Origin of the sequence: Streptomyces cinereoruber (assembly GCF_009299385.1) — a bacterium.
GTDB lineage: Bacteria > Actinomycetota > Actinomycetes > Streptomycetales > Streptomycetaceae > Streptomyces > Streptomyces bikiniensis.
Genome location: NZ_CP023693.1, coordinates 2,844,963 through 3,074,736 on the forward strand (window position 1 = coordinate 2,844,963; position 229,774 = coordinate 3,074,736).

Sequence of the window (229,774 nt, forward strand, 5' to 3'; positions counted from 1 at the left end):
GAACTGGCCCGCCGCTGGTACCCGAGGGCGTACTTCAACAGTCCGGAGAAGAACGGCAACCACCGGGCGCTCGCCGACATCCGCGAGTCCATCGCCGAGCTGCGCTACTACCGCGAGGCGGTCTTCGTCCCGCAGCCCGGCCCCGACTCGGAGACCGCGAAGCGGATCGCGGCGCGCCACGTCCTCCCCTCGGAGTGATCCCGGCGTGACGGGGGACTGACCGCCCGCTCGCGCCCTCGAACGCCCCTCCGGGAAACGCGGGCGCGAGCACCCTCCAGGACCCTGTAGACTTCTTCTCGGCCGGTCGGGGAAACCTTCGGGAAAACCGCCGGTCATGGTGGGTATAGCTCAGCTGGTAGAGCACCTGGTTGTGGTCCAGGATGTCGCGGGTTCGAGTCCCGTTACTCACCCTGTGTGACAGAGGCCCCGGTTCGGAAGAACCGGGGCCTCTGTCGTGTCCGTGGTCGTGTCCCCGGTGGCGAAGGGGAAAAGGGGGGCGCGCCCCGGTCGGGGGGTAGGGGGACGACCGGGGCGCGCGGGGTGGGGGGCACAGTGGCTTGCGGGAGGCCCGGGGCGGGCCTGGCGGTAGGGCCTAGCGGTAGGCGGCGAAGGCCTTCGTGAAGGCGAGCGGCTGCTGGAGGATCGAGGAGCAGGTGGCGTCGGCGCGGTTCACGGCGCCGTCCGGGCACTGCTTGTCGCGGGTCGAGGACCACATCGAGAGCCGGCCGATGCCCTTGGACTTCGCGAAGTCGACCAGCTGAGTGGCGTCGTCCACCGTGAAGATCTCGGTGGTGACGTCGTTCACACCGATCATCGGGGTGACGGCGACCGCCTTCCAGGCCGCCGCGTCGGAGAGCCCGAGGACGCCCTTGATCTGGGCCTGGGTCGCGGTCGCGGCCTGGATCGCGTACGTCCCCATGTCGGCGCTGTACGCCGGGCCGTAGTCCATCGCCATGATGTTGACGGCGTCGACGCGGACCCCGTTGCGCTTGGCGTCGGCGAGCAGGTCCACGCCCGGCTGGGTCAGGCCCTCGGGCATGACCGGCAGGGTGAAGGAGACGTCCAGGCCCGGGTGGGACTTCTGGAGCTGCGCGATCGCCTGCGAGCGGCGCGTGTTGGCGGCGGTGTCCGGCAGGGCCGCGCCCTCGACGTCGAAGTCGACCTTGGTCAACTCGTACTGGTCGATCACCTTGCCGTACGCGGCGGCGAGCGCCGAGGCGGAGGAGCAGTTCAGGGCCAGCTCGTGCCCTGCGGCGCCGCCGAAGGAGACGCGGACGTCACCGCCCTCGGCGCGCAGGGCGCCGATCTGGGCGGCGACCTTGTCGTTCGCCAGGTCGGTGACCCCGCCCCACAGCGGGGCGCAGGCGCCGCCGGAGGTGATGAAGGCGAGGTTGAACTCCTTCACGCCGGTGGCGTCGGCGGTCGCGAGCAGGTCGTACGCCGGGTGGAGCGAGGTGTCGACGTACGGGGCGAACCTCGCGCCGGTCGCGGGGGCCGTCGGGGTGGGCGTCGGGGTCTGCGTCCGCGTGGGGGTCGGCGCGGGGGCCGTGGTGGCGGACGCGGTCGGGGTCGGCTGGGCCGTGGGGGTGGCGGTGGCCGTGGGCTGGTCGGTGGGGCGGCCGCTGGGGGTGGGGGCGGGGCCGCCGGACGCGCAGGACGCCTTGTTGATCAGGCAGTTCGCGGGGTCGCCCGCCTCGCCCGCGGCGGAGGTGACGAAGCCGACGGTGACGGACCGGCCGGGGGCCAGCTGCCGGTTCCAGCTCGCGGGCTTCACGGTGACGTGCCGGCCGGAGACGGTGTGCTCGCCGTTCCAGAGGGAGCCGATGGTGGTGCCGTCCGGCAGGTCGAACTCCAGGGTCCAGTCGGACTGGGCGGCGGAGGTCTCGTTGGTGACGACGTACTGGCCGGTGTAGCCGCCGGTCCAGGAGCTGGTCCGGGTGTAGGCGGCGCCGACGGAGGCGGCCTGGGCGGTGCCGGTGAACGCGAAGGCCGCGCCGCCGGCGACGGCCGCCGTGACGACCGCTCCGACGACCTTGGTCCTCGTACTCGCCCTGCGCCGATGCGAACGGGTGCCCATGGCGTGCCTGCCTCTGCGTACGGGAGTGGGGTGCGGCAGCACGCTAGCGAGCGGGGAACGGACAAAGCGGCGGATCGGGGGCGGGGCCGGGGATCCTTAGGGTCCGCTTAAGGGACCCATCGGGGCCAGAAAAGGTTTCGCCCGGGCCGGGGCCGCACCGGTGTTCCGGACCCGCCCCGGGAGCGCGCCGGGTCCCGGGGCCGGGTTTCAGCTCTCGCGGGCCCGTCGCGCCCCCGTGCCCCCGCGCCTGCGGCGGGCCGGGCGGTGGCCCCGGTGGCCGGTCGCGGTGGCCGTGCCGGCGCGGCCCCCGAGGCCGATCCAGACGCGTACCTCCGTACCGCCGAGGACCGAGCGGCCGATGCGGACGTCGCCGCCGGTGCCCTCCGCCACGCGCCGCACGATGTCGAGGCCGAGGCCCGTGGAGCCGTCCCGGGCGCCGCTGTTGCCCCGGGCCAGGGCGGCGGCCGGGTCGGCGATGCCGGGGCCCGCGTCGGAGACCAGGACGATGACGGCGTCCTCGCCGTTGTGGACGTCGATGGAGAAGGCCGTGCCCTCCGGGGTGTGCCGGAAGACGTTGCCGAGGAGCGCGTCGAGCGCGGCGACGAGTTCGGGCCGGGCGACCGGGATGCGGACCGGGCGCTCGACGCCCGCGACCCGCACCCGGCGCCCCTCGTCCTCGGCGAGCGCCGACCAGAAGTCCATGCGCTCGCGCACCACTTCGGCGGCGTCGCAGCCCGCGCCGGGGCCGGTCGCCTGGGTCTGCGGCTTCGCCTCCCGGGCCGTACGGATGATGATGTCCACCTCGCGTTCCAGCTGTTCGACGGCCGCGCGGGTCTGCTCGGCGGCCGGACCGGAGCCGAGGGAGGCCGCGTTGAGGCGGAGGACGGTCAGCGGGGTGCGCAGCCGGTGGGAGAGGTCGGCGGCCAGCTCCCGTTCGTTGGCGAGGAGTTGGATCACCTGGTCGGCCATCGAGTTGAAGGCGACGGCGGCGGACTTGAGCTCCGGCGGCCCCTCCTCGGGGACCCGGGCGCCGAGCCGCCCCTCGCCCAGGTCGTGGGCGGCGCCCGCGAGCCGCTGGGCGGGCTGGACCATGCGGACGCCGAGGCGGTCGGCGACGGCGACGGAGCCGACGATCAGGGCTGCGCCGACCCCGGCGAGGACCAGCCAGGCGGTGCCGACGCCGTTGGACACGTCGCCCTCGGGGACGAAGAGTTCGACGACCGCGACCCGGCCGCTGCTGAGCGCGGTGGGCTGGAGCAGCGCGAAGCCGCCGGGGACCTCCGTGATGGAGGCCCGGCCGAGCTCCCGGGTGGCGGTGAGCTCCTTCTCCCCCGCCCGGCGGGTGCCGATCTCCAGGGGCGCGCCGTCCGGCGCCTCGGCGGGGACGTGGACGGCGAGCCGGCCGGCGGCCCCGTCCTCGGTGGTGGCGACGGCCTTGTCGAGCTCGTCGCGGTCGGTGGTGATGGCGAGGACGGGGGCGAGCCCGGCGGCCCGCCGCTCGGCGTTGGAGAAGGCCCGGTCGCGGGCCATCTCCTTGACGACGAGCCCGAGGGGGACGGCGAAGGCGACCACGACCATGGCGGTGACGGCCAGGCACACCTTGACGAGCGCCCATCTCACGGCCGGGGCTCCCCGGGCGGTTCCAGCTTCACGCCCACCCCGCGCAGGGTGTGCAGGTAGCGGGGCCGGGCGGCCGTCTCGCCCAGCTTGCGGCGCAGCCACGACAGGTGGACGTCGATGGTCTGGTCGTCGCCGTAGGACTGCTGCCACACCTCGGCGAGCAGTTCCTTGCGGGGGACGACCACGCCGGGCCGTCCGGCGAGGAAGGCGAGCAGGTCGAACTCGCGCCGGGTCAGGTCCAGGGGCGTGCCGTCCAGCTCGGCCTGGCGGCGCAGCGGGTCGACGGTGAGCCCGCCGACCCGGATGACCCGGGAGGGCGGGGCCTCGCCGGCGCCGGACCGGGCGCGGCGCAGGACGGCGGCCATCCGGGCCGAGAGGTGGTCCACGGAGAAGGGCTTCACGAGGTAGTCGTCGGCGCCCGCGTGGAGGAGCCGTACGATCTCGGCCTCGTCGTCGCGGGCGGTCGCGATGATCACCGGTACGTCGGTGATGCCGCGCAGCATCTTGAGCGCCTCGGACCCGTCCAGGTCGGGGAGTCCGAGGTCGAGTATGACCACGTCGAAACGGAAATGGGCGACCTCGCGCAACGCCTCCAGTGCCGTGCCGACGCTCCGTACCGTGTGGGACGCTTCGGAGAGCTGCCGGATGAGGGCGGAGCGCACGAACGGGTCGTCCTCGACCACGAGCACACATGCCATGGGCGGCACCGTACGCCATGCGGACCGATCGTCGGACAATGTGCACCCCCTGATCCGGAACGGCCGGGGGTGGTGCAGTATGGGCCGGTGCGAAGAGGACTGGTTCACGCCCTGGCCTGGTCACTCGCCACCGGCGCGGCGGTCACCCTGTCCTGGTGGGGAGTGCACACGGTGCTGTCCGGAACCGTGTACGACCCGCCGCGCGCGCTGCCCATGCCGCTCTGGGCCGCGGACGGGACGCACGACCCCGACGCCGGTCCGCTGACCTCCTCGACCCGGTATCCCGGGCAAGACGGGCCGTCCGCGTCCACCGCGCCGGCGACCGGGCCGAGCGGCGGACCGACGCCCTCGGCCACCCCGTCCGGCACGCCGTCGCGGCGGCCGAGCCCGACGGCGGAGACCCCGGCGGCCCCGCCGCCGAGGACGGACTCCGGCCCGGACGCGAACGGCGGCCCCGGCTCGGCGTCCGGCTCCGGATCGGCGTCCGGTTCGGGCGCGAACGTGAAGAGCTACGCCGTGGACGGCGGCCGGGTCGCCTTCGACCTCGGGGAGACCTCGGCCGAACTGGTCTCCGCGACGCCCGCCTCGGGCTGGCAGATGCAGGTGTGGAAGCAGACGACCTGGATCCGGGTGACCTTCACCCGGGACGGCCGCGAGCTGTCGGTCTTCTGCGTGTGGCACGACACCGCGCCCCGCGTGGAGATCGAGGACCGGGCGGTCTGACGCCCCGGCCGGAGGCGGCTCAGCGGAAGACGGACGCGGGCGGGGCCGGTGACGGCCTGGCGCTCGCGTCGGTGACCGGTGCCGCTCCCCCGGCGAAGTCGGCGAGGGCGCGCCCGTGTTCGACCCGGCCCGGGTGCGGGTCGGTGGCGACCCTGCGGGTCAGTTCGGCGATCGGGAGCTCCCGGTCGGAGGCGACCAGGACCGCGTTGCCGAAGCGGCGGCCGCGCAGCACGGTCGGGTCGGCGGTCAGGGCCAGTTCGGGGAAGACGGCGGCGGCGGTGGCGATCTGGCCGCGCAGGTGGGTCAGCGGCGGGCCGTCGGCCAGGTTCGCCGCGTAGAGGCCGCCGGGCCGCAGCGCCCGCCGCACCTCGGCGAGGAACTCGGTGCTGGTCAGATGGGCGGGGGTGCGGGCTCCGGCGAACACGTCCGCGATGATCAGGTCCGCCCAGCCGTCCTGGACCTTGGCGAGGCCGGCGCGGGCGTCGGTGGAGCGGACCCGGATCCGGGCGCCCGGGTCGAGCGGCAGTTCGCGGCGGACGAACCGGACCAGGGCCTCGTCGAGCTCCACGACCTGCTGGGTGGAGCGGGGCCGGGTGGCGGCGACGTACCGGGCGAGGGTGAGGGCGCCGCCGCCGAGGTGCACGGCCTGGAGCGGGCGGTTCGGCGGGGCGGCGAGGTCCACGACGTGGCCGAGGCGCCGCTGGTACTCGAAGGAGAGGTACGTCGGGTCGTCCGGGTCGACGTGCGACTGCGGGGCGCCGTCGAGGAGCAGCGTCCGGGCGCGCGGGCGCTCCCGGTCGGGGACGAGTTCGGCGAGACCGCCGTCGACGGTCTCGGAGACGGGGGTCGTCGCCGCCCGGTCGCGCTGATTGTTCCTGGCCATCGGTCCATTATCGGACGATCGGACCGCGTGCGACGCGCCGGGGAGCGCGGCCGCTCAGCGGCAGCCGTCGACTCGGTGGCAGCCGCCGGCTCAGCGGCAGCCGTCGGCCGCCTCGATGAGCCGGGCCGCCTCGCCGAGCGCCCGGCGCAGGACGACGGGGTCGGTGACCGGGTCGGTGTCGCCGGGGGGCAGCAGCCAGCCGGCCGGGCGGGGGGCGCCACCGGCCGGTTCGGGCAGCTCCGGCAGCTCGGGGAGGCGCAGGCCCCGGCCCGAGGTGCGCGTACACGCGCTGCCCGGCACGTCCCAGGCGGCGGCGGTGCCGGGCGGCACCAGGAAGCCCAGGGTGTCGCAGGTGCCGTCGTGCACCACCGGGCCGACGGCGGGGGCGCCGGTGCGGCGCAGGATGTCGACGGCCTCCAGGCCCTGGCGGACCGGCACGGTGACCAGGTCCCAGGCTCCGGCGGCGGACTCCGCGTCGGCGCCCGGGGCGGGCGCGGGCCGGGCGGCCGACTGTGAACCGATCTCCGACATGGGACCCCTCCTCGCTCCATGAGGAGACACGTTCCGTCTCTCCTTACGGTTCAACGCCCGCGCGCGTCAACGGCTACGGCGGTTTCCCGCCGCAAAGGATGGCAGTTCATGGCAGATCGCAGGCGAGATATCCGGTTTGTAGCCAAACTCGGCGTAGTCATTCGGTCACAGCGGGTACGTTTCTGCCGCCGGACCACCCGGCAGCACCAGGAGAGGGCTCGGCCATGGCGATGTCACGGGCAGTTCCCAACCTCGCCTTCCGCAGGCTCCGCGGGCAGCAGTCGCCGGCGGAGTTCGCCGCGGCCGTCCGCCGGGCGGCGCGGGAGATCGGCGAACAGGTCGCGTGCGACGCCCGCTACATCGGACGCGTGGAGGCGGGCGAGATCCGCTGCCCCAACTACGCGTACGAGCGGGTCTTCCTGCACATGTTCCCCGGCCTCGGCCTCTCCGACCTGGGCTTCTCCGCGCGGGAGACGGTGCGCGGCCGGCGGCAGACCGTCCCGGCCGGGGCCTCGTCCCCCGGCGCCCCCACGACCCGGAACGATGAGGAGAGCGACGTGCTGCGTCGCGCATTCATGACGAGCGGCTCCGCCACCCTGGCGGCCGCCTCGCTGGGACTCGGCGGCCCCGCCGTCGCGATCCCCAGCCCCCGCGGGACCCACCGCGTCGGCGAGACCGAGGTGCGGACCGTCGAGGACGCCGTGCGGCGGATCCGACTGCTCGACGACCGGCACGGCGCCGACGGGCTCTACAGGATGGCCGCCCAGCCGCTCCGTACCGCCTACGCGCTGCTCGACGCCGGGACGGCGGCCCGCCGCTCCACCGAGGACCGGCTGCACGCGGGCGCGGGCGAACTCTCCCTCTCCGTCGGCTGGCTGGCCCACGACTCGGGCCGGCACGAGGACGCGCGCTCGCACTACGCCGAGGCCCTGGCCACCGCGCGCGTGGCCGGGAACGCGGCCCTGGAGGCGCACGCCTTCTGCAACACCTCGTTCCTGGCCCGGGACACCGGCCGGCACCGGGAGGCGGTCCGGGCGGCGCAGGCCGGGCTGCGGGCCGCGGAGCCCCTGGGGTCGGCCCGGCTGCTCTCCCTGCTCTCGCTGCGGGAGGCGTGCGGGTGGGCGGCGCTCGGCGACCGGTCCGCCTGCGAGCAGGCACTCGGCCGCGCCCACTCCTTCTTCGACCGGGGCCCGGCCGACGGCGACCCGGAGTGGATGTCCTTCTTCGGGGAGCCGGAGCGGGAGGCGCAGGAGGCCCAGTGCTGGTCGGTGCTCGGCGACCGGGGCCGGGCCGTCCGCCACGCCCACCGGGCGACGGTCCTGCAGAACCCGCACTTCGCCCGGAACCTCGCGCTCTACCGCGCCCAGCTCGCCGAGGGCCTGGCGCACGCGGGCCGTCCGGACGAGGCGGCGGAGGAGGCGCGGCGGGTGGTGGACTCCCTCGACGGCATCGCCTCGGCCCGCATCCGCGCGCTCCTCGCGGAGACGGGCCGGGTGCTGGCGGCCACCCGCTGAGTGAAGGGGCTACTGCTCCAGGTGCCCGGTGTCGTTCCAGCGTTCGAGCGCCGGGTCGCCGTACGCCCAGCCCAGGACCGAGAGGCTCGTCGGGTCGAGGCGGATGCGGGCGGCGAAGGAGACGTCCTCGCCGAGCCAGCGGGCGCCGATGGAGCGCAGGATGTGCCCGTGGGCGAAGACCAGGACGTCCCGGTCGGCGGAGCGGGCCCACTCCACGACCTCGTCGGCGCGGTCCGACAGCTGGGCCAGGGTCTCGCCGTCGGGGACGCCGTCGCGCCAGATGAACCAGTCCGGCCGCCGCTCCTTGATCTGCGGCGGGGTGAGGCCCTCGTACGCCCCGTAGTCCCACTCCATCAGGGCGTCCCAGGGCTCGGCGCGGTCGCCGAAACCGGCGAGGGCGCAGGTCTCGCTCGCCCGGACCAGGGGGCTGGTGCGCACCTCCGTGCCGGGCAGGCCCCGCCAGGGGCCGCGGTGCAGGCGCTCGCCGAGCAGCTTGGCGCCGCGCCGTCCCTCTTCGAGCAGCGGGATGTCGGTCCTGCCGGTGTGCCGGCCGAGGAGCGACCACTCGGTCTGGCCGTGCCGGGCGAGCAGGATGCGCGGTGCCATGGGAAGGCTCTCCAGAGGTTCGCGGTGCGGACGTGCTCCTTCCATCATCGCCCACCTGAATTCGGGGCGACACGCGGGCAACCCCCGGGTGCCGCCCGGCGTCCCCTCCCCCGGGCCGTACGCCCGACGGGAGGGACCTTGTCCATGCGCAAGCCACGCTGGTGGGCCGAGCTGTCGCTGATCGGGGTCGTGTACGCGGCCTACACCGGGGGGCGGCTGCTCGTGCGGGGCGACGAGGCCGCGGCCGTCGACCACGGGCTCGCGATCCTGCGCCTGGAGGGGCTGCTGGGGATCGACGCCGAGCGGCCCCTGAACCGGCTCTTCACGGACGTCCCGGCGCTGGGGATCCCGGCGGACTTCGCGTACGCCTCGCTGCACTACCTGGTCACCCCGGCCGTCCTGGTGTGGCTGTTCCGGCGGCGGCCCGCGCACTACCGGGCGGCCCGCGCCTGGCTGATGGCCGCCACCCTGCTCGGGCTCGTCGGCTTCACGCTGCTGCCCACCTGCCCGCCCCGACTCCTCGACGCGGCGCACGGATTCACCGACACGATGGCCCACTTCAGCGCGTACGGCTGGTGGGGCGGCGAGGCCAGCGCGCCGCGCGGGCTCGGCGGGATGACCAACCAGTACGCGGCGATGCCCAGTCTGCACGTGGGGTGGGCGCTGTGGTGCGGGGTGATGCTGTGGCGGTACGGGCGGACCCCGCTCCTGAAGGCGCTCGGGGTGGCGTATCCGCTGCTCACGACGGTGGTGGTGATGGGCACGGCCAACCACTACCTGCTCGACGCGGTCGCGGGGGCGGCCGTGATGGGGGCCGGGTACCTGCTCGCGCCGCACGCGCTGCGGGTGGTCGACCGGCTGCGCGCCGGGGTGGGAGCGGGGAGCGGAACGGGGGAAGCCCCTCCGGTTGTCAGTGGGGGATGCGAGACTTTCGCGGGTGAGCACATCCCCGGACAGCGGTCCGTCGCGACCGCCGCAGACGACACGTCGACACCTGCTCGCTGAGCTGCGCGGACCGGGGGTCCCACCGCGTCCGCTGGACGCGCGGGCACTCGCGGCGCTCGCCGCCAACCCCGGCTGCCGGCGGCGCGCCCTGCTCGACGGCGCGGGGGTCGACAAGTCCGCCCTCGCCGCGAAGCTCGGCTCCCCGGCCCCGTTCGGGCAGTCGCAGTTCGCGATCGTGCGGGGCAACTCCTTCGAGGCGAAGGTGAAGGCGGACGGCGGCCGCGAACTGCTGCGGCTGCTCGGGGTGGAGGAGCCCGGCGAGGTGTCCGTGCCCGATCTGTCGGCGGCCGGGCCCGAGGGCCGGGTGGCCCGTACGGCGCTCGCGCTGCGGGAGGCGACCGGGGCCGGGGGCTGGACGCTGCTCGACCATCCGCTGCTGGCCCTGGAGGTGGCGGGCTCCCCGGTCTACCTGGAGCCGGACGCGGTGGTGGTGCGGCCCGGCGGCGGGTGGACGGTGGTCGAGATCAAGTCCTTCCCGACGATCGACGGTTCGGCCGACGCGGCGAAGGTGGGCGCGGCGGCCCGCCAGGCCGCCGTGTACGTGCTGGCACTGGAGCGGGTGGCGGCGGTCACGGAGGGGGCGCGGGTGGCGCACTCGGTGCTCCTGGTCTGCCCGAAGGACTTCTCGAACGTGCCGACGGCCTCGGTCGTGGACGTGCGCAAGCAGCGGTCGGTGACCCGGCGTCAGCTGGACCGGCTCACCCGGATCGACGAGATCGCGGCCGCCCTGCCGGAGGGCGTCAGCTTCGACGTGGCGGAGCGCTCGCCGGAGGAGCTGACGGCTTCGGTGGAGTCCGTGCCCCACCAGTACGCGCCGGAGTGTCTGGCCGCCTGCGAGCTGGCCTTCCACTGCCGGGCGCGGTCGCGGGAGGCGGGCGCGGTGGAGACCCTGGGCCGTTCGGTACGGGGCGAACTGGGCGGCCTGGCGACGGTCGGCGCGGTCCTGGCGGCGGCGCGCGGCGAGGCCGGCGACCCGGACGACCCGGCGGTGGCGGCGCTGCGCCGGGCCAGGGCGCTGCGCGAGGAGGCGCTGGCCTCGGCGCCCGCCCGCACTCCCCGGGAGGACGTCGAATGCCCCTGCTGACGCCCCTTTCCCGCACCGCGCCCCGGGAGGGCCTCGCATGTCGCTGATCTCCACGCTGGCCCGGATGGAGGCCGTCGAGTCGGGCCGGGCGCGGCCGCTCGCCACCGTGCGGCACCGGCGCGTCTCCGAACGTCCGCTCGTCCTGGTGCCGTTGACCACCGCCGGCGAGGCGGGCGCCCCGCTGGGCGCGCTCGTCGGCACCGACCCCGGGGAGCCGCGGCTCCTGGTGGTGCCCCAGCCCCGCGACCGGGACCTGCGGTTCACGTTCCTGGCGGACCTGGCCGAGGAGGTCCTGCCGTACGTCGACGCGTTCACGGACGCCGTCGAGCTGGTGGAGCGCAACGAGACGGACGCCGAGACCGGCAAGAAGGTGCGGGTCGAGGTCGAACTGTGCGCGGACGCGCCGCAGTTGATCGTGCCGAGCCGGGCGGGCATCGAGTACGTACGGCTCCTCGGGCGGTCCACGCGGTTCCGGCGGACGGCCGAGCAGGACCCGGAGACGCCGTTCCCGGCCCCGCCGCGCGTGCCGCTGCTCGGGCGCTGGCTGACGCACTTCGGGGAGCGGGCCCGGGTGCCCGGCTCGTCGCTGCTGCTCGCGGCGACCGACCTGCTCAACCGGCACTGGGCGACCGGCCAGTCCTCCCTGGAGGACCAGCACCTGGGCGCGCTGCTCGCGTGGATCGACCCGGCGGACGGGGTGCCGGGCCGGGAGGGGGCGCTGCGCGCCGAGGCGGGCCGGGACGAGCGGGGGCAGCTCTTCTGCCCGCCCGCCGGGCCCGCCACGGACCCGGCCTTCGACAACCGGCTGCTCGCGCCCGCGATCGAGCGGTACGACCGGGCCCGGCAGGCGTCCGGCGCGGCCGAGGACCCCGAGGCGGCCGAGCGGGCCCTCGGCGAACTCCTCGCGGCCGAGCGGGAGGTGCGCCGACTCGTCGTCTCGCAGCTGAAGCCGACGTGGGACGCGGTGTGGCGGGCGGTCGGCCTGCTGCGGGAGCTGCCGGAGGGGGCCAGGGTCGCGGACCGCTGGACCCGGGACCGCTGGTCCTTCACCGCCCACCGGGACCGGGTCGCGGCCGGCGAGCCGCCGCAGCCGCGCCGGGACGACGCGGTGACGGCGGCGCAGAAGCTCGCCGCCCGCGAGCAGGCGCAGGGCCAGCTGGAGGCGCAGGAGGCCCTGGACGACCCGCTGGTCCTGGCGGGGCGGCGGCTCGCGGGCGAGGCGTTCGCGGCGGAGGTGGTGGAGGTGGTGATGGCGTGGACGGAGTCGAAGCGGCCCGCGCCCCGGCCGCTGCTCACGGTCCGCACGGACGACCGGCCGCACCTGGCCGAGCGGGTGAAGGTGTACCGCTCGCTCGAAGGAAAGCCGCAGGCGGCGGAGTTCGTGCGGTACGAGGAGGACGGCTCGCTCGTGCTGCGGGTCCTGGACCGGATGGGCCGGTCGAAGGAGCCGGCGGAGGGTTCGGTGCCGGAGAAGGGCGAGCGGATCGCCTGGACGCTCTTCGAGCACGACCAGCGGGGCGGGCCGAAGCTGCCGGACCCGGAGGAGACGCCCTGGACGCACGGCGGCCCGCCCCGGACGGACGCCGTGGAACTGCCCGATCCCGTGACCCCGGAGGACGTGCTGTGAGCGTCTTCGCCCCTGTGACCGTGTTCGCCCCCGTGACCCTGTTCGATCCCGTGACCGTGTTCGCCCCTGTGACCGTGTTCGATCCCGTGATGCCCGAGGACGTGCCGTGACCGTGTTCGACCCCTCCGCCGAGGCCGGCCGCGCGACGGCCGCCATCCTGGCGGACACCCTGCACGGCACCGCGCGGGGCGTGGTCGTGGACTCCCCGCCGGGCGCGGGCAAGTCGACGCTCGTCGTGCGGGCCGCCCTCGAACTGGCCGCCGCCGGACGCCCCCTGATGGTGGTCGCGCAGACGAACGCGCAGGTGGACGACCTGGTGCTGCGGCTCGCCGAGAAGGAGCCGGACCTGGAGGTGGGCCGGCTGCACTCCAGCGACTCCGACCCGTACGACAAGGCGCTCGACGCCCTGGAGAACGTACGGAAGTCGGCGAAGGCGGGCGATCTGGCCGGGCTTCCGGTGGTGCTCTCGACGGCCGCCAAGTGGGGGCACGTGAAGAACGTCGAGCCGTGGGCGCACGCGATCGTGGACGAGGCGTACCAGATGCGCTCGGACGCGCTGCTCGCGGTGGCGGGGCTCTTCGAGCGGGCGCTGTTCGTGGGCGACCCGGGGCAGCTGGACCCGTTCTCGGTGGTGGGCGCGGAGCAGTGGGCGGGACTGGCGTACGACCCGTCGGCGAGCGCGGTCTCGACCCTGCTCGCGCACAACCCCGAGCTGCCGCAGCACCGGCTTCCGGTCTCCTGGCGACTGCCCGCGTCGGCGGCGCCGCTGGTGTCGGACGCGTTCTACCCGTACACGCCGTTCCGCAGCGGCACCGGGCACGGGGACCGGAAGCTGTCCTTCGGGGTGCCGTCGGACGGCTCGGGCCCGGACCGGGTCCTGGACGAGGCGGCCGAGTCGGGCTGGGGCCTGCTCGAACTCCCGGCCCGGCACACCCCGCGCACCGACCCGGAGGCGGTGGGCGCGATCGCCCTGGTGGTGCGGCGGCTCCTGGACCGGGACGGGGCGGCGGTCTCGGAGCGCGCGGAGGCCCCCGTGCCCCTGACGCCGGACCGGATCGCGGTCGGCACCGCCCACCGCGACCAGGCGGCGGCGGTCCGGGCGGCGCTCGCGGAGCTGGGCGTGTCCGGGGTGACGGTGGACACCGCGAACCGGCTCCAGGGGCGCGAGTACGACGTGACGGTGGTCCTCCACCCGCTGTCCGGCCGGCCGGACGCGACCGCCTTCCACCTGGAGACGGGCCGCCTGTGCGTCCTGGCCTCCCGGCACCGGCACGCGTGCGTGGTGGTGTGCCGCGCGGGCGTGGCGGAGCTCCTGGACGAGCACCCGTCGACGGATCCGGTCCAGCTGGGGGCGGCGGTGTCGTTCCCGGACGGCTGGGAGGCGAACCACGCGGTCCTCTCCCACCTGGAGGAGCACCGGGTGGTCTGGACGCCGTGATCCGCCGGGCGCGGACCGGGGTCCCGGCTCCGGTCAGGCGGTCGCCGTCGGCAGTTCGGCCGCGTGGCGGAGGAGTTCGTCGACCGACCACTGGTCGTAGACGTGCTCGCCGTACTTCACGGCGGCGATCCGGCCGCCGGGAGTGACGAGGAAGTCGGCGGGGAGACCGGTCCGGCCGCCCGGCTGGGCGGCGGCGGGCAGCCGCCCCCGGCCCCGGACCAGTTCGACGGCGCCGCTCAGCACGGCGCGGACGATCGCGGGCCAGCCGCGCGGGTCGAGCAGGGCCCTGCGGTGGGCCTCCACGCCGAACTCGGCGTACAGCAGCTTGCCGGGGTCCGCGACCACGGCGAACGGCAGGTGGGCCACGTGCTCGCGGAGCTCCTCGGCGGGCGAGTGGAAGAGCACCACCTCCCGGATCCCGGCCCGCTCGATCTCCTCGTGTCGCCGGACCACCGACCGCAGGTGGAGGTTGCAGACCGGGCAGCCCGCGAAGCGCCGGAACTGGACGTGGACCGGGCGGTCGGGGTCGGGGAGGGTCAGCGGGGGGCCGAGGACCGGGACGAGCGTGCGGACCGGCACGGAGGCGCCGGGTTCCAGCCGGGTGCGGGACGGTCGGGTGCGCATGGGACACCTTCCTCGGAGGAGCACGGGACGTCCCTCACGGGATCGCGGGGCGTCACGGAACTGTTAGGCGTACGGCGTACCCCTAACAAGATAGGCGTAGGCCGTACGCTGTCAACCGTCATGCCACGACCCCGCACCCTCACCCAGGACCGGCTGGCCGCCGCCGCCCTCGCCGTCATCGACCGCGAGGGCCTCGCCGCCCTCTCCATGCGCACCGTCGCCAAGGAACTCGGCATGAGCCCCATGGGGCTCTACCGCTACGTGACCGACCGGGAGGAGCTGGAGGGGCTCGTGGTCGACCGCGTCCTGGACGCCGTCGACACCACCCCGCCCCCCGGGGACGCCCCCTGGCGGGAGCGGATCGAGGTCCTGGTCGGGCGGCTGCGCGACAGCGTGGCCGCGCACCCGGAGGCCGTCCCGCTCACCCTCGCCCACCGGCACCGCGCGGCCGGCGGGCTGCGCTGGTCGGAGACCGTGCTCGGGATCCTCACGGAGGCGGGCATCACGGGCGGGCGGCGGGTCGTCGCCCTGCGCGCACTCCACGCGTACGTCACCGGGGCGATCGGGCTCGAACACCTGGGGCCGCTCGCCGGCGGGGGCACGGCGGTCATCGCCGCGCTGCCCGAGGACCGTTACCCCCACCTGGCGAAGACCGCGCGCGACGCCGGCGGGGTGGACCGCGACCAGGAGTTCTTCGGCGGGCTGCGGCTGCTGCTGCGCGGCCTCGACGGCTGACGCGGGGCGCGGGGGCGCGCGGCCCGGAGTTCGCGCCCTTGCGGGGCGCGGGACAATGGAGGACGGCCCGGGACTCCGGGCCGTGTCCGTGCGCGGCGGTGCCCGCGCGGGGGCGCGCCTGTGCGAGACCCGTACGAGACCTGCGCGAAGAGGAGAACGACGATGGCGGAATCCGCGGAGCGGGGCGGACAGCGACGGCTTCGGCCGGCGCCGCTGATCTTCGAGCCTGCCGAGGCGTCCGCCGATCCGGAGCACTTCTTCGACCTGGAGTCCCTGGAGGACCCCCGGGAGCTGCTGTCCCGGGCGACCGAGCTGACGCTCGCGTTCCGGGCCGCGGCGGACCGGGCGACCGAGTTCCAGGCGATCGCGGCGGCGCAGCTGGCCGATCCGCGCCGGTTCGACCGGCTGGAGGTGGCGGACGTCGCCGAGCGGGCCCGGTGGACCGAGGACTACGCCCGCAAGATGATCGAGTTCGGCCGCGACCTCATCCGGGCGGACGGGCGGCCGACGGAGGACTGAGCCGTCGGGCGGGCGAGTCGGCGGAGGGTGGGCGAGTCGGCGGAGAACTCTGAGCCGCCGGGCGAGCGGGTCGGCGCCGGGCGGGCGGATCGGCGGAGGAGCGGGGCGGCGCCGGGGCTCGCGGGGGCGCGTGGCCGTCGCCCTGGAGCGTGGGGGCGCGCGGCGGGGGCGCACATGGCCGGAGGCGTGTGTGCTGACCGAAAAACCACCCCTGGCATATGCCGAGGGCGCACGATACTCCCCCCGCCCCCCTCCTGTCCGGGATTCCGGGAACCCTTGGAAACCGTTCCGTCACTCCCGGTACACCTGGACGCATGACGACGTGGCTGCGCGAAGAGATCCCGTACGACATCTTCCGGTTCCTCCGGGAGGGCGACGAGGGGCGGCACCAGACCGCCCGGGTGACCGCCGACGGGGCCTCCTGGCTGGCCTCGGCCGCCGGCGGGCGGGGGGCCGCGCTCGCCCGCTGGGAGTCCCGGCCGACCTCGCCCGCCGCGCTGCCCTGCGGGACGGTCTTCGACGTCGTCAACGTGGACCCGGTCTTCGGGCGCCGGATGCTGGACAAACTGTGGACGGAGGGCCCGGGGTCGGGGCCCGTCGCGGTCCACCGGGGCCGGATGATGCTGTTCGCCGCGCCCGGCACGGCCCAGCGGCTGCCCGCCCTGCTCGACTGGGAGGAGTGGGGCGACGCGGTGCCCCGGCCGCTCTGCCACGGCCTCGGGGACGCGGTGACCGTGCCGCCGCTCGCGCCCTCCGGCTCCGCCGGGCCCCGCTGGCTGGTCGCCCCCGACACCCGCCACCCGTGGCTGCCCGGCCCCGAGGTCGTGCTCTGGGCCTGCGTGCGGGCCGTCCGGGCGGTCTCCGCCGCCGACGTGCGGGTATCGATTTTTCCTCCCGCCGATCCGGGTGCTAATGTCTACGACGTCAGCAGGCGCCGCTAGCTCAGTTGGTTAGAGCAGCTGACTCTTAATCAGCGGGTCCGGGGTTCGAGTCCCTGGCGGCGCACCGACGGAAGAAGCCCCTCGCGGAAGCGGGGGGCTTCTTCGTGTACGGGAGGGGCTGGGGTCAGTCCCGGTCCGCCGGGGTGATCCGGACCGTCCAGACGTCCGACCCCGACCGGTCCATGACCTCGACCCGGACGCCGGACCCGGGCACGGTGAGGGTCTCCCCCTCCTCCAGCGGGGCGTCCGCGAGCGGCGGGTAGACCGAGCGCTCCCAGCAGGCCTCGGTGCGCGGGTGCGCGTCCACGACCTCGACCGGGCCGTCCCCGGAGGCGGTGGTGCCGCGCACCCGGTAGACGAGCACGCCCTCGGTGCAGGTCTCGGCGTTGTTCCCGGTGTCGCCCCTGGCCTCGACCACGAGGACGCTGTCGGGGCCGGTGCGGACGACCGCGAGCCGGGTGCCGAGCGTGCCGCCGTCCCCGGCCGGGGCGTCGGTCGGCTCCAGGGCGACGATCCGGGACTCCGGGCCCTGGACGCAGGCCACCTGCGCGCGGGAGAGCCAGCCGAGCTTCCACTTGTGCCAGCCGAAGAGGTCCGGGGAGAGCCCGAACTGGCTGCCCATGACGTCCCAGTCGCCCACGTGGGTGTCCCAGTCGCCCTTGCCGTCCTCCGGCCGGTGGTAGAGGTCCGGCAGGTCGAAGACGTGGCCGGTCTCGTGGGCCAGGACGTTGCGGTCGGGCGGGTGCCGCTCGAAGACCGTGACGACCCGCCGGATCTCGGTGCCGTCGACCTCCAGCGGGCGCTCCAGGTTGACGACCTTGGTCGCGTCGGAGTCCACGCCCGGCGCGTCCGGGTCCGCGACCAGGTAGACGATGTCGTACCGGGAGAAGTCGACGTCCGCGTCGGCGGCGGCGACCGCGTCGCGCAGGTACTCGGCCCGCTTCCCGGCCGCCCAGTCCCGCCGTATGTCGTACTCCCCCGACTCGCGGGGCATCGGGGTCCACGTCGTGCGGGCGTGCGGGGTCAGGGTGAAGCGCCCGTAGGAGGCGCGCTCGAAGAACTCGCTGGTGCCGGGGAAGTGGTCGGCGGCGAGTTCGGCCGGCGTGGCGAGCGGCTCGGAGTCCGGGAAGGACAGGAAGACCATGACCGCGTCGAGGTCCCGGTCCGGGCGCGGGTACGAGCCGTTCCAGGTGTCGAGCCCGAGCGAGTGGTGGGCCTGGGTGCGGGGCAGGACGCAGGGGTTCGCGGCGGGCACGCCGACCGCGGGGCCCGCGACGAGCCCGGTGGCGGCCAGGGCCGCGAGCGAGGTGAAGGCGGCCGCGCCGGCACGCAGCCGCGGGCGCCTCTCCGCTCCTCCGGGTGGCTGCTGACCCCTCACATGGACCTCCGGATCACGAATGCGGGACACCTCACCCACCTTGTGGTGATTTGCTTAATTTCGCACTTTTCCATTGCCCCGGTCGAGTGAGTGCGCGGTGCCGTGTCGACGCGACACGGAAGCAAATCGCCTCACGGAAAGTCACCATCGATCACCTCCTCATCGACCCGTGTCAGAGCCGGGCAGAAACGATCGGGCAGGGTGGTCCGGTGGGGATCCTCACAGCGCCGGACGGCCTCCGGGGGCACCCCGGAGCTGGAACGGCCGCCCGGCCTGGCCCTATGATCGGCTCACTCTTCCTCGGCCGACCGTCCCGTCCCAATGCGACCGGCCCGACTGCACTACGGGAGCGAGCGGTGAGCGGAACCCCCGAAGGACCGGTGCACCCAGAGCCGGCGGAGACACACACGGCCGAGCCCGCCCTCACGGAGCGTGACGCCGGGCGCCGGGAGGCCGAGCTCCGCGACTACCGCGCCGCCTTCCGGGTCGCCCGGCTCGCCATGGCCCTCGTCGACCGGGACGGCGTGGTCGTCGCGGCCAACGACTCCCTCGGCGCCCTCCTCGGCACCGAGGCCGGGGCGCTGCGCGAGCAGGCCGCCGCCGACCTGGTCGACCTCGCCTCCGACGGGCGCACCTGGCACGCGTACCGCGAGGTGCTGCGCGGCCGCCGCTCCCGCTTCCGCTGCACCCGCCGCCTCAAGCACGCCGACGGGCGCTCGCTGTGGGCCGAGGTCACCGTCGCCCCCGTGCCCGGCGACCGGCGGGTCCTGCTGTCGATCGCGGACATCAGCGACCGGCGCGAGCTCCAGGCGCGCCTGCGCCACCTCCAGATGCACGACCCGGTGACCCGGCTGCCCAACCGGACCCTCTTCTTCGAGCGCCTCGCGGCCGCCCTGGAGGAGCCCGCCGCACCCCGGGAGCCGCATGAGCCGCATGAGTCCTACGAGTCGTACGAGTCGTACGGCTATGGCAGAACAGGGCGGATCGGCCTCTGCTACATCGACCTCGACGGCTTCAAGGCGGTCAACGACACCCTCGGCCACCGGGTCGGGGACCGGCTCCTGGCCGCCGTCGCCGGGCGGCTGACCGAGTGCGCCGACAGCGACGGCTACACCCGCGGCGGCGGCCATCTGGTGGCACGGCTCGGCGGGGACGAGTTCGCGATCCTGGTCGAGGACTCCACCGGTACGGAGCAGCTGACGGACCTGGCGCGCTCGGTGCTCGACGCTCTCCAGGAGCCCTTCGACCTGGCCGGGCAGCGGCTCTCGGTCTCCGCCTCCATCGGCGTGGTCGAGCGCTCCGGCCGGGGGACGACGGCGACCGCCCTGATGCAGGCCGCCGACACCACGCTGTACTGGGCGAAGGCGGACGGCAAGGCCCGCTGGACCCTCTTCGACCCCGAACGCAACGCCCACCGGATGACCCGGCAGGCGCTCTCCTCCACCCTGCGGCCGGCCGTGGAGGACGGGGAGTTCGCCCTGGAGTACCAGCCGCTCGTGGACCTGGCCGACGGGGCCGTGCGCGGGGTGGAGGCGCTGGTGCGCTGGCACCACCCGCAGTTCGGCCCGCTCCCGCCGAATCGGTTCATCGGGATCGCCGAGGAGGACGGCTCCATCGTGGAGCTGGGCCGCTGGATCCTGCGCACCGCCTGCCGCCAGGCCCGGCAGTGGCAGAAGGACCACCCGCGCGAGCGCCCGCTCTTCGTGAGCGTCAACGTGGCCGTCCGGCAGGTCTGGGACTCCGACCTGGTCGCGGACGTGGCCGGCATCCTCGCGGAGACCGGGCTCGCCCCGCACCTGCTCCAGCTGGAGCTGACCGAGTCGGCGGTGATGGGTTCGGCGGGCCGGCCGCTCCAGGCGCTCCAGGCGCTGAGCGACATGGGGGTGCGGATCGCGATCGACGACTTCGGCACCGGCTACTCGAACCTCGCCTATCTGAGCCGGCTCCCGGTCTCCGTGCTCAAGCTGGACGGCTCGTTCGTGCGCGGCTTCCAGGACGAGGAGCACGCCAACGCGGCCGACGAGCTGATCGTCGAGGCGCTCGTGCGGCTCGCGCACCGGCTGGGGCTCACGGTCACCGCCGAGTGCGTGGAGACCGCCGGGCAGGCCAGCCGGCTGCGGCGGATCGGCTGCGACACGGGGCAGGGCTGGCTGTACTCGCGGGCGGTGACCCCGGAGCGGATCGCGGAGCTGATCGGCACGGAGCCGCTGCCGGCCTGAGCGGCGCGCCCCGGAGCCGTACGCGCGACGGCCCCGCCCGGGCGGACGTCCCGGGCGGGGCCGTCCCCGCACATGGAACTGCCCCCGGCCGGAGGGACATTCCGGGCGGGGGCAGCGGTCATGAGGGGTTCAGCGGGGGACGGGCACTCAGCAGGCGCCGAGGTCCTGCCAGACGCCCCACTCGCCGGTGGTGCCGGGGGCCTCGTTCTGGGTCCACCACTTGGCCTTGTACTTGCGGCCGTTGTGGGAGACCTCGTTGCCCGTGTTGTAGACCGTGCCGGCGACGTACGCCGGGAGCGAGCCGCAGCCGGCCGGGGGCTCCGTGGTCGGCGGGGTGGTCGGCGGCGTCGTGGGAGGCGTCGTCGGCGGGGTGGTGGGCGGGGTGGTGGTGCCGCCGAGCGCGGTGTTGATCTGCTTCAGCAGGGTGGCGTTCTCGTCCAGGCCGAGCAGGGAGTACATCATCGCGCCGGCCAGGCCGCGCTGCTTGCCGTAGTCCACGCGGGCCTGGATGGACTTCTGGTTCAGGCCGGTGAAGAACTCGCCGTCCTTGTAGAAGTACGAGGACTTCGACTGGTCGTCCCAGAAGGTGGTCGACGCGTTGTCGACGATGCCGCCGAGCTCCTTGTAGTGCGCGATGCCGGCCTGCTGGCTGAGCGGGCGGGCGCCGGAGCCGCCGGTGGCGGGCTGCGCGAGGCCGTTGGTGGTCCCGGCCGGGACGCCCTTCCAGCCGCGGTAGTAGAACTCGTAGCCCAGGGTCAGCTTGTCGGCGGGGAAGCCGCCCGCGATGCCGTAGGCCGGGTTGCCGTCGATCCAGGAGTCGATGGCGGAGTCGATCGTGTACTTCTCGGTGCCCGGCGCGATCGGGTCGGTCGGGTCGTTCGGGGAGGGGTACAGCGGGGACTGGTGGTACGTCGGCCCGTCGCCGTCCCAGGCGCCGTGCATGTCGTACGTCATGATGTTCGCGTAGTCGAGGTACGCGCCGATCTTGTCCGTCTCGATGTACTTGATCTTGTCCTGGCCGGCCGGGAGGGCCGCGGTCAGCAGGTACTTCTTGCCGCCGTTGGCCGCGCCGTACGCGTCGAGCTGCTTGCGGAACTCGGCGAGCAGGAGGGTGAAGTTCTGCTTGTCCTCGGGGCCGTAGTGGTTGCCCAGGTGGCCGCCGGAGGAGCCGGGGTACTCCCAGTCGACGTCGATGCCGTCGAAGATGCCGGCCGCCGTGCCCGGTCCGCCGAAGCCGCCCTCGACCGGCAGGTTGCCCTTGAGGTACTGGTCGATGCAGGAGGAGACGAGCTTCTTGCGGCTCGCGTCCGTCTTGGCCGCGTCGTGGAAGTACTTGGAGTAGGTCCAGCCGCCCAGCGAGATGTTGATCTTCAGGTGGGGGTACTTCGCCTTCAGCTCCTTGAACTGGTTGAAGACGCCCACGATCGGCTGGTCCCACTTGTCGGCGACGCCGTCCACGCTGTCCGCCGCGCTGAAGGACTTCTGGTAGTCGGCGTACGAGTCGCCCGCACCGTCACCCGCGTTGGGGTTGTTGTCGTCGCCCGCGGCCTTGTTGGCCATGAAACAGGTGAGGTTGGTGGGGTGGATGTTGCCGAACGAGTAGTTGATGACGTCCAGCTGGCTCGCGATGCCCCGGGTGTCGAGGTGCTTGGGGTAGAACGCGTTGCCGTAGACGCTCCACTGGTCGTAGTACGCGATGCGCACGTTGCCCGTAGAGGCGGTGGTCGACGTGGGGGCAGCCTGGGCGGAGCCGAGTCCGGCGGTCGCGGCGAGCGCGCCTGCGGCGAGGGCCGAGCTCAGGAGCGCGGCGATCAATGACTTACGGGGGTGCACGTGCGGCCTCCGGATGGGGGGTACTGGGTGGTGCCGTACAAGAGCTGGAGCAGTGATATCCGCCGCGTGAACGGTGAGTCAATGGTCTGAACCAGATTGAGGACTAGACCAATTGACGGGAGAAAGCCCTTGTCAGAGGCGCGCAGCACAAAACGGAACCGCTCGCCACCATCGGTGACGAGCGGTTTAAGGTTCACTTAGGGAAGGCCCGTGGGTCGTTCGACCGTGAACCAACCGGCCCCGGAAATCCAGGTTTTACCCGGCGGCCTCCGGCAGGTCGTACGCGTCCGCGATCAGTTCGTAGCTCCGCAGCCGCGCCTCCCCGCCGTGCGCGTTGGCCGTGAGCATCAGCTCGTCGGCGCCCGTGCGCTTGCGCAGGTCGTCCAGGCCCGTGCGGACCTCGTCCGGGGTGCCGTACACGACGTTCGCGAGCCAGCCGTCCGTGAACTCCCGCTCGGCGGGGCTGAAGGAGTACGCCTCCGCCTCCTCCGGCGTCGGCACCAGACCGGGCCGGCCGGTGCGCAGCCGCAGCATCGCGAGGGCCCCGGAGAGGACCTGGCGGCGGGCCTGGGACGCCTCGTCGGCGGCCAGCGCCGAGACGCCGATCAGGGCGTACGGGGCGTCGAGCACCTCCGAGGGGCGGAAGGAGTCCCGGTAGAGGTCGAGCGCCGGGACCGTGTTCCGGGCCGAGAAGTGGTGGGCGAAGGCGAAGGGCAGTCCGAGCACGCCGGCCAACCGGGCGCTGAAGCCGGAGGAGCCGAGCAGCCAGATCGGCGGGCGCCCCTTCGGGCCCTGCACCGGACCGGGCACGGCGTGGATGCGGGCGTACGGGTGCCCGTCCGGGAAGTCGTCGTCCAGGAACCGGGTCAGCTCCGCGAGCTGCTCGGGGAAATCGTCCGCGCCCTCGTTCAGGCGGTCGGTGCGGCGCAGGGCGGCGGCCGTGGCGCCGTCGGTGCCGGGGGCGCGGCCGAGGCCGAGGTCGACCCGGCCCGGGGCCAGGGCCTCCAGGGTGCCGAACTGCTCGGCGACGACGAGCGGGGCGTGGTTGGGCAGCATGACGCCGCCCGAGCCGAGCCGGATGCGCCGGGTGTGGGCGGCGAGGTGGGCGAGGATGACCGCCGGGGAGGAGGAGGCGACCCCGGGCATGGAGTGGTGCTCGGCCACCCAGTGCCGGTGGAAGCCGCGCCGCTCGGCGAGCCGGGACAGCTCGACGCTGGTGGCGAGGGCCTGGGACGCGGTCCGCCCGCTGCCGACGGTCACCAGGTCCAGTACGGACAGCGGTACGGGCGCGGTGCCCCGCGCCTCTCCTCGAATGGTGTCGGTCACCGTCGGGGCCCTCCTCGGCACACGTGCGAATACTGGGGGGAAGAACAGGAGGGGGGCTCCGCTTATTCCGCGCGCCCCCCACGCGCCGCTGCACGCCCTGCCGCGCCCTGCCGCGCACGCCCCCGCGTGCTGCCGCACGCTCCTCCTCGGTACCGCTGCGCACCCCTTCACGCGCCCCCCTTACGCGCTCCTCGTGCGCTTTTCGCGCGCCCCCTCGGAGTGGCGACGGGTTCCCGCCACCCCCCTCCGGTGCGTTATCGGCCACCGGGAGGGGGTCCGCCGCGTCCGCTTCCCCGCAAAAAATCTTCCGTCCGCACCGGTCCGAACGCACGCGCGAACACGGAGGCACACGCCCCTGACCTGAGGGTCTGCGGAGCACGCGTGACAGTGGCATATGCCAGAGTGCCGCGTCCCAGATGAGGGCCCGGATCCTCCGCATCATTCTCGCCAACAGGCGCCCCGTGGGCGGTCCTTGGCGGTTATCGTGGTACGAAAGCTTGCGGTCACAACCTGGTAGGGGGAAACCGTGGCGCTGAAGCCCGAGCCCACCGCGCCGTTCCACTCGGTCCAGTACGCCCTGCGCGTCCTGGAGACGGTCTCACGGCACGGCGGCGGAGTGACCGACGCCCAGATCGCCCGCGAGACCGGACTTCCCATCGCCCATCTCTCCTCGCTGCTCCTGATGCTCCGCCGCGAGGGGTACGTCGAGCAGGTCGCCGACGGCGCCTACGTCGTCGGGGACTCCCTGGTCCTCCTCGGCTCCGGCCTGACCCGCCGCGAGGCCCTGGAGGCCAAGCTCCAGGAGACCCTGACCGAGCTGCGCGACTCCGTCGGCGCGGCCGTCTACATCAGCCGGTACATCGACGGCGAGGTCAAGATCACCCAGTTCGCCGACGGCCCGCGCACGCCCAAGGTCAACGAGTGGGTGGACTTCCGCTCGGCGGCGCACGCCAGCGCCGTCGGCAAGTGCCTGCTCACCCAGCTCGACCAGAACGGGCGGCGCGACCACCTCTCCCGCCACAAGATCGCCCGGCTGACCTCCCGGACGATCACCAGCGAGCGGATCCTCTTCTCCAAGCTCGACAGCCAGCCGGCCACCGTCCCCGTGCTCGACCTCCAGGAGTACGCGGTGGGCACGGTCTGCGCGGCCGTGCCGCTGACGGCGGGCGCGTCCGTGGGCTGCCTGGCGCTCTCCCTGCCGATCGAGCACGCCCACCGGCTGCGCGCGGCGGCCGACACGCTCAACCGCAGGGCCGCCCCGGTGGTCCTCTCGCTGGCCCTCTGACCCCGCTCCCGGGGGCCGCCGGGGCGGGCGGTCACGAGCACCCCGGGGGACCGGGTAGTATTTTCTCCGTCAGCAGGCGCCGCTAGCTCAGTTGGTTAGAGCAGCTGACTCTTAATCAGCGGGTCCGGGGTTCGAGTCCCTGGCGGCGCACCGACGGAAGAAGCCCCTCGCGGAAGCGGGGGGCTTCTTCGTCGTGCTCGTGCGGGGTTGGACTACGTGCGCCCGGGCGTCAGAACTTCACGTCCGAGCAGGCGTAGAAGGCGTTCGCGGTGTCCGCGACCGTCCACACCGCCAGGATGAGGTGGCGGCCCGACTTGCCCGCCGGGAGGTTCCCGGAGTGCGAGAGGGTCGCCGGCGGCTGCTGGCTGTTGTAGGGGACGGTCAGGAACGGCTGGGGGTCGAGGGCGGCCCGGGTGAGGGGCTGGCTCGGGTTCCACCCGTTCTTGGTGATGTAGTACTTGAAGTCGGTGGTGCGGTGGCGGGCCGTGAACTGCCAGCGGAAGTTGTAGCTCTGCCCCGCCGTGACGCTCGTCGCCGGCCAGGTGCCGCCGCGCGGGTCGTCGAGCTGGGCGAACGGGCCGTTGCCGCCGGCGCAGATCTTCCCGTCGGCGGGCCCGCCGGCCGGGAAGCCCTTGGGCCCCTCGACCGACTGCGGCTCCCACTGGATGTTGCCGCAGTTGGACACGGTGCCGTTGGCACAGAGCTTCTGGCGGCTGATCGGCGAGTCGGTGTAGCCGTGGCTGCCGGCGCTGCCGGTGCCGAGGAGGGTGACGCCGGCGACGCCGAGCGCCACCGCCGTCGCGCCTATGGATTTCTTGCGCATGCTGTCGCTCCAGAGAACGTGGGGGGGTTCTGTCGGGCCGTGCTGCACGCGTGCGGGTCGTACGGGTCGTACGGATGGTGCGGGTGTTTCCCTGCTCTTCGGTTCCTTGCCTCTTGCCGTACGACGGTGACGCATTTTGGTCTGGACCAAGTAACAAGGTATGGACGGAACTTGGCGCTGTCCATCCCTTCAGGCGCCCTCGGCGGAAGACGCCCTTCCCGTGTAGAACGCCACCGTCAGGTCCTTGACCAGCGTCTTGCGCTCGTAGTCGTCCAGCTCCACCAGACCACGACTGGTCAGCCGGTGGACCACGTCGTCCACCGCGTCCACGACCGACGTCAGGACGGTGTCCCGGTGCTTCGCGTCGAGCGCCGCGATCCGGCTGCGCCGCATCGCCGTCGCGACCTCCGGGGCGTACTCGATCCGCGTCGGCTGCGCCGAGAAGACGTCCAGACCGACCGGCGCGCACTCCGCCGACAGCATCCGCGTCAGGGCCTCGCCGACCGCCTCCGCGTCCCGGAGCGTCGGGGCGTCCTCGTGGAACGCGTCCGCCGGGAGCTGCGAGAGCACCCGGGCCATCGCCGCCTCCACCTGCTCCCGCAGGTACTCCTCGTGGCCGTCGACCCCGAGCGACGCGCGGACCGTGTCCCGGACCCGCCAGACCACCAGGACCACCACGTCGAGCGCCGTGCCCCGCGCGTCCACGGCCGGCAGCGGCTCGCTGCGCCAGTGCCGGAGCCGCACGTCCACCCGGCGGCGCAGCAGCAGCGGGCTGACCCAGATCAGGCCGGTGCGGCGGACCGTGCCCCGGTAGTCCCCGAACAGCGTCAGGACCCAGGCGTACCCGACCCGGCCCCGGCCGAGGCCGCCGAACGCGAAGAGCACGGCCACGACGCCGAGGGCGAGCAGGGCCCACTGGCCGAGGTGGACGCCGTAGTACGGGCGGACCGGCAGCCGCAGCATCCGCGCCGCCTCGTCGGGCACCGCGCCCGTCCACCACACGACCGCCGCGCACCAGGCGAGCGCCAGGGCCCCGCCGACCACCCCGGCCCAGCCGGGCAGCACCGACCCGGGGCGCTCGACGAGCGCGGGGTCGGCGGTGGGGGCCGGACGGGAGGAGGGCGGCGGGGCCGCGTGCCGGGCCCTGCCCTTCGCCGCCGCGCCGGTACGGCCCGGGGCCGGGGTCTTCGAGGGGCCCGGGATGCCGGGCCCTCGGGTCCTCCCCGGGGCGGTGGGCGCGGCCATGGCGACGGTGTCGGGACCCCCGTCGTCGTCCTTCGCGCCGGGGGCCGCGGCGGTCTCCGGTTCGTCCCGGAAGAGCAGGTGTACGGGGATGGAGCCGGTGGTCTCGGTCCCGATCACGTTCTTCCGCCGCGCCACCCGCACCACCCCGGCGACGGGCAGCGCGACGGTGGCGACACGGGCGCCCTTGATCCGCCCGAAGTCGGGAGCGGAGGACTCTTCGGGGGCTGCGGGGGACGCGGGGGCGGGGCGGCCGTCCGCCGGGGCCGGGGCCGTGCCGCTCCGCGCGGCCGGCGACGCGGGGGCGGGGGCGCCCTTTTGCTTGCCGGGTTCCTTGCCGGTTTCCTTACCGGCCTCCTTGTCGGGGGCTGCCGGTCCGGACGCGGGGCTCGCCTTCGCCGGGGCGGCGGGAGCCGGTGCCCCGGCGGTCGGGGTCGGCGTCGCCCGCGGGGTGGTACGGGTCGGCAGCTCCACGCGCACCGCCGGTGCCGCGCCCGCGAGGCGGGACCCGGCGGACTCCCCCGGCGGGGACGTACGGGCCGGCTTCTCGGCGGAAGCCGACGCGTCCGCCTTCGGCGGGGAGGTGCGGACCGCCGTCCGCACGGCGGTGGCGGCCGGGGATCCGGCCGCCGGGGCGGATCCCGGAGCCGTACCGGACGCGGAACCCGCGCCCGTACCCGACTCCGTACCGGAAACGGAGCCACCCGACCCGCCCGCCGGAGCGGAAGCCCCCGCCGCCGGGACGTCGGCCTTCGGCCCCGAGGGGGTGCCCGTCACCGGGACCGCCGGAGTGTCGGTCGCACGGCCCGGCGAAGTACCGGCCGCCGGGGCGCCGGCTGCCGCGCTTGCCGGAGTACTGGTCACCGAGGCCGCCCGAACACCGGCCGACCGGCCCGCCGGAGCAACGGCCACCGGAGCCGCCGAGGCATCGGACGCCCGGCCCACGGAAGCACCGGTCACCGGAGCCGCCGCAGCATCGGACGCCTGACCTGCCGAAGCACCGGTCACCGGAGCCGCCGCAGCATCGGACGCCTGACCTGCCGAAGCACCGGCCACCGGGACCACCGAAGCCTCGGACGCCCGGCCCACGGAAGCACCGGTCACCGGAGCCGCCGGGGCATCGGCCGCCGAGGTCGCCGGAGCAGTCGGCTCCGGGCCCGTCCGGTCGGCCGGCGGCGGGGTCGACGGACCGGCCGGGGCCGGTCGGTCGCCCGATGCCGGGGTCGACGGATCGGCCGATGCCGGGCCCGACGGGCTGACCGGTGCCGGAGCCGGCGGGCCGGCCGGTGCCGGGGCCGTGCGGACGTCCGACGCCGGGGCCGACAAACCGGCCAGTGGCGGAGCCGACAAAGCGGCCGGGGCCGGTGGATCGGTCGGCGCCGAGGGCGGCGGGCCGGTCGGCGCCGGGCTCGGCGGGGCAGTCGGCGCCGTGGCCGGTGTATCGGTCGGGGGCTGGGGCTGGTGGTCCCCCGGTGGGGTGCGGGGTGGGGTCGTGCGGGGAAGGGTGCCGTCCGTCAGGCGTCTCGCCGTGCGGGCCGCGTCGCGCGAGGCCGCCGCGCCGGAGTCCGCGGGGTTCGGGGTCGGTGCCGTCATTCGGGGTCCACCTCATGCTCTCGGGGTCATCGGAACAAGCGCCGCCAGGTCTCCGGGCCCGGGTAGCCGTCGGCCGCTCCGCCGCGCCAGCCCTGTGCCCGCTGGAACGCCTCGACGTTGCGGCGGTCCGCCTCCGTCCAGCGCGGATCGGGCCCCGACAGGTAGTGCTTGCCGAAGCCCCGCTTCACCAGTTGTTCGCCCAGCTTCTCCACATATGCGTTGGATTGGCCCGGACGGAAGTAGCCACGCCCGGGAAAGGGCGTCGCATGCGCGCTCGGACCGCCCGAACCACTCGAACCGCCGATGCTCCGGCCCTTGCCGGTCACCAGCAGCTCCCACGTGTCGGGCCCGGGCAGGCCGTCCGCCTCCTTGCCCTTCCACCCCTGCGCCTGCTGGAACGCCCGGGTCGCCCGCCGGTCCGCCTCGGTCCACTGCGGGCCGGGCCCCACGGCGTAGAACTTCTTGCCGCCGCGCGCGACGAGCAGCTGCCCGAGCCGGGTGACGTGCGCGTTCTTCTTCCCCGGCCCGAACTGCGCCGCGCCGGGGAACGGCGGCACCGCGGTCGTCTCCCCGCCCCCGGCGCCGGTGCCGTCGCCGCTCACCACGCCCTTGTAGCGGTAGGCCGCGTACCGGTCGGAGTGCTCCCAGTACGCCATCGGCGTCGTCTTCTTCCGCGTGCGCGGCTTGGTCTGCTCGTACGCGGTGTAGGAGGTGTGCGTGGAGTCGGTCCAGCCGCCGAAGATCGTGACGTGCGAGCCCCGGTTCGGGTCGGCCGGGTTGTGGAAGAGCAGGATGTCGCCGGGCTGGAGGTCGGCGCGGTCGATCTTCTCGCCGAAGCGGTCGAGGCTGCCGGTCCACTCGTTGTTGCGCAGGTTCCAGGCCATGGAGATGTACCCGGAGCAGTCCTGGCGGTACCCGTCCGTCCAGTACTTCTCCATGGAGTACGGGACCTGCGCGGCCACCCACAGCTTGGCGCGGTCGATGATCTCGGCACGGGTCGTCGGCCGCAGCGTGTCGGTCGCGGCCTGGCCGGTCGTCGGGCCGGGGCCCGGCGCGCCGTGCAGCGGCCCCCGCCCGCCCTGCGGCGTGTCGGGCCCGACGGTGGGGGCGGGGGCGGGGGCCAGCACGGGTGCGGTGACGGGAGTGGGGTCCAAGGGCGTCGCCCCGCCTTCCTCCGGGCCCGTCCCTCCCGCGTCCGACACGCCGACCGACACGTCCACGTCCACGTCCACGTCCACCGTCACCCCGGTCGCCGCGTCGCCGGGCGGCGGCGTGTCGGACGGCTTCGTGTCCGTCGGTGCCCCCGTCGGGCGGGAGAGCGGGGTCGCGGCGCCGGCGCCGCCCAGGACCACCCCCGCCGCCGTGACCAGGACCAGGGCGCGGCGGGCGCCGTGGGCCGCCGGGTGGCCGCCCGACCGGACCGGCAGGCCGAGGGCGAGGTCGCGCCGCTGCCGGGCGCAGCCCGGGCAGGCGCAGTCGGCCGCCGGTTCGAACTCCTCGAAGATCGGCACGCTCATGCGATTCCCCTCCACACTCGTCAAGATCTTTCGACCGTCGTTCAGGGGCCCCAATGTCACAACTGTTCCGATAAATCACATTTTGACGGATCGAAGGACCGATACGACCGTCCGACAGGCCGGGGACGACCGTTATTGGTCAGGAGCACGCCTTCGCGTCGGGTAGAGTTCTCTCTGTCAGCAGGCGCCGCTAGCTCAGTTGGTTAGAGCAGCTGACTCTTAATCAGCGGGTCCGGGGTTCGAGTCCCTGGCGGCGCACGCAAGGTCAAGGCCCCCTCACCGATGGTGAGGGGGCCTTGGTCGTTCCTCGGGTCGCTCAGCCTCCCGTGAGGTACGCCGACACCACCACGTTCGCCGTGTAGGCGCCCGCCTCGCGGTCGAAGGTGCCGCCGCAGGTGATCAGGCGCAGCTCGGCGCGGCCGGGTTCGCGGGGGCCGTAGACCTTCGTGGCGTCGAAGTCCTCGCGCGGGAAGACCTGGACGTCGTCGACCGTGAACTCGGCGATCGAGCCGTCCGCCCGGGTGACGAGGACCTTCGCGCCGGGGCGGGCCGCGCTCAGGCCGTAGAAGACGGCCGGGCGGGTCTCGGTGTCGACGTGGCCGACGAAGAGGGCCGCCCCGGCCGCGCCCGGCTGGGTGCCGGGGCCGAACCAGCCCACCGTGCCCGGCGTCGCGAACGGCGGCGGGTCGACGGCGCCCGTGGCGTCCAGGCCGCGCGCCACCACGGGCGCGTCGACGCCGAGCGAGGGGACCTCGATCCACCGGGGCTCGGCGGGCGCGAGGGGTGCGCGGGCCGGGGGCAGCTCCGCGCCGGGCGGGCGGCCGACGGCGGCGATGTCGCCGGTGGTCGGCCCCGAACTGCCGAGGGAGCCCTCGACCGTCCCGCCGCCCCAGAGCCAGAGGCCGAGGAAGAGCAGCGCCCAGGCCGTGCCGGTGACGAGTCGCCCGGTGCCCGCCGGGCGGGGGCCGGACGGCACCGTCACTCCGTACCCGTGCTCGCGCCCGTCCCCGTACCCGTGCCGGAGGAGCCGTCGGTGCGGCGGCGGGAGCTGCGGAGGGCGACCGCCACGGCGGCGAGGGCGGCCAGGCCGAGGCCGAGCACGGTGTACGGGGTGCCGAGGCCGTCCTCGCCGACGGCCTGGGCGACGCCGGGGGCGGCGGGCGCGGCGAAGGCGGCGGCACCGCCCCCGCCCGCGCGGACCGGGGCGACCGGGGTCGCGTGGTGGGTCGGCTGCTCGTGGGTCGGGTGGTGGGTGGGCCGGTGGGTCGGCTCGCGGCGCTCGACCCGTACGGCGCCGGCGTCGTGGTGCTCGTGGCCGTCGCAGAAGACGCCGATCTCGTACGTACCGTCGGCGAGCCCGGACCTGAGGGTGGCGTCGCCGTACATCGGGTGCTTTCCGCCGTCCCGGCCGACGAGCTTCGCTTCGGTGGTGAACGCCCGGGACTTCGCGGCACCGGCCGTGCCCTTGCAGCCCTCGACCCGGACGTCCACGTCGCCGCCGGGGGAGGCGGTGGACGGGGTGACGGTGACCCGCACCCCGTCGTGGGCGTGCGCGCCGCCGGCCGCGGGCGCGAGGACGAGCACCAAGGCCGCCCCTGCGGCACGGAGAGCAATGGGACCTGAACGCATCGTGACCTCCTGGTGCTGCCAGGGTCACCCGTTCCGGTGCTTTCCGCATCCGGAGGGACCCGATCGGGCGTTCGGACCGGGTCCCTTCCCGCAGGTCAGACGCGGTCGACGAGGTCCGCGATCGAGTCGACGACCTTGGACGGGCGGAACGGGTAGCGGTCCACCTCCGTCGTGGTCGTCAGACCGGTCAGGACGAGGAAGGTCTGCATGCCCGCCTCCAGACCGGCCAGGATGTCGGTGTCCATCCGGTCGCCGATCATGGCGCTGGACTCGGAGTGGGCGCCGATCGCGTTGAGCCCGGTGCGCATCATCAGCGGGTTCGGCTTGCCCGCGAAGTACGGCTCCTTGCCGGTGGCCTTGGTGATGAGCGCGGCGACCGAGCCGGTGGCGGGCAGCGGGCCCTCCAGGGAGGGGCCGGTCTCGTCGGGGTTGGTGCAGATGAAGCGGGCCCCGGCGTTGATGAGCCGGACGGCCTTGGTCATCGCCTCGAAGGAGTACGTGCGGGTCTCGCCGAGCACCACGTAGTCCGGGTCGTGGTCGGTGAGGACGTAGCCGATGTCGTGCAGCGCGGTGGTGAGACCGGCCTCGCCGATGACGTACGCGGTGCCGCCGGGGCGCTGGTCGTCCAGGAACTTGGCGGTGGCGAGGGCGGAGGTCCAGATGTTCTCGACGGGGACTTCGAGGCCCATCCGGGAGAGGCGGGCGTGCAGGTCGCGGGCGGTGTAGATCGAGTTGTTGGTGAGGACCAGGAAGGGCTTCCCGGTCTCCCGCAGCTTCTTGATGAACGCGTCGGCGCCGGGGATCGGCACGCCCTCGTGGATGAGGACGCCGTCCATGTCGGTGAGCCAGGATTCGATCGGCTTGCGCTCTGCCATGGGTGCGGGACTCCTGCCGTGCATGTCGTACGGGTGCTGGGGCGCCGCGACTGCGCTGTGGCGACGCCCACAGCCTAATCAGGATGTGGTGATCTTCACCCCGTCGATCGTCCAGTACCAGTTGTTGGAGCCCGTGTAGCGGAAGCGGAAGCTCACGGTGGAGGCGCCGGAGGGGACCGGGACCGTGAGGGACTGGGGCTGGGAGAGGACGTCGGCGGTGTAGCTCTTGACGACGGTCGGGGTGCCGCCGTTGAAGCTCGCCAGGACCTGGGCCGTCTGGGAGCCCTCCTGGCGGTAGAGGGTGGTGAAGCCGAGGGTGACCGAGGACGCGCCGGAGACGCTGTGCGCGGGCGTGACCAGGGTGGAGTCGTACGTCCCCGAGAAGGACTTGTCGGCCCACTCGTCGGAGTCGGCGACGGCGAAGACGCCCCGGGCCCGCACGTTCAGCTCGCGGGACTGGTCGCGCTGGGTGCGGGACCAGAACTCGTCGGTGGCGAAGGACCAGCCGCGCCACTCGGTCACGCCGCCGGTGCCCATCGCGTTGTCGATGACGGACCAGCCGCTGGGCGGGGTGCGGGTGAAGCCGAGGACCCCGGCGGGGATGCCGGTCTCGTCGACGCGGCCGGTCAGCGACCCGTACAGGGTGTCGAAGGGGTCGGTGGAGCGCTCCTGGATCGGCTTGCCGTCCAGGCCCCAGGACGGGTCGGGGACGATGCCGAGCTGGTGGAAGACGGTGGCGGCGACGTCCACCAGGCGCGTGTCGATGGGGCGGGCGCCGGCGGCGATGCCGGGGCCCTGGGCGAGGACGAAGGTGCGCCGCTCCTCGACGGCTGAGCCGCCGTGGCCGCCGGCGTCGGTGTGGCCGTGGTCGGTGGTGACGATGACGGTCCAGCGCTCCGAGGCGTACGAGGGACGGGCCTTGATCGCGGCGAGGAGCCGGCCCAGGTAGGCGTCCTGGACGTCGATGGCGTCGAGGTACTTGCTGTGCGCGGCGCCGTGGTTGTGGCCGATCTCGTCGGTCTCGCCGAAGTAGACGAAGAGGACGTCGGGGTTCTGGTTCCGCAGGACGTCCTCGGTGGCGTCGGTGATCACCTTGTCGTTGACGACGTAGTTGTTGTCGTAGACGAGCTTGGCGTCGGCGCCGGGGGTGACGGTGCCGTGGGTGTCCAGCTCGGGCCAGTCGACGGCGGCGAAGAGGGAGAGGCCGGGGCGGACCTGGTGCAGACGGGCGAGGAAGCCGGGATACCGGCCGTAGTTCTTCCCGGCGAAGGTGTTGTCCTTCACGCCGTGCTTGTCGGGCCAGACGCCGGTGGAGATCGTGGACCAGCCGGGGCCGGAGGAGGTGGCGGCCATCGGGTTGGCGTAGAGCAGGGAGCGGCCGAAGGTGCCGTTCGCCATCAGGGACTTGAGGGTGGGGGCCTTGGCGGCGTCGATCCGGTCGTACCGCAGGCCGTCCATGCCGACGACGAGCACCTTGTCCTTGCTGGTGCCGTTCGGGAGCGTCGGAGCGGCGGTCGTGGCGTTCGTGGCCGCGAGGGCGGCGGGGGCGGCGGCCAGTCCGGTGACGGCGACGGCCGCGGTGGCACCGGCGGCAGTGAGGACGGTGCGGCGGGGGATGCCGGTGATCGGCATGTCGGAGTCCTCCGTGGAAGTCCGTGGAAGAGATGCGGGTACGGGCCAACCCCCTTCTTTTCCGAGGCAGTTGGTCCGTACCCGTTATCCTTCCGCGATCCGCGCGGGCGTTCCAGGGGCCGTACGGTGAACTCTCAGCTTCCGGTGGCGGACTTCCACGCGTCGACGTACGTCGTCAGGTTCTCGTCGATGTCGGCCCAGTCCGGCTCGAAGACCTCGACGCCTTCGAGGAGCTTGCCGAGGGCGAGGGCGTTGGCGTCGGTGGGCTTGACGTCCTTGCGGGCCGGGAAGCCGCCGCCGACGGCGCTGACCTCGCGCTGGGCGCCCTCGCTCAGCAGGAAGTCGAGGAGCTTCTTCCCGTTCTCGGCGTGCGGGGCCTTGTTCACCAGGCCGGCGGCGTACGGCAGGGCGAAGGTGGTGGGCTTCCCGTCCCCCTTGGCCGGGAACCAGATGCCGAGGTTCGGCATGGACTTGGACTGGGCGAAGTTCATCTGGACGTCGCCGTTGGCGACGAGGAGTTCGCCCTTGTCCACCTTGGGGGCGAGCTTGGAGGTGGAGGAGGACGGGCCGACGTTGTTGGCCTGGAGCTTCTTCAGGTACTCCATGGCCGGTTCGCGGCCCCCGAAGTCGTGCATGGCCTTGATGAGGACGGCGGTGCCGTCGCCCGCGACGCCGGGGGTGGAGTACTGGAGCCGGTCCTTGTACGTGGCGTCGAGCAGCTCCTCCCAGGACTTGGGGGCGGTGGGCAGCTCCTTCTTGTTGTGGATGAAGCCGAAGTAGTTGTTGACGATCGAGGTCCAGGTGCCGTCGGGCGCCTTGTCGGCGCCGTCCACCCGGTCGGAGCCCTGCGGCGCGTACGCCTGGAGCAGGCCCTTGGAGCCGGCCTGCTGGATGAAGGGCGGCAGGGTGACGAGGACGTCGGCCTGGGTGTTGCTCTTCTCGCGGAGGGCGCGCTGCACCATCTCGCCGGAGCCGCCCTCGACGTACTTGACCTTGATGCCGGTCTGCTTCTCGAAGTCCGCGAACACCTTGTCGTACCAGCCGTCGCCCGCCTCGCCCTTGAGGCCGTCGGCGCTGTAGACGGTGACGACCTTCTCGTCGGAGGCGTCGGAGGAGCCGCCGCAGGCGGTGAGGGAGGCGGCGAGGACGAGGGCGCCGGTGAGGGCGGCGACCGGCTTGGCGTGTGTAAGCAGGGTACGCATGACGTTGTTCTCTCCTAGCGGTACGAGGCCTTGGTGCGGACGCGGGAGACGGCGAGCAGGGCGAGCAGCGTCGCGGCCATGAGGACCACGGCGAGCGCCGAGCCGGTGAAGAGGGAGCCGCGGTCGGTGGCGGTGAAGACGAGCACCGGCAGGGGCGTCCAGTCCGGCGGGTAGAGCATCATCGTGGCGCTCAGCTCCCCCATGGACAGGGCGAAGCAGAGCCCGGCGGCCGCGTTCAGGGACGGCAGCAGGAGCGGGAGCTTCACCCGGAGCAGTACGTACGAGGGGCGGGCGCCCAGACCGGCCGCCGCCTGCTCGTACATCGGGTCCAGGCGCCGGATCGCGGCCGACACCGACTGGTGGGCGAAGGCCGTGACGAGCACGGTGTGGGCCAGGATCACGATCCAGCGGGTGCCGTTGAGGAGCACCGGCGGCTGCGAGAAGGCGACGAGGACGGCGAGGCCGACCACCACGGACGGCACGGCGACCGGCAGCATGAAGAGCGCGTCCACGATCCGCCGGCCCCGCTTCCCCAGGGCCGCCGAGGCGAGCGCCGCCCAGGTGCCGGCGGTCAGCGCGACCAGGCTGGCGGTGACGGCCGTGACCAGGCTGGTGGTCAGGGCCTGGAGGGATTCGCCGCGCACGGCCGCCGCGTAGTGGGCGGTGGTGGGGCCGGAGGGGAAGGCGCCGGACCAGTGGGTGGCGAAGGAGGCGGCGAGGACGACGAGGAGGGGCAGGGCGAAGAGCGGCACGAAGAGGACGGCGAACAGGGCCCAGGCCGTCCACCTGCCCGTACGGCTATGCACCAGCACGGCGGCTCACCCCCCGGTAGAGGGCGTACAGACCGGTGGAGAGCACGACGTTGACGACGGCGACGACGCAGGCGGCGGCGTAGTCGGATTCGAGGATCGCCTTGCCGTAGACGAGCGTCGGGAGGGTCGTGACGCCCTTGGCGCCGGTGAAGAGGACGATCCCGAACTCGTTGAGGCACAGGACGAGGACGAGGCTGCCGCCGGCGGCGAGCGCGGGCAGCGCCTCGGGCAGGATCACCCGCCGGACGATCCGCAGCGGCCGGGCGCCGAGCGAGGACGCCACCTCCAGCTGGGCCGTCTCCATCTGCGAGAAGGCGGCGAGCAGCGGGCGCATCACGAACGGGGTGAAGTACGTGATCTCCGCGAGCAGCACGCCCCACGGGGTGGTCAGGAACCGGAAGGGGCCGGTGGCGGCGCCGGTGACGTCGGTCCAGATGCCGTTGGCCATGCCGACCGTGCCGTAGAGGAAGAGCAGGGCGAGCGTGATCAGGAAGGACGGGAAGGAGAGGAAGACGTCGATGAACTTCGCCACCGCCTTCGCGCCGGGGAAGGGCACGAACGCGATCACGAGCGCGAGGGCGAAGCCGAGGACCAGACAGCCGGCGGTGGCCGCGACGGCGATCCACACGGTGGTGACGAGGGCGTCGCGGAAGGACGCGGAGCCGAGGACGTCGGCGTACGCGCCGGGGGCCAGGGACTCGCGGACGACGAGGGCGAGCGGGTAGAGGAAGACGAGGCCGAGGACGGCGACGGGGGGCAGGGCCCAGACCCAGGCGGGGGTGGTACGGGGCTTCCGGGCGCGGGGGGCCGCCGGGGCGGGGGCGGTCGGGGTCGGGGGCGGGGCGGTCGTGGTGACGGCGCTAGCCATCGGTCACCTCCGAGCCGCCGGACGTCCCGGAGCCGTCGGACGTCCCCGGGCCCTCGGTCACCCCCGCCGTGAGCAGGACCGCGTCCTCGGGTGCGAAGTGCAGGGTGACCTCGGCGCCCAGCGGAGGCGTCTCGCGCAGCTCGCGGACGTCCGCCTTCACCCGGTGGCCCGCCACCTCCACGTACAGCCGGTGGGTGGAGCCGCGCCACTGGACCTCGGCGATCCGGCCCCGCAGGGCGTTGGGGCCGTCGCCGAGGCCGACGAGGTGGGGGCGGACGCAGAGGGTGGCCGAGGAGCCGGGGGCGGCTCCGGCGGTCTCCACCTTCAGCTCCGTCCCGCCGAGGGCCACCCCGTCCGCGTCCACCGTCACCGGCAGCAGGTTGGCGTTGCCGACGAAGGAGGCGGTGAACTCGGTGCGGGGCCTGCGGTACAGGTCCTGCGGGGTGCCGCAGTCCCGGAGCCGGGCCCGGTCCATGACGGCGATCCGGTCGGCGAGGGTCAGCGCCTCGACCTGGTCGTGGGTGACGTACAGGATCGACACGTCGGGCAGTTCGCGGTGGAGCCGGGCCAGTTCGGCCAGCATCCCGGAGCGCAGCTGCGCGTCGAGCGCCGACAGCGGCTCGTCCAGGAGGAGGACGTCGGGGCGTACGGCGAGGGCGCGGGCGATGGCGACGCGCTGCTGCTGCCCGCCGGAGAGCTCCCGGGGGTGGCGGCGGGCGTAGTCGGCCATGCCGGTCATCTCCAGGGCCTCGGCGACCCGGCCGGGGATCTCGGCCTTCGGGACCTTGCGGGCCTTGAGGCCGAAGGCGACGTTGGCGTCCACCCTGAGGTGCGGGAAGAGGGCGTACTGCTGGACGACCATGCCGATCCCGCGCCGGTACGGCGGCAGATCGGTGACGTCCCGGTCCCCGATGAACACCCGCCCGGAGACGGGCCGGACGAACCCGGCGACGGCCCGCAGGGCGGTCGTCTTGCCGGAGCCGGAGGGCCCCAGGAGGGCCATGACCTCGCCGGGCTCCACGGTCAGGTCGAGGGAGTCGAGGACGGTGGTGGGGCCGTAGGCGACGGAGACGGCGTCGAAGCGGATGCCGCTGGTCGTCCCCCGCGCCCCCTTGATCGCCCCTCGCACTTCCGTGGTCATGCCTCGTACTCCCTTATCAGCTCCGGCAGTTCGGCGACGGAGGCGAGGACGCGGGTGGCGCCGTGCTCCTTCAGCGCGGCCTCGTCGTGGGCGCCGGTGAGGACGCCGGCGACGATCCCGGCGCCGGAGCGGACGCCGGAGAGCATGTCGTACGAGGTGTCGCCGGCGACCGCGATCCGGCGCACGTCGTCCACGGCCCCGGTGCGCAGGAACGCGCCGAGGACCATGTCGGGGTACGGGCGGCCCCGGCCGCCGGTGTCGGCCGGGCAGAGGGTGAGGCCGACGAGGTCGCGCCAGCCGAGGGCGTCGAGGATGGCGTCCTGGGTGACCCGGGCGAAGCCGGTGGTGAGGACGACGGTCCTGCCCTGCTCCTGGAGGACGGCGATCGTCTCGGCGGCGCCGGGGAGCGGGGCGATCCTGCCGTCGGCGACGAGCTCTCCGTACGCCTCCTCGAAGGCGAGGTTGGCCTGCCGGGCGCGCCGCTCGTCGCCGCCGAGGAGGTGGCGGAAGACGGAGATCTTCGACTCGCCCATGGTGGCGCGGACGTGGCCGATCATGGCGGCCGGGTCCTCGCCGAGGTGTTCGGCGGCGACGGTGAAGGCCTGCTCGACCAGGCCGTCGTCGGCGACGGTGGTGCCGGCCATGTCGAGGACGACGAGGCCGTACGTGTTCTTCGTGTGCGTGCTCATGGGGTTCACCAGCCCAGTTCGTTCGCGGTCGTCTCGGCGATGGCCGGAGAGCAGGTCATGCCCCGGCCGCCGGGTCCGGTCACCAGCCACACGCCGTCGCGGACCTTCTGGCGGTGCACGACCCGGGTGGTGTCGACGCACTGCGCGTACACCCCGGCCCAGCGGCGCCGGACCTTCGGCAGCGGGCGGCCGAGGAAGGACTCGACGACGCGGGTGAGGTGCTCGTAGGGGTCTTCGAGGGTGTCGAAGGCGAAGGGGTGCTCGTACTCGTGGGTGTCGCCGATGGTCAGTCCGCCGTCGAGCCGCTGGACCATGAGGAGCTGCATCCGGTGGGCGGCGGCGGTGGGGTCCTGCGCCTGGCCGGCGTTGAGCGCGTCGAGGGCGCCGGAGGCGTAGGCCGGGTAGTAGCGGAAGGAGTCGGCGTCCGCGACGGAGGTGGTGAGCGGTTCGCCGAGCGGGTCGGTCTGCATCATCTGGAGGCGGACCCGGCGGACCGGGATCTCGCCGGCGACCTCGCGGACCAGGCCGGAGAGCCAGGCACCGGTGCAGAGGACGACGGCGTCGCCGCCGTGGACCTCGCCCCGGTCGTCGCGGACGGCGCGCTCGCCGACGACCTCGCGGACCTCGCGGTCGGGGAGGAAGGTGTAGCGGCCGGTGGCGAGGAGGGCCTCGCGGAGGGCGAGTTGGGCGGTGCGGGGCTCGACGGCGGCGTCCCGCTCGCACCAGAGCGCGGCCTCGAACTCCCCGCGCAGGGCCGGGTTGACCGCGCGGGCCTCGTCGGCGGTGAGCAGCTCGTAGCCGCGGGCGGCGGCGTCGGGGCGGGCCGCGGCGGCCTCGGCGACGGCGCGTTCGAGGTCGTTCCGTACGGGGGTGAGGGAGCCGATGGCCCGGAAGCCGAGTCCGGGGACGCGGGCGCCGATGCCCTCCCAGAGTTCGCGGGCGCGCAGGGCGGTGTCCAGCTCCTCCCCGCCGGCGCGGCCGCTCACCCAGATCTGGCCGAAGTTGCGGAGGGAGGCGCCGCGCGCCTCGGCCTCGCGCTCGATGTGTACGACCTCGTGGCCGCGTTCCACTGCGTGCCAGGCGTGCATGGTTCCCACCACGCCGGCTCCTACGACGATCACCTTCATGCCGACGACGGTCGCGGGGGCGGGTGACCCGGACCGGGCGGGTGGACGACGGGACGGTGAACGGGCCGCCAAACTTGGACCAGACCCGTTATCGTTTTGTGATGCCGTGGGGTTCCGGGACGAAGGTCCTCTCCCGTCAGTCCTGGCGGCCCAGGTGGGTGGTGAAGCTGAAGCGGTCGCCCCGGTAGAGGGTGCGGACCCGCTCCAGGGGGCGCCCGGCGGTGTCCCGGGAGACGCGGTGGAGCAGGAGCATCGGGAGGGCGGGCGGCGTGCCGATGAGCAGGGCCTCGCGCGGGGTCGCGAGGACGGTCTCGATCCGCTCGTCGGCGTCGCCGAACGCGATGCCGAGCCGGTCGTGGAGGTACGCGTAGAAGGAGGAGTCCGGGTCGAAGTCGACGTCCAGGCGCGGGGCGCGGGCCTCGGAGACGTACGTGCTCTCCAGGCCGACCCGCTCGTCGTCGGCGAGCAGCACCCGCTCCATGTGCCAGACGGACTCGCCGCGTTCGGCGCCGACCTCGGGGGCGAGCGCCTCGGGGCAGGGGAAGCGGTCGAGCGAGATCAGACTGCGGCCGGGACGGCGGCCCTGGCGGCGGACGCCCTCCGTGTAGCTGGCGAGCGAGAGGGGCTGTTCCAGCTTGGGGCCCGCGACGACCGTGCCCCGGCCCTGGCGGCGCAGCCGCCCCTCCAGGAGGAGTTCGCGGATCGCCTGCCGGACGGTCTCGCGGGACACCTCGTACCGGACGGCGAGGTCGCGCTCGGTGGGCAGCGGCCCGCCCTCCCCCAACTCGTCCACCATCAGCGCGAGTTTCGCCTTGACGGCGTAGTACTTGGGGACGCGCCCGTGCTCGGGGACGCCGGAGCGGACGGGGGCGCCGGGGGTGCTCTGGTAGTTCACCGGGGGATGGTCGCAGACGGGGGTGAACGGGGAGGTGTACGGAGGGTGGCGCGGGGGTGGTGGGCCTTCGCGGGGAGCGCGGTTCAGGACCGCCGGTGGCGGCGGCCCGCGCGGACGAGGACGGCTCCGAGCAGGACCAGGGCGACGGCGAAGGGGGCCAGGGCGCGGGCCCGGGCGTCCGACGCCCGTCCGGTGTGGGCGAGTTCGGGGACGGGGACGGGGACGGGCGCGGTGGTGGGTACCTCCTCCGACGGGGACGGTCGGGTGGGTACGGCGGACGGGGCGGAAGGTACGGGCACGGCGGGCGAGGCGGAGCCGGTCGGCTTTCCGGGGGGCGTCGATCCGGCCGTGGCGGCGGGCCCGGCCGGGTCCGCCGACCCCGAAGGCTCCGGCGGCTCCGCGGGCTTCTGCGGCTTCTGCGATGTCGGCGGCCTCGATGGCTTCGGAGGCTCCGGCGGCTTCACGGTCTTCGGCGGTTCGGCGGGGTCGGCCGGGGCGGTGGTCGCGGGCGGGGCGGTGGAGCCGGGCGGCTCGACCGGGGCGCCCGGGTCGGCGGGCCCGACGGTCAGGCGGTAGTCGCCGGAGTCCCCGATCCAGTCCCCGTCCGCGCCCCGGCGCTGGACGATCGCCGCGTTGACCACGACCTCGCCGGGGGCCGTTCCCGCGCGGAAGGCGAGGCGTACGGGGACGGTGAGGGTCTTGCCGGCGGGGACGGCGAAGCCGCCGAAGTCGGTGAAGACGCCCACGTTCTCGGCCTCCGAGGTCCCTTCGAAGGCCACGGGGTGCCAGCGCGCGGCCCCGGCGTCGTGGAACTCGAAGCGGATCTGCTCCGGCCGGAGGGCCCGGTCGCGGTCGGCGAGGACGAGCACGGGGTGGATGCCGGAGCAGGGCGAGCCGGTGGTGTTCGTGAGGTCGAGGCGCCAGTCCTGGAAGGGACCGCCCGCCGCGTAGCCGGCCGGGCCGGGGTGGATGCGGGTGTCGAGCGGGAAGGCGTCGTCGTCCGGGGTGCCGCAGGTGGGGGTGGGCGGGTCGGGGGCGGGGATGGCGGGCGCGCCGGGGGGACGGGGGGCGCCGGGGGGTTCGGGGGCGGGGGCCCCCGGCTCCGGGGCGGTCGCCGCGGGAGCGGGGGCCGTTGCCGTCGTCGCTGTCGTCGCCGTCGTCGCCGTCGCTGTCGCCGGGGCGGGGGCCGCGAGCGCGAAGGGGGCCGCCACGGCGGTCGCCACGGTCACGGCGCGGACGCTGCGCAGACGCAGGGGTACGGATGCCATGGTGCCGGTGCCTTTGCTGTTCGCGGGCAGGGGGACGGCCGCGACGCTGCCACGCGGGAGGGGGCGGGGCGGGCGGCGACACCGGGGGCTGCTCCGGAAGGACCGGGAATCCGCCCGATCGGCCTACTTTCCGATCATCGGATCGATCGAGGTGAACGGGCCAGGCGGGGCGAGTGGGCCCGGCGGGGCGAGTGGGCCCGGCGGGGTGAACGGGTCCGGCAGGCCCGGCGAGTCCGGCGAGTCCAGCGAGTCCGGCGAGTCCAGCGAGTCCGGCGAGTCCGGCGAGTCCAGCGAATCCAGCGAGTCAACGCCTCTCCGTCGGCTCGCCCCCGTAAAGCCCGTGAAGGCGGCCCGTCTCCGCTCCGAAGACCGGCGCCAGGGTCAGCCACGCCGCGCCCTCCGCCACCGCGTCCCGTTCCGCGACGACGCCCACCGGGGTCGTCAGGCCGAGGCCGGTGAGGACCTCCCGTACCCCGTCCGCGAAGACCTCCGGCGCGGCGAGCACCGCCCGGCCGCCCAGGAGGACCTGGTCGATGTCGAGGAGCCGTACGAGGTTGGCGGCGCCCACGCCCAGGACCCGCGCGGCCCCGGCGCGTTCGCCGCGCGCGACCGCCGCCAGGCACAGGGCCTCCAGGCAGCCGCGCCCGCCGCAGCCGCACGGCGGACCGTCGAGCTGGACGGTCTGGTGGCCCAGCTCGCCCGCCCCGGTCCTGTCCCCGCGCAGCGGCGCGCCGCCGAGGACGAGGCCGGCGCCGAGACCCGTACCGAGGTGGACGTAGGCGAAGGAGCCGGGCGCGCCGGGCCGCAGGGCGAGGCCGAGGGCGGCGGCGTTGGTGTCCTTGTCGAGGACGACGGGGAGTCCGAGGCGCCGGGCCAGCTCGTCGCGGACCGGGTGGCCGGCCCACTCGGGGAAGCCCGTGACCCGGCCGGGCACCCCTGCCCGGTGGTCCAGGGGCCCGGGCATGGCGACCCCGACGCCGAGGACGGCGGCGCCGAGGCCACCGGGGCCACCGGCGCCGAGGACGGTCCGGGCTCCAGCCCCGCCCCCATCGCCCCCGTCGCACTCCCCCAGCAGCCCCCGTACCTCCTCCGTCACCGCGTCCAGGACCGGCCCCGCCCCCGCACCCAGGTCCAGCGGGCGGCGGCGGAGGGCCACGGGGGCGCCCGCGAGGTCGGCCAGGAGGACGGTCAGCTCGTCCCGGTCGAGGTGGACGCCGACGGCGTGCGCGGCGGAGGGCACCAGGCGCAGGACGGTCCGGGGCTTGCCGCCGGTCGAGGCCCGGTGGCCCGCCTCCGCCGCGAGGCCGTCGGCGCGCAGCCGCGCGGTGATCTTGCTGACGGCCTGCGGGGTGAGCCCGGTCCGCTCGGCCAGCTCCAGACGGCTGATCCCGCCCTCCCCCGCCCCGCGCAGCAGGTCGAGCACGAGCGCGGTGTTGTGGCTGCGCAGCGCCGGTACGTTCACTCCGCCCAGGTCTTTCCTCACGCCCCCATTGTCGCCGCCGCTTGCAGTTTGGCAACAGCGTTGCTTAAGTGAGGAGCATGACTGGCACCGACTCCCCCCGCACCCCCCTCCGCGTCGGACTCGTCGGCTACGGCCTGGCCGGCTCCGTCTTCCACGCCCCGCTGATCGCCGCCTCCGAGGACCTCGTCCTCGCCGCCGTCACCACCGGCAACCCCGAGCGGGCCGCCGAGGCCCGCGCCGCCCACCCGGGCGTACGGGTGGTGGCGAAGCCCGAGGAGCTGTGGGCGCCGGGCGCGGAGGAGCTGGACCTGGTGGTCGTCGCCTCCCCCAACAAGACGCACGTCGAGGTCGCCACGGCCGCCCTGGAGGCGGGCCTCCCGGTCGTCGTGGACAAGCCGCTCGCCGGGACCGCCGCCGAGGCGCGCGCGCTGGCCGCCCTCGCCGAGGAGCGGGGCCTGCTGCTCTCGGTCTTCCAGAACCGCCGCTGGGACAGCGACTTCCGCACCCTGCGCCGGCTCCTGGACGAGGACGCGCTCGGCGAGGTCCAGCGCTTCGAGTCCCGCTTCGAGCGGTGGCGGCCGAAGCCGAAGGGCGGCTGGCGCGAGTCGGGGGCGCCGGAGGAGATCGGCGGGCTCCTGTACGACCTGGGCAGCCACGTCGTGGACCAGGCCCTCGTCCTCTTCGGCCCGGTGGTCTCGGTGTACGCCGAGTCGGACGTGCGGCGGCCGGGCGCCGGGGCCGACGACGACACCTTCCTCGCGCTCACCCACGCGAACGGGGTCCGCTCCCACCTGTACGTGAGCGCCACCACCGCCCAGCTCGGCCCCCGGTTCCGGGTGCTCGGGCAGCGCGCGGGCTTCGTGAAGTACGGACTCGACCCCCAGGAGGCCGCCCTGCGCGACGGGCTGCGGCCGGAGCCCGGCTCGGCGTGGGGCGCGGAGCCGGAGGAGCTGTGGGGCCGGCTCGGCGCGGGCGAGTCGCCGCTGACCGGCGGCGGCGCCCCGGTCGAGTCGCTGCCCGGCGCCTACCCGGCGTACTACGCGGCCGTCGCCGCCGCCCTGCGCGGCACCGGCCCGAACCCGGTCACCGCACACGAGGCCGCCGACGCGCTCGACGTCCTGGAGGCGGCGCGGCGGTCGGCCCGCGAGGGGATCACGGTGGCGCCGTGAGCAGCTCCGAGGTCAGGGAACTGGAGGGTCAGGAGGCCCGGTTGACCCTCCCCCGGTTCACGTACGAGGACGCCTGGACGCTCGGCACGCTCCTGGTCTCCCTGGCCCGGGAGCGGCGGGCGCCCGTGGCGATCGACGTACGGCGCGGGGCGCAGCAGCTGTTCCACTGCGCGCTGCCGGGTTCCAGCGCGGACAACGACGCCTGGATCGACCGCAAGCGGCGGGTCGTGGAGCGGTACGGGGAGAGCTCGTTCCTGGTCGGGGCCCGGTTCCGGGCCAAGGGGACGACGTTCGAGGCGTCCTCGCGCCTCGACCCCGACCGGTACGCCGCCCATGGCGGTTCGTTCCCGATCGGGGTCGAGGGCGCGGGAGTGATCGGCTCGGTCACGGTCTCGGGGCTGCCGCAGGCCGAGGATCACGCCCTGGTCGTCGAGGCGCTGGAGCGACTGCTCAGCTCGTACGGCGCCGACGCCGGCTGATCATCACGAGGACGCCGCCGCCGAGGGCGAGGACGACCGCCAGGGCGCCCATGACGATCTTCCCGGTGCCGGCTCCGGTCTCGGAGAGCTCACCGTTCGCACCGTGGGGACCGTGGCCGCCGCCGGAGTCACTGCCGGAGTCGCCGTAACCACCGGTGCTGCCGGAACTCCCGTGACCGCCGGTGCTGCTGTGACCGCCGGTGTTTCCGTGGCCGCCGGCCCCGTTGGAACCACCGGAGGTGGTGTGCCCGCCGGGACCGCCGGGTCCACCCGTACCGCCGGAATCACCGTGCCCACCGGGGCCGCCGGGCCCACCGGTGCCGCCGGAGTCCCCCGTACCGCCGGTGTCGTCGCCGTACCCGCCGTCAGTCGGCGTGGGCGTGGGCGTCGGGTCGGTCGGAGTCGGGGTCGGCTCCGTAGGCGTCGGAGTGGGTTCCGTCGGAGTCGGGGTCGGCTCCGTAGGCGTCGGAGTGGGTTCCGTCGGAGTCGGGGTCGGCTCCGTAGGCGTCGGAGTGGGTTCCGTCGGGGTCGGCGTGGGCTCGGTCGGGGTCGGGGTGGGCTCCGTGGGCGTAGGAGTGGGTTCCGTCGGAGTCGGGGTGGGCTCCGTCGGGGTCGGCGTGGGTTCCGTCGGGGTCGGCGTGGGCTCGGTCGGGGTCGGGGTCGGCTCCGTGGGCGTGGGAGTCGGCTCCGTGGGCGTAGGAGTGGGCTCCGTGGGAGTCGGGGTCGGCTCGGTCGGAGTGGGAGTCGGCGTCGGGTCCGCGCAGGACGGCAGGTCCCCGTTGAACGGATAGGCGTGCATCTCCTGCCCGCCGCCACCGGTCGTCTCCGACGCGTGCGTCAGGTTGCCGGTGGTGAAGAAGCGGCCGTTCGTGCCCGGCATGGTCACGGTCGCCGTGCTGGCCTGGTTGCCGATCAGGACGCTGCCCGCGAACTGGGCCGTCCCCTCGAACTTCACCGCCGTGGCGTCCGGGAAGTTCCACAGGACCCGCTCGCGGAGACCCTCCGGCAGTTGGTTGATGTACGTGTCGACGGTGCGGTCGGCGCCGTAGACGTTGACGAGGACCGTCGCCCCGGCAGGGACTCCCTGGAAGCGGATGTTCTGCTGCCCGCCGCTCGTGGACTCCATGTCGAAGTCGACGTCGAAGACCTGGAGCGTCGAGGCGCCGTCCCCCGTGAAGAGGGTCTCCGAGCCGCTGTTGACGGCGGTGCCGGTCGTGGCGCGGTGGGCGCCGTCGACGTAGGCGTAACACCGGCTCGCGTCGGTGAGCCGGTCGCGGAGCGAGAGGTACGGGGCGGCCGCGTCGTCGTCCTGCACCGGGTCCGGGATCACCGTGCCGGAGAGGGCGCCTCCGTACCGCGTGACGCCGCTGACCGTGCCCTCCTCGGTGAGCAGGCGCTGCCCGGCGGCGACCGTCACGTCCTCGCCGACGGTGAGGAAGTCGGTGCCGTTGTCGGGCGGGACGCGGGATCCGGCGCCCACGATGCCGACGTTGTAGACGGCGGAGGCGCCCACGCGCTTGTTCATGTCGAAGCCGCCCAGGACCACGACCTTGCCCTCGGCCTCGGCCGCGGCCTCGCGGACCAGGAAGTCACCGCCGACGAAGACGTTGATGTTGTTGTCGCGGTACTGGACGGGACCACTGTTGAGGTCGGGGTACGTGGCCGGGCAGTTGCCCGGCAGGCAGGGCCCGAGGCCGCCCGGGAGGGGATCGGCGTGGCCGCTGACGGCCAGGGTGCCGACGAGGGCGGTGGCCGCGACGGTGGACGCGGCGATGAGGGCGAGGCGACGCCGGTCCCGCCTCTGCGCGTGCGCAATTCGTTCCATATCGGGCAATATGCAAAATGCGCATGAAAATGGCGACGCCCCACGCGGGACGTCGCCGTTTTCACAACGGAAGGGCCCAGGCGGGGCACCCTCCTGACGGCCCTACAGGTCCACCGGCCGTACCGGCCCGGTCGGCTCCGCCGGCCTCAGGCCCCCTTGAGCTCCTGGCGCTGCCGGCCGAGCCCCTCGACCTCCAGCTCGACCACGTCGCCGGGGCGCAGGTACGGCTTGGGCTCCGGCTGCCCCATGGCGACGCCGGCGGGCGTGCCGGTGTTGATGACGTCGCCCGGGTACAGGGTCATGAACCGGCTGACGTACCGGACGACTTCCGCGACCGGGAAGATCTGGTCGGAGGTGTGGCCGTCCTGCTTGAGCTCGCCGTTGACCCAGAGGCGGAGGGAGAGCGCCTGCGGGTCGGGCACCTCGTCGGCGGTGACGAGCCAGGGGCCGAGGGGGTTGAAGGTCTCGCAGTTCTTGCCCTTGTCCCAGGTGCCGCCGCGCTCGATCTGGAACTCGCGCTCGGAGACGTCGTGGGCGACCGCGTACCCGGCGACGTGCGCGAGGGCCTGCTCGTCGGTCTCCAGGTAGCGGGCGGTGCGGCCGATGACGATCGCGAGCTCCACCTCCCAGTCGGTCTTCACCGAGCCGCGCGGTACGAGCACGGTGTCGTCCGGGCCGACGACGGTGTCGGCGGCTTTGAGGAAGACGACGGGCTCGGCGGGGGCGGCCTGGCCGGTCTCGGCGGCGTGCCCGTGGTAGTTGAGGCCGATGCACACGACCTTGCCGATCCGGCCGACGGGCGGGCCGACGCGCAGCCCGGTGGCGTCGAGCGGGGGCAGCACTCCGGCGCCGGCGGCGGCGCGGATCCGGTCGAGGGCCGCGGCGTCGGCGAGCAGGCCGCCGTCGATGTCGTCGACGAGGGCGGAGAGGTCGCGGAGGGTGCCGCCCTGGTCGAGGAGGGCGGGACGCTCGGCTCCGGGCGGGCCGACACGCAGCAGCTTCATGGTCTTCTCCCTGTGGTCGAGGTGGGCCCGGGAGGGCCCTGGGGTGCCCCGGCCGATGGAGTGCGGCCATCGGAGGATTGGTCGATCCTCCAAGAGAACGGGCCACTCTGCAAGACCCCGACCACGCAGTGGACCCTTACGCGCGAGTAGCGACGGCGCCGCCGGACGCGTCTTCCTTCGGCGTGCGGAAGAGGAAGGCCCGCTCGACGACGGTCCAGGCGGTGCTGGTGACGACGTAGAGGGCGGCGGCGAGCGGGACGACGGCGACCGTGACGAGGGTGGCGAAGGAGAGCAGCGGCATCACCTTGGTGATCGCGCCGGCGCCGGGGGTGGGCTGTCCGAGGTCGAGGGGCTGGGCGGCGAGCTGCCGCTTGGTGTGGCGGTAGCCGAAGGCGGCGACGGCGGTGACGAGCGCGAACAGGACGAGGTAGACCTGCCCGGCCGGGCCGAACGGGCCGCCGTGGGAGAGGGCGTCGGCCCAGCGGTCGCCGAGCGGGGCGGCGAAGAGGGCGTGCCCGGCCATCCGGTCGCCGGCGAACAGGTGGTACATGAGGAGGAAGGCGGGGGCCTGGAGCAGGCTGGGCATGATGCCGGCGAAGGGCGAGACCTTCTCCTTGGCGTGCAGGTCCAGGATCGCCTTCTTGAGCCGCTCGGGGTTCTTGGCGTGCTTCTTCCGGAGCGCGGCGAGCTGCGGGGCGATGCGGGTGCGGGCCTTCTGGCCGCGGGCGGCGGCCCGGGAGAGCGGGTGGACGGCGAGCCGTACGAGCGCGGTGAAGAGGACGATCGCGGCGGCGGTGGCGGTGGTGGCGAAGAGCGGCTGGAGCAGCTCGGCGAGCCGCTCGACCAGGGCGGCGAACAGGGACGTGAGAGTGGACATGGGGGAGCCCTCCGTGGGGTCTCGTCGTGCCGGGGAGAGGTGTTTCTCGGCATGACGGATCCGCGCGGGGTCCCGGAAAAAAGGGGGGTGGGGAGCTCCCTACGCGGCCGTCGGGAGGGGACGGCCGGGAGCCCGGGGTCTGCGGCGACCCGCGGCGTCGGGGTCGCGCTGCGGCAGGAAGGCGGTGCGCCGCTCGCGGTCGCGGATGGCGGTGCGGACGGCGGTGGACGGCACGGCCGGAGCCGTACGGGCGCCGGACAGGGCGTGGACGAGGGTGGCCGCGGCGAGGGCGACGGCGGCGGAGACACCGGCTCCGGCGAGCCCGCCGACCCCGTCGGACAGGAGCAGCCCGGCGAGCGCGAGCAGGAAGAGCAGCGGCGCGAGGACCCGCGGGGCGGGGGTCTTGCCCGTCATCCCGTCACCTCCTCCGCAACCACCGGCCTCTCCGCCATGAAGACGCACGACGGAAGGGGGAAGTTCCCGCGCCCCGCCCCTCGATCTAGGCGGTCTCCAGGGGTACGAGGAGGCGCCGGGGTCGCAGGAGGGCGCGGCCGACGGGGTCGGCCGGGTCCGGGTCGAGCCCGGCGCCGGGCCGCATCTCGACGTCGGCGGGCGGGACGGGGAGGCCGCAGGCGGGGCACGCGCCGCCGGGGCCGAGTTCGGTGCCGCAGTCGGCGTGGTGGAAGTGGCGCATCGGCAGGGTGCCGGGGAGTTCGGTCCGGGCCCAGGAGCCGAGCGACCACAGGACGGGCCAGAGGGCGAGGCCGCGCTCGGTGAGGACGTACTCGTCGCGCGGGGGCGACTCCTGGTAGCGCCGCCGTTCGAGGACGCCGATCTCGACGAGGGCCTGGAGGCGGGCGGCGAGGACGGCGCGGGGGGCGCCGAGGTGGGCGAGGAAGTCGCTGTAGCGCCGGACGCCGTAGAAGGCGTCGCGCACGAGGAGGAGGGTCCAGCGCTCGCCGACCACTTCGAGGGCGCGGGCGATGGAGCACTGCTGCTGGGCGTAGTCCTTGCCGAGGGCCATGGGATCCATCGTACCGAAGCGGGTTCATTGAACGAACCAAGCTGCTATCTTCGGTTCGTTCAATGAACTTACCGAGCCGTCGACAGGTGGAGGACGCCCCGTGCCACGCCGAACGCCCCTGCTCCGAGCCCCCGCCCCCACCCCCGTCTCACCCCGGGAGGGGCGCCCGGGGGCCGTCCTCGCCGTGACGGCGACCGCGACCGCCGTCGCACTGATGAACTACACGGCCCCGATGCCGACCCTCCCCGCCGTGGCGGCGGCCTTCGGAACGCCGCCCTCCGCCCAGGCCTGGCTGCTCAACGGCACCCCGCTCGGCCTCGCCGCCCTCCTCCTGCTCGCCGGCGGCCTGGCCGACGCGTACGGGCGGCGCCGGGTCTTCCTCCTCGGCACGCTCGTCCTCGGCCTCACCACCGCGCTCGGCGCCCTCGCGGGCTCCACGGCCACCTTCACGGCGGCCCGGATCGCCCAGGGCGCGGCGAGCGCGGCCGTCCTCGCGGGCAGCCTGGGCCTGCTCGCCCACGCGTACCCGGCGGGCCGGGACCGGATCAGGGCGACGGGCGTCTGGGGCGCGTCGGTGAGCGGCGGCATCGCCCTGGGGCCCCTCCTCGCGGGCGCGCTGAGCCTGGCGGACTGGCGACTGGCGTACGGAGCGCTCGGGGCGGGGGCCCTGGTGACGGCGGCGGCGGGAGCGCGATGGCTGCCGAGGCCGGCGGCGGCCCCGGGCGGAACCGCGGCTCCCCGCCCGGACGTCACGGGAGCCCTCGTCCTCGGTCTGGCCCTGGCGGCCCTGCTCACGGCGCTCACCCTGGGCAGGGACGGCTGGCTGCGCCCCCGGGTGGGCCTCCTGCTCCTGGCCTCGGCCGCCCTGACGGCCCTGTTCGCGGTGGTGGAGACCCGGAGGAAGAACCCCGTGATCGACCTGGCGCTGCTGCGGCGCCCCGCGTTCCTGGCGTCGACGCTGGGGGCGCTCTTCACGGGCCTGGCGGTGATCGGCCTGTTCAGCGTGGTGCCCACACTGCTCCAGGCAGGCATTGGGATGTCGGCACTGGACACGGCCTGGCTGTTCCTCCTCTGGTCGGGAACGTCCTTCGTGGCAGCCCTCCAGACCCGCCGCTTGGCGGCCCGGCTCTCCGCCGCGCACCAACTGACCCTGGGGTTCGTCCTGTCGGCGGCGGGCGTGCTGACGTTCCTGGGGTCCCTGGAGAACCACGCGGGCGCGTGGCGCCTCCTCCCCGGCCTGCTGGTGGCGGGCGTGGGCAGCGGCCTCCTGAACGCGGCGCTCCCCCGCCTCGCGGTCGACTCCGTACCGCCGGAACGGGCGGCGATGGGCTCGGGTGCCAACAACACCGCCCGCTACATCGGCTCCTCGGCCGGGGTGGCCCTGACGCTCGCCCTGACGACGGCGGGCCCGGACGCGGCCCTCGCGGCGTCGGCGGCGCTGGCACTGGCGGGGGCGGCGCTGACGCTCGTACTGGCGAGAAGATAGGGCCCTGAAAAGAGAGATCACCCACTCTCCGCGGAGGGATACGAGACGCGGAGGAAAAACCCCGCAGGTAAGCCGAAGGAGGCGGCGCGCCCCCACCCCGCCCGGGACACGACAAGCACGGACGCGCCAACTCTCCGGGGCCGTACAGCAGTACGGTGGGACGCATGCGCCCCGACACGCCTGCAGCCCACATCACCGAAGCCGAGCGTCTGCTGCGCACCGCCGCGCAGTACCCGGGTGACCGGGAGCCCCTGTACCTCCGGGCGGCGGCCCACCTGGAGTTGGCGGGCGACCGCCCGGGGGCGACGGCCCTCTACGACGAGCTCCTGTCGTCCGAGCCGGCGGACCCGCACCTGATCAGGGCGCTGAAGGCGGCGAACCTGTGGGAGTACGGGCACGAGGCCGAGGCCCGGGCGATCATCGAGGGGCTCCGGGTCGCCCGGCCGTCGGACGCGGCGCCGTGGGAGATCGCGGCGGAGACGCTGGAGGCCCACGACGAGCTGGAGGAGGCGGAGGCGACCCTGACGCAGGCGGCGAGACTCCTGCTGGTCTCGCCGGACGACCTCCCCCACGCGACCCGGTCCCTGATCACGACCCGGCACCGGGTCCGCCGGATGCTGGCGCTGCCGCACGACGACTGGGACGCCCTGGCGGACCGGCTGCACACAGGGGCGGTCCCGCTGGACGAGCTGCACGACCCGAAGCGCCTCTGGTCCCTGGGCTCGGAGGACCCGGCGGAACTCCAGGCCGAGATCGCCCGCCTCCGCTCCGAGCTGGGCACCTACCGCACGGCCCTCTCCCGCCCCTTCCCGGTCGCGGTCCTCCACTGGCCGGAACGGGAACTGGACGAGCTCCTCGCCGCCTATCCGGAGCTGGAGGCCGAGTACCCCACCTACACGGCCCACCTCACCGACATCGAGGCCTCCCTCCGCGAACTCGCCCAGGCCGGCACCCCCAACCTGGGCATCGTCCGCGCCACGGTCCCCTCCTACGAGGCCTTCGCCGCCTCGGAATCCACCCACCCCTCGAACGCCGACCTCCTCCCCCAGTACGCCACCACCCTGGCCGCCCGAGCCCGAGCGACGGCGTGGCCGCCGGCGCGGGGGGCGGAGTGCTGGTGCGGGTCGGGGGAGACGTACGGGAAGTGTCACGGGGACGCGGTCACCCTCCGGTAGACCGGGTCCGCACTCCGGAATCGACGCCTCGATGTCGGTACCGTCCATTAGGGTCGCGCTTGACCGGATGTAGTACACATACACCAAGGCCCGACATGACGACTGACTGGCAGTTCGAGGTACCCACCACGGGGAGCAAGCACCTGCCTCCGGACGCCCGCTACGTGGAGGCGCTCAGCAGCCAGGGCTACGGCTTCGAGGCCGCCGTGGCAGACCTGGTGGACAACTCCATCGACGCCGGTGCCAAGGACGTCGTGATCCACTTCCTGCGTGACGGGGACAGACTCGTCAGCCTGCTCGTCGTCGATGACGGCAAGGGGATGGACGAGGAGGAGCTGGACGTCGCGATGACCGTAGGCGGTCGCCGCGACTACGATGCCCAGGCTCTCGGCATGTTCGGCACCGGCCTGAAGGCCGCTTCGCTCAGTCATGCCGGCGCGGTCACGGTCGTCAGCAAAGTGCGACGTACGCGGGCTGCGGCTCCGGCCGGGCGCCGCTGGACGATGGAGCGGGCCGTCATCGGCTACCAGTGCGACATCGTCGCACCGGCCTACGCGCAGCAGCTCATCGACCGGTATTACGACTGTCCGATCGTCTGGCAGGGCACGATCATCCGCTGGGACGCGGTCAAGGACTTCCCTCGGACCGGCGGTGGCGGCCAGACCGATCGGTACCTGCACCGTACGATCAACAAGTTGGGACTCCACCTGGGTCTGCACCTGCACCGGTTCCTGGCACGTGAGGACTTCAACATCACCATCGCCGTCGAGGACGTGACCACCGGCGTCGAGTACATGAACTTCGGTGTCCAGCCGCTCGACCCGTTCGCCTACCCGGTCAGTGGGCACCCCGATTACGCACGCGCCTTCACCGCGAACGTCCCCTCGATCGGCCCGGTCACCCTGACCGCCCACATATGGCCGCCCAAGTCCAATAACGACGAGTTCAAGGCGGTAGGCAGCGTTATCGACCGGCAAGGCTTCTACTTCTACCGACACGATCGCCTGGTACAGGCCGGCGGCTGGAACAACTTTCGTCAGCCCGAACAGCACCTCGCGCTCGCACGCGTCGCCGTGGACCTGCCGGACACCGCTGTCGCCTCCGAAGTGTTCCGTCTCACGGTGAAGAAGGACGGCGTCGACACCTCTCCGGAGTTCGTAACCGCCCTGGAGTCGGCTACGGACGGTGCCGGACGCACGTTCTCCGCGTACGTGGCGGACGCCGACACGACGTACCGAGAAGCCCGGAAGCGGTCCGGTACGACCCGCAAGTCGGTGATCCCCGCGGGCAAGGGCTTCGAGGCCTCCGTGCGGGAGGCGATCGAGGACGAGTTGCCGCTCATCCCTGGTGAAGAGCCGATCGCCATTCGCTGGCAGAAGATCGACAACAGCGCGTTCTTCGAGATCGACCGCGAGACGCGGACGATCGTTCTCAACCAGCACTATCGAGCCGCGATCCTCGGTGGCCGGCGCGGCGGGCTCAACGACGCGCCGACCCTCAAGTCCCTCATGTACCTGCTGCTCCACGGGATCTTCGAAAAGGAGTACAGCGGCAGTCGCGAGAAGGACAATCTGCAACTGTGGCAGTCCGTGTTGGTCGCGGCGGCCCGGGCCGAGCTGAACCGGGGGACGGACGATGACTGATCCCACGGGCGCTCCGACGCTCGCATGGACCACTGTCGAACAGTATCTGGGAGAGCGGCTCGGCACGAGATACCGCTTGTCACCCGCCGACCGGCACCCCGTCGTCACGTACGAGATAGGGCACGGCGGCCAAGACATCGCCCTCCTTGTCGAACTCGGCCGGAACCGACGACCGCCTCGTTCCCCACTGCCCGCCGTCGTCATCGATCAGGTGGCCATGGACGGGGGGATGCGAATGGCGCGCATCCGCACCGCCAGAGTGGAGTTGATGCGCGACTTCCATGACATGGCGCTCGCGATAGCCGATCGGATCGTCGTACGGAATCGTTCACTCGACTCGGCCTTCGCCGAGACCGTGGAAGGCTGGAGCTCGCTGCTCGACCGGCCGCGAGGCATGAGCGTCGAACGACGGATCGGACTGTTGGGCGAGCTTTCGGTTCTGTCCCGACTCGCCGAGACGTACGGCTGGGAGACGGCCGTCGAGGCGTGGACCGGCCCGTATGGAGAGGAACACGACTTCGCACTGTCGGACTTCGACATCGAGGTGAAGACGACCGCTTCGGAGCGGCGGCGTCATGTGATCCACGGCATCGGACAGTTGCAGGCTGCCCCGGGCCGCCCGTTGTGGTTCGCCTCGCTTCGCCTGACCCGTGGTGGGGCGGGCGGCCGTACGCTCGCGGAATCGGCCCGGACTGTACGGAGGGCCGTGGCGGAGCATGCTCCATCGGCCCTGTTCAAGCTGGATTCCGCCCTGGAGCGGTCCGGGTGGTCGTCCACGCGCATGGACGACGAACGCTGGGCGCCGCGGGACGAGGCCTTGGTCCTCGCGGCCGAATCCGTACCACGCCTCGACAGGGCGCTGATCACCGCCGCGACATTCGAGCGGATCTCCGCCGTGCGTTACGAAACCGACGTCACCGGAATCGCGCCCACCCCAGGCGCTCCGGTGAGCCTGGCCGGTCTCCGCCTCCCCTGAACCTCCACGATCACCGCTCTCCTGTCCGACAGCCGAGGAACAACCGATGACCAGTCCCGACACCGCAGCCGGCATCCGTCTCGAACTGCACCACCGCGCCCTCGGCGACATGACCTCGGGAAAGCCGAAGCGGCTGGTACGCGCCCTGGAGTACCAGGCGGAGGACCTCTCGCCGGAAGCCGCCGAGTACGCCACCGAAGCGGACTTCCTTTCGGTGCTCCGCGTGGCACACTCCACCGACCCCCTGGTGGAGGTCTGGCGCAAGCCCCTCACCCGCTGGGACCACAACGAGAACGTCGCCTGGTCGACCCACCCTCCCCGTACGGACGGACGGCGGGCCGACGTGTACACACTGCTCGGCGTAAGTGACGAAACCCGCAAATTGCTCGATGACCTCGTTCCCGTCTCCAAGGCCGCCAGCGCGGTCGTCATCAGCTCCGAGCACACGCCTTGGTACATCCCTCAGGCCCTCCAGGGACGCCCCTGGTACTGGCCCGCGTATCGCAAACTGCTGACGGAGAAGGGGTGGCCCGAGGAGGTCGTCGCCGGTCTCGACGAGGCGACCGATCGTGTCGTGGAGCGGCTGGCCGACCCGACAGCGCCCGAGGCGTACCAGTCGAAGGGGCTGGTAGTCGGCTACGTCCAGTCAGGCAAGACGGCCAACTTCGCCGGTGTCATCGCCAAGGCGGTCGACGCCGGCTATCGCCTCGTCATCGTCCTCGGCGGCACCCTGAACATGCTGCGCGCCCAGACGCAGCGCCGACTGGACATGGAGCTGGTCGGCCGTGAGAACATCCTGCGCGGCGCGAGCGAGTACGAATCCGACTATGCGGACGACCCCGCCTGGAGCCAAGGAAAGTTCACCGCCTTCGGCGCGCTCCCGTCGTCCCTCGGCGCCTTCGACATCCATCGGATGACGAGCCGGGACGATGACTACCAGAGCCTTCTGAGGGGAATCGTCGCGCTCGAGTACGACAAGCAGGAACCAGGTCTCCCGCTGTACGACCCTCGCAACCTCCACCGTACGGCGGCTCGTCTGATGGTGGTGAAGAAGAACAAGCAGGTCCTGAACAAGCTGGTGAAGGACCTGCGGAAGATCAAGACTCCGCTCTCCGAGATCCCGGTCCTGATCGTGGACGACGAGTCCGACGAGGCATCGGTGAACACCTCGGATCTGGCCAAGCCGAACGCGGAGCGGACCGCGATCAACCAGAAGATCTCCGAGCTCCTGCAGATGCTGCCTCGCGCCCAGTACGTGGGCTACACCGCGACGCCTTTCGCGAACGTCTTCGTCGACCCCAGCGACGCCCAGGACATCTTCCCGAAGGACTTCATCATCTCGCTGCCGCGCCCGTACGAGTACATGGGCGCACGCGACTTCCACGACCTCGACGCGGACCTGTCCGACACCGAGCGAACGTACGAGAACTCCAACGAGATGGCACACGTCCGCTCCATCGTGGTGGAGGACGACGAGGACGACACCTGCCTCGAACGCGCCATGGACATGTTCGTACTGACCGCCGCGATGAAGCTGTACCGCGAGGACAAGGGCGCTCTCGGCGACCGCTACTTCCAGCATCACACGATGCTGATCCACGAGTCCGTCCGACAGGACGTACACCGCGAGCTGCTCGGTCGCGTCACCCGGCTGTGGTGGAACGCCGGCTATCTCGGCCCCACCGGTCGCGAGCGTCTGCGCAACCTGTTCGACACGGACATCGCACCGGTCTCCGCCGTACGCGCCGACGGTCAGGCCGTTCCCGCGTCGTTCGAGGAACTCGCACCGTACATCGGTCCCGCCGCGATTCGGATCGGCGGCGACGACAAGCCGATCATCGTGGTCAATGGCGACAAGGACATCGAGACCGGCGAGGCCGACTTCGACAAGCGGTCGATCTGGAAGATTCTCATCGGCGGACAGAAGCTGGCACGGGGTTTCACCGTCGAGGGTCTGACCGTCTCGTACTTTCGACGCCGCGCGGGCAATGCCTCCACGCTCATGCAGATGGGGCGCTGGTTCGGCTTCCGCAAGGGCTACCGCGACCTGGTGCGGCTCTACCTGGGCCGCCAGGAGACCGTGGGCAGGAAGGAGATCGACCTCTATGAGGGCTTCGAGGCGATCTGCCGTGACGAGGAGGCGTTCCGCGCGGAGCTGGCACAGTACTCGGTGACGGTCGACGGGCGGCCCCAGATCACCCCGGACAAGGTGCCTCCGCTGGTGTCCCAGCACATCCCGTGGCTCAAGCCGACCAGCCCGAACAAGATGTACAACTCGCGTCTGGTCACTCTCCGCTCGCCCGGCCAGTGGCAGGAACCGACGGCCTACCCGGCGAAGGTCTCCGACCTCCGGCACAACACCAACCTGTGGACGCCTGTCCTGGAGTCCCTGTCCACCGAGCCGGTACAGCTCTCCCATGTTTTCCCCCAGGAGGGCGTCACCCACCGATACGCAGCCTTCACGGGCCGTCTGGACGCCGAGGAGTTCCTCGACCTGGTCTCCCGTGTGCGGTGGGGGGCTCCCTCGCAGTTCGCCCCACACCTGGACTATCTGCGGGAGATCACCACCGACGGCCCTGCTCAGGTCGACGACTGGGTCGTACTCGCTCCCCAGCACGCCCAGCCGAATCGACGGATCCGGATCGGCGCCACCGGGCGCGTGTACTCCTACTTCGCTCGTGACCGACGTCGCGACCCGCTCTTCGGCGCCATCAGCGACATGAAGCACCGTTCGGCGGCCAAGCGCATCGCGGGTGGTCTTCCGAGTTCCGGTGACGCGACGGTCGAAAGCCTGGTTGCCCCGCGCCGGGGCGTGCTCGTCCTGTATCCGATCGTCGAGTCCGTGCACCGGGCCGGTCTCACGGACGGCGACGCACTCGATCCGAATCGGATCGTGATGGCCTTCGGTTTCGTCGCCCCGGCCTCGGCCCGCAGCGACGACGGTCGCGTGCTGCGGTTCACCACCGTCGATTCCTCTCAGGAAGGTGTCGCCATCATCGATACGACGGCGCCGGGAGCGACCGGCCGACCGTGAGTCTCACCCGGCACGACATGCGGGCCGACCGAACGAGGAACGACGAAAATCGTGATCACCGACAAGAAGACGCGCCTGCGCACTCTGAGCGTCTGCGCAGGTGCCGGAGGACTTGCCCTTGGCTTGGAGCAGGCCGGCTTCGACCCTGTGCTGCTCCTCGACAATCGGACCGTCGCCTGTGAGACGCTCCGGGCGAACCGGCCGGCCTGGGATGTGCTCGACATCGACCTTCTGGACTTCGACCCCGTAGACCACCAGCAGACCTACGACGTGGACCTGCTCGCGGCCGGGCTCCCCCAGGTCAAGGCTGCCGCCTCCGTCCGCCGTGCAGAGGGGAACAACGAGCTGGAGGTGCTCAAGGCCACCGTCATGCTCATGCACGGTGTACGACCTCGGGCCCTGCTGATCGAGAACGTCCCCGACCTCGTCACCAAACCCGCCTACGGACCGATCCGCGAGTACATCACCGAGGAACTCGTCCACCTCGGATACGACCTCCGCTGGTTCGTGCTCAACGCGGCGGACTTCGGGGTACCACAAGATCGGAAACAAGGAGTTCTGGTCGCGTTCAAGGACGGGCGACTGGGGTCCTTCACGCATCCTGTGGCTTCGGTCACACGCCACCGGACCGTGGGGGAGGCACTCGGCATGTCCATGGGCTCCCGCGGCTGGCTCCAGGCCACGGCATGGGCGGCTCAGGCCGACCGACCGGCCCCGAAACTGGTCGGCGGCTCCTGGAACCGGGGCGGCGGGGACTTGGGCCCGACGGGCACCAAACGTGCGTGGGCACGCATGGGCGTGGACGGTGCCACGATCGCCGACGACGTCCCCGGCCCGGACTTCGTCTGGAATCCGGAGCGGGGCCGCACCGGCATGATGCCCCTCACCACACGCCAAGCCGCCATCCTTCAGGGGTTTCCGCACGATTGGTCCTTCGCGGGCCGGAAGACCGTCCGGTATCGACAGATCGGCCATGCCACTCCTCCTCCGGTCGGACGAGCGCTGGGCGAGGCGATCGGAGCCGCGTTGAAGTGCTGATCGATACGTGCGAAATCCGTCACCTCCGGCCGATCGGGGTCGACCTCCGACAGCTTCGCCACTTGACGAGGGCTGCGGGTAACCTGTGACGCTGCCGGGGTTCCGCGCTCCCCCGCCGAACACACCACCCTTCTGGAGACCACGTGCCACGCCCTGAGATTGTCGACTTGTTCGCCGGGCCCGGCGGGCTCGACGTGGCGGCACGTGAGCTCGGCTATGAGGTCACGGGGATCGAGTTCGACCAGGATGCGTGTGATACACGGGCCGCCGCCGGGCTCCTCACCTTGCAGGGCGATGTCCGCGACTTCGGCCCGCACAAGTTCCCGAACGCCACGGTGCTCGCAGGTGGCCCGCCGTGCCAGACGTTCTCCGTAGCCGGCAGCGGTGCGGGCCGCGCCGCATTGGACGAGGTGATCGGCTTTGCCCGCCGGATGGCGCACGGCGAGGACGTCAGGTCCGAACTCGCTGTACTCGACGACCCGCGCACCGGCCTCGTCCTGGAGCCGCTCCGCTGGGCCTTGGAGGCGCTGCGTGACGGGCGCCCTTACGAGGCGATCGTGCTGGAGCAGGTACCGGCGGTCCTCCCGGTATGGGAGGAGTACGGGAAGATCCTGTCCGAGCACGGCTATTGGGTGGCCGTTCCTGAGGTGCTCCACACGGAACAGTTCGGCGTCCCGCAGACACGCCGCCGCGCCATCCTCGCGGCACGACTGAACCACATCGTCGAGCTGCCGAAACCCACTCACCGGCCGTTCCGCAAGGACGTCCCCCGCGAACAGGGCGATCGAGGCTTGGAGCCCTGGGTCCCCATGTCCGAGGTCCTCGATCGTCCGACCCCCTTCGAGGTCATCTCGAACTACGGCACCGGTGGCGACCCCAAGGCCCGCGGACGTCGCTCGTCCGACCAGCCCGCCTTCACCGTCACCGGGAAGATCTCCCGGAACAGGGTCGTCACACCCGATGGAAAGATCGACCGCTTCTCGGAAGCCGAGGCAGGCGTCCTGCAGACGTTCCCCGCCGACTATCCCTGGTCGGGCCGGGCCGTCGCCCAGCAGATCGGCAACGCGATCCCACCGCTGCTGGGCAAAGCGGTCCTGAATACCGTCATCGGTTCGGCGGACGACTACGCGCGCTGATCAGGCGCCAGGACGGAATCCGAGGGTTTCGCCAGCGATACCCCGGAAAGCCTGGGGGCGGGAACGGAGGCTTCCGGCTCGCCGTCCCCCTTGTCGGACTTCCGCTTCCGCAAGGGGGCCTCGGCGTGCAGCTCCTCGAAGAGAGGGATCAACGCCTCGACCGACGCCCTCTTGACACGGCCGTCGCGGGGGCCTTCCGGCAGACGGTCCCAATCCACCGCCTCCCCGGCGCCAGCTTCGATCCAGTCGAGCAGTTCGTCGGCGTCGGGTTCGGGGTCCTCCGCCAGAACGTCGTAGATCAAGGTACTGCCGGCCGTGTTCACAGCAGATGAGAGGGCGTTGACGTGGTCACCGGGGCGGGCGACCCCCGTGTCGAGAAGGCCGCCGATGACATGGATCATGGCTTGGGCCGTGGGCCGGTGATCGATGACGTCCAAGCGCAGCGTGGTGTTCAGGATGTCCTGGAGTCGACAAGCGGTGACGACGGGTCGGTAGTCGTGACCGTCACGGAACAATTCGGCCGCCCACCACAGGCGGGAGAACGTCTGCGTGTAGTGAGGGCCGCTGAAGCGGGCGGCGGTGGCGATACCCTTGCCGTCGGCGGTGTCGGCGCCCTTGTGACGCCAGACGACGTAGTCCGGGGCGACGATCATGGCCAGGTGGTTCCAGAGACGACTGTCGGCAGCCTCGGCACGGGTCAAGCGCAAGGTCGCGTGGAGCCGGGGAGCCAGCCAGCCGTCGACGGCGAAACGGTCGGCGGCGAAGCGCCTCATGGCCTCGTCGAGGAGTTCGCGGACAGGTGCGGTGTGCCTGCGCTCGGCGGTTCTCGAGTCGTACGCGACGCAGGCACGGGCGAGCGCCACCTGCGGCGGAAGTTCCAGCCCTGACTGAACACCTCGGCTGAGGTGCTTGGTGACGGCAGCGTCGGGAAGCAGCGCGAACACAAGGGGCACGTCAACGGGGGCGAGAGGGCTCATCGGGCACCACTCCTGTCCGCGGCGTCGACGGCGCGCACCGCGTTGGTCAGCTTCTTGGCGATCCGGCTTCGTCTGCCCGCCGCGTACTGGATCGTCGTCTGCAACTCGGACCAACCGAACCCCTTGTCCCGGCGTTCCTCGATGTCGTACAGGGCGTCGGTGAGTTGTCGGCCGGGGAGCACGTCGGGAAGCATCATCCGGAGGACGGCCTCACGCCAGCCCGTCGGCATGACGGGAGTGCCGTCCTCGTCGACGTCGAGGTCGCTGATGGCCGTGTGGAACATGGCGGTCCACGCGTCCTGCGCGATCTGCCCAGAGGTCAGGTCCCGAAGCATGCGCTCGGCCGGACCGCCTCCACTGCCACTGAGCATGTCGACGAGCCCGTCGGCGGATGCCTTATTGAGGTAGACGGTGGGAACGGCACCTGCGGTCTCGACGATCCACGGAGCGTCCCTGTAAGGGCGGAGCCATTCCTCGGGCCCCTCACGGAAGTCCACTTCGACGATCTCGATCTGGCGTTGGCGAACGGGGGTCGCTCCCTTCAGATCCAGGTACCAGTCCTGCGCGGTGGTCCCGATGACACGGCCGGCGACCCCGTCGACGGTGGCCACGACGGTCAAACCGAGAACCGCGCGATCGAGATAACGGCTTCGATGGAGGTCGATGTCGCCGTTCCATACACCGTCGGGCGTCCTTCGCAGACGCGTGGTGGTGCGGGCGTTCGTCGCCTTCTCCGTGAGGACGGCCAGACACACGACATCCGTCCACTCGCCTGTCGAGATCTCGGCCTCGGGGAGCGTCGCCTGCAATCGAAGGGTGCAGAACTCCCAGTCCTCCCGACCCGACTGGTGGAGTGCCACAGCCCGTTCGGTCTTGGAGACATGCGCATACGGGAGTGGAAAAGTCCCATCGACGGCGATCGAGAGCACGTCGAGTTCGATGTCGCCGAAGAGAGTCGGGTAGGGGTGGACGGGCTTCATGCCGTTCCTCCACGGGCTTTCTGGACATCGATGACGAGGCGGGCGAGACGCCCTCGGACGGGGTGGGTCGTGGGGTCGGTGACTCCGGTGAACACGGCGGTTCGCACACCGGCGTCGACGACGAGATTGCCGTTCTCCACACGGCAGTCGTCGGAGGCAGCAAGCACGGCCCACCCGACAGCTGGACGACCGCCGGAACGCACGTCGAACTTGGCCACGGGAGTGAGGACCCAGGGGTCCTCGGCATCGGGAAGCTTGAGGCCGACGGTCACGTTCCAGGCCCCGCTTTCCTCGACGCGGGCCTGCACGCTACGGACGACCGGGAAGCCTTGCGCACGCTTTCCCCCGCCCGTTCCTCCGGTGCCACCATCCAACTTGAGCAACTCGCGCAGGGCGGCGGGACCGTCGGAGCGAGCGGTCTCCCGTCGTCCGACCAAACCCCGTACGGCCTTGTCTATCTCCGCCCGAAATTCCTTGAGTCGAGTGAGGGCGCCCCGCTCGTAAAGAGAGGTGAGTTCCTCGGTCCGGTCCCAACGATCGTGCTCGGGCGGCTCGGAGGCACGCAGGAAAGCCTCGGCAAGTGCCACGTCCTCGCCCTCCCTGCCCGTGGCAAATCCGGCGAGCAGGACGGCCTGGAACGGTGCTGTGCCGAGAGGCAGTTCTCGGGGGCGCTGTTCGGTGATGGTCATCCGATTACCGCGCATGCAGACGACCCGGCTGTGTCGCTCGTCCCGATCAGCGGCCGAGGTGAGCAGAAGGACGGCGCGGTGCTCGCGCCCTTTGTCCCTGGCACGGCCCCGCCCCTTGAGCGGGGAGACGACAAGGGGTACTTCCGCGAGCGCGACCTGATCGCCGGCGGTCAGCTCGGTTACCGTCTCCCCGTCGAGGTACGCCTGGAGGGCACGACCGAGCGCGGGATGATGGCTGTGCGGATCGACACGCTCCTCGGGGACGAGCACGTGTCCGTTGCGGAGGGTGGTGACGCTCGCCTCCATCAGCGCTCCGGCAGCCTTGCCCCCGATCATGGTCGCCCAGAATCCGTCGGCAAGCGATCGGACCAGCTTGTCGTGCATCTCCTGGAGGGTTTCGGCATCACCCGAAGCATCGTGGGCGCCGACGATGAGGAAGGAGGTGCCGGGGTCTCCGCTCGCCCTGCCGAGGTGAAGGTCGCGCACCTCGTCCTCGCCGGCCCACCAGGACCGGGAGACTCCCTTGTGAACGGGGCCGGGCTCCGCCTCGCCGAACCAGGCCGGACCGGCGTACGCCTTGCCGTCGAGCTCATGCCAGGGGAGGTCGAGCCGCCCGACGACACGGCGTTCGGACCGCCCCTCGTGCGGGACGGCGAGCGTGGAGTTGACGAGGACGAGGCCCAACCGGCTGGTAGCCCAAAGAGTGGCCTTGCCCAGTCCGTACGAACCGCCGGCCCGACCGCCCACCTGCTTGTGGCTGTCGAGCTGGCGACGCACCACAGCCGCGTATCGACCGTCCTGGTACTCGGGGCCGGTGAGACCGGCGGCGTTGTAGTCCTCAACCCGAAGCAACAACAGGGAACGCTGCTCGTCCAAGTCGTCGAGTGCGGCTCGCAGGCTACGGGACACTTTCTGTCCGCCGACCGCGGCCGCCTCGTAGTGGGGACGCAGTTCGTCCCACCGCATCGCGGCGAGGAAAACGTCGAGGTGCTCACCGGTGAGCTCGTGCAGCACGTATCGGACACGGACCGGCGCCGCAGGGTCGTGACGCTCGTCGAGCGAGTTCTGGGTCGCTTCGCGGGCGAGGACGGAGAGATCGGCGTCGAAAGCGAAGGCCGCGGCGTTGCCGTACTCACGACCGCCGTCGGCATGGGCCGGCCGATGGTGCCATTGGCGAGGCAACGCGGAGGCCACGTCCTCTGTGCGGTTGTGGACCGAAGCCGGATCGATCCCGAACACGGCGGCGATGGCCCGCTTGGTCTCCGCACGAGGTTCGGCACGTCCGGTGCTCCACGCGGAGACGGCGGCTCGGGTGAGTCCAAGTCGCTGTGCGAGATCGGCCTGCTTCATGTCGGATCGCGCGAGTTGGCGCACCAACCAAGGGCCGAACTCCTCGCCTTGCGGTTCCGTCACGCGTATCCCCCGGAAGCTCATCGTTCACAACGGAAAGACGCGTAGGCCGAGGTGCACTCCGGCTCACGCATCCGGCGAGCAGGCTACCACCCGCGATTTGACGGAGTAGAGGCTGTCAAATATCAGTGAGCGCGGGTTGGTACGCGGGGCACTCGCGGGCGCCGTCGCGCTTGCACGACCGCCGCTACTCGCGCTGCGGCCTTTTGGGGACTTTCGTGCTCCCAGACTCGCAAGGACACCCAGCCTGCCGCCTCCAAGCGTGCGTCCGTATCGGCGTCGCGGACCCTGTTCTTTTCGATCTTCTGGCGCCAGAACTCGGAGTTCCGCTTCGGCCACGTCGCGTGTTCGGGGCATCCGTGCCAGAAACATCCGTCGACGAACACAGCGACCCTGGCCGGGCCGAAGACGATGTCCGCCTCTCGCCGGACCCCCTTCAGGGGACGCCGGTGAACGCGGTAACGGAGCCCAGCAGCGTGCAGGACGCTTCGCAGTGCCTTCTCCGTATCGGTGTCCCGACTGCGCTGTCTGCTCATCCGGGAACTCGTCGCCGCGGTCGTCTCCAGCACTCTCATGGTGGCCATTGTCGCGCGGACCGGCTCTGACCGTACGTGTCCGCGGCGTACCGGGGAGGGTTACGCTCGCAGAACGAGCCGTCGATCCGAAAGGCCCCGCCATGCCCCGCATCCCCTCCCCCGTCACCGCCGCCGCCGGGCTCGTCGGCGGGTACGCCGTCGCGCGGTGGACCAAGAAGCGGCCGCTCGGTGGGGCCGTGCTCGCCGTGGCCGGTGGGGTGGCCGCCCGGGAGTGGCAGCGGGTGGGCGGGGCGAAGGCCTCCGTGGGGCTGACGTCCGCCTACGTCGCCGCGTTCGCCGGGTCCCACCCCCTCGCGAAGAAGATCGGGGCCTGGCCCGCCGTCTTCTCCGTCGCCGGGGCCGTCGCCGCCGCCTCCTGGGCCGTCACCCGCGACAAGGACTGAGCCCACACAACGGGGGGCTCAGCCCCCCAACCCGTGGCTCACCGTATAGATCAGCAGCCCCGCAAGCGCCCCCACCACCGTCCCGTTGATCCGGATGAACTGCAGGTCGCGGCCGATGTTCGCCTCGATCTTCTTCGACGTCTGGGTGGCGTCCCAGCTCGCGACCGTGTCCGTGATCAGGGACGTGATCTCGGTGCGGTAGGTGGTGACGAGGTAGGCCGCCGCGTCCTCCGCCCAGCCGTCCACCTTCGCCTGGAGGCGGGCGTCCGAGGAGAGGCGCCGGCCCAGGGAGATCAGGGAGGCGCGGGCGCGCAGGCGGAGCTGGCTGTGGTCGTCCTCGGCCGCCGCGATGATCAGGGAGCGGACCGACGACCAGGCCGAGGCGATGACGTCCTGGACCTCCGGGCGGGCCAGGAGGTCGGACTTCAGGCGCTCGACACGGGCCCGGGTGTCCGTGTCGGACTGGAGCTCGACCGCGAAGTCCGCCAGGAAGCGGTCGATCGCCCCGCGCGCCGGGTGCCCCGGCATGTCCCGCATCTCCGTGACGAAGCGGAGCAGCTCCTTGTAGACGCGCTCGCCGATCCGCTTGTCCACGAAGCGCGGCGTCCAGCCCGGCGCCCCGCCCTGGACCGCGTCCATCACCGACTCCCCGTGGGTGACCAGCCAGTCGTGGGCGCGGGCGCAGATCAGGTCCACCGCCCGGCGGTGGGCGCCGTCGTCGACGACCTTCTCCAGCGTCTTGCCCAGGGGCGGCGCGATCTCCGCCGACTCCGCCCGCCGGGTGATCGCCTCCCCCACCACCGCCTGCACGTCCGCGTCCCGCAGCACCGTCAGCGCGCCCCGCAGGGCCGTGGACAGCTCCGCGACCACCCGGTCGGCGTGCGCCGGCTCCGCCAGCCAGGCGCCCAGGCGGCCGCCGATGCCCAGGGCGGTCAGCCGGCCCCGTACGACGTCGGCGGAGAGGAAGTTCTCGCCGACGAAGGTGCCGAGCGACGTGCCCAGCTGGTCCTTCTTCTTCGGGATGATCGCCGTGTGCGGGATCGGCAGCCCCAGCGGGTGCCGGAAGAGGGCCGTCACCGCGAACCAGTCCGCGAGCGCGCCCACCATCCCCGCCTCCGCCGCCGCCGCGACGTACCCCGCCCAGGCTCCCGCCCCGGAGTTCCGCGCCCACGTCGCCAGCGCGTAGACCACCGCCACGAGGAGCAGCAGGGACGTCGCCAGCGCCTTCATGCGCCGGACGCCCCTGCTCTTCTCCTCGTCCGCGGCCGTGTACGAGAAACTCACCATGCGTCGACCTCCTACCTCAGGGACTCCCGGCGCTCCTCCCGAGTTCCCCCGTACATCTTCGCGATCACCGCCTCGATGTCCGGTTCCCGCACCGACAGGTCCACGAGCGGATGCGCGGCGGCCACCGCGGCGACCAGCGGGGCCGCCGATTCCGTCGCCGGGAAGGCGAGCCACTGCCGGGGTCCCTCGGCCCGTACGAAGCGGGCACCGGGCACCTCGATCGGGGGCAGCTCGCGCTCCAGGTCCACCACCAGGAGCCGTTCGCTCTCCCCCACCTCGTGCAGCCCGGCCAGTTCGCCGTCGTACATCAGGCGCCCGTGGTCGATGACCATCACCCGGGAGCAGAGCTGCTCGATGTCGGTCAGGTCGTGGGTGGTCAGGAGGACCGTCGTGCCCCGCTCCCCGTTCAGGTCCCGCAGGAACTCCCGCACCTTCGCCTTCGACACCACGTCCAGGCCGATCGTCGGCTCGTCCAGGTACAGCACCTCCGGGTCGTGCAGCAGGGCCGCCGCGATGTCGCCGCGCATCCGCTGGCCGAGCGACAGCTGCCGCACCGGCACGTCGAGCAGGTCCCCCAGGTCCAGGAGCTCCACGCAGCGGTCCAGGTTCTCGCGGTAGCGGGCGTCGGGGATGCGGTACATGCGGTGCATCAGCGTGTACGAGTCCTTCAGCGGCAGGTCCCACCAGAGCGTGGTCCGCTGCCCGAAGACCACCCCTATCCGCCGGGCGAGCCGGGTCCGCTCGCGGGACGGGTCGATGCCCGCGACCCGCAGCCGGCCCCCGCTGGGGGTGAGGATGCCGGTCAGCATCTTGATGGTGGTCGACTTCCCGGCCCCGTTGGGCCCGATGTAGCCGACCATCTCGCCGCGCTCCACCCCGAACGAGATCCCGTCGACCGCCCGGACCTCCCGCTTCTCGCGGCGGACCAGGCCCGCCCGGCGGCGGACGGTGAAGGTCTTCTCCAGCCCGTCCAGATGGATGAAGGGCTCGGTCACGGTCATGGCCTCAGCTTCCCGTCGATCGGTACGAACGGATCCCCGCCCGCCAGGCGAGGCCCGCGACCCCGCAGCAGACGAGCGCCACCAGGGGCGACGCGAACGCCGCCCAGTCCGGCACCCCCGCCGGGGCCGGCCGGCCGAGCACGTACAGGGCGGGCAGCCAGCTCACGAACGCCAGCGGCACCACGTACACCACACCCCGCACCAGCTCCTGCGCGAAGATCGACGGCGGGTACTGGAGGAGGGTGTTCCCGCCGTACGTGAAGGAGTTCGTGACCTCGGCCGCGTCCTGCATCCAGAAGAGCGCGGACGCACCGACCACCATCACCGCGGCGAAGATCACCGCCCCGCAGACCACCGTCACCGGCAGCAGCACGGCCTTCACCGGCGTCCACGCCACGTCGAGCAGGAGCAGGCTCCAGACCAGGACGAGCAGCGCCTGCGCGACCCGGCCGAAGCGGCGCAGCGCGAACTTGTCCGCCGCGACCTGCGCGAGCAGCGGCGCCGGGCGCATCAGGAAGGTGTCGAGCGAGCCGTCCCTGACCCGCTTCCCCATCCGCTGGAGCGAGCCCATCGTCAGGTCCGCGATCCCGAAGGCGGTGCCGGCCGTCCCGTACAGGAAGGCGACCTCCGCGAAGGAGAACCCGCCGAGCCCCTTCACCTGGCCGAACATCAGGAGGATGACGACGAAGTCGAAGAAGGTGACGCAGAAGCTGGTGAAGAGGGTGAGGGCGAAGGAGGAGCGGTACGTCATCGTGGAGCGGATCCACATGGCCGCGACCATCCGGTAGGTGCGGAGGGAGTCGCCGAGGACGCCGTACGGACGGGAGGAGTCGTCGCGGCCGTCGTACGTACGGGAGGAGTCGTCGCGGCCGTCGTACGTACGGGGCGGGTCGCCCGGTCCGTACGTACGCGCGTGGACCTCGTCCGGAAGGCCGGTCGTCGCGTCAGCCACCCTGCACCACCACCTTCCGCGTCGCCATCGCCTGCGCCGCCCGGCCCGCACCGAGCAGCACCAGGGCCCAGCAGCCCTGGAAGGCGTACGCCCCCGCGAGCTCCCCGCCCTCGTACTTGCCCAGGTAGACGTCGGCCGGCACCTGGAGGAGGGAGGCCCAGGGCAGCATCCGGGCGACCTCGCCCAGGGCGCCGGGGAAGACGTTCAGCGGGAGCAGCATCCCCGAGAAGAACAGGCCGCCCAGCCAGGCCACCTGCACCACCCCCTGGCCGTCGAGCAGCCAGAACGCGCTCATCGCCACCAGGTACCAGAGCGCGAAGCCGACCACCGAGCCCAGCGCCACCGCGAGCAGGAACGCCGCCCAGCCGGCCGGTCCGGACGGCAGGGTGAAGCCGAAGACGAGCGCGCCGAGCGTCATCGGGGCGACGCCCCGGCCGAGGAGCTGGAAGGCGGCCCGGCCGGCGTTGGCCGAGAACCACCAGGCCTGGAGGTCGGCCGGGCGGTAGAGGTCGACGGCGATGTCCCCGGTCCTGATCCGCTCGATCAGCTCCTCCTCGAAGCCGCCGCCCATCAGGCCGCAGACGGTGAGCAGGGCCTGCCCGATCCACACGTAGGCGAGGGCGTCGTCCACGGAGTAGCCGCCGAGGTGGGGCCGTTCGTCCCAGAGGGCGATGTACGTGTAGGAGAGGACGAGGCCGAAGACGCTGTTGGTGAAGACGCCCGCCGCCGTGGCCACCCGGTAGGTGGCGTACCGCCGGAACCCTCCCGCGGCCACCGTCGCGTACAGCCGCAGCATGGAGCTCCCTTTCCGAGGGGTGAACTGCCGAGGGGGTGAACTTCCAAGGGGGTGAACGGGGACGAAGCGCACGACCCTAGCGGGAGGGCCGTGCCCGTCGCGACCGGTTTTCTCGCCGCGCCCGCGTCGTGTGCCTCGGTCGCGTTACCTTCGAGTCGCTTTCATGACTTTTGGTGCATTACGGGCAATATGTGATGCCATGTCCCTCTCCTCGTCCCCTTCTCCCGGCACGGGCTCCGGCGCGAGCGACCCGAACGGCACCCCCCGGACGTCCCGCCCGGGCTGGGAGCCGAGGGATCCCACCCTGCCCCCGACCGGCCGGGCGACCGCCCCCGCGCCCCGCCGCCGCGGCCCCTTCCGGCGCTTCCTCCGCCGCCTCCTCGGCACCCTGCTCCTGGGCACGCTGCTGCTCGCCGGCGCCTTCGCCGCCGGCTACCTCCTGGTGGAGATCCCGCCCGCCAACGCCGCCGCCACCGCCCAGTCCAACGTCTACCTCTACCGGGACGGCACCCCCCTCGCCCGCGACGGCGAGGTCAACCGCGAGAGCGTCCGGCTCGACCGGATCCCGCTCACCCTCCAGCGGGCCGTCCTCGCCGCCGAGGAACGCGACTTCGCCACCTCCCGGGCCGTCGACCCCAAGGCGATGGTCCGCGCCGCCTGGCACACCGTCACCGGCAAGGGCCGCCAGTCCGGCTCCACCATCACCCAGCAGTACGTCAAGAACTACTACCTGGGCCAGGAGCAGACCGTCAGCCGCAAGGCCAAGGAGTTCTTCATCGCGATCAGGCTCGGCCGCGAGAAGAGCAAGCAGGACATCCTCCAGGGCTACCTGAACACCAGCTACTTCGGACGCAACGCCTACGGCGTGCAGGCCGCCGCCCGCGCCTACTACGGCAAGGACGTCGAACGCCTCGACACCGCCGAGGGCGCCTACCTCGCCTCCCTGCTCAAGGCTCCCAGCGCCTACGACGTCACCACCCACCCCCAGAACCGGGCCAAGGCCGTCGCCCGCTGGCACTACGTCCTCGACGGCATGGTCACCGAGGGCTGGCTGAGCCGCGCCGACCGCGCCGCCCTCCGCTTCCCCGACCCGCAGACCGCACGCTCCGTCACCGCCCTGTCCGGGCAGCGCGGTTACGTCGTCCAGGCCGTCGAGGAGTACCTGACCAGCCGCGGGATCGTCGACCGGAAGACCCTCGCCGGCGGCGGCTTCCGCATCACCACCACCCTGGAACCCGCCAAGCAGGAGGCCCTCGCCGAGGCCGTCGAGGACCGGGTCGTCTCCCGCCTCGACCCCGACCGCAACCCCGCCGACCGCTTCGTGCGCGTCGGGGCGGCGTCCGTCGACCCGGCGAACGGCCGGGTCCTCGCGATGTACGGCGGGATCGACTACACCCGCCAGTACGTCAACAACGCCACCCGCCGCGACTACCAGGTCGGCTCCACCTTCAAGCCCTTCGTCCTCACCGCCGCCGTCCAGAGCGGCGCCCGCACCCAGCAGGGCCGCCCCATCACCCCCTCCACGCTGTACGACGGGACCAACCGGCGCCCCGTGGAGGGCTGGAGCGGCGGCCCGTACGACCCGGCCAACGAGGACGACGCCAGCTACGGCGTGATCCCCGTCGGCACCGCCACCGACCTGTCGGTGAACGCCGTCTACGCCCAGATGGCCGTCGACGTCGGCCCCGCCCACGTGCGCCGGACCGCGATCGCCCTCGGCCTGCCCGGCTCCACCCCCGACCTCACCGCCTCCCCCTCCATCGCGCTCGGCGCCGCCACCGCCAGCGTCCTCGACATGGCCACGGCGTACGCCACGCTCGCCGCCCACGGCAGGCTCGGCGCGTACACCCTGGTCGAGGGCGTCACCCGGGGCGGCGAGAAGCTGGCGCTGCCCGCCCTCCAACCCCGCCAGGCGGTGACCCGGGAGGCCGCCGACACCACCACCTCGGTCCTCCGGGGCGTCGTCGAGGCGGGCACGGGAACGGCCGCGCGGAGCGCCGGACGCCCGGCGGCGGGCAAGACGGGCACGGCGGAGGACGACAAGGCCGCCTGGTTCGCGGGCTACACCCCGGAACTCGCCACCGTCGTCGCGCTGATGGGCCAGGACCCCGAGACGGGACACCAGGAACCGCTCTACGGGGCGCTCGGCGAGGAACGGGTCGCCGGCGGCGGGGCACCCGCCGAGATCTGGGGCCGCTTCACCCGCGAGGCCCTGGCCGGGACGCCCCCGCGCGACTTCGACCTCCGGCCGATGCCGGGGGCCGAGGCCGGAGCGGGCTCGTCCGCGACGCCGACGCCCGCGCCGACCTCGGTACTGGCGCCGGTGCCGGACGGCACGGAGGAGTACGTGACCGGGGAGGCGGGCCCGGAGGCGGCCCCGGCCCGGGGCACCGGCCCGGACGCCCCCGGACGGGAGGCCGGACCTCGTACCGCCGAACGGGGGACGCCCGCCCACCGGCCGGACGGTCAGTGAGGTCGGTGAGGTCAGTGACCCGAGGTCGCCTTCAGGCCCACCACGGCCACGAGCAGCAGACAGACGAAGAAGATGCGGGCGGCGGTCGCCGGCTCCCCCAGCACCACCATGCCGAACACCGCCGCACCGGCCGCGCCGATGCCGACCCACACGCCGTACGCCGTACCGATCGGCAGCGTCTTCGCCGCCTGCGAAAGCAGCAGCATGGAGACGACGATCCCGGCGCCGGTGAACACGCTCGGCCACAGGCGGGTGAAGCCCTCGGTGTACTTCATCCCGATCGACCAGGCGACTTCCAGCAGACCCGCGACGACGAGAAGGACCCAGGCCATGACGACACCTCCGTGAGACGGAACAACAGGGGTGCGTCGTCTTGTCGTGTACCCGGTACGGCGCGTCTCGTCGGGGTCCCTCCAGGCTAGCAAAGGAAGACGGAAGGCCCCGGTGACCATGGTCACCGGGGCCTCACGGGATTCTGCGCCTACAGATAGAGCCCGGTCGAGTCCGACGTCCCCTGGAACCGGTCCGCCGCCACCGCGTGCAGGTCGCGCTCCCGCATCAGGACGTACGCGACGCCCCGCACCTCGACCTCGGCGCGGTCCTCGGGGTCGTACAGGACCCGGTCGCCGGTCTCGACCGTACGCACGTTCTGGCCGATCGCGACCACCTCGGCCCAGGCGAGGCGACGGCCGACGGCGGCGGTCGCCGGGATCAGGATGCCGCCGCCGGAGCGCCGCTCGCCCTCCGGGGAGTCGGTACGGACCAGGACCCGGTCGTGGAGCATCCGGATGGGCAGCTTGTCGTGGGTGTTCTCGCTCACGGGGTGAACCTACCCGGCCGGGCGTGTCGCCCGTGCACGGGAGCCGCACGACGGGCCGAGCCGGCCGTACGACAGGCCGCACCGTCCGCACGACCGGTCGCACCGGCCGCGACGACCGCACCGGTCGCGCCCGGAGCCGTCACTTCCCGGCCTTGCGCCCCGCCGTGGCGATCAGACCGACGACCGCGACGACCGCGAGCGCCGCCGGCACCACGCGCTCCAGGCGGGGCGTGCCGTCCGCGTGGGTGAAGCGGGCCTTCACGTCCGAGACGACCCGGTTGACGGCGACGAAGGCGCGGCCGGCGGTCTGGTCGACCGTCGAGGCCACCCTCGCCTTCGCGTCCCCGATGATCGTCTTCGGGTGCACTCGAATGCCGATCTCGTCGAGAGTGACGGCGAGCTGCTCGCGCCGGCGGACGATGTCCGCCTCGATCTGCGCAGGGGTCCTGGCGTCCGACACCGCACTGCCTCCGTAGTCGTGATCGCCGTGATCGTCGTGATCCGGTCGTTGGTGGACAGTCTGTCAGCTCCGCCGCCGAAGGGTCGCCCCACACCCCCATTAGGCTCTGGACGCGTACGCGAACGTTTCCCGAGGAGAGCCATGAGCGAGCGACTGCAGCCCGGCGACACCGCCCCCGCCTTCACCCTGCCCGACGCGGACGGCAACGAGGTCTCCCTCGCGGACCACCTCGGCCGCAAGGTCATCGTCTACTTCTACCCCGCCGCCCTCACCCCCGGCTGCACCAAGCAGGCCTGCGACTTCACCGACAACCTGGAACTGCTCGCGGGCGCCGGGTACGACGTCATCGGCGTGTCCCCGGACAAGCCGGAGAAGCTGGCGAAGTTCCGCGAGAAGGAGGACCTGAAGGTCACCCTGGTCGGCGACCCGGAGAAGAAGGTCCTGGAGGCGTACGGCGCCTTCGGCGAGAAGAAGCTGTACGGCAAGACGGTCACCGGCGTGATCCGCTCCACCGTGGTCGTCGACGAGGAGGGCAAGGTCGAGCGCGCCCTCTACAACGTGAAGGCCACCGGCCACGTCGCCAAGATCATCCGGGACCTGGGCGTCGAGGCCTGAGTTCCCCCCGCGGTGTGACGGGAATCGCACTTCCGGCCGATTCCCGTTTGCGAACTCCATGACCGCGCAGAAGAGCCTCTTGTGTGTGTTTCCCGCAGAGAGGACTGACGGTCATGCCGGCCACCGACAACGACCCCGCGGCCGACCCCGAGGCCCTGAGACGCCACCCCCGGCTCTTCAGGGCCGTCAGCCGGCGCAAGCAGCCCCGGCTGCGGCGGACCGACATCACGGTGACGGACGAGGCGGCGGTCAGGCGGGCCGTGAAGGCGGCCTCGCTCGGCAACGCCATGGAGTGGTTCGACTTCGGCATCTACGCCTACCTCGCCGTCACCCTCGGACACGTCTTCTTCCCGTCCGGGAACGACACCGTCCAGCTCCTGTCGTCGTTCGCGACCTTCGCGGTCGCCTTCCTGGTGCGCCCGCTCGGCGGCATGTTCTTCGGCCCGATGGGCGACCGGATCGGCCGCAAGAAGGTCCTCGCGCTGACCATGATCCTGATGGCGGTCGGAACCTTCGCGATCGGCCTGATCCCGTCGTACGCCTCGATCGGCTTCTGGGCGCCGGCGCTCCTGATCGCCTTCCGGATGCTCCAGGGCTTCTCGACGGGCGGCGAGTACGGCGGGGCCTCGACCTTCATCGCCGAGTACGCGCCCGACCGGCGCCGCGGCTACTTCGGCAGCTTCCTGGAGGTCGGCACCCTGGCGGGGTACGTCGGCGCGGCCGGCCTGGTGACGGCGCTCACCGCGTGGCTCGGCTCCGACACGATGGAGGCGTGGGGCTGGCGCGTGCCGTTCCTGGTGGCGGGGCCGCTGGGCCTGGTCGGCCTCTACCTGCGGATGCGGCTGGACGAGACGCCGGCCTTCCAGCGCCTGGAGTCCGACGCGGCGCACCCGTCGGAGGCGGCGGACGCGGTGGAGACCACGACCAAGGGCGACCTGGCGAAGATCTTCCGGCAGCAGTGGCCGATGCTGGTGCTGTGCGTGGCGCTGGTGGGCGCGTACAACATCACCGACTACATGGTCCTCTCCTACATGCCGACGTACCTCTCGGACGAGCTCGGCTACAGCGAGACGCACGGCCTGCTGATCCTGGTCCTGGTCATGGTCCTCCTCATGCTGGTCATCACCCGGGTCGGCAGGCTGAACGACCGGTTCGGCCGCAAGCCGGTCCTGATGGCGGGCATGCTGGGCTTCCTCTTCCTCTCCCTGCCGGCGTTCCTGCTGATCGGCCGGGGCGGGATCCCGGCGATCACGGCGGGCATGCTGATGCTCGGCCTGTCGCTCGTCTGCATGCTCGGCACGATGTCGGCGGCGCTCCCGGCCCTCTTCCCGACGGACGTCCGCTACGGGTCCCTGTCGGTGGGCTACAACCTCTCCACGTCCCTCTTCGGCGGCACGACCCCCCTCGTGATCACGGCCCTGATCGGCGCGACCGGCAACGACCTGATGCCGGCGTACTACGCGATGGGCGCGGCCCTCGTCGGCGTCGTCGCCGTCGCCTGCATGAAGGAAACGGCCCAACAGCCCCTGGAGGGCTCGCCCCCGTCGGTGGAGACCCCCGAGGAGGCGGCGGAAATGGTCCTGTCCCGCGCCCCGGAACCGAAGTTCTGAGCCTGCTTTCCGCATGAACGGCCCGCACCGGTTGCTTCCGGCGCGGGCCGTTCGCCTCGGGATGGGCGGATCTGATGCGCTGCCTCAGTGTCGCGGAGAGTGGCGGGCGGCGCCGGACGCTGCAGTCGAAACCTGGTGCCGGGGGAAGCGTCGAAGCACCCCGCAGACGGACACCGTGTGACCGCTACCATGGCTGTGCACGCGGCCGTGGCGAAATTGGCAGTACGCGCGGGCCTTAGGAGCCCGTGGGAGAAATCCCGTGAGGGTTCGAGTCCCTCCGGCCGCACCAGAACGGCCTGCACGTCGAGCAACCGACGCGCAGGCCGTTTCCCGTTCCGGGCTCAGCCCAACAGCTCCCGCACCACCGGTACCAGCGCGCGGAACGCCTTGCCGCGGTGGCTGATCGCGTTCTTCTGAGCCGGGGTCAGTTCCGCGCAGGTGACGTCGTGGCCCTCGGGCTGGAGGATCGGGTCGTAGCCGAAGCCGTTGGTGCCGACGGGGGCGTGGCGGAGGGTGCCCGGCATGGTGCCTTCCACGACGCGTTCCGTGCCGTCCGGGAGGGCGAGGGCGGCGGCGCAGGCGAAGTGGGCGCCGCGGTGTTCGTCCGCGATGTCGGAGAGCTGCGCCAGGAGCAGGTCCAGGTTGGCGCGGTCGTCTCCGTGGGTGCCGGACCAGCGGGCGGAGAAGATGCCCGGGGCGCCGTTGAGGACGTCGACGCAGAGGCCCGAGTCGTCGGCGACGGCGGGCAGGCCGGTGGCCCGCGCCAGGGCGTGGGCCTTGAGGAGGGCGTTCTCCGCGAAGGTGACGCCGGTCTCCTTGACGTCGGGCACCTCCGGGTACGCGTCCGCGCCGACGAGTTCGAGGTCGAGGCCCGCGTCGGCGAGGATCGCGTGGAGTTCGGTGATCTTGCCCGCGTTGCGGGTGGCGAGGATCAGACGGGTCATGGGGGCGATTATCCCGGGACCGCGGGTCCGGTTCGTCAGCCCGGGGTGCAGACCTTCGTGACCTCGCTCGCCGCGTCCGTGACCGGCGTGATGTCCGGGGTGGTGTCGCCGTTCTTCACGGCCGTGCGGACGGTCTCGACGCCCTTGGTGAGGTCGTCGACGGCCTTGGAGAGGTCCGCGTTGTCGGTGGTGTCCTTGAGGTTGCCCAGCTCGGTGGAGATGGAGGTCAGGGCCTCCTCGATCTGCGTCGGGTCGTTCGAGGCGCTGGAGACGGCCTGCTGGAGCTTGCTCACCGAGGTGGCTATCGCGTCGGCGGTCTTGACGCAGTCCATGGCCGTGTCGAGGGCCGCGCAGCCGCTCAGGACGGCGGTGAGCGTGGCGGCCGTGGCCACGGCGAGTGCGATGCGGCGCTTCAAGGTGGGTCCTCCCCGGGGCGGGACGTGTGGGCGCACGGATCGTATCCGTGCGCCCCTTGCCCGTCAGGACGCCGTGGCGCCCGGGAGGGTTCCTCAGAGGGTGCCGTCGAGGGCCTTGCGCTGGATCTCGGCCAGGTCGGCGCAGCCGCCGGAGGCCAGGTCGAGGAGGGCGTTGAGCTCCTTGCGGTCGAAGGGCTCGGCCTCGGCGGTGCCCTGGACCTCGACGAAGCGTCCGTCGCCGGTGCAGACGACGTTCATGTCGGTGTCGGCGCGGACGTCCTCCTCGTAGCAGAGGTCGAGGAGGGGGACGCCGTCGACGATGCCGACGGAGACGGCGGCGACGGTGCCGGTGAGGGGCTTGCGACCGGCCTTCACCAGCTTCTTGGACTGGGCCCAGGCGACGGCGTCGGCGAGGGCGACGTACGCGCCGGTGATGGCGGCGGTGCGGGTGCCGCCGTCGGCCTGGAGGACGTCGCAGTCGAGGACGATCGTGTTCTCGCCGAGCGCCTTGTAGTCGATGACGGCGCGCAGGGAGCGCCCGATGAGGCGGGAGATCTCGTGGGTGCGGCCGCCGATCTTGCCGCGGACGGACTCGCGGTCGCCGCGGGTGTTGGTGGAGCGGGGGAGCATGGAGTACTCCCCGGTGACCCAGCCCTCGCCGCTGCCCTTGCGCCAGCGCGGGACGCCCTCGGTGACGGAGGCGGTGCAGAAGACCTTGGTGTCGCCGAAGGAGATGAGGACGGAGCCCTCGGCGTGCTTGCTCCATCCGCGTTCGATGGTGACGGGGCGGAGCTGTTCGGGGGTACGGCCGTCGATGCGAGACATGGGAGGAGCGTATCGGGATACGGCGAGGGGCCCGTTCCCCTGCCGGAACGGGCCCCGCCGACGCGAGCCGGTGGCTCGCGTCAGGTCCTCACATCATGTCCTCGATGTCCGCGGCGATCGGGTCCGCGTCGGTGCCGATGACGACCTGGATGGCGGTGCCCATCTTCACGACGCCGTGGGCGCCGGCGGCCTTCAGGGCGGCCTCGTCGACGAGGGCGGGGTCCACGACCTCGGTGCGCAGGCGGGTGATGCAGCCTTCGACCTCTTCGATGTTCTCGATGCCGCCGAGCCCGGCGACGATCTTCTCAGCCTTGGTGGCCATGTGTTTCTCCCTGTCCGTTCCGTTCGCGAGGACGCGAATCTCGGCGCACCTGCGGTCCGCTTTGCCACGGTAACCCACGGTTGGCCCAACTTCGCGAGCGAGTGCCGCCGTTCTGCCGAATGATGACGATCACCGGCGGCCTGTCCTCAGCGGGCTCCCGGAGCCTACCGCAACTGGTCTACACCAGTGTGCAACGAGACGCGCACCCGGCTTGTTCCGGGCAGGGAGGACGCCCATGAGTAGCGACAGCGCCGCGGCCGCGCCGAAGAAGTCCTGGGGCAGCGGTCTCTTCCAGGGCCTCCAGAAGATGGGCCGCAGCCTCCAGCTGCCCATCGCCGTCCTGCCGGCCGCCGGCATCATCAACCGGCTCGGGCAGCCGGACGTCTTCGGTGCCGACGGCCTCGGCTGGGACAACGTCGCCAAGGTGATGGCGGGCGCGGGCGGCGCGCTGCTCGACGGCAGTCTCGGTCTGCCGCTGCTGTTCTGCATCGGCGTCGCGATCGGCATGGCGAAGAAGTCGGACGGTTCGACGGCGCTGGCGGCGGTGGTCGGCTTCCTCGTCTACTACACGGTGCTCCGCCAGTTCCCGAAGGACTGCCCGGAGGGGACGCGGGACATCGTGGGCGGCTGCCTGGGCGCGGACGACGCCTTCGCGGGGTACACGTACCAGAACCCCGGTGTCTTCGGCGGCATCCTGATGGGCCTGTTCACCGCGTACCTGTGGCAGCGCTACCACCGGAAGAAGCTGGTCGACTGGCTGGGCTTCTTCAACGGCCGCCGGCTCGTCCCGATCATCATGACGTTCGTGGCGATCGCGTTCGCCGCGCTCTGCCTGTGGATCTGGCCGCCGATCGGCGACGCCCTGGAGAGCTTCAGCGACTGGCTGGTCGGACTCGGCGCGTGGGGCTCGGGCATCTTCGGCGTGGCGAACCGGGCGCTGCTCGTCATCGGCCTCCACCAGTTCCTGAACGTGCCCATCTGGTTCCAGTTCGGCACGTACACGAAGCCGGACGGCACGGTGGTGCACGGTGACATCCCGATGTTCCTGGCGGGCGATCCGGACGCGGGCCAGTTCCTGACGGGCTTCTTCCCGATCATGATGTTCGCGCTGCCAGCGGCGGCACTGGCGATCACGCACTGCGCCAGGCCGCACCGGCGCAAGGAGGTCGGCGGTCTGATGCTGTCGGTGGCGCTGACCTCGTTCGTCACCGGCATCACGGAGCCGCTGGAGTACTCGTTCCTCTTCATCGCCCCGGTGCTGTACGCGATCCACGCGGTGCTCACGGGCGTCTCGATGGCGGTGACGTGGGCGCTCGGGGTGAAGGACGGGTTCAGCTTCTCGGCCGGTCTGATCGACTACGTGATCAACTGGAACCTCGCGACGAAGCCGTGGCTGATCATCCCGATCGGTCTGGGCTTCGCGGTCGTGTACTACGCGGTCTTCCGGTTCGCGATCACCAAGTTCAATCTCCCGACGCCCGGCCGCGAGCCGGAGGAGGTGGAGGCGGAGATGGAGCGGGACAACGTGAAGTGAGCCCGCGGTAGCCCCGCCGCACCCCCTGCGGCAAGTCCCGCACCAGGCCCCCGGACCCCACGGTCCGGGGGCCTTTCCGCGCCCGCTACGGAGCGTGTCCGAGCGGGTGAGAATTCACAGGTTCCTTATCTAAGTCGCGCGTGCTAAAACTGGTCTACACCACTCATTGGTGTAGACCACGCGGTCCAGACCACCGCGTTCCACGAGACGCCGCCGTCACCCCCTTTCACTGTCCTCTGGCGGCGCCTTGCCTTACTGGAGGAAGTTGATGAGTACGGCCACCGCCCAGGCCGCCGCTCCCGCGAAGAAGCGCGGATCCGGCCTGTTCCAGGGCCTGCAGAAGGTCGGTCGCAGCCTGCAGCTGCCGATCGCCGTGCTGCCGGCCGCGGGCATCATGGTCCGACTGGGCCAGCCGGACGTGTTCGGCGCCGACGGGCTCGGCTGGGACAAGGTCTCCGCCGTCTTCGGCAACGCGGGCGGCGCCATCACCGGCGCGCTTCCCCTGCTCTTCTGCGTCGGCGTCGCCATCGGCTTCGCCAAGAAGGCCGACGGCTCCACCGCGCTCGCCGCGGTCGTCGGCTTCCTCGTCTACAGCAAGGTCCTCCAGGCCTTCCCCGTCGTCGAGGCGAAGGTCCAGGACGGCGCGGACATCGCCGCGAAGTACAACGACCCCGGTGTCCTCGGCGGCATCGTCATGGGTCTGCTGGCCGCCGTGCTGTGGCAGAAGTACCACCGCACCAAGCTCGTCGACTGGCTGGGCTTCTTCAACGGCCGCCGGCTCGTCCCGATCATCATGGCCTTCGTCGGCCTCGTCGTGGGCGTGTTCTTCGGCCTCGTCTGGGAGCCCATAGGCGACGGCATCTCCAGCTTCGGCGAGTGGATGACCGGTCTCGGCGCCGGCGGCGCGGCCCTCTTCGGCGGTGTCAACCGCGCGCTGATCCCGATCGGCATGCACCAGTTCGTGAACACCGTCGCCTGGTTCCAGATCGGTGACTTCACCAACGCGGCCGGCGAGGTCGTCAACGGTGACATCCCGCGCTTCCTGGCCGGTGACCCGTCGGCCGGAATGTTCCAGTCCGGCTTCTTCCCGATCATGATGTTCGGCCTCCCGGCCGCCGCCCTGGCGATCGCGCACACCGCCCGTCCGGAGCGCCGCGCGGCCGTGACCGGCATGATGGTCTCCCTGGGTCTGACCTCGTTCGTCACCGGCGTGACCGAGCCGATCGAGTTCTCCTTCATGTTCATCGCGCCGCTCCTGTACGTCCTGCACGCCGTGCTGACCGCCGTCTCGATGGCCGTCACCTGGGCGCTCGGCGTCCACGCGGGCTTCAACTTCTCGGCCGGCTTCATCGACTACGCCCTGAACTGGACGCACGCGACCAAGCCGTGGCTGATCATCCCGATCGGTCTCGTCTTCGCGGCGGTCTACTACGTGGTCTTCCGCTTCGCGATCACCAAGTTCAACCTCCCCACCCCGGGCCGCGAGCCCGAGGAGGAGGTCGAGGACCTCACCAAGGCGTGAGTCCCGCCCCGTACGGAGGGAAGGCCCCGGAACCGTCCAGGTTCCGGGGCCTTCCCCGTGTCCGTACGCGGATCCGTGCCCGTACGGCGCGTCCTCAGACCTCGTACACCGCGCCCGATCTCGCCAGCTCCGACGGCCCCGCGTACACCTCGCGCGCGTCCGCCAGGTTCCGTTCGGCGTCCGTCCACGGCGGGATGTGGGTGAGGACGAGGCGGCCGACCCCGGCGCGGGCCGCCTGGGCGCCGGCCTCGCGGCCGTTGAGGTGCAGGTCCGGGACGTCCTCCTTGCCGTGGGTGAAGGAGGCCTCGCAGAGGAAGAGGTCGACGCCCTCGGCGAGCTCGTGCAGCGCCTCGCAGGTGCCGGTGTCCCCGGAGTACGCGAGCGAGCGGCCGCCGTGCTCGACCCGGATGCCGTACGCCTCGACCGGATGGCACACCTTCTCCGTACGGACGGAGAACGGGCCGAGCTCGAAGCTGCCCGACTTCAGGGTGTGGAAGTCGAAGACCTCGCCCATCGCGGTGGGCGACGGCGTGTCCGCGTACGCCGTGGTCAGCCGCTGCTCGGCGCCCTCCGGGGCGAAGACGGGGATCGCGTCGCAGCGTCCGCCCTCGTGCCGGTAGTAGCGGGCGACGAAGTACCCGCACATGTCGATGCAGTGGTCGGCGTGCAGGTGGCTGAGGAAGATCGCGTCGAGGTCGTACAGACCGATGTGGCGCTGCAGCTCGCCCAGGGCGCCGTTGCCCATGTCGAGGAGCAGCCGGAAGCCGTCGGCCTCGACGAGGTAGCTCGAACAGGCCGAGTCCGCGGACGGGAACGACCCCGAGCAGCCGACGACGGTGAGCTTCATGGAGCGTGAACCTCCGTGGACGGGTGCGGGAATGCGCAGGGGAGGGGAGGCTGTGCGGTCTGTCGAGCGTAAGGCGCACCGGGGCCCGTCGCTCCTTCGCGGTGGCCGGTTGTGGGCGAACTCACGGGCTCTGTCACCGGTTCGGATGGATGCCGCCCCGCCACGGCGGAGGGAACCGCGCGCCGGTACCGTCGTGAGGTATGGACACGTCGTGGTGGCCCGCGCTGGTCGCGGTCGTGGTGCTCGCGCTGGTGGTGGCGGTCGTCGACGGGCGGAAGCGGTCGCCGCGCCGCCCCTCCTCCCGGCGCGCTCCGGAGCGGACCCGGCCGCCGGGGCGGACACGGCCCCCGGCCCGGCCGTCGGACGGGCCCGCGGAGCCCCGCAAGGGCCGGGGTCCGAAGGCCGGGGAGATCTGGTGGGCGGACGTGCCCTTCGAGGACGGGCCCGGGTCGAAGGACCGGCCCTGTCTGGTGCTCGCGGTGCGCGGGGGCGGCGCGCTCGTCGCCAAGATCACCAGCAAGCACCACGAGGAGCGGCCCGGGGTGATCGCGCTGCCGCCGGGGACGGTGGGCGACGCGCGGGGGCGGCCGAGCTTCCTGGAGACGGACGAGCTGCGGACCGTGCCGGTGGCGGACTTCCGGCGGAGGGTGGGAGAGGTGGACCCGGCCCTGTGGGACCGGGTCCGTCATCTCGCGAGCTGACCGGAGCGGGTCAGGCCCAGAGCTGGCCCTGGACCGTCTCGATGGCCTCTTCGGTCGTCGCGGCCGTGTAGAGGCCGGTGGACAGGTACTTCCAGCCGCCGTCGGCGACGACGAAGGCGATGTCCGCGCTCTCCCCCGCCTTGACGGCCTTGTTGCCGACGCCGATGGCCGCGTGGAGGGCCGCGCCGGTGGAGACGCCCGCGAAGATGCCCTCCTCCTTGAGGAGTTCGCGGGTGCGGGTGACCGCGTCGGCGGAGCCGACGGAGAAGCGGGTGGTGAGGACGGAGGCGTCGTACAGCTCCGGTACGAAGCCCTCGTCGAGGTTGCGCAGGCCGTAGACGAGGTCGTCGTAGCGCGGCTCGGCGGCCACGATCTTGACGTCGGGCTTGTGCTCGCGCAGGTAGCGGCCGACGCCCATCAGGGTGCCGGTGGTGCCGAGCCCGGCCACGAAGTGGGTGATCGAGGGCAGGTCGGCGAGGATCTCGGGGCCCGTACCGGCGTAGTGCGCACCGGCGTTGTCGGGGTTCCCGTACTGGTACAGCATCACCCAGGACGGGTTCTCGGCGGCCAGCTCCTTGGCGACGCGGACGGCCGTGTTGGAGCCGCCCGCCGCGGGGGACGGGACGATCTCGGCGCCCCACATGGCGAGCAGCTGGCGCCGCTCCTCGCTGGTGTTCTCGGGCATGACGCAGACGATGCGGTAGCCCTTGAGCTTGGCGGCCATGGCGAGGGAAATGCCGGTGTTGCCGCTGGTCGGCTCCAGGATGGTGCAGCCGGGGGTGAGCCGGCCGTCCTTCTCGGCCTGCTCGATCATGTGGAGCGCGGGGCGGTCCTTGACCGAGCCGGTGGGGTTGCGGTCCTCCAGCTTCGCCCAGATCCGGACGTCGTCCGAGGGCGAGAGCCGGGGGAGGCGGACCAGGGGCGTGTTGCCGACCGCCGCCAGCGGGGAGTCGTAGCGCATCCGGATCAGACCATGCCACCGGCGACGGCCGGCAGGATCGTGACGCTGTCGCCGTCGGCGAGCTTGGTGTCGATGCCGTCGAGGAAGCGCACGTCCTCGTCGTTGAGGTAGACGTTGACGAAGCGGCGGAGCTTGTCGCCGTCGACGATGCGGGCCTCGATCCCGGTGTGGCGGGTCTCCAGGTCGGCGAAGAGCTCGGCGAGGGTCCCGCCGCTGCCCTCGACGGCCTTGGCGCCGTCGGTGTAGGTGCGGAGGATGGTCGGGATGCGGACCTCGATGGCCATGGCGTGGGCTCCTGTCGGAAGTGGCGTGGTGGGCGCGCTGCTGGGGCCCCGCGCGGAGGGGGTCGTACGGTGAGGGGGCGTCCGGCGGGCCGCTCAGAGCGCGGCGCGGACCGGGCGGGCCGGTGCTCCGCCCGTACAGATCGCGCTGGCGAGGCGGCCCAGGTCGACGTGCAGGCGGGCTACGAGCATGACCGTGCCCGGAGTCTCTTCGCTCACGTCGTGGGAAACCATGGGCTCATCGTATCGATTCCCGGTCCGGGTTTCGGAATGTGATCTCACATGGTGGATGCTTCCTGACCGCCTGTCGGACCGTGCAGGTAGACGACGGTCGGAGCGCCGCTCCTGGGGTGCGGGACGACCTCGGCGTCCACGCCGTAGACGGCGTCGAGGAGGGCCGGGGTGAGGACTTCGGCGGGGGTGCCGCCGGTGACGACCCGGCCGCGCTCCAGGACGTAGATCCGGTCGCAGTACGCCCCCGCCAGGTTGAGGTCGTGCAGGGCGAGCAGGTTGGTGGTGCCGAGCGTGCGGACGAGGGAGAGGACGTCCAGCTGGTGGCGGATGTCCAGGTGGTTGGTGGGTTCGTCGAGGACGAGCAGGGCCGGGTCCTGGACGAGGGCGCGGGCGACCAGGGCGCGCTGGCGCTCGCCGCCGGAGAGGGTGGGGTAGGGGCGGTCGGCGAAGCCGGTGAGGCCGACGCGGGCGAGGGCGGCGTCGGCGTGCTCGCGGTCGGGTGCGGTGTCGCCCTCCCAGAAGCGCTTGTGCGGGGAGCGGCCGAGGGCGACCAGTTCGCGGACGGTGAGCTCGAAGTCGGTGCCGGTGTCCTGGGGGACGGTGGCGACGCGGCGGGCGCGGGCCTTGGGGCCGAGGGCCCGCAGGTCGTCGCCGTCGAGGAGGGCGCGTCCGGCGGTGGGGGCGAGGGTGCCGTAGACGCAGCGCAGGAGGGTGGTCTTGCCGCTGCCGTTGGGGCCGATGAGGCCGACGGTCTCGCCGGGGCGGACGGTGAGGTCCACGGAGCGGAGGCGCCCCTCGTACGAGAGGCCCTCCAGGCGCAGTTCGGTCACAGGGGCGCTCCTTCGGGGCGGCGGCGCATCAGCCAGAGGAAGAACGGGCCGCCGACGAGGGCGGTGAGGACGCCGACGGGGAGGTCCTGGGGCGCGATGAGGGTCCGGGCGCCGAGGTCGGCGAGGACCAGGGCGAGGGCGCCGCCGAGCGCGGCGACGGGCAGGAGGCGCCGGTGCGGGGCGCCGACGGCGAGCCGGGCGGCGTGCGGGGCCATGAGGCCGATGAAGCCGACGGCCCCGCTCGCGGCGACCATGACGGCGGTGACGAGGGAGACGAGGACGAAGACGGCGGCGCGGAAGCGGGCGGTGTCGAGGCCGAGGACGGTGGCGTCCTCCTCGCCGACGAGGAGCAGGTCGAGCGGGCGGGCGAGGGCGAGCAGGACGCCGAGGCCGAGGAGCAGGACGGCGGCGGGCAGGACGAGGGTGTCCCAGCGGGCGCTGCCGAGGCCGCCGAGGGACCAGTACAGCGCCTCGCGGAAGTGCTCGGGGCGGCCGGCGGCGGCCAGGATCAGGGTGGTGAGGGCGGACAGGACGTACGAGACGGCGACGCCGGCGAGGACGAGCCGGGGGCCGGTCATGGTGCCGCCGCGGCGGGCGAGTCCGTAGACGAGGACGAGGGAGAGCAGGGCTCCCGCGAAGGCGCCGGCGGGCAGGGCGAGGGTGGTGGTGATCCCTCCCCCGATGCCGACGACGAGGACGAGGACGGCTCCGGCGGAGGCGCCGGAGGAGATCCCGAGGAGGAAGGGGTCGGCGAGCCGGTTGCGGACGAGGGCCTGGAGGACGGTGCCGACGACGGCGAGCCCGGCGCCGACGACGACGCCGAGCAGGAGCCGGGGCAGTCGTACGTCGAGGACGATCGTCCGGTACGGGGAGGGGCCGGCCCGCCCGGTCAGGGCGTCGATGACCTGGCCGGGCGGGACGCGGACGGAGCCGAGGGCGAGGGAGGCGAGGCAGGCGGCGGCCAGGGCGAGCAGGAGTCCGGCGACGACGGCGGAGTGGCGCAGGCGGCCTGCGGGGGGCCGGGGGCGCGGGACCCGCGCCGGGACGGCCCGCTTCTCCGTGGTGCTCGGGGCGCGGGTCCCGGTGCTCATCGGGCGGTGGCCGGGTGGAGCTGGGCGGCCAGCTTCTCGACGGCGGCGGGGACGCGGACGCCGAGGACCGCGTCGGAGAGGGGCATCACGGCGAACCGGCGGTTCTTGATCGCGGGGACGTCCTTGAGGGCGGGGTCGTCCAGGAGGCGCTTCTTCTTCTGCTCGACGGTGGTGGAGCCGTAGTCGTAGATGACGACGACCTCGGGCTTGCGGGCGACGACCTCCTCCCAGGCGGCGTCGCCGAAGGCCTTGTCGAGGTCGGAGAAGACGTTGCGGCCGCCGGCGCGGGTGATCAGTTCGTTGCCGATGCCCTTGCCGCCGACGGTGAAGGCGGTCTTGTCGCCGCTGTCGTAGACGAAGACGGGGACGGGCGGGAGGTCCTTGAGGCGCTTCTCGTTGGCGGCGACGGTGGCGCGGGCCTCCGTGATCCACTTCTCGGCGCGGTCGGGGACGCCGAAGGTGCGGCCGACCTCGCTCACCTCCTGGTAGAGGTCGTCCACGGAGGTCTTGCCGGAGGGGCAGTACTCGCCGTTGAGGCGGGTGGACATGCCCGCCTTCCTCAGGTCGTCGCGGCTGCGGCCGTCCTTGGCGTCGAAGGCGGAGGAGTAACCGCCGTAGACGAAGTCGGGGTTGGCGGCGAGCAGGGCCTCCTTGGAGGGGTACTCCTCGGCGAGGACGGGGACGGAGTCGTAGGCCTTCTTGTAGGCGGGCAGGACCGCGTCGTCCAGGTAGGCGGTGCCGACGAGGGACTTCTCCAGGCCGAGGGCGATCATGATCTCGGTGACGTGCTGGTTCATGGTGACCACGCGCTTCGGCGGGGCCTGGAAGGTGCTCTTCACACCGCAGTTGGTGACGGTGTACGGGAAGCCGGGGGCGGCCTTCGCGGGCTTGTCGGCGGCTCCGGGCGCGGGGTCGGCCGAGCAGGCGGCGAGGAGCGGGACCAGGACGGCGGCCGAGAGGGCGGCGGGCAGCAGGGGGCGGCGCCAGGACATGACGGAGCGATCCTCCTCCGGGGATTTCCACGTCCCCGATCGGTGGTGGGCGGACGGCAGGTCAGTTCCTGGCTTCCGCCTCGCAGGAGGCGGTCACAGTGGCGGGACCGTGCCGGATTCGCACCGGCTTCCTGGGTCCTGCCGTCCGTTGGTTTCGCGTCAGTGTCTCATCGGCGTTCCGCCCGTGGTCCTACGCGTAGGCCTCGACGACTTGTACGTCCTCCTCGGTCACGACGCCCTCGACGATGCTGAAGGAGCGGAACTGGAAGGGTCCGGCGCCGTCGGTGTCGGCGGTGGAGACGAGGACGTAGTGGGCGTGCGGCTCGTTGGCGTACGTGATGTCCGTGCGGGACGGGTAGGCCTCGGTCGCGGTGTGCGAGTGGTAGACGATCACGGGCTCCTCGTCCCGGTCGTCCATCTCGCGGTAGAGCTTGAGCAGGTCCGCGGAGTCGAACTCGTAGAAGGTGGGCGAGCGGGCGGCGTTCAGCATGGGGACGAACCGCTCGGGGCGGCCGCTGCCGGCCGGGCCGGCGACGACGCCGCAGGCCTCGTCCGGGTGGTCCGCGCGCGCGTGTTCCACGATCTGGTCGTACAGGGCCCGGGTGATGGTCAGCATGGCGACAGGATAGACAGACGGGCCCTCCCGTACCGAGGGGTGGTACGGGAGGGCCCGGATGCTGGGACGGGTGCGTGTGTGCCCGGTGTCAGGAGCGCTTGGCGAAGGCCGCGCCCTCGGGGTCGCGGGACCTCAGGACCAGGTAGGAGACGCCCAGGATCAGGCCCCAGACCGGCGCGCAGTAGAGGGAGACGCGGGCGCCCTCGTCGATGCCCATCATCACGATGACCATGCCGATGAAGAAGAGCGCGAACCAGCTGCTGAAGGGGGCTCCGGGGGCCTTGAAGGTGGACTGGGGCAGCTCGCCGCGGTTCGCCTTGGCCCGGTAGCGGATCTGGCAGACCAGGATCATGATCCAGGCCCACATGCCGGAGATGGTGGCGAAGGAGACGACGTACTCGAAGGCCTTGCCGGGGGCGACGTAGTTGATCCAGACGCCGACGAGCATCAGCGAGGCCGAGAAGGTCAGGCCGAGCAGCGGGGTGCCGCTCTTGGTCAGCTTGGTGAAGACCTTCGGGCCCTGGCCGTTGAGCGCGAGGTCGCGCAGCATGCGGCCGGTGGAGTACATGCCCGAGTTGCAGGAGGACAGGGCCGCGGTCAGGACGACGAAGTTGACGATGGCGGCGCCGACGCCGAGGCCCATCTTCTCGAAGGCGGCGACGAACGGGGAGACGCCCGGCTGGAACTCGGTCCACGGCACGACCGACAGGATCATGATCAGCGCGCCGACGTAGAAGACGGCGATGCGCCACGGCACGGTGTTGATGGCCTTGGGCAGGACGGTCTTCGGGTCCTTGGACTCGCCGGCGGTGACGCCGACCAGCTCGACGGCGAGGAAGGCGAACATCACGATCTGGAGCGTCATCAGGGTGCTGCCGACGCCGTTCGGGAAGAAGCCGCCCTGGTTCCACAGGTGGGCGACGGTCGCGGTGTCCCCGGCGTCGGAGAAGCCGACGGTGAGGATGCCGGCGCAGATCAGGATCATGCCGATGATGGCGGTGACCTTGACCATGGAGAACCAGAACTCCAGCTCGCCGAAGAGCTTCACGGAGATCAGGTTGGCGCCGTAGAGGATCACGGTGAAGACGAGGGCGGAGATCCACTGCGGGATGTTCCACCAGTACGTCATGTAGGTGGCCGCGGCGGTGACCTCGGTGATGCCGGTGACGACCCAGAAGAGCCAGTACGTCCAGCCGGTCACGAAGCCCCAGAACGGGCCGATGAACTCGCGCGCGTACTCCGCGAAGGAGCCGGACACGGGGCGGTACATGAGCAGCTCGCCCAGGGCCCGCATGATGAAGAAGATGACCAGGCCCGCGATCGCGTAGGCCAGGATGAGGCTGGGGCCGGCCTTGTGGATGGCCTTGCCTGCGCCGAGGAAGAGGCCGGTGCCGATGGCACCGCCGATCGCGATCATCTGGATCTGCCGGGCGCCGAGGCCGCGCTGGTAGCCCTCGCCGCCGCCCACGGCCCCGTCGGTGCCGTCGTGCTGCTTGTCGACCTGCACAGAGGTCATGGTGGTGCGCCTTTCTCCATGCTGATCCGCGCGACTGCGTGTGCGTCTGCCGCGGATCAGATCCTGATCCCCCCGGATGTGGATGGAGTGCCACCGGCGGTCAGCCGGCCCGAGCGCCCTCGGGAAACAGGGGTGGCGTCCCCGAGCGGTCGTGAAGATCTATCACGGGGTGGGCGGAGATCGAGGGAGATGCGCGTGGCGCGGGTCACATGAAAATACGGACGTACCGGATTCAAGAGGACCAAGAGGACGCTCTGATAACGCATTCGTTATCCGGATTTGAGCGTCCGCTGAGCGAACACGCCGTCTCGCGAACCCCCGGGGGGGTTCCCGGGCGGGAGCCCTCAGGAGGAGGACAGCAGGGTCTCCACCAGGGACTCCTGGAGGGCGCCCAGCCAGAGGTACGCCATCACCATCGGCTTGCGCGGGTCGGAGTCCGGCAGCCGGTAGAGCCGCTCGCTCTCCTCGTCGTCCGAGACCTCCAGGCGGGTCCCGATGGTCAGCCGGAGGTCGTTGAGCGTGCCGAGCCAGGCCCGGGACTCGTCCGGGGAGAGCTTGAGGACCGCGCCGCCCTCCCCCGCCGCCTCGGCGGAGAGGGAGTCCAGGGCGCGCACCACCACGAGGGCGTCCTCGCGCTTGCGGGCCCGCAGGTCGTTCTCGGTGTAGCGGCGGAAGTCGGAGGCGGCCGCCCGCAGCTCCTCGGTGTCGTCCCCGTACGCGTCGGGGAAGAGACGCCGCAGGGCGGGGTCGGACGGGGGCTCGCTGGGGCCCTCGGCGAAGAGGGCGGCCAGCGGGTCCGCGTCGGCGGCGGGCTCGTCGCCCGGCCCGATCAGCTCCATGAGCTGCACGGCGAGGGAGCGGAGGATGGAGATCTCGACGTCGTCGAGGGCGACGGCCGCGCCGCCGCCGGCCAGGGCCTCGAAGCGGCCGGCCATCAGCCGCGGTCCTGGGTGAGGGTCGCCCAGAGGCCGTAGCCGTGCATCGCCTGCACGTCCCGTTCCATCTCCTCGCGGGTGCCGCTGGAGACCACCGCGCGGCCCTTGTGGTGCACGTCGAGCATCAGCTTGTGCGCCTTGTCCTTGGAGTATCCGAAGTACGACTGGAAGACGTACGTCACATAGCTCATCAGATTGACCGGGTCGTTGTGCACGAGGGTCACCCAGGGCACGTCCGGTTCGACGACCGCGGAGACCTCCTCGGCCGGTTCCGTACGTTCGATCTCAATAGGCGCGACGCTCACTCCCCCCATGCTGCCATCCCCGGGGGCCCCTCGCACAAACGGGGCCACGCCTCCACCGCGGGCGCGGAACTAGAAATCGTCACTCTGACGATTTCTGCGCTAGCATCACCGGCATGAACGCTGCGGACCTTGGGCTGCCGGTGGACGTGCCGTCGACCGCGCTCTTCACCGACCAGTACGAACTGACCATGCTCCGGGCGGCCCTCGCGGCCGGCACCGCCGAGCGGCGCTCCGTCTTCGAGGTCTTCACCCGGAGGCTGCCCGAGGGGCGGCGCTACGGGGTCCTCGCGGGCGTCGGGCGGGTCCTGGACGCCGTCGAGAACTTCCGCTTCGACCCGGCCGTCCTGGAGTTCCTGCGCGAGCGCTCCATCGTGGACGGGCCGACCCTGGAGTGGCTGTCCCGCTACCGCTTCACCGGCGACATCTGGGGCTACCCCGAGGGCGAGGTCTACTTCCCCGGCTCCCCCGTCCTGCGGGTCGAGGGCTCCTTCGCGGAGTGCGTGCTCCTGGAGACCGTGATCCTCTCGATCCTCAACCACGACTCGGCGATCGCGGCCGCCGCCTCCCGCATGTCGGCCGTGGCCGGCGGGCGGGGCCTGATCGAGATGGGCGCCCGGCGCACCCACGAGCTGGCGGCCGTCGCCGCCTCCCGCGCCGCCTACGTCGGCGGCTTCGACTCCACCTCGGACCTGGCGGCCGGCTTCCGCTACGGCATCCCGACCGTCGGCACCTCCGCCCACGCCTTCACCCTGCTCCACGACAGCGAGAAGGACGCCTTCCGGGCCCAGGTGGAGACCCTGGGGCGCGGTACGACCCTGCTGGTCGACACCTACGACGTGGCCGAGGCCGTGCGGACCGCCGTCGAGGTGGCCGGGCCCGAGCTGGGGGCCGTCCGGATCGACTCCGGCGACCTGCTGCTGGTCGCCCACCGGGTGCGGGCGCAGCTGGACGAGCTGGGCGCCCGGGACACCCGGATCGTCGTCACCTCGGACCTGGACGAGTACGCCATCGCCTCCCTCGCGGCGGCCCCGGTCGACGCGTACGGGGTGGGCACGCAGCTGGTCACCGGCAGCGGCCACCCGACCTGCTCCATGGTCTACAAGCTGGTCGCGCGGGCCGCCTCGGCCGACCCGAAGGCGCCGCTGGTGCCGGTGGCCAAGAAGTCCCTCGGCGGCAAGGCCTCGGTCGGCGGGCGCAAGTGGGCGGCCCGCAGGACCGACGCGACCGGCGTCGCCGAGGCGGAGGTCGTGGGCACCGGACCCGTCCCGGCGGACCTCGCCGACCGGCAGCTGCTGGTTCGGCTGGTCGAGAACGGGCAGGTGGTGGGACGCGAGCCGCTGGAGGCCGCCAGGAACCGGCACATCGCGGCCCGCGCCGGGCTGCCGATGTCGGCGGTCCAGCTGTCGCGCGGCGAGCCCGTGCTGCCGACCGAGTACGCCTGAGGCGTGCGCCGGCCGATCCGCACGACCCGGTCCGTACGATCCGGCCCGTACGCCCCGGCCCCCGCGCCTACGCAGGACGGCGTAGCCGCCCCGGTGGCCCGGGGCGCCCCCCTCCCGAAGGGGAGGGGAAGTCTCTAGTCTCGATCCCACCCCCTCCGACGCCCTAAGGACACCCGCCATGCACCGCGCATTGATCGTTGTGGACGTTCAGAACGACTTCTGCGAGGGCGGCAGCCTCGCGGTGAGGGGCGGGGCGGACGTCGCCGCCGCCATCACCGACCTGGTCGGCCAGACGGCGGGCACCTCCTACCGGCACGTCGTCGCCACCCGCGACCACCACGTGGACCCGGGGGCGCACTTCGCCGCGCCCGGCGAGGAGCCGGACTACGTCACCTCCTGGCCCGTGCACTGCGTGGCGGGCACGGAGGGCGTGGGCTTCCACCCCAACTTCGCGCCCGCCGTCGCCAGCGGGGCGATCGACGCCGTCTTCGACAAGGGCGCCTACGACGCCGCGTACAGCGGCTTCGAGGGGCGGGACGAGAACGGTCTGACGCTCGCGGAGTGGCTGCGCGAGCGGGACGTGGCCGAGGTCGACGTGGTGGGCATCGCCACCGACCACTGCGTCCGGGCGACGGCCCTGGACGCGGCCCGGGAGGGCTTCCGGACCCATGTGCTGCTCGACCTGACGGCGGGCGTGGCCGAGGCGACGACGGAGCGGGCCCTGGAGGAGCTGCGGGCGGCGGGCGTGGAGCTGACCGGCAAGCCGGTGGTCTGAGGCCCCGGAGGGGGCCCTACGCGGCGCGGCCCCGGGGCACGATCCCCGCGGGCGCGTCCCGCACCGCAGGCTCCCTGGGCAGGGAGCGGGCCGGGTGCCAGAGCTCCTGGGCGGCGCCCGGGGTGGACTTCCACAGCAGGCCGTCGGGGTGGTGCAGGACGGCGGTGACCTCGTCCGGCGTGGGCGGCTCGGTGTTCCCCCGGAGGTAGACCGCGCGCAGCCCCAGGTTCCGCAGCCGGGTCAGGGCGCGGGCCCGGTTCGCCGCGTGGACCAGGAAGCGGACGGTGGCGCCGTCGCCGGCCGGACTGGGCAGCCCTATGGCCACGACCACGCTGCCTCCCGGCAGCTTGCAGAACCCTCCGTTGGGCATGCGGAACCACTCCCCCGTGGTCGGTGTCAATAAGAAAAGCGTCAGACGCACCTAAACACGATCGGCCGCCGCCCGCTAGAGGGCGACGGCCGATCATGCTTTGACCTGCGGTTTTATCGGTTACTTCGTGGACGGACCCACGCGGACCGTGATCGTCTCGCCGTTCTTCGGCTCCTTGACGACCTCGATCTTGGTGTTGGTGTCAGTTACCTTGACACCGGCGCGCTCGGTCTCCTTGTACCAGTAGGTGCCCTTCCGGTCGTCGAAGACCGGGTTGCCCTTGAGCGACGGCACGAAGGTCGCGACGTCCGCCTTGTGGAGCTGGAGGGCGTCGGTCCGGAAGGTGCCGAAGGTGGAGTCGTACGCCTGGACGCGGTTGCGCATCAGGGTGCCGTCCTTCCACTTCAGCGGGGACGGGTGGGCGTCGACCGGAAGGATCAGACCCTGGCCCGGGTGGACCGCGGTGTTGTTGTCCTTCTGGGAGAGGTCCCACTTCCAGATGAGCAGACCGTTCTGGTACGGGTAGTGCTCGACCCAGGTGGACTTCTCGCCGGTGAACCCGAAGTTGTACGGGCCGACCTTCAGGGTCTCGTCGTACGAGACGTACTGGCGGTTCTCGGCGATGTAGTACTGCTCGTACGCCTTGGTGAAGCCCTTGCCGACGCGGGAGAAGCCCTTGGCGGCCCAGCCGTTGTCGCCGTTCTCGACGTTGTCGGAGAGGACGGCGGCACCGTCGGCGGTCACGGTGATGGCGTCGGCGGTGAAGCCCTTGCCGCCCGCGCCGCCGTCCGTCTGGTAGCGGAAGCGGAGGTCGAACTTCTTGCCCGCGTACGCGTTCAGGTCGTAGACGAGCTTCTTGTGGGCGCCGGAGACGTCGGTCAGCGCCGGGGCGCCGCTGGCGTCGCGCGGAATCTGCTTGCCGTCGGCGGTGCCGTCCAGGGCGGTCCAGTTGGAGCCGCCGTCGGTCGAGACCTCGGCGTACAGGTAGTCGTAGTCGAGCTCGATGTCGTACCAGCCCTGGAGCTCCAGGGAGGCGGACGTCTTGCCGGTGAGGTCGACCGAGCGGGTCAGGGTGTTCTTGAGGTCGTCACCCATGCCGCTCCACCACTGCGTGTTGCCCTCGGCGGGCGCGACGATCTCGGTGGTGACCGACTTCTTCGGCAGCTCGACGACGAGCGCCTGCGGGTTCTTGGTGTTGTACGCGGCGACGCCCAGCTTGTGGGTGGAGTTCCACTTGCGGGCCTCGTCGGCCACCTTGGTGTAGTTCAGCCAGCCGAGCTGGAGCTTGTCCCAGGCGGTCATGTCGCCGGGCAGGTCGCCGATGGCGTCCTTGCCGCGGCCGAGCCAGGAGCCGGAGGACATGAGCGACCAGAAGCCGGTCGAGTTCTCGGCGCCGGGCAGGCCGGAGGTGTCGTACAGGTCCGGCAGGCCGAGGTCGTGGCCGTACTCGTGCGCGAAGACGCCGAGGCCGCCGTTCTCCGGCTGCATCGTGTAGTCGCCGACCCAGATGCCGGTGTCGCCGATCTGCGTGCCGCCGGCCTTGTTGTTCGCCGGGCCGGTCTTGCCCGCGTTGGTGCCGTAGGCGTACCAGCGGTGGGCCCACAGGGCGTCGCCGCCCTGGGCGCCGCCGCCCGCCGACTCGTCCTCGCCCGCGTGGACGATCTGGAAGTGGTCGATGTAGCCGTCGGCCTCGTTGAAGTTGCCGTCGCCGTCGAAGTCGTACCGGTCCCACTGGTCGTACTGCGCCAGGTCGGCCTTGATCTGGGCGTCGGTGCGGCCCTTGGCCTTCTGGTCGGCGGTCCACGCGGTGACACCGTCGCGGACGGCGTCCCAGACGTTGGCGCAGTTGCTGTTGCCGCAGTAGTTCGAGCCGTAACGGGCCTCGTTGTACTCGACCTTGACCCAGTCGGAGACCGCGCCCTCGACCGAGTAACGGCCGGAGGAGGTCCTCTCGTAGTAGGTCTTCAGCGACTGCTTGGGCTGCCCCTTGGCGTCCTTGCCGGTCCCGAAGTACAGGTCCTGGAAGTGCGCCTGGTTGTAGTCCTTCTGCCAGGCCGTGGAGTTGTCGTTCTTGCGGTTCGGCTTGGCTATCTGGTTGTGCAGCGGGCCGGGCGTGCCGCCGAACTTCGGCTTCGGCTCGGTCGTGTCGTCGTCGGCGCGGTCGACCAGGGTGGTGCTGTCCACCTTGTCGCCGAACTCGACGAGGATCGTGAAGATCTTGTCGGTCTTCTCGCGGCCCAGCTCGACGTACTTCTTGCTGTCGAGCTTGACGACCTGGGAACCACCGCGGCGCTCGACCTTCTTCTTGCCGCTGAGCACCTGCTCCAGGGCGGCCTTGCGCTGCTGCGCCTGCTGCTCGCTGAAGGGGCCCTCGAGGTCGTGGTCGACCGCCGTCTTGTCGATGCCCGCCGCGCCGGGCGCGCCGGGCGCCGGGTCGTGGCGGACGTCGGCCGGTGCGGCGTTGCCGTCGTTGTGGGCCCACGCGGTGGTGAACGTCGAGGCGGTGGCGGCGGTGGCCGCGAGCGCCACGACGACTGCGGACGTTCTGATCGCCCGTCGTCTGTTGGTCACTTGATGTAGTCCTCCCCGGCGCCCGCACTCACGGACCGAAGGTGGGGTGTCCGCCCGGCGGGTCGCGCGTCACAAGTGACGACATTCGACCGGAGTGAGGCAAGAAAAGACAGATCTTGACTTGCACATACCAACTGCACTATGTGGGAGCGGTTTCCCGGTAATCGGACGCCCGATGGGCGCACCGTGGAGGATTTTTGACGATCGCATGACCCTGTGCGCCCCCCGTGCACCGGCACCGGGTGAGGTCGTGCTTACCCCTCGTTCCCCCCGGGCATCCACCGTCGTAGAGTCGCAGCGATGTCTTGAGGGGCGGGTACTCGTCATGCAGCGTCCGAACGCCGCACAGCTCACCTACGGTTCGGCCACCGTCGTCCTCGCGACCGTCGCCCTGCTGCTCTCCGGCACGACGACGCTCCCCGGCATCGCCGCGGCGTGCGCCGCCGGACTGCTGCTCGGCGTGCTCGTGGCGGTGACGATGCCGGGGCGGGCGGGGCCCGTCAAGACCTCCGCACCGGTCCGGTCCGCTTCCGGGACCTCCGGGACCTCCGGGAACGAGGAGATCCGGGTGCCGGCCGCGCGCGTGGGCGGGAGTGCCGGGACCCGGATCGGTTCGTGACCCGCGGGACGTGAGGTCCTACCGCGGGACGGAGACCACCACCGTCTTCGCCGCCTTGTCGTGCAGGCCCTGCTTGTAGGGCTTGTCGACCAGGATCAGGATCAGCAGGAGCAGCGGCCACAGACAGGCGCAGCAGATCAGCGCGGGCAGCCACAGCACGACGGCGCGCAGCAGCGACTGGCTCATCGGGGGCGTCGAGCCGTCGTTGAGCATCGCGACCCGCAGCTTCATCAGCTTCTTGCCGAGGGTCTGGCCGTTCCTGGCCGTCAGGATCGTGTCGTAGGCGACGTACGCGACGATCGTGATGAGCTGGAAGACCAGCTGGCCCCCGCCGTTGAAGCTGTTGACCGCGTCGCCGAAGTCGTCGTCGGACGACACCCGGTCGTAGACCTTGAACGGGATGCCGATGATCGCGAGCGGCACCGCGACGATGATCCAGTCGATGAGCCGGGCGAGGATGCGCCGGCCGGAGTCGGCGAGCGGCGGCATCCCGGCGAGCGGATCGGTCCCGCCGTACCCGCCGCCGTAGCCGCCTCCGTACGGGGGCGGGGGCGGGGGCATGTTGTTGTCGTACGGGGAGCCTCCGCCGCCGCCGTACGGGGAGCCGTACGGGTTCCCGGGCGGGGGCGGACCGCCCGGCGGAGGGCCGCCCGGCGGCGGGCCCTCGGGGGGCGGACCGGCGGGCGGCGGCTGGCCGCCGGCGGACGGCGGGGGCTCCTGCGGCCTCTTGCGGAACGGGTCGTCGTCGGGCGGCGGACCGGGCGGCGGCTGGTCGGTGCTCATGGGGGCAGTGCATCCCGGGCGGGACGCCCCCGCAAGGAATCGCCGCCCGTTCGGGGGACCCGGCACCGGCCCGGTCCCCGCCGGGTCAGCGCGCCACGAAGGTGCGGGCCGCCTTGTCGTGCCAGCACTGGCGCCAGGGGCGGTCGAAGACGCACCACAGGACGTTGAGGACGCCGACCACCAGGAGACCCAGGAGGTTGTGGACGAGCCAGCGCTTCAGGGCCCCGCCGAACGTCGGCGGCTCGTGCGCCTCGATGTCCCGCACCTGGATCCCGCAGAGCTTCTTGCCGAGCGTGCGGCCCCACTTGGCGGTCGGCAGCACCTCGTACAGGAGCCCGATCACGAGCAGCACGGCGAGGACGATGCCGAACTGGACGGAGGTGGTCGAGTCCACCAGCCAGACCTGGACGGTGGTCCCGGACTGCCGGGCCGCCTCGATCTTGCCCTCGATGTGGTCGAGCGCGGCGGTCACGAAGGGGAAGGCGGCCGCGCCGGCGAGCGCGCCCGTGACGACGGAGTCGATCACGCGGGCGACCAGGCGCCTGCCGAGACCGGCGGGACGCGCGGAGGCCTGCGCGCGGGCCGCCTGGAGGAAGGGGTCCTCGACCGGCGGCTTCCAGGGGACGACCGGCTGCTGCTCCTGGGACTGCTGGGGCTGGAGCTGGGGTTGTGCCTGCGGCTGGGGCTGGGGCTGCTGTGTCTGCGGCTGGGCCCAGGAGGGGGTGGCGGGGGCGGGGGCCGGTACGGGGGCCGGTGCGGGCTCCGGGGTCGGCCGGGGCTGGGGCGCCGGGGTGGGGATCGGGGTGACCGGCATGCCGCCGAGGCGCGCGGCTCCCCCGGTCGGGCGGGGGTCCGCCGGGGCGGGGGCCGGGGCTTGTGGCTGGGCCTGGACCGGGGCCTGCGCCTCGGCCTGTTCGCCCGCGACCGGCCATTCCGCCGGGGTGCGCGGGTCGGGGGTGCGGGGCGCGCCCCAGGAGACCTTCCGGTCGCGGTCGCCGCCGAAGCCGGTCTGCCGGGAGGTGTCCGCCTGCCAGGCCGAGGCGGGCTCCGCCGGGGGCGTCTCCTCGTCGAAGAAGACGGGCCCGGTCTCCTCCACCGTGGGCACGGGGGCGGGCGCGGGCGTCCGGGCGGGCGCCGGGGCCTGCGCGGCCACGGGCGCGGGGGCCGGGGCGGACGCCTGGGCCGGCACGTGCGGCGCCTGCTCCTGGGCCGGGGCCTGGGGCTGCGACCGGGCCGGGGCCTGCGCCGGAGTCGGGTCCGGGGCCTGCGCCTGGGCCGGTACGGAGGGGGTGGCGGGCCGTTCGGGCGCGGCGGCCGGGGTCGGGGCGGGTGCGGGGCCGGGGGCCAGGATCGGGCCGGCCGGGACCGCGGCGGCGGGCGGGTGGGGCGGGACGTCGCCCTCCGAGGGGGCGGGCCGGCTCGTGCCGGGGACCCACGCGCCCCCGTTCCAGTACCGGATGTATCCGGGAATGGACGGGTCCGGGTAGTACCCCGCCTGCGGTACCTCTCCGCCGCCTCCAGGAGGAGTAGCCACTGCCCCGACTCCGTTCAGTCACAACGCCTTTGATCCGCACGGCAGCGCGCCGGGCGTGCCGCGCCCAGGGATGACAGTAACGAAGAACGTCGCCGAGAGAAGAAAGAGCCCGCGAGAAAGGCCGCCTTCGAGCGACGCGCCCCGGAATCGATCACTCCCCGTGATGTTCGGGCCGATGCCTGCGGCTCTCTCCTCCCGAGGAGCATGCCCGGGACTTCCGGGGGCACACGGGCCGGAAAAAACTTCCCGAAAAAAACTTCCCGAAGTCGCGTAATGAGTCGCGGGCACCCCGCTCTCTCCTGGTGAAGGCCCGCCCGGGGCCCTCCGCGAGAAGGAGTACGACCATGCAGAACACGGACGACACCACCGTCGAGCGCGAGCTGGAGCTGAAGCTGGTGCTCTCCCCCGAGCGCGCCGTCCCGGTGCCCGCGCGGCTCGCCTACCGGACCGACGACCCGTACGCCGTCCACATCACCTTCCACGTCGGCACGGACCACCCGGTCCACTGGACCTTCGCGCGCGAACTGCTCGTGGAGGGCGTCTTCCGGGCCTGCGGCCACGGGGACGTCCGCATCTGGCCCACCAAGGTGGACAGCCGCAGCGTCATCCTGATGGCGCTCTCCTCCCCCGACGGCGACGCCCTCCTGGAGGCCCCGTCCGCGCAGGTGTCCGCCTGGCTGGAGCGGACCCTGCGCGCGGTGCCGCCGGGCACCGAGTCGGAGCGGCTCGGCATCGACGACGGGCTCGCCGAGCTGCTGGCGACCACCGTGGCCGCCGACGACCTGTGGCTGCGCGACCCGTGGCCGTCGGACGAGTCGCAGGACGGCGAGCGCTGATCCGGTGCGCAGGCCCTTGTACGCGGGCCCTTGCCGGGAGGGTTCAGAAGAGCTTTCCGGGGTTGAGGAGGCCGAGGGGGTCGAAGGTCGCCTTGATCCCGCGCTGGAGCTCCAGGCCGACCGGCCCCAACTCGCGTGCCAGCCACTCCTTCTTGAGGACGCCGACGCCGTGCTCGCCGGTGATCGTGCCGCCGAGGGCGAGCCCGAGCGCCATGATCTCGTCGAAGGACTCGCGGGCCCGGCGCGACTCGTCCTCGTCGGTGTGGTCGAAGCAGACGACGGGGTGGGTGTTGCCGTCGCCCGCGTGCGCGCAGACGCCGATGGTCAGGCCGTACTTCTCCGCGACGGCCGCCGTGCCGTCGAGCATCTCGGCGAGCCGGGTGCGCGGCACGCACACGTCGTCGATCATCGTGGCGGACTTGATGGTCTCCAGGGCGGTGAGGGAGAGCCGGCGGGCCTGGAGGAGGAGTTCGGACTCGGCGGCGTCGGCGGCCGGGACGACCTCGGTGGCGCCCGCCGCCGCGCACAGCTCGCCGACGGCGGCGAGGTCGGCGGCCGGGTCGGGGGTGTCGAAGGCGCACAGGAGGAGCGCCTCGGTGGTGTCGGGCAGACCCATGCGCGCCATCCTGTTGACGGCCTGGACCGTCGTACGGTCCATCAGTTCGAGGAGCGACGGGGTGTGGCCGCGCTCCATGATCGCGCAGACGGCGGCGCAGGCAGCGGCGGCGGAGGGGAACTCGGCGGCGAGCGCGAGCTGCGCCGGGGGCTGCGGCTTGAGGGCGAGGACGGCCTTCACGACGACGCCGAGGCTGCCCTCGGAGCCGACGAAGAGCCGGGTCAGGTCGTATCCGGCGACGCCCTTGGCGGTGCGGCGGCCGGTGGTCAGGAGCCGCCCGTCGGCGAGGACGACGTCGAGGCCGAGGACGTACTCGGCGGTGACCCCGTACTTGACGCAGCACAGGCCGCCGGAGGCGGTGCCGATGTTGCCGCCGATGGTGCACGTCTCCCAGCTGGAGGGGTCCGGCGGGTAGTACAGGCCCCGCTCGGCGACGGCCCGGGACAGGACGGCGTTGACCACGCCCGGTTCGACGACGGCGATCCGGTCGACGGGGTCGACCTCCAGGATCCGGTCCATTTTGACCAGGGACAGCACGATGCAGTCGTCGGTGGCGTTGGCGCCGCCGGACAGGCCGGTGCGGGCGCCCTGCGGGACGACGGGGACGCGGAGTTCGGTCGCGGTGCGCAGGACGTGCTGGACCTGTTCCACGGTGCGCGGGAGCACGACGGCCGCGGGGGTGCCGGCCGTGCAGAAGCTCGCCATGTCGTGGGCGTAGGAGGCCGTCACGTCCGGGTCGGTGAGCAGGGCCTCGGCGGGCAGTCCGGCGAGCAGGCGCGCGTGGAGCCGTGACCTGAGGTCGTCCCGCCCCGGTGTCTGGAGGTGCTGCCTCCGGAGATCGTCCATGCGTCCAGCGTGGCACCCGGGGCCATCGGTGTGAACCCGCCGGAGCGGGCGCTCCGTGTGCTCTTCGTACGGGCGGGGCCGGGAGCACAGTGAGTGCCGTGAAGAGCCAGAACGTGTCGAGGACGGTCCTCGCCGCCGGCGCGGGCGCGGTGCTCGCGGCGACGGCGCTGCTGTACGCCCCGGAACTCCTCGGCCGGGGGACGCCGCGGCCGCCGGGACCGGCGGAGCGGGCGGTGATCGCGGCCCGCGCGGGCGCGCAGGCGTCGCTCCCGGACCTGGCCGCGCTGATCGCGGACCGGGAGAGGTGGCTGTGGGCGCGCCCGGACGACGGGGCGGCCTGGGCGGAGCTGGGCGCGGCGTACACGGAGCGCGGGACGCGGCTCGGGGACGCACGGGACTACGCACGGGCCGAGGAGGCGCTGCGGCGCTCCCTGGCCGAGCGGCCCGCCGCGCGCGGCAACACGGCCGCGCAGCTGGGCCTGGGGGCCCTCGCGGGGGCGCGGGGCGACTGGCGGACCGCCCGGGAGTGGGGCGAGCGGGTGCGGAAGGCGGAGCCGGGGCGCTGGCCGGTGTACCCGGTCCTGATCGACGCGTACAACGGCCTCGGGGACTACGGGGCGGCGCGCAAGGCGATGGAGCGGCTGGAGGAGCTGCACGCGGGCGCGGTGGTGCGCGCGCGGGCCGCGCAGACGTACCGCGACCGGGGCTGGCGCGAGGACGCGGACGCGGCGGCCCTGGACGCGGCGGCGCTCGCGGAGGCGGACGCGGAGAAGGCGGCGGCCCTGGGGCGGCTCGGGGACCTGGCGTGGGAGCGGGGCGAGCCGGAGGAGGCCCTGGAGCGGCACGGGGCGGCACTGCGGCTCGTCCGGGACCACGGGCCCTCGCTCGCGGGCCGGGCGCGGGCGCTCGCGGCCCTGGGGCGCGCGGAGGAGGCGGTACGGGAGTGGCGGGCGGCGCTGGCCCGGCTGCCGCTGCCGGAGTACGTCCTGGAGGCGGGCGAGCTGGCCGAGTCGCTGGGCCGGGACGCGGAGGCGCGGGGCCTGTACGAGCGGCTGCGGACGGGCACGTGGGCGCGGGCGGCGGTGCCCCTGGGGCTGCTCGGCGCGGACCACGGCGACCCGGCGGCGGCGGTGGTCCGGCTGCGGGCGGAGTGGGCGCGCGGGCACCGCTCGGTGGGCGTGGCGGACGCGCTGGGCTGGGCGCTGTTCCGGTCGGGGCGGGCGGAGGAGGCCCTGGAGTACGCGAAGCGGGCCACCGACGAGGGGCTGCGGAGCGCCCTGTTCTCGTACCACCGGGGCGAGATCGAGCGGGCGCTGGACCTCCGGGGCCCGGCCCGCCGCCACCTGGCGGAGGCCCTGCGGATCAACCCGTCCTTCTCGCCCCTGCACGCCCCGAGGGCGGAGGCGGCGCTCGCGGCGGTCGGAGAGCCGCCGGACGAACTGCCGGAGGGGGTGGGGGCCGCGCGTACGGAGAAGGCGGCGGGCACGGAGAAGCCGGCCCCGGGGGCCGGTACGCGCGCGTAGGCGCGGTTCGGACGGCGCGGGGAGCCGGGTACGCGCGCGTGTGGTCAGGTGCGCGCGCGTACCCGGCCGTCCTGAAGGGTGGCGTCCCGGGCGAGCCCCGTGTCCCGCCGGAACGCCGGGGCCGGACGCCGGGCCGGCGGGCGGCCGGGCCCGGGCCGGCCCGGTCGGTGGCGCGGCGAGGGGGTCCGGGGTGCTGCCCCGGACCCCCTCCCCGCGCGTGCGTGGCGGCTCCCAGGGTCCGTCCGACCCTGATCCGCCGGACAGACCCTAGAGGTTGCCGCGCTTCTCCTGCTCGCGCTCGATCGCCTCGAACAGGGCCTTGAAGTTGCCCTTGCCGAAGCCCATGGAGCCGTGGCGCTCGATCATCTCGAAGAAGACGGTCGGGCGGTCCTGGACCGGCTTGGTGAAGATCTGGAGCAGGTAGCCGTCCTCGTCGCGGTCGACCAGGATCTTCAGCTCGCGCAGGGTCTCGACCGGCACCCGGGTCTCGCCGGCCCACTCGCCGAGCGTGTCGTAGTACGAGTCGGGGGTGTCCAGGAACTGGACGCCGGCGGCCCGCATCGAGCGCACGGTGGCGACGATGTCGTTGGTGGCGAGGGCGATGTGCTGGACGCCGGCGCCGCCGTAGAACTCCAGGTACTCGTCGATCTGGGACTTCTTCTTGGCGATCGCGGGCTCGTTGATCGGGAACTTCACCTTGAGGGTGCCGTCCGCGACGACCTTCGACATGAGCGCCGAGTACTCGGTCGCGATGTCGTCGCCCACGAACTCCTTCATGTTCGTGAAGCCCATGACCTTGTTGTAGAACCCGACCCAGTCGTTCATCCTGCCGAGCTCGACGTTGCCGACGCAGTGGTCGATGGCCTGGAAGGTGCGCTTGGCCGGGGGCTCGACGATCGGGTTCGCGGGGACGAAGCCGGGGAGGTACGGGCCGCTGTAGCCGGAGCGCTCGACCAGGGTGTGGCGGGTCTTGCCGTAGGTGGCGATGGCGGCGAGGACGACGGTGCCGTGCTCGTCCTTCACCTCGTGCGGCTCGGTGATGCCGGTGGCGCCGTGCTCGACGGCGTACGCGTAGGCGGCGCGGGCGTCCGGGACCTCGATCGCCAGGTCCACGACGCCGTCGCCGTGCTCGGCGACGTGCTCGGCGAGGAAGCGGCCCCAGTCGGTGGAGGCCTTGATGACGGAGGTGAACACGAAGCGCGCGGCGCCGTTGGTGAGGACGTAGCTCGCCGTCTCGCGGCTGCCGTTCTCCGGTCCGGAGTAGGCGACCAGCTTCATGCCGAAGGCGGTGGAGTAGTAGTGGGCGGCCTGCTTGGCGTTGCCGACGGCGAAGACGACCGCGTCCATTCCCTTCACGGGGAAGGGATCGGCCTGCCGCGCCGTGGAGGGGGTGTGGTGGATGGTCTCAGTCATGGCAGCAATGTCCCTTCGTTCGGCAAGGTGCGCAAGAGTTTGGTTTTTCCCTGGTCAGTCTGTACAGCGACACGCCAGGATGGTCGGGCGACTTGTACATCCTGACCACGGAGGGGCCGCTGTGGCGATCGATCATTTGGACGGGCGGCTGATCGCGCTGCTCGCGCGCGAGCCGCGCATAGGTGTCCTGGAGGCGTCCCGGCGCCTCGGGGTGGCGCGGGGGACGGTGCAGGCGCGGCTCGACCGGCTCCAGGGGTCGGGGGTGATCCGGGGGTTCGGGCCGGAGGTGGACCCGGCGGCGCTCGGCTACCCGGTGACGGCCTTCGCGACCCTGGAGATCAAGCAGGGGCAGGGCGCGGACGTGCGGGGACACCTCGCGACGGTGCCGGAGGTCCTGGAGCTGCACACGACCACGGGCCACGGGGACATGCTCTGCCGGCTGGTGGCCCGTTCGAACGCGGACCTCCAGCGGGTGATCGACAAGGTGGTGGGGTTCGAGGGGATCGTGCGGGCGTCGACGGCGATCGTGATGGAGAACCCGGTGCCGCTGCGGATCATCCCGCTGGTGGAGCAGGCGGCGAGCGGGGAGCCGCCGGCGTAGAGGACCGCAACGTCCAAAGGAATGCTTGCAAAGAAACACTTGCAAGCATTCCTTTGCATGTCTACGCTCAGGACATGCCCGAGCCCGAGAAGCGCACCGGGGAGACCCCCGGGAAGCGTCCCGCCGAACACGTCGTCCACCCCCTCGACCCCCGCTCCCTGCGCGGCCTCGCGCACCCCCTCCGCATCCAGCTCCTGCGCGCCCTGCGCCGCCACGGCTCCGCCACCGCCTCCCAACTGGCCGAGCGGCTCGGGGAGTCCAGCGGGGCGACCAGTTACCACCTGCGCCAGCTCGCCGCCCACGGCTTCGTGGAGGACGACCCGGAGCGCGGCAAGGGCCGGGAGCGGTGGTGGAAGGCGGTCGCGGGCGGCACGGCCTTCGACGAGTCGCTCTACCGGAACGAGGACCCGGAGGTCCGGGGCGCCGTCGACGTCTACATGCACGAGATCGCGAACATCCACACCCAGGAGCTGAACACCTACCTCGGCACCCGGGAGGACTGGGGCCAGAAGTGGCTCGGCTCCGCCGACATGAGCGACTTCACGCTGCGGCTGCCGCCCGCGAAGCTGCGCGAGCTCGGCGAGAAGGTGCACGCCCTGATGGAGGAGTACCGGACCGCCCCCGAGCAGGACGCGCCGGACGCCGAGCGCGTACGGGTCCACCTGCACGCGTTCCCGCAGCGCGAGGACTGAGAGCACCGCCCGCCGAATCCCCCGTACGCACACGGAAGGACCACGCACATGCACGCCGACATCCACCTCCAGCTGCACGCCCTGGCCGCCGCCGAGGCCCACCGCGCCGCCGAACGCCCCTGCCACGCAGGGGAATCCCCCACCCTCCGCGTCCAACTCGGCCGGCGCCTGGTCGAGCTGGGCCTGCGGCTCGCGACGCCCGCCGACCGCCCGGTCAGCCTCGCCGCGTGACCGCGCCGGGGGGAAGCCCGGAGAAGAAGGACGTACGGCCACTGGCCACCGTCCTGGCCGCCAACGCCGTCTCGATCACCGGCAGTGCGCTCACCCTCATCGGGGTCCCGTGGTTCGCCCTGGAGACCACGGGAAGCCCCGGCAAGGCCGGGCTCGTAGCCTTCTGCGCCGCCTTCCCCGTCCTCGTCTCCGCCCTCGCCGGCGGCCCGGTCGTCGACCGGCTCGGCCGCCGTCGGGTCAGCGTCGCCTCCGACCTGGTCTGCGGCCTGGCGCTCGCCGCGATCCCGCTCCTGCACCACGCCGGGATCCTGCGGTTCTGGATGCTGTGCGCCCTGATGGCGGTCAACGGCCTGTGCCACGCGCCCGGCGAGATGGCCCGGCGCGTCCTGGTCCCCGACCTGGCCGGGCACGCCGGAACCCCGCTCCCCCGGGCCGCCAGCCTGTACGACGCCGTGTCGCGCGGGGCCTGGATGGCGGGCGCCGCCGTCGCCGGGCTGCTCGTCGCGTTCCTGGGCGCCGACACGGTCCTGCTCCTCGACACCGCGACCTTCGTCCTCTCCGCGCTGCTCGTCCTGGCCGGACTGCGCGGGGTGCCCGCGGCGGAGCCGGTGCGCGACGGCCCGCCCCTCTCCCCCGCCCGCTACCGGGCCGACCTGCGCGAGGGGTACGCCTTCCTGTTCCGCTCCCGGCTGCTGCTCGGCATCACCGTGATGGTGATGGTGACCAACGGCCTCAGCCAGAGCTGGAGTTCGGTCCTGCTGCCGGTGCACGCCCGGCAGGAGCTGGGCGGTCCCGCCGCGCAGGGCCTGCTCGCCTCGGTCTTCGGCGGCTGCGCCCTCGCGGGAGCGCTGCTCTACGGGGCGTTCGGGGAGCGCCTCCCGCGCCGGGCCGTGTTCACGGCCGGGTTCCTGGTCGGCGGCGCCCCGCCGTACGTGGTGGCCGCGCTCACCGACACCACCGCCCCGCTCCTGGTGACCCTCGCGGCGTCCGGGTTCGGCGTCGGGGTGCTCAACCCGATCCTGTCCACGGTGATGTACGAGCGGGTCCCCGAGGGGCTCCGCAGCCGGGTCATGGGCGCGAGCACGGCGGGGGTGCTGCTCACGACCCCGCTGGGCGGCCTCGCGGCGGGCCTCCTGGTCGAGCGGGCCGGCCTGGCGGCGACGCTGCTCGGGGTCGGGGCGCTCTACTTCCTGGCGACGCTGTCGCCGCTGGTGTTCCCGGCGTGGCGGGAGATGGACGCCGGGCCCGCCCCCACCGATGCCGAGGAGATCAGCAGGACGGAACCTTCGCCCCCTGCCCCTGCTCCAGGGCCCTGAGGGAGGCCACCGCGTCGTTCAGGGCGGTGACCGGGATCAGTCGCATCCCCTTCGGCAGCTCGGCCTCCGCGTCCGAGCACTCCGCCTTCGGCACCAGGAAGACGGTGGCGCCGTCCCGGGCGGCGGCCTGCGTCTTGAGGGAGACCCCGCCGACGGCGCCGACCTTCCCGTCGGGCGCGATCGTGCCCGTACCGGCGACGGTCCGGCCGCCGGTGAGGTCGCCGCCGTCCCCGTCGCCGTCGAGCTTGTCCACGATGCCGAGGGAGAAGAGCAGGCCCGCGCTGGGCCCGCCGATGTCGGCGAGGTGCAGGGTCACCTTCACCTGCTCGGGGTCCTTCTTCAGATAGCCGAGGGCGGCGAGGGCGGCCGCGTCCTGCGACTGCTTCATCTGCCCGAGGTTGTGCTTCTCGACCTCCGCGTCCGACTTCCCCGACGGGTAGACGGAGCCCTTCGGCAGGACGGCCCGGTCGGTGCGGAACCAGGCGTCGGCCACGTCCCCGAAGCGGATGTCCGCGGACGGGCCGGTCGCCAGGATCGTCGTCATCCGCAACTGCCCCTCGGTCTCCCGGACCGGGGCGCCGGTGATCGTGATGACCTGCTTCCCCTTGTCCTCGCCCAGCACGTCGGCGGTCGTACCGGGCTGCGCGATCGCGTACGGCAACGGCGCGAACCCGACGACGGCGAAGAGCCCGGCGACGGGCAGCGCGCAGAGCGCGAGGGCACGGGGACGGGAGAGACGGGAGAGCACGCCCCCAATCTACTGGGACGCGCGGGGGTGCGGGGCGGGGGGCGCGGACCGGGGGTACGGGGCCGGGGGCGCGGACCGTACCGGCGTCGGCCCCGGAGGGGCGGCAGGGCCGCACGGACCGGGACGCGACCGGGGGCGAGGGCGGGGCGGCCGTGGCGACGGAGCCCGCCCCGTACGCCCGTACGCGTACCGCCCTGCCGTACGCCCGCACGCGCCCGTACGCGCACCCGGCCGCCGCGCGCCCTAGCGCAGCGCGTCCGCGACCTCGCGGGCCGCGTCCACCACCCTCGGGCCGACGCGTTCGGGGACGGCGTCGGCGAGCATGACGACGCCGACGCTGCCCTCGACGCCCGTCACGCCGACCAGGGGGGCGGCGGCGCCGCTCGCGCCGGCCTCCAGTTCGCCGTGGGTGAGGGTGTAGCCCGGCTCGGTCAGGCCGCCCTGGCGGGCGGCGAGTATCGCGCGGCCGGCCGCGCCCCGGTCCAGCGGGTGGCGGAAGCCGGCCCGGTAGGCGACGTGGTAGTCGGTCCAGGTCGGTTCGACGACCGCGACCGCGAGCGCGTCCGCCCCGTCGACCAGGGTGAGGTGGGCCGTCGCCCCGATGTCCTCGGCGAGCGAGCGCAGCGCGGGCAGCGCCGCCTCGCGCACCAGGGGGTGGACCTGGCGTCCGAGCCGCAGCACGCCGAGGCCGACGCGGGCGCGCCCGCCGAGGTCGCGGCGGACCAGGGCGTGCTGTTCGAGCGTGGCCAGGAGGCGGTAGACCACGGTCCGGTTCACGCCGAGTTTGTTGGACAACTCGGTGACGGTCAGGCCGTGGTCGGTGTCGGCGAGCAGTTTGAGGACTCTGAGTCCCCGGTCGAGCGTCTGGGAGGTCTCCGCGGTCACGACGCCCTCTCCTTCGGAGTGAGATGGAGGCGGGACTCTCACGGGGTTGCCTCGCCGGTCCCGCGGCGACGCACGTCAGAGGCCGCCGGCAGGAAGGGGTACACCGGCTGCGCTCCGCGGCGGCGCTGCCACGGGGCGAATGCTTTTGAGCCGGGACAGTAGCGACCCGCTCCGCTCAGCGGAAGACCTCGTCCAGAATCCGGGCGCCGGCGACCGGATGAAGACGGTTCGGGTCCTTCGTCGGCCGGAGGAAGGACTTCGGCGGACAAGAACGGCTATGTCGTGCGGGGTGCGCGGAGGGGGTCGGCCGGTTGCCCGGTCCCGCGTCGCGGCGGGACGGCGGAGGCCCGTACACAGCGGTGTACGGGCCTCCGGTCACTCGGGGCGGCACGGGTCTCAGCGCATCCGCGTGGCCCACTCCTGGACCTTCTTGATCCGCTCCCGGATCTGCCCGGCGGTGGCCTCCGCGCTCGGCGGGCCTCCGCAGACCCGGCGCAGCTCGGTGTGGATGACGCCGTGCGGCTTGCCGCTCTGGTGCACGTACGCGCCGACCATCGTGTTGAGCTGCTTGCGCAGTTCGAGCAGTTCCTTGTGGGAGACGACGGGCCGCCGCTCGGCGGGCAGCTCCAGGAGGTCCGCCTCGCTGTCCGGCCTCTTGCGGCTGTGCGCGATCTGCCGGGCCTGGCGCTTCTGGAGGAGGAGCTGCACCTGGTCGGGTTCGAGGAGGCCGGGGATGCCGAGGTAGTCCTGCTCCTCCTCGCTGCCGGGGTGGGCCTGCATGCCGAACTCGGCGCTGTTGTAGAGGACGCGGTCGAAGACGGCGTCGGACTCCAGGGCCTCGAAGGGCAGCATGTCCTGCTCCCCGGTGTCCTCGTCCTGCTGCTTCTCGGCCTCCGCCATCTCCTTCTCGGACTCGGCGTACGGGTCCTCGTCCTCGCCCGCCTTCTTCGGCCGGTCGAGGGTGTGGTCGCGCTCGACCTCCATCTCGTTGGCGAAGCCGAGGAGGCTGGGGATCGTGGGCAGGAACACGGACGCGGTCTCGCCGCGCCTGCGGGAGCGCACGAAGCGGCCGACGGCCTGGGCGAAGAAGAGCGGGGTCGAGATCGTCGTCGCGTACACGCCGACCGCGAGGCGCGGGACGTCGACGCCCTCGGACACCATGCGGACGGCGACCATCCAGCGGTCGTCGCTCTCGCTGAACTCGTCGATGCGGCCGGAGGCGCCCGCGTCGTCGGAGAGGACGAGGGTGGCGCGGTGGCCGGTGATCTCGCGGATCAGCTTGGCGTACGCGCGGGCCGACTCCTGGTCGGAGGCGATGACGAGGCCGCCCGCGTCGGGGATGGACTTGCGGACCTCGGTGAGCCGCTGGTCGGCGGCGCGCAGCACGTTCGGCATCCAGTCGCCGCGCGGGTCGAGGGCGGTGCGCCAGGCCTGCGAGACCGCGTCCTTGGTCATCGGCTCGCCGAGGCGGGCGGCGATCTCGTCGCCGGCCTTGGTGCGCCAGCGCATGTTGCCGCTGTAGGAGAGGAAGATGACCGGCCGGACGACCCCGTCGCCGAGGGCGTTGCCGTAGCCGTACGTGTAGTCCGCGGAGGAGCGGCGGATGCCGTCGTTGCCCTCCTCGTACGTGACGAAGGGGATCGGGTTGGTGTCGGAGCGGAACGGGGTGCCGGTGAGCGCGAGGCGGCGCGTGGCGGGCTCGAAGGCCTCCAGGCAGGCCTCGCCCCAGGACTTGGAGTCTCCGGCGTGGTGGATCTCGTCCAGGATGACGAGGGTCTTGCGCTGCTCGCAGCGGTTGCGGTGGAGCATGGGCCGCACGCCGACGCCCGCGTAGGTGAGGGCGACGCCGTCGTACTCCTTGCTGAGCGGCCCCGCGCTGTACTCCGGGTCCAGCTTGATCCCTATCCGCGCGGCGGCCGCGGCCCACTGCTTCTTCAGGTGCTCGGTGGGCGCGATCACGGTGACCTGCTGCACGACGTGGTGGTGGAGCAGCCACGAGGCGAGGGTCAGCGCGAAGGTGGTCTTGCCGGCTCCGGGGGTGGCGACCGCGAGGAAGTCGCGGGGCTGCTCCTGGATGTACTTCTCCATCGCGCCCTGCTGCCAGGCTCGCAGCTTGTTGGCGGTGCCCCAGGGGGCGCGGCCGGGGAAGGCGGGAGAGAGGTGGTGTGAGGAGGGGGCGGTGGTAGTCACGATCTCCGGTTCGACGCTCGTCCAGATATGACAACCGGGCCACCTTACCGGCGGCCCGGCCCGGACCTCGTACCCGACGGGGGGTCTCCCATCCGGGTGCGATCCAGCTCACGTCGGGGCGGTCAGCGCGCGAACCGGGGCAGCTGCGCGGCGATCTTGGGGACGTCGAGGGCGCCCTGGCAGACGTCCAGGACGAACGCCTCCGCCTCGTCGACGTCGAAGGCCGAGTCCAGTGGGTGTCCGTTCATGTGGAGGAAGACCCAGGTCGCGTACCAGGCGATGCGCTTGTTCCCGTCCACGAGTCCGTGGTTGCGGGCGAGCGATTCCATGAGCGCCGCGGCCTTCTGCCAGACGTCCGGGTAGGCGTCCTGGCCGAACACGCTCGACTGCGGACGTGCCAGGGCGGAGTCGAGGAGACCGTAGTCCCGCACCTCGTCCGCGCCGAGCCGCTGCGCGAGGTTCAGGACCTCGGGGAGCGTGAGGTAGTACGTCACGCGAGCCTCCGGTTCAGCTCCTCACTGACCTTCAGCACGTGCTCGGCCGCCTCGTCGAAGAGGCGGGAGTGCTCGTTTATGGCCCGGATCACGGCGTCGTGCGCGAAGGACTGCATGCTGCGCCCCTCCGCCTCGGCCCGCTCGCGCAGGGCGTCCAGCTCTTCTTCGGTGAACCTGACGTTGAGACCAGCCATGACGCCATGGTACCGCGCGGTACCACATGGTGTCAGGGGGCTTTCGGGTCCCCGGACCGCACCGGCTCCCCGTGCAGCCGCGTGGCGACCCACGCCCCCGCCGCCGCCACCCCCGCCATCGGCAGGAAGACCGCGGCGAAGGCGGCCGGGTGGGAGCCGGTGGCGGCCGTGTGGGAGGTGACCGCGTGGCCGACCGCGCCGCCGCCGAGGGCCGCGAAGGCGGCGCCGCCGCCCGCGAGGAGCAGGACGTTGGAGAGGCCGTCGGAGATCTGGAGGGCGGCGGAGTTCGTGCCCGCCTCCTCGGGGGCGGAGAGCTTCAGGAGGAGCACGCTCGTGGAGGAGATCACCGCGCCCATGCCGAGGCAGCCGAGGGCCCAGGCCACCGCGACGGTCCAGGCGGGCACGGCGGTGATCAGGACGCTCGGGGCCGTCGCGATCGCGAGCGCGACCAGGACCATCCCGAGGACGACGAGGCGTTCCCGGTACGGCTCCGTCCACGGCCGGGACTGGATCCAGGAGCCGAGCGCCCAGGTGAGGCCGCCGACGGCCAGGGAGAGCCCGGCGAGGGTGGGACTCAGGCCCCGCTGGGTGACCAGCATCAGGGGCACGAAGGACTCGGCGGCGATGAAGGACCCGGCGGCGATCCCGCGCAGCAGGACGACGGAGGGCAGGCCGCGGGCGGCCCGGTAGGTGCCGCGCGGCAGCAGCCCCCGCACGGCGGGCACGAGCAGCGCGGCGCCCGCGACGGCGGGCAGCAGGGAGAGCCAGCGCAGTTCCTGCCCGGCGTACTGGAGGAGCCCGGCGCCGGCGGAGATGCCGAGCGCCAGCCGGATCCGGCGCCGGTCCCAGGGGGCGACGGGCGCCTCCGGGTCGGCGGGGCCGGAGGCGGTGCGGCGGATCGCGGGGAGGGCGAGGGCGAGCGGCAGGACGACGAGGGCCGGTATGCCGACGAAGACCCAGCGCCAGCCCAGGTGCTCGGTGATCGTGCCGGAGGCGAGCGGGCCGACGACGGAGGGGACGACCCAGCTCGCGGCGAAGGCGGCCATGATCGCGGGCCTGAGGTGCTCGTCGTAGGCGCGGCTGACGACCACGTACAGGGCGACGATGACGAGGCCGCCGCCGAGGCCCTGCACGGCCCGGCCGAGGACGAACGTCCCCATGAGGCCGGCGGTCCCGGAGAGGAGCAGTCCGGCCGCGAAGGCGGACATGCCGGTGGCGAGGGGCGCGAGCGGCCCCTTGCGATCGGACCACTGTCCGGCCAGGACCATGCCGAAGAGGCTGGTGGTGAAGTACGCGGAGAAGGCGAAGGCGTAGACGGACACGCCGTTCAGCTCGCGGGCGGCGACGGGCATGGCGGTGCCGACGGCGGTCGCCTCGAAGGCGATGAGCAGGACGACGGAGACGATGCCGATGCTGAGCGCCCGGTGGTCCGGGTCGAGGACGGACCCCCTGTCGGCGGGCTGGTCGGCACGGGGTCCGGTTCCGGGGCTCGGGACGGCGGCGTCGGTGCCGGCGTCTCGGGGTTCGAGGGCGCTCATCCCCCCAGAGTAAGAGGTGTAGACCTGAATGACCCCTGTCGGAAGACCGGCGATCACTCGGTCCTCGGTCCTACGACCGCGAACGGAGTGTTGCGGGCGTGTGGCAGTCGCGTGGCACGGCCCCGCGAACCCTTGAGGCCCCCTCGGACCGCCCCCTACGGTCGTACCAGTTCGTCACAGGACCGTGTGCCCGAGTGGTTCAGGGACTCGCCTGCAAAGCGGGTTACGCGGGTTCGATTCCCGCCACGGTCTCCACGTCCCTTCGACGGCCCCGGTCCTCTTGGTCCGGGGCCGTCGTCGTGCGCGGGCCGGGGCGAAACCCGTTGCGCGGGCGGACCCCCTGGACGATGATCACGGTTTCGTACGAGGGGATGCGGCGGACCGGCGATGAGGAGAGAACCGATGGCGTGGTACGGCGCCAGGACCTTCTACCGGTGGCCGAGCCCGGAGAGCCGCCCCTACGAGGAGCGCGTCGTGCTGTTCCGGGCGCGGTCCCTCGACGAGGCCGTCGAGCTGGCCGAGCGGGAGGCGGACGAGTACGCCGCGGAGGACGGCTTCGAGGTCCTGGACATGGTGCAGGTCTACCGGATCTCCGACGGCGACGAGGAGGTGGGCGCGGGCACGGAGGTGTTCTCCCGCCTGCACGCGCTCGACGTCCCGCCGGACGAGTTCCTCGACCGCTACGACTCGGGGCCGGCGCACACCCGTGCCGACGAGTGACGCCACGCGCCACCGGCTCATGTCAGTCACCAGAAGTCGGGGGCGTTCACCTCTCCGGCGGTGCGGACCGGGCCCGTCGCGGGGTCGCCCGGCACGGCCTCGCGCCGGACCGGGCTCGCCTTGCACGTGTAGGGGCCGTCCGGAGGCCGGCGTCCGCCCACCGCCCCCTCCCGTGGCCGGGGCCTGTCGTCTTCTCGGTAGGCTCGTTCCCGCCCCGGTGGCCCCGGGGCGTCGGAGCGACGGGGGAGACGAGCCGGTGGAGCAGGCGCGCGCGCAGCGGGAGTCCGCGCGGGAGATCGGGCCGTACCGGCTGATCACCCGCCTCGATCCGCCCGGCTCCGCCGTCCCCTGCCGCCGGTTCGTGGCCCGTGGCCGGGACGGGCGCACGGTCCTGCTGAGCGTCCCGCTGCCGGGTGCCGACCCGGTCCGCTTCGCGGCGGAGGCGGAGGCGGGGCGCCATCTGGCGGGGCCGTGGATCGCTCCGGTGACGGAGGTGTCGGCGCCTTTCGCCGGGGGTGGAGCCATATCCGGCGCCCCCGACTCCTCCGCCGGTCAAGCCTGGTACACCACCCCCTACCTCCCCGTCCTCCCCCTCCCCGTCGCCCTCGCCGTCCACGGCGGGCCGCTGCCCGAGGCGGCCGTGCGGGGGCTCGGGGGCGTGCTCGCCGAGACGCTCGCCGCCGTGCACGCCGGGGGCCTCGCGCACGCCGGGGTCTCCCCCGCCGCCGTGCTGATCGCCGCCGGCGGGCCACTGCTGAGCTGTTTCGGAGCGGTACGGGCCGCCGGGCCCGACGGCGAGCCGCGCGCCGGGCTGCCCGGGATCGACCCCGGCGCCCTCGCCCCCGAGCAGGCGGCCGGAGGACGGCCGCGCCCGCCGGGGGACGTGTTCGCGCTCGGCGCCGTCCTCGCGTACGCCGCCACCGGGCACACCGTGCCCGAACGTGACGAACTCCCGCCCGGGCTGCGGCCGCTGGTCTCCGCCTGTCTGGCCCGCGACCCCGCCGACCGGCCCACCGCCGCCGCCCTGGCGGCCGCGTTCGCCCCGTCCGTGCCCGGCGCCCCGCTCCTCGCGCCCGGGTGGCTGCCCGGCCGGGTGGTCGCCGCGCTCGCCCGCCAGTCCGCCGAACTCCTCGCCGCCGAACTGCCGCCGCTCCCCGAGCGGGCCGCCACCGTCCCCGTACGCCCCTGAACACGTCCCCGACCCCCGCACGCCTCGAACACGCCCCCGCCCCCGGACCGCACGGACCTGACCTCATGCTGTCGCCCCTGACCCACGACGACCCGGCCGTCGTCGCCACGTACCGTCTCCTCGCCCGCCTCGGCTCCGGCGGCATGGGCACGGTCTACCTGGCGCGCACCCCGGGCGGCCGGACGGTCGCCCTCAAGACCGTGCACGCCCGGCTCGCCGCCGACCCCGCCTTCCGCAGCCGGTTCCGGCTGGAGACGGACGCGGCGCGGATCATCGGCGCGCGCCACGGCGCGGCCGTCGTGGACGCCGATCCGCTGGCCGAGACCCCCTGGCTGGCCACCGAGTACGTCCTCGGGCCGCCCCTGGACGACGCCGTCGCGCTCGGCGGCCCGCTGCCCGAGCCGACCGTCCGCGCCCTGGGCGCCGCGCTCGCCGGAGCCCTCGCCCAGCTGCACTCCTCGGACGTGGTCCACCGCGACCTGAAGCCCTCGAACGTCCTCGTCACCGCCCACGGCCCGAAGGTCATCGACTTCGGCATCGCCCGCGCGGCCGGCGACGACCACCTCACGCGCACGGGGGCGGCGGCCGGCACCCCGGCGTTCATGTCGCCGGAGCAGGCGAGCGGGCAGGAGCACGCCCCGGCGGGCGACGTGTTCGCGCTCGCCGGCGTCCTCGTCTTCGCGGCCACCGGCCACGGCCCCTTCGGCACCGGCTCCCCCGCCGACCTGCTGTACCGCGTGCGGTACGCCGAACCCGACCTCACCGGCGTACCGGAGGCGCTGCTGCCGCTCCTGACCGCGTGCCTCGACAAGGACCCGGCGGCCCGCCCCACCACCGCCGTCCTCGTGGAGCGGTTGCACGACGGGCACGGGCAGTTCGCGGACCACCTGCCCCCGCTGGTGCTCGCCGACATCGGCCGCCGGGCGACCGACGTGTGGCTGCACGCCCCGCACCGGCTCCCGGCCCCGGAGGGGCCCGTCGCGGCGGAGACCGTGCCCGCCGCCCCGCTCTCCCGCCGCCGGCTGTTCTCGGTGGGCGGCGCCGCCCTGCTCGGGGCGGCGGGCGCGGGCGGCGGCCTGTGGGCGTGGCGGAGCGGGCGGCAGGACGGCCCCCCGGCCGGCGGAGGGTCCGCCGGGCCCACCGCCGTCCCCGCCACGACGGCCGCCGACGGGGCGCCCGCGCCGCTGTGGCAGGGGAAGGCGTTCGACCGCGAGCAGCGGATCACCCCGCTGGTCGCGGACGGCGTCGTCGGCTTCGCCGAGACCACGGAGTTCCGGGCGCTCGACATGCGCGACGGCACCGTGCTCTGGTCCGAGAGCGCGGTGATGGAGCCCTCTCAGGTCACCACCGACGGCACGGTCTTCTACATGTCGAGCGGCGAGTTCGAGGGCCCCGGCGTCCTCCACCTCCGTACGCGCGGGGCCCTCGGCGGCGGGGGGACGTCCCGGACGATCGACCTGAAGGGCTTCGAGGGCTCCTACAAGGGAACGGAACTCCTCACCGCCTCCGACGGCGTGCTCTTCGCGTCCTCCCGGCGGGGCGACTGGGACGTCACCGGGGACCGGGACGACGTCGGCTGGCACCTGATCGCCGTCGACGTGCGCGCGGGCCGGGAGCTGTGGCGGCAGCCGTACGCCTGGGGCAACGTCCGGCCCTGGCTCTCCCGGATCGTCGGCGACCGGCTGGTCCTCGGCAAGAACAGCGACGACCTGGACTCCTTCCTGGTCCAGGCGCGCGACCTGCGCACCGGCCGGCAGCTGTGGCAGCGGCGGCTGCCCCTGAAGGACTCCTCCTCGTACATCCCCGGCCAGTTGGTGACCGACGAGCGGCACGTCTACCTGGGCGGCGACCGGCTGCGGGCGCTGCGGCTCACGGACGGCTCCGTCGCCTGGGAGTACGGCTCCGGCTCCGCCACCACCTCGTACGGGGTGCCGGCCGTCGCCAACGGCCTGGTCCACGCGCAGGAGAAGAGGGAGACCCCCGGCCTGGTGTCCGTCGGGGCCGACAACGGCCGCAGGCACCGGGCGGAGGCGCCGTCCGGGCGCCCCCTGGCCCCGTACTTCTTCGCCACCCCCGTGGTCGGCGAGAAGTACGTGTACACGCCCGTGCGGGGCGGTCTCAACGCGGTCGCCCTGGACGGCTACCGCTCGGACTGGGTGTTCCGGACGGAGGCGAACCGCTTCGTGACCGACAAGGGGAGGACCCGGCTCTTCGGGGCGGGAGAGAAGACCGTGGTGTCCCTCCCGTTCGCCTGACCAACCCGAACCCGAACCCGTCCGCCCCCTCCCCCGAAAAAGATCCCCTACCCGGAAGCATCCCCATGACCCCTCAGCCCCTCGCCGCCGGCGACCCGCTCCGGCTCGGCCCGTACCGGCTCCTCGGCGTCCTCGGCGAGGGCGGCATGGGCAAGGTCTACGTCGGCCGGGACGGCGCCGGGACGCCCGCCGCCGTCAAGGTCCTCCACCCCGAGCTCGCCCACGACCCGCACCTCGCCCAGCGGTTCGTCCGCGAGGCCGAGATGGCGCGGGCGGTCACGAGCACGGGCGTGGCGCGGATCCTGGGGGCGCACACGGAGGGCGGGCGGCCGTGGATCGCGGCCGAGTTCCTCGCCGGGCCGACCCTGGACGACGCCGTCCGCGCGTACGGACCGATGGATCCGCCGGCGGTCCGCGCGCTCGCCGACCGGCTCGCCCGGGCGCTGTACGACATCCACGCCGCAGGCCTGGTCCACCGCGACCTGAAGCCCGCGAACATCGTGCTGACCGCGACCGGCCCCCGCGTCATCGACTTCGGCATCGCCCGCCCCGAGCACGGCCTCACCCTCACCACCACGGGGCAGATCCCGGTCACCCCCGGCTACGGGGCCCCGGAGCAGGTCCTCGGGCAGCGCGTCGGCCCGCCCGCCGACGTCTTCTCGCTCGGCGCGGTCCTGGTGTACGCGGCGAGCGGGCGGCGCGCCTTCGACGGCGCGCACGTGGCGGCGCTCCAGTACGAGGTGGTGCACGGCGCCCCGGACCTGGACGGGGTGCCGCCGGAGCTGCGGGAGCTGATCGGCCCGTGCCTGGCGAAGGACCCGGCGCTCCGTCCGGCGCCCGCGCGGATCGCCGCGGCCTTCGCGCCGCCGAAGGGCGCGGACCGGGTGTGGCGCAAGGGGCCGCTGGCGGAGGACGTCAAGCGGCGCGAGGCCGAGGTGAAGCGCCTGGCGGCGCCCGCCGACGCCACCGTGCCGGGGTCCGGCTCGCCGTCCCGGCGGCGCTTCCTCACCGGCGCCGCCGTGGGCGTGGCGGTCCTGGGCGCGGGCGGCGGGGCGGGCGCCTGGTGGCTGAGCCGGGGCAGGGGGGTGTCGACCGCCGACGTGCCGCCGGCCGCGGCGACCCCCGAGGCGGCCTTCGTCTCGGCCGTCGACCTCGAACCGGGCCAGGCCCCCGACCCCCTGTGGGGTCCGGTCGGCGGGGCGGCGCCCGGGGACGAACCGCCGCTGCCGGTACGGGACGTGGTGGTCGTACGGGCGAAGGGGGGCGGCCTGCTCGCCCTGTCCGTCACGGACGGGAAGGAGCGGTGGCGGGCGGAGGAGGTCGACGCGGGCGCCGGTTTCGTCTCCGTCGCGGACCGGATGGTCGTCGGCGTGGACAAGGGCGGCGCCCTGTGCGCGTTCGTCGCCTCCACCGGCCGGTCCGTCTGGCGGAGCGGGTCCGACGCGGCCGCCGTTCTCGCGTCGGACGGCACCCGCGTCTACCTGGTGACGAAGGAGAACGAGGTGCGGGCCGTCGACGCCTGGACCCTCGCCACCGCCTGGACCCGCCCCATGACCTCGCCCCGCTCCCCGAACGGCCCCGCGCGGGCCCTCGTGGGCGAGGGACGGCTCGTGATCCACGGCAGGGACGGCAGGGCCGCGGCCCTCCACACCGAGACGGGCGAGAAGGCCTGGGAGTTCACGGGCCACGGCACCGGCGGGCAGTTCCCGTCCCTCAGCAGCAACATCGTCTACTTCGGCGGCCCCACGCTGATCGCCCGCCGCGTCGACCGGGGCGACCTCCTCTGGAAGGAGGAGGCCGCGGACAAGGGCGTCGGCTGGGGCTCCCCCGTCGCGGACGGCTTCACCGTCTTCGCGGTCAACGCCGCCCACGCCCACCGCTACAACAGCTCGTCGGCCTACCTCAACGACGACAAGGCGTGGCAGGTGGACCTGGAGGCCAAGGGCCCCGGCACGCTCGCGCCCCCGGCCGTGGAGGGCGCGACGGTCTGGCTGCACGCCCCCGACAGCAGCTACCTCAGGGCCGTCCACAAGGAGACCGGCGACTCCCTCTTCTCCCTCAGCATGCCGGGCGGGGGCACCTATCGGATGGCGGGCGGAGGCAACCGCGTCTTCCTCGTCCGGGGCGGCCGGATCGCGGCGATGCCGGTGTACGGGGAGTGAGCCGGGTCTCCTCCGTACCGGCGCCGGTACGGAGGAGACCCTGACGGGCCCTAAGCGCTGGGCGTCGCCACCGCCGCCTGCGGGCGGATCGGGAGGCGGTTGACCGGGCGGCCCGTGGCCGCGCGGACCGCCGCCGCCACGGCGGCGGGGGAGGTGACGACGGGGACGGCGCTCGCGGGCTTGGCGCCGAAGGGGGCCACCACGTCGCGCTCCTCGACCAGTTTGACGATCCGGACGTCCGGGGCGTCCAGGGAGGTCGGGAGGGCGTAGCCGGTGAAGTCCGGGTGGCGGACCAGGCCGCGGGCGGTGCGCAGGTTCTCGGTGAGGGCCGCGCCGACGCCCTGGGTGACGCCCGCCTCGATGCGGGTGGCGAGCTGGGCCGGGTTGAGGATCCGGCCGACGTCCTGGGCGACGGCCATCTCCACGACCCGTACGGCGCCGAGTTCGACGTCCACGTCCACGACCGCGCGGATCGCGCAGAACGCGAGGCCCACGAAGGCGTCGCCCTGGCCCGCGTCGTCAAGGGGTTCGGTGGGGTGCGGGCGGCACTGGGCGGTGGCCCACAGCTCCTTGCCGTCGAGCGCCTCGGTGACCGTCGTGGAGAGCACGCCGTCGTACGAGGTGATCTTGCCGTCGGTGATCTGGAGCAGTTCGGTGGACATGCCGAACTTGTGGGCGAGCGGCTGGAGGAGCTGGGTGCGGACCATCTTCGCGGCCCGCTCCACGGCCCCGCCCGAGACCCAGGTGTGCCGGCCGTGGGCGGCCGGTCCGGCGGGCGGCTGGTCGGTGTCGACGGGCGCGACGTGCACCTCCTCGATGCCGAGGGTCTCCTGCACGATCTGGCGGGCGAGCGTGGAGAAGCCCGAACCGGTGTCCACGGCCGAGCAGATGACCGTCGCCACCCCGTCCGCGACCCGTACGGTCGCCGTCGAGACCTCGTCGGTGCCCTCCGCGCCGAGCATGTGGACCATGCCGAGCGCGTAGCCCACGCCCCGCCGCACCGCGCCGGGTTCGCCCGCGCCCTCGGGGCCGCCGGGCAGCAGCCACTCGCCCTCGGGGATGTCCTTGGGCAGCGGCGGCAGCGGGAAGTCCCGTACGGCGGAGAGGAGTTCGGCGACCGGGGCCGGGCAGGTGACCGTCTGGCCGGTGGGCAGGAGGTCGCCGGTCGCCATGACGTTCCGCATGCGCAGCTCGGCCGGGTCCACGCCCAGTTTGGCCGCGAGCTTGTCCATCTGCGCCTCGTACGCGGCGCACACCTGCATCGCGCCCTCGCCCCGCACGTGCCCGGACGGCGGGTTGTTGGTGCGGACGGCCCAGCCCTCGACGAAGGCGTGCGGGACGACGTACGGGCCGCAGGCGAAGGCCACGGCCGCCGCCAGGGACTCGGACGAGGAGTCGGCGTACGCGCCGCCGTCGAGCAGGATCTGCGCCTCCACCTTCACCAGGCGCCCCTCCGCGTCCGCGTGGTGGCGGTAGCGCAGCAGGGTGGGGTGGCGGTGGGCGTGTCCGAGGAAGGACTCCTCGCGCGTGGCGGTGAGCTTGACCGGGCAGCCGGTGCGCAGCGCGAGCAGGCCCAGCGGGATCTGGAAGCCCGGGTCCTCGCGGTCGCCGGTGGCGCCCGGGACGCCGGTGACGACCAGTTTGACCTGCTCGGGCGTCAGGCCGAAGCAGGCGGCGGCCAGGTCCCGGTCGGTGTGCGGGTCGGTGGAGGCGGTGTAGAGCTCGACGCCGCCGTCGGGGCGCGGGACGGCGAGACCGGCCTCGGCGCCGATCGGCGCCGGGTCCTGCCGCCCGATCCGGTACAGGCCCTCGACGACGACCTCACCGGTCGCCTCCGGGTCGCCGAAGCGGAGCGGGATGTGCCGGATGAGGTTCCCGTCGGGGTGCAGCGGCTCGGCCGCGAACGCCTTCTCGGGGTCGGTGACCGGTTCGAGGACCTCGTACTCGACGGCGATGGCGGCGGCGGCGAGCCGGGCCGTGTCGGGGTGGTCGGCGGCGACGGCCGCCAGGGCCTCGCCGTGGTGCCGGACCAGGTCGGAGGCGAAGACCGGCCGGTCGGCGACCCGGCGCCCGTAGGTGGCCGCGCCCGGCACGTCGGCGGCGGTCACCACGGCCCGTACGCCCGGCATGGCGACGGCGGCGGAGGTGTCGACCGAGACGATCCGGGCGTGCGGGTGCGGGGAGCGCAGGATCGCGGCCCACAGCAGGCCCTCGGCCCACAGGTCGGAGGCGTACGGGAAGGTGCCCTCGGTCTTCGCCCGGGACTCGGCCTGCGGGAGCGAGGCGCCGAGGCCGTGGGCGGCCGGCTCCTGCCCGAGGGGACCGAGGGGCCCGGGGACGTCCGTGACCGTGACCGTGGGAACGGCGGTGGTCGCGTCGCTGCTCACGCCTTGCCTCCGTCGTGCGGGTGCGGGATCTGGTGCGGGATGCGGGCGTCGCCGGAGGCCTCGGGCGCGTGGGCGGCGGCGGCCTCGCGCTCGGCGACGACGTCCTTCACGGCGTCGAGGACGCCCCGGTAGCCGGAGCAGCGGCACAGGTTGCCGGCGAGTGCCTGGCGGGTCTCCAGTTCGGTGGGGGCGTGGTTGCCCTCCAGGAGGTCGTGCACGGTCATGCACATGCCGGGGATGCAGAAGCCGCACTGGACGGTGCCGCAGCGGGCCATGGCCCGCTGCACGTCGGAGGGCTCGCCGTCGACCGCCAGGCCCTCGACCGTCCGCACCTCGCTCCCGGCGGCGGTCGCCGCGGGGACCAGGCAGGAGGCCACGAGCCGCCCGTCGACCTGCACGTTGCACGCGCCGCACTCGCCCTGCGAGCAGCCGTCCTTGGCCCCGGCGAGCCCGAGGCGCTCGCGCAGGACGTAGAGCAGCGACTCGCCGATCCAGGAGCCGGTGACGGGCCGGTCCACGCCGTTGACCCGGAGGGTGTACGAGGTGTGGGGGTGTTCGTCGCTGTCGGTGGAGGCGTGGACCTCCGCCGCGACGGCGGGCACGGGGTCGGGAACGTCCGTGTCGAGGACGGTCTCCGCGCGGAGACCGGCGTCCGCGTCGGGGACCGGATCCGCTTCGGGGACGTCCGGGCCGGGGGCCTCCGGTACGGCTCCGGGGGCGTCCTGCGCGGCTTCGGGAGCCGCCTCGGGGCCCGGGCCCGCCCCGGGGGCGCCGGGAGCCTCGGGGGCTTCCCGTACGGCCTCCTGTACGGCTTCCGGGGCCGCGTCCTCGGCGGCGGGCTCCCCGGCGTACTCCTCCGCGTGCTCCTCGACGGCCTCCGGCTCGGGCCCGGCCTCGGGCTCCGGCTCCTCCCGGAGCGCCCAGGGCGCGGGCGCGCCGCCCGGAAGGGTCGCCGGGGCCTCGGCGGGGATCTGCCACTGGCCCGTGTCACCGGGGCCGGGAGCCGGCGCGGGCGCGGGGGCGTGCTCCGCCGTCTCCGCGAAGCGCCACTCGGCCGTGGCGTGCGGGTCCTGCCCGCCGTACCCGGACCCGTCGTCGGGCCGGTCGAAGGACGCGCCCTGCTGCTCGAAGTACTCGAAACCGCCCTGGTCGCCCTCGAAGCCCTGCGGCCGCTCGAAGCCCTGCGGCCCTTCGTACTCCTGCGGCCCTTCGTACCCCTGCGTCTGCTCGTACCCCTGCGGCGGTTCGAACCCCTGCGGCTGCCCGGCCTCGTAGCCCTGCTCCGGCCCGTACCCCTGGCCCTGCGCGTGGTCGAAGTACGGCCGTACCGGCTCCGCCTCCACCGGCGGGTGGACCGGCCAGCCGCCGGTGGCCCCCGGGTCGGTCGCCGGGGGCGGGGAGAGCGGCTGGAGCGGGGTGATCATCGGCGGCACGTAGCCGTGGCCGGGCGCCTCCAGGGGCACGCCGTCCAGCATGAAGTCCGGCGGCAGCTGCACGAAGGCGGTCGCGTCGCCGTCGTACCCCTCGCTCTGCGGGATCGGCTCCCAGCCGCCCTGGTTGCCCTGCTGTTCGTCGCTGCTCACGCGAGTGCCCTCCCCAGTGCCCGTCGGGCGAGTGCGGCGACGGTGCGCCGCAGGTGCAGTACGGCCGGGGGCAGCTGCTCGCCCCCTTGCGGGTCCGGGATGCAGGCGGCGGCGACGTACTCGCCGAACGCCGTCAGCGCCTCCGGCGCGAGCCCCCGGTCGTTGTCCCAGTCCACCAGCGAGGCGATCCAGCGCTCGGCCTCCAGGGGGCGCAGCGGCATCGGCGCGACGGCGCCGACCGCGCAGCGCACCCCGCGCCGGGCCGGGTCGAGGACGACGGCGACGGAGGCGGTGGCGCGGGCCGGGCCGGTGCGGCCGGTGGCCTTGACGAAGACCTGCGGGGCGTGGAGCAGCGGCACCCGGACGAAGGCCACGAGCTCGCCGGGGGCGAGCAGGTCGCGGCCCGCGAGCAGGTGGGAGACGGGGATCTCGCGGCTGCCGAGCGGCCCGAGGACGACGAGGTCGGCCTCCAGGGCGGCGAGGACGGGCAGCGAGTCGCCGGTGGGCGCGGCGGTGACGACGTTGCCGCCGAGGGTGCCGGCGTTGCGGATCTGCGGCGGCCCGGCCGCGCGGGCGGCGGCGGCGAGGGCCGGGATGAGGGCGGCGAAGTCGGGGCGGCCCATGCGGGCGTGGGTGAGGCCCGCACCGAGGAGGGCGTGGCCGTCCTGGTACTGCCAGCCGCGGATCTCGTTGATGCGGCTCAGGCCGACGAGTCCGGCGGGCCTGAGCTGGCCCTTGTTGACGGCGGCCATGAGGTCGGTGCCGCCGGCGACGGGGACGGCCGCCGGCATGGCCGTGAGCGCCGCGACGGCCTCGTCGAGCGAGGCGGGCAGCGTCACGGCCTGCGCCGTCTGTGGTGCGTGCGTGGTCAACCCGCTGCCCCTTCCCGGTGTCCCGGCGGTCCCCGACTGTGCCCGGCCGTCGCGCCTGCGTGTGGGCGTACCGTACGTGCTCACAGGCCGGACGTGGCAACTCTGGCACATCTTCCGGGCCGTCCGGCGCGAGGGTCCGCGAAGGACTGTTCCGTCCGGGACGTCCCGGGAGCGGCGGGGAGTTCCGTTTCGCCGCTCTTGGACGGCGGGGTTCACCGCTCCCGGGTGACGGGGCCGCGAAGGGCCTCACACGTTCGGGGGCGTTCCTTCCAGGGGCCTGCCGAGGACTCCGGGGCGCCGCTGCCGGGGCAGGGGTCCGGCGGGGGGCCGGTAGTCGACGCCGAGGGCGTCCAGGCGCCGGTAGTGGGTGTCCATGCGGCGCTCGAAACCGGTGTAGTCGCGCTCCCCGGGGGCGGGGAGCGCGGACCAGGCGACCTCGGCGAAGGCGGCGAGGCGGGGGAAGACCTGGTAGTCGACGCGGGAGCGGTTCTCCATCACCTCGGTCCAGACGTTGGCCTGGGTTCCCAGGATGCGGGCGGCGGCCTCCGGGGAGAGGCCGGGCGGGACGGGCTCGAAGCGGTAGACGTCCTCCAGGGTGCGGACGTACCCGATGGGCATCGGCTCGTCCTCGCCGGGCGCCTGCCGGTGGTCGAGGTAGACGTGCTGCTCGGGGCACATGACGACGTCGTGCCCGGCCTCGGCGGCGGCGATCCCGCCCGCGTAGCCGCGCCAGGAGGAGACGGCGGCGCCCTCGGCGAGTCCGCCCTCCAGGATCTCGTCCCAGCCGATCAGACGGCGTCCGCGGGCGGTGAGCCAGCGGTCGAAGTGGCGGACGAACCAGGACTGGAGCTCGTCCTCGTCGGCGAGGCCGAGTTCCCTCATGCGGGCCTGGGCGGCCGGGGAGGCCTTCCACTGGTCCTTGGGGCACTCGTCGCCGCCGACGTGCACGAAGGGGGACGGGAAGAGCTCCAGGACCTCCTCGAAGACGCCCTCGTAGAAGCGGAGGACCTCCTCCGTGGGGGCGAGGACGTTCGGGTTGACGCCCCAGGTGTCCCAGACGGTGAGGGCGGCGGTGTCGACGACGTCGGTGTTGCCGAGTTCGGGGTACGCGGCGATGGCGGCCTGCGAGTGGCCGGGGAGGTCGATCTCGGGGACGACGGTGATGTGCCGCTCGGCGGCGTAGGCGACGATCTCGCGGATGTCGTCGCGGGTGTAGAAGCCGCCGTGCGGGGTGTCGGTCCACAGCGGCGAGGCCCGGTGGCCCCACTTGCTGCGGGCCCGCCAGGAGCCGACCTCGGTGAGCCTCGGGTGGCGCTCGATCTCGATGCGCCAGCCCTGGTCGTCGGTGAGGTGGAAGTGGAGGACGTTCAGCTTGTGGGCGGCGAGGAGGTCGAGCAGGCGCAGGACGTCGTCCTTGGGCGTGAAGTGCCGGGAGACGTCGAGCATGAGGCCGCGCCAGCCGAACCGGGGCCGGTCCTCGACCGTGGTGTGCGGGAGGGTCCACGCCCGGTCCGTCACGGGCGCCCGGCGGTACGCGTCGGGGCCGAGGAGCTGGCGGAGGGTCTGGGCCCCCCAGAACACCCCGGCCGGGCCGCCGCCCTCGACGAGGACGGCCGCGCCGGGGGCCCCGGTGGTCAGCCGGTACCCCTCGGGGCCGTGCTCCCGCGCCACCTCCTCGCTGATCCGGAGGCGTACGGCGCGCTCCCCCGTTCCGTCGGGGAGCGGCAGCCCGGTGGCGGCGCCCAGGTCGGCCCGCAGCCGGCGGGCGGTGCCCTCGGTGCCGGGCCCGGCGTCGAGCACGGTCCGTGCGTCGAGCGTGACGTGCCCGGGGGCACTCCCCCGGTGTTCGGCCGACAGGGGCGCCGGGATCAGGTCCATGGAATCGGTCATCGCGTCAGTCCTTCACCGCCCCGCCGAGGCCCGAGACCAGGCGGCGCTGTACGAGTACGAAGAAGACGAGGACCGGGACGGTCATCACGGTCGAGCCGGCCATGATGCCTCCCCAGTCGTTCTCGTCGGGCTTGAAGAAGACGAGCAGGGCCATGGGCAGGGTCGACTGCGAGGTGTCGCTGATGATGAACGACTTCGCGAAGAGGAAGTCGTTCCAGGTGGAGATGAACGAGAAGACGCTGGTGGCGACCAGGCCGGGGAAGACCAGCGGGAAGAGGATCTGCCACAGGAACCGGGTGCGGCTCGCGCCGTCGATCTGGGCCTGCTCCTCCAGGGCTTCCGGAACCGCCCGGACGAAGCCGCGCAGCATCCAGATCGCGAACGGCAGGGAGAACGCGATGTGCGGCAGGATCAGCGAGCCGAGGGTGTTGAGCTGCCCGAAGTCCCGCATGAGGAAGAACATCGGGATGGTCAGCGCCTCGACGGGCACCATCTGGGCGACCAGGAACATGATCAGGAGCGTCGTCCGGAACCTGAACCGGAACCGGGTGACGGCGGTCGCCGCGAGGAAGGCGATGAGCGCGGAGGCGAGGACGACCGTGACCGCCACGATCAGCGAGTTGAGGAAGTAGCGGCCGAAGTCCTGCTGTTCGAAGACGCGCCGGAAGGAGTCCAGGGACGGCGAGAGCGTCCAGGGGCGCGGGTTCGTGGACTGGATCTCGCCGGCCGGCTTGAAGGCCGAGAGGACCATCCAGTACAGCGGGAAGGCGGTGGCGGCGGCGACGAGGAGCGCGGCGGCCTCGGCGGCGAGGCGCCCGGGGCGCCTGACGCCCAGTGTCCGGAGAGCGTTCAAAGTTCTTCTCCCTGGCGTCGCAGCAGGCGCAGGTAGACGAGCGTCACGGCCAGCAGGATCAGCAGCATGACGACGCCGATCGCCGAGCCCAGGCTGTACTGGGACGAGGCGAAGGCCTTCTGGTAGGCGTACACGTTGAGGACGAGGTTCTGGCCGGCGATGCCGCCGCCGTTCGTCATCACGTAGATCTGGGTGAAGAGCTTGAAGTCCCAGATGATCGACTGGATCGTGACGACGACCAGGATGGGCCGGAGCATCGGTGCCGTGACCGAGCGCCAGATCCGCCACTGGGAGGCGCCGTCGAGGGCGGCGGCCTCCAGGACCTCGGTGGGGACGGCCCGGATGCCCGCGTAGACGGTGACCATCACGAACGGGAAGGAGCACCAGACGACTTCGAGGAGGACGAGGGCGAAGGCGCTGTACCGCCCGTACGTCCAGGAGAAGTCGCCGAGTCCGAGGAGCCGGTTGACGGGGCCGAAGTCGGGGTCGAAGAGGAAGACCCAGACGGTGGAGCCGGTGACGGCGGGGGTGGCCCAGGCGCCGAGCGCGGCCATCATCAGGACGAGCCGGGGCAGGGCACGCACGCGCGTGAGGAGGACCGCGAGGGCGCAGCCGACGGCGAGGGTGGTGACGACGCAGGCGGCGGCGAAGACGACGGTGGCGAGGAGGACCTGCCAGAACTGGGGGTCGGAGAAGAGCGTCGCGTAGTTCCCGAACCCCTGGAACGAGGTGTGTTCGCCGCCGCTGACCTGGGCCTGGGTGTACTCCAGGAAGGAGATCAGGCCCAGCTGGTAGACGGGGTAGACGAGGAGCGCGCCGAGGACGACGAGGGCGGGCAGCAGGTACAGCCAGGGGGTCCAGGCGCCGGGGCGCCGGGGGCCGCGGGTCCCGGGGGCGGGGCCCGCGGCCGCTGCGGGCCGCTTCTCGACGGGCGGGGTGAGCCGGGTGGTCATGGGGGTCAGCCGGCCGGCGCGAAGGCCGCGTCCATCTTCTTCGCGGCGTCGTCCGCCGCCGCCTTGACGTCCTTACGGCCGCTGACGATCTCCTGGAACATCGTGGGCAGCACGAGGGAGGCGTCGATCTGGCCCCAGCCGGGGGACGCGGGGACGAACTTCGTGCCGGCGGCGAGGGTGTCGGTGAAGGGCTTCACGAAGGGCTGCCGCCGGGCGGCGGCGGCGCGCGTGTCGGTGTACGTGGGCAGGAAGCCCATCGCGTCGAAGAGCCGGCCCTGGGTCTCCTTGCCGGTGAGGGACTTGAGGAGGTCGACGGCGAGGGTGCGGTGCGAGCTGCTCTTGAGGACGCCGATGTTGTTGCCGCCGGCGAAGGCGGGGGCGATCGAGCCGGGCGTGGTGCCGGGCAGCGGGACGACGGCGTACTTGCCCTTCACGGTGCCGGCCTCGACGGCCGCGTGACTGAAGTCGCCGCCGATGGCCATGCCGGCCTTGCCGGAGGCGAAGGCGGTGACGGTGGCGTTGCCGCCCATCTGGGCGCACTTGGCGGCCGGGCAGTTGTCGTCGCCGAAGAGCGAGGTGTACGTGGTGATGCCCTTGAGGGCTTCGGGGCTGTTGACGGCGGCCTTGTACGAGTCGCCCCGTCCGGTGGCGAGTTCGCCGCCGGCGGCCCAGACGAAGGGCATGGCGCCGTAGGTGTAGGCGCCGCCGACGGCGATGCCGTACAGCTCGGGCCTGGCCTTGCGGATCTTCTTGGCCGTCTCGACCAGCTCGGCCTGGGTCTTGGGGGCCGTCAGGCCCAGCTCCCGGAAGACGTCGGTGCGGTAGTAGAGGGCGCGGACGCCGACGAAGAACGGGGCGCCGTAGACCTTGCCGCCGACGGTGGCGGACTGGCGGGCGGTGGCGTCGGTGTCCTTCGCCTCGTCCCAGGCGGCGAACTCGGCGCTGATGTCGGCGAGGCCGCCGTCCTTGACGTATCCGGCGGTGTCGGTGTTGCCGTACTCGATGAGGTCGGGGGCCGACTTCGGGTCGTTGAAGGCGGCCTTGACGCGCTGGGCGCGGGTCTCGACGGGGATGTACTCGACCTCGACCTTCGCGCCCGCGTTCCGCTTCTCGAAGGCGGCGACGGCCTCCTCGACGACCTTCTCCTTGGGCTTGTTGCTCACCTCCTGGAAGAGCCAGACGCGCAGGGTGCCGCTCTTCTCGTCCGTCGCGGCCTTCCCGTTCGAGGTCTGGGGCGCGCAGGCGGTGGCGGTGAGCCCGGCCAGCAGGAGTACGGCGGCCGTGGCGGTGACGGGGGCAGGAAGCTTCATGGCGGTTCCCCTCCAGGTGCGTGCGTTGCAGCATGTGCAATGAGCGTTTCGCGCTGCACAACACGCGTGAGGCTAGGCGGACTCCGGGCGGCCCGACAAGAGGTCTCGACCACCTCAACCACTCCGTGACCGGGGAAAGCACCCTACGCAACGGGGACGCACTCCACCGGGACGGAAAAACGGAACGGCCCCCGCCGTGCGCGCCGAAGCACGCACGACGGGGGCCGTCACCGGATCTCCCCGACGTCGGGACCTGACTTACTTCTTGTCCTTGCCGCCCTTGTCCTTGTCGCCGCCGGCGCCCATGGAGTCGTAGATCTCCTTGCACATCGGACAGACCGGGTACTTCTTGGGGTCGCGCCCCGGTACCCAGACCTTTCCGCACAGCGCCACGACGGGCGTGCCGTCCAGGGCGCTCGCCATGATCTTGTCCTTCTGGACGTAATGGGCGTAGCGCTCGTGGTCGCCGTCACCGTGGGACACCTGCGGCGTCGGCTCGACGAGGGTCCCCGTACCTGCCCCGCGCTCGGGCTCGAGAGTGCTCATGGGACCCAAGGGTACCCATGCGGGCGCGGGAACCCGTGCCCCGCCGACGGCGCTCAACGGGCCGTCCGGGCGTCGGAGGCGGCCCGGGGGGCCGGGACCTCGGGGCCGGCCGGGGAGACCGGGGAGGCGGGGGGCGCGGGCTTCCAGCGGGCGGGGATGCGCCGCACCAGCCAGCGGTTGACGGGCTCCTCGACGAAGCGGTAGAGCGCCCAGGACATCGCCAGGACGACGAGGCCCATGCCGAGCATGGCGAAGAGCGCCGAGTCCTTGTCGGGGACCCGTCCCCACTCGTAGATGGAGAAGCGGATGACCGCGTGGTGCAGCAGGTAGAAGGCGTACGACCACACCCCGAGCAGGACGAGCGGCTTCTTGTTGAGGAGGCCGCGGTGACCCGCGATCTCCCGCTGCACGAAGGCGAAGATGATCAGCGCGGCGAGCACGGCGATCGTGGGCCGCAGCATGTACTCCAGCTGCGCGTCGTAACCGGAGGACAGCCGGGCGCGCAGCTGGAAGTAGCCGTAGACGTAGGCGAGCAGCAGCGCCAGCGGCACGAACGGGCGCAGCGGGAAGCGGGCGCCGCGGCGGATCAGCAGGGCGACCGTCATGCCGAGGAGGAACTGCGGCAGGTAGACGAGGGGGTGGCGCATGACCCAGCGGGCCGCGGCGGGGTCGAAGCTCTCGAAGGCCCACCAGTTGACCGCCCACATGCCGACGAGGCCGGCGACCGTCAGGGCGACGAGGAGCGGGGTGCGCATCCGGACGACGAAGCGGGCGAGCAGCGGGAACAGGGCGTAGAAGAGGATCTCGACGCTGAGGGTCCAGGTGACCGGGTTGCCCGGGAGCGTCGGGGTGGCCTCGGGGAGCCAGTTCTGCACGAGGAAGAGCGAGGCGATGAACGACTTCCACTCCACGGCCTGCTCGGCCCGGACGTAGAAGACGTAGTAGGCGAGCGCGGCGGCGACCAGGGACGCCGGCCAGATGCGCGCCACCCGGCGTATGTAGAAGGCCATCGGGTGTTCGCGGGGCTTGTACACCCAGGTCAGCAGGAATCCCGAGAGGACGAAGAAGAAGGTGACGCCGTGGCCGCCCATCTCCGAGTACGGGAAGATCGAGGGGGCCAGGCCGTAGCCCGTCTTGTTGCCGACGCCCGTGAAGTGGTGGGCGAACACGGCGAACGCCGCGAAGAATCTCAGACCCGTGAGCGAGTCGAGACGGGTGGGCAGCGCGGCTCCGACGGATTCGGCGGACGCCCGCTTCGGGACCCGGATGCTCCGGGCGGCGGTCATGACAGGCACGTGGTCATCTCTTGATCGTCGGGGCGCCTCGTGGGCTCGGGGGTCGGATTATCGTACGCACCACGCTCTTCTCCGAACAGGCGAGCGTCACTTCGAACCCCTGGAGCCCCCTCCCCACCACCTCGAAAGGGCCCGCCCCTCGATCGGGGAACGGGCCCTCCGGATACGCCGTGCCAGGCGGGGACGGGGCGTCCGGGCACGCCGCGCCAGGCGAGGAACGGAGCGTCCGGGCACACCGCGCCGACCGGGGAACGGGTCTCGTCCGGATACGCCGCGTCAGTTGAGGGACGGGTCGTCCGGGTACGTCGCGACCATCGCCAGCTCCCCGCGCTGCCGCCGCAGCACCTGCCGCCAGAGCGTCTCGGGCGTCGGCGAGGAGACGTCGCCGGGCTCCGACTCGACCACGTACCAGGCCCCGTCGCCCAGCTCCGTCTCCAGCTGGCCCGGGCCCCAGCCCGCGTACCCGGCGAAGATCCGCAGCGAGCCGAGCGCCGGTCCCAGCAGCTCGGGCGGGGCCTCCAGGTCGACCAGGCCGATCGCGCCGTGCACCCGCCGCCAGCCGAGCGGCCCCTCGTCGCCGGGGATCACGGCGACGCCGAGGGCCGCGTCGAGGGAGACGGGGCCGCCCTGGAAGACCACGCCGGGCTCGCCGGCGAGGTCCGCCCAGGAGGCGAGGACGTCACCGACGGTGACCGGCGTCGGCCGGTTGAGGACCACGCCGAGCGAGCCCTCGTCGTCGTGGTCGAGCAGCAGCACCACCGCGCGGTCGAAATTCGGGTCCGCGAGGGCGGGGGTGGCCACGAGCAGCCGTCCTGTGAGCGAGGACACCTCGGTCATGCGAGACATGATCCCGCATCTTCGGCGTTCGCGTGGCCCGTCGGGCGCGAACGCGGGAAGGCCGGGGGCCGCCGCAGTTCAGAGGGGACGGGGCGGAGCGGCGCGACCGGGCCGCCGGGGCAACCGGACGGTGACGCTCCGCAAGAGCGCGAGAACGGAGGGTGTTGTACCGGATTCATTACGTCTGAGGGGTCCCCCCGAGCATCCGAACGAGGTTCCATGGGCCCTTACCCTTTTCACTGGCCCCCCGTCGGACCCACTTTCGGAACGCGAGATTCATGACCGGCACAGACAGCCATGACGTACTGCTTGTCCACGGCGGCACCCCGCTGGAGGGCGAGATCCGCGTCCGCGGCGCGAAGAACCTCGTGCCCAAGGCGATGGTCGCCGCCCTGCTCGGCAGCGGCCCCAGCCGCCTGCGCAACGTGCCAGACATCCGTGACGTCCGCGTGGTCCGCGGACTGCTCCAGTTGCACGGAGTGACGGTCCGCCCGGGCGACGAGCCCGGCGAGCTCGTCCTCGACCCGACGCACGTCGAGTCCGCGAACGTCGCCGACATCGACGCCCACGCCGGCTCGTCCCGCATCCCGATCCTCTTCTGCGGCCCGCTGCTCCACCGCCTCGGCCACGCCTTCATCCCGGGTCTGGGCGGCTGCGACATCGGCGGCCGGCCGATCGACTTCCACTTCGACGTGCTGCGCCGGTTCGGCGCGACGATCGAGAAGCGGGCGGACGGGCAGTACCTGGAGGCCCCGCAGCGCCTTCGCGGCTGCAAGATCCGGCTGCCGTACCCCTCGGTCGGCTCGACCGAGCAGGTGCTGCTCACGGCGGTGCTCGCGGAGGGCGTCACCGAGCTGTCGAACGCGGCCGTGGAGCCCGAGATCGAGGACCTGATCTGCGTCCTGCAGAAGATGGGCGCGATCATCTCCATGGACACCGACCGGACCATCCGGATCACCGGTGTCGACAAGCTCGACGGCTACACCCACCGGGCGCTCCCGGACCGCCTGGAGGCTGCCTCCTGGGCGTCGGCGGCGCTGGCGACCGGCGGCAACATCTACGTGCGCGGCGCCCAGCAGCGCTCGATGATGACCTTCCTCAACACGTACCGGAAGGTCGGCGGCGCCTTCGAGATCGACGACGACGGCATCCGCTTCTGGCACCCGGGCGGCTCGCTCAACGCGATCGCCCTGGAGACGGACGTGCACCCCGGCTTCCAGACCGACTGGCAGCAGCCGCTGGTCGTGGCCCTGACGCAGGCCTCCGGCCTCTCCATCGTCCACGAGACGGTGTACGAGTCGCGGCTCGGCTTCACCTCGGCCCTCAACCAGATGGGCGCGCACATCCAGCTGTACCGCGAGTGCCTGGGCGGCTCCGACTGCCGCTTCGGCCAGCGGAACTTCCTGCACTCGGCGGTCGTGTCGGGCCCGACCCGGCTCCAGGGCGCCGACCTGGTCATCCCCGACCTGCGCGGCGGCTTCTCGTACCTGATCGCGGCGCTGGCGGCCCAGGGCACCTCGCGGGTCCACGGCATCGAGCTGATCAACCGCGGCTACGAGAACTTCATGGAGAAGCTGGTCGAGCTCGGCGCCAAGGTCGAGCTGCCGGGCAGCGCGCTGGTCTAGCGGCGCCACGGAAACGCCCTGTACGGCTCCACACGCGCGTGGAGCCGTACAGGGCGTTCTGACAGGCGTACGAAAGGGCGGCCACCCCTTTACTGGGGTGGCCGCCCTTTCCTCGCCTACAGGCCGCTTACTTGCCCTTGGCGGCTTCCTTGAGCTTCGAGCCCGCGGAGACCTTCACGCTGTAGCCGGCCGGGATGTCGATCGGGTCGCCGGTCTGCGGGTTACGAGCGGTGCGAGCGGCACGGTGGGTGCGCTCGAAGGTCAGGAAGCCGGGGATGGTGACCTTCTCGTCGCCCTTGGCGACGACCTCGCCGACGGTCTCGGCGAGAGCGGCCAGCACGGCGTCGGCGTCCTTGCGGGTCACCTCGGCACGGTCGGCCAGGGCGGCCACCAGCTCACTGCGGTTCATGTTGTTACTCCCGTGTTCTTCTTGCCTGTGAGGCGTGCCACGCGGCGGAAGCCGCGCGATTGGGTACAGCGAAGCCGATGCTGCCAGGGCCTTCGGACAGTCCCCGGACCCGGGTCACATGGACAGACCCTCGCGCCCAAACACGCATCCTGCCCCCACCAGCGGCGGGAACGCCAATCCGGCACCCCCGCGGGTCGCGCGAAAAGCACCGGAACCCCGCGGTGGTGACGTTCTGTCGACTCCCCGCGAACCACGCGGAGTCGAAAAGCAACCCTAAAGGCGGGTTTACGCCACCGCGAATCGCGACGCGCCGTCAGCGCCGCGCCCGGTGCCCACGGCGGACGGCCGGGCCCGGGGACCGTGCCCGCGCCCGGCGCCCGCGTCAGAGCGCGGCCGGGGCCGCTCCGCCGCCCGCCGCCTTCGCCGCGGTGCGGACCGCTCCGGCGACCGCGCCCGCGACCTTGTCGTTGAAGACCGACGGGATGATGTAGTTCGGGTTCAGCTCGTCCTCGGTGACCACGTCGGCGAGGGCCGCGGCGGCCGCCAGCATCATGTCCGTGTTGACCGTGCGGGACTGGGCGTCGAGCAGGCCGCGGAAGACGCCCGGGAAGACCAGGACGTTGTTGATCTGGTTGGGGAAGTCGGAGCGGCCGGTGGCGACGACGGCGGCGGTCTGGCGGGCGACGGCCGGGTCCACCTCCGGGTCGGGGTTCGCGAGCGCGAACACGATGGCGCCCTCCGCCATGGCGGCGACGTCCTCGCCGTCGAGCAGGTTCGGGGCCGAGACGCCGATGAAGACGTCCGCGCCGGAGACGGCCTCCTTGAGGGTGCCGGTGACGCCCTCCGGGTTGGTGTTGTCCGCGATCCAGCGCAGCGGCGAGTCGGCCGGGGCCTCGACCAGGTCCTCGCGGTCCGCGTGCACGACGCCCTTGATGTCGGCGACCACGGCGTGCTTGACGCCCGCCGCGATCAGCAGCTTCAGGATGGCCGTACCGGCCGCGCCGGCACCGGACATGACGACCCGTACGTCGCCGATGCCCTTGCCGACCACGCGCAGGGCGTTGGTGAGGGCGGCGAGGACGACGATGGCGGTGCCGTGCTGGTCGTCGTGGAAGACGGGGATGTCGAGGGCCTCGCGCAGCCGGGCCTCGATCTCGAAGCAGCGGGGCGCGGAGATGTCCTCCAGGTTGATGCCCGCGAAGCCGGGGGCGATGGCCTTGACGATCGCGACGATCTCGTCGCTGTCCTGGGTGTCCAGGCAGATCGGCCAGGCGTCGATGCCGGCGAAGCGCTTGAAGAGGGCGGCCTTGCCCTCCATGACGGGCAGGGCTGCCTTGGGGCCGATGTTGCCGAGGCCGAGGACGGCGGAGCCGTCGGTGACGACCGCGACGGAGTTGCGCTTGATGGTGAGGCGGCGGGCGTCCTCGGGGTTCTCGGCGATCGCCATGCAGACCCGGGCGACGCCGGGGGTGTAGATCATGGAGAGGTCGTCGCGGTTGCGGATGGGGTGCTTGGACGCCATCTCGATCTTGCCGCCGAGGTGCATCAGGAAGGTGCGGTCGGAGACCTTGCCGAGGACGACGCCCTCGATGCCGCGCAGCTGCTCCACGATCAGGTCGGCGTGGGCCGTCGAGGTCGCGGCGATGGTGACGTCGATGCGGAGCTTCTCGTGGCCGGAGGCGGTCACGTCGAGGCCGGTGACGGATCCGCCGGACGACTCCACCGCCGTGGTGAGCTGGGAGACCGCGGTCCCGCTCGCGGGAACCTCCAGCCGGACCGTCATCGAGTACGAGACGCTGGGCGCCGTTGCCATGGCCGAGTTCCTCTGCTTTCCCTGAGCTTCGTTGCTACGCCGCCCCGGCTGGTTGCCCGGCGGCGCCCTCCGATGGTCGCACCTACCAGCGAGTAGCAGGTAATGCGGTCATTTTGTTTTCGGAAAGTAGTTTCCACCATACGAGAGAGGCCCGGGAAACAGAAGAGGTCCCCGCCACCAGGGGTGACGGGGACCTCAACTTCGTAGCTACGTACTAGGTGGCACCGACCCGCCATGCTCGCCTCGCGGCAAGTGGTCCCTCTGAGGGACGAAGGTTGGGCCCGGGGGCTTGGATCGGGCCGGTGCCACACCCAGGCTAACAAACCCCTCCCGCCGGCGATTCCAGCGCCGCGGATCGGCCTGAAAACAGCCGACGGGACGGCCGGGGCCTCAGTCCCGCAGCAGGTCCGGCACGCCCTCCCCGTCCGGCAGGTCACCGGCCCCCGCGACCACCGTGAGCTGCTGCGTCGCCCGGGTCAGGGCCACGTAGAGCACCCGCAGGCCGGCCGGGGACTCGTCCGCGATCTCGGCGGGCGAGACGACCACGGTCGCGTCGTACTCCAGGCCCTTGGCCTCCAGGGAGCCGAGCGCCACCACCCGGTCGCCCAGCTCGGCGAGCCAGCGGGCGGCCTCCTCGCGCCGCCGCATGGCGACGACGACGCCGACCGTGCCCTCCACCTGGTCGAGCAGCCGCCGCGCCTCGAAACGTACGGTTTCGGCCAGATTCGCGTCCCCGGCCCCCTCCGGGACCGCGACGAACCGGGGCTCGACGCCGGTCGAGCGGACCGCGCGCGGCGACTCCTTGCCCGGCATGGCGAGGGCGAGGACCTTGGCGGCCAGCTCGGCGATCTCGGCCGGGTTGCGGTAGTTCACGGTCAGCTCGAAGCGGCGGCGCGGCCGGGAGCCGAGCGCCTCGTCCCGGGCCTCGGCCGCCTCGTCCGGGTCGGACCAGGAGGACTGCGCCGGGTCCCCGACCACCGTCCAGGTCGCGTGCCGGCCGCGCCGCCCGACCATCCGCCACTGCATGGGCGTGAGGTCCTGGGCCTCGTCCACGATCACGTGCGCGTACTCGGTGCGCTCCGCCGCGAGCCGCTCGGCCCGCTCCCGCTGGCTCTCCTCCCGTACCGGCATCAGCTCCTCCAGGCCCGTGAGCTGGTCCAGCGGGTCGTACTCCCGCTTCTTCCGGGGCCGGGCCGGGGCGCCGAGCAGGGTGTTCAGCTCGTCCAGGAGGGCCACGTCGTGGACGGAGAGCTCCGGGCGGCGCAGCGAGCGGGCGAGCCTGCGGACCTCCCCCGGGTTGAGGATGCGGCGGGCCCAGCGGCCGAGCCGCCGCTCGTCGGCCATCGCGCCGAGGACCTGCCGGGGGGTCAGCTCGGGCCACCAGGCGTCGAGGAAGCCGAGGAAGGAGTCCTCGGTGGAGACGTCCTCGTCGAAGGAGGAGCGCAGCTCGGCGGCCAGCTCGGGGTCGCTGTGGCGGCCGACCGCGCCGGACTTGGCGTACAGCGCGTCGAGCAGCAGCCGGCGGGCGCGGGGGCGGAGCAGGTTGACGGGGGCGGTGCCGCCGAGGACGTTGTGGCGGATGCGCCGCAGCTCGTCGGCCTCCAGCTCCAGGCGGCGCCCGAAGGCGACGACCCGCAGCCGGGTCGGGGTGCCGGCGTCCTCTCCCGCACCGGGCTGCCGATCCTTCGGCGCGGGGGTCTCCAGGGCGCCCCGGGCCGCCCTGCGCAGGACGGCGAGCATCCGGGAGGAGCCCTTGATCCGGGCGACGGCCGGGTCGTCGTACGCGGTGGCCTCGGCGCCGTCGACCAGCGAGCCGACCGCGCGGATCGCGACCTGCCCCTCCTCGCCGAGGGAGGGCAGGACGCCCTCGGTGTACGAGACGAGGAGCGGGGTCGGGGAGACGATCAGGATGCCGCCCGCGTACCGCCGCCGGTCCTGGTAGAGCAGGTACGCGGCCCGGTGCAGGGCCACGGCCGTCTTGCCGGTGCCGGGGCCGCCCTCCACGTACGTCACGGAGGCGGCGGGCGCCCGGATGACGAGGTCCTGCTCGGCCTGGATGGAGGAGACGATGTCCCGCATGGTGTGGCTGCGGGCCTGGCCGAGGGCGGCCATCAGGGCGCCGTCGCCGATGACGGGCAGCTCGCGCCCGGCGAGGGTGGCCCGCAGCTCGGGGCGCATCAGGTCGTCCTCGACGCCGAGGACCCGGCGGCCCTTGGAGCGGATGACCCGGCGGCGCACGACCCGGCCGGGGTCCACGGGGGTGGACCGGTAGAAGGGCGCGGCGGCGGGCGCGCGCCAGTCGATGACGAGCGGCGCGTAGTCGGAGTCGAGGACCCCGATGCGGCCGATGTGGAGGGTCTCGCCGATGTCGGCGGTGTTGTCGGGGCGTACGGCGTCCTCGGCGGGCTCGACGGAGGTGTAGGCGCCGTCGGGCCCCTTCTTCCCGTCCTTGCCGTACAGCAGGTCGATCCGGCCGAAGAGGAAGTCCTCGAACTCGTTGTTGAGCCGGTTGAGGTGGATGCCGGCCCGGAAGACCTGGGCGTCGCGCTCGGCGAGGGCTCCGGGCGTGCCGACCTGTCCGCGCTTGGCGGCGTCGTCCATCAGGAACTCCGCCTCGTGGATCTTCTCCTCCAGCCGGCGGTAGACCTGGTCAAGATGTTCCTGCTCGACACCGATCTCACGGTCCCTGACCGTGTCCACGGCTTCCTGCGCGGCCACCTAAGGCCCCCTTCTCACGTGCACTGGGCAGCCGTCGAGCGTACGCCACCGGAAGCCACCGTGTCAGGCGGGCACCCCTCACCACCTCCACCGGCCCGTCGCAGGCGGGGCGCTACCGGTCCCGCTGCGACGGATGCGGCCAAGTGCCCGTGCCCATGCCCGTGCCCGTGTGGACGTCCGGCTTCCTCTTCCGGTCGGTCCGGGCGGCGAGGAGGGCACGGCGGATCTCGGCGGCGGTTCTGCGGGCGTGTTCGCCGGTGGAGGTGGTCTCGGCGGTGCCCGGGACGAAGCGGTGCTCGGGCTGCCGGCAGTGGCCGCACGGCGTGTCGTCGTGGATGAGGTACCCGTCCTCGCAGGCCGGGTTCCGGCAGGGGCCGCGGCCGACGAGGAACTCGGCGATCTCCTGCGGGGACCAGCGCCGCCGGTCGTCCTCGTCGCGCTCGTGGATGGCGTGCGACCAGCGGGTGTGCCAGCGCCTCTCGACGCGGGCGAGGAGCTGGGCGGGGGTGCGGTGGTCGAGTTCGCCGAAGAGGATGTCGGGCAGGCTCCGGGGGAACCGGTGGCCGAGCGCCTGGAGCAGGGGCTGGGGGAAGCCCTGCATGATGAAGGCGATCGGATCGTTCCCCGGCCCCTTCCGCCAGGTGCGGCACGGGCAGGTGCCCTGCTCCGGGTTCCTGTTGCCGCAGCGCGCGCACCGGCCCCGGCACTCGGCGCACAGCCCGTTGTTCAGCCCTTCGAGGTGCCGTGCCGGCGCCCGGCCGCACTCCCTGCAGCACGAGGCGCACAGCCCGCAGAGCCGCTCGTCGCCCAGCCGGGTCGTCCAGGCCCGCTGCTGGCAGCGGCAGCACAGGTGCGTCTTGCAGTAGTCGCCGTGCGCGCCGTCGTACCGGCCGAGGTTCTCGAGCACCGCGGCTCCCCCTTTCCGCTCCGGCCCGTGTCCGGGAGGCCCCGTCGTCCTCCCCGCCGCCCGTGTCGTACGCGCCGGTCGCAGTCACACGGTAGAACGCCGCCCCGCTTCCGGCCACGAACGCTCTTCGGTTCATCACATCGTGTCACCGACCGGGCCCGCCCCCGCGCGCCCGCCTCCGTCGGCTCCCGCCCGTGCCTACCCGTCGTACTTGTCGTCCGCCGCCGGGTCCAGGGCCAGCCGGTAGCCCCGCTTGACCACCGTCTGGATCAGCTTCGGGGTGCCGAGGGCGGTGCGGAGGCGGGCCATCGCCGTCTCCACCGCGTGCTCGTCGCGGCCCGCGCCCGGCAGGGCGCGCAGGAGGTCGGCGCGGGAGACGACCCAGCCGGGGCGGCGGGCCAGGAGGCCGAGGAGGGCCATGCCGGCGGGCGGGACGGGGCGCAGGGCGTCGTCGACGAGGACGGCGTGGCCGCGCATCTCCACGCGGTGCCCGGCCACCGGCAGGACCCGGGCGCGGGCGGGCAGCTCGGTGCAGAGGACCTGGACGAGCGGCCCGAGCCGGAAGCGCTCCGGCTGGTACGTGCCGATGCCCTCCGCCTGGAGCGGCAGCGCGGTCACGGGCCCCACGCACACCGCGAGCACGTCGTGCCGCAGCGCCTCGACCAGCTCCGCCCGCGCCCCCTTCTCCTCCGCGCGGGAGAGCAGCGAGGCGGCGGCCGGGGCGCTGGTGAAGGTCACCGCGTCCACGCCCCCGGCGAGGACCGCGTCGAGGAGCCGGTCGAGCGGACCGGCGTCCTCCGGCGGCATCCAGCGGTAGACGGGGACGCCGACGACCTCGGCCCCGCCCTCCGTCAGCGCCTCCACGAAGCCGGGCAGCGGCTCCCCGTGCAGCTGGAGCGCGATCCGGCGGCCGGCCACCCCTTCGGCGAGGAGCCGGTCGAGGACCTCGGCCATGGACTCCGAGGACGGCGACCAGGACTCGGTCAGTCCGGCGGCCCGTACGGCCCCCTTGACCTTCGGCCCGCGGGCGAGGAGTTCGACGTCCCGCAGGACGGCGAGGAGTTCCTCGCCGTACCCCCAGCCGTCGGCGGCCTCGACCCAGCCCCGGAAGCCGATCGCCGTGGTGGCGACGACGACGTCCGGGGCGTGGTCGATGAGTTCCTTGGTGGCGGCGAGGAGTTCGGTGTCGTCGGCGAGCGGCACGATCCGCAGGGCGGGCCCGTGGACGACGGCGGCGCCGCGCCGGCGCAGCAGGGCGATGAGTTCGTCCGCGCGCCGTGCCGCGGTGACGCCGATGGTGAAGCCGGCGAGGGGGCCGTGTTCTTGCTCGTCCATGGACGCAGAGCCTGACGGGGACGCGTGACGGACGCGGTTCGTCCGTATTTCCTGGTCGTTACGGTCCGTGCCGGGCACCGTGGATCACACCTTCGCGTAACCGGGCCGGGGCTCCGGCTCCGTGACGGCCTCGGCGGTCTCGGGCACGGCCGCCGGACGTCGAAGGTATACCGCACGGGTGACGCCCATGCAGGCCGCGTAGAAGACGAGGAAGGCGACGAAGGCGGCGGTGCCGGTGCCGGAGGTCTGGAAGGACTGGCGGAAGGCCAGGTTGATGCCGAGCCCGCCGAGCCCGCCGACCGCCCCGATGATGCCCATGGACGCGCCGGAGAGCCGCCGGCCGTACGCCTCGGCGGCCTCGCCCGCGAGCCCCTTCCGGTGCCCCTGGGCGAGGAAGATCGCCGGGATCATCTTGAACGTGGAGCCGTTGCCGAGGCCGCTGAGGACGAAGAGGCAGACGAAGCCGGCGAGGAAGACGGCGAGCGACTCGATCACGGAGGCGTAGATCACCACGGAGGTCGCGGCGGCCATCGCGGCGAAGGTCCACAGGGTGATGCGGGCGCCGCCGTGCCGGTCGGCGAGGGAGCCGCCGACGGGCCGGACGAGCGAGCCGAGCAGGGGGCCGATGAAGGTGAGCGAGGCGGCCTGGAGGGGGGTGCGGCCGAACTGCGTCTGGAGCACCAGGCCGAAGGCGAAGCTGTAGCCGATGAAGGACCCGAAGGTGCCGACGTAGAGGAAGGCCATGATCCAGGTGTGCCGGGCCCGCACGGCCTCCTTCGCGGCCCCGGTGTCGTTCCTGACGGGGGCGAGGTTGTCCATGAAGAGCGCGGAGCACACGGCGGCGACCACGATCAGGGGCAGGTAGACGCCGAGCACGATCCGGGGGTGCATCGCGCCCGCGGTCCCGATGACGAGGAGGCCGACGAGCTGCACGACGGGGACGCCGATGTTGCCGCCGCCCGCGTTGAGGCCGAGCGCCCAGCCCTTCTTCCGCAGCGGGAAGAAGGCGTTGATGTTGGTCATGGAGGAGGCGAAGTTGCCGCCGCCGACGCCGGTGAGGGCCGCCACCAGGACGAAGGTGGTGTACGACGTCCCGGGCTCCATGACCGCGAAGGCGAGGCCGGTCGGCAGCAGGAGCAGCAGGGCGCTGAAGACCGTCCAGTTCCGGCCGCCGAAGCGGGCGACGACGAAGGTGTACGGGATCCGGATCAGCGCGCCGACGAAGGTGGCGGTGCCGATCAGGAAGAACTTGCCGGCGGGGTCCACGCCGTACTCCGGTCCCATGAAGAGGACCATGACCGACCACAGGCTCCAGATCGAGAAGCCGATGTGCTCGGAGAGGACGGAGAAGAGCAGGTTCCGCCGGGCGATCCGCTCCCCCTCCTCACGCCAGAAGACCTCGTCCTCCGGTTCCCACCGTTCGATCCACCGGCCGCCCATGTCGCACCTCCGCGGGGTCGGGTCCTGGGGCGTCCACAGCCCCGGTCCACCTGCGAACGACGCTAGGGAGGCCGCGTTTCAGCCCGGTGCCGCGAGGTGACGTCGGCGGAACCTTGCTCTCACCCGGGGGGCGGGGTCGCTGTGAGCGGGGCACGCGCGCGTGGCACGTCCGGGGCCTCGGGCAGCCCCGGCCCTCCCTACGGCCGTACGGGCAGCCCCGGCTCGTCCTCCGGCAGCCAGGAGTCCGGCGGGCGGACGAGCCAGCCCTCCCGGGCGCCGATCTCGGCGGCGGCGGCCCGCAGGGCGTCCAGGCCGGGGTGGCGGAGCCCCTTGCGCCACACCAGACTCACGGGCGACAGGGGCACGGGATCGACCAGCGGCCGCAGGACGCAGCCGGGCATGGGCGGGAACTCGACGACGGCCAGGACCGGGTGCCGGTGCTTGGCCATGATCCGGCGGAACTCCTCCTTGCCGACCGCGAGCGGGGCGGGCGGGGAGAGTTCGATGCCGCGGCCTGCGAAGAGCCGGGCGGCGAGGTCGGTCCACTCGGGGGTGCGCTCGTTCCCGGCCCCGGCGTAGATCCGCTCCCCGGCGAGCGCGGCGAGCGGTACTTCGGGGAGGCCGGCGAGCAGGTGGTCCTCGGGCAGGATCACGGCCATCGGCTCGTACCGTACGAACTGGGAGCCGAGCCCCGCCCTCAGATCGGCCGCGAGGCCGCCGTAGCGGCCGAAGGAGGTGTCGAGGTGCCCGGCGAGTACGGCCCGCGCGGCGCCGGTGAGGCCGCTCTCGTAGCGGGCCATCAGTTCGAGGTCGGGGGCGAGTTCGCGGGCCCGGCGCAGGACGCGCTCGTGGGCGAGGCCGGGGCTGTTGAGGTCGACCAGGAGGGGCCGGGACGCGGCCAGGAAGGCCTCTCCCAGCTCGTCGTGGGCGGCGAGCACCCGGCGCGCGTACGGCAGCAGGCGCTCGCCGTCGGGGGTGAGGGAGACCTGCCGGGTGGTCCGGACGAACAGCTCGGCGCCCAGCTCGCGCTCCAGGCGCCGGACGTCCCGGCTGAGGGCCTGCTGGGCGACGTAGAGCCGGGCGGCGGCGCGGGTGAAGTGCAGCTCCTCGGCGACGGCGGTGAAGGCGCGCAGGAGGCGGGGGTCGGTGTCGTACGAGGGGGGCACCGCCGCATTCAACAACACGGGTGCGTGAATGGCCACCGATCAGGTGTTGGACCGGGCGGGACGGCGCGCCCGAACCTTGGTCCATGCCGCAACCGGACCTCACCCTGACCCCGGCGGGCCCGGCGCTCGCGCCGCGCTACGACGACTTCGCCCGCACGACCGACACCGCCCGCCCGTACGTCCCCGCCACCAGGACGAGCAGTCCCCGCCCGCACGCCCCCGTCCGTACGACTGACGACCCCGCCCGTAAGGCCGGCGGCCCCGGCCGCCCGGCCGTCGGCGCCCGCAACCCCTACCGCCTCCTCTTCGCCCGTCCCGGCACCCGCGCCTTCGCCGCCTGGGGGCTGATCGCCCGGCTGCCCGCGGGCATGTTCGGCGTCAGTGCCGTGATCATGATCGCGGCGGTGTACGACTCCTACGCCCTGGCCGGCGCGGTCACCGCCACCGGGCTCGCCGTCGGCTCCGTCACCGCGCCCCTGATCGCCCGGCTGGTCGACCGCCACGGCCAGGCCCGGATCGCGGTCCCGGCCGCCGCGTACGCCACCCTGGGCCATCTGGTCCTGGCCCTGTGCGTCCACGAACGGGCCCCGGTCTGGGCGCTCTTCGCGACGGTGGCGCTCACCGCCACCTCCCCGAACACGGGCGGCATGTCCCGGGCCCGCTGGGCGCACCTGCTGCGGGACGACCCGGGCGCGCTGCACACCGCGAACTCCTTCGAGCAGGCCGCCGACGAGCTCTGCTTCATGCTGGGCCCGGTGCTCGCCGCCGTCCTCTGCTCGGCGCTCTTCCCGCAGGCGGGCACGCTCGCCGCGGCCGCCCTCTTCCTCGGCGGGACGCTCCTCTTCGCCGCCCAGCGCTCCACCGAGCCGCCGGTCGCCCCGCGCACCCCGGCGGGCTCCCCGCTGCGCGCGCCCGGCATGGTCCCGCTGCTCGCGGTCTTCCTGGCCACCGGGGCGGTCTTCGGCTCGATGGAGGTGGTGACGCTGGCGTACGTGGACGGGCCCGTCGCCGGACCGGTCCTCGCCCTCCAGGCGGCGGGTTCCTGCGCCGCGGGCCTGCTCTACGGCCGGGCCCGCCGCACGGCGCGCCTGCGCACCTGCCTGGCGGCGATGACGGTCCTGATGGCGCTGCCGCTGCTCGCCGCCTCGGCCGGTTCGCTGCTCGCCCTGGCCGCCGGTCTGCTCGTGGCGGGCATGGCCACGGCCCCGACGATGGTGACGGGCATGGGCCTGGTCCAGCGCCTCACGCCCGCGGACCGGCTCAACGAGGGCATGACCCTGGCCGTGACCGCCCTCCTGGCGGGCATCGCGACCGGCTCGGCGTCCGGCGGCTGGGCCGCCGACCACGCCCCGTTCCCGTCCTTCGGCTTCCTGATCCCGCTCGCGGCGGCGACGACGGCGCTGGCCCTGTGTGCGGCGCGGGACGCGGCCGCAGGCATGACGAAGGCCCGGCGGTCGTGGTGACCACCGGGCCTTCGCCCACATGGGATGAGTGGAGATGGCGGGAATCGAACCCGCGTCCAACGGTACGGAAACAGAGCTTCTCCGTGTGCAGTCCGCTACGAGTTTCTCGGCCCCGGAGATCACGCGGACAAGTCTCCGACGGGCTCAGTCACTGTTTGGTTTCCCTCCAACCCCCGTGACCGGGGCTAGAGGTTTAGATCCCTAGATGACGCCAGGATCCGGGTCGGGACCATCCCCGGGCTGACGCTCCTCACAGAGGCTTCTGTTCGTTACCTGAAATTAGGCAGCGAGGGCGAAGCGGGAGTTATCGCTCTTGGAGTTGGCGATTATTGGTTGCGACATATGGTTTACGAGATCATTGCCGCTTCCTCGACACGCTTCCTCTGCATCGGTATCCGCTGTCGAAACCGATCATCCCCATGTTGATTTTTCAAAGGTCGCACCCGCCGTGGGGTGCGTGCCCCATCGTACGTGACCAACGGCGGCCGTCGCCAGCGTATTCCCGGGGGCCGGGTCGCCGGCTAGAGGGACTGGCCCGCGCGCTGGCGCCGCTTGGCCGCCGCGATGGCGCGGTTCGTCTCGCGCGTGTCCTGCTTCTCGCGCAGGGTCTGGCGCTTGTCGTACTCCTTCTTGCCCTTGGCGAGGGCGATCTCGACCTTGACCCGGCCGTTCAGGAAGTACAGCGCGAGGGGCACGATCGTGTGACCCGTCTCCTGCGACTTCGCCTCCAGCTTGTCGATCTCCTCCCGGTGCAGCAGCAGCTTCCGCTTCCGCTTGGCCGAGTGGTTGGTCCAGCTGCCCTGCATGTACTCGGGGACGTGGATGTTGTGCAGCCACGCCTCGTGGTCGTCGATCTGGACGAAGCCGTCGACCAGCGAGGCCCGTCCCATCCGCAGCGACTTGACCTCGGTGCCCATGAGCACCACACCGCACTCGTAGGTGTCGATGATGAGGTAGTCGTGCCGCGCCTTCTTGTTCTGCGCGATCAGCTTGCGCTCCGGCGCCTTGTCCTGGCTCTTCTTGGCAGGCTTGCCCTGCACGTTCACGATTCCCTTTGCCATAGTGCGGTCATTTTCGCACTACGAGCCCCCTCCGAGGCCACTCAATACCGTCCTCGCCCGCTCCTCGGCCCGCTCGTCCGCCGACAGGTCCGGGGTGATGCCCCGTCCGTCCACGGCGTGCCCGGCGGGGGTGCGGTAGTGGCCGACGGTCAGCTCGGCGACCGAGCCGTCGGGCAGGGTGCTCGGCATCTGCACCGAGCCCTTGCCGAAGGTCCGGGAGCCGACCGTGACGGCCCTCCCCCGGTCCTGGAGGGCGCCGGTGAGCAGCTCGGCCGCGCTCATCGTGCCCCCGTCGACCAGCGCCACCAGGGGCCGCTCGGTGTCGCCGCCGCCCTCCGCGTACACGGCCCGCTCCTCGCCCTCCACGTCGTACGTGGCGACGAGGCCGCCGTCCAGGAAGGCGGAGGCGGCGGTGGCGGCCTCCGCGACCAGGCCGCCCGCGTTGCCCCGCAGGTCCAGGAGGACCCCGGCGCCGGCCGGTGCCTCCCGCACCGCGTCCCGCACGCGCGTGCCGACGCCCTTGGTGAAGGCCTCGACCCGGATCAGTACGGCCCCGTCGTCGAGGCGGCGGACGGTCACCGGGTCCGTCGCGAGCCGGGCCCGGCGCAGGGTCTGCGTCCAGGCGGTGCGCCCGCGCTCGACCCGCAGGGCGACGGACGAGCCCGGCACCCCGTCGCCGCGCAGCAGGGCGACGGCCTCGGAGACGGAGAGCCCGTCGACCGGGCGCCCGTCGACGGAGACGAGCCGGTCGCCGACGCGGAGTCCGGCCCGGGCGGCGGGGCCGTCGGCCCGGACCCGGGTGATCCGGACGCGGTCCCCGTCGGCCCGGCCCGCGGAGAGCCCGACGCCCGTGTAGGAGCCGTCGAGGGACTGCTCGAACTCCTCGTACTCCCGCTTGTCGTACACCGCGCCCCAGCGGTCGCCGCTGCGGCTGACGAACTCCTCGGCGGCCTCCTTGCCCGACTTGCCGTCGGCCATGGCCGCGGCGGCGGCGCGCCTGAGGGCGGCGCTGTCGACGGGCGCGCGCTCCCGGGCCGCCCGCTCCGCGCCCGGGGGCGCCCCGGCCCGCCCGGCCGCCGGCTCCTGCCGGGGCAGCGAGCCCGTGGCGGCGGCGGTGGCGAGGACGCCGGCGAAGACGAACGTCAGAACGGCCCCGCGGAGCACTCCGCGGGGCCGGGTACAGAGAAGGTCGGTGCCGTCCGGCATGTCGCCCACTCTAGGACAAGGCGAGGGCGCCGCACGGGCTTTGGCCGTACGACGCCATCCGCCGGCGAGGGTGCCTTCTCACACCTTCAGGTACTTGCGCAGCGCGACGAGAGCCGCCAGGGCGGGCATCAGGAGCCCGATGGCGATCACCAGCGGCAGCTTGGCGAAGACGGCGTCCCAGCCGATGAACTGGATCAGCTGGACCTTGTCGGCGAGCGCGATGCCGTGGTCGATCAGGAAGTACCGGCCGACGAGCAGCAGCACGCAGGCGACGCCGCCGCCGAGGAGCCCCGCGAAGGCGGCCTCCATGATGAACGGCATCTGGATGTAGAAGCTGGACGCGCCGACGAGCCGCATGATCCCCGTCTCGCGGCGGCGGCTGAAGGCCGAGACGCGCACGGTGTTGACGATCAGCATCAGCGCGATGACCAGCATCAGGCCCATGACGCCGAGCGCGGCGATGTTCATGCCGTTCATCAGGTCGAAGAGGTTCTGCAGGATGTTCCGCTGGTCCTGGACCGACTCGACGCCGTCCCGGCCGGCGAAGGCCGTGGCGACCACCTTGTACTTCTCCGGGTCCTTGAGCTTGACCCGGAACGAGGACTGCATCTGGTCCGGCGTCACGACGGAGGCGAGGGCGGTGTCGCCGTACTGCTCCTTGTACCGCTTGTACGCCTCGTCGGTCGTCTCGAACTGGACGGACTCGACGATGTCCATCTTCTTCAGGTCGGCCTCGATCTGCTCCCTCTGCTGGCCGGTGACCGCGCCCTTGGGGCACTTGCCCGCCGTGGCCGCGTCGGCCTTGTTGCAGAGGAAGATGGAGACGTTGACCTTGTCGTACCAGTAGTCCTTCATCGTGCTGACCTGCTCGCGCATGAGCAGCGCGCCGCCGAACAGGGCGAGCGAGAGGGCCACGGAGACGATGACGGCGAAGGTCATCGTGAGATTGCGCCGGAGGCCGACGCCGATCTCGGAGAGCACGAACTGAGCGCGCATGGGTCTGCTTTCTCCTACTCGCTACAGGCTCAGTGCTGGTATCCGTAGACGCCGCGCGCCTGGTCGCGGACGAGGCGGCCCTTTTCCAGCTCGATGACGCGCTTGCGCATCTGGTCGACGATGTTCTGGTCGTGGGTCGCCATGACGACGGTGGTTCCCGTCCTGTTGATGCGGTCGAGCAGCTTCATGATGCCGACCGAGGTCTGCGGGTCGAGGTTGCCGGTGGGCTCGTCGGCGATCAGCAGCATCGGGCGGTTCACGAAGGCGCGGGCGATGGCGACGCGCTGCTGCTCACCGCCGGAGAGCTCGCCCGGCATCCGGTCCTCCTTGCCGCCGAGGCCGACCAGGTCGAGCACCTGCGGCACGGCCTTGCGGATCTCGCCGCGCGGCTTGCCGATGACCTCCTGGGCGAAGGCCACGTTCTGGGCCACGGTCTTGTTGGGCAGCAGGCGGAAGTCCTGGAAGACGGTGCCGAGCTGGCGCCGCATGTGCGGCACCTTCCAGTTGGACAGCCGGGCCAGGTCCTTGCCGAGGACGTGCACCTGGCCTTGGCTGGCGCGCTCCTCGCGGAGGAGCAGGCGCAGGAAAGTCGACTTTCCGGAGCCGGAGGAACCGACGAGGAAGACGAACTCCCCCTTCTCGATCTCCAGGGAGACGTCCCGGAGCGCGGGGCGGTTCTGCTTCGGATAGGACTTGGAGACGTTGTCGAATCGGATCACGGATGCACCACGGTCGGCCGGGAGTAGGTGTGCGTGACCTTACGCGACCGGGGACGGCCCTCGCAGTCGCGGTCCTGGCTTGCGCGGTATATCCTTTTCGCCCTTCCGGGCGGACCACGACGGGCCGGCGGGGCGCGCCGAAACGGCGCGGAGCTGGCACAGTGGTAGGGGAACGTCCGGACCCCTCCGGTCGTTGCCCTGGTGGGTACCCCAGTGCGGGAGGAGGAGAGCGCATGACCTACGACCGACTGGTGTGCGCCAACTGCGCGGCCCCGGTCGCCGAGGGCCGCTGCCCCGTCTGCCGCGCGAACCGGGAGCGACTGACCCCCCAGGGTCTTTCCCCCGCCATGCTGCTGACCCTGGCGGTCGCCCTCCTCGCGGCGATCGCACTGCTCGCGGCGGTCCGTACGGCCTAGGAGCCGCCCGTACGGCCCTGATCCCGCCGGGCAGGCCCCAAGGCCGCCTGTGCGGCGCGTACGAGCCGGAGTACGACCGAAGGGCCGGGGAGGAAGCCTCCCCGGCCCTTCGTCACGCACGGAACCGTCAGGCGGCGGCGCGGCCGCCGGCGACGAGGCGCGGCAGCATGCGGAAGCCGATGCCGCCGGCGATCATGGTCGCGGCGCCGATGATCAGGAACGAGGTCTCGGCCGCACCGGTCTCGGCGAGCTCCTCCTTGGCCTGCCCCTGCTGCACGGGCTGCGAGCCGGCGGTGTCGGCGCTGTCGGTGTCGGGGTTGTTGCCACCACCGCTGCTGACGCACTCGACGCCGTCGACGGTGCAGTCACCGGCACCGCCGTCGGTGGAGGAACCACCGTTGCCGGACGTCCCACCGTTGGTGGTGGTGGAGCCGCCGTCGGCCGCGGCACCACCGTCGGCAGCCGCGCCACCGTCGGCAGCGGCACCGCCGTCAGCGGCAGCACCACCGTCAGCCGCAGCGCCACCATCGGCAGCCGCACCACCGTCAGCGGCAGCACCACCGTCAGCCGCAGCGCCACCATCGGCAGCCGCACCACCGTCAGCGGCAGCACCACCGTCAGCCGCAGCGCCACCATCGGCAGCCGCACCACCGTCAGCGGCAGCACCACCGTCAGCCGCAGCGCCACCATCGGCAGCCGCACCACCGTCAGCGGCAGCACCACCGTCGGCAGCGGCACCGCCATCAGCGGCCGCACCACCGTCAGCCGCAGCGCCACCATCGGCAGCCGCACCACCGTCAGCGGCCGCACCGCCGTCAGCCGCAGCGCCACCATCGGCAGCCGCACCACCGTCGGCAGCGGCACCACCGTCGGCGGCCGCGCCACCGTCGGCAGCCGCACCACCGTCGGCAGCCGCACCGCCATCAGCGGCCGCGCCACCATCGGCAGCCGCGCCACCGTCAGCAGCAGCGCCGCCGGGGTCGCAGATGCCGCCCACTTCCTCGCACGGATCGCTCAGGGCACCGACGCTCAGGCTGGCGATCTCGTCGTCGTTGTTGACGGCCTGTGCGGCGCCGGCCGCCGTCAGGGACGCACCGGCGATGATCACGGCACTGGCCGCGACCCGCACCAGGCGGACCCGCGTCTTGTTGGTCATCTGGCTGCTACCCCCAGTAGCTCATCTCGTCATGGGGCAGCGCTCGGGGCCTGCGCGGCAGGGGCGGCGTCACGACTGGACCGGCCCCCGTTCACACGCGCCCCAGAAATGCGCATGCCAGTACGCCACCCTTCCGAGTTTCCGAAGAAGCGTCAAGGTCGTTGCGCGTGCGATGCCCGAAAGATCACCGGGTGACCGACATGCGCTGATGCAACTGTGACGTAAACCCTGAACCACGGGCCTCACGGCGTCAGTTCCCTTGTCGACAAAGCGTCCTGACGGCCCGTCTTTTGCTTGCGGCAGCGAATAAGCAGTGAATGCGGCGGAACGGGACCGGGCCCCGCACCGGCACGGTGCGGGGCCCGGTAGGAGGGGGCGCGGGACTATCGGTCCTGCTGCTTGCGCCAGCGGATGCCCGCCTCCAGGAAGCCGTCGATCTCGCCGTCCAGGACGGACTGCGGGTTGCCGACCTCGAACTCCGTCCGCAGGTCCTTGACCATCTGGTACGGGTGGAGGACGTACGAGCGCATCTGGTTGCCCCAGGAGCTGCCGCTGTCCTTGAGCGCGTCCATCTTGGCGCGCTCCTCCTGGCGCTGGCGCTCCAGGAGCTTGGCCTGGAGGACGTTCATGGCGCTCGCCTTGTTCTGGATCTGGGAGCGCTCGTTCTGGCAGGAGACCACGATGCCGGTCGGGATGTGCGTGATGCGCACGGCCGAGTCGGTCGTGTTGACGCCCTGGCCGCCGGGGCCCGACGCGCGGTAGACGTCGACGCGCAGGTCCGACTCGTCGATCTCGACGTGGTCGGAGGACTCGACGACCGGCAGGACCTCGACGCCCGCGAAGGAGGTCTGGCGGCGCCCCTGGTTGTCGAAGGGCGAGATGCGCACGAGGCGGTGGGTGCCCTGCTCGACGGAGAGGGTGCCGTAGGCGTACGGGGCCTTCACCACGAAGGTGGTCGACTTGATGCCGGCCTCCTCCGCGTACGAGGTCTCGTAGACCTCGGTCGAGTAGCCGTGGCGCTCCGCCCAGCGCAGGTACATGCGCTGGAGCCGCTCGGCGAAGTCGGAGGCGTCGACGCCGCCGGCCTCGGCCCGGATGTTGACCAGGGCCTCGCGCTCGTCGTACTCGCCGGAGAGGAGGGTGCGGACCTCCATCTCGTCCAGGGCCTTGCGGACGGAGACCAGCTCCGCCTCGGCCTCGGCGAGGGTGTCCGGGTCGTCCATCTCCTCGGCGAGCTCGAAGAGCACCCCGAGGTCGTCGATCCGCCCGCGCAGGGTCTCGGCCTTGCGGACCTCGGCCTGGAGGTGCGAAAGCTTGCTCGTGATCTTCTGCGCCGCCTCCGGGTCGTCCCACAGGGACGGGGCCGCGGCCTGCTCTTCGAGCACGGCGATGTCGGCCCTCAGCTTCTCGAGGTCCAGGACGGCCTCGATCGACCCCATGGTCGAGGAGAGGGACTTCAGCTCTTCGGATACATCGACGACTGCCACGCGTCCAGCGTAACGGCTCCGGGCGGGGAGCCGAACCCGTGATCGCCGGGGGGTGTCCCGGCGGGTCCACGGACCCTACGGAAGCGGCGAGGACTGCTTGGTGTCCTGCGGCGGGGTCTCCCCGTCGCCGGAGGCCGCGAGGTAGCCGCCGACGCCCAGCGCCCCCGCGAGCACGACCGCCGCGACGGCGAGGACGATCCGGCGCTTGCGGACCGCGTCCGCCTTGTGGCGGGCCGAGCCGGGGCGGCGGGCGCCCGCCGGGCGGGGGGCGCGGGCCGTGCCCAGGGGGCCCCCGGAGAGCTCGTCGGGGGCCGGGACCCGCATGGAGGTGTGGGTGTCGCGGTGGGAGTCGGGGGCGGCGCCGGGGACGAGCGGGACGGCGGCCCGGCGGGGGCCGGGCTCGGCGGCGCCGGTCGTGGTGGCGTACCCGTCCTCCTCGTACGGCTCGGGGGCCGGTTCCGCGTCGGGCTCGTCCACGTCGAGCGGCGGGATGCCCTTGAGCAGCGGCAGGACGTCCTTGAGGCGGGCGGCCAGCTCGGAGGCGCGCAGCCGGGAGGCCGGGGCCTTGGCGAGGCACTGCACGAGGAGCTGCCACAGCTCCTCGGGGATGCCGGGGAGCGGGACGACGGTCTCGGTGACGTGGCGGCGCAGGACCGCGCCGGGGTGGCCGCCGCCGAACGGGGTGAAGCCGGCGAGCAGCTCGTACAGGACGGTCGCGAGGGCGTAGATGTCGACGGCGGCGCGCGGCGGGAGGCCCTCGACGATCTCGGGGGCGAGGTAGTCGGGGGTGCCGATGATCCGGGTGGCCTTGGTGCGGCCGGGGGTGTCGATGAGCTTGGCGACGCCGAAGTCGGTGAGGAGGGCGGGGTGGGCGCCGCCGGGGCCGAGGGGGCCCTCCATGTCGAGCAGGATGTTCTCGGGCTTGACGTCCCGGTGGACGACCCCGGCGGCGTGCGCGGCGGCCAGGGCGTCGGCGACGTCGGCGACGATCGCGACGGCGGCCTCGGGGGCGAGGCGGCGCTCGCGGTCGAGGCGGGTGCGCAGGTCGGTGCCGCGCACCAGGTCCATGACGAGGGCGAGGTCGTTGCCGTCGACGACGAGGTCGCGGACCTTGACCACGCGCGGGTGGTCGAGGCCGAGCAGGGCGGTCCGCTCGCGGACGAAGCGGCCGACGAGCTCCTGGTCGGAGGCCAGGTCCTCGCGCAGCAGTTTGACGGCGACGGGCCCCTCGGGGCCCTCGCCGAGCCACACCGTTCCGGCGCTGCCCCGCCCGAGGATCTGGTGGGCGGTGTAGCGGCTGCCGATGTTCCGTGCCAAGACTGCTCCCTCAGCGGCTGCGGTTCACGCCAAACGTACGCGTCCGCGGGCGCCGGTCGTCACTTCCGAGGGGAAAACACCCCTCGGAAGTCGACAAATCAACAGTATTACTGTCCCGTACCGCCGGTAGCACCCGTGTTTCCGGAGCTGGTGCCGGTGCCGGTGCTCGCGCTGTCGAACAGGTCGGAGACCCAGGTGGTGAAGGACGAGACGCCGTCGCCGATCGCCTCCCAGTAGCCCTTGCCCTCGGCGATCCAGCTCTGGAGCGGGGTCAGCTCCCAGACGAGCCAGCCGGCGACCACGAACAGGACGATCATCACCAGGCAGCCCTTGAGGCAGCCGAGGCCCGGGATCCGCACCGGGTTGGCGCTGCGCCGGCGCGGCTCGCGCGGCGGGCGCGGCTCGCGGGGCGCGGGGGCCTGGGGCGGCGGCTGCGGGGGCGCGTACTGCTGCCGGGGCGGGGCGTACTGCTGCTGCGGGGCGGGCGGCGGCGGGGGCGCGTACTGCTGGGGCTGGTGCTGCGGCTGGTACGCCTGGGGCGCGGGCCGCTGCGGGGCCGGCCGCTGCTGCTGGTACGGCGGGGGCTGCTGCTGCCGGTTCTGCGGAGGCTGCTGGTTCTGCGGGGGGTGCGGGGGCTGCTGCGGCCGGCGCTGCGGGCGCCGGCGCAGGGGGTCCTCGCTCGGGTCCAGGTACTGCACCTGCGTCTGCTCGTTGCGGTCGCGGGCGGCGCGCAGCTGGCTCTGCCAGGGGTGCGGATCCTCGCCCTGTCCGCCCTGCGGCGGGTTCGGCGGCACGGGGGGCAGGACGGCCGTCGGGTCGGCGGCGCCCGGGCCGCCGGCCGGCAGGACGCTGGTCGCGCCGGCGGGGTCGTACTGCGGCGCCCCGGCCCCGGCGGGCAGCACCTGGGTGGGGTCGGCGGCCCCGGGCGCGCCGTGGGACATCACCTGGGTCGGGTCGGCGGCCCCGGGGGTCTCCGGGACCGGCGCGGGCGCCGGGTCGGGGGCCAGGAGCGCCCCGACGCCCTCCGCCGCCTCGATCTGGGCGGGCGTGGCGTGCACGCCGATGCCGGCGGCGACCGCGCGCAGGCCGCGGGCCAGGTTCACGGCGCTCGGGCGCCGGTCGGGGTCCTTGCTGAGGCAGCGCTCTATGACCGTCCACAGCGGGCCGGGCACGGTCGAGGGGCGGCGGGGCTCCTCGCTGAGGTGGCGGTGGAGGACCTCCAGGGCGGTGCCGCCCGCGAACGGCGGGCGGCCGGTGACCAGCTCGTAGAGGAGGATGCCGGCGCCGTAGATGTCGACGGCGGAGGTCTGCGGGCGCCCCTCGGCGGACTCGGGCGCCACGTACGCGGGCGTGCCGACGAATTCGTGGGTGCGGGTCAGGCCCGGGGAGTCGGCGAGGCGCGCGATGCCGAAGTCGGTGAGCATCGGGTGCATCTCGCCGTTCTGCTCGGCGAGCAGGACGTTGGCCGGCTTCAGGTCGCGGTGGACGACGCCGTCGGCGTGGCTGGCGGCGAGCGCGTCGGCGATCTGGGCGGTGAGGAGGGCGGCGGCGACCGGGGTGAGCGGTCCGCTCTCCCGGATGTACCGGTGCAGGTCGGGGCCCTCGACGAGGTCCATGACGAGGGCGAGGACGTCGCCCTCGACGACCAGGTCGCGGGTGCGCACGATGTTCGGGTGGGTGAGCCGGAGCAGCACGGACCGCTCGCGCAGGAAGCGCATCACGATGTCCGCGTCGTTGGCCAGCTCCTCCTTGAGGACCTTGATCGCGACGGTCTCGCCGGGCTGGCCGGCCACGGCCGCCTCGGCGCCCGCCGTCTCCCTCTGGCGGGCTCGCCAGACGGTGCCCGTGGCGCCGCGGCCGAGCGGCTCCTCGAGCAGGTACTTGCTGCCGATAGGCCGCACGTCACGCGCTCCCTGCTGATCGTGGTCCTGGGGTGGTTCCGGTGCTGTCCCCGCGGTCCCTGTGCTCTGTTGTGACCCGTCCGGGTGTCCGACCCACTTTAGGGCCTGCGCGGCCGATCATGGCCGGTCCGGACGGGTCGCCGGCCGGGCGTCCGCGGGGCGCTCCCGGGGGTGCGCCCTGACCGAAGATGTCCGGAACGTACCCCGGTCCTGTCCGGAAGAAGACGCTTCTCCGTGCGGGACGGTTGCCGGACACGTTCCGAAGGCATGCCCAACCGGGCATTTTCGCGCCCACTGCCGACCATTCAAGATCACTTGTGGCCGACCGGCGGGCGCGCTGTCGGTGGCAGGTGCGAGGATGCCTCCAGCACGTCGCACCGATGGGGTCGGGAGCCCCGCGCCGTGCCGACCTGTACCGGACGACGCGTCCGTGCCGGGTGGGGGGAGACACGGGCGGTTCCCCTGCCGGGCACGTCGCGCAGAAGGGACCGCTGACGGCGATGCAGATCCGGCTGACCGTCCTCGCGCCGCACGCCGGCCACGGCGCCGCGCGCGCCTGCGACGTGCTCGTCACCGCCCCGGCCGGGACGGCGCTCTCCGCCGTGGCCTCCCAGTTGGCCGCCGCCGTCACGGGCCCCGAGACCTCCGCCTCGGGCACGACCGTGCTCCACGCGGGCGCGGAGCGGCTGGACGCCCGGCGCTGCGTGCTCGGCGAGCCCCCGCTGGTCGACGGCGCCGTGCTCTCGCTCCAGGTCCCCGGGCCGGACGACCGGGCCGGGGAGACCGCGGCCGCCCGGCTGCACGTGGTGGCGGGGCCGGACGCGGGCGGGGTGCACCTGCTGCACGGCGGGACGGTCAGGATCGGCCGCTCCGTCGACGCCGACGTCCCGCTCGACGACCCGGACGTCTCCCGCGCGCACTGCACGGTGACGGTCGGCGCGGACGGCCGGGTCACGGTCGCCGACCGCGGCTCCACGAACGGCACGACCCTCGACGGCTCCCCCGTCGGCGAGCGCCCGGTCCGGCTCCGCCCCGGCGCCCTGCTGCGCCTCGGCGAGTCCGCCCTCCGCCTGACGGGCCCCGACGACGGCCTCCCCGGCGGTACGGCCGCGGTGACGACGGCCCCGGACGGCGAGGGCCACCTGCGGCTCACGCGCGGAGCCGGCGGGCCGGTCCGCCCGGCGGGCGGCCTCGGGGCGGCCCCGATCGGCCCGGCGGCCGACGACACGACCCACGGGGGCGGGCACGCGCACGCGGGGGGCGGCGGTACGGCCGACGGCGACCCGTACGGGAACGGTCGGGGCGAGCCGTACGGCGGCGGGCGCGGCGACCTGCACGGAAGCGGTCACGGCGGCTCGTACGGAAGCGGTCACGGCGGCTCGTACGGAAGCGGCCGGGGCGGCTCGTACGACAGCGGCCACGGCGATGGGCACAGCGACCCGTACGGCGGTGCGCAGGGCTCCGCCCACGACCCGCGCTCGTACGGCTCCGACGGGCACGGGGACGGCGGGCGCGACGGCGACTCCCGCGACCCGTACGGCCACGGCGGCACCGGGAGTGGCGGCGGGGTCTCGACGGATCAGGCCGCGCCGCGGGCGGGCGGCAGGCGCGGGCTCGGCGCGTGGGCCCGGCGCCTCGCCGGGGGCCGCGAGGAGCCCCAGGCCCCCGCCGCCGGGCCCCGGCCGGTCCCCGAGACGCACGCGGGCGCCCGACCGGACGCGGGTACCGGCACCCGCGGTCCCGGGCCGGGCGCCGACACCTGGCCCGACCCGGCCACCGTCCTGCTCACCGCCCTCGGCCCCGGCCCCCGGCTCTGGGAGCGGGACCCGGACCACCCCGAGTCCCTGGTGGTGCGGCTCGGCACCACGGACCGCGCCGAGCTCTCCGGGGTGCCGGTCACCGTCGGGCTGCGCGAGGCCGGTTCGCTCGGTCTCGCGGGCCCCGGCGACCGGCTCGCCGGGTTCGCCCGCTCGGTGGTGGCCCAGCTCGCCGCCCTGCACTCCCCCTCCGACCTGGAGGTCGTCCTCGTCAGCGCCGACCGGAACCGCCCCCTGGAGGAGCGGCGCCGCGCCTGGGGCTGGCTCGGCTGGCTCCCGCACGTCCGGCCGGCCCACGGCCAGGACTGCCGGCTGCTCCTGGCGTACGACCGCGAGCAGGCCCACGCGCGTACGTCCGAGCTGACCCGGCGGCTCGACGACGGCCCGCTCGGGCCCGGCTGGCCCAGCGCCGACCGCGCGTCCGTCGCGGAGGCCGCCGCCCGCTACGAGGGGCCCCGGACGGTGGTCGTCGTGGACGGCGACCCGGGCACGGCGGCGCTGCGCGAGACCGTGGCGCGGCTCGCGGGGGCCGGGGCGGCCGCCGGCATCCACCTCCTCTGTCTGGCCGAGGCGCCCTCCGCCTCCCCGGTGTCGCCGGTGGCCGCGACCTACGAGGCCGCGTGCGCCGCGTCCCTGGCGTTCCGCGAGTGCGGGGCCGCCGCGCTCCTCAGCGGGGACGTGGCGACGGCGCTGCGGCTGCTGCGGACGGCGGGCGGGCGCGTGGCGGGCCACGGGACCGTCGGCGTGGTCGACGCGGTCTCCGTCGCCTGGGCCGAGCGGTTCGGGCGGGCGCTCGCCCCGCTGCGGCCGGAGACCCCGGCGGCGCCGCACGGGCGGGCCGCTGCGCTGCCCCCGTCCTCCCGGTTGCTCGACGAGCTGGGCCTCGCCCGGGCGACCCCCGCCTCCCTGATGGCCCGCTGGGCCTCCGCCGGGGAGGGGACGGCCGTCCTGGGCGCGGGCCCGCGCGGCCCGCTGGCCGTAGACCTCACCCAGGAGGGTCCGCACCTGCTGATCGAGGGCCCGGCGGGCAGCGGGCGCACGGAGCTGCTCCGCTCGATCGCCGCCTCGCTCGCGGCGGGCGGCCGCCCCGACCGGCTCGGCCTGCTCCTGGTGGACGGGGCGGGCGGCGAGCGCGGCGAAGGACTCGCGGCCTGCACGGAGCTGCCGCACGTCACCGAGCACCTGGTCGCCTCGGACCCGGTCCGGATGCGGGAGTTCGCGCAGGCGCTGGGCGCCGAGCTGAAGCGGCGGGCCGAGCTCCTGGGCGACACGCCCTTCGCCGACCGCCGGGGCGCCCGCGCCCCGCAGGTGGCCGAGCGGCTGATCGGGCAGCGCGCGCCGAGCGCGGCGGAGTCCGTCCCCCGGGGCGCCCGCGCGACCGTCCGGCTCCCGGACACCGGCGACCATCCGAGCGGCCGGACCCTCCGCACGGGCGACGGCACGATCGGCGCCCTCCCGAGCAGCCGGAGCACCCGCCCGTCGAGCCGCACGCCGTACCCGGGCGCGGACGACCTCGACGGCCGCGCGGGCGGACGGGTGTCCCGTACGGGGGCCGACGACCTGAACGGCCACCCGAGCGGCCGCACCTACCGCACCGGAGCCAATGACCTCACCGACCACCCGAGCGGACGGGTGCCCCGCACCGGGGCCGGCGACCTCGGCGGACGTACGAGCAGCCGCACCCTCCGCACCGGCGACGGGGACCTCACCGACCGCCCCAGCGGGCGCGTGCCCCGCCCCGGAAGCGGCCCGGGACGGGACGGGGCGGACGCGTTCCTGGCCGACACGCCCAGCGGACGGCTGCCGCGCCGGGACGGCGGGGGCGGTCCGGAGGACCGCTCCGGCGGCCGCACGCCCCGGACGGGCGAGGGCGACCTCGACGGCCGCGCGAGCGGACGGGTGTCCCGTGCGGGAGGCGACGACCTGAACGGCCGCCCGAGCAGCCGCACCTACCGCACCGGCGACGGCGACCTCGGCGCCCGGACGAGCAGCCGGAGCCCGTACCCGGGCGAGGGCGACCTCGACGGCCGTGCGAGCGGACGCGTGCCCCGTACGGGGGCCGACGACCTGAACGGCCACCCGAGCAGCCGCACCCTCCGCACCGGCGACGGCGACCTCACCGACCGCCCCAGCGGGCGCGTGCCCCGTACCGGAGCCGGTGATCTCGCCGATCGGCCCAGCGGGCGCGTCCCCCGGGGCGAGGACACCGGTGTCCGGATTCCCCGGCCCACCCCGGCTTCGGGATCGGGTTCCGGTGAGGCCGCAGGGGTTCGGGGTGCCGGGGCGTTGCCCCGGCTGGTCGTTCTGGTCGACGACTTCGACGCCCTGGTCGCACCCGCGCTCGGCGCCCCCGGCCGGCCGGCCGCCGGGTCCGTCGTGCGGGCCCTGGAGGCCGTCGCCCGGCACGGCGAGCGGCTCGGCGTGCACCTCGTCGTGGCCTCGGCCCGCCCCGACCGCACGGCCGACACCGAGCCGGTCCACAGCGCCCGGCTGCGGATCGTGCTCGACGCGCCCCCGGTGACGGCGGGACCGGACGTCCCGGCGGCCGGGCGGGGCCGGCTCGGGCACCCGGACGGCCGGGTGACCCCCTTCCAGACGGGCCGCGTCACCGGCCGGATCCCCCGGACGGCGACGCTCCGGCCGACGGTCGTCCCGCTGGAGTGGGAGCGGATGGGCGATCCGCCCACCCGTCGCCCGGTCCGCGAGCTGGGCAACGGGCCGACGGACCTGGCCCTCCTGGCGAGCGCGCTCGACCGGGCGGCCCGCTCGGTGGAGGCGACTCCCGTGCCGCCCCTCTCCCCCGTCGCCCACACCTGAAACCCTCCGGAAACACCTCCTGACGTCACGTCACGAGGCAATCACGATCGTCCACTTGACACGGAAGGCGGTATTGCGGCCCCGCATCACCGGGCGTAGACCTGTCGGCACGGGACAGCTCAGCGCACGAAAGAGACGGGGCAGCGATGCGTACAACTCTTCGTCCACGCAAGGCCGCGGTGACCTTCACGGCACTCACGACGCTCGCCGCGCTCGCCCTCGCGGGCTGCGGCGACGGGGGCACGAAGGACCCGGAGGCGAAACCCACCGGCGACCTCTCCCTGAAGGGCGAGAAGATCGAGGTCGCCGCCGTCTGGACGGGCCCGGAGCAGGAGAACTTCACCAAGGTCCTGAAGGAGTTCGAGCGGCGGACCGGCGCGACCGTGACGTTCGTGCCCGCCCAGGACCCGATCGTGAACTTCCTCGGGACGAAGATCGCGGGCGGCTCACCGCCCGACGTCGCGATGCTCCCGCAGGTGGGCGCGATCCAGCAGGCCGCCGCCCAGAAGTGGCTGAAACCGGTCGGCCCGGAGGCGAAGGCCCAGCTCGCCGCGAACTACTCGCGCGGCTGGCAGGAGCTCGGCGCGGTGGACGGCACCCAGTACGGCGTCTACTTCAAGGCCGCCAACAAGTCCCTGGTCTGGTACAACACGGCCGTCTTCGAGAACGCGGGCGCCACCGAGCCGAAGACCTGGAAGGAGTTCCTGGCCACCGCCGAGACCGTCTCGGCCTCCGGCGTCACCCCGGTCTCGGTCGGCGGCGCGGACGGCTGGACCCTCACCGACTGGTTCGAGAACGTCTACCTCTCCCAGGCGGGCCCGGAGAAGTACGACCAGTTGGCGAAGCACGAGATCAAGTGGACGGACCCGTCCGTCACCGCCGCCCTGACCACGCTCGCCGAGCTGTTCGGGAAGCCGTCGCTGCTCGCGGGCGGCACGAGCGGCGCGCTGCAGACGGAGTACCCGGCCTCGGTCACGCAGACCTTCACGGGCGGCGCCGAGCCGAAGGGCGCGATGGTCTTCGAGGGCGACTTCGCGGCCGTCAACATCGCCCAGACCGAGGCGAAGATCGGCACGGACGCGAAGGCCTTCCCCTTCCCGAAGGTCGGGGACGCCGGGACCGTGCCCGTGGTGACGGGCGGCGACGCGGCCGTGGCCCTCAAGGACACCAGGGGCGCGCAGGCGCTCCTCGCCTTCCTCGCCTCCCCGGACGCGGCGAAGATCTGGGCGGAGGCGGGCGGCTTCCTCTCGCCGAACAAGAACCTGGACCCGGCGGCGTACCCGAACGACGTCCAGCGCGGGATCGCCGAGGCGCTGGTCGGGGCCGGGGACGACTTCCGCTTCGACATGTCGGACCAGATGCCGCAGTCGTTCGGCGGGACGCCGGGCAAGGGCGAGTGGAAGGCGCTCCAGGACTTCCTGAAGAACCCGAAGGACGTCGCCGGGACCCAGGCGCGGCTCGAGGCGGACGCGGCGAAGGCGTACCGGGCCGCCGCGAAGGGCTGAGGTCCCGGCCATGTCCTCCACCACCGCCACGCGCGCGAGGAGCACGACCGGAACGGAGGGGACCCGAAGGGACGGGCGACGGAGCAGGATCGTGGCGGCGGGTTTCCTGCTGCCCGCCCTGCTCCTGCTCGGCGCGCTCGTCGTCTACCCGATCGGGTACTCCGTCCAGCGCTCGCTCTTCGACCGCTCCGGCTCCTCCTTCGTCGGCCTCGACAACTACCTGTCCCTGTTCACCGACGACTCCCTCCGCACGGCCGTCAAGAACAACCTGGTCTGGCTGGTGGTGGCCCCCGCGGTCGCCACCGCCCTCGGCCTGGTCTTCGCGGTCCTGACCGAACGCGTCCGCTGGGGAACCGCGTTCAAGCTGCTCGTCTTCATGCCGATGGCGATCTCGATGCTGGCCGCCGGGATCATCTTCCGGCTGGTGTACGAGCAGGACCCGGACCGGGGCGTCGCGAACGCCGTCTGGGTCGGCGTCCACGACACCTTCGCCGAGTCCTCCGTCTTCCCGAAGGCCAGACCGCTGCCCGTGCACCCGCTGAAGGCGGCCGGGGACGGCGCGTTCGTGACGAAGGAGCCGGTGCGGGCCGGGCGGCCCGTACGCCTCCCGCTGGTCGGGGTGGCGCCGGCGCAGATGCCGGAGGGCGCGCGCCCGGCCGCCGAGCCCGCCGGCACGGACCCGGGCACGGTCACCGGCACGGCCTGGCTGGACTTCACCCGGGGCGGCGGCGGGCGGCCGAACGAGGTCGATCCGGCCGAACGGGGCCTCGCGGGCCTGCGGATCGAGGCCGTACGGGACGGGAAGGTGGTCGCCACGGCGACGGCGGCGGCCGACGGCACGTTCGCGCTGCCCGCCGACCGCGCGGACGGGGCCCTGCTCCGGCTGCCCGCGAGCAACTTCCGGGAACAGTACAACGGCGTCGAGTGGCTGGGCCCGTCGCTCGTCACGCCCGCGATCATCGGGGCGTACGTGTGGATGTGGGCCGGGTTCGCGATGGTCCTGATCGGGGCCGGGCTGGCGGCCGTGCCGCGCGAACTGCTCGAAGCGGCGCGGGTGGACGGGGCGAACGAGTGGCAGGTGTTCCGCCGGATCACGGTGCCGCTCCTGGCCCCGGTCCTCGCGGTCGTCCTCGTCACCCTGATGATCAACGTGCTGAAGATCTTCGACCTGGTCTTCGTGATCGCGCCGGGCTCGGCGCAGGACGACGCGAACGTGCTCGCGCTCCAGTTGTACCGCTCGTCGTTCGGCACGGACGCGGACCTGGGGGTCGGCTCGGCCATCGCCGTCCTGCTGCTCCTGCTGGTGGTCCCGGTGATGGTCCTCAACATCCGCCGCATGCGCAGGGAGGCCCGCCGATGAGCACGACCGACGCAAGGCCTTCGCGCTCCCCGGCGGCGCGGCTCGCGTCCCTGGCCGCGTCCGGCGCGGTCCGGGTCTTCCTGGTCCTGGCGGGCCTGTTCTGGCTGATGCCGACGGTCGGGCTGCTGCTCTCCTCGCTCCGCTCGCCGTCCGACATCGCGGCGAGCGGCTGGTGGGAGGTGTTCACGGCCCCGGCCCGGCTGACCACGGAGAACTACGCCCATCTGCTCGCGAACGACACGATCACCGGCTCGCTGCTCAACACCGTCCTGATCACCGTCCCGGCCACGCTGCTGGTCCTGGTGATCGGCTCGTTCGCCGGGTACGCGTTCGCGTGGCTGGAGTTCCCCGGCCGGGACTGGTGGTTCCTGGGCGTGGTCGCCCTGCTGGTGGTGCCGGTGCAGGTCGCCCTGGTGCCGGTGTCGAAGCTGTTCGGGGTGGTCGGGCTCTTCGAGACGACCGCCGGGGTGGTCCTCTTCCACACGGCCTTCGGCCTGCCGTTCGCGATCTTCCTGCTGCGGAACTTCTTCGCGGAGATCCCGCGCGAACTCCTGGAGGCGGCGCGGCTCGACGGGGCGGGCGAGATCCGGCTGTTCACCCGGGTGGTGCTGCCGCTGGGCGGCCCGGCGATCGCCTCGCTCGGCATCTTCCAGTTCCTGTGGGTCTGGAACGACATGCTGATCGCGCTGATCTTCGCGGACTCGCAGTCGCCGCCGATCACGGTGGCGCTCCAGCAGCAGGTCCGCCAGTTCGGCAACAACGTGGACGTGCTCGCCCCGGGCGCGTTCCTGTCGATGGTGGTGCCGCTGGCGGTGTTCTTCGCGTTCCAGCGCCAGTTCGCGTCGGGGGTGATGGCGGGCGCGGTGAAGTGACCTCCCCGTGCGGGGTCAGCCCTTGAGCGCCGCCACCGCCGAGCGCGCGAGGTCGTCCACGTACCCCGGGGGGAGCGGGGTGCGGACGACGACGAGGCGCCAGTACAGCGGTCCGGCGACCAGGTCGAGGGCCCGGTCCGGGTCGGCGCCCTCGGGGAGTTCGCCGCGCGCGACGGCCTCGCGGACGATCCGGGCGACGACGCCCTGCTGCCCGTCGAGCAGCGCGGCCTTGACGGCGTCGGCGATCTCGGGGTGCCGGGCGGCCTCGACCAGGAGGTCGGGGACGACCCGGGAGGCGACCGGGTGGCTCAGGGCCTGCGCGGCCACCTCCAGGAGGGCGCGCACGTCCCCGTACAGGGAGCCGGTGGCGGGCGCCGGCAGGCCCTGGGCGGCGAAGGCGCCGACGAGGTCGAGGACGAGGGAGAGCTTGGACTTCCAGCGCCGGTAGACGGCGGTCTTGCCGACGCCCGCGCGGCGCGCGATCCCCTCGATGGACATCCGGGCGAAGCCGACGGCCGCGAGCTCCTCGAAGACGGCGGTGCGGATGGCCTCGGTCACGTCCTCGCGGAGCACGGCGGCTCCGGATGGACGGCCCGGCGCGGGAGGTGGTGGCGGCGTACGAGGAGTTCACCGCGTCAGGGGCGAAGACCACCGGCAAAAACGACATTACGGTCTAAAGTGCGGTGGGGTGACGAACGATCAGCCGCAGACCCCCCACCCGGCGCAGACCCCCCACCCGGCCGGCACCGAGCCCCCCGGCTCCCCCGCGTCCGGACACGCCTCCGGCCCCACCAGTACGAGCACCGAACCCCCCGCCCTCACCCGCTCCCCCTTCACCTCGGACACCTTCACCTCCGCCACCTTCGTCACGGTCGGCAGCGGCCCCCGGATCGCGCTCGCCGCCGTCTGGCTCCTCACCCGGGCCGGCATGCTCCTGCTGCTGCTCCGCGACGACCTCGGCATCGGTGGCGTGGCCCGCGAGGTGACCCTCTACGAGCACTGGTACGGGAAATTCACCGCGGGCACCTTCCCGCCCGGCGACGCCACCTGGCAGTACCCGCCGGGCGCCGGGCTCGTGATCATGTCCCCGGGCGTCCTCCCCTGGCTCACCTACTTCCAGGCCTTCGTCGCCCTCACCCTCCTCGCCGACGCGGTCGTCACCCTCGCGCTCGCCCGCGCCGACGGCGCGCGCCTCACCCACGGCGCCTGGGTCTGGGTCTGCGGCCTCCCGCTCCTCCTCCACCTGCCCCTCGCCCGGTACGACGTCCAGACCACCGCCCTCGCCGTCCTCGCCCTGCTCGCCCTCACCGCACGCCGGACCGCCGCCCACCAGCTCGGCGGGGCGCTCGCCGGGATCGGGGCCATGGTCAAGGTGTGGCCGGCGCTCGCCCTCCTGGGCACGCCCCGGGGCCGTACCACCCGGGAGGCGTGGACCGCCGCCGCCGTCACCGCCGTCGTGCTCCTGGCCACCCTCGCGCTCTTCTTCTCGGAGTCGCTCGGCTTCCTGCGGCAACAGGGCGACCGGGGCATCCAGATCGAGTCCCTGGGCGGCACGGCCCTCGCACTCGCCCGGTCCGCCGGCGCCTGGCCGGGGAGCGTCGAGTTCCGCTACGGCGCGCTGGAGTACGTCGGCCCGTACGTCTCCACCCTCGGCCACCTCTCCCTGCTGCTCACCGTCGCCACCCTGGGCTGGCTGGTCGTCTGGCGCGTCCGGGCGCACCGCTGGACCCCCGCCACCCCGTACGACACGGCCCTCGCCGCCGTCCTGCTCTTCACCGTCACCAGCCGGGTGATCAGCCCCCAGTACATGATCTGGCTGCTCGGGCTCGCCGCCGTCTGCCTGACCTCCCGGGACACCGTGATGCGCCCGGTGGCGCTGCTGCTGCTCCCGGCGGCGGCGCTGAGCGCGCTCGCGTACCCCGTGCTCTACTTCGACGTCATCGACGGCACCCCCACGGGCCTGGCCGTCATGGTGCTCCGCAACGGCCTGCTGCTCGCGGCGGCCCTGCTCGCCGCCCGGCGCCTGTGGACCTCGACGGTCGCCGCCGCGCGGGAGGAATAGAGGACGGCGAGGGGCCCCGCCGGAGAACCGGCGGGGCCCCTCGCGCGCGTACTCCTAGCTGTGCGAGCGCAGCAGCGTGCGCATCGTCCGCATCGCCACCGACAGGTTCGCCAGGTCGAAGGTGTCCGAGCCCTGGATCTCCTCCAGGGTCGTCCGGGCGCGGCCCAGGATCGCCGCGTTCTTCTCCTCCCAGGCCTTGAACCGCTCCTCCGGGCCGGCGTTCTCGCCGCCGGCCGTCAGGACGTCCTGCGTGAGCGCCGCGTGCGCGGCGAACAGGTCCTCGCGGATCGAGGCGCGGGCCATCGACTGCCAGCGGTCGTCGCGCGGCAGCTCGATGATCCGGTCCATCAGGTCGGTGATCCGCAGCCGGTCGGCCAGGTCGTAGTAGACCTCGGCGACCTCCAGCGGGTCCTTCCCGGTCCGGTCCGCGATCGCGACGATGTCGAGCGCCGGGAAGGCGGAGGAGAAGCCGGCGACCCGCCGCGCGAGCTCCTCCGGCACCCCGAACCCGGTCAGCTCGTCCAGGATCGACCGGTACCAGTCGAGGTCCGCGCCGCGCAGCAGCTCGGGCAGCCGCGACCAGACCTCCTCGACGCGCTCGGCGAAGAACTCGATGGTCTCGGTGAGCTGGAGCGGCTGCGGCCGGTTGTTGAGCAGCCAGCGGGTGCCGCGCTCGACGAGCCGGCGCGAGTGCAGCCGCATCCGGGTCTGGATCTCGGCCGGGACCCGGTTGTCGAGGGCTTCGACGGCGTCCCAGACCTGGCCGAGGCGGAAGACGACGCGGGCGGCGGTCTGCGCCCGGACGATCTCCTCGACCGACGCGCCGGTCTCCTCGCGGAGGCGGTGCAGGAAGGTCGAACCGCCGGCGTTGACGGTGTCGTTGACCAGGACGGTGGTGACGATCTCGCGGCGCAGCGGGTGGTGGCCGACGGCCTCGGTGAACTGCTCGCGCAGCAGCGTCGGGAAGTACGCGTGGAGCAGCCCGGTCAGGTACGGGTCGTCCGGCAGCTCCGTGCCGATCAGCTCGTCGGCCAGCGTGATCTTGGTGTACGCGAGGAGGACGGCGAGCTCGGGCTGGCTCAGGCCCTTGTCGTTGTTGAGGAGTTCGCGGATCTGCCGGTCGTTGGGCAGGAACTCCAGGGAGCGGTCGAGGGCCCCGTCGCGGCCCAGGCGGCGCATGAACCGCTGGTGGGCGTGGAGCAGGGACGGCGACTGGGCGACGGCGTTGGCCAGGGCCGTGTTCTGCGCGTAGTTGTTGCGCAGGACGAGCGTGCCGACCTCGTCGGTCATCTCCGCGAGGATCTTGTTGCGCTGCTTGACGGTCATGTCGCCCTCGGCGACGAGCCCGTTGAGCAGGATCTTGATGTTGACCTCGTGGTCGGAGGTGTCGACGCCGGCGCTGTTGTCGATGGCGTCGGTGTTGACCTTGCCGCCCTGGCCCTCGGGGCCGCCGGAGCGGGCGAACTCGATGCGGCCGAGCTGGGTCGCGCCGAGGTTGCCGCCCTCGCCGATCACCTTGGCGCGCACGTCCTGGCCGTCGACGCGGATGGCGTCGTTGGCCTTGTCTCCGACGTCGGCGTTCGACTCGGCCGAGGACTTGACGTACGTGCCGATGCCGCCGTTCCACAGCAGGTCGACGGGCGACTGGAGGATCGCCTTCATCAGCTCGGCCGGGGTCAGCTTGGTGATCCCGTCCTCGATGCCGAGGGCGGCCCTGACCTGCGCGTTGATCGGGATCGACTTGGCGCTGCGGGGGTGGACGCCGCCGCCCGCGGAGAGCAGCGAGGTGTCGTAGTCGGCCCAGGACGAGCGGGGCAGCTCGAAGAGGCGGCGGCGCTCGGCGTACGAGACGGCCGCGTCGGGGTTCGGGTCGAGGAAGATGTGCCGGTGGTCGAAGGCGGCGACCAGGCGGATGTGCTCGGAGAGCAGCATGCCGTTGCCGAAGACGTCGCCGGACATGTCGCCGACGCCGACGACGCGGAAGTCCTCGGTCTGGGTGTCGTGGCCCAGCTCGCGGAAGTGGCGCTTGACGGACTCCCAGGCGCCGCGGGCGGTGATGCCCATGCCCTTGTGGTCGTAGCCGGCCGAGCCGCCGGAGGCGAACGCGTCGCCGAGCCAGAAGCCGTACGCCTCCGCGACCCCGTTGGCGATGTCGGAGAAGGTCGCGGTGCCCTTGTCGGCGGCGACGACCAGGTAGGTGTCGTCCTCGTCGTGGCGGACCACGTCGACCGGTGGCACGACCTCGCCCGCGACCAGGTTGTCGGTGATGTCGAGCAGGGCCGAGATGAACGTCTTGTACGAGGCGATGCCCTCGGCCATCCAGGCGTCCCGGTCCACGCTCGGGTCCGGGAGCTGCTTGGCGACGAAGCCGCCCTTGGCGCCGACGGGCACGATGACGGTGTTCTTCACCATCTGCGCCTTGACCAGGCCGAGGATCTCGGTGCGGAAGTCCTCGCGCCGGTCGGACCAGCGCAGACCGCCGCGGGCGACCTTGCCGAAGCGCAGGTGGACGCCCTCGACGCGCGGCGAGTACACCCAGATCTCGAAGGCGGGGCGCGGGGCCGGCAGGTCGGGGATGGCCTGCGGGTCGAACTTCATCGACACGTAGGAGTGCGGCCGGCCCTCACTGTCCTTCTGGAAGAAGTTCGTGCGCAGGGTGGCCTTGATGACGGTGAGGAAGGAGCGCAGGATGCGGTCCTCGTCCAGGCTGGCGACCTGGTCGAGGGCGGCGTCCAGCTCTTCGAGGAGCGCGTCGATCAGCTCGGTGCCGGCGCGCTGGCGCTCCGGCGCCATCCGCGCCTCGAAGAGGTTGACGAGCAGCCGGGTGGTGTGGACGTTGTTGCGGAGGGTGTCCTCCATGTAGTCCTGGCTGAAGGTCGCGCCGGCCTGCCGCAGGTACTTGGCGTAGGCGCGCAGCACCATCGCCTCGCGCCAGTTCAGGCCGGCGGAGAGGACGAGGGAGTTGAAGCCGTCGTTCTCGGCCTCGCCGGTCCAGGTGGCGGCGAAGGCCTCCTGGAAGCGCTCGCGGGCGTCGTCGCCCAGGGTGACGCCGTTGCCGTTGGTGGCCGGGAGCCGCAGGCCGAAGTCGTAGATCCAGGCGTGGGTGCGGTCGGCGCAGCGCAGCTCGTAGGGGCGCTCGTCGGTGACCTCGACGCCGAGCCGGTTGAGGACCGGCAGGACGGCGGAGAGGGAGATCTGGTCGCCCGTCTTGTAGATCTTGAAGCGGCGCTCGCCGGGGCCCGCGAGGACGGGCTCGTAGAGGGAGAGCGAGAAGTCCTTGTCGCTGTCGGCGAGGGCTTCCAGGTGGACCAGGTCGGAGACGGCGGCGCGCGGCGAGTGGTCGGCCTTGTAGCCCTCGGGGAAGGCGTGGCCGTAACGGCGCAGCAGCTCGGCGGCGCGCTCCTCGCCCAGCTCGGCGTTGAGCGCCTCGCCGAAGCCGTCGGCCCAGGAGCGGGCGGCCTCGACGAGCCGGCCCTCGATGCGCTCGACGTCGGCGTCGGTGAGCTTGGCCAGCTCGGTGCCGGGCTCGACGCGGACGACGAAGTGCAGCCGGGAGAGGATCGACTCGGTGTTCCAGGCGGTGAAGTCGACGCTGGTGCCGCCCAGCTCCTCCTTCAGGATGTCGATGATCCGCAGCCGGACGCGGGTGGTGTAGCGGTCGCGCGGCAGGTAGACGAGGGCCGAGTAGTAGCGGCCGTACTCGTCCTGGCGCAGGTAGAGCCGCAGCCGGCGCCGCTCCTGGAGGTAGAGGACGCTGGTGACGACGGACTGGAGCTGGTCGACCGGGGTCTGGAACAGCTCGTCGCGCGGGTAGGTCTCCAGGATCTGGAGCAGGTCGCGGCCGTCGTGGCTGTTCGGGGAGAAGCCGGCGCCGGCCAGGACCTCCTGGACCTTGCGCTTGACGACGGGGACGCGGCGGACGGACTCGGTGTAGGCGGCCGAGGAGAAGAGGCCGAGGAAGCGCCGCTCGCCGACGACGTTGCCGGCGGCGTCGAACTTCTTCACGCCGATGTAGTCGAGGTACGAGGGCCGGTGCACGGTCGCCCGGCTGTTGGCCTTCGTCAGGATCAGCAGCTTGTGCTCGCGGGCCTTGGCGCGGGCGTCGGCGGGCAGCCGGCTGAAGGAGGGCGACACGGGGTGGGCGTGGTGGCCCTCGTCGTCGCCGGAGTGGTGCGGGTCGGAGCGCAGGATGCCGAGGCCGGTGCCGGGCACGGCGGCCAGGGCGTCGCCGTCGACCAGCTCGTACTCGCGGTAGCCGAGGAAGGTGAAGTGGTCGTCGGCGAGCCAGCGCAGCAGCTCGCGGGCCTCCTCCACCTCGGTGGGGCGCAGGTCGGAGGCGGTGGGCTCGTCGGCGAGGCCGTCCGCGATGCGCAGTGCGGCGTCGCGCATCTTCTCCCAGTCCTCGACGGTCTCGCGGACGTCGGACAGGACGCGCAGCAGGTCGGCGGTGATCTGCTTGAGGTCGGCGCGGTCGGTCTCGCGGTCGATCTCGACGTGGATCCAGGACTCGGTGAGCGCGTCGTGCGGCAGTTCGCCCTCGATCTGGGCCGACAGGACCTCGATGAGCTTGCCGGTGACGTCGCGGCGGACGAGGACCTGCGGGTGGATCACGACGTGGATGCCGCGGCCCTGGCGGGACAGCTCGTTGGTGACGGAGTCGACGAGGAAGGGCATGTCGTCGGTGACGACCTCGACGACGGAGTGGCTGCTGGTCCAGCCGTTCTCCTCGACCGTCGGGGTGTGGACGCGCACGTTCGCCGTGCCCTGCGGACGGTTCTCCGCCAGGCGGTAGTGGGAGAGGGCGGCGCCGAATACGTCGACCGGGTCCCGGTCGGACAGGTCCTCGGGCGCGGTGTGCAGGTAGTAGCGCTGGAGGTACTCGAGCACGGTGTCGCCGTCCGGGCGCTCGCCCGAACCGTCCGGCCCCGTCGGGAGTCGCCCCCCGACCGGGCTGTGCTCAGCTACCCGGGCGGCCCTTTCGAGCAGCTCGGCCTTGGCTTCGTCCAGCTTGGTCTGCATGTCCTCTGACTCCTGGCCGCGCGCCGTTGCGCGACATCGGTGGAAGGAAGGGCACCACGCCTCCACGCCGTGTTCCCGTGGAAGACGGCGTCATGCCCGGATGAGAGAAGCCCGGATCGTCGTCGGCCACTGGCCGTGGCGCGTCCGGGCGGAGGGGATCGGCGCACGCACGGTCGGCCCGGCCGCCGGAGCGGGTCGGGCGGCAGCCGGGGGCTTCACTGCCCCCTCGGCGTATCGCGCTGATCACGACGAAAGCCTATCGCTCCCGACCCCCGCCCCGTCATGAGCCGTATGTGTACAAAAGAGGGGGTGGAAGTTTGACGTTATGGACAGCGACACATGTCCTCAGGGCACGGCATCCGACCTTCTGCGAGCTGGGAGAGCCATGGCGAGGATCCTGATCGTGACCGGGGACGCGGCGGAGTCGCTGGAGGTGCTGTACCCCTACCAGCGTCTCCTGGAGGAGGGGTACGAGGTGGACATCGCGGCCCCGGCCCGCAAGACGCTGCGGTTCGTGGTCCACGACTTCGAGCCCGGCTTCGACACGTACACCGAGAAGCCCGGCTACACCTGGCCCGCCGACCTGGCCTTCTCCGAGGTGGATCCGGGGGCGTACGCGGCGGTGGTGATCCCGGGCGGCCGGGCGCCGGAGTACCTGCGCAACGACCCGGAGCTGCGCAAGATCCTCAAGGCCTTCTTCGACGCGGACAAGCCGGTCGCGCAGATCTGCCACGGCCCGCTCCTGACGGCGGCGACCGGCGGTCTGGAGGGGCGCCGGGTCACGGCCTATCCGGCCCTGGAGCTCGACATGCAGGCGGCGGGGGCGTCCTTCCAGGACACGGCGGCCGTGGTGGACGGCCTGCTGGTCTCCTCCCGGGCGTGGCCGGACCACCCGGTCTGGATGCGGGAGTTCCTGAAGGTCCTCAGGTCGAGGGGCTGAGGGCTCCGGTCGTACGGATGGTCGTACGGGGCGGAGGGGCGGTCAGACCAGCTCCTCCGCCACGGCGACCGCCTCCGCGAGGGAGTCGACCACCGGCACCCCCACCCGCTCCAGGGAGGCGCGGCTGTGCGAGCCGCCGGTGTAGAGCACGGCCTTCGCGCCGACGTGCGCGGCGGCGAGCGCGTCGTCCGCCGCGTCGCCGATGACGACCACCTGCTCGACCCTGATCCCCTCCAGGGCGGCGAGGTGGCGCACCATGTGCCCGGACTTGCCGTCCGTGGAGGCGTCGGGCCGCCCGTCCATGCGCAGGAACCGCTCCGCGATCCCGTGCCGCCGCACGAGGGGGACGAGGTCGGAGTGCGGGGCGAGCGAGAGCAGCGACTGCGTGAAGCCGGAGGCCTGCCGGGCCGCGAGCAGCTCGGCGGCGCCGAGGGTCAGGCCGCAGCTCTCGGCCCGCTCCCAGTAGTGCCGGTGGAAGACGCCGTCCATGCGGGTCCACTCGGCGTCGGTGGGCAGCCGGCCCATGAGCCGCTCGTAGAACTTGGGCACCGGCACCATGTACAGCTCGCGGTACCGCTCCAGCGTGAGCGGTTCGAGCCCCAGCTCGGCGAAGGCGGCGTTCGTCGCCCCGATGACCGCGTCGATGTCGTCGAGCAGCGTGCCGTTCCAGTCCCAGACCAGGTGCTTTCCGTGCTTCCCCATGGAAGGACGGTACCCGCAGCCTCGGACGGCGAAGAGCCCGGAGGCCTCCGGAAGGCGCTCCGGGGCCTCAGCCCAGCAGCGCGGGAACCTCCTGCACCCCGAACCACAGCAGTTCGTGGTCCTCGGCGCCGTCCACGGCGGACCGCGCGTCGTCGTCGCCCCGCTCGGCCGCCTCCAGCGCGTCCGCCGCCGCCCTGACGTCCGCCTCGGCCTCGTCCGCATCGGCGTGCACGGCCGCGGCCTTGGACAGGGGTACGGCTCCGGCGATCCGGACCGCACCGATCGCGTCGGGGTCCGCGACCGCGTCCTTGTCGGCCACGTCGACGGCGACGACGATCCGGCGCCGGGGCGCCCCGGGGTCGGCGGCGAGCAGCCGCAGGGAGGCGGCGGCGGCCCGGCCGAGCGCCGCGTACTCCAGCTCCTCGATGTCGTCGGAGGCGTACCACTCGCGCAGCGCGGGGGTCACGGCATAGGCGGTCAGCGGGCCGGGACCCAGCTCGCCCGCCTTGTGCGCCTGTGCGAGACCGGGGAGGGTCAGGGGGACGTAGACGCGCATCGACTGGCCGCTTTCGTAGAGGGAGAGATCCCAGGATACGTGCGGAGTCCCCCTTCGGGGCGGCGGCCCGAAGTTGCCGTCCGTCCACCCCGGGAGCCCGTACGCCGCACCCCGGAGACCCGATTTCCGACCGCGTCACCCGGATAGGTGATCCTCCTCCGACCCACCCGGGAACGTCCGTCCCCTTGCGACCCCCCGGGCCTCCGCCGTACAAGATCCCCAACGGTAGTTACTGACTGGTACCAGCCGGTTACGCAACGACAGGGGACCTCCATGACCGCCACGCTCACGACGACCGCCACGACGCCGTCGGCCACTGTCCGGGCCACGCGCCCGGCCGACACCCTCAGCGGGACCGCGACACAGACCCCCGCGCCCGCCACACCCCCGGCCGACATCCCCAGCACGACCGCGACACAGCCCCCCGCACCCGCCTTCCCGGACACGGCTCCGGCCACCGTCCCCGCGCCCCGGGCGGCCATGCCCGCCGCGCTCCCGGCCACCTCGCCCACCACCGACCGCGCCGCGGCCGGCGCCTTCCCGGCCACGGGCACGGCCGTCGGCCCCGCTCCGGCACCGGCCGTCGTACCCCTTCCCCTCGCGGGCGACTCCCGGCGCCCCCGCGCCCCGCGCCCCCGTACCGCCCCCGGCGGGCCCGCCGGTACCCGGCCGCGCGGGGGCGCGGGCAGTCGCCCGCGTACGCCCGGGCGCGGCGCGCCCCGCGCGCTCCCGCCGCACACCGTCTTCGCGGAGCGCCTGCTCGCCGTCCTGAGCGGGGAGCGGCCGGTGCACTGGATGCTCGGCCACACCCTCGGAGAGGCGTACGAGCAGCTCGTCCGGCTCGCCCCGGGGACGCCCCTGCGCTCGCCCGGCCCCCGCCCGGTCCTGCGCCGCTGCTCGGTCCAGGCGCACCCCGCCCAGGGCGCCGTCGAGGCCTTCGCGACCATCGCCACCGGCGCCCGCGTGCGGGCGATGGCGTTCCGCCTGGAGCGCGGCGACGACCAGCGCTGGCGCTGCGCGGCCGTGGAGCTCGACGGCCTGGGCACGGCCGCCGCCCACCGCACATGACGGCGGAGGGGCCGCCCACCCCACCGGGTGGACGGCCCCTCGTACGCCGAAGGCTCAGCGCGTCACTTCTTGCGACGGCGCCCGCCGCCCGCGTTCTTCTGCGCCTTGCGGCGCTCCGCGCGGGTCAGTCCGTCGCCGGAGTCCGGCTCGCCGGAGGAGAAGTCGCCCTCGACGACGCCGCCGTCGCCGTCCACGGTCGGCGCGGAGAAGTGCAGCCGGTCCGGCCGCTGCGGGGCGTCGAGCCCCTTGGCGCGGATCTCCGGACGCCCGGCACCGGCCGGCACCGCGTCGCCCTTGTCGAGCGAGGGGGCCGCCTGCACCGGGACCTCCTCGACCTGCTGCTCGACCTGGACCTCCAGGTTGAACAGGTAGCCGACGGACTCCTCCTTGATGCCCTCCATCATGGCGGTGAACATGTCGAAGCCCTCGCGCTGGTACTCGACCAGCGGGTCCTTCTGCGCCATGGCGCGCAGGCCGATGCCCTCCTGGAGGTAGTCCATCTCGTAGAGGTGCTCGCGCCACTTGCGGTCCAGGACGGACAGCACCACGCGCCGCTCCAGCTCGCGCATGATCTCGGAGCCGAGCTGCTTCTCGCGCGCCTCGTACTGCTCGTGGATGTCGTCCTTGATGGACTCGGCGATGAACTCGGCGGTGATGCCCGCCCGGTCCCCGGCCGCGTCCTCCAGGTCCTCCACGGTGACCTTCACCGGGTAGAGCTGCTTGAACGCGTTCCACAGGCGGTCGAGGTCCCACTCCTCCGCGAAGCCCTCGGCGGTCTCCTGGCGGATGTAGTCGTCGATCGTGTCGTCCATGAAGTGCTGGATCTGCTCGCGCAGGTCCTCGCCCTCCAGGACGCGGCGGCGCTCGCCGTAGATGACCTCGCGCTGCCGGTTGAGGACCTCGTCGTACTTCAGGACGTTCTTGCGGGTCTCGAAGTTCTGCGTCTCGACCTGCGACTGCGCGGAGGCGATCGCGCGGGTGACCATCTTGTTCTCGATCGGCACGTCGTCCGGCACGTTGGCCATGGCCATCACGCGCTCGACCATCTGCGCCTTGAACAGGCGCATCAGGTCGTCGCCGAGGGAGAGGTAGAAGCGGGACTCGCCGGGGTCGCCCTGACGGCCGGAACGGCCGCGGAGCTGGTTGTCGATGCGGCGGGACTCGTGGCGCTCGGTGCCCAGGACGTACAGGCCGCCGAGCTCCTTGACCTCCTCGAACTCGGCCTTCACGGCCTTCTCGGCGCGCTCCAGGGCGCCGGGCAGGGCCGCGGCCCACTCCTCGACGTGCTCGACCGGGTCCAGGCCCGCCTGGCGCAGCTCGGCCTCGGCGAGGTCGTCCGGGTTGCCGCCGAGCTTGATGTCCGTACCGCGGCCGGCCATGTTCGTGGCGACGGTGACGGCCCCGCGGCGACCGGCCTGGGCGACGATGCTGGCCTCGCGCTCGTGGTGCTTGGCGTTGAGGACCTCGTGCGGGACGCCGCGCTTGGAGAGCTGCTGCGAGAGGTACTCGGACTTCTCGACGGAGGTGGTGCCGACCAGGATCGGCTGGCCCTTCTCGTGCTTCTCCGCGATGTCGTCGACGACGGCGGCGAACTTGGCGACCTCGGTCCGGTAGATCAGGTCCGACTGGTCCTTGCGGATCATCGGCTTGTTCGTCGGGATCGGGACGACGCCGAGCTTGTAGATCTGGTGGAACTCGGCGGCCTCGGTCATGGCCGTACCGGTCATGCCGGACAGCTTGTCGTACAGGCGGAAGAAGTTCTGGAGGGTGATCGTGGCGAGGGTCTGGTTCTCGTCCTTGATCGGCACCCCCTCCTTCGCCTCGATCGCCTGGTGCATGCCCTCGTTGTAGCGGCGGCCGGCGAGGATGCGGCCGGTGTGCTCGTCGACGATCATGACCTCGCCGTCGATGACGACGTAGTCCTTGTCCTTCTTGAACAGTTCCTTCGCCTTGATGGCGTTGTTCAGGTAGCCGACGAGCGGGGTGTTCACCGACTCGTAGAGGTTGTCGATGCCCAGCCAGTCCTCGACCTTGGCGACGCCCGCCTCGTGGATGGCGACGGTGCGCTTCTTCTCGTCGACCTCGTAGTCGCCGGTCTCCTCGATGCCCTTCAGCTGGTTGCCGGGCTCGCCCTTGGTCAGGCGGGTGACCAGCTTGGCGAAGTCGCCGTACCACTTGGTGGCCTGGTCGGCGGGGCCGGAGATGATCAGCGGCGTACGGGCCTCGTCGACGAGGATGGAGTCGACCTCGTCGACACAGGCGAAGTTGTGGCCGCGCTGGACGAGCTCGTCCTTGGACCACGCCATGTTGTCGCGGAGGTAGTCGAAGCCGAACTCGTTGTTCGTGCCGTAGGTGATGTCGCAGTTGTACTGCTCGCGGCGCTGGGCCGGCGTCATGTTGGCGAGGATGCAGCCGACGTTCAGGCCGAGGAAGCGGTGGACCCGGCCCATCAGCTCGGAGTCGCGCTCGGCCAGGTAGTCGTTGACCGTGATCAGGTGCACGCCCTTGCCGGAGAGCGCGTTGAGGTACGCCGGGAGGGTGCCGACGAGGGTCTTGCCCTCACCGGTCTTCATCTCGGCGACGTAGCCGAGGTGGAGGGCGGCGCCGCCCATCAGCTGGACGTCGTAGTGGCGCTGACCGAGGACGCGCTTGGCGGCCTCGCGCACCGTCGCGAAGGCCTCGGGCATCAGGTCGTCGAGGCTCTCACCGTCGGCGTACCGCTGCTTGTACTCGTCGGTGAGCGCCCGCAACTCGGCGTCGGAGAGGTTGACGAAGTCCTCTTCGATGGAGTTGACCTGGTCCGCGATGCGGTGCAGTTTGCGCAGGATCTTGCCTTCGCCTGCACGCATGAGCTTGTTGAAGACGGACACTGAGGCTGGTCTCCTTGCCGGTCGGGCCTGGCACTAGGTCTTGTCATGGACACGAGCGCGGGGCACGGCAGGTGGTCCCCACCGCAACGGCCATCGTAAGCGAGACCGCCCTCCCACAGGGAGGCCCGCAGTGCCGGAGCCGTACGCCCGCCCGGAAGGAGAACGCACGAGGTGGGCGGAAGGTGCCGCCCCATCCGAAAAGTGTTCGCTTCGGCCCGGCCCGGTCACCACAATCCCCGCATGGAGCCGATCACCCTCACCACCGACCGCCTGCGGCTGCGCAACCCCGTCCCGGGCGACGCCGACGCCGTGTACGCGATCTGCCAGGACCCTGCCATCCTGCGCTGGACCACCGTCCCCGACCCCTACACCCGGCAGGACGCCGACTTCTTCCTGAACCGCCTGGTGCCCGACGGCTGGCGCGAGGACACCGAGTACACCTTCGCCGCCGAGCCGCTGGCCGGGGGCCCGCTGCTCGCCGCGGCCGGCCTGAGCAACCGCGGCCCGGGCATCTGGGAGGTCGGCTACTGGCTGGCCCCGGACCACCGCGGCCACGGCCACATGACCGAGATCGTCCGCGCCCTGGCCCACTGGGCCTTCACCGGCCTCGGCTGCACCCGCCTGGTGTGGCGCGCCGAGGTGGGCAACACCGGCTCGCGCGCGGTGGCCGAACGCGTCGGCTTCGTCGTGGAGGGCGTCCAGCGCGCCGGCCTGCCCAACAAGGGCACGCTCCGGGACTGCTGGACCGGCGCCCTGCTCCCCTCCGACTTCGGCCTGCCGAGCCCCCTGCCGTACCTGCCCGCGCGCGAGCACCCGGTGACCTGACGCGCTCCCGCTCCGGCCGCCGGTGCCGGGCCGCCGTTCCCGGGCTGTCAGTGCCGGGGCCTAGGGTGCGGTCATGACGACTGTGCCGCGCCCCGCCGCCGAACTGTCCGCCGACGAAGCCCGCAGGATCGCGCTGCGCGCCCAGGGGTTCCTGGGCGCGCCCGACCGCCGCGCCGGCGTGCGCGGGGTGCTGCGGAGCCTCGGCCAGGTCCAGCTCGACACCATCTCGGTCCTGGCCCGCTCGCACGAGCTGATCCCGTACGCGCGCCTGGGCGCCGTGGGCCGCACGACGGTGGAGGAGGCGTACTGGACGGGGGCGCACGCCTTCGAGTACTGGTCGCACGCGGCCTGCGTGCTGCCCGTCGAGGAGTGGCCGCTCTTCGCCTTCCGCCGGCGCGCCTACCGCGACCGCCCGCACTGGGGCCACGAGCTGTCCCCCGGGGCGTACGACAAGGTGATCGCCCAGCTGCGGGACGAGGGCCCGCGCACGGCGACCGAGCTGGGCGGCGCGAAGAACAAGGGCGAGTGGTGGGACTGGTCCGACTCCAAGATCGCCGTGGAGCGGGCGCTGATGCACGGCAAGGTGGTGGTCGTCGAGCGGCGCGGCTGGAAGCGGGTGTACGACCTGGCCGAGCGGGCGATCCCGGAGGCGCTGCGCCACGACGACCTGGACGACGCCGAGTGCGTGCGGCGTCTGGTGCGGCAGGCGGGCGAGGCGCTCGGCGTGGGCACGCGCGCGGACATCGCCGACTACCACCGGCTCAAGGGCGAGCAGTTCGACGCGGCGGTCGAGGCGTCGGGGCTCGTGCCGGTGACGGTGGCGGGCTGGGGGAAGCCGGCCTGGGCGGACCCGGCGGCCCTGGCGACCGAGCCGCGCGGCCGGCACCGCACGACGCTGCTCTCGCCGTTCGACTCGCTGATCTGGGAGCGGGCCCGCACGGAGCGGATCTTCGGCTTCACGCACCGCCTGGAGGCGTACGTGCCGAAGCAGAAGCGGGTCCACGGCTACTTCGCGATGCCGGTCCTTGCGGGGGGCCGCCTGGTGGGCCGGGTGGACCCGGCGCGCGAGGGCCGCACGCTGGTGGCCCGCCAGATCACCCTGGACGGCCCCAAGGCGGTCCCGGCGGTGGCCCGTGCCCTGCGCGAGGCGGCCGAGTGGGTCGGCTGCGACACGGTCACGATCCTCCCGGACCGCGTGAACCTCCCGACCCTGGCCCCGGAGCTGGTACGGGAACTGGGCTGAGGCCCGAAAGCCGCGGCGGCCCCGGACGCACCGGGGCTACCGGATCTCCGGGATCTTCTCTCTCATCGCACTGCATCCCCCCGGGGGCGACCCCCGGACCCCCGGACCCCCGGACCCCCGGACCCCCGGACCCCCGGCAGGAGCGTCCCCGGGCGGGAGCCTCAGCGAATCTCCAGGATCTTCTCTCTCATCGCGTACACCACCGCCTCCATCCGGGAGTGCAGCTGAAGCTTCTCCAGGATGTTCCGGACGTGGTTCTTCACCGTGTTCTCGGAGATGAACAACTCCTTGGCGATGTCCCGGTTGTTCATCCCGGTCGCCACGAGCTTGAGGACCTCCAGCTCGCGGTCGGTCAGCCGGGGCGCGGGCACGAGCCTGCGCTCGTCGGTCCGCTGGATCATCGACTTGAACTCGGTGAGGAGCTTGGACGCCATGGAGGGGCTGATCTGCGACTGCCCGTCCGCGACCGCGCGGATCGCCGTCGCGACCTCGTCGGTGGAGATCTCCTTGAGCAGGTAGCCGGTGGCCCCCGCCTTGATCGCCTCGTAGAGGTCGGCCTCCTCGTCGCTGATCGTCAGCATGATGATCTTCGCGCTGGGGGCCACCTCCTTGATGCTGGTGCACGCCTCGATGCCGCCGCGCCGGGGCATCCGCACGTCCATCAGGACGATGTCCGGCAGCAGATCGGCCGCCTTTTCGACGGCCTCGGCCCCGTCACCGGCCTCACCGACGACCTGAATGCCCTCCTCGTGGAAGAGAACGATCTCCAGACCGCGCCGGAAGAGGGCGTGGTCGTCCACGACGAGGACCCGGATCGGTTCCTCGCGGGACGCACCGCTGTCCGAATCCGATCCCTCCGGGACCGACTCACCGTGCTCCTGCCCGCTGAGCACCGGCCCGAAGCTGTCCGCCATCGTTCCTCCCCCTGAAGGCCGTGGCCTGAATTCGTTTCCGGTCCTCCAACCGGTGCCCAGGAAGCACCGGTTGGCGTGCACGCCATGATTTCATGCCCCGGCGGATGCGGGTCGATCCTCGGGCGCACGGGGGTGCCCCTGGGGGCGCGCCACGCGCTCCAGGGGCACCGTGAGGTGTGGATGGTGCGGGACGGCGGTCAGCCGCCGAGCGCACCGCCGGCGCCGCCGCCCTCGGCGAGCGGGTTGCTCTCGGCGAGCGGGTCGCTCTCCAGGTGGATGACGCCGTAGTCGTACGCGTGTCGCCGGTAGACGACGCTCGGCTGCTTGGTGTCGGAGTCGACGAAGAGATAGAAGTCGTGCCCGACCAGCTCCATCTCGTAGAGCGCCTGGTCGAGCGTCATCGGTGCGGCCTTGTGGGTCTTCTCGCGGACCACCAGCGGGCCGTCGCCCTGGACTTCGATCGAGCCCACCATCTTGGTGGGCACCTCGTCGGTCTCGTCGACGACGAGCCGGCCGTCCCCGTCGAACTGGGCGACGCCGGGCACGACGTCCCCGACCTCGGCGGCCGACAGCCGGCCGTTGCCACGGCGGGTGTACCGCTTGTCGTGCTGCTTGCGCAGTCGCGCCTCGAGCTTGTCGCTGGCGAGGTCGAGCGCTGCGTACGGGTCGCCTGCCGCAGCCTCCGCCCGGATCACCGGGCCGCGGGAGTGAAGGGTGATCTCCACGCGGTCGGACCGGTCGGCCTGCCGCGGGTTGTGTTCCTTGGACACCTCGACGTCGAGGCTGATCACCTTGCCGTCGAGCTTCTGGATCTTCTCCAGCTTCAGCTTCTCGGCCACGTGCTTGCGGAACCGCTCGGGCACCTCGGTCTTGCGGCCCTTGACGACGATGTCCACGCAGAACTCCGTTCCCGGATCGCCCGGATCGGCTCCTCGGCCGCCGGGCATCTCCCTTTGCACCAGACTCCGGATGGATTACCGGAGCTCGGACTCGGCGACTTTCACCTCCTCCTCCCCGGTCGGGAAGATCCCCACCCCTTCGCCAGGAGGTTAATTCGCCCTGAACTCCTGTCCAGAGGCGCAACCATGTATTCGGTGAGGGGACGGCTTTCGCCATTCCTCACAACCGAACATAGCCCCTTCGGACGGGTGTCGGCACCCGCTGCCGCGACATACCTCCGTTCGGGCGTTTTCACCTCTCACCACCTGCAACGATCCAAGATCTTGGAGAGTTCCGGTTTATTTCGAACGAAGCGGGAGAAGATGCGATCACAGCCGCCGCCCGCTGTTCGAATCCGTGCTGCGCGGAAGCGGCCGCTAAACCGTGCGGTATTTCAGAAATGAACGAAAGGTGTACGGCTCCGAGGGCGCGGGCCGCCTCCGCCAGCGAGGCGCCGGTGGTCATCAGGTCGTCCACGAGCACCACCGTCCCCGCCGGGTTTCCCGTTTCCGCAGCCCCTCCCGCACGTGCCGCCGCCAGGAGCCGCGCACCGCCCGGCACGACCTCCAGGGCCCCGGAGAGGTTCGCGAGCCGCCCGCGCGCCCCGAGCCCGGCCTGGTCCGCCACGTACCGCCGCTGCCGTAGTACGGGCGCCACCCGCGCGTCCCGCCCCGCCCGCCGCAGCCGGGCGGCCGCGGCCAGGGCGATCCGCCGCGTCGGATCGTGCCCGCGCGCCCGCACGGAGCGCCGCGAGGACGGCACCGGTACGAGGAGCAGCGGCCCTCCCCCGGCGCCCGCCACGGCCTCGGCGGCGGCCTCCACGGCCCCGGCCAGGGCATCGCCCAGGGGCCCGGCGAGCCCGAGCGCCCCGCGCTCCTTGTGGGCGAGGAGCACCTCCCGTACGGCACCGGTGTACGGCGCGGCCGCGTGGACCGCGGGCAGGCCGGCGGGCTCGGGCGCCGGACGCACCCGGCGCGGTCCCGTCCCGGTCAGCGCCGCCGCGCACTCCGGGCACAGCTCGGTCCGCGGTCTGCCGCAGCCTCCGCAGGCGACCGGCAGCACCAGCCCGGCGATCTCGCGCCACCACCCCCGCATGGCTCCACTGTGCGCCTTCCCGCGCTCCCCGGCCACCCCTGTGGAAAACCCCTCGCCGACCGCCGCCCCCGGCACCCGGAGTACGTCAGGTGCGCCCCGCGCGGGCGGGCACGGGCACTTGCGGGGAGGGGCTCTACCCGGGGTAGACCGGCGAGTCCCCGTCCTTCACCACCGGCTGCCAGTTCGTCCCCGGCGGCAGCCGCACGATGCCGTCCTCGGAGTCGGCCACCATGGGCGTGTCCAGCGACTCGGTGTGCGGCGCGGACACCGAGGTCACCCCGTTCAGACCGGGGAGCACCGAGGTCGCGGAGGTCGAGCCGTCCGTCTGGAGATAGCGGATCTGCTGCACGCCGCCCGCCTCCTTGCCGACCACGACGAGCCGGCTGGGCCCGGCCCAGGAGACGGCCGTGACCGACTCCATCCGGGGGGCGGCGGGCTGGAGGTCCACCACCGAGACGGTGCTCTCCCCGTCCGTCGTGCGCCGTTCGATCCGGCCGATCTGCAGGGTGGTGCGCTCGCCCCGCTTGACCACCAGGGCGATCCGGACGCCGTCGGCGGAGACCCGCAGCGACTCGATCCGGTCGTCCTCCAGCCACGGCGTGCGGACCTCGACGGGCTCCCCGGTGCCGCCCGGCACCATCCACAGCCGGCGCTCGGCGGGGTTCCGGTCGGCGACCCACAGATCGCCCCGTCCGCCCCAGCTGGGCGCGGAGAGACGGTCCTCGGGCCGGACGCCCCTGCTGGACAGGACCGGCTGCCGGGAGCCCTCCTCCGTGGCGGCCTCCGTGGCGATCGAGGAGACGAACAGCCGCTGGCCGGGCCTGTCGACCCCGGCCGCCCGGGTCTCGCCCCGGTCGACGGCGATCGAACCGAGCGCCGGCGACGAGCCCTTGCCGAGCGGCCCCGGCACGTCGACCGGCGCGGCCGTCTCCTTGCCCGCGAGCACCAGCTTCTTCAGCTTGCCGTGCTCGTCGACGAAGTACGGCTTCTCGTCGAGGTCGGCCTCCTGGACCGCCGCGAACTCGGCCGCCTGCCCCCTGCCGAGCCGGCACTGCGACTCCGACTTGTTCAGGAGCTCCACCTGCTCGACCCGCACGGACGGCAGGTCGCGCAGCGTGAACAGCAGCTGCGCCGCCATCCGCCGGCACGCCGTCCCGTCGACCCGGTCCCCCGGGAACTCGAGCGGCACCTTCAGCGTGGACTGGTCGTCCGTCGTCAGGGTGGTGACGCCGTCCTTCAGCCGCGTGCGGGAGGGGAAGCTGGAGTCGACGGCCTGCTTCAGCCAGTTCGTCGGACCGTCGAGCAGCGCCTGGACGGTCTGGGTCACCGGATCCATGCGGGTGACCGGGTCCTGCCGCTGCCGGATGTAGACGGGGTCGGCGACGACCCAGTTCTCCCCGGAGGCGAAGTAGTACTTGTTGACCGACCGGTAGTTGCGGAGGAAGTCGGCCTCGCCGAGGACCAGGCCGGGCGGGAGGCTGTCGATGCGCCACTCCTTGCCCTTGCCGCCCGCCGTCGGCTGCTGCACGACCTGGATCGACCACAGGTAATCGGCGGGGCTGATCGGCTGGTACGCGTGGCGGGCGTCCACGGTCGCGATCTTGCGGCCGGCGAGCGAGTAGATCCGGCCTTCCTTGTCGGGGTCGGCGTTGCGGTCGGTCTGCTTGCGGCTGGGCGCGGTGGCGAGCACGGTGATGCTCTGCTCCGGCTTCCAGGTGGCCGCGGCCTTCTTCGTCAGGTACTTGCGGGCGGTGGCGAACTCGGGGTCGTCACTGGTCATGGCCTCCAGGAAGCCGTCGACGATCTCGCCCGGGTCCGCGTTCTCGCGGGGGGCCACGGCGTAGACCCGCACCTGCGAGTCGCCCGTGTTGGAGCCCTTCACCGTCTGGACCTTCCCGCTGTCGGGCATCGAGGCGCAGCCGCCCGCCAGGAGCGCGCCGCACGCGGCCAGCAGCGTCGAGCGTGCGATCCGTCCCCGCCCCGCGTGCTCCGTTCGGGAGTCAGCGCCCACGTGTCCCGTCCTCCTGCTCCGCGTTCCCGCTTCCGTTCCCGTTGCGGCCGGCCGCCGCCGTACCCGACGCGTGGCCGTCGGTGTCCGCGGCCGCCCGCGCCACCACCCGGGCACCGCTGCCGGGCAGCGCCGTCGGATCGACGGTCGCCCGGGGTGCCCCGGGCAGCCTCGGCGGTACGGGGAGCGGCTGCCGGTCCCCGGCGGACTGTGCCGGCACCGCCGTCCGGCGGGCGCTCTCCCGGGCCTGCCCGGCGGCCTGCTCGCGGTTGCGGCGCGAGTCCTCGGGCTCCAGGGGTATCGGGGAGCCCCGCAGCGGCTCGTCCGCCGTACGCGGCAGGGTGAGCCGGAACTGCGAACCGCCACCGGGCTCGCCCCAGGCCTGGAGCCAGCCGCCGTGCAGCCGTGCGTCCTCGACGGCGATCGACAGGCCGAGTCCGGTGCCGCCGGTCGTACGGGCGCGGGCCGGGTCCGCGCGCCAGAAGCGGTTGAACACCCGGGTCGCCTCGCCCGGCTTCAGTCCGACGCCGTAGTCGCGGACGGCGACGGCGACGGCCCCGCCCGCGGCGGCCAGCTTCACCACCACGTCCCGGCCCTCGCCGTGCTCGACGGCGTTGACGACCAGGTTGCGCAGCACCCGCTCGACGCGGCGGGCGTCCGCCTCGGCCACCACGGGCTGCTGGTCGCCTACGACCACGATCCGGGTGTTCTTGCGCTCGGCGAGGGGCTCGGCGCCGCCTATGACCCGGCGCACGACCTGCCGCAGGTCTATCGGCTCGGCCTCCAGGGCGGCCGCGCCCGCGTCGAAGCGGCTGATCTCCAGGAGGTCGGAGAGCAGCGACTCGAAGCGGTCGAGCTGGTCGCCGAGGAGCTCGGCGGAGCGGGCGGTGACGGGGTCGAAGTCGACGCGGGCCTCGTGGATGACGTCGGCCGCCATCCGGACCGTGGTCAGCGGGGTGCGCAGCTCGTGCGAGACGTCCGAGACGAACCGCCGCTGCATCCGCGACAGCTCCTCCAGCTGCTGGATCTTGAGCTGGAGGTTCTGCGCCATCTTGTTGAAGGCCTCGCCGAGCCGCGCGATGTCGTCCTCGCCGGTGACCTTCATCCGCTCCTGGAGGCGCCCGGCCGAAAGCCGCTCGGCGATCCCGGCGGCCATCCGCACGGGCGTGACGACCTGGCGCACCATGAGCCAGGCGATGGCCCCGAGCAGCACCACGACGAAGAGCCCGGCGGTCGCCAGGGTGCCCTTGACCAGGGCGAGGGAGTCGTCCTCCTGCGACAGCGGGAAGAGGTAGTACAGCTCGTACTGGGTGCCCTCGGCGTCGTTCAGCCGCTTGCCGATCACCAGGCCGGGCTCGGACGCCTTGCTGCTGGTGTAGTGGATCCGCGTGAACTTCTGCAAGGTCTCGGTGCTCTGCGCCACCGAGTGCCGCAGGTCGCCGGGGATGCTCGCGACCGGGTCGACCTCGCCGGAGGCCCGGACGCCACGGCTCGCGGTGTCACCGGTGTCGAGGGAGAGCGCGACCACGTTGAAGGCGCTCTGCCCGCCGCTGGCCAGCTGCTCGACCAGCGTGGAGCGCCAGTTCACGGAGGCGCCGTCCCGCCCGTCGTCCGGCTGCCCGGGCGTCGCGGGGGTGGTCGCCGCCCGGTCCTGGGCGGCGGAGAACCCGCCGGCGGCCTGGCTCTGGGCGGCCTTCTCCTTGGCGTCGAGCAGCCCGTTGCGGACCTGCCCGATGACGACGATGCCGAGCAGCAGCACGACCCCGAGGGACATCAGCAGGGTGCCCGCGACGATCCTCAGCTGGATGTTCCGCCGCCACAGGCGCACGGCGGGCAGCAGGGGCCGGCGGATCCAGCGCGCGAAGAGCCGGAAGAACCGCCCTCCCCGCGAACCGTCCTGGAGGAGCCGTCCGCCGCGCGGCGGACGGCCGGAACGCGAGCCCCCCCGCCCCGGTCCGGCAGCCCGCCCCGTACGGCCTCCCGGGTCCCCGGGCTTCGGAGCAGCACTGCCCTTGCTCATGTCAGCTCGGTCCCGCCTTGTAACCGACGCCACGGACGGTCACCACGATCTCCGGGCGCTCGGGGTCCTTCTCGACCTTCGAGCGCAGCCGCTGGACGTGCACGTTCACCAGCCGGGTGTCGGCCGCGTGCCGGTAGCCCCACACCTGCTCCAGGAGGACTTCACGGGTGAAGACCTGCCACGGCTTGCGCGCGAGCGCGACCAGGAGGTCGAACTCGAGCGGGGTCAGGGCAATGGACTGGCCGTCCCGCTTCACGGAGTGCCCGGCCACGTCGATGACCAGGTCCCCGATGGTGAGCTGCTCGGGAGCTGGCTCCTCGGACCTCCGCAGCCGCGCCCGGATGCGGGCGACGAGCTCCTTCGGCTTGAACGGCTTCACGATGTAGTCGTCGGCGCCGGATTCCAGGCCCACGACCACGTCGACCGTGTCGCTCTTGGCCGTGAGCATGACGATCGGCACTCCCGACTCGGCCCGGATGAGCCGGCACACCTCGATGCCGTCCCTGCCGGGCAGCATCAGGTCGAGCAGCACCAGGTCGGGCTTCGCCTCCCTGAAAGCGGCAAGCGCCTTGTCACCGTCCGCGACGAACGACGGCTCGAACCCTTCACCCCGCAGCACGATGCCGAGCATCTCGGCCAGTGCGGTGTCGTCGTCGACGACAAGAACGCGTCCCTTCATATCGACATCATCCCATTAGCCAATCGTTACCTGCCGTGACCTGTCCCACAGCGCTTCCCCCTGTCAGGGTCGTGATCTTGTGGAGAACGACCCGCTCGGCCCGCTGCCGCACGGTTCGCGCGGCCGGATCGGGCATCCGCACAGTGTGCCGTCTGCCGCCCGCACAATGAAGGTCCGGACGAAGCTACGAACGACGAGACCGCTCCCGCCCACTGGCGGGTCCCGCGTGGCACGATGGCACCCGGCCCGCCGCCGTGTTCAGGTGTCGGCCGCCGTGACCGAGCCGGTTCGCCGATCCGGCACCGCGACCATTCCCACGAGGTGGACGACCGTGAACGACACTCCGGGCCGGACCTCGCCCGGATCCGCCCCTTCCGGCGACCAGGACGGCCCCGGCGTTCCCCGGCCCGCCGGCCCGGCCGACGTGAACGGCTCCACCTCCCAGTGGTCCAAGGACCAGCCGCCCGCCGGCCGGTGGTCCCCGCCCACCGGTCAGAACCCGCCCCCCGGCCCCGGCCGCAACTGGGGCGCCCCGCCCTCCCCCGCGCAGTGGGGCAGGCCGCCGGCCGCGAAGCCGGGCGTGATCCCGCTGCGCCCGCTGAGCATGGGCGAGATCCTCGACAGCGCGGTGAAGACCCTCCGCACCTACTGGCGCACGGTGCTGCCCGTCATGGCCGTGCTCGCGGTGCTCGCCCAGGTCACCCAGATCCTGGTCCAGCGCTACCTCGTCCCGCCGGCCCCGAAGGCCGACCCGGACGCCACCCCCGCCGAGGCGCTGAAGCAGCTCATCGATTCGACCCAGGCCTCCCTGATCAGCCTGGGGCCGACCATGGTCGTCTCCCTGGTGGCGCTGCTGATCAGCAGCGCCCTGCTGGCCGTCGTGGTCAGCAAGGCGGCCCTCGGCCGCCCGATCACCCTGGGAGCCGCCTGGCGCGAGTCCCGCCCGCGTCTGCTCCAGCTGCTCGGCCTGACCCTGCTGCTCCCGGTGCTGAGCGCCGCCATCATGGCGGTCGGCCTGCTCCCGGGGCTCCTGCTCGGCGGCGCCCCCGGTGTGCTCCTGACCCTCCTCGGCGGTCTCGGCGCCCTCGTGCTGAACATCTGGCTGATGGTCCGCTTCAGCCTCTCCTCCCCCGCCCTGATACTGGAGCGCGGCAGCGTGGTCCAGTCCCTGAAGCGTTCGGCGAAGCTGGTGCAGGGCTCGTGGTGGCGGATCTTCGGCATCACCCTGCTCACGCAACTGCTGGTCTTCGTGTTCACGATGATCATCGCGATCCCGTTCGCCGTCATCGGCCTCATCGTCGACGGCGAGGCCCTCTCCGGGGTGCTCTCCGGCTCCCCCGACGCCATCGGCTGGCCGTTCCTGATCGTCACGGGCATCGGCGGTGTGATCACCAGCGCGATCACCTACCCGTTCTCCGCCGGTGTGACGGTCCTCCTCTACGTGGACCAGCGCATCCGCCGGGAGGCCCTGGACCTCGAACTGATCCGGGCCGCGGGCCGCCCCGACCCCGGCCCCGCGCCCGGCACCCGGGCCGTCGGGGGCTGACGGCGTGACGGTCACGGGGGGAACGGCCACGGCGCCGGCGCGCCCGCGCGCCGACGGCGACGTACCGGTCGACATCTCCCGCGTCCCCGCCCGCGAGGCGGCGGAGCGGGAGCTGTCCGACCCGATGTACCACGAGAACGACCCGAGCCTCCTCCAGCGCGGCCTGAACCACCTCTGGGAGTGGCTCGACAAGCTCTTCGACTCCGCGTCCGGGGTCGCCCCGGGCGGTCCGCTCGGTCTCGTGGTCATCGCCCTCGTGGTGGTCGCGCTCGTCGCCGCACTCTGGTGGCGCCTCGGCACCCCCCGCAGGACGCCCGCCGCCGCGGGCGACTCCCTCTTCGCGGACGGCCCCCGCTCCGCCCGCGACCACCGGACGGCCGCCGCCCGCCACGCCTCCGCCGGCCGCTGGAACGAGGCCGTCCAGGAACGGATGCGGGCCGTCGTCCGCTCCCTCGAAGAACGCGCCCTGCTCGACCCCCGCCCCGGCCGCACCGCCGACGAGGCCGCCGCCGAGGCGGGCCGCTCCCTGCCATCCCACGCGGACGCCCTGCGCCTCGCGGCCCGCGCCTTCGACGACGTCACATACGGCGGCCGCACCGCCGACGAGCCGGCGTACCGCCGGGTCGAGGAGCTGGACACCGCCCTGGGGCGGACCCGCCCCACCCTCGACACCGCTTCCCCGGGGGCGCCCTCATGAGCAGCGCGACCACCGGCAGCACGCCGACCGCCGCCGACCCCTCCGGCGCCACCCCGCCCGGCACCACGTCGACCGCCCTCTCCGCCCGCCAGATCTGGACCCGTGCCCGGGGCGCGGCCCTCGTCGTCACCCTGATCCTGATCGGCGGCCTCGTCCTCGCGACGGTCCAGTCCACCGAGCCTCGCGGCGCCCTCGACCCCCGCTCCACCGACCCCCACGGCAGCCGGGCCGTCGCCGAACTCCTCAAGGAGCGGGGCGTCACGCTCACCCTCGCCACCACCCTCGACGAGGCCACGGCGGCCACGAACCCCGGAACCACCCTCCTGGTCGCCGCCCCGGACCTGCTGACGGACGCCCAACAGGCCACACTCCGCTCCACCATGGCGAACTCCGCCGGCCGCACGGTCCTCCTCGGCCCGGGCTCCCCCTCCCTCCGCACCCTGGCCCCGGGGATCACCAGCGCCCCCGACACCGCCGTCACGGACCTCGAACCCGCCTGCGCCCTGCCCGCCGCCACCCGCGCCGGCAGCGCCGACCTGGGCGGCGAACGCTACGAGGTCGCCCCCGGCACCACCGCCGACTCCTGCTACCCCTCCGACGGCCTGCCGACCCTGGTCCGCCTCCCCGGCAACGGCACCACCGACACGGTCCTCCTCGGCTCGCCCGACATCCTCCACAACGCCCGTCTCGACCAGCAGGGCAACGCCTCGCTCGCCCTGCAACTCCTCGGCTCCCGGCCCCATCTCGTCTGGTACCTCCCCTCCCTGTACGACGCCTCCGCCGACGCGCCCGAAGACGACACCACCGGCAACTTCCTCGCGCTCATCCCCTCCGGCTGGCTGTGGGGCACGCTCCAGCTCGCGCTCGCGGCTCTGCTCGCCGCCGTCTGGCGCGGCCGCCGCCTCGGCCCCCTGGTGACCGAACGGCTCCCCGTCGCCCTCCGCGCCTCCGAGGCCACCGAGGGCCGCGCCCGCCTCTACCGCAAGGCGAACGCCCGCGACCGCGCCGCCTCCGTCCTGCGCACCGCGACCCGCACCCGGCTCGCCCCGCTCCTGGGCGTCCCCACCCGGGACGCCCACTCCCCCGAACTCCTCCTTCCCGCGCTCTCCGCTCGTCTCCCCGAGATCACCGCGGACCCCAAGAACCTCCTCTTCGGCCCGGCCCCCGCCGACGACTCCACCCTCATCCGCCTGGCGGACCAACTCGACGCCCTCGAAAGAGAGGTACGCACCTCATGAGCGCCCCGACCTCCGAGACCGCTACGAACTCGGACGGCGCCCGAGCCTCCCTGGAGGCCCTGCGCACCGAGATCGCGAAGGCCGTGGTCGGCCAGGACCCCGCCGTCACCGGTCTCGTCGTCGCCCTGCTCTGCCGGGGGCACGTCCTCCTGGAGGGCGTCCCGGGAGTCGCCAAGACCCTGCTGGTCCGCGCGCTCGCCGCCGCACTCGAACTCGACACCAAGCGCGTCCAGTTCACCCCCGACCTGATGCCGAGCGACGTCACCGGCTCCCTGATCTACGACGCCCGTACCGCCGAGTTCTCCTTCCAGCCGGGCCCGGTCTTCACCAACCTGCTGCTCGCCGACGAGATCAACCGGACGCCCCCGAAGACCCAGTCGTCCCTTCTGGAGGCCATGGAGGAACGTCAGGTCACGGTCGACGGCACCCCGCGCCCGCTGCCCGAGCCGTTCCTGGTCGCGGCGACCCAGAACCCCGTCGAGTACGAGGGCACCTATCCCCTCCCCGAGGCCCAACTGGACCGGTTCCTGCTGAAGCTGACGGTCCCCCTGCCCTCACGCGCGGACGAGGTCCAGGTCCTCACCCGCCACGCCGAGGGCTTCGACCCCCGCGACCTGAAGGCCGCCGGCGTCCGCCCCGTCGCGGGCCCCGCCGAGCTCGAAGCCGCCCGGGCCGCCGTCGCCAAGGTCTCGGTCTCCGCCGAGATCGCCGGCTATGTCGTCGATATCTGCCGTGCCACGCGTGAATCCCCCTCGCTCACGCTCGGGGTCTCTCCCCGAGGCGCCACCGCCCTGCTCTCCACCGCCCGCGCCTGGGCCTGGCTCACCGGCCGGGACTACGTCACCCCGGACGACGTGAAGGCCCTCGCTCTCCCCACCCTGCGTCATCGCATCCACCTGCGGCCCGAGGCCGAGATGGAGGGAGTCACCCCCGACTCCGTCATCCACTCGATCCTCGCCCACGTCCCCGTCCCCCGCTGAGAACGGCGCCCCATGGCCCTCACCGGACGAACCGCGCTGCTCGCGGCCCTCGGATCGCTCCCCGTCGGCATCCTCGCCCCCAGCTGGACGGGGATGCTTGCGGTGAACGCGCCCCTCTCACTCGCAATACTGTGCGACTACGCCCTGGCCGCGCCAGTACGAACGCTCCAATTCACCCGAAGCGGTGACACATCCGTTCGACTCGGTGACGCGGCGGACGTCCACCTCACGGTCACCAACCCGTCCCGCCGCCGCCTCCGCGCCCAGCTCAGGGACGCCTGGCCGCCCAGCAGCTGGCTCCCCGGCACCGAGCAGTCCGCCTCACGCCAACGGATCACCGTCCCCGCCGGCGAGCGCCGCCGCCTCACCACAACCCTGCGCCCGACCCGCCGGGGCGACCGCCGCGCCGAGCGGATCACGGTCCGCTCGTACGGCCCCCTCGGCCTCGCGGCCCGCCAGGGCAACCACGAGGTCCCCTGGTCCGTCCGGGTGCTGCCTCCGTTCACCAGCCGCAAGCACCTGCCGTCCCGCCTGGCCCGGCTCCGCGAGCTCGACGGCCGCACCAGCGTGCTGACCCGTGGGGAAGGCACCGAGTTCGACAGCCTCCGCGAGTACGTGCCCGGTGACGACACCCGCTCGATCGACTGGCGTGCCACGGCCCGGCAGACCACGGTCGCCGTCCGCACCTGGCGCCCCGAACGCGACCGGCACGTCCTGATCGTCCTGGACACCGGCCGCACCTCGGCCGGCCGCGTCGGCGACGTCCCGCGCCTGGACGCCTCCATGGACGCGGCCCTCCTCCTGACCGCGCTCGCCTCCCGCGCCGGCGATCGGGTGGACCTCCTGGCCTACGACCGTCGCCTCCGCGCCCAGGTCCAGGGCCGCTCCGCGGGCGACGTGCTGCCCGCCGTGGTCGATGCCCTCGCCCCGCTCGAACCGGAACTGGTGGAGACCGACGCCCGCGGCCTGGCCGCGACCGCGCTCTCCCGGGCCCCCCGCCGCTCCCTGATCGTCCTCCTGACGAGCCTTGACGCCGCTCCGATCGAGGAAGGCCTCCTCCCCGTCCTGCCGCAGCTCACCCAGCGCCACACGCTCCTGGTGGCCTCGGTGGCCGATCCGCACATCGCCCGCATGGCCGCGAACCGCGGCACGCTCGAGGGCGTGTACGAGGCCGCTGCGGCCACCCAGACGCAGTCGCAGCGCGCCCGGACCTCGGACCAGCTCCGACGCCACGGCGTCACGGTCGTCGACGCCACTCCCGACAACCTGGCTCCGGCGCTGGCCGACGCGTATCTCGCCTTGAAGGCGGCCGGCCGCCTGTGATGGGGCGCGGCGGTCTGAAAGGGCCGTAAACGCAGGAAAGCCCCGCACCAGAGGTGCGGGGCTTTCCCACAATGATTGTTCGGCGGTGTCCTACTCTCCCACAGGGTCCCCCCTGCAGTACCATCGGCGCTGAAAGGCTTAGCTTCCGGGTTCGGAATGTAACCGGGCGTTTCCCTAACGCTATGACCACCGAAACTCTATGAAGTTCACGAACCGCCGCACCCCGCAGGGGGCGTGTTCGTTGCTTCAGAACTAACACAGTGGACGCGAGCAACTGAGGACAAGCCCTCGGCCTATTAGTACCGGTCAGCTCCACCCCTTACGGGGCTTCCACATCCGGCCTATCAACCCAGTCGTCTACTGGGAGCCTTACCCTCTCAAGGAGGTGGGAATACTCATCTCGAAGCAGGCTTCCCGCTTAGATGCTTTCAGCGGTTATCCCTCCCGAACGTAGCCAACCAGCCATGCCCTTGGCAGGACAACTGGCACACCAGAGGTTCGTCCGTCCCGGTCCTCTCGTACTAGGGACAGCCCTTCTCAATATTCCTACGCGCACAGCGGATAGGGACCGAACTGTCTCACGACGTTCTAAACCCAGCTCGCGTACCGCTTTAATGGGCGAACAGCCCAACCCTTGGGACCGACTCCAGCCCCAGGATGCGACGAGCCGACATCGAGGTGCCAAACCATCCCGTCGATATGGACTCTTGGGGAAGATCAGCCTGTTATCCCCGGGGTACCTTTTATCCGTTGAGCGACGGCGCTTCCACAAGCCACCGCCGGATCACTAGTCCCGACTTTCGTCCCTGCTCGACCCGTCGGTCTCACAGTCAAGCTCCCTTGTGCACTTACACTCAACACCTGATTGCCAACCAGGCTGAGGGAACCTTTGGGCGCCTCCGTTACCCTTTGGGAGGCAACCGCCCCAGTTAAACTACCCATCAGACACTGTCCCTGATCCGGATCACGGACCGAGGTTAGACATCCAGCACGACCAGAGTGGTATTTCAACGACGACTCCACCATGACTGGCGTCACGGTTTCACAGTCTCCCACCTATCCTACACAAGCCGAACCGAACACCAATATCAAACTGTAGTAAAGGTCCCGGGGTCTTTCCGTCCTGCTGCGCGAAACGAGCATCTTTACTCGTAGTGCAATTTCACCGGGCCTATGGTTGAGACAGTCGAGAAGTCGTTACGCCATTCGTGCAGGTCGGAACTTACCCGACAAGGAATTTCGCTACCTTAGGATGGTTATAGTTACCACCGCCGTTTACTGGCGCTTAAGTTCTCAGCTTCGCAACCCCGAAAGGTCACTAACCGGTCCCCTTAACGTTCCAGCACCGGGCAGGCGTCAGTCCGTATACATCGCCTTACGGCTTCGCACGGACCTGTGTTTTTAGTAAACAGTCGCTTCTCGCTGGTCTCTGCGGCCACCCCCAGCTCAGGAAGCAAGTTCCTTCACCAGTGATGGCCCCCCTTCTCCCGAAGTTACGGGGGCATTTTGCCGAGTTCCTTAACCATAGTTCACCCGAACGCCTCGGTATTCTCTACCTGACCACCTGAGTCGGTTTAGGGTACGGGCCGCCATGAAACTCGCTAGAGGCTTTTCTCGACAGCATAGGATCATCCACTTCACCACAATCGGCTCGGCATCAGGTCTCAGCCTTGATGTGTGACGGATTTGCCTATCACACGGCCTACACCCTTACCCCGGGACAACCACCGCCCGGGCTGGACTACCTTCCTGCGTCACCCCATCGCTTACCTACTACCACCTTGGGTCAGCGGCTCCACCACTCCCCTTTGCCCGAAGGCTCCGGGGCGGCTTCACGGCCTTAGCATTAATGGGCTCGATATTGGGCGTTTCAAAGCGGGTACCGGAATATCAACCGGTTGTCCATCGACTACGCCTGTCGGCCTCGCCTTAGGTCCCGACTTACCCTGGGCAGATCAGCTTGACCCAGGAACCCTTAGTCAATCGGCGCACACGTTTCTCACGTGTGTATCGCTACTCATGCCTGCATTCTCACTCGTGAACCGTCCACAACTCGCTTCCGCGGCTGCTTCACCCGGCACACGACGCTCCCCTACCCATCACAGCCTCCGTTGGGAGTACATGCTGCAATGACACGACTTCGGCGGTACGCTTGAGCCCCGCTACATTGTCGGCGCGGAATCACTTGACCAGTGAGCTATTACGCACTCTTTCAAGGGTGGCTGCTTCTAAGCCAACCTCCTGGTTGTCTCTGCGACTCCACATCCTTTCCCACTTAGCGTACGCTTAGGGGCCTTAGTCGATGCTCTGGGCTGTTTCCCTCTCGACCATGGAGCTTATCCCCCACAGTCTCACTGCCGTGCTCTCACTTACCGGCATTCGGAGTTTGGCTAAGGTCAGTAACCCGGTAGGGCCCATCGCCTATCCAGTGCTCTACCTCCGGCAAGAAACACACGACGCTGCACCTAAATGCATTTCGGGGAGAACCAGCTATCACGGAGTTTGATTGGCCTTTCACCCCTAACCACAGGTCATCCCCCAGGTTTTCAACCCTGGTGGGTTCGGTCCTCCACGAAGTCTTACCTCCGCTTCAACCTGCCCATGGCTAGATCACTCCGCTTCGGGTCTTGAGCGTGCTACTAAAATCGCCCTGTTCGGACTCGCTTTCGCTACGGCTTCCCCACACGGGTTAACCTCGCAACACACCGCAAACTCGCAGGCTCATTCTTCAAAAGGCACGCAGTCACGAGACACAAGCAAGCTTGTGTCCGACGCTCCCACGGCTTGTAGGCACACGGTTTCAGGTACTATTTCACTCCGCTCCCGCGGTACTTTTCACCATTCCCTCACGGTACTATCCGCTATCGGTCACCAGGGAATATTTAGGCTTAGCGGGTGGTCCCGCCAGATTCACACGGGATTTCTCGGGCCCCGTGCTACTTGGGTGTCTCTCAAACGAGCCGCATGAATTTCAGCTACGGGGGTCTTACCCTCTACGCCGGACCTTTCGCATGTCCTTCGCCTATCCATACGGTTTCTGACTCGCCTCACAGCCGGCAGACTGTGAAAGAGAGATCCCACAACCCCGCATGCGCAACCCCTGCCGGGTCTCACACGCATACGGTTTGGCCTCATCCGGTTTCGCTCGCCACTACTCCCGGAATCACGGTTGTTTTCTCTTCCTGAGGGTACTGAGATGTTTCACTTCCCCTCGTTCCCTCCACATGCCCTATGTGTTCAGGCATGGGTGACAGCCCATGACGACTGCCGGGTTTCCCCATTCGGAAACCCCCGGATCAAAGCCTGGTTGACGGCTCCCCGGGGACTATCGTGGCCTCCCACGTCCTTCATCGGTTCCTGGTGCCAAGGCATCCACCGTGCGCCCTTAAAAACTTGGCCACAGATGCTCGCGTCCACTGTGTAGTTCTCAAACAACGACCAGCCACCCACCACCTCACCGCACGCGGTGAGTTCACTGGGGCCGGCATCCACGAAGGTGACGACCAGACGGCCGTACCCTCAGACACCCAACAACGTGCCAGGCACAGTCCGTTCCTCGAATCCCGTGTTCCACGCCGAAGCAGTACTAGCGGTTTCTCGTCCCTGACTGTGCCAACTAATCAACGTTCCACCCATGAGCTGACCGTGCAGAACGTTCGTCTGCATCCGGTGCTGTGCTCCTTAGAAAGGAGGTGATCCAGCCGCACCTTCCGGTACGGCTACCTTGTTACGACTTCGTCCCAATCGCCAGTCCCACCTTCGACAGCTCCCTCCCACAAGGGGTTGGGCCACCGGCTTCGGGTGTTACCGACTTTCGTGACGTGACGGGCGGTGTGTACAAGGCCCGGGAACGTATTCACCGCAGCAATGCTGATCTGCGATTACTAGCAACTCCGACTTCATGGGGTCGAGTTGCAGACCCCAATCCGAACTGAGACCGGCTTTTTGAGATTCGCTCCGCCTCGCGGCATCGCAGCTCTTTGTACCGGCCATTGTAGCACGTGTGCAGCCCAAGACATAAGGGGCATGATGACTTGACGTCGTCCCCACCTTCCTCCGAGTTGACCCCGGCGGTCTCCTGTGAGTCCCCATCACCCCGAAGGGCATGCTGGCAACACAGGACAAGGGTTGCGCTCGTTGCGGGACTTAACCCAACATCTCACGACACGAGCTGACGACAGCCATGCACCACCTGTATACCGACCACAAGGGGGGCACCATCTCTGATGCTTTCCGGTATATGTCAAGCCTTGGTAAGGTTCTTCGCGTTGCGTCGAATTAAGCCACATGCTCCGCTGCTTGTGCGGGCCCCCGTCAATTCCTTTGAGTTTTAGCCTTGCGGCCGTACTCCCCAGGCGGGGAACTTAATGCGTTAGCTGCGGCACCGACGACGTGGAATGTCGCCAACACCTAGTTCCCAACGTTTACGGCGTGGACTACCAGGGTATCTAATCCTGTTCGCTCCCCACGCTTTCGCTCCTCAGCGTCAGTAATGGCCCAGAGATCCGCCTTCGCCACCGGTGTTCCTCCTGATATCTGCGCATTTCACCGCTACACCAGGAATTCCGATCTCCCCTACCACACTCTAGCCTGCCCGTATCGGATGCAGACCCGGGGTTAAGCCCCGGGCTTTCACACCCGACGTGACAAGCCGCCTACGAGCTCTTTACGCCCAATAATTCCGGACAACGCTTGCGCCCTACGTATTACCGCGGCTGCTGGCACGTAGTTAGCCGGCGCTTCTTCTGCAGGTACCGTCACTTTCGCTTCTTCCCTGCTGAAAGAGGTTTACAACCCGAAGGCCGTCATCCCTCACGCGGCGTCGCTGCATCAGGCTTGCGCCCATTGTGCAATATTCCCCACTGCTGCCTCCCGTAGGAGTCTGGGCCGTGTCTCAGTCCCAGTGTGGCCGGTCGCCCTCTCAGGCCGGCTACCCGTCGTCGCCTTGGTAGGCCATTACCCCACCAACAAGCTGATAGGCCGCGGGCTCATCCTTCACCGCCGGAGCTTTCCACCCGCCGAGATGCCTCGGCAGGTCGTATCCGGTATTAGACCCCGTTTCCAGGGCTTGTCCCAGAGTGAAGGGCAGATTGCCCACGTGTTACTCACCCGTTCGCCACTAATCCACCCCGAAGGGCTTCATCGTTCGACTTGCATGTGTTAAGCACGCCGCCAGCGTTCGTCCTGAGCCAGGATCAAACTCTCCGTGAATGTTTACCCGTAATCGGGTGAGACACTCGCGTTGAGCGGGACAGCCAGACCGGAATAAGGCCGGCTGTCCACAGCGTCCTCGCTGTGTGTGCCACCCCGAAGGGGTGGACTTTTTCAAAGGAACCTCGACCAACCGGAACCGGCTGGACGGGGTATCAACTAATCTGGCGTTGATTTTTGGCACGCTGTTGAGTTCTCAAGGAACGGACGCTTCCTTCGTACTCACCCTCTCGGGCTTTCCTCCGGGCTTTTCCCTTCGGTCTTGCGTTTCCGACTCTATCAGATCTTTCCGACCCGATTTCCTCGGTGCTTTCCAGTCCCTTTCGTTTTCACTCCGGGGGCCTTTCGGCGGTTCCGACTTTATCAGATTCATTCCGGCCGACCTAATCGGTGGCTTTCGTGATTCGGATAAGAATCGAAGCGGCTCCGGGGAATCGAAATTCCCGACCGGAGCGAGATGAGACTTTACTTGGTTGCTGCCGAGCTGTCCAGCTCCAGGCAACTGTTCAAATCTACCTCCCCGCAGTCACCGTGTCAACGGCTTTTGCGGGCACCGGAGGAGACTAGCAGCTCAGCGGGACCGTACGCACATCAGGCCGCCGTGGGGAGCGTGGCGCTGCGGTCGGGCTCCTCCAGGTCGCCCCGGTCGCCGGCGCGGGAGGCGCGGCCGCCGAGGACGTAGACGTACGCGAGGAATGCCAGTTCGGCGGCGATGCCGATGGTGACGCGGGCCCAGGTCGGCAGGCCGGAGGGGGTGACGAAGCCTTCGATCAGGCCCGAGACGAAGAGGATCAGGGCGAGGCCGATGGCCATGCCCACGGCCGCGCGGCCCCGTTCCGCGAGGGCCGCGCGGCGGGTGGTGGGGCCCGGTTCGATGACGGTCCAGCCCAGGCGGAGGCCGGTGCCGGCGGCCACGAAGACGGCGGTCAGTTCGAGCAGGCCGTGCGGAAGGACCAGGCCCAGGAAGACGTCGAGACGGCCCGCGGAGGACATCAGGCCGATGCCGACGCCGAGGTTCAGCATGTTCAGGAAGAGGATCCAGAGGACCGGGATCCCCAGGAAGGCGCCCAGGACCAGGCACATGGCGGCGGCCTGGGCGTTGTTCGTCCAGACCTGGGCGGCGAAGGAGGCCGCCGGGTGGCTGGAGTAGTACGTCTCGTACTGGCCACCGGGGCGAGTCATCTCGCGGAGTTCGGCGGGGGCGCCGATCGAGGCCTGGACCTCCGGGTGCGTGCCGATCCACCAGCCGATGAGGACCGCGAGCAGGGTGGAGAGGACGGCGGTGGGGATCCACCAGTGGCGGGAGCGGTAGACCGCCGCCGGGAAGCCGGCCGTGAGGAAGCGGGTCGCGTCGCGCCACGAGGAGCGGCGGGTGCCGGTCACGGTGGCGCGGGCGCGGGCCACGAGCTGGGTGAGCCGGGCCGTGAGCATGGGGTCCGGGGCGCTGGACTGCACGATCGAGAGGTGGGTGGCCGCGCGCTGGTACAGGGCCACGAGTTCGTCCGCCTCGGCGCCCGTGAGCTTCCCGCCCCGGCCCAGGAGCTGGTCGAGGCGTTCCCACTCCGCGCGGTGGGCGGTGACGTAGACGTCGAGGTCCATGATCGGCTGCTGCTCCAGGACTGGCTGCGGACGGGTCCGTACTACTGCGGCGCGCTGGGGGTCAGCTTGGCAGACTGGCGTTCGGAGGGGTCGGGAAGGCCGGAGAAGGGTGGGTGGGTGCCGTGAGTGGTGTGGTGACGGGCGATGCCGTCGTACTGGGACTGCAGCCCGCGCGGCTGCCGAGTCGGGCACTCGCGGTGCTCATCGACCTGGTCGTGGTGTGGGCCGCGTACGTGCTGGTCATGATCGGGCTCGTGGTCGCCACGGCCTCGCTGGACGAGGCGGCGGTGGCGGCCGTGTCCGTCGCGGCGTTCCTGCTGGTCCTGGTGGGGGCGCCGATCGCGGTGGAGACGCTGTCCCACGGGCGGTCGCTGGGGAAGACGGCCTGCGGGCTGCGGGTCGTGCGGGACGACGGCGGGCCGATCCGGTTCCGGCACGCGCTGGTCCGGGGGGCCATGGGGATCGTGGAGATCCTGATGACGTTCGGCGTCGTCGCCTGCGTCGCGTCGCTGGTGTCCGAGCGCGGGCGGCGGCTCGGGGACGTGTTCGCGGGGACCCTGGTCGTACGGGAGCGGATGCCCGCGGCGCGGGTCCTGCCCGTGCCTCCTCCGCCGCCGTGGCTGGTGGGGCGGTTCGCCGGGCTCGACCTCTCGGCGGTGCCGGAGGGGTTGTGGCTGGAGATACGCCAGTACCTCACGCGGGCGCGTGAACTCGATCCGGGCGTGGGGCGGCAGCTCGCCGAGCGGCTGGCCGGCCAGTTGGTGGCCCGGACGGGGACGCCTCCGCCGGCGGGGGTGCCCGCGGAGGCGTATCTGGCGGGTGTGGTGGCCGAGCGGCAGGCGCGGGACGCGCGGCGGGCGCTCGCGGAGGCCGGGGGCGGGGTCGGGGTGGGAACTGGAGCCGGGGTCTGGACCGGAACTGGAACCGGGGTCGGGACCGAGGCCGGAGTCCCGGGTGGGTTCGGGGGTGGTGGGGCCGGCGTCGCTCCGGCTGCGGCTGTTCCCTCGGGGTTTTCTCCTGTCGCCCCGCCCGTCCAGCCGTCGGCCGGTCCGTCGGCCGGTCCGCGTACGGGTGCTCCCCCGGCCTCCGCGCCCGCCGTCGGTTCCTCCCGTGAGGACGGGCCGCCCGCCACCGGGTTCGCCCCTCCCGCCTGACGTACGGCGGGTCCTCGGTCAGGGGAAGGCCGAGGGCGGGGTGTCGAGGTCCTCGAGTTCGATGCCGGGGGCCGCGAGGACCACGTCCCCGGCGATGTGGACGGTGTGGCGCTCGCCCGTGTCCAGGGCGCTGACCTGGTACTCGTCCACCGTCAGGGGGCCGTTGTCAGTGGGGTGCGCTTCACTTCTCAGCAGGGCCCAGGACTGGTCGACCGTGAGGGGGGCGAGCACCGGGTCCGTGAAGGCGACGAGCCTGACACGGGTCTCGGGGGAATCGGGGGTGAGGCGCAGGAGTCGCGTGAGGGCGACGAGGAAGGCCGGGGAGCCGCCGGTGAAGGCGTGGGCGCGCACATTGCCTTCGGTGGCGTCGGCTCCGGTGGGGTCCGTGCGGACCCAGGTGACGCCGTCGAGGGCCGCGCCGCGGACCTGCCAGCCGGCGGCGTGCAGTTCGAGGCGGATGGGGCGGCCCAGTTCGTCGACGGCCAGGTCGACAGAGCCCCGGTGGTCACCGGAAGGGGTGGTGGTCTGGGCGACGTAGCGCCAGCCGGAGGGGCCCGGTGCGCAGTGGAAGTGTTCTTCGCCGAGGGGGGTGTGGTCGTGCGGGTCATGGAGCGAATAACGGCCGCGGGGCATGGGTCCTCGGGTGGCTTCCAGGAGCTGTAGCGGGGGCGGGACGGGGCAGGCCCCCCGACACGGGGGTGCGGGGGGCCTGCCTGGTTCCTCTACGGATGTCTCCCGCGGATCTTCTCCGCGAGGTGTCGTCAGTAGCGGTAGTGGTCCGGCTTGAACGGGCCCTCGACCTGGACGCCGATGTAGGCGGCCTGCTCCGGGCGGAGGGTCGTCAGCTTCACGCCGAGCGCGTCGAGGTGGAGGCGGGCGACCTTCTCGTCCAGGTGTTTGGGCAGCGTGTAGACGTCGGTCGGGTACTGCTCCGGCTTGGTGAAGAGCTCGATCTGGGCCAGGGTCTGGTCCGCGAAGGAGTTCGACATCACGAAGGAGGGGTGTCCGGTCGCGTTGCCGAGGTTCAGCAGACGGCCCTCGGACAGGACGATGAGGACCTTGCCGTCGGAGAACGTCCAGGTGTGGACCTGCGGCTTGACCTCGTCCTTGACGATGCCGGGGATCTGCGCCAGGCCCGCCATGTCGATCTCGTTGTCGAAGTGGCCGATGTTCCCGACGATGGCCTGGTGCTTCATCTTGGCCATGTCGGCGGCCATGATGATGTCCTTGTTGCCGGTCGTGGTGATGAAGATGTCGGCCGTCTCGACGACCTCGTCCAGGGTCGTGACCTGGTAGCCGTCCATCGCCGCCTGGAGCGCGCAGATCGGGTCGATCTCGGTGACGATGACGCGGGCGCCCTGGCCGCGCAGGGACTCGGCGCAGCCCTTGCCGACGTCGCCGTAGCCGCAGACGACGGCGGTCTTGCCGCCGATGAGGACGTCGGTGGCGCGGTTGATGCCGTCGATCAGGGAGTGGCGGCAGCCGTACTTGTTGTCGAACTTCGACTTGGTGACGGCGTCGTTCACGTTGATGGCCGGGAACAGCAGCGTGCCGTCGCGGTGCATCTCGTACAGACGGTGGACGCCGGTGGTGGTCTCCTCGGTGACGCCGCGGATCTCGGACGCCAGCTGGGTCCACTTCTGCGGGTTCTCGCCGAGGGTGCGGTTGAGGAGGCGCAGGATGTGGGCGTACTCCTCGCTGTCCGCGGTGGACGGGTCCGGGGCGGAGCCGGCCTTCTCGAACTCGACGCCCTTGTGGACGAGGAGGGTGGCGTCACCGCCGTCGTCCAGGATCATGTTCGGGCCGCCGGTGGGCGAGTTCGGCCAGGTGAGGGCCTGCTCGGTGCACCACCAGTACTCCTCCAGGGTCTCGCCCTTCCAGGCGAAGACCGGGACGCCCTGGGGGTTCTCCGGGGTGCCGTTCGGGCCGACGGCGATGGCCGCGGCGGCGTGGTCCTGGGTGGAGAAGATGTTGCAGGAGGCCCAGCGGACCTCGGCGCCGAGGGCGACCAGGGTCTCGATGAGGACGGCGGTCTGCACGGTCATGTGCAGGGAGCCGGTGACGCGGGCGCCGGCGAGCGGCTGCTGCTCGGCGTACTCGCGGCGGATCGACATCAGGCCGGGCATCTCGTGCTCGGCGAGGGTGATCTCCTTGCGGCCGAAGGCGGCCAGGGAGAGGTCGGCGACCTTGAAGTCCTGGTGGGCTGCGGTCGTCATGACGGGGCTGCTCCTCATGGGTCGGGTACGAGGGTCGTTCGGGCGCAGGGCACCACGGTGGTGGTCCTGGGCACACGAATGCCCGGACTTCCATGGTGCCGTCGTCGGAGGCCCTCTCTCCCTCGGCCGGTCCTCGGGACCGCCCGACCGCCATCAGCAGCGACGTCTGGCTGGTCACGAATCTACACCGATCGGCACCGCGGGCCACAGTCCGCATTGAGCCCCGGCCCGTCCCCGGCCCGGCTTCGGCCCGTCCACCGGGGTGGGCCGGGGCGATCCGGGGCCGGGCCCGAACGCGCCGGAGCCCCCGGTCCGTACGTACGGGGTGGTGTACGTGGTCCGGGGGCCCGGCAGGGATGGCGTCGGTGGCTGGATCCGGCCGTTGCCGACGGCAGTGGAGGGGCGGGAGGGGCGGGTCAGTGGTGGCCCGGGCCGCCCGGGGTCGCGGACGGATCGGGGCCCGCCGCGGCCTCCTTCTCGCTGTAGATGTCGGGCTCCAGGTAGATGACCCGGGCGATCGGGACGGCGGCGCGGATGCGCTCCTCGGCGGCGTTGATGGCGTGCGCGACCTCGGTGGCGGTGTCGTCGTGCGCGACGGCGATCTTGGCGGCGACGAGGAGTTCCTCGGGGCCGAGGTGGAGCGTGCGCATGTGGATGAGGCGGGTGACCGTCGTGCCGTCGACGACGGCCGCCTCGATCTTCGCGACCTCGTCGGTGCCGGCGGCCTCGCCCAGGAGCAGCGACTTGGTCTCGGCGGCGAGGACGAGCGCGATCAGGATGAGCAGGACGCCGATGCAGAGGGTGCCGATGCCGTCCCAGACGCCGTTGCCGGTGAGGATGGCGAGGCCGACGCCGCCGAGGGCCAGGATGAGGCCGACGAGGGCGCCGAGGTCCTCCAGGAGGACGACGGGGAGCTCGGGGGCCTTGGCGCGGCGGACGAACTCCTTCCAGGAGAGGTTGCCGCGGAGCGGGTTCGACTCCTTGATGGCGGTGCGGAAGGAGAAGGTCTCGGCGATGATCGCGAAGACGAGGACGCCGACCGGCCAGTACCAGGCCTCGATCTCGTGCGGGTCGTGGATCTTCTCGTAGCCCTCGTAGATGGCGAACATGCCGCCGACGGAGAAGAGCACGATGGAGACGAGGAAGGCGTAGATGTAGCGCTCGCGGCCGTAGCCGAAGGGGTGCTGCGGGGTGGCCTCGCGCCGGGCCTTCTTGCCTCCGAGGAGCAGCAGGCCCTGGTTGCCGGAGTCGGCTAGCGAGTGGACGCTCTCCGCGAGCATCGAGGACGAACCACTGAAGAGGAACGCCACGAACTTGGCTGCGGCGATCGCGAGATTCGCGACGAGTGCCGCCACGATCGCCTTGGTTCCGCCTGACGCGCTCATGGGTGTACGGGTTCCCTTCGTCGGTGCTCCGGCTCGATCGCCGCGGTTCGGCCGGTCATTGTCGCATCAGGCCGCCACGGTGGCGCGGAAGACCGTACCCGCTCCGGTCAGTTGGATGCGTTCGCCCGCCGGTACGAAGACGGATTCGCCGGGGGCGAGGGGGAGGTCGCCCGCCGTCGGGCGGCCTGCGACGGCCAGCAGGATCTGGGGAGTGGGGGCGGTGAGGTCGTTGGGGGCGGCGCCCTCGGCCCGTACGAAGCGGGAGAGGCGGAACTCGTCGGTCGGGGTCTCGTAGACCTCCTCGCCCGACGGGGAGGCCTCGGGGCGCAGGACGGCCGGGTCGGCGGGGTCGAAGCGGACGACTTCGAGGAGTTCGGGGACGTCGACGTGCTTGGGGGTGAGGCCGCAGCGCAGCACGTTGTCGGAGTTGGCCATGATCTCGACGCCGAGGCCGTCGAGGTAGGCGTGCGGGACGCCGGCGCCGAGGTAGAGGGCTTCGCCGGGCTTGAGCCGTACGTGGTGCAGGAGCATGGCGGCGACGACGCCGGGGTCGCTCGGGTAGTGGTGGGCGAGGCGCGCGTACGGGGCATGGGCGCCGCCGAGGCGGTCGGCGGCGGCGGTGGCCTCGGCGACGGTGTGCGCCATCTCCTCGGGGTCGGCGGTGAGCAGGGCCGTCAGGACCTCGCGGAGCGCGGCCTCCTCGGGGTGGGCGTGCAGCAGGTCCACGTACGGCTTGAGGGAGTCGACGCCGAGCGCGGCGATCAGGTCGGCGGCGTCGGCGGGGGCGCGGAAGCCGCAGAACCCCTCGAAGGGGGTGAGGGCGCAGATCAGTTCGGGCTTGTGGTTGGCGTCCTTGTAGGTGCGGTGCGGGGCGTCGATCGGGATGCCCGCGGCCTCCTCGGCGGCGAATCCGGCGCGCGCCTGGTCGAGGTCGGGGTGGACCTGGAGGGAGAGCGGTGCGGCGGCGGCGAGGATCTTGAAGAGGAAGGGGAGGTGTGGGCCGAACCTCTCGACGGTCCGCTCGCCCAGTTCGCGTACGGGGTCGGCGTCGATCAGCTCGTGCAGCGGGCCGCGCTCGGTGCGGGAGGGGGCACCGGGGTGGGCGCCCATCCACATCTCGGCCTGCGGCTCGCCGGTGGGGGCGGTGCCCAGGAGTTCCGGGATGGCCGTCGTGGATCCCCAGGCGTAGGGGCGGACGGTGTTGACGAGGCGGTCCATGGTGCCTGCCAGCTCCTCGGGTGGGTGGTGGGTGTGCGGGTGTCGGGGGACACGGGAGACAGATGACAGGGGGCGGGTGACGGGTGGGTGACGGGGTGGTGGACGGTACGGGGCCGGGGGCCGGGCCCGGGTCGGGGTCGGGGTCGGGGTCCGGGGCCTGCGGTACGGGTGGGGCGCGAGGTGGTGCGGGCGGTACGAGGCGGTGCGGTGTGGTGTGGTTCCGCGGCCAGTGGCTCGGGGCCGGCGGGCCGGGGCCGAAGCCCATGGCCCGGGGTCGCGGTCCGGGGACGGGGCCGGTGCCCACGGGGGTCGCCCGTTACGGCGCCGGGGTGCCTCGGGTGGCCAGGGCCAGGTAGACGGCCGCGAAGTCGGTCACGGCGAGGAGTTCCGCGAGGGTCTCCAGGTCGCCGCCCTCCTCCGGTTCCAGCTCGCTGACGGCGGTCTCGTGGCCGAGGGCCAGTTCCCGGGCGGCGGGGGCGGCGCTGAGGCCGCCGGCGGGCCGGTCGCGGAGCAGGACCACCCGGGCGCGCAGGGCCTGCGGCTCGTCGACCCGGTCGCGGAAGAAGTCGTCGGGGTCGGCGCCCGCCGCGTAGTCGCCGGCGAGCAGGACGCCGTGCGCGGGCAGGGCCTCGGGAAGTTCGGCGGCGAGGGCGGGCAGTCCGGCGAGCTCCGCCAGTACGGCGGCGAAGCGGCGGCCGGCCGGGCCCGCGGCGCTGCCCTCGGTCCAGATCAGCGGAAGCGAGTCCGCCAGCTCGGCGGCGAGGGTCTTCGCCGGGTTGCTGTACGTGGCGATGGCCGGGCCGCAGCGTTCGGCCGTCCGGTCCAGGCGGTCGGCGACCTTCTCCAGGGCCTCGGGCGGCGCCTCCAGGAGGCCGACGCGGTCGAGGAGGGCGAGCAGCGGGGTGAACAGGGCCCAGAGGGCGCCGGGGCTGGCCGCGATGTTCTCGGCGTACTCGTCGGGGGCCTCGTTCGGGGCGACGGCCATCGGGACGAACAGTCCGCGCGAGCCGCTGACCGCCTCCGTGAGCGGGGAGCCCTGGGGGGCGACGGCGACGACCGTGACGCCCCGGCGGTACGCCTGCTCGGCGAGGAGCGCGAGGCCCGGTTCGGAGCCGTCGGTGGTGGGGAGCAGCAGCAGGTCCACCGAGCCGGCCCAGCCGGGCAGCGCCCAGCGCAGGGCGCCGGCGGCGGGGGCCACGCCGGTGGGGCGGAGGCGTACGACGGGGGCGGAGGCTCCGGCCAGGGCGCCGATCAGGTCGGCGACGCCGGTGGCGGCGGTGCCGGGGCCCGCGACGAGGACCGTGCGGGGTCGGCCCTCGGGGCGGAGGTCCGCGATGCCGGCGTCGGCGGCGTGGCGGGTGGCGGTCCGCACCCGCGCGCCGGCTTCGGCGGCGCCGCGCAGGAGGCCGCGGCGGTCGGCCAGGGCGAGGCCGTCCGGGGAGTCGAGGAGGGTCTCGTCGAGCATCTGGTGCCTCCCGGGGTGAGCGGGGTCGGTGGGACCCCTCGGGCGGGGGTGCGGAGCGGGGCGGTGGGTGCCGGTGCGGGTGGCCCTTGCGGGGCGGGGTTCCGGGTGCGCCCGGCCTCCACCGGGCCCTTCGGTTCCCCTCGGCACCACCCGCGCCGTCCGTACCACCGCGTACGGGGGTGCGGGCCTTCCCGTAAGGGGTGCCCGCCGTCGGCGTCCGCCGCTCGTGGCGGCCCCGGCTCCGGTCGGCGAACGGCGGTCGTGCCGGGTCAGGTCGGCTCGGTGTCCTCGGGGCCGGTTACGCCGGGCGGCGGGCCTCGTCCGTGAGGAGGACGGGGATGCCGTCGCGGACCGGGTAGGCGAGGCCGCAGTCGGTGCCCGTGCAGACCAGCTCGGGGGTCTCGTCCGCCGTGCGGTCGTTCAGCGGGGCGTGGCACGCGGGGCAGGCCAGGATCTCCAGGAGGCCGGCTTCGAGCGGCATGGGGTGGTCCCTTCGGACGAACTGCGGGCGAACGGTGGTGGTGCTGCCCTCGGGACCGGGCCTTCGGGCCAGGTCAGCCTACCGCCGGGGAACGGGGGGCGCCCCGTTCCCCGGCGGTGGGGCGCGGGGTCAGTCCGTCGCCCGGACCAGGGCGAGGACTTCGTCGCGGACGCGGGCGACGGTGGCCTCGTCGCGGGCCTCGACGTTGAGGCGGAGCAGCGGCTCGGTGTTGGAGGCGCGGAGGTTGAACCACCAGTCGGCGGCGGTGACGGTGAGGCCGTCGAGCTCGTCGAGGGTGATCCCGTCCCCGCCCTCGTACGCCGCCCTGACCCGGGCCGTGCTGGCGGCCTGGTCGGTGACGGTGGAGTTGATCTCGCCGGAGGAGGCGTAGCGGTCGTAGGCGGCGACCAGCTCCGAGAGGGTGCCCTGCTGGCCGCCGAGGGCCGCGAGGACGTGGAGCGCGGCGAGCATGCCGGTGTCGGCGTTCCAGAAGTCCCGGAAGTAGTAGTGGGCCGAGTGCTCGCCGCCGAAGATCGCGCCGGTCTTGGCCATCTCCTCCTTGATGAAGGAGTGGCCGACGCGGGTGCGGACGGCCTCGCCGCCCTGCTCGCGGACGACCTCGGGGACGGACCAGGAGGTGATCAGGTTGTGGATGATCGTTCCGCCGGGGTGCTTGGCGAGCTCGCGGGCGGCGACGAGGGCCGTGATCGCGGACGGGGAGACCGGCTCGCCGCGCTCGTCCACGACGAAGCAGCGGTCGGCGTCGCCGTCGAAGGCGAGGCCGAGGTCGGCGCCCTCCTCGCGGACGCGGGCCTGGAGGTCCACGATGTTCTTCGGGTCGAGGGGGTTGGCCTCGTGGTTCGGGAAGGTGCCGTCGAGCTCGAAGTACATCGGGACGGTGTCGAGCGGGAGGCCGTCGAAGACGGTGGGGACGGTGTGGCCGCCCATGCCGTTGCCCGCGTCCACGACGACCTTGAGCGGGCGGATGCCGGTGAGGTCGACGAGGCCCTTGAGGTGGGCGGCGTAGTCCTGGAGGGTGTCCCGCTCGGTGACGGTGCCGGGGGTGGCGGCGGCCTCGGGGGCGCCCTTCTCCGACCACTCCTCGGCGAGGGCGCGGATGTCGGCGAGGCCGGTGTCCTGGCCGACGGGGGCGGCTCCGGCGCGGCACATCTTGATGCCGTTGTACTGGGCCGGGTTGTGGGAGGCGGTGAACATCGCGCCGGGCAGGCCGAGGCTGCCGGAGGCGAAGTACAGCTGGTCGGTGGAGCAGAGGCCGATGAGGGTGACGTCGGCGCCGAGGCGGGCCGCGCCGCGCGCGAAGGCGCTCGCGAGGCCGGGCGACGAGGGGCGCATGTCGTGGCCGACGACGATCGCGTCCGCGTCCGTCACCCGGACGAAGGCGGCGCCGAAGAGTTCGGCGAGCGTCTCGTCCCACTGGTCGGGTACCACTCCGCGGATGTCGTACGCCTTCACGATCTGCGACAGATCGGCAGTCACGGATCCACCCTCCTGAGTTCTGGGCACGCGTGTGCGGCGCGTGTACGGAACGCCAAAACTACCCGGAGTGGGGCGGTGGGATGCGGACGGTGGCCGGTTGCGCCCGGTTGTCTTCCGGACGCCGGGCTCGGGCCCCGTCCGGTCGTCGGTACGGAGGCCGGTCCGGACGCCGGTTCAGTTGTCGGGGGAACGGAGCACCCTGAGGTGTCCGCGGCGTCCGACCTCCATGGGGTCGCCGCCGCGTCCCCCGCCGCCCTTGCCGCCGGCTCCGGCCGCGCGCTCCTGGGGGCGGGCCGCCTCCCGTACCGCGTTGGCCAGGGCTTCGAGGTCGTCGCCGCTGGGGCGGGAGGGGGCGGATCCGTCGGAGAGCCGCACGACCTCCCAGCCGCGCGGGGCGGTGAGGCGCTCGCTGTGCTCGGCGCACAGGTCGTAGCAGTGGGGCTCGGCGTAGGTGGCGAGCGGGCCGAGGACCGCAGTCGAGTCGGCATAGACGTACGTCAGTGTCGCGACGGCAGGGCGGCCGCACGCGGTGCGCGAACAGCGACGTACAGGGCTCACGACGTTGGACGGTACCGCACTCTTGAGCGGGCCGCGACGACTCTCCCTCAGGTCACTCCGCCGTGTCGTGGTGTGAACTCCGCCACACCCCTGTGCGAGGCGCCCGTTCCGACCTGCGGGGAAGGCGTCGCACGGGTCCCGGGGCAGGTGGAGATTCGGACAGTCTGGGATACGAATCCGGTCAATCAGGGCCAGATGGCCGATCGCGACGGGCCGCCGGATCGGGCACTCGAACGGCCGGAACGCTCAGGTCCCGACAGGAGGGGCGGGGAGGAGGCGGGGGCGGTCCGGGAGCGGGCCCGGCGCGCCGGGGAGGGTGGCGAGGACGCGCCACGGTACGGAGGGCCGATGAGGGTTACGCTGCGTCAGTGATGGACAGTCCTGTGCCGCCGAGCCCCCAGCACCGTCCCGCGGAGTCCCCGGCGGAGCCCCGGGTCCGCCGTCGCGACCGGCACGGCCGCGGGATGCGGGGTCCCGTCGCGCCGCCGCAGGTGCCGCTCTCCGCGAGCCGGGCCGACACCTTCCGCGATCTGGTCCTCGACTCGGTGGAGCGCCTCGAACGGCACTGGCCGCAGCTGGCCGACGTCGAGTTCCTGGTCCTGGAGGTGCCGCCGTCCGTGCCGGGCGAGACGGTGCCGCTGGGCGGTTCGGTCCCGGCGGAGAAGGGCGAGCCCGCCCGGGTGGTCGTCTACCGGCGGCCGGTCGAGATCCGCTCGAAGAGCCGGGACGAGCGGGCGCTCCTGGTCCACGAGGTGGTCGTGGAGCAGGTCGCCGAGCTCCTCGGGCTCTCCCCCGAGTCGGTCGATCCCCGGTACGGGCAGGACTGAGCCGGGGCGACGGGCGTACGGGCGAGCTGGGCCGGGTCCGGGCCGGCGGGCGTACGGGCAGGGCTGAGCCGCGCAGGGCCGAGCCCGTGGTCGTACGGCTCCGCCCCCTCCGGTCTCACCCGCAGGGGGGCGGTTTCACCCGTGGCGGGCCCTGGCCTCAGTCCAGTACCCCCAGGTCCTGGTGGGCCGACGGGACCTCGACCGTGCCGCGGTCGTCGGCGAGGGTCTGGACGGTGAACATCGGGACGCCGTCCTGCGGCACGGTGAGCGTCCGTGCCCCGTACACCTTGCCGCCGGAGACCGGTTCGACGGTCAGCGCGTAGGCGCCCTTGAGGCCCTGGGGGGCGAGGTCGGCGAGGGGGGTCGTCGTGCGCGCCTTGACCGTGACCGTCTTCGTGACCGGCGCGCCCACCCCGGAGCCGGCCGAGGCCGTGACCTTGACCTGCGCGTCGGCCTCGGGGGCGGTCAGGACGAGCGTCGAGGCCTTGGCGCGGTTGTCGGCGACCGTCGCGCGGGCGGAGATCGCCCCCGCCGCCGGAATGAAGGCGATCTCGCTCTTGTCGCCCTTGCCCCGGACCACCTGGAGGGCGGCCACGACCGGGACGGGCCGCTTCGGGTCCTCGGGGCTGAGGAACAGCGAGGCCGCCGAGCCCCGGGTGAGGTCCGGCAGGTCGATGGAGGTCGTCATCCCGGACTTCACGTGCAGGGCGTCGGCGCCCGCCGGGACGATCGCGCCGTTCGCGGTGGACAGCTCGACCTTCAGGTCGGCGTCGTCCTCGCCGGGGGCGAAGACCACGAGCCGCACCGAGGCGGCGTCGGCCGGGATGCCGGGAAGCACGGCGCTGCCCGACGGGTCGGCCGCGGCGGAGAGCCAGTCGCTGCCGAGCTTGTCGTCGGCGACGCCGACGGCCGCGCCGATGCGCCCGCTGCGGGTGGTGACGTGGACGGTGACGTCCCGCTGGGGGGCGTCGGCGGTGAGGGTGGAGAGGAGGACCGGGACCGTGGAGTGGGCGGGGACCGGGATGCCCTCGGTGAACTGGGACTTGAGGAGGCCCTCGGGGCCGTACAGCTCGATGTCGGCGACGGCGGCCGTGTCGTCCGGGTTGGTGAGGTGGACGTAGTCGTGGCGGGCCTGGGCGGTGGAGGCGGCCGGGAACCAGAAGTCGGTGTCGGGGGCGCCGCAGGTGAGGCCGAGGAGGCCGCGGGAGCCGCCCGCCGGGACGACGGTGGTCTGCTGGACGGTCCAGCCGGGGGCGAGGGCACCGGTGGCCGAGCCGGTGAGGGCGGGCACGGCCGCGCCGTCCGCCTCGGCGGTGACGGGCTTGCCGGGGACCGTGACGGTGGCGGGGGCCTTGGCCGCCGCGGGCTTCTTGCCGTCGCCGGCCCCGCCGTCGGCCGTCGCGCCCGCCGCGGGCCTCAGGAGGGCCGTGGGCTGCCCGGCCCCGTCCTTGCCGGCCTCCGGTGCCTTTCCGGCCTCCGTTCCGGCCGGGGTGTACGACGTGTAGACGGTCTCGGCCACCTCGGAGGTGCTCGGGGCCGGGCAGGCCAGGCCGACGCGCTCGACCGGCAGCCGGGTGGTGGCCTTCGCCGCCTCGGGGGCGGCGGTGCCCTCGGGGGCGGTGAGGGCGGCGAAGCCGGTGACGGCGGCGAGGGCCGTGGCGCCCGCGATCAGGGAGAGGGTCGTGCGCTTCACTGGTTGCTGCTCCCGTCGGGACGCTGCTCGGTCTCGTGGCCCTGGGAGGGTCCGTATCCGTAGCCGTACGGGTCGTACTGCTGCGGGTCGTGGCCCTGCTGCCGCGGGTCGTGGTCCTGCCCGCCGTACTGCTGCTGCCCGTACCCCTGCGGGTCGTACTGCCGCTGGTCGTACTGCTGCTCGTAGCCCTGCTGGTCGTAGCCCTGCTGGGGGTACGCGTACGGCTGCTGCTGGTACGGGTCGGCCGCGTACTCCTGGTAGGAGCCCTGGTCGGCGTAGGGCTGGTCCCGGGCGTGGTCCCCGGCCGGGGCCTGGGCGTAGGCGGGGTCGTACCCGCCGTCCCAGTCCCGCTCCCGGTGCTCGTCCCCGGGTGCGTGGGACTGCTGCTCCGGGATCGGTACGGGCCCGTGCTCCGGCGCGTCGGCGGGGGCCTGTCCGGCGGCCTCCGCCTCCGCCTCGGCGGCGGCGCGCAGGCGGCGGGCGCGGCGGCCGTCGCCCTCGGCGGCCTGGGCGGGGATCGCGAGCTCCTCGTCGGGCAGGTCGTCGTCGATCTCGCGGCGGCGGCCGGGCAGGGCGAGGACGAGCAGGACGACGCCGAGGGCGACCTGGGTCCAGATCCACACGGTGTGGGTGAACGGCTCGTCGTACGTGACGTCGAGGCGGCCCCCCTGGGCGGGGAGCTCGAAGCCCTGGGCCCAGCCGTCGACGGTGGTCCGCTTCAGCTCCTTGCCGTCGAGGGCGGCGGTCCAGCCCTCGTCGGCGCGGTCGGCGAGGCGCAGGACGCGGCCGGCGGGGCCCGCGGGGACCTCGGTGTGCACCTCGACGGGGCCGGCGGCGACGGAGACGGCCTTGGCGGTCTCCTCGGCGGCTCCTCCGGCGGCCGGGGCCCCGTCCTCGGCGGCGGGCGGGACGATCATGACGCGGGCGATCTCGCGGTCCACGCGCCAGAGCGCGCTGCCGTCGATCTGGCTGAGGCGGCTGAGGCCGGGAGTGGCGTCGAGGACGCGGCTCATCTGGCGCGGGGCCCCGTCCCGTACGAGGACGTAGCGGATCGCGTAGCCGCTGAGCTGCTCGGTCTGGTCGGCGCCGGAGCCGGCGACGAGGAGGGCGACGGTCCGGTCGAGGTGCGGGTCGCCCGCGGCGGTGGCGGTGAGTTCGGCGTCGCCGAGGCGGGCGCCGGAGCCGCGGACCAGGGTGTAGGCGACCCGTCCGGGGGCGGAGCCGCCGAGGACGAGGGTGCGGGGCTGGTCGCGGGTGGTGCTCTCCTCGGCGACGAAGACCGGGACCTGGACCGGGTCGCGGCGGGTCAGCGGGCCGTCGGCGCCGCCGATCATCCAGCCGGCGGCGGCGACGGCGGGGCCGGCGGCGCAGGCGAGGGCGATCAGGGCGGCGACGGGCTGGCGCCAGCCGAAGCCGTGGGCGGCGACGCGGGTGCGTCCGCCCTCGGCGCCGATCATGCCGGCGGCGATGAGGGCGGCGCCGTAGACGAGGGTGGCGGGCCCGGCCCAGCCGGTGCCGCCCGCGCCGTTGGTGAGGGCGGCGAAGAGGAGGCCGGCGAGGGCGGCGGCCCAGGCGGCGTGGACGGCGAGCCGGCGCTCCTCGCGGAGCAGTCCGGCGAGTCCGGCGAGGACGAGGCCGATCAGGAGGAGGCCGCCGGTGGTGCCGGGGCCGCCGGGACTGGCGCCGAGCAGGTCCAGCGCGCCGGCGGTGCCGGTGCGCAGGTCGACGCCGGCCTCGCGCAGGAAGGCGGAGGGGTCGGTCAGGAGGGTGAGCGACCAGGGGGCGAGGACGAGCAGGGGAGTGCCGACGGCGGCGAGGAAGCGGAGCCCGTACGCGGTGATGTCGGAGCGGCGCACGGCGAGGACGCCGAGGCCGAGGAGGACGGCGAGGGGCCAGACGACCGGGGTGAACGCGGTCGTGAAGGTGAGCAGCAGGGCGTACGCCCAGGTGGCGCGCCAGCTGCCCCGGTCGGGCCGGTTGAAGCCGTGGGCGGCGACGGCGGCGCGGCCGATCAGCGGGAGCAGGATCGCGAGGACGGCGGTGCCGAGCCGGCCGGTGGCGAGGGCGCCGGTGGCGGCGGGCAGGAAGGCGTACGCGACGGCGCCCCAGGCGCGCAGCAGCCGGGACTCGACGATGCCCCGGGAGGCGAAGTACGCGGTGAAGCCGGCGAGCGGGACCGAGCAGACGAGCAGCAGGGTCAGGGCGGTGGAGGTGGAGCCGAGGAACAGCGCGGAGAGCGCGGCCAGGACGGCGAGGTAGGGCGGGGCGGACTGGGTGCCGCCGGTGCCGAGGGGGTGCCAGGCGTCGGCGTACCGGGACCAGAGTCCGGAGACGGTGTCGGGGGCGGGCAGCAGGGCGCCGCCGGCCAGGGAGCCGCCGGAGAAGAGGTTGCGGCAGGCGACGACGGAGACGACGAGGAGGAGGGCGAAGAGGACCGGGCCGGGTCTGCGGGCGATCTTCTTGAGCCGGGCGAACTGCTCGATCTCCAGGTAGTCGGCGTCGTCGCCGCCGGGGCCGGATTCCACGACGCCGTGGCGGGAGCCGCCGGAGTCGGCCTCGTCGCCGCCGAAGTTGGCGGCGAGCTGTTCGGCGGCGGCGCGGACGGTGGCGCCGGGCGGCGGGAACAGCGGGCGGAGTTCGCTCGCGGCGACGGCGGGGTTCTTGCGCCGTTTGCGGGCGGCGAGGATCTTCTCGGGGCGCAGCAGGGTGGCGAGGAGGCCCATGACCTCGTCGACGGCCTGTCCGGGGACCTTGCCGACGAGGTAGGCGAGGGTGCGGAGCAGGGTGCTGAGGACGAGCCGCGCGAAGACGTACGGGAGGGCGGCGCCGCGGGTGTTGGCGAGGAGCGTGTAGACGGCTCCGGCCTTGTCGACGCGGTGCGGGTTGGCGGCGGTGCGGCCGGCGCAGTCGACGGTGCGGCGCTCGCGGGCGGCGGCCTCGGCGTGCCGCAGGACGGCGTCGGGGGCGATGAGGACGCGGTGGCCGGCGGCGTGGGCGCGCCAGCAGAGGTCGACGTCGTCGCGCATGAGGGGCAGGCGCCGGTCGAAGCCGCCCAGTTCCTCGAAGACGTCGCGGCGGATCAGCATGCCGGCGGTGGAGACGGAGAGGACGGAGCGGACCTGGTCGTGCTGGCCCTGGTCCTGCTCGCGCCGGTCGAGGCCGGTCCAGCGGCGGCCGCTGCGGGCGATGGAGACGCCGGTCTCCAGGAGCTGCTTGCGGTCGTACCAGCCGCGCAGCTTGGGGCCGACGACGGCGGCGTACGCGTCGGCGTCGGCGACGCGCAGGAGTTCGGCGAGGGCGTCGGGCTCGGGCGCGCAGTCGTCGTGGAGGAGCCAGAGCCACTGGACCGGTTCGCCGTGCGGGAGTTCGGGGAGGTCGTAGGCCTCGTCGTTCCAGGTGTGGCTGACGGGGTCCCAGCCGCTGGGGCGCTTCAGGTAGGGCAGGTCCTCGGGTCCGAGCACGGGCGCGGTGCGGGCCGCTTCCTCGACGGCGGCGCCGAAGCCGGTGCGGCGCGCGAGGTGCAGGACGCGGTCGTCGCCGACGGCTTCGGCGACGAGCCGCGCGGAGTCGTCGGCGCTGCCGGTGTCGGCCGCGACCACGTTCTGCACGGGGCGTTCCTGGGCGAGCAGGCCGGCCAGGGCGTCGGGCAGCCAGCGGGCGCCGTCGTGGGTGACGAGCACGGCGGTGACGACGTGTCGCGGGAACTCAGGAGTTGAGGACATCGAGCTACGGGCCCTCCGGCCGGGGGTCGCCCGCGGGGGGCGTGGGGAGCGTCTCGGACGGAGGCCCACACTAACGGCTGTGCGCGGAGCGGTCCGCCGCCCTGTGGACAGAGCTCCCGGGCCCCTGTGGACAGAGGGGACGGAACGGTCGCGGGGAGAGGGGCCGGGGGCTCGGACCGCACGGCGGCCCGGGGGGTCGGCCGGAACGCCCCGGACACACGGAACGGTCCGCCGTCCGTACGGGGATGCACGGGGGGCGGACCGTTCGGGGCGTCCTGATGCGCGCGTCTCTGCGCGGTCCCGGGGGGCGCGTCCCGGCTCGGGGGTCCGGACGCGGTCGGGGGCCGGCGTCGAGGGCGGCGGTTCAGGGAGCTTTTCGGACAGCGGCGGTTCAGACGGCGGCCTTCTTCAGGCGGCGCCGCTCGCGCTCGGAGAGACCGCCCCAGATGCCGAAGCGCTCGTCGTTCTGCAAGGCGTATTCGAGGCATTCGGAACGGACCTCGCAGGCGAGGCAGACCTTCTTGGCCTCGCGGGTCGAGCCGCCCTTCTCGGGGAAGAAGGACTCGGGATCGGTCTGGGCGCACAGCGCGCGCTCCTGCCAGCCGAGTTCCTCGTCCGCGTCCTCGACCAGCAGTTCCTGGAACAACTCGGTCATCTGCGCCCCTCGTCTGTTCTGTGCGTCCCCGTGGATGTGCCGTGCGAACACGGCCGAACGACACGAGTGAAATTACAAGTTCGTGCTCTGTGCGAGTCAAGCTGAGATCTGCTATTGGGCCCCGTATTCACTCTGCGGAACCAAGCGTATGCGGTAAGTGTTCAAATCACCAAAAACCGTGACACATGCCACCGGCGTGACCGTGCGGCACGGCCTCCATGAGGGAGGACGACCGGGACGTGGATCTTGTTGCGATCCAGCCACGGAAGCGATCCGGATCACAGTCGGGTCACGAGCCGCCTCCTGTCCGGACCGACACGCGCGCACGACCACGTTCACGGGCACGGTCGAAGCGCCATCTCTCCTGGTCCGCGCATGAGCAAACCTTTCTCCAGAAAGGAGAACCGGATGAGGTGAAACATTACCGCCAAATCGGGCATTGAGTTGACAGTCGGGTGCCCCTCCGGCCACCTTTGGTGGCATGCCAGCGACCGCAGCGCCCTCCGCGACCCACAGCCGTGGGTTCCGCCGCGCTGTCCAGGCGCGCTGTTGCTGTTGCTGTCCCAGCTGTTGATGCCGCAGAGCTCCAGCTTCTTCCCCCAGCGTCACCCGCGTCTCCCGTGTCACCGCTCTTCCCGTGACCCCCCACCGCATTCCGTTTCTGCTGAGGAACCACCCCACCCATGAACATGGACAGCGACCTCCAGATCGCCGGCGACATCATGGAGGTCCCCCACCTCCTCCAGCCCGAGCGCGTCCACCCCGTGACCGTGGCCGACTTCGTCGGCCTCGCGCGCTCGATCGCCGAGGACCGCTCCCAGTGGGCCCCGCACGTCGAGTACGACGCCACCACCCGCTGGTACCACCGCCTGCGCACCGGACCCGGCTACGAGGTCTGGCTGCTCTCCTGGGTGCCCGGGCAGGGCAGCGGGCTGCACGACCACGGCGTCTCCTCCGGCGTCCTCACCGTCCTGGAGGGCGAGCTGACGGAGCGTACGGACCGGGGCGTGCGGACCCTCGCCGGCGGCGCGCAGCGCGTGTTCGCCCCCGGGTACGTCCACGAGGTCGTCAACGACTCCCTGGAGCCGGCCGTCAGCCTGCACGTCTACTTCCCGGGCCTGACCGAGATGCCCATGCACGAGTCGCTCCGCGCGCGGTGCGCCCCCGCCCCGGCCGCGCCGGGAGTGATCGTCGCCTGACACACTGCCGTACATGCGCATTGTGGTTCTGGCAGGCGGCATCGGTGGTGCCCGGTTCCTTCGCGGCCTCAGGCGGGCCGCCCCGGACGCGGAGATCACGGTCGTCGGCAACACCGGTGACGACATCCATCTCTTCGGGCTGAAGGTCTGCCCCGACCTGGACACGGTGATGTACACCCTCGGCGGTGGCATCGACGAGGAGCAGGGCTGGGGACGTGCGGACGAGTCCTTCACCGTCAAGGAGGAGCTCGCGGCGTACGGCGTCGGGCCCGAGTGGTTCGGCCTCGGCGACCGGGACTTCGCGACCCACATCGTCCGCACCCAGATGCTGGCCGCGGGCTATCCGCTGAGCGCCGTCACCGAGGCGCTGTGCGCCCGCTGGCAGCCCGGCGTACGCCTCCTGCCCATGTCCGACGACCGCGTCGAGACCCACGTGGCGATCGAGGTCGACGGGGAGCGGCGGGCGGTGCACTTCCAGGAGTACTGGGTGAAGCTGCGCGCCTCCGTGGACGCGAAGGCCGTCGTGCCGGTCGGCGCGGAGGCCGCGAAGCCGGCGCCGGGGGTCCTGGAGGCGATCGCGGAGGCCGATCTGATCCTCTTCCCGCCGTCCAACCCGGTCGTGTCCGTCGGCACGATCCTGGCCGTGCCCGGGATCCGCGAGGCGGTCGCCGCCGCGGCGGCGCCGGTCGTGGGCCTCTCCCCCATCGTCGGGGACGCGCCCGTGCGCGGGATGGCCGACAAGGTCCTCGCGGCGGTCGGCGTGGAGTCCACGGCGGCGGCGGTGGCCCGGCACTACGGCTCCGAGCTGCTCGACGGCTGGCTCGTGGACACCGTGGACGCGGGCGCGGTCGCGGACGTCGAGGCGGCGGGCATCGCCTGCCGGGCGGTGCCGCTGATGATGACGGACGTGGACGCCACGGCGGCGATGGCCCGCGCGGCGCTCGAACTGGCCGAGGAGGTACGCGGGTGACCGCCGCCCCCTCGTACCGGGTCTGGGCGCCGCCCGGGCTGCCCGAGGTCGCGGCCGGGGACGACCTGGCCAAGCTGATCGCCTCCGCCTCCCCGGACCTCGCCGACGGGGACGTGCTGCTCGTCACCTCCAAGATCGTGAGCAAGGCGGAGGGGCGGCTGGTCGCCGCCGCCGGCCGCGAGGAGGCCATCGACGCCGAGACGGTACGGGTGGTCGCGCGGCGCGGCACCCTGCGGATCGTCGAGAACCGGCAGGGGCTCGTCATGGCCGCCGCCGGGGTCGACGCCTCCAACACCCCCGCCGGGACGGTGCTCCTGCTGCCCGAGGACCCGGACGCCTCTGCCCGCCGGATCCGCGAGGGGCTGCGCGGGGCGCTCGGCGTGGACGTGGGCGTCGTCGTCACGGACACCTTCGGGCGCCCCTGGCGCGGCGGGCTCACGGACGTGGCGATCGGGGCGGCCGGGGTGCGGGTCCTGGACGACCTGCGCGGCGGGACCGACGCGCACGGCAACCCGCTGAGCGCGACCGTGGTCGCCACCGCCGACGAACTCGCCGCCGCCGGGGACCTGGTGAAGGGCAAGGCGGCCGGGCTCCCGGTGGCCGTCGTCCGGGGCCTGCCGCACGTGGTGGGCGGGGACGGGGAGCCGGGGGCACGCGCGCTCGTGCGGAGCGCCGCCGACGACATGTTCCGGCTGGGCACCTCCGAGGCCGTACGGGAGGCGGTGACGCTGCGGCGGACCGTACGGGAGTTCACGGCCGAGCCGGTCGACCCGGGGGCGGTGCGGCGCGCGGTCGCCGCCGCCGTGACGGCGCCGGCCCCGCACCACACGACGCCGTGGCGGTTCGTGCTCCTGGAGTCGGCGGAGTCGCGGACGCGGCTGCTCGACGCGATGCGGGAGGCGTGGATCGCGGACCTGCGCCGGGACGGGAAGTCCGAGGAGTCGATCGCGAAGCGGGTCCGGCGCGGGGACGTCCTGCGCAACGCGCCCCACCTGGCGGTGCCGTGCCTGGTCATGGACGGCTCCCACCACTACGGCGACCCGCGCCGGGACACCGCCGAGCGCGAGATGTTCCTGGTCGCGGCGGGCGCGGGCGTACAGAACTTCCTGGTGGCGCTCGCGGGCGAACGGCTCGGCTCGGCGTGGGTGTCCTCGACGATGTTCTGCCGGGACGTCGTACGGAAGGTCCTCGACCTGCCGGACACCTGGGACCCGCTCGGTGCGGTCGCGATCGGACACCCGGCGGCCCCGCCCCGGGAACGGGCGGCACGGAGGGCTTCGGAGTTCGTCGAGGTGCGGTGAGCCCGGCCCCGCGGGGTCAGAGGGCCGCGATGTTCCCCGGGGTCATGCGGGGTGCCCTGCGGGGCGGGATGCGGCCGCTGAGGAGGATCAGGCGGGCGGCCCGGTGGCGCTGGCCCTCGTAAGGGGCCAGGAGGGCGAGCATGGCCGCGTCGTCGGCCGTGCGGTCGCCCGCGAGGGCCCAGCCGACGATGCCGGGCAGGTGGTAGTCGCCGGTGGTGACCTCGTCGGGGGCGCCGTGGCTGCGCTGGACCACCTCGGCGCTCGTCCAGGGGCCGACGCCCGGGATCAGCTCCAGGCGTTTCCGGGCCTCGGCCGGGGGCATGTCCGCGGCCTCCTCCATGCGGCGGGCCACCCGGCACACGCGCAGGATCGTCGCGGCCCGCTTGTCGTCCACGCCCGCGCGGTGCCACTCCCAGGACGGAATCAGGCTCCACGCGCGCGCGTCCGGCATGACGTGCATGCCGTCGGGAGCCGGGCCCGGCGCGGGCTCCCCGTACTTCCGTACGAGCAGCCGCCAGGCCCGGTACGCCTCGTCCGTCGTGACCTTCTGCTCCAGGATCGACGGGATCAGCGACTCCAGGACCAGGCCGGTGCGGAGCAGGCGCAGGCCGGGGCGGCGCCGGTGGACCGCGGCGAGCAGCTTGTGGCGGGGCGTGAAGGCGGCCGGGTCGTCCTCGGCGCCGAGCAGCGCCGGGAGGCGGTCCAGGAGCCAGGCGGCGCCCTCGCCCCACGCGTGGGCCTCCGCGACGCCGTCCCGGGCGGTGACCCGGAGGGTCCCCGGGCCCTCCGGAGTCCGGCTGACCCGCCAGAACGAGCCGTCCCGGGCCGCCCGGTAGGCGGGGTCCGCCGGGCCCCGGCGGAGGGGGCCGAGGACGAGGGCGAGCTCCGTTCCCGGGGGGAGGGGGTGGGAGCGGGTGTGCCGTGCGGGGGTGCGGCCGGTCACCCGCACGGGTGCGGTGGTGGGTTTCTGGGGGAAGCGGCCGGCCATGGGGACGAGCGTAGTCGGGCGGGAGCCTCCGGTGCCCCCGCTGTCCTCCTCCGTCCTCCTCCGCCCCTACTGGTCCGACGAGAAGCGGACCGTGCCCGCCGGGAGGGTGGCGTCGCACCAGACGCGGATGCCGTCGCGGAGTTCGTTGTCGGCGCCGACCCGGGCGCCGTCGCCGATGACCGCCCCGCTGAGGACCGTACGCGCGCCTATGCGGGCGCCCGCGCCGATCAGGGAGTCGGTGATCACCGCGCCCGGTTCGACGACCGCGCCCGCGAGGAGCGTGGAGCCCGTGATGCGGGCGCCCGCGCCGACCACCGCGTCCGCGCCGACGACCGTGCCGCCGGTCAGCTTGGCGTCGGGGGCGACGCGCGCCGACGGCAGCACCAGGCGGTCGCCGCAGCGGCCCGGCACGGCCGGGGAGGGCGCGCGGCCCAGGACCAGGTCGGCGGAGCCGCGCACGAAGGCCTGCGGGGTGCCGAGGTCCAGCCAGTACGTGGAGTCGACCATGCCCTGGAGGTGGGCGCCGGAGGCCAGGAGCTCCGGGAAGGTCTCGCGCTCCACCGAGACCGGCCGCCCGGTGGGGATGGTGTCGATGACCGAGCGGCGGAAGACGTACGCGCCCGCGTTGATCTGGTCGGTGACGATCTCCTCGGGCGTCTGCGGCTTCTCCAGGAAGGCCGTGACGCGGCCGGTGGAGTCCGTGGGGACGAGGCCGAAGGCCCGCGGGTCGTCCACCCGGGTCAGGTGGAGCGAGACGTCCGCGCCGGAGGAGGAGTGGGTCTCCACCAGGGCCCCGATGTCGAGGCCCGTGAGGATGTCCCCGTTGAAGATGAGGACCGGGTCGTCGGGCCCCGAGCGCAGGCGCGAGGCCACGTTGCGTATCGCGCCGCCGGTGCCCAGCGGCTCCTCCTCGGTGACGTACTCCAGGCTCAGACCGAGGTCGGAGCCGTCGCCGAAGTGCGGCTCGAAGACCTCGGCCAGGTAGGAGGTGGCGAGCACGATGTGCTCGACGCCGGCGGCGCGGGCGCGGGCCAGCTGGTGCGTCAGGAAGGGGACGCCCGCCGCCGGGACCATGGGCTTGGGCGTGTTGACCGTGAGGGGCCGCAGCCGTGTCCCCTTGCCACCGACCAGGAGGATCGCTTCTGTCACCTTGTCGTCTCTGCTTCCTGTCCGGGGCCGTCGGCACGTCCGTTTTCGGTCGTCCCTGCGATATGACCGGTCAGTTTATGCAGAGGGTTGCCTCGGTGGTCCCCCCTCTACCTCCCCTGGTACGACGCCGCGCTCGTCCGGGCCGTGCCGAGCTTGCCGTACAGAAGCGATCCGGGGCAGTCCGTGGCGAATCCGTCACGGTGTCCGGCGATGGCGTTGAACTTGACCTTCGTGCCCTTCGCGTACAGGTTCCCGCCGCCCGAGGTCAGGGTCACCGACCCCTTCGGGTTGATCCCGTGGAGCCCCAGTTTCCAGGCCGTCAGACGGGCGACGGCGGTCACGGAGGCGGCCGGCGGGGCGGTCGTGCTGAAGGTGCCGAGGACGGCGATGCCCATGGTGCTGGTGTTGAACCCGAGGGTGTGCGCGCCGAGCACCGGCTTGTCCACGCCGCCCGCCCGGCCCTCGTAGATGTTCCCGCACTTGTCGATGGCGAAGTTGTAGCCGAAGTCCCGCCAGCCGCTGCTCAGGACGTGGTAGCGGTAGATACTGCGCAGGACGGAGGGGGCCTGGGCGCAGGTGTAGTTGTTGCCGGTGGCGCTGTGGTGGACGAAGGCCGCCTTGATCGTGTTCGTGTAGACGAAGGTCTTCTCGCGGATCGACTCGTCCGCGCCCCAGCCCTTGCGGGTGACGATCGCGGGACGGGGGCCGATGTACGGCGCGGCCGCCTGGACCGGGGTCTTGGCCGGTTCCTGCGCCTCGGCGCCGGACGCCGGCGTGCGGGGCAGGAACGGAGGCAGGTACGAGGCGATGGCCTCGGTCGCCTCCTTCGACAGGGCCGGGAGCCAGGGCGCGGCGTACGGGGTGAGCTGCGCGTTGATCGCGCCCAGGCCCGCGAGGAGCCCGGAGAGGGGCGGGGCGGTCAAGGCGCCGGAGGCCGAGGGGGCGGCCAGGGTGGCCGCAGGGACGGTGGCGGCCGGGGCCGGTGTCGGGGCCGGGGGCAGCGGGGCCTCCGGTGCGACGGCGGCCGAAGTCGCGTCGGCGGGAGCCACGGCGGCCGTCGCACCGGCCGGGGCCGCTGGGGCCGGGGCCGTACGGGTCTGCGGCGGGGCGGCCTCCGCGACCTGCTCGACCTCCGTACCCGTATCCGTACCCGGCTCCGTCTCCAGGACCGGTTCCGTGTCCGTCTGCGTCTCCGGGCCATCGCCCGGGTCCACGAGTTCCAGGCGCAGGCCGGCCGGGAGCGGCGGCGCGCCGCCCGTTCCGCCCGCCTCCGCCCGTACGCGGATCTCGACGCCGTCCGAGTCGCCCACCCACAGCGGGGCCGTGGAGCCGCGGAGCGCCCGCGAGGTGCCCTCCGCGCTGTCCGGGTCGGCGCCGTGCTCGTCGTTGTGGGTCTCCACGTCCTGCCACTCCGACCAGGTGTCCGTGCCGGTGGCCCGGGTGCGGACCTGCACGGTGCCGTGGAGCGGGGCCCTGGGGTCGTCCCAGACCACGCCCACGAGCGAGAAGGGCTTGACGTCACGCCGGGGCAGGCCCTGGTCCCCCGAGCCGCCGGCCCGTGAGGAGGGGCCCAGCGGGCCGAGCGGCAGGGACTGGGTGGAGCCCGGCAGGTCGGGCGCGGGGGGCAGCGCGGAGGCCGCCGGTGGCTGCACGAGCACCTCGGCCGCCGCGGGCGCGGCGGAGGAGACCGGCAGGGCGAGTACCGCCGCGCAGGTGACGGCGATCGAGGAGGCGAGTGAGGCACGCATGGGCCGATCGTGCGTACCGCCGGGCCGTTCCGCGCGGCGGGACACCGCCCGGAAAGCGGCGGCCGATCGGTCCGACCGGTGGACGGCGTCACCGGTACGGCGGACCCCGGCGGGCCCTCCCGCGTACGCTGTCCGGCGTGAACGCCAGCGACCGCACCCCCGCCGACCTGCTGCGATCCGCGCTCGCCGCGGACGCCGCCCGCCCCTTGGTCACCTTCTACGACGACGCCACCGGTGAACGGGTGGAATTGTCCGTCGCCACCTTCGCCAATTGGGTGGCCAAGACGGCGAACCTGATCCAGGGCGAGCTGTCCGCCGGACCCGGCGACCGGGTCTCGCTGCTGCTGCCCGCGCACTGGCAGACCGCCGTCTGGCTGCTCGCCTGTTCCTCGGTGGGCGTGACCGTCGAGCTCGGCGGCGACCCGGCCGGCGCGGACGTCGTGGTCGCGGGCCCGGAGACCCTGGAGGCGGGCCTCGCCTGCTCCGGGGAGCGGATCGCGCTCTCCCTGGCGCCGCTGGGCCGCCGGTTCCCCGCCGCGCCCGCCGGTTACGCGGACTACGCGGTCGAGGTCCCGAGCCAGGGCGACCGGTTCGCCCCGTTCGTACCGGTCGATCCGGACGCCCCCGCCCTGGTCGTCGGCGGTGTGGAGCGCAGTGGCGTCGAACTCGTCGCGCAGGCCCGCGTGGACGCGGCGTCGCTCGGCCTCGCCCCCGGCTCCCGGCTGCTCTCCGGGCTCGGCTACGGGGACTGGACCGGCGTCTCGACCGGTCTGTACGCGCCGCTCGCCGCCGGCGGTTCGGTGGTGCTGTGCCGGAACCTGGACCGGCTCGCGCCCGAGGCGTTCGAGAAGCGGGTGGAGAGCGAGCGGGTGACGGACACCGCCCTGTGAGGCCCTTCGCCGGGTGAGCCCCGCCGCCGCGCACGCGTCACCGCCGGGTGAGCCCCACCGTCGTACGAGCCCCGCCGCCCCGGCGCGACCGCACCCGTTCGGCCCAGCGTCGGGCCGGGTCCCCGGGTTCGCGCGCCCGGTCCGGTGGATGATCGGTGGAGGGGAGTCGTCTCCTTCCGCACCACCACGCGTCGGGCCCGGCCGGCCCCTCCCACGGCCGGCGGCCGTCCGGCGCGCCGCCGACGCCACGAAGGACGGACGCAGACGTGACGGACCGCGCAGGCACGCCCGCCGAACCGGACCCCCCGGCACCCGAGGACGGGGCCTCCGGGGGCACGGCGGCGGGCGACGCGGCCGGCGCCCCGGAGGGGCCGGGGCCCGGCGCCCCCGGGAAGCGGCGCCGCCACTGGCTGCGCTGGACGGCCCTCGGCGTCTCCGTCGTCCTGCTCGGCGCGGCCGGGGCCGGCTGGTGGTTCTACCGGAAGCTCGACGGCAACATCACCACGGACACCACCGCCGCCGACGAGCTGCGCAGGTACGAGAAGGAGCGGCCGCCCGCGAGCTCGACGGCCGCCCGGAACATCCTGCTCATCGGCTCGGACACCCGGTCCGGCGAGGGGAACGAGCGGTACGGCAGGGACAAGGGGACCGAGCGCTCCGACACGGTGATCCTGCTGCACCTGGCGGCGGGGAAGGGGAGCGCGACCGCCGTCTCCCTGCCCCGCGACCTGATGGTGACGGTCCCGAGCTGCCGCGAGCCCGACGGGTCCCGCACCCGGGAGCAGTTCGCGCAGTTCAACCTGGCCTTCGAGGTCGGCGGTACGGCGTGCACGATCCGTACCGTCGAGAAGCTGACCGGGACGCGGATCGACCACCACATGGTGATCGACTTCCAGGGCTTCAAGAAGATGGTGGACGCCGTGGACGGGGTGGAGGTCTGCCTCAAGGAGCCCGTGGACGACCCCGACGCGCATCTGAAGCTGCCGGCGGGGCGCCAGACGCTCCACGGGGAGCAGGCCCTCGGTTTCGTACGGGCCAGGAAGTCGCTCGGCAACGGCAGCGACACCGAACGCATGGACCGCCAGCAGCAGTTCCTCGGCGCCCTCGTCAACAAGGTGCAGAGCAACGGGGTCCTGCTGAACCCGACCAGGCTCTATCCGGTCCTGGACGCGGCCACGAAGTCGATCACGACCGACGCGGGGCTCGACTCGCTGCGGGACCTGTACGACCTGGCGCGCTCGATGCGGGCGATCCCGACCGAGCGGGTGCAGTTCCTCACGGTCCCCCGGCGCCCGTACACGTACAACGCGAACCGGGACGAACTGGTGCAGCCCGCCGCGAGTCAGCTCTTCGAGCAACTGCGGGAGGACAGGCCCGTGGTGGTGACGCCCGGCGAGAAGGACGAGGAGCGGAGGTCCGACGCGGAGGCCTCCCCGAGCCCGGCTCCGACGCCGACGTTCACCGGACGGAACGCGGCGGAGGGGATCTGCTCCTGACCGGGGCGCGGGGAGGGCGGGTAAAAGGTGGGCCAAGGGGAGGGGCAAGAGGGTTGCGGTTTGGGCGGATTGCCCGGTTGTAAGGCGCGTGGAATTTGTCACGGACGTCGCTCCGCGCTGAACTGGGCGGATAGTGTGACCCGATCCGGTGTACCCCGACCACGTGGTCGTCACACTCACCAGGGATCGAACGACCGAGAAAGCGGCGCCCGGGGGGAGGGCGCCTCGCGTGGCACCGACGGAGGACTCGAGTAACCGTGGACGCGCACAGCCGTGGACGGGCGGACGAGATCGACCCCGCCGACCAGTGGGTACTCAACCCGCAGACGGGCAACTACGAACTGCGACTGGACCACTCCGCTGGGCAGTCGGCGACCCCGTCCCGGTCCCACGGCTCCCCCGCCGCCGCGACCGGGACCGCCGCGGCCGAGAGCTCCGAGGGCGGTACCGCCACCGCCACCGGGAGCCGCACCTCCACCGCCACCGAGGCCCCCGTCCCCGGCCAGCGCCGGCGGCGGGTCCCCGAGCAGACCCGGGGCGGCCGGCAGGCGCCCCCGAGCCGCCGCCGACCCAAGCAGGGCGCCTCGCGCAAGAAGAAGGTCCTGATGTGGACCGGCGGCGCGATGGCCTTCGTCCTCGTGGGCGGCGCCACCGGCGCGTACCTGCTCTACAACAAGCTCAACGGCAACATCGGCACGGTGGACGTCGGCGACGCGGCGCTCGACACGCCCGGCATGGACGGCCCGCTCAACATCCTGATCATCGGCAACGACGTCCGCACCGGTGAGGGCAACGAGAGCTACGGGAACAAGACCAACGTCACCGGCCACGCCGACACCACGTTCCTCATCCACATCGCCGAGGACCGGACCAACGCGACGGCGCTGAGCATCCCCCGGGACCTCAAGACCGAGATCCCGGACTGTCCCACGAAGCAGCCCGACGGCTCGACCAAGGTCATCCCCGGCTCGGTCGGGAAGACCAAGTTCAACGAGTCGTTCGGCGTGAACGGCCGCGACCCGGGCTGCACGATGCGCACCGTCACGCAGATGACCGGCATAGGGATCAACCACTTCATGATGGTCGATTTCAACGCCGTCAAGACGCTGTCGGCGGCCGTCGGCGGCGTGGAGGTCTGCCTGACCAAGCCCATCCAGGACAAGAACTACTCCAAGCTCAACCTTCCCGCGGGCGAGCACCGGATCCAGGGCGAGCAGGCGCTCGCGTTCCTGCGCAACCGCCACGGCCTCGGCAACGAGAGCGACCTGGACCGCATCAAGATGCAGCAGCAGTTCCTCGCCTCGATGCTGCGCCAGTTGAAGGAAGACACCCTGAGCAGCCCGACGCAGCTGCTCTCGGTCGCGAACGCGGCGACCGAGGCGCTCACCGTGGACAAGGGGATAGGAAGCGCGCTGAAGCTGACCTCACTGGCCAAGGAGATCGGGAAGGTCGACCTGAAGAACATCAGCTTCATGACCGTCCCGGTGGTCGACAACCCGGACGAGCCGCCGACCAAGAGGGCGACCGTGGTCCTCGACTCCACCAAGGCTCCGCAGGTGTTCGAGATGATCCGGGGCGACGTCTCCTTCACCGAGGTGAAGAAGAAGGAGCAGGACGCCAAGAACGCCCAGGCGCAGGCCCAGGCGAAGCTCCTCCAGGGCGCGCGGTCCACCGCGGCCGACGTGCGCGTCGACGTCTACAACGGCAGCGGCATCCAGGGGGCGGCCCAGTCGACCCTGAACTGGCTGCAGAACGAGCAGGGCGTGCTCCGCTCGGCCAACAAGAGCAACGCCCCCGAGAAGGCGGCGAAGACCACGCTCGCCTACGCACCGAACCAGGCCGATCAGGCCCGCGCGCTCGCGGACATGATGGGTCTGCCCGCCACGGCGCTCAAGCCGGGCACGCAGGACGCCGGGGAGATGGAGCCCATGACGCTCGTCCTCGGCGCCGACTTCAAGGGCGCGGGGGTGCCCGTCAACGGCCCGGCGAAGGCGCCGGACGTCGAGAAGGTAGAAGCCGACAAGCAGGTGTGCGCCAAGTGACCCGGAACCACCGGGGCTCGGCGCGCGCCTGATTCACGAGGGGACCTGGGGTGGGACAGAGCAGCGTGCGTGGGGAGGGGACGCGGGGAAGCGTGCCGCGCGCCCGTGAACTGGGCTGGGACGACGATCTGCACGGGGCCGGCGAGGCGACCGGCGCCGACCCTTCCGACTCGCCGGAGGCCTCCGGCGAGTCCTCCGGCGGGACCACCCGCGCGGAGCGGCGGCGGGGCGCGGCGGCCGGTGACGCGCGTAGCGGCCACCGCCGCGGCGGCTCGCGGCGACGCCCCCGGAAGGGCGCCGACAAGAAGGCCGGCAAGCGCAAGGCGCTGCGCTGGGTGGCGATCACCCTGGCGGTGCTGATACTCGGGACGGCCGGCGCCGGATACCTGTACTACGAGCACCTGAACGGCAACATCCGCGGCGGCAGCCGCGCGGGCGGCAACAGCGGCGTCAAGAAGGCCGCGCCGAACGCGCTGGGCGACACCCCGCTGAACATCCTGATGATCGGCTCGGACGACCGGAGCGACGAGAAGAACGTCGCCCTGGGCGGCGGCAAGAACGACCGGGACCGCAAGCCGCTGGCCGACGTGCAGATGCTGCTGCACATCTCGGCGGACCGGGAGAACGCCTCGATCGTCTCCATCCCCCGCGACACGGTCGTCCCGATCCCCGAGTGCAAGGACGAGCAGGGCACGACCTACCCGGCCACGACCAACCGGCCGATCAACGAGAGCCTGCAGCGCGGCGGTCCCGGCTGCACCCTCACCACCTGGGAGAACCTCACCGGGGTCTACGTCGACCACTGGATGATGGTCGACTTCAACGGTGTCGTGGCGATGGCCGACGAGATCGGCGGCGTCCCGGTCTGCGTGAAGACCGGCGTCCACGACAAGTCGACCCGGGACGTGAAGGGCGGCTCGGGCCTGAAGCTGAAGAAGGGCACCACCGAGGTCCAGGGCGAGCAGGCCCTCCAGTGGCTGCGCACCCGGCACGCGTTCGGCAGCGACCAGAACCGCGCCAAGGCCCAGCACATGTACATGAACGGCATGATGAAGAAGCTCCAGAGCCAGAACGCCTGGACCGACACCGGCCGTCTGATGGGCCTGGCCGACACCGCCACGCGGGCCCTCCAGGTCTCCGACGAGATCAAGAGCGTGAAGAAGCTCTTCGACCTGTCGATGCAGCTCAAGAACGTCAAGATCGACCGCCTGACGACGGCGACGATCCCGACGAAGCCCTACCCCGGGAACCCCAAGGCGTGGCTGGAGCCGGTACAGGCGTCCGCCGACAAGATGTGGACGATGCTCCGTGACGACATCGCCTACGACAAGAACGGCGGCAAGCCGAAGCCGACGGCCTCCGCGAAGCCGAAGGTGCCCGCCGACGCCCCCGGTTCCTACGACGTGACGATCGTCAACGGCACCGACGGCAACGACGAGGCCGCCGTCCAGGGCCGCGCCGGCACGCTGGCCGAGACGCTCCGGGGCAAGGGCTTCACCCGGGCCGAGTCCTCCTCGGAGGGCGGCCCCCGCAAGGACACCGTGGTCGTCTACCCCAAGGACGCCGGCGACAAGGGCAAGGCGAACGCCCAGGCGGTGGCCGTGGCGCTCGGGCTGCCCGAGTCCGCGGTCCGGATCGACGCGAAGGCCGAGGGCATCAAGCTGATCGTCGGCGCCGACTGGCGCGAGGGCGCGGTCTACAAGAGGCCGACGCACACCGCGGGCGACCTGCCCGAGGGCGCCGACGACAAGGCGGAGTGCATGGACGTCTACTCGGTCTACCAGTGGGACGGGAAGAGCTGACCCGTTCCCCCGACACACGGCGACGGCCGGGCCCCGGAAAGGGGCCCGGCCGTCGCCGTTCTCACGCGTACGCGTAGGGGTACGGCCCTCAGACCGTCTCCGTCTCCCCCGCCGTCACCGCCGGGCGGCGGCTCGCGATGACCTTCTTCGCGAGGGAGCGGGGGCTGGTGAGGAAGCCGTAGCCCCAGGACATGTGCATGGTGGCGAGGGCCACCGGGATCCGGAGGCGGGCCTTGAGGGGGAGGCCCTTGCCCGCCGGGACCGAACCGACGGTGATCGCGGCGAGGTAGCCGGCCGGGACCACGAAGCCGAGCGGGGTGACGAGGGCGCCCACGACCACGCCGGCGGCGATGGCGCAGACGGCGGTCGGCGGGGCCAGGTAGCGGAGGTTGATGGAGCCCTGGTGGTAGCGGGCCACCACGTGGCGCCAACGCCCGTAGTCCTTGTACTGCTTGGCGAGGGCCTTCACCGAGGGCCGGGGGCGGTACTGGACGCGCAGCTCCGGCGAGAACCAGATCAGGCCGCCCGCCTCGCGGATGCGGAAGTTCAGCTCCCAGTCCTGGGCGCGGATGAACTCCACGTTGTAGCCGCCCTGTTGCTCCAGGGCCTCGCGGCGGAAGACGCCCAGGTACACGGTCTCGGCGGGGCCCGCCTCGCCGCCGGTGTGGAAGGCGGCGTTGCCGACGCCGATCTTCGAGGTCATCGCGGCGGCGACCGCGTCCTCCCAGGCGTTCTCGCCCTCGGCGTGCATGATGCCGCCGACGTTCTGCGCGCCGGTCTCCTCCAGGAGCCGCACGGCGGTGGCGATGTAGTTCGGGGAGAGCATCCCGTGGCCGTCGACGCGCACCACGATCGGGTGGCGGGAGGCCGCGATCGCCGCGTTGAGGGCGGCGGGCGTACGGCCCGTGGGGTTGGGCACGGTGTGGACCCTGGGGTCCTCGCGGACGAGTTCGGCGGCGATCTCGTCGGTGCGGTCCGTGG

Annotated in this window: 190 protein-coding genes, 6 tRNA genes, 3 rRNA genes, 1 other RNA gene and 2 riboswitches (2 of these 202 only partly in view); of the genes, 73 read left to right on the plus strand and 127 right to left on the minus strand. The window is 72.7% G+C overall.

The genetic code is table 11. The features are described 5' to 3' along the window. Both orn and CP977_RS12565 read left to right on the plus strand, forming a co-directional pair. Positions 1-198 carry the 3' end of an oligoribonuclease gene (gene orn, locus CP977_RS12560; RefSeq protein ID WP_062755416.1) on the plus strand. 405 nt of this gene lie to the left of the window's left edge, so only the last 198 of its 603 coding nucleotides appear in the window; its start codon lies beyond the left edge, outside the window; it ends in the stop codon at positions 196-198. Between the two features lie 139 nt (positions 199-337). Then, positions 338-410, plus strand: a tRNA-His gene (locus CP977_RS12565). 182 nt (positions 411-592) lie between these two features. Here CP977_RS12565 and CP977_RS12570 read toward each other — a convergent pair. From CP977_RS12570 to CP977_RS12580, 3 genes are all read right to left on the minus strand, one after another. Then, positions 593-2,077, minus strand: coding sequence for a glycoside hydrolase family 18 protein (locus CP977_RS12570; RefSeq protein ID WP_152370107.1), 1,485 nt, complete (start codon positions 2,075-2,077; stop codon positions 593-595). Positions 2,078-2,284: 207 nt separating this feature from the next. Then, complete coding sequence (locus CP977_RS12575) at positions 2,285-3,697, minus strand: HAMP domain-containing sensor histidine kinase (protein WP_152370108.1); 1,413 nt, start codon at positions 3,695-3,697, stop codon at positions 2,285-2,287. Then, the gene (locus tag CP977_RS12580) at positions 3,694-4,395 is read right to left on the minus strand and encodes a response regulator transcription factor (protein ID WP_062755412.1); all 702 of its coding nucleotides are present in this window, start codon (positions 4,393-4,395) and stop codon (positions 3,694-3,696) included. The genes CP977_RS12575 and CP977_RS12580 overlap by 4 nt, the downstream gene beginning before the upstream one ends. Positions 4,396-4,482: 87 nt before the next feature. On the opposite strand from CP977_RS12580, the gene CP977_RS12585 reads away from it, so the two are divergent. After that, positions 4,483-5,118: a hypothetical protein gene (locus tag CP977_RS12585; RefSeq protein ID WP_167308933.1), complete on the plus strand. Its 636-nt coding sequence runs from the start codon at positions 4,483-4,485 to the stop codon at positions 5,116-5,118. 19 nt (positions 5,119-5,137) lie between these two features. Here CP977_RS12585 and CP977_RS12590 read toward each other — a convergent pair whose 3' ends face one another. Beyond that, complete coding sequence (locus CP977_RS12590) at positions 5,138-6,001, minus strand: spermidine synthase (RefSeq protein ID WP_152370110.1); 864 nt, start codon at positions 5,999-6,001, stop codon at positions 5,138-5,140. Positions 6,002-6,091: 90 nt separating this feature from the next. Next, positions 6,092-6,532: a hypothetical protein gene (locus CP977_RS12595; protein ID WP_152370111.1), complete on the minus strand. Its 441-nt coding sequence runs from the start codon at positions 6,530-6,532 to the stop codon at positions 6,092-6,094. Between the two features lie 224 nt (positions 6,533-6,756). On the opposite strand from CP977_RS12595, the gene CP977_RS12600 reads away from it, so the two are divergent. Continuing rightward, the gene (locus tag CP977_RS12600; RefSeq protein ID WP_062755404.1) at positions 6,757-8,046 is read left to right on the plus strand and encodes an NsdA family TPR-like regulatory protein; all 1,290 of its coding nucleotides are present in this window, start codon (positions 6,757-6,759) and stop codon (positions 8,044-8,046) included. A gap of 9 nt (positions 8,047-8,055) precedes the next feature. Here the strand turns inward: CP977_RS12600 and CP977_RS12605 are convergent, their stop codons facing one another. Then, positions 8,056-8,652, minus strand: coding sequence for a histidine phosphatase family protein (locus tag CP977_RS12605; protein WP_109186021.1), 597 nt, complete (start codon positions 8,650-8,652; stop codon positions 8,056-8,058). 144 nt (positions 8,653-8,796) lie between these two features. Between CP977_RS12605 and CP977_RS12610 the strand changes: the two genes are divergently transcribed. From CP977_RS12610 to CP977_RS12625, 4 genes are all read left to right on the plus strand, one after another. Further along, on the plus strand, positions 8,797-9,657 hold the full coding sequence (locus CP977_RS12610; RefSeq protein ID WP_062755398.1) for a phosphatase PAP2 family protein: 861 nt from the start codon (positions 8,797-8,799) through the stop codon (positions 9,655-9,657). Continuing rightward, positions 9,590-10,741 carry a hypothetical protein gene (locus CP977_RS12615; RefSeq protein WP_104860520.1) on the plus strand — a complete coding sequence of 384 codons (1,152 nt, stop codon included), beginning with the start codon at positions 9,590-9,592 and terminating at the stop codon, positions 10,739-10,741. Before CP977_RS12610 ends, CP977_RS12615 begins: the two co-directional genes overlap by 68 nt. Before the next feature lie 37 nt (positions 10,742-10,778). Next, the gene (locus CP977_RS12620; protein ID WP_152370112.1) at positions 10,779-12,368 is read left to right on the plus strand and encodes a hypothetical protein; all 1,590 of its coding nucleotides are present in this window, start codon (positions 10,779-10,781) and stop codon (positions 12,366-12,368) included. Between the two features lie 106 nt (positions 12,369-12,474). Next, positions 12,475-13,806, plus strand: a complete 1,332-nt coding sequence (locus CP977_RS12625) for an AAA domain-containing protein (protein ID WP_062755392.1) — start codon at positions 12,475-12,477, stop codon at positions 13,804-13,806. A gap of 33 nt (positions 13,807-13,839) precedes the next feature. Here CP977_RS12625 and CP977_RS12630 read toward each other — a convergent pair whose 3' ends face one another. Beyond that, complete coding sequence (locus CP977_RS12630; RefSeq protein WP_152370113.1) at positions 13,840-14,430, minus strand: peroxiredoxin-like family protein; 591 nt, start codon at positions 14,428-14,430, stop codon at positions 13,840-13,842. 120 nt (positions 14,431-14,550) lie between these two features. Between CP977_RS12630 and CP977_RS12635 the strand changes: the two genes are divergently transcribed. The 4 genes from CP977_RS12635 (at position 14,551) to CP977_RS12650 (ending at position 16,689) form a co-directional block, all read left to right on the plus strand. Beyond that, positions 14,551-15,165, plus strand: coding sequence for a TetR/AcrR family transcriptional regulator (locus CP977_RS12635; RefSeq protein ID WP_109186024.1), 615 nt, complete (start codon positions 14,551-14,553; stop codon positions 15,163-15,165). Positions 15,166-15,327: 162 nt separating this feature from the next. Then, the gene (locus CP977_RS12640; RefSeq protein WP_030210249.1) at positions 15,328-15,684 is read left to right on the plus strand and encodes a hypothetical protein; all 357 of its coding nucleotides are present in this window, start codon (positions 15,328-15,330) and stop codon (positions 15,682-15,684) included. Between the two features lie 314 nt (positions 15,685-15,998). Further along, positions 15,999-16,625 (plus strand): hypothetical protein, encoded by a 627-nt coding sequence (locus CP977_RS12645; RefSeq protein WP_152370114.1) that lies wholly within the window; start codon positions 15,999-16,001, stop codon positions 16,623-16,625. After that, a tRNA-Lys gene (locus CP977_RS12650) sits at positions 16,616-16,689 on the plus strand. The genes CP977_RS12645 and CP977_RS12650 overlap by 10 nt, the downstream gene beginning before the upstream one ends. Before the next feature lie 60 nt (positions 16,690-16,749). Here CP977_RS12650 and CP977_RS12655 read toward each other — a convergent pair. Next, positions 16,750-18,033: a M6 family metalloprotease domain-containing protein gene (locus tag CP977_RS12655; RefSeq protein WP_372460630.1), complete on the minus strand. Its 1,284-nt coding sequence runs from the start codon at positions 18,031-18,033 to the stop codon at positions 16,750-16,752. 326 nt (positions 18,034-18,359) lie between these two features. Between CP977_RS12655 and CP977_RS12660 the strand changes: the two genes are divergently transcribed. Then, on the plus strand, positions 18,360-20,222 hold the full coding sequence (locus CP977_RS12660) for a putative bifunctional diguanylate cyclase/phosphodiesterase (protein ID WP_152370115.1): 1,863 nt from the start codon (positions 18,360-18,362) through the stop codon (positions 20,220-20,222). A gap of 147 nt (positions 20,223-20,369) precedes the next feature. Here CP977_RS12660 and CP977_RS12665 read toward each other — a convergent pair whose 3' ends face one another. Beyond that, on the minus strand, positions 20,370-22,055 hold the full coding sequence (locus tag CP977_RS12665) for a glycosyl hydrolase family 18 protein (RefSeq protein ID WP_062755380.1): 1,686 nt from the start codon (positions 22,053-22,055) through the stop codon (positions 20,370-20,372). Between the two features lie 255 nt (positions 22,056-22,310). Further along, on the minus strand, positions 22,311-23,381 hold the full coding sequence (locus CP977_RS12670; protein WP_062755378.1) for an LLM class flavin-dependent oxidoreductase: 1,071 nt from the start codon (positions 23,379-23,381) through the stop codon (positions 22,311-22,313). Positions 23,382-23,907: 526 nt separating this feature from the next. Between CP977_RS12670 and CP977_RS12675 the strand changes: the two genes are divergently transcribed. Next, positions 23,908-24,666 (plus strand): IclR family transcriptional regulator, encoded by a 759-nt coding sequence (locus tag CP977_RS12675; RefSeq protein WP_062755376.1) that lies wholly within the window; start codon positions 23,908-23,910, stop codon positions 24,664-24,666. Between the two features lie 76 nt (positions 24,667-24,742). Beyond that, positions 24,743-24,816 (plus strand) — tRNA-Lys (locus tag CP977_RS12680). A 79-nt stretch (positions 24,817-24,895) separates the two neighbouring features. Here CP977_RS12680 and CP977_RS12685 read toward each other — a convergent pair. From CP977_RS12685 to CP977_RS12695, 3 genes are all read right to left on the minus strand, one after another. Further along, positions 24,896-25,489 carry a lytic polysaccharide monooxygenase auxiliary activity family 9 protein gene (locus tag CP977_RS12685; protein WP_062755374.1) on the minus strand — a complete coding sequence of 198 codons (594 nt, stop codon included), beginning with the start codon at positions 25,487-25,489 and terminating at the stop codon, positions 24,896-24,898. Between the two features lie 189 nt (positions 25,490-25,678). Continuing rightward, positions 25,679-27,334 (minus strand): SPFH domain-containing protein, encoded by a 1,656-nt coding sequence (locus CP977_RS12690; protein ID WP_229991639.1) that lies wholly within the window; start codon positions 27,332-27,334, stop codon positions 25,679-25,681. Between the two features lie 1,016 nt (positions 27,335-28,350). Beyond that, complete coding sequence (locus CP977_RS12695) at positions 28,351-29,841, minus strand: peptidoglycan-binding protein (RefSeq protein WP_152370116.1); 1,491 nt, start codon at positions 29,839-29,841, stop codon at positions 28,351-28,353. Positions 29,842-30,025: 184 nt separating this feature from the next. On the opposite strand from CP977_RS12695, the gene CP977_RS12700 reads away from it, so the two are divergent. Then, positions 30,026-30,099 (plus strand) — tRNA-Lys (locus tag CP977_RS12700). Between the two features lie 58 nt (positions 30,100-30,157). Here the strand turns inward: CP977_RS12700 and CP977_RS12705 are convergent. The 13 genes from CP977_RS12705 to CP977_RS12770 all read right to left on the minus strand — a co-directional run bounded on the left by CP977_RS12705 (position 30,158) and on the right by CP977_RS12770 (position 43,462). Then, on the minus strand, positions 30,158-30,823 hold the full coding sequence (locus CP977_RS12705; protein WP_372460629.1) for a class F sortase: 666 nt from the start codon (positions 30,821-30,823) through the stop codon (positions 30,158-30,160). Continuing rightward, complete coding sequence (locus CP977_RS12710; protein ID WP_062755367.1) at positions 30,820-31,470, minus strand: hypothetical protein; 651 nt, start codon at positions 31,468-31,470, stop codon at positions 30,820-30,822. The genes CP977_RS12705 and CP977_RS12710 overlap by 4 nt, the downstream gene beginning before the upstream one ends. Positions 31,471-31,565: 95 nt before the next feature. Beyond that, positions 31,566-32,345, minus strand: a complete 780-nt coding sequence (locus CP977_RS12715; protein ID WP_062755365.1) for an HAD-IIA family hydrolase — start codon at positions 32,343-32,345, stop codon at positions 31,566-31,568. Positions 32,346-32,423: 78 nt separating this feature from the next. Further along, positions 32,424-33,977 carry an alkaline phosphatase family protein gene (locus CP977_RS12720; RefSeq protein WP_062755363.1) on the minus strand — a complete coding sequence of 518 codons (1,554 nt, stop codon included), beginning with the start codon at positions 33,975-33,977 and terminating at the stop codon, positions 32,424-32,426. A 134-nt stretch (positions 33,978-34,111) separates the two neighbouring features. After that, positions 34,112-35,179, minus strand: coding sequence for a 2-aminoethylphosphonate ABC transporter substrate-binding protein (locus CP977_RS12725; RefSeq protein WP_167308932.1), 1,068 nt, complete (start codon positions 35,177-35,179; stop codon positions 34,112-34,114). A 14-nt stretch (positions 35,180-35,193) separates the two neighbouring features. Further along, positions 35,194-35,991, minus strand: a complete 798-nt coding sequence (locus CP977_RS12730) for an ABC transporter permease (protein WP_109186030.1) — start codon at positions 35,989-35,991, stop codon at positions 35,194-35,196. Continuing rightward, entirely contained in the window at positions 35,978-36,859 is an 882-nt protein-coding gene (locus CP977_RS12735; RefSeq protein WP_152370118.1) for a 2-aminoethylphosphonate ABC transporter permease subunit, read from the minus strand. The genes CP977_RS12730 and CP977_RS12735 overlap by 14 nt, the downstream gene beginning before the upstream one ends. Next, positions 36,852-38,000 carry an ABC transporter ATP-binding protein gene (locus CP977_RS12740; protein ID WP_152370119.1) on the minus strand — a complete coding sequence of 383 codons (1,149 nt, stop codon included), beginning with the start codon at positions 37,998-38,000 and terminating at the stop codon, positions 36,852-36,854. The genes CP977_RS12735 and CP977_RS12740 overlap by 8 nt, the downstream gene beginning before the upstream one ends. Then, positions 37,997-38,689 (minus strand): phosphonatase-like hydrolase, encoded by a 693-nt coding sequence (locus tag CP977_RS12745; protein WP_152370120.1) that lies wholly within the window; start codon positions 38,687-38,689, stop codon positions 37,997-37,999. Before CP977_RS12745 ends, CP977_RS12740 begins: the two co-directional genes overlap by 4 nt. A gap of 5 nt (positions 38,690-38,694) precedes the next feature. Then, a complete protein-coding gene (locus tag CP977_RS12750) occupies positions 38,695-39,816 on the minus strand; it encodes a TIGR03364 family FAD-dependent oxidoreductase (RefSeq protein WP_062755353.1) in 1,122 nt (373 codons plus the stop codon). Between the two features lie 136 nt (positions 39,817-39,952). Then, positions 39,953-40,711, minus strand: a complete 759-nt coding sequence (locus CP977_RS12755) for a GntR family transcriptional regulator (RefSeq protein ID WP_152370121.1) — start codon at positions 40,709-40,711, stop codon at positions 39,953-39,955. An 83-nt stretch (positions 40,712-40,794) separates the two neighbouring features. Next, positions 40,795-41,979 carry a hypothetical protein gene (locus tag CP977_RS34455; protein WP_208420709.1) on the minus strand — a complete coding sequence of 395 codons (1,185 nt, stop codon included), beginning with the start codon at positions 41,977-41,979 and terminating at the stop codon, positions 40,795-40,797. A gap of 304 nt (positions 41,980-42,283) precedes the next feature. After that, positions 42,284-43,462 (minus strand): ROK family transcriptional regulator, encoded by a 1,179-nt coding sequence (locus CP977_RS12770; RefSeq protein WP_167308931.1) that lies wholly within the window; start codon positions 43,460-43,462, stop codon positions 42,284-42,286. A gap of 56 nt (positions 43,463-43,518) precedes the next feature. Between CP977_RS12770 and CP977_RS12775 the strand changes: the two genes are divergently transcribed. Next, positions 43,519-44,610 (plus strand): Gfo/Idh/MocA family protein, encoded by a 1,092-nt coding sequence (locus tag CP977_RS12775; protein ID WP_152370122.1) that lies wholly within the window; start codon positions 43,519-43,521, stop codon positions 44,608-44,610. Then, positions 44,607-45,089 carry a heme-degrading domain-containing protein gene (locus tag CP977_RS12780; protein ID WP_152370123.1) on the plus strand — a complete coding sequence of 161 codons (483 nt, stop codon included), beginning with the start codon at positions 44,607-44,609 and terminating at the stop codon, positions 45,087-45,089. Before CP977_RS12775 ends, CP977_RS12780 begins: the two co-directional genes overlap by 4 nt. Here the strand turns inward: CP977_RS12780 and CP977_RS12785 are convergent. The 5 genes from CP977_RS12785 to CP977_RS12805 form a co-directional block, all read right to left on the minus strand. After that, positions 45,061-46,914: a choice-of-anchor A family protein gene (locus CP977_RS12785; RefSeq protein WP_183953196.1), complete on the minus strand. Its 1,854-nt coding sequence runs from the start codon at positions 46,912-46,914 to the stop codon at positions 45,061-45,063. The genes CP977_RS12780 and CP977_RS12785 overlap by 29 nt on opposite strands. A 146-nt stretch (positions 46,915-47,060) precedes the next feature. Further along, entirely contained in the window at positions 47,061-47,918 is an 858-nt protein-coding gene (locus tag CP977_RS12790; RefSeq protein ID WP_062755339.1) for a fumarylacetoacetate hydrolase family protein, read from the minus strand. 136 nt (positions 47,919-48,054) lie between these two features. Next, entirely contained in the window at positions 48,055-48,795 is a 741-nt protein-coding gene (locus CP977_RS12795) for a YidC/Oxa1 family membrane protein insertase (RefSeq protein ID WP_062755336.1), read from the minus strand. 99 nt (positions 48,796-48,894) lie between these two features. After that, the gene (locus CP977_RS12800) at positions 48,895-49,209 is read right to left on the minus strand and encodes a DUF6412 domain-containing protein (protein ID WP_062755334.1); all 315 of its coding nucleotides are present in this window, start codon (positions 49,207-49,209) and stop codon (positions 48,895-48,897) included. Between the two features lie 85 nt (positions 49,210-49,294). After that, the gene (locus tag CP977_RS12805) at positions 49,295-49,819 is read right to left on the minus strand and encodes a winged helix-turn-helix transcriptional regulator (RefSeq protein WP_062755332.1); all 525 of its coding nucleotides are present in this window, start codon (positions 49,817-49,819) and stop codon (positions 49,295-49,297) included. Positions 49,820-49,919: 100 nt separating this feature from the next. On the opposite strand from CP977_RS12805, the gene CP977_RS12810 reads away from it, so the two are divergent. The 7 genes from CP977_RS12810 (at position 49,920) to CP977_RS12840 (ending at position 60,307) form a co-directional block, all read left to right on the plus strand. After that, positions 49,920-51,305, plus strand: coding sequence for an MFS transporter (locus CP977_RS12810; RefSeq protein ID WP_152370124.1), 1,386 nt, complete (start codon positions 49,920-49,922; stop codon positions 51,303-51,305). Between the two features lie 164 nt (positions 51,306-51,469). After that, positions 51,470-52,480, plus strand: coding sequence for an SEC-C domain-containing protein (locus CP977_RS12815; RefSeq protein ID WP_152370125.1), 1,011 nt, complete (start codon positions 51,470-51,472; stop codon positions 52,478-52,480). A 95-nt stretch (positions 52,481-52,575) separates the two neighbouring features. Then, the gene (locus tag CP977_RS12820) at positions 52,576-54,123 is read left to right on the plus strand and encodes an ATP-binding protein (protein ID WP_152370126.1); all 1,548 of its coding nucleotides are present in this window, start codon (positions 52,576-52,578) and stop codon (positions 54,121-54,123) included. Then, positions 54,116-55,099, plus strand: a complete 984-nt coding sequence (locus tag CP977_RS12825; RefSeq protein ID WP_152370127.1) for a PD-(D/E)XK motif protein — start codon at positions 54,116-54,118, stop codon at positions 55,097-55,099. Before CP977_RS12820 ends, CP977_RS12825 begins: the two co-directional genes overlap by 8 nt. 46 nt (positions 55,100-55,145) lie before the next feature. Next, on the plus strand, positions 55,146-58,133 hold the full coding sequence (locus CP977_RS12830; protein WP_152370128.1) for a Z1 domain-containing protein: 2,988 nt from the start codon (positions 55,146-55,148) through the stop codon (positions 58,131-58,133). Between the two features lie 54 nt (positions 58,134-58,187). Further along, complete coding sequence (locus CP977_RS12835; RefSeq protein WP_152371560.1) at positions 58,188-59,171, plus strand: DNA cytosine methyltransferase; 984 nt, start codon at positions 58,188-58,190, stop codon at positions 59,169-59,171. Between the two features lie 143 nt (positions 59,172-59,314). Then, the gene (locus CP977_RS12840; protein ID WP_152370129.1) at positions 59,315-60,307 is read left to right on the plus strand and encodes a DNA cytosine methyltransferase; all 993 of its coding nucleotides are present in this window, start codon (positions 59,315-59,317) and stop codon (positions 60,305-60,307) included. On the opposite strand, the gene CP977_RS12845 is transcribed toward CP977_RS12840, so the two are convergent. From CP977_RS12845 to CP977_RS12860, 4 genes are all read right to left on the minus strand, one after another. Beyond that, a complete protein-coding gene (locus tag CP977_RS12845) occupies positions 60,295-61,284 on the minus strand; it encodes a DUF6339 family protein (RefSeq protein ID WP_152370130.1) in 990 nt (329 codons plus the stop codon). The two genes, CP977_RS12840 and CP977_RS12845, sit on opposite strands and share 13 nt — an antisense overlap. Continuing rightward, positions 61,281-62,264, minus strand: a complete 984-nt coding sequence (locus CP977_RS12850; RefSeq protein WP_152370131.1) for a hypothetical protein — start codon at positions 62,262-62,264, stop codon at positions 61,281-61,283. Before CP977_RS12850 ends, CP977_RS12845 begins: the two co-directional genes overlap by 4 nt. After that, the gene (locus CP977_RS12855) at positions 62,261-64,387 is read right to left on the minus strand and encodes a helix-turn-helix transcriptional regulator (RefSeq protein ID WP_152370132.1); all 2,127 of its coding nucleotides are present in this window, start codon (positions 64,385-64,387) and stop codon (positions 62,261-62,263) included. The genes CP977_RS12850 and CP977_RS12855 overlap by 4 nt, the downstream gene beginning before the upstream one ends. 101 nt (positions 64,388-64,488) lie before the next feature. Continuing rightward, entirely contained in the window at positions 64,489-64,947 is a 459-nt protein-coding gene (locus CP977_RS12860) for a very short patch repair endonuclease (protein ID WP_208420708.1), read from the minus strand. A 92-nt stretch (positions 64,948-65,039) separates the two neighbouring features. Here CP977_RS12860 and CP977_RS12865 point away from each other — a divergent pair, with 92 nt between their 5' ends. Next, positions 65,040-65,342 carry a hypothetical protein gene (locus CP977_RS12865; RefSeq protein WP_062755314.1) on the plus strand — a complete coding sequence of 101 codons (303 nt, stop codon included), beginning with the start codon at positions 65,040-65,042 and terminating at the stop codon, positions 65,340-65,342. Positions 65,343-65,360: 18 nt separating this feature from the next. Here the strand turns inward: CP977_RS12865 and CP977_RS12870 are convergent, their stop codons facing one another. From CP977_RS12870 to CP977_RS12885, 4 genes are all read right to left on the minus strand, one after another. Next, positions 65,361-66,629 carry a DUF445 domain-containing protein gene (locus tag CP977_RS12870; RefSeq protein ID WP_062755311.1) on the minus strand — a complete coding sequence of 423 codons (1,269 nt, stop codon included), beginning with the start codon at positions 66,627-66,629 and terminating at the stop codon, positions 65,361-65,363. Positions 66,630-66,640: 11 nt separating this feature from the next. Then, positions 66,641-67,630: an ABC transporter ATP-binding protein gene (locus CP977_RS12875; RefSeq protein ID WP_062755310.1), complete on the minus strand. Its 990-nt coding sequence runs from the start codon at positions 67,628-67,630 to the stop codon at positions 66,641-66,643. A 4-nt stretch (positions 67,631-67,634) separates the two neighbouring features. Beyond that, a complete protein-coding gene (locus tag CP977_RS12880; RefSeq protein WP_062757071.1) occupies positions 67,635-68,411 on the minus strand; it encodes an ABC transporter permease in 777 nt (258 codons plus the stop codon). Between the two features lie 163 nt (positions 68,412-68,574). Next, positions 68,575-69,375 carry an ABC transporter permease gene (locus CP977_RS12885; protein WP_183953209.1) on the minus strand — a complete coding sequence of 267 codons (801 nt, stop codon included), beginning with the start codon at positions 69,373-69,375 and terminating at the stop codon, positions 68,575-68,577. A 202-nt stretch (positions 69,376-69,577) separates the two neighbouring features. Here CP977_RS12885 and CP977_RS12890 point away from each other — a divergent pair, with 202 nt between their 5' ends. Next, positions 69,578-71,851 (plus strand): transglycosylase domain-containing protein, encoded by a 2,274-nt coding sequence (locus CP977_RS12890; RefSeq protein WP_229991627.1) that lies wholly within the window; start codon positions 69,578-69,580, stop codon positions 71,849-71,851. A gap of 11 nt (positions 71,852-71,862) precedes the next feature. Here CP977_RS12890 and CP977_RS12895 read toward each other — a convergent pair whose 3' ends face one another. From CP977_RS12895 to CP977_RS12905, 3 genes are all read right to left on the minus strand, one after another. Further along, positions 71,863-72,183, minus strand: coding sequence for a DMT family transporter (locus CP977_RS12895; RefSeq protein ID WP_079131188.1), 321 nt, complete (start codon positions 72,181-72,183; stop codon positions 71,863-71,865). Between the two features lie 30 nt (positions 72,184-72,213). Next, positions 72,214-72,284, minus strand: a riboswitch (guanidine-III (ykkC-III) riboswitch). Between the two features lie 48 nt (positions 72,285-72,332). Next, entirely contained in the window at positions 72,333-72,671 is a 339-nt protein-coding gene (locus CP977_RS12900; RefSeq protein ID WP_030210124.1) for a GroES family chaperonin, read from the minus strand. A gap of 139 nt (positions 72,672-72,810) precedes the next feature. Then, on the minus strand, positions 72,811-73,131 hold the full coding sequence (locus tag CP977_RS12905; RefSeq protein ID WP_062755309.1) for a DUF3618 domain-containing protein: 321 nt from the start codon (positions 73,129-73,131) through the stop codon (positions 72,811-72,813). A gap of 141 nt (positions 73,132-73,272) precedes the next feature. Between CP977_RS12905 and bcp the strand changes: the two genes are divergently transcribed. The 3 genes from bcp (at position 73,273) to CP977_RS12920 (ending at position 75,645) form a co-directional block, all read left to right on the plus strand. Continuing rightward, positions 73,273-73,746 (plus strand): thioredoxin-dependent thiol peroxidase, encoded by a 474-nt coding sequence (gene bcp / locus CP977_RS12910; protein WP_062755307.1) that lies wholly within the window; start codon positions 73,273-73,275, stop codon positions 73,744-73,746. A 113-nt stretch (positions 73,747-73,859) separates the two neighbouring features. Further along, complete coding sequence (gene proP, locus CP977_RS12915) at positions 73,860-75,356, plus strand: glycine betaine/L-proline transporter ProP (RefSeq protein ID WP_109186047.1); 1,497 nt, start codon at positions 73,860-73,862, stop codon at positions 75,354-75,356. A gap of 201 nt (positions 75,357-75,557) precedes the next feature. After that, positions 75,558-75,645 (plus strand) — tRNA-Leu (locus tag CP977_RS12920). Between the two features lie 52 nt (positions 75,646-75,697). Here CP977_RS12920 and rdgB read toward each other — a convergent pair. The 4 genes from rdgB to CP977_RS12940 form a co-directional block, all read right to left on the minus strand. Then, entirely contained in the window at positions 75,698-76,300 is a 603-nt protein-coding gene (rdgB, locus tag CP977_RS12925; protein ID WP_152370134.1) for an RdgB/HAM1 family non-canonical purine NTP pyrophosphatase, read from the minus strand. A 35-nt stretch (positions 76,301-76,335) separates the two neighbouring features. Next, on the minus strand, positions 76,336-76,716 hold the full coding sequence (locus CP977_RS12930; RefSeq protein ID WP_030210106.1) for a hypothetical protein: 381 nt from the start codon (positions 76,714-76,716) through the stop codon (positions 76,336-76,338). A gap of 93 nt (positions 76,717-76,809) precedes the next feature. Beyond that, positions 76,810-77,541: a ribonuclease PH gene (rph, locus tag CP977_RS12935; RefSeq protein ID WP_062755292.1), complete on the minus strand. Its 732-nt coding sequence runs from the start codon at positions 77,539-77,541 to the stop codon at positions 76,810-76,812. 88 nt (positions 77,542-77,629) lie between these two features. Continuing rightward, positions 77,630-77,863, minus strand: coding sequence for a PTS sugar transporter subunit IIB (locus CP977_RS12940; protein WP_030210103.1), 234 nt, complete (start codon positions 77,861-77,863; stop codon positions 77,630-77,632). A 235-nt stretch (positions 77,864-78,098) separates the two neighbouring features. Here CP977_RS12940 and CP977_RS12945 point away from each other — a divergent pair, with 235 nt between their 5' ends. Both CP977_RS12945 and CP977_RS12950 read left to right on the plus strand, forming a co-directional pair. Then, positions 78,099-79,397, plus strand: coding sequence for a PTS transporter subunit EIIC (locus tag CP977_RS12945; RefSeq protein ID WP_152370135.1), 1,299 nt, complete (start codon positions 78,099-78,101; stop codon positions 79,395-79,397). A 268-nt stretch (positions 79,398-79,665) separates the two neighbouring features. Beyond that, positions 79,666-80,919, plus strand: a complete 1,254-nt coding sequence (locus CP977_RS12950; protein ID WP_062755288.1) for a PTS transporter subunit EIIC — start codon at positions 79,666-79,668, stop codon at positions 80,917-80,919. Positions 80,920-81,013: 94 nt separating this feature from the next. Here CP977_RS12950 and CP977_RS12955 read toward each other — a convergent pair whose 3' ends face one another. Beyond that, positions 81,014-81,766, minus strand: coding sequence for an MBL fold metallo-hydrolase (locus CP977_RS12955; protein ID WP_062755286.1), 753 nt, complete (start codon positions 81,764-81,766; stop codon positions 81,014-81,016). A gap of 200 nt (positions 81,767-81,966) precedes the next feature. Between CP977_RS12955 and CP977_RS12960 the strand changes: the two genes are divergently transcribed. Then, positions 81,967-82,467: a type II toxin-antitoxin system PemK/MazF family toxin gene (locus CP977_RS12960; protein ID WP_152370136.1), complete on the plus strand. Its 501-nt coding sequence runs from the start codon at positions 81,967-81,969 to the stop codon at positions 82,465-82,467. A 10-nt stretch (positions 82,468-82,477) separates the two neighbouring features. Here the strand turns inward: CP977_RS12960 and CP977_RS12965 are convergent, their stop codons facing one another. From CP977_RS12965 to clpS, 10 genes are all read right to left on the minus strand, one after another. Continuing rightward, the gene (locus CP977_RS12965) at positions 82,478-83,428 is read right to left on the minus strand and encodes a PLP-dependent cysteine synthase family protein (RefSeq protein WP_062755282.1); all 951 of its coding nucleotides are present in this window, start codon (positions 83,426-83,428) and stop codon (positions 82,478-82,480) included. Between the two features lie 5 nt (positions 83,429-83,433). Then, positions 83,434-83,712 (minus strand): MoaD/ThiS family protein, encoded by a 279-nt coding sequence (locus CP977_RS12970; protein ID WP_062755280.1) that lies wholly within the window; start codon positions 83,710-83,712, stop codon positions 83,434-83,436. Between the two features lie 93 nt (positions 83,713-83,805). Further along, positions 83,806-83,943 carry a putative leader peptide gene (locus CP977_RS34045; RefSeq protein WP_159057798.1) on the minus strand — a complete coding sequence of 46 codons (138 nt, stop codon included), beginning with the start codon at positions 83,941-83,943 and terminating at the stop codon, positions 83,806-83,808. A 44-nt stretch (positions 83,944-83,987) separates the two neighbouring features. Then, positions 83,988-84,773 carry an ABC transporter ATP-binding protein gene (locus CP977_RS12975; RefSeq protein ID WP_062755277.1) on the minus strand — a complete coding sequence of 262 codons (786 nt, stop codon included), beginning with the start codon at positions 84,771-84,773 and terminating at the stop codon, positions 83,988-83,990. Next, entirely contained in the window at positions 84,770-85,864 is a 1,095-nt protein-coding gene (locus tag CP977_RS12980; protein WP_079131187.1) for a FecCD family ABC transporter permease, read from the minus strand. The genes CP977_RS12975 and CP977_RS12980 overlap by 4 nt, the downstream gene beginning before the upstream one ends. Next, positions 85,861-86,856 carry an ABC transporter substrate-binding protein gene (locus tag CP977_RS12985; protein ID WP_152370137.1) on the minus strand — a complete coding sequence of 332 codons (996 nt, stop codon included), beginning with the start codon at positions 86,854-86,856 and terminating at the stop codon, positions 85,861-85,863. The genes CP977_RS12980 and CP977_RS12985 overlap by 4 nt, the downstream gene beginning before the upstream one ends. Positions 86,857-86,898: 42 nt before the next feature. Beyond that, a riboswitch (cobalamin riboswitch) is annotated at positions 86,899-87,013 on the minus strand. Positions 87,014-87,046: 33 nt separating this feature from the next. Next, on the minus strand, positions 87,047-87,472 hold the full coding sequence (locus CP977_RS12990) for a M67 family metallopeptidase (RefSeq protein WP_062755273.1): 426 nt from the start codon (positions 87,470-87,472) through the stop codon (positions 87,047-87,049). 88 nt (positions 87,473-87,560) lie between these two features. Beyond that, on the minus strand, positions 87,561-88,988 hold the full coding sequence (locus tag CP977_RS12995; RefSeq protein ID WP_152370138.1) for an amino acid permease: 1,428 nt from the start codon (positions 88,986-88,988) through the stop codon (positions 87,561-87,563). Positions 88,989-89,332: 344 nt separating this feature from the next. Next, positions 89,333-89,923, minus strand: a complete 591-nt coding sequence (locus tag CP977_RS13000) for a DUF2017 domain-containing protein (RefSeq protein ID WP_152370139.1) — start codon at positions 89,921-89,923, stop codon at positions 89,333-89,335. Then, on the minus strand, positions 89,923-90,237 hold the full coding sequence (clpS, locus tag CP977_RS13005) for an ATP-dependent Clp protease adapter ClpS (protein ID WP_062755265.1): 315 nt from the start codon (positions 90,235-90,237) through the stop codon (positions 89,923-89,925). The genes CP977_RS13000 and clpS overlap by 1 nt, the downstream gene beginning before the upstream one ends. A 104-nt stretch (positions 90,238-90,341) precedes the next feature. Here clpS and CP977_RS13010 point away from each other — a divergent pair, with 104 nt between their 5' ends. Together CP977_RS13010 and CP977_RS13015 are read left to right on the plus strand one after the other, a co-directional pair. Further along, positions 90,342-91,670, plus strand: coding sequence for a nicotinate phosphoribosyltransferase (locus tag CP977_RS13010; protein ID WP_079131185.1), 1,329 nt, complete (start codon positions 90,342-90,344; stop codon positions 91,668-91,670). A 178-nt stretch (positions 91,671-91,848) separates the two neighbouring features. Beyond that, positions 91,849-92,445 (plus strand): isochorismatase family protein, encoded by a 597-nt coding sequence (locus CP977_RS13015; RefSeq protein ID WP_062755261.1) that lies wholly within the window; start codon positions 91,849-91,851, stop codon positions 92,443-92,445. Between the two features lie 16 nt (positions 92,446-92,461). Here CP977_RS13015 and CP977_RS13020 read toward each other — a convergent pair whose 3' ends face one another. Next, complete coding sequence (locus tag CP977_RS13020; RefSeq protein ID WP_062755259.1) at positions 92,462-92,815, minus strand: hypothetical protein; 354 nt, start codon at positions 92,813-92,815, stop codon at positions 92,462-92,464. A 120-nt stretch (positions 92,816-92,935) separates the two neighbouring features. After that, complete coding sequence (locus CP977_RS13025; RefSeq protein WP_152370140.1) at positions 92,936-95,386, minus strand: immune inhibitor A domain-containing protein; 2,451 nt, start codon at positions 95,384-95,386, stop codon at positions 92,936-92,938. Between the two features lie 325 nt (positions 95,387-95,711). Between CP977_RS13025 and CP977_RS13030 the strand changes: the two genes are divergently transcribed. Then, positions 95,712-96,005 carry a hypothetical protein gene (locus tag CP977_RS13030; protein ID WP_152370141.1) on the plus strand — a complete coding sequence of 98 codons (294 nt, stop codon included), beginning with the start codon at positions 95,712-95,714 and terminating at the stop codon, positions 96,003-96,005. A gap of 18 nt (positions 96,006-96,023) precedes the next feature. Here CP977_RS13030 and CP977_RS13035 read toward each other — a convergent pair whose 3' ends face one another. After that, complete coding sequence (locus CP977_RS13035; RefSeq protein ID WP_062755253.1) at positions 96,024-96,788, minus strand: RDD family protein; 765 nt, start codon at positions 96,786-96,788, stop codon at positions 96,024-96,026. 85 nt (positions 96,789-96,873) lie between these two features. Then, entirely contained in the window at positions 96,874-98,322 is a 1,449-nt protein-coding gene (locus tag CP977_RS13040) for an RDD family protein (protein WP_152370142.1), read from the minus strand. Positions 98,323-98,666: 344 nt separating this feature from the next. Here CP977_RS13040 and CP977_RS13045 point away from each other — a divergent pair, with 344 nt between their 5' ends. Further along, complete coding sequence (locus tag CP977_RS13045; protein WP_062755251.1) at positions 98,667-99,158, plus strand: SsgA family sporulation/cell division regulator; 492 nt, start codon at positions 98,667-98,669, stop codon at positions 99,156-99,158. 43 nt (positions 99,159-99,201) lie between these two features. On the opposite strand, the gene CP977_RS13050 is transcribed toward CP977_RS13045, so the two are convergent. Beyond that, positions 99,202-100,620, minus strand: a complete 1,419-nt coding sequence (locus CP977_RS13050) for an FAD-binding oxidoreductase (RefSeq protein ID WP_062755249.1) — start codon at positions 100,618-100,620, stop codon at positions 99,202-99,204. A 98-nt stretch (positions 100,621-100,718) separates the two neighbouring features. Here CP977_RS13050 and CP977_RS13055 point away from each other — a divergent pair, with 98 nt between their 5' ends. Next, a complete protein-coding gene (locus CP977_RS13055; RefSeq protein ID WP_229991626.1) occupies positions 100,719-102,143 on the plus strand; it encodes a tetratricopeptide repeat protein in 1,425 nt (474 codons plus the stop codon). Between the two features lie 267 nt (positions 102,144-102,410). On the opposite strand, the gene hppD is transcribed toward CP977_RS13055, so the two are convergent. Further along, positions 102,411-103,556, minus strand: coding sequence for a 4-hydroxyphenylpyruvate dioxygenase (gene hppD / locus CP977_RS13060; RefSeq protein WP_062755247.1), 1,146 nt, complete (start codon positions 103,554-103,556; stop codon positions 102,411-102,413). A 121-nt stretch (positions 103,557-103,677) separates the two neighbouring features. On the opposite strand from hppD, the gene CP977_RS13065 reads away from it, so the two are divergent. The 4 genes from CP977_RS13065 (at position 103,678) to CP977_RS13080 (ending at position 106,396) form a co-directional block, all read left to right on the plus strand. Continuing rightward, on the plus strand, positions 103,678-104,157 hold the full coding sequence (locus tag CP977_RS13065; protein WP_062755245.1) for an Lrp/AsnC family transcriptional regulator: 480 nt from the start codon (positions 103,678-103,680) through the stop codon (positions 104,155-104,157). A gap of 74 nt (positions 104,158-104,231) precedes the next feature. Further along, on the plus strand, positions 104,232-104,849 hold the full coding sequence (locus tag CP977_RS13070) for an ArsR/SmtB family transcription factor (RefSeq protein ID WP_062757067.1): 618 nt from the start codon (positions 104,232-104,234) through the stop codon (positions 104,847-104,849). A 48-nt stretch (positions 104,850-104,897) separates the two neighbouring features. Next, complete coding sequence (locus CP977_RS13075; protein ID WP_062755243.1) at positions 104,898-105,080, plus strand: hypothetical protein; 183 nt, start codon at positions 104,898-104,900, stop codon at positions 105,078-105,080. Continuing rightward, on the plus strand, positions 105,077-106,396 hold the full coding sequence (locus CP977_RS13080) for an MFS transporter (protein ID WP_062755241.1): 1,320 nt from the start codon (positions 105,077-105,079) through the stop codon (positions 106,394-106,396). The genes CP977_RS13075 and CP977_RS13080 overlap by 4 nt, the downstream gene beginning before the upstream one ends. Here CP977_RS13080 and CP977_RS13085 read toward each other — a convergent pair. The 6 genes from CP977_RS13085 to CP977_RS13110 all read right to left on the minus strand — a co-directional run bounded on the left by CP977_RS13085 (position 106,350) and on the right by CP977_RS13110 (position 112,445). After that, positions 106,350-107,144, minus strand: coding sequence for a S16 family serine protease (locus tag CP977_RS13085; protein ID WP_062755239.1), 795 nt, complete (start codon positions 107,142-107,144; stop codon positions 106,350-106,352). The genes CP977_RS13080 and CP977_RS13085 overlap by 47 nt on opposite strands. A gap of 243 nt (positions 107,145-107,387) precedes the next feature. Beyond that, positions 107,388-108,029, minus strand: a complete 642-nt coding sequence (locus CP977_RS13090) for an IclR family transcriptional regulator (RefSeq protein WP_030210027.1) — start codon at positions 108,027-108,029, stop codon at positions 107,388-107,390. 396 nt (positions 108,030-108,425) lie between these two features. Next, complete coding sequence (locus CP977_RS13095; RefSeq protein ID WP_062757066.1) at positions 108,426-110,222, minus strand: DEAD/DEAH box helicase; 1,797 nt, start codon at positions 110,220-110,222, stop codon at positions 108,426-108,428. Positions 110,223-110,341: 119 nt separating this feature from the next. Beyond that, positions 110,342-110,713: a type II toxin-antitoxin system death-on-curing family toxin gene (locus CP977_RS13100; protein WP_030210020.1), complete on the minus strand. Its 372-nt coding sequence runs from the start codon at positions 110,711-110,713 to the stop codon at positions 110,342-110,344. Continuing rightward, positions 110,710-110,907, minus strand: coding sequence for an Arc family DNA-binding protein (locus tag CP977_RS13105; protein ID WP_062755237.1), 198 nt, complete (start codon positions 110,905-110,907; stop codon positions 110,710-110,712). Before CP977_RS13105 ends, CP977_RS13100 begins: the two co-directional genes overlap by 4 nt. Before the next feature lie 32 nt (positions 110,908-110,939). Further along, the gene (locus CP977_RS13110; RefSeq protein ID WP_152370143.1) at positions 110,940-112,445 is read right to left on the minus strand and encodes an MFS transporter; all 1,506 of its coding nucleotides are present in this window, start codon (positions 112,443-112,445) and stop codon (positions 110,940-110,942) included. A gap of 180 nt (positions 112,446-112,625) precedes the next feature. Here CP977_RS13110 and CP977_RS13115 point away from each other — a divergent pair. Together CP977_RS13115 and CP977_RS13120 are read left to right on the plus strand one after the other, a co-directional pair. Next, positions 112,626-112,700: transfer RNA gene (locus CP977_RS13115), tRNA-Cys, on the plus strand. 147 nt (positions 112,701-112,847) lie between these two features. Continuing rightward, positions 112,848-113,165 carry a hypothetical protein gene (locus CP977_RS13120; protein ID WP_152370144.1) on the plus strand — a complete coding sequence of 106 codons (318 nt, stop codon included), beginning with the start codon at positions 112,848-112,850 and terminating at the stop codon, positions 113,163-113,165. 26 nt (positions 113,166-113,191) lie between these two features. On the opposite strand, the gene CP977_RS35190 is transcribed toward CP977_RS13120, so the two are convergent. After that, positions 113,192-113,326, minus strand: coding sequence for a hypothetical protein (locus CP977_RS35190; RefSeq protein WP_260321675.1), 135 nt, complete (start codon positions 113,324-113,326; stop codon positions 113,192-113,194). A gap of 95 nt (positions 113,327-113,421) precedes the next feature. Between CP977_RS35190 and CP977_RS13125 the strand changes: the two genes are divergently transcribed. The 3 genes from CP977_RS13125 (at position 113,422) to CP977_RS13145 (ending at position 118,771) form a co-directional block, all read left to right on the plus strand. Then, entirely contained in the window at positions 113,422-114,354 is a 933-nt protein-coding gene (locus CP977_RS13125; protein WP_152370145.1) for a protein kinase family protein, read from the plus strand. Positions 114,355-114,419: 65 nt separating this feature from the next. Continuing rightward, on the plus strand, positions 114,420-116,609 hold the full coding sequence (locus CP977_RS34050) for a protein kinase domain-containing protein (RefSeq protein ID WP_167308929.1): 2,190 nt from the start codon (positions 114,420-114,422) through the stop codon (positions 116,607-116,609). 65 nt (positions 116,610-116,674) lie between these two features. Continuing rightward, positions 116,675-118,771 (plus strand): serine/threonine-protein kinase, encoded by a 2,097-nt coding sequence (locus tag CP977_RS13145; protein ID WP_152370146.1) that lies wholly within the window; start codon positions 116,675-116,677, stop codon positions 118,769-118,771. Positions 118,772-118,821: 50 nt separating this feature from the next. Here the strand turns inward: CP977_RS13145 and CP977_RS13150 are convergent, their stop codons facing one another. The 10 genes from CP977_RS13150 to CP977_RS13195 all read right to left on the minus strand — a co-directional run bounded on the left by CP977_RS13150 (position 118,822) and on the right by CP977_RS13195 (position 131,297). After that, on the minus strand, positions 118,822-121,158 hold the full coding sequence (locus CP977_RS13150) for a xanthine dehydrogenase family protein molybdopterin-binding subunit (protein WP_062755189.1): 2,337 nt from the start codon (positions 121,156-121,158) through the stop codon (positions 118,822-118,824). Continuing rightward, complete coding sequence (locus CP977_RS13155) at positions 121,155-122,741, minus strand: 2Fe-2S iron-sulfur cluster-binding protein (protein WP_167308928.1); 1,587 nt, start codon at positions 122,739-122,741, stop codon at positions 121,155-121,157. The genes CP977_RS13150 and CP977_RS13155 overlap by 4 nt, the downstream gene beginning before the upstream one ends. After that, a complete protein-coding gene (locus tag CP977_RS13160) occupies positions 122,738-123,613 on the minus strand; it encodes an FAD binding domain-containing protein (RefSeq protein ID WP_062755184.1) in 876 nt (291 codons plus the stop codon). The genes CP977_RS13155 and CP977_RS13160 overlap by 4 nt, the downstream gene beginning before the upstream one ends. A 246-nt stretch (positions 123,614-123,859) precedes the next feature. After that, complete coding sequence (locus CP977_RS13165) at positions 123,860-125,503, minus strand: beta-N-acetylhexosaminidase (protein ID WP_062755182.1); 1,644 nt, start codon at positions 125,501-125,503, stop codon at positions 123,860-123,862. Positions 125,504-125,507: 4 nt separating this feature from the next. Further along, positions 125,508-126,356 (minus strand): carbohydrate ABC transporter permease, encoded by an 849-nt coding sequence (locus CP977_RS13170; RefSeq protein ID WP_062755180.1) that lies wholly within the window; start codon positions 126,354-126,356, stop codon positions 125,508-125,510. Next, positions 126,353-127,309 carry a carbohydrate ABC transporter permease gene (locus CP977_RS13175; RefSeq protein WP_152370147.1) on the minus strand — a complete coding sequence of 319 codons (957 nt, stop codon included), beginning with the start codon at positions 127,307-127,309 and terminating at the stop codon, positions 126,353-126,355. Before CP977_RS13175 ends, CP977_RS13170 begins: the two co-directional genes overlap by 4 nt. Positions 127,310-127,314: 5 nt before the next feature. After that, positions 127,315-128,619, minus strand: coding sequence for an extracellular solute-binding protein (locus CP977_RS13180; RefSeq protein WP_109186071.1), 1,305 nt, complete (start codon positions 128,617-128,619; stop codon positions 127,315-127,317). Between the two features lie 258 nt (positions 128,620-128,877). Next, positions 128,878-129,165, minus strand: a complete 288-nt coding sequence (locus tag CP977_RS13185; protein ID WP_010470163.1) for a DUF3039 domain-containing protein — start codon at positions 129,163-129,165, stop codon at positions 128,878-128,880. A gap of 53 nt (positions 129,166-129,218) precedes the next feature. Further along, the gene (locus CP977_RS13190) at positions 129,219-130,451 is read right to left on the minus strand and encodes an acyltransferase family protein (RefSeq protein ID WP_229991637.1); all 1,233 of its coding nucleotides are present in this window, start codon (positions 130,449-130,451) and stop codon (positions 129,219-129,221) included. A gap of 285 nt (positions 130,452-130,736) precedes the next feature. Next, positions 130,737-131,297, minus strand: a complete 561-nt coding sequence (locus CP977_RS13195) for a YqgE/AlgH family protein (protein ID WP_062755169.1) — start codon at positions 131,295-131,297, stop codon at positions 130,737-130,739. 278 nt (positions 131,298-131,575) lie between these two features. On the opposite strand from CP977_RS13195, the gene murA reads away from it, so the two are divergent. Beyond that, positions 131,576-132,922: a UDP-N-acetylglucosamine 1-carboxyvinyltransferase gene (gene murA, locus CP977_RS13200; RefSeq protein WP_062755168.1), complete on the plus strand. Its 1,347-nt coding sequence runs from the start codon at positions 131,576-131,578 to the stop codon at positions 132,920-132,922. A 127-nt stretch (positions 132,923-133,049) separates the two neighbouring features. Here murA and CP977_RS13205 read toward each other — a convergent pair whose 3' ends face one another. The 7 genes from CP977_RS13205 to CP977_RS13235 form a co-directional block, all read right to left on the minus strand. Further along, positions 133,050-133,331, minus strand: a complete 282-nt coding sequence (locus tag CP977_RS13205; protein ID WP_015033921.1) for an HU family DNA-binding protein — start codon at positions 133,329-133,331, stop codon at positions 133,050-133,052. Positions 133,332-133,713: 382 nt separating this feature from the next. Then, complete coding sequence (locus tag CP977_RS13210) at positions 133,714-135,144, minus strand: NAD-dependent malic enzyme (protein WP_062755167.1); 1,431 nt, start codon at positions 135,142-135,144, stop codon at positions 133,714-133,716. Between the two features lie 390 nt (positions 135,145-135,534). Continuing rightward, positions 135,535-137,862, minus strand: a complete 2,328-nt coding sequence (locus tag CP977_RS13215; protein ID WP_062755166.1) for a HelD family protein — start codon at positions 137,860-137,862, stop codon at positions 135,535-135,537. Positions 137,863-137,974: 112 nt separating this feature from the next. Continuing rightward, on the minus strand, positions 137,975-138,769 hold the full coding sequence (locus CP977_RS13220) for a hypothetical protein (protein ID WP_063915175.1): 795 nt from the start codon (positions 138,767-138,769) through the stop codon (positions 137,975-137,977). A 198-nt stretch (positions 138,770-138,967) separates the two neighbouring features. After that, positions 138,968-140,104 (minus strand): uroporphyrinogen-III synthase, encoded by a 1,137-nt coding sequence (locus tag CP977_RS13225; protein ID WP_062755164.1) that lies wholly within the window; start codon positions 140,102-140,104, stop codon positions 138,968-138,970. Positions 140,105-140,188: 84 nt separating this feature from the next. After that, positions 140,189-141,544 (minus strand): nitrate/nitrite transporter, encoded by a 1,356-nt coding sequence (locus CP977_RS13230; RefSeq protein ID WP_062755162.1) that lies wholly within the window; start codon positions 141,542-141,544, stop codon positions 140,189-140,191. 197 nt (positions 141,545-141,741) lie between these two features. Further along, a complete protein-coding gene (locus tag CP977_RS13235) occupies positions 141,742-142,710 on the minus strand; it encodes a LysR family transcriptional regulator (RefSeq protein ID WP_152370149.1) in 969 nt (322 codons plus the stop codon). A gap of 83 nt (positions 142,711-142,793) precedes the next feature. Between CP977_RS13235 and CP977_RS13240 the strand changes: the two genes are divergently transcribed. Beyond that, on the plus strand, positions 142,794-144,173 hold the full coding sequence (locus CP977_RS13240) for an MFS transporter (RefSeq protein WP_229991625.1): 1,380 nt from the start codon (positions 142,794-142,796) through the stop codon (positions 144,171-144,173). 26 nt (positions 144,174-144,199) lie between these two features. Here the strand turns inward: CP977_RS13240 and ssrA are convergent. From ssrA to ftsE, 5 genes are all read right to left on the minus strand, one after another. Then, positions 144,200-144,592, minus strand: a transfer-messenger RNA (tmRNA) gene (ssrA, locus tag CP977_RS13245). 102 nt (positions 144,593-144,694) lie between these two features. Next, a complete protein-coding gene (gene smpB, locus CP977_RS13250) occupies positions 144,695-145,234 on the minus strand; it encodes an SsrA-binding protein SmpB (protein WP_208420706.1) in 540 nt (179 codons plus the stop codon). Between the two features lie 18 nt (positions 145,235-145,252). Next, positions 145,253-146,440 carry a S41 family peptidase gene (locus tag CP977_RS13255; protein WP_152370150.1) on the minus strand — a complete coding sequence of 396 codons (1,188 nt, stop codon included), beginning with the start codon at positions 146,438-146,440 and terminating at the stop codon, positions 145,253-145,255. Positions 146,441-146,518: 78 nt separating this feature from the next. Continuing rightward, positions 146,519-147,436, minus strand: a complete 918-nt coding sequence (gene ftsX / locus CP977_RS13260) for a permease-like cell division protein FtsX (protein ID WP_062755158.1) — start codon at positions 147,434-147,436, stop codon at positions 146,519-146,521. Between the two features lie 29 nt (positions 147,437-147,465). After that, positions 147,466-148,155: a cell division ATP-binding protein FtsE gene (gene ftsE, locus CP977_RS13265; protein WP_053648390.1), complete on the minus strand. Its 690-nt coding sequence runs from the start codon at positions 148,153-148,155 to the stop codon at positions 147,466-147,468. Between the two features lie 233 nt (positions 148,156-148,388). Here ftsE and CP977_RS13270 point away from each other — a divergent pair, with 233 nt between their 5' ends. Beyond that, positions 148,389-148,571 (plus strand): hypothetical protein, encoded by a 183-nt coding sequence (locus CP977_RS13270; RefSeq protein WP_062755156.1) that lies wholly within the window; start codon positions 148,389-148,391, stop codon positions 148,569-148,571. 127 nt (positions 148,572-148,698) lie between these two features. Here the strand turns inward: CP977_RS13270 and CP977_RS34820 are convergent, their stop codons facing one another. The 5 genes from CP977_RS34820 to CP977_RS13290 form a co-directional block, all read right to left on the minus strand. After that, positions 148,699-148,848 carry an LPXTG cell wall anchor domain-containing protein gene (locus tag CP977_RS34820; RefSeq protein WP_243900492.1) on the minus strand — a complete coding sequence of 50 codons (150 nt, stop codon included), beginning with the start codon at positions 148,846-148,848 and terminating at the stop codon, positions 148,699-148,701. Next, the gene (locus CP977_RS13275; protein ID WP_243900491.1) at positions 148,785-149,528 is read right to left on the minus strand and encodes a hypothetical protein; all 744 of its coding nucleotides are present in this window, start codon (positions 149,526-149,528) and stop codon (positions 148,785-148,787) included. Before CP977_RS13275 ends, CP977_RS34820 begins: the two co-directional genes overlap by 64 nt. Positions 149,529-150,110: 582 nt before the next feature. After that, a complete protein-coding gene (gene prfB, locus CP977_RS13280) occupies positions 150,111-151,214 on the minus strand; it encodes a peptide chain release factor 2 (protein WP_062755152.1) in 1,104 nt (367 codons plus the stop codon). A gap of 75 nt (positions 151,215-151,289) precedes the next feature. Further along, on the minus strand, positions 151,290-152,531 hold the full coding sequence (locus tag CP977_RS13285; protein WP_104860513.1) for a serine/threonine-protein kinase: 1,242 nt from the start codon (positions 152,529-152,531) through the stop codon (positions 151,290-151,292). A 107-nt stretch (positions 152,532-152,638) separates the two neighbouring features. Continuing rightward, positions 152,639-154,432 carry a serine/threonine-protein kinase gene (locus CP977_RS13290; protein WP_104860512.1) on the minus strand — a complete coding sequence of 598 codons (1,794 nt, stop codon included), beginning with the start codon at positions 154,430-154,432 and terminating at the stop codon, positions 152,639-152,641. 500 nt (positions 154,433-154,932) lie between these two features. On the opposite strand from CP977_RS13290, the gene CP977_RS13295 reads away from it, so the two are divergent. The 4 genes from CP977_RS13295 to CP977_RS13310 all read left to right on the plus strand — a co-directional run bounded on the left by CP977_RS13295 (position 154,933) and on the right by CP977_RS13310 (position 162,803). Then, positions 154,933-159,066: an FtsK/SpoIIIE domain-containing protein gene (locus CP977_RS13295; protein ID WP_152370151.1), complete on the plus strand. Its 4,134-nt coding sequence runs from the start codon at positions 154,933-154,935 to the stop codon at positions 159,064-159,066. A gap of 146 nt (positions 159,067-159,212) precedes the next feature. Further along, positions 159,213-160,571, plus strand: coding sequence for an ABC transporter substrate-binding protein (locus CP977_RS13300; RefSeq protein ID WP_152370152.1), 1,359 nt, complete (start codon positions 159,213-159,215; stop codon positions 160,569-160,571). Between the two features lie 10 nt (positions 160,572-160,581). Continuing rightward, the gene (locus tag CP977_RS13305) at positions 160,582-161,931 is read left to right on the plus strand and encodes a carbohydrate ABC transporter permease (protein WP_152370153.1); all 1,350 of its coding nucleotides are present in this window, start codon (positions 160,582-160,584) and stop codon (positions 161,929-161,931) included. Continuing rightward, positions 161,928-162,803: a carbohydrate ABC transporter permease gene (locus CP977_RS13310; RefSeq protein ID WP_062755140.1), complete on the plus strand. Its 876-nt coding sequence runs from the start codon at positions 161,928-161,930 to the stop codon at positions 162,801-162,803. Before CP977_RS13305 ends, CP977_RS13310 begins: the two co-directional genes overlap by 4 nt. A 15-nt stretch (positions 162,804-162,818) precedes the next feature. Here the strand turns inward: CP977_RS13310 and CP977_RS13315 are convergent, their stop codons facing one another. Further along, the gene (locus CP977_RS13315; protein WP_152370154.1) at positions 162,819-163,376 is read right to left on the minus strand and encodes a TetR/AcrR family transcriptional regulator; all 558 of its coding nucleotides are present in this window, start codon (positions 163,374-163,376) and stop codon (positions 162,819-162,821) included. Positions 163,377-163,491: 115 nt separating this feature from the next. Here CP977_RS13315 and CP977_RS13325 point away from each other — a divergent pair, with 115 nt between their 5' ends. Then, the gene (locus tag CP977_RS13325) at positions 163,492-164,865 is read left to right on the plus strand and encodes a glycosyltransferase family 87 protein (RefSeq protein ID WP_372460628.1); all 1,374 of its coding nucleotides are present in this window, start codon (positions 163,492-163,494) and stop codon (positions 164,863-164,865) included. A 54-nt stretch (positions 164,866-164,919) separates the two neighbouring features. Here the strand turns inward: CP977_RS13325 and CP977_RS13330 are convergent, their stop codons facing one another. Continuing rightward, positions 164,920-169,884 (minus strand): NAD-glutamate dehydrogenase, encoded by a 4,965-nt coding sequence (locus CP977_RS13330; protein ID WP_062755132.1) that lies wholly within the window; start codon positions 169,882-169,884, stop codon positions 164,920-164,922. Positions 169,885-170,269: 385 nt separating this feature from the next. On the opposite strand from CP977_RS13330, the gene CP977_RS13335 reads away from it, so the two are divergent. Continuing rightward, the gene (locus CP977_RS13335) at positions 170,270-170,824 is read left to right on the plus strand and encodes a DJ-1/PfpI family protein (RefSeq protein ID WP_062755130.1); all 555 of its coding nucleotides are present in this window, start codon (positions 170,270-170,272) and stop codon (positions 170,822-170,824) included. 42 nt (positions 170,825-170,866) lie between these two features. On the opposite strand, the gene CP977_RS13340 is transcribed toward CP977_RS13335, so the two are convergent. Together CP977_RS13340 and CP977_RS13345 are read right to left on the minus strand one after the other, a co-directional pair. Then, entirely contained in the window at positions 170,867-171,526 is a 660-nt protein-coding gene (locus CP977_RS13340) for an HAD family hydrolase (RefSeq protein WP_152370156.1), read from the minus strand. Positions 171,527-171,593: 67 nt separating this feature from the next. Beyond that, positions 171,594-172,082 (minus strand): DUF6912 family protein, encoded by a 489-nt coding sequence (locus CP977_RS13345; RefSeq protein WP_152370157.1) that lies wholly within the window; start codon positions 172,080-172,082, stop codon positions 171,594-171,596. Positions 172,083-172,355: 273 nt separating this feature from the next. Between CP977_RS13345 and CP977_RS34825 the strand changes: the two genes are divergently transcribed. Next, positions 172,356-173,150 carry an Rv3235 family protein gene (locus CP977_RS34825; RefSeq protein ID WP_229991623.1) on the plus strand — a complete coding sequence of 265 codons (795 nt, stop codon included), beginning with the start codon at positions 172,356-172,358 and terminating at the stop codon, positions 173,148-173,150. A 62-nt stretch (positions 173,151-173,212) separates the two neighbouring features. On the opposite strand, the gene secA is transcribed toward CP977_RS34825, so the two are convergent. Beyond that, positions 173,213-176,020, minus strand: a complete 2,808-nt coding sequence (gene secA, locus CP977_RS13355; RefSeq protein ID WP_062755124.1) for a preprotein translocase subunit SecA — start codon at positions 176,018-176,020, stop codon at positions 173,213-173,215. A 240-nt stretch (positions 176,021-176,260) separates the two neighbouring features. On the opposite strand from secA, the gene CP977_RS13360 reads away from it, so the two are divergent. Beyond that, positions 176,261-176,845 carry a GNAT family N-acetyltransferase gene (locus CP977_RS13360; RefSeq protein ID WP_062757059.1) on the plus strand — a complete coding sequence of 195 codons (585 nt, stop codon included), beginning with the start codon at positions 176,261-176,263 and terminating at the stop codon, positions 176,843-176,845. 73 nt (positions 176,846-176,918) lie between these two features. Next, positions 176,919-178,088: a winged helix-turn-helix domain-containing protein gene (locus CP977_RS13365; protein WP_152370158.1), complete on the plus strand. Its 1,170-nt coding sequence runs from the start codon at positions 176,919-176,921 to the stop codon at positions 178,086-178,088. A gap of 161 nt (positions 178,089-178,249) precedes the next feature. Here CP977_RS13365 and CP977_RS13370 read toward each other — a convergent pair whose 3' ends face one another. The 6 genes from CP977_RS13370 to mtrA form a co-directional block, all read right to left on the minus strand. Continuing rightward, a complete protein-coding gene (locus tag CP977_RS13370; RefSeq protein WP_062755119.1) occupies positions 178,250-179,002 on the minus strand; it encodes a response regulator in 753 nt (250 codons plus the stop codon). A 197-nt stretch (positions 179,003-179,199) separates the two neighbouring features. Then, the gene (gene hpf / locus CP977_RS13375; protein ID WP_062755117.1) at positions 179,200-179,898 is read right to left on the minus strand and encodes a ribosome hibernation-promoting factor, HPF/YfiA family; all 699 of its coding nucleotides are present in this window, start codon (positions 179,896-179,898) and stop codon (positions 179,200-179,202) included. A gap of 295 nt (positions 179,899-180,193) precedes the next feature. Then, a complete protein-coding gene (locus CP977_RS13380) occupies positions 180,194-181,036 on the minus strand; it encodes a ComF family protein (protein ID WP_152370159.1) in 843 nt (280 codons plus the stop codon). A gap of 133 nt (positions 181,037-181,169) precedes the next feature. Then, positions 181,170-182,945, minus strand: a complete 1,776-nt coding sequence (locus CP977_RS13385) for an LpqB family beta-propeller domain-containing protein (protein ID WP_079131328.1) — start codon at positions 182,943-182,945, stop codon at positions 181,170-181,172. 91 nt (positions 182,946-183,036) lie between these two features. Further along, the gene (mtrB, locus tag CP977_RS13390; RefSeq protein WP_152370160.1) at positions 183,037-185,064 is read right to left on the minus strand and encodes an MtrAB system histidine kinase MtrB; all 2,028 of its coding nucleotides are present in this window, start codon (positions 185,062-185,064) and stop codon (positions 183,037-183,039) included. Between the two features lies 1 nt (position 185,065). After that, positions 185,066-185,743: a two-component system response regulator MtrA gene (gene mtrA / locus CP977_RS13395; RefSeq protein WP_010356958.1), complete on the minus strand. Its 678-nt coding sequence runs from the start codon at positions 185,741-185,743 to the stop codon at positions 185,066-185,068. 331 nt (positions 185,744-186,074) lie between these two features. On the opposite strand from mtrA, the gene CP977_RS13400 reads away from it, so the two are divergent. The 5 genes from CP977_RS13400 to CP977_RS13420 are packed head-to-tail and all read left to right on the plus strand — an operon-like array spanning position 186,075 to position 191,527. Continuing rightward, positions 186,075-187,289 (plus strand): DUF7847 domain-containing protein, encoded by a 1,215-nt coding sequence (locus CP977_RS13400; RefSeq protein WP_109186084.1) that lies wholly within the window; start codon positions 186,075-186,077, stop codon positions 187,287-187,289. Between the two features lie 4 nt (positions 187,290-187,293). After that, positions 187,294-187,986, plus strand: a complete 693-nt coding sequence (locus CP977_RS13405) for a DUF4129 domain-containing protein (RefSeq protein ID WP_152370161.1) — start codon at positions 187,294-187,296, stop codon at positions 187,984-187,986. Then, positions 187,983-189,224, plus strand: coding sequence for a DUF4350 domain-containing protein (locus CP977_RS13410; protein ID WP_152370162.1), 1,242 nt, complete (start codon positions 187,983-187,985; stop codon positions 189,222-189,224). Before CP977_RS13405 ends, CP977_RS13410 begins: the two co-directional genes overlap by 4 nt. Next, complete coding sequence (locus tag CP977_RS13415) at positions 189,221-190,204, plus strand: AAA family ATPase (protein WP_062755104.1); 984 nt, start codon at positions 189,221-189,223, stop codon at positions 190,202-190,204. The genes CP977_RS13410 and CP977_RS13415 overlap by 4 nt, the downstream gene beginning before the upstream one ends. A 12-nt stretch (positions 190,205-190,216) precedes the next feature. Further along, on the plus strand, positions 190,217-191,527 hold the full coding sequence (locus tag CP977_RS13420; RefSeq protein ID WP_152370163.1) for a DUF58 domain-containing protein: 1,311 nt from the start codon (positions 190,217-190,219) through the stop codon (positions 191,525-191,527). 77 nt (positions 191,528-191,604) lie between these two features. On the opposite strand, the gene rrf is transcribed toward CP977_RS13420, so the two are convergent. From rrf to CP977_RS13445, 4 genes are all read right to left on the minus strand, one after another. Continuing rightward, positions 191,605-191,721 (minus strand): 5S ribosomal RNA (gene rrf / locus CP977_RS13425). Between the two features lie 82 nt (positions 191,722-191,803). Further along, positions 191,804-194,926, minus strand: a 23S ribosomal RNA gene (locus CP977_RS13430). A gap of 286 nt (positions 194,927-195,212) precedes the next feature. Then, positions 195,213-196,738: ribosomal RNA gene (locus CP977_RS13435) — 16S ribosomal RNA — on the minus strand. Together the 16S, 23S and 5S rRNA genes form the textbook arrangement of a ribosomal RNA operon. A gap of 591 nt (positions 196,739-197,329) precedes the next feature. Then, on the minus strand, positions 197,330-198,337 hold the full coding sequence (locus CP977_RS13445; RefSeq protein WP_152370164.1) for a stage II sporulation protein M: 1,008 nt from the start codon (positions 198,335-198,337) through the stop codon (positions 197,330-197,332). Positions 198,338-198,459: 122 nt separating this feature from the next. Here CP977_RS13445 and CP977_RS13450 point away from each other — a divergent pair, with 122 nt between their 5' ends. Then, complete coding sequence (locus tag CP977_RS13450; protein ID WP_152371563.1) at positions 198,460-199,491, plus strand: RDD family protein; 1,032 nt, start codon at positions 198,460-198,462, stop codon at positions 199,489-199,491. An 18-nt stretch (positions 199,492-199,509) separates the two neighbouring features. Here CP977_RS13450 and CP977_RS13455 read toward each other — a convergent pair whose 3' ends face one another. The 8 genes from CP977_RS13455 to CP977_RS13490 form a co-directional block, all read right to left on the minus strand. Next, the gene (locus tag CP977_RS13455; RefSeq protein WP_062755098.1) at positions 199,510-200,124 is read right to left on the minus strand and encodes a hypothetical protein; all 615 of its coding nucleotides are present in this window, start codon (positions 200,122-200,124) and stop codon (positions 199,510-199,512) included. 128 nt (positions 200,125-200,252) lie between these two features. Next, a complete protein-coding gene (gene ahcY / locus CP977_RS13460) occupies positions 200,253-201,707 on the minus strand; it encodes an adenosylhomocysteinase (protein WP_062755096.1) in 1,455 nt (484 codons plus the stop codon). A gap of 416 nt (positions 201,708-202,123) precedes the next feature. Continuing rightward, positions 202,124-203,092, minus strand: a complete 969-nt coding sequence (locus CP977_RS13465; protein ID WP_109187120.1) for a cation diffusion facilitator family transporter — start codon at positions 203,090-203,092, stop codon at positions 202,124-202,126. A gap of 66 nt (positions 203,093-203,158) precedes the next feature. Next, entirely contained in the window at positions 203,159-204,310 is a 1,152-nt protein-coding gene (gene manA / locus CP977_RS13470) for a mannose-6-phosphate isomerase, class I (protein WP_062755092.1), read from the minus strand. 316 nt (positions 204,311-204,626) lie between these two features. Beyond that, positions 204,627-205,775 carry an SIS domain-containing protein gene (locus tag CP977_RS13475; RefSeq protein WP_062755089.1) on the minus strand — a complete coding sequence of 383 codons (1,149 nt, stop codon included), beginning with the start codon at positions 205,773-205,775 and terminating at the stop codon, positions 204,627-204,629. Positions 205,776-206,073: 298 nt separating this feature from the next. Further along, on the minus strand, positions 206,074-206,256 hold the full coding sequence (locus CP977_RS13480; protein WP_030221689.1) for a Trm112 family protein: 183 nt from the start codon (positions 206,254-206,256) through the stop codon (positions 206,074-206,076). A 129-nt stretch (positions 206,257-206,385) separates the two neighbouring features. Further along, the gene (locus tag CP977_RS13485; protein ID WP_152370165.1) at positions 206,386-207,753 is read right to left on the minus strand and encodes a phosphomannomutase/phosphoglucomutase; all 1,368 of its coding nucleotides are present in this window, start codon (positions 207,751-207,753) and stop codon (positions 206,386-206,388) included. 174 nt (positions 207,754-207,927) lie between these two features. After that, complete coding sequence (locus tag CP977_RS13490) at positions 207,928-208,362, minus strand: DUF3499 domain-containing protein (RefSeq protein ID WP_078490031.1); 435 nt, start codon at positions 208,360-208,362, stop codon at positions 207,928-207,930. 320 nt (positions 208,363-208,682) lie between these two features. Here CP977_RS13490 and CP977_RS13495 point away from each other — a divergent pair, with 320 nt between their 5' ends. Next, complete coding sequence (locus CP977_RS13495) at positions 208,683-209,138, plus strand: metallopeptidase family protein (RefSeq protein WP_062755084.1); 456 nt, start codon at positions 208,683-208,685, stop codon at positions 209,136-209,138. A 157-nt stretch (positions 209,139-209,295) separates the two neighbouring features. Here CP977_RS13495 and CP977_RS13500 read toward each other — a convergent pair whose 3' ends face one another. The 3 genes from CP977_RS13500 to CP977_RS13510 form a co-directional block, all read right to left on the minus strand. Next, positions 209,296-210,831 (minus strand): DUF5719 family protein, encoded by a 1,536-nt coding sequence (locus CP977_RS13500; protein ID WP_152370166.1) that lies wholly within the window; start codon positions 210,829-210,831, stop codon positions 209,296-209,298. Continuing rightward, complete coding sequence (locus CP977_RS13505; protein WP_152370167.1) at positions 210,828-214,553, minus strand: glycosyltransferase family 2 protein; 3,726 nt, start codon at positions 214,551-214,553, stop codon at positions 210,828-210,830. The genes CP977_RS13500 and CP977_RS13505 overlap by 4 nt, the downstream gene beginning before the upstream one ends. Positions 214,554-214,944: 391 nt before the next feature. Next, positions 214,945-215,208, minus strand: coding sequence for a WhiB family transcriptional regulator (locus CP977_RS13510; protein WP_015033978.1), 264 nt, complete (start codon positions 215,206-215,208; stop codon positions 214,945-214,947). A 683-nt stretch (positions 215,209-215,891) separates the two neighbouring features. Between CP977_RS13510 and CP977_RS13515 the strand changes: the two genes are divergently transcribed. Genes CP977_RS13515 through CP977_RS13525 form a run of 3 tightly spaced genes read left to right on the plus strand, consistent with a single transcriptional unit; the run spans position 215,892 to position 218,678 of the window. Continuing rightward, on the plus strand, positions 215,892-216,407 hold the full coding sequence (locus tag CP977_RS13515) for a cysteine dioxygenase (RefSeq protein ID WP_062755078.1): 516 nt from the start codon (positions 215,892-215,894) through the stop codon (positions 216,405-216,407). 13 nt (positions 216,408-216,420) lie between these two features. Further along, positions 216,421-217,377 carry a 2-phospho-L-lactate transferase gene (gene cofD, locus CP977_RS13520; RefSeq protein WP_062755076.1) on the plus strand — a complete coding sequence of 319 codons (957 nt, stop codon included), beginning with the start codon at positions 216,421-216,423 and terminating at the stop codon, positions 217,375-217,377. Then, positions 217,374-218,678: a coenzyme F420-0:L-glutamate ligase gene (locus tag CP977_RS13525; protein WP_152370168.1), complete on the plus strand. Its 1,305-nt coding sequence runs from the start codon at positions 217,374-217,376 to the stop codon at positions 218,676-218,678. Before cofD ends, CP977_RS13525 begins: the two co-directional genes overlap by 4 nt. Positions 218,679-218,694: 16 nt before the next feature. Here the strand turns inward: CP977_RS13525 and CP977_RS13530 are convergent, their stop codons facing one another. The 3 genes from CP977_RS13530 to CP977_RS13540 form a co-directional block, all read right to left on the minus strand. After that, complete coding sequence (locus CP977_RS13530) at positions 218,695-219,666, minus strand: DNA-3-methyladenine glycosylase family protein (RefSeq protein ID WP_062755072.1); 972 nt, start codon at positions 219,664-219,666, stop codon at positions 218,695-218,697. 66 nt (positions 219,667-219,732) lie between these two features. Continuing rightward, positions 219,733-220,815, minus strand: a complete 1,083-nt coding sequence (gene manB / locus CP977_RS13535; RefSeq protein WP_062755070.1) for a mannose-1-phosphate guanylyltransferase — start codon at positions 220,813-220,815, stop codon at positions 219,733-219,735. Between the two features lie 107 nt (positions 220,816-220,922). Then, entirely contained in the window at positions 220,923-222,563 is a 1,641-nt protein-coding gene (locus tag CP977_RS13540) for a peptidoglycan recognition protein family protein (protein WP_152370169.1), read from the minus strand. A gap of 137 nt (positions 222,564-222,700) precedes the next feature. On the opposite strand from CP977_RS13540, the gene CP977_RS13545 reads away from it, so the two are divergent. The 4 genes from CP977_RS13545 (at position 222,701) to CP977_RS13560 (ending at position 228,793) form a co-directional block, all read left to right on the plus strand. Continuing rightward, positions 222,701-223,453 carry a TIGR03089 family protein gene (locus CP977_RS13545; protein WP_079131179.1) on the plus strand — a complete coding sequence of 251 codons (753 nt, stop codon included), beginning with the start codon at positions 222,701-222,703 and terminating at the stop codon, positions 223,451-223,453. A gap of 266 nt (positions 223,454-223,719) precedes the next feature. Further along, on the plus strand, positions 223,720-224,949 hold the full coding sequence (locus CP977_RS13550) for an LCP family protein (protein WP_062755065.1): 1,230 nt from the start codon (positions 223,720-223,722) through the stop codon (positions 224,947-224,949). A gap of 257 nt (positions 224,950-225,206) precedes the next feature. Beyond that, on the plus strand, positions 225,207-226,991 hold the full coding sequence (locus tag CP977_RS13555; RefSeq protein WP_062755063.1) for an LCP family protein: 1,785 nt from the start codon (positions 225,207-225,209) through the stop codon (positions 226,989-226,991). Positions 226,992-227,083: 92 nt separating this feature from the next. Beyond that, the gene (locus CP977_RS13560) at positions 227,084-228,793 is read left to right on the plus strand and encodes an LCP family protein (protein ID WP_372460790.1); all 1,710 of its coding nucleotides are present in this window, start codon (positions 227,084-227,086) and stop codon (positions 228,791-228,793) included. An 88-nt stretch (positions 228,794-228,881) separates the two neighbouring features. Here CP977_RS13560 and CP977_RS13565 read toward each other — a convergent pair whose 3' ends face one another. Then, positions 228,882-229,774: the 3' portion of a glycosyltransferase family 2 protein gene (locus CP977_RS13565; RefSeq protein WP_152370170.1), read on the minus strand. 127 nt of this gene lie beyond the right edge of the window; 893 of the gene's 1,020 nt are visible here — the last part of the coding sequence; the start codon falls outside the window, past its right edge — the gene reads right to left on this strand; it ends in the stop codon at positions 228,882-228,884.

Excerpts from the sequence above, each read along its gene's own strand:
- CP977_RS13035 (WP_062755253.1), bottom strand. The coding sequence starts at position 96,788 with ATGAGCACCGACCAGCCGCCGCCCGGTCCGCCGCCCGACGACGACCCG.
- CP977_RS12645 (WP_152370114.1), top strand. The coding sequence starts at position 15,999 with ATGACGACGTGGCTGCGCGAAGAGATCCCGTACGACATCTTCCGGTTC.
- CP977_RS13075 (WP_062755243.1), top strand. The coding sequence starts at position 104,898 with ATGCACGCCGACATCCACCTCCAGCTGCACGCCCTGGCCGCCGCCGAG.
- CP977_RS13000 (WP_152370139.1), bottom strand. The coding sequence starts at position 89,923 with ATGGCCGGCCGCTTCGAGGCCCTGGCCGGCGGCGGCGCGGCCGTCGCC.
- CP977_RS12985 (WP_152370137.1), bottom strand. The coding sequence starts at position 86,856 with ATGTCCTGGCGCCGCCCCCTGCTGCCCGCCGCCCTCTCGGCCGCCGTC.
- CP977_RS13295 (WP_152370151.1), top strand. The coding sequence starts at position 154,933 with ATGCAGATCCGGCTGACCGTCCTCGCGCCGCACGCCGGCCACGGCGCC.
- rph (WP_062755292.1), bottom strand. The coding sequence starts at position 77,541 with ATGTCTCGCATCGACGGCCGTACCCCCGAACAGCTCCGCCCCGTCACC.
- CP977_RS13540 (WP_152370169.1), bottom strand. The coding sequence starts at position 222,563 with ATGCGTGCCTCACTCGCCTCCTCGATCGCCGTCACCTGCGCGGCGGTA.
- CP977_RS13365 (WP_152370158.1), top strand. The coding sequence starts at position 176,919 with ATGACGACTGTGCCGCGCCCCGCCGCCGAACTGTCCGCCGACGAAGCC.
- CP977_RS13230 (WP_062755162.1), bottom strand. The coding sequence starts at position 141,544 with ATGGGCGGCCGGTGGATCGAACGGTGGGAACCGGAGGACGAGGTCTTC.
- hppD (WP_062755247.1), bottom strand. The coding sequence starts at position 103,556 with ATGACTGAGACCATCCACCACACCCCCTCCACGGCGCGGCAGGCCGAT.
- mtrA (WP_010356958.1), bottom strand. The coding sequence starts at position 185,743 with ATGAAGGGACGCGTTCTTGTCGTCGACGACGACACCGCACTGGCCGAG.
- CP977_RS13195 (WP_062755169.1), bottom strand. The coding sequence starts at position 131,297 with ATGACCGAGGTGTCCTCGCTCACAGGACGGCTGCTCGTGGCCACCCCC.
- CP977_RS13475 (WP_062755089.1), bottom strand. The coding sequence starts at position 205,775 with ATGCTCGACGAGACCCTCCTCGACTCCCCGGACGGCCTCGCCCTGGCC.
- CP977_RS13340 (WP_152370156.1), bottom strand. The coding sequence starts at position 171,526 with ATGGGGAAGCACGGAAAGCACCTGGTCTGGGACTGGAACGGCACGCTG.
- CP977_RS12590 (WP_152370110.1), bottom strand. The coding sequence starts at position 6,001 with ATGGCCAGGAACAATCAGCGCGACCGGGCGGCGACGACCCCCGTCTCC.
- CP977_RS13175 (WP_152370147.1), bottom strand. The coding sequence starts at position 127,309 with ATGACCACCCGGCTCACCCCGCCCGTCGAGAAGCGGCCCGCAGCGGCC.
- CP977_RS13020 (WP_062755259.1), bottom strand. The coding sequence starts at position 92,815 with ATGCCCAACGGAGGGTTCTGCAAGCTGCCGGGAGGCAGCGTGGTCGTG.
- CP977_RS12880 (WP_062757071.1), bottom strand. The coding sequence starts at position 68,411 with ATGGTCGCGGCCATGTGGATCCGCTCCACGATGACGTACCGCTCCTCC.
- CP977_RS13510 (WP_015033978.1), bottom strand. The coding sequence starts at position 215,208 with ATGACCGAGTTGTTCCAGGAACTGCTGGTCGAGGACGCGGACGAGGAA.
- CP977_RS13305 (WP_152370153.1), top strand. The coding sequence starts at position 160,582 with ATGTCCTCCACCACCGCCACGCGCGCGAGGAGCACGACCGGAACGGAG.
- CP977_RS13370 (WP_062755119.1), bottom strand. The coding sequence starts at position 179,002 with ATGGCGGACAGCTTCGGGCCGGTGCTCAGCGGGCAGGAGCACGGTGAG.
- clpS (WP_062755265.1), bottom strand. The coding sequence starts at position 90,237 with ATGGGGGGAGTGAGCGTCGCGCCTATTGAGATCGAACGTACGGAACCG.
- CP977_RS12735 (WP_152370118.1), bottom strand. The coding sequence starts at position 36,859 with ATGGCTAGCGCCGTCACCACGACCGCCCCGCCCCCGACCCCGACCGCC.
- CP977_RS12960 (WP_152370136.1), top strand. The coding sequence starts at position 81,967 with ATGGACACGTCGTGGTGGCCCGCGCTGGTCGCGGTCGTGGTGCTCGCG.
- CP977_RS12875 (WP_062755310.1), bottom strand. The coding sequence starts at position 67,630 with ATGACCGTGACCGAGCCCTTCATCCATCTGGACGGGCTGGAGAAGACC.
- manA (WP_062755092.1), bottom strand. The coding sequence starts at position 204,310 with ATGGACCGCCTCGTCAACACCGTCCGCCCCTACGCCTGGGGATCCACG.
- CP977_RS13310 (WP_062755140.1), top strand. The coding sequence starts at position 161,928 with ATGAGCACGACCGACGCAAGGCCTTCGCGCTCCCCGGCGGCGCGGCTC.
- CP977_RS12795 (WP_062755336.1), bottom strand. The coding sequence starts at position 48,795 with ATGTCCACTCTCACGTCCCTGTTCGCCGCCCTGGTCGAGCGGCTCGCC.
- mtrB (WP_152370160.1), bottom strand. The coding sequence starts at position 185,064 with ATGAGCAAGGGCAGTGCTGCTCCGAAGCCCGGGGACCCGGGAGGCCGT.
- CP977_RS12740 (WP_152370119.1), bottom strand. The coding sequence starts at position 38,000 with ATGACCACGGAAGTGCGAGGGGCGATCAAGGGGGCGCGGGGGACGACC.
- CP977_RS13205 (WP_015033921.1), bottom strand. The coding sequence starts at position 133,331 with ATGAACCGCAGTGAGCTGGTGGCCGCCCTGGCCGACCGTGCCGAGGTG.
- CP977_RS13165 (WP_062755182.1), bottom strand. The coding sequence starts at position 125,503 with ATGACCGATTCCATGGACCTGATCCCGGCGCCCCTGTCGGCCGAACAC.
- CP977_RS13300 (WP_152370152.1), top strand. The coding sequence starts at position 159,213 with ATGCGTACAACTCTTCGTCCACGCAAGGCCGCGGTGACCTTCACGGCA.
- CP977_RS13445 (WP_152370164.1), bottom strand. The coding sequence starts at position 198,337 with ATGGACCTCGACGTCTACGTCACCGCCCACCGCGCGGAGTGGGAACGC.
- CP977_RS12995 (WP_152370138.1), bottom strand. The coding sequence starts at position 88,988 with ATGACCTCTGTGCAGGTCGACAAGCAGCACGACGGCACCGACGGGGCC.
- CP977_RS13480 (WP_030221689.1), bottom strand. The coding sequence starts at position 206,256 with ATGCCGCTCGAAGCCGGCCTCCTGGAGATCCTGGCCTGCCCCGCGTGC.
- CP977_RS12850 (WP_152370131.1), bottom strand. The coding sequence starts at position 62,264 with ATGAAGCCCGTCCACCCCTACCCGACTCTCTTCGGCGACATCGAACTC.
- CP977_RS12580 (WP_062755412.1), bottom strand. The coding sequence starts at position 4,395 with ATGGCATGTGTGCTCGTGGTCGAGGACGACCCGTTCGTGCGCTCCGCC.
- CP977_RS13255 (WP_152370150.1), bottom strand. The coding sequence starts at position 146,440 with ATGCCGGACGGCACCGACCTTCTCTGTACCCGGCCCCGCGGAGTGCTC.
- CP977_RS12640 (WP_030210249.1), top strand. The coding sequence starts at position 15,328 with ATGGCGGAATCCGCGGAGCGGGGCGGACAGCGACGGCTTCGGCCGGCG.
- CP977_RS12605 (WP_109186021.1), bottom strand. The coding sequence starts at position 8,652 with ATGGCACCGCGCATCCTGCTCGCCCGGCACGGCCAGACCGAGTGGTCG.
- CP977_RS34825 (WP_229991623.1), top strand. The coding sequence starts at position 172,356 with ATGACCGCCACGCTCACGACGACCGCCACGACGCCGTCGGCCACTGTC.
- CP977_RS12775 (WP_152370122.1), top strand. The coding sequence starts at position 43,519 with ATGACTGGCACCGACTCCCCCCGCACCCCCCTCCGCGTCGGACTCGTC.
- CP977_RS13180 (WP_109186071.1), bottom strand. The coding sequence starts at position 128,619 with ATGAAGCTTCCTGCCCCCGTCACCGCCACGGCCGCCGTACTCCTGCTG.
- CP977_RS13030 (WP_152370141.1), top strand. The coding sequence starts at position 95,712 with ATGCAGCGTCCGAACGCCGCACAGCTCACCTACGGTTCGGCCACCGTC.
- CP977_RS34045 (WP_159057798.1), bottom strand. The coding sequence starts at position 83,943 with ATGGTTTCCCACGACGTGAGCGAAGAGACTCCGGGCACGGTCATGCTC.
- CP977_RS13015 (WP_062755261.1), top strand. The coding sequence starts at position 91,849 with ATGCACCGCGCATTGATCGTTGTGGACGTTCAGAACGACTTCTGCGAG.
- CP977_RS12600 (WP_062755404.1), top strand. The coding sequence starts at position 6,757 with ATGGCGATGTCACGGGCAGTTCCCAACCTCGCCTTCCGCAGGCTCCGC.
- CP977_RS12895 (WP_079131188.1), bottom strand. The coding sequence starts at position 72,183 with ATGGCCTGGGTCCTTCTCGTCGTCGCGGGTCTGCTGGAAGTCGCCTGG.
- CP977_RS13385 (WP_079131328.1), bottom strand. The coding sequence starts at position 182,945 with ATGCCCGACAGCGGGAAGGTCCAGACGGTGAAGGGCTCCAACACGGGC.
- CP977_RS12715 (WP_062755365.1), bottom strand. The coding sequence starts at position 32,345 with ATGGCAGAGCGCAAGCCGATCGAATCCTGGCTCACCGACATGGACGGC.
- CP977_RS12865 (WP_062755314.1), top strand. The coding sequence starts at position 65,040 with ATGCCCCGCATCCCCTCCCCCGTCACCGCCGCCGCCGGGCTCGTCGGC.
- CP977_RS12725 (WP_167308932.1), bottom strand. The coding sequence starts at position 35,179 with ATGCGTACCCTGCTTACACACGCCAAGCCGGTCGCCGCCCTCACCGGC.
- CP977_RS13420 (WP_152370163.1), top strand. The coding sequence starts at position 190,217 with ATGGCCCTCACCGGACGAACCGCGCTGCTCGCGGCCCTCGGATCGCTC.
- bcp (WP_062755307.1), top strand. The coding sequence starts at position 73,273 with ATGAGCGAGCGACTGCAGCCCGGCGACACCGCCCCCGCCTTCACCCTG.
- CP977_RS12990 (WP_062755273.1), bottom strand. The coding sequence starts at position 87,472 with ATGCTGACCATCACCCGGGCCCTGTACGACCAGATCGTGGAACACGCG.
- CP977_RS34050 (WP_167308929.1), top strand. The coding sequence starts at position 114,420 with ATGCTGTCGCCCCTGACCCACGACGACCCGGCCGTCGTCGCCACGTAC.
- CP977_RS13240 (WP_229991625.1), top strand. The coding sequence starts at position 142,794 with ATGCCGCAACCGGACCTCACCCTGACCCCGGCGGGCCCGGCGCTCGCG.
- CP977_RS13380 (WP_152370159.1), bottom strand. The coding sequence starts at position 181,036 with ATGCGGGGGTGGTGGCGCGAGATCGCCGGGCTGGTGCTGCCGGTCGCC.
- CP977_RS12870 (WP_062755311.1), bottom strand. The coding sequence starts at position 66,629 with ATGGTGAGTTTCTCGTACACGGCCGCGGACGAGGAGAAGAGCAGGGGC.
- CP977_RS12620 (WP_152370112.1), top strand. The coding sequence starts at position 10,779 with ATGTCGCTGATCTCCACGCTGGCCCGGATGGAGGCCGTCGAGTCGGGC.
- CP977_RS12980 (WP_079131187.1), bottom strand. The coding sequence starts at position 85,864 with ATGAGCACCGGGACCCGCGCCCCGAGCACCACGGAGAAGCGGGCCGTC.
- CP977_RS13505 (WP_152370167.1), bottom strand. The coding sequence starts at position 214,553 with ATGTCCTCAACTCCTGAGTTCCCGCGACACGTCGTCACCGCCGTGCTC.
- CP977_RS13145 (WP_152370146.1), top strand. The coding sequence starts at position 116,675 with ATGACCCCTCAGCCCCTCGCCGCCGGCGACCCGCTCCGGCTCGGCCCG.
- CP977_RS13225 (WP_062755164.1), bottom strand. The coding sequence starts at position 140,104 with ATGGACGAGCAAGAACACGGCCCCCTCGCCGGCTTCACCATCGGCGTC.
- CP977_RS12890 (WP_229991627.1), top strand. The coding sequence starts at position 69,578 with ATGTCCCTCTCCTCGTCCCCTTCTCCCGGCACGGGCTCCGGCGCGAGC.
- CP977_RS13190 (WP_229991637.1), bottom strand. The coding sequence starts at position 130,451 with ATGACCGCCGCCCGGAGCATCCGGGTCCCGAAGCGGGCGTCCGCCGAA.
- CP977_RS12595 (WP_152370111.1), bottom strand. The coding sequence starts at position 6,532 with ATGTCGGAGATCGGTTCACAGTCGGCCGCCCGGCCCGCGCCCGCCCCG.
- CP977_RS12695 (WP_152370116.1), bottom strand. The coding sequence starts at position 29,841 with ATGAGCGTGCCGATCTTCGAGGAGTTCGAACCGGCGGCCGACTGCGCC.
- murA (WP_062755168.1), top strand. The coding sequence starts at position 131,576 with ATGACCGGCACAGACAGCCATGACGTACTGCTTGTCCACGGCGGCACC.
- CP977_RS13455 (WP_062755098.1), bottom strand. The coding sequence starts at position 200,124 with ATGCCCCGCGGCCGTTATTCGCTCCATGACCCGCACGACCACACCCCC.
- CP977_RS13185 (WP_010470163.1), bottom strand. The coding sequence starts at position 129,165 with ATGAGCACTCTCGAGCCCGAGCGCGGGGCAGGTACGGGGACCCTCGTC.
- CP977_RS13345 (WP_152370157.1), bottom strand. The coding sequence starts at position 172,082 with ATGCGCGTCTACGTCCCCCTGACCCTCCCCGGTCTCGCACAGGCGCAC.
- CP977_RS12845 (WP_152370130.1), bottom strand. The coding sequence starts at position 61,284 with ATGAGCCCTCTCGCCCCCGTTGACGTGCCCCTTGTGTTCGCGCTGCTT.
- CP977_RS12945 (WP_152370135.1), top strand. The coding sequence starts at position 78,099 with ATGAGTAGCGACAGCGCCGCGGCCGCGCCGAAGAAGTCCTGGGGCAGC.
- CP977_RS13465 (WP_109187120.1), bottom strand. The coding sequence starts at position 203,092 with ATGAGCGCGTCAGGCGGAACCAAGGCGATCGTGGCGGCACTCGTCGCG.
- CP977_RS13330 (WP_062755132.1), bottom strand. The coding sequence starts at position 169,884 with ATGCAGACCAAGCTGGACGAAGCCAAGGCCGAGCTGCTCGAAAGGGCC.
- CP977_RS13045 (WP_062755251.1), top strand. The coding sequence starts at position 98,667 with ATGCAGAACACGGACGACACCACCGTCGAGCGCGAGCTGGAGCTGAAG.
- CP977_RS12750 (WP_062755353.1), bottom strand. The coding sequence starts at position 39,816 with ATGAAGGTGATCGTCGTAGGAGCCGGCGTGGTGGGAACCATGCACGCC.
- CP977_RS13010 (WP_079131185.1), top strand. The coding sequence starts at position 90,342 with ATGAACGCTGCGGACCTTGGGCTGCCGGTGGACGTGCCGTCGACCGCG.
- CP977_RS34455 (WP_208420709.1), bottom strand. The coding sequence starts at position 41,979 with ATGGCATCCGTACCCCTGCGTCTGCGCAGCGTCCGCGCCGTGACCGTG.
- CP977_RS13070 (WP_062757067.1), top strand. The coding sequence starts at position 104,232 with ATGCCCGAGCCCGAGAAGCGCACCGGGGAGACCCCCGGGAAGCGTCCC.
- ftsX (WP_062755158.1), bottom strand. The coding sequence starts at position 147,436 with ATGCGCGCTCAGTTCGTGCTCTCCGAGATCGGCGTCGGCCTCCGGCGC.
- CP977_RS13110 (WP_152370143.1), bottom strand. The coding sequence starts at position 112,445 with ATGAGCGCCCTCGAACCCCGAGACGCCGGCACCGACGCCGCCGTCCCG.
- CP977_RS12955 (WP_062755286.1), bottom strand. The coding sequence starts at position 81,766 with ATGAAGCTCACCGTCGTCGGCTGCTCGGGGTCGTTCCCGTCCGCGGAC.
- CP977_RS12855 (WP_152370132.1), bottom strand. The coding sequence starts at position 64,387 with ATGAGCTTCCGGGGGATACGCGTGACGGAACCGCAAGGCGAGGAGTTC.
- proP (WP_109186047.1), top strand. The coding sequence starts at position 73,860 with ATGCCGGCCACCGACAACGACCCCGCGGCCGACCCCGAGGCCCTGAGA.
- CP977_RS12950 (WP_062755288.1), top strand. The coding sequence starts at position 79,666 with ATGAGTACGGCCACCGCCCAGGCCGCCGCTCCCGCGAAGAAGCGCGGA.
- CP977_RS12970 (WP_062755280.1), bottom strand. The coding sequence starts at position 83,712 with ATGGCCATCGAGGTCCGCATCCCGACCATCCTCCGCACCTACACCGAC.
- CP977_RS12830 (WP_152370128.1), top strand. The coding sequence starts at position 55,146 with ATGACCAGTCCCGACACCGCAGCCGGCATCCGTCTCGAACTGCACCAC.
- CP977_RS13360 (WP_062757059.1), top strand. The coding sequence starts at position 176,261 with ATGGAGCCGATCACCCTCACCACCGACCGCCTGCGGCTGCGCAACCCC.
- CP977_RS12940 (WP_030210103.1), bottom strand. The coding sequence starts at position 77,863 with ATGGCCACCAAGGCTGAGAAGATCGTCGCCGGGCTCGGCGGCATCGAG.
- CP977_RS13120 (WP_152370144.1), top strand. The coding sequence starts at position 112,848 with ATGGCGTGGTACGGCGCCAGGACCTTCTACCGGTGGCCGAGCCCGGAG.
- CP977_RS12635 (WP_109186024.1), top strand. The coding sequence starts at position 14,551 with ATGCCACGACCCCGCACCCTCACCCAGGACCGGCTGGCCGCCGCCGCC.
- CP977_RS13335 (WP_062755130.1), top strand. The coding sequence starts at position 170,270 with ATGGCGAGGATCCTGATCGTGACCGGGGACGCGGCGGAGTCGCTGGAG.
- CP977_RS12800 (WP_062755334.1), bottom strand. The coding sequence starts at position 49,209 with ATGACGGGCAAGACCCCCGCCCCGCGGGTCCTCGCGCCGCTGCTCTTC.
- CP977_RS13515 (WP_062755078.1), top strand. The coding sequence starts at position 215,892 with ATGAACATGGACAGCGACCTCCAGATCGCCGGCGACATCATGGAGGTC.
- CP977_RS12805 (WP_062755332.1), bottom strand. The coding sequence starts at position 49,819 with ATGGCCCTCGGCAAGGACTACGCCCAGCAGCAGTGCTCCATCGCCCGC.
- CP977_RS12790 (WP_062755339.1), bottom strand. The coding sequence starts at position 47,918 with ATGAAGCTGCTGCGTGTCGGCCCGCCCGGAGCCGAGCGTCCCGCCCTC.
- CP977_RS13415 (WP_062755104.1), top strand. The coding sequence starts at position 189,221 with ATGAGCGCCCCGACCTCCGAGACCGCTACGAACTCGGACGGCGCCCGA.
- cofD (WP_062755076.1), top strand. The coding sequence starts at position 216,421 with ATGCGCATTGTGGTTCTGGCAGGCGGCATCGGTGGTGCCCGGTTCCTT.
- CP977_RS13050 (WP_062755249.1), bottom strand. The coding sequence starts at position 100,620 with ATGGACGATCTCCGGAGGCAGCACCTCCAGACACCGGGGCGGGACGAC.
- CP977_RS13270 (WP_062755156.1), top strand. The coding sequence starts at position 148,389 with ATGACCTACGACCGACTGGTGTGCGCCAACTGCGCGGCCCCGGTCGCC.
- CP977_RS12860 (WP_208420708.1), bottom strand. The coding sequence starts at position 64,947 with ATGGCCACCATGAGAGTGCTGGAGACGACCGCGGCGACGAGTTCCCGG.
- ahcY (WP_062755096.1), bottom strand. The coding sequence starts at position 201,707 with ATGACGACCGCAGCCCACCAGGACTTCAAGGTCGCCGACCTCTCCCTG.
- CP977_RS13530 (WP_062755072.1), bottom strand. The coding sequence starts at position 219,666 with ATGGCCGGCCGCTTCCCCCAGAAACCCACCACCGCACCCGTGCGGGTG.
- rdgB (WP_152370134.1), bottom strand. The coding sequence starts at position 76,300 with ATGACCCGTCTGATCCTCGCCACCCGCAACGCGGGCAAGATCACCGAA.
- CP977_RS12820 (WP_152370126.1), top strand. The coding sequence starts at position 52,576 with ATGACGACTGACTGGCAGTTCGAGGTACCCACCACGGGGAGCAAGCAC.
- CP977_RS13105 (WP_062755237.1), bottom strand. The coding sequence starts at position 110,907 with ATGGCTGGTCTCAACGTCAGGTTCACCGAAGAAGAGCTGGACGCCCTG.
- CP977_RS12825 (WP_152370127.1), top strand. The coding sequence starts at position 54,116 with ATGACTGATCCCACGGGCGCTCCGACGCTCGCATGGACCACTGTCGAA.
- CP977_RS12570 (WP_152370107.1), bottom strand. The coding sequence starts at position 2,077 with ATGGGCACCCGTTCGCATCGGCGCAGGGCGAGTACGAGGACCAAGGTC.
- CP977_RS12710 (WP_062755367.1), bottom strand. The coding sequence starts at position 31,470 with ATGCGTTCAGGTCCCATTGCTCTCCGTGCCGCAGGGGCGGCCTTGGTG.
- smpB (WP_208420706.1), bottom strand. The coding sequence starts at position 145,234 with ATGGCAAAGGGAATCGTGAACGTGCAGGGCAAGCCTGCCAAGAAGAGC.
- CP977_RS12610 (WP_062755398.1), top strand. The coding sequence starts at position 8,797 with ATGCGCAAGCCACGCTGGTGGGCCGAGCTGTCGCTGATCGGGGTCGTG.
- CP977_RS13495 (WP_062755084.1), top strand. The coding sequence starts at position 208,683 with ATGGACAGTCCTGTGCCGCCGAGCCCCCAGCACCGTCCCGCGGAGTCC.
- CP977_RS12815 (WP_152370125.1), top strand. The coding sequence starts at position 51,470 with ATGCGCCCCGACACGCCTGCAGCCCACATCACCGAAGCCGAGCGTCTG.
- CP977_RS12785 (WP_183953196.1), bottom strand. The coding sequence starts at position 46,914 with ATGGAACGAATTGCGCACGCGCAGAGGCGGGACCGGCGTCGCCTCGCC.
- CP977_RS12685 (WP_062755374.1), bottom strand. The coding sequence starts at position 25,489 with ATGCGCAAGAAATCCATAGGCGCGACGGCGGTGGCGCTCGGCGTCGCC.
- CP977_RS12630 (WP_152370113.1), bottom strand. The coding sequence starts at position 14,430 with ATGCGCACCCGACCGTCCCGCACCCGGCTGGAACCCGGCGCCTCCGTG.
- CP977_RS12965 (WP_062755282.1), bottom strand. The coding sequence starts at position 83,428 with ATGCGCTACGACTCCCCGCTGGCGGCGGTCGGCAACACGCCCCTGGTC.
- CP977_RS12745 (WP_152370120.1), bottom strand. The coding sequence starts at position 38,689 with ATGAGCACGCACACGAAGAACACGTACGGCCTCGTCGTCCTCGACATG.
- CP977_RS13210 (WP_062755167.1), bottom strand. The coding sequence starts at position 135,144 with ATGGCAACGGCGCCCAGCGTCTCGTACTCGATGACGGTCCGGCTGGAG.
- CP977_RS12720 (WP_062755363.1), bottom strand. The coding sequence starts at position 33,977 with ATGCCGATCACCGGCATCCCCCGCCGCACCGTCCTCACTGCCGCCGGT.
- CP977_RS13410 (WP_152370162.1), top strand. The coding sequence starts at position 187,983 with ATGAGCAGCGCGACCACCGGCAGCACGCCGACCGCCGCCGACCCCTCC.